The sequence below is a fragment of the Methylomonas sp. EFPC1 genome, assembly GCF_016925515.1.
GTDB lineage: Bacteria > Pseudomonadota > Gammaproteobacteria > Methylococcales > Methylomonadaceae > Methylomonas > Methylomonas defluvii.
Map to the genome: position 1 here is coordinate 800,610 of NZ_CP070494.1, position 229,688 is coordinate 1,030,297.

The window sequence follows — 229,688 nt, forward strand, 5'->3', positions numbered from 1 at the left end:
TGCTTTGCAATACGGTAAGCCTGAGCTAGGGGCCATCGTGCTTGAAGTGTCGCAGATGCAGGAGGCGCCGTGCATTAAAATTATCGATAATGGCGCCGGAATTGCCGCAGAGCACCGGCAGCATTTGTTCGAACCGTTTTTTACCACTTCCCACCAAGGTACCGGGTTAGGGTTGTATATTTCCAGGGAATTGGCCGAACTGAATCAAGCGGAGTTAAGTTACGCCGCCCATTCCGGAAAACCTTGTTTCACTTTGTTGCTGGCTAATGCCGATCACGCCGTCATTGAAATATGAATATGCCTGTCACCCTGGTTGTCGACGACGAACCCGACATCCGAGAATTACTCGAAATAACCCTGAACCGCATGCACATTCAAACCCGTTGCGCGGCCAATTTGGCCGAGGCCAAACAGCTACTGGCCGTTGAGGTGTTTGATTTGTGTCTTACCGATATGAAACTACCGGACGGCGACGGGCTAGACTTGGTCGATCATATTCAATTGGCCGGTTTGCAATTGCCGGTGGCGGTGATTACTGCGCATGGCAGCATGGATATTGCGATCAAAGCCATGAAAAAAGGCGCCTTCGATTTCCTGTCTAAGCCGGTCGATTTGGGGGTATTGCGGCAACTAGTCAGTCATGCGCTGCAAGCCTCGCTAACTAGGGTTTCCGACAAGGAGCGACGTACCCGCGACATCTTGTTGGGTGAGTCTGCATTAATGTGCGCTATTCGCTCGAAGATCGACAAGGTGGCGCGCAACCAGGCGCCGGTTTATATCAGCGGAGAGTCCGGTTCGGGCAAGGAGTTGGTGGCCAGATTGATACACCAGCAAAGCCCGCGCGGCGAGAAACCGTTTATTGCGATTAACTGCGGAGCGATTCCGCCTGAATTGATGGAAAGCGAATTCTTCGGGCATAAAAAAGGCAGTTTCACCGGCGCGGTAGCCGACAAGCAAGGCTTGTTTCAGGCGGCCGATGGCGGTACCTTGTTTTTGGATGAAGTGGCTGATTTGCCTTTGCCCTTGCAAGTTAAATTGTTGCGGGCGATTCAGGAGAAAAAAGTCCGCCCGGTCGGCGAACAGCGGGAAGTGCCTGTCGATGTGCGCTTATTGAGTGCAACCCACAAGGATTTGACCAAGATGGTCCAAGAAGGCAGTTTTAGGCAGGATTTGTACTACCGGATCAATGTCATCGAGCTGAGTTTGCCACCCCTGCGCGCCCGGTCCGCCGATATTCCTCAGCTTACCCAGCACTTATTGGCGGGCTTGGCTAATGCCAACGGCATGGATTTGCCCAAACTCAGCGACTCTGCGCTAAATGCGTTAAAGCACTACTATTTTCCCGGCAATGTTCGGGAGCTGGAAAATATATTGGAGCGGGCGCTGGCCTTGCACGATGGCGGCGTGATTGAAGCCGACGATCTGAACTTGCCGTTGGGGATGGAATTGGCCGCGGTCGAAGATTTTGACGCCGAGAAAATGTCGTTGGAAGCCTATCTCGAGGACATAGAGAAAAAAGCCTTGAGTGCGGCGCTGGAAGAAAATCGTTGGAACAAAACCGCTACCGCTAAATACTTGGGCCTAAGCTTCCGTTCGCTGCGGTATCGCTTGAAAAAGTTGGGTCTTGAATAACAGAAAATAAACTGAAGCGAGTAGGGGCGTGCTACTCGCCTAAATATCCACAGGCATGCTTATTGATACTTGCTCATGCCTTTCAATTGTTGCAGCGCGGCTTGAATTTTGGCGTTTGCGGCATCGTCTAGTTCGTTGTTTTTATACACTTTGTCCAACAGGCCTTCTTCTACCAACGCATCTTTGATCCAGCGTTTGGCAAAGGCATAACTCGCTGGGATTTTGGCGACTTCACCTGTTTTTGGATTTTTCAGAATATCGACTGGCGCTGCTGGCGCAGGGGCGGCGGCTTTTTTGGCCGGGGCGGATTTACTGGCTTTGGGGGCGGCGGGTTTGGGTGTGGCGGCTTTGGCTGGAGCGGATTTTTCGGCGGTTTTTACAGCTGCGGGAGGAGGCGGTGTCAGTTCGGTTTGGATGGCCGGTTTACTCGCTTCCGGCTTGGCGGGCTCGGGTTTACTAGTTTCCGGTTTTTCCTTTTTGCCACCCATGACTACAAATACTACATAAGCTACAAAAATAGTTGTCGCTATAAAAAGCAATTCAGCCATAACCCTTCCCCTTTTGTTTGTTTTATTTATTAAGATTCAGAACAATGTGATGACACGTTTTAAACACCGCGAGCGAATATACCAGAGCTAATCAAGTCGGTAAACTAATACCCCAATTGCTAAAAAGTTCGCGAATTACGTTTAATCCGTTTCAAGTGATTAGACTGGCCACCTGATTGCTGCCCAGCAAAAGGTTAAGCGAAACCTTCTGACCATCCAGTAGATTCTGCTCGGGTTTGCCGAATGCGTAGCCCTGGCCGAAGTTTACGCCGATTTCCTTCAGCTTTACCGCCGTACCTGCCGATTCGACGAATTCGGCGATGGTTTTTTTGCCGAGTTTTGAGGCAATTTCCACCATGGATTTGACAAGTATTTGATCGGTTTCGTTGTCGAGCAGGTTTCTGATGAATTGACCGTCGATTTTCACGTAATCGACCGGAAAGGTTTTGAGATAGTTGAACGAACAAAAGCCGGCGCCGAAATCGTCTAGCGCGAATTTGCAGCCTAAGGCTCTGATTTTGTTAATCATGTGCCGGGTTTTTTCAAAATTGTCCACGGCGGCTGTTTCGGTGATTTCGAAGGTCAAACGGTTGGCGTCTATCCAGGTCATTTCCAGTTTATCCTTAATAGTGGATAGTAAATCCGGATACTGAAACGCGGTACTTGAAAGGTTCACGGCCAGGGAAATATAAGACATGTAAGTGGGCAGTGCCGCCAGAAAGTCGATGGCATTCTCCACGACCCATAGGTCTATCGCGTGAATCAAGCCGGTTCTTTCAGCTACCGGAATAAACTGATCCGGCGTGATGACTTCATTGCCTTCGCCGCGCATACGCAATAACACTTCATAGTGCGAAACATTGCCATCAGACAGCTGTACCACCGGCTGGAACACCAGAAATAGCTGGTTATCCCGCAAGGCCTTGCGAATCAGCGGCACCCAGTAAATGTCGCGGCGTCTTTCCTTGACGATGAGATCATCGCTGTTGTAAACGCAGATTTTGTCTCTGCCGGTGCTTTTTGCAAAGTTGCAGGCTTGGCGGGCATGTAAAATCATTTCGCCCGGATGAAACGCGGAAACGGTATTGTCCAGCGCGGCAATGCCGATGGAAACCGAGGCGCTGTAAGACACTTCGCCGGTGAAGAACCGGAAATTATCCACGGTGGTTTTGATGGTTTCCGCGAGAATCTGTGCTTGCTTTTTGGTTTTGTTTTCCAGGAATAAACAAAACTCGTCGGCGCCGATACGGGCGAATAAACTGCCGGCTGGTAATAGCTTTCGGACCAGAATGGCCATTTCGACCAGTAAACGATCACCCACTTCAAAGCCTTCCAGTTCGTTAATCAGGCTGAAGCGGTCCACATCAATGAACAATAACGACCCGTCTTTTTGCGCTTTATTGCTATGATTTAGCACCAATCTCAGTTGGCGCTCGAAACTACTGCGATTAAATAAACCGGTTAATTCGTCGTGCGCGACCAGAAACTTCAGTTTCGCATCGATAACGTTTTTGGCGGCTAATTCATTGATCAATTGTTCTTCCTGACGGTGACGCAATTGGCGTTCCTGTTTCAGGCTCAGCAAAAACTTTACTGCAAGTATCAATTCCTGGGTGTTAACCGGCGTATTGATTTTATAAGTTAAGCAATTGTCTTGTTGCGGCTGACAACGATCAAGTTCGCAGTCAAAGCAGTCGTCGTTCAGAATCACCACCGGGATGACTGATACCGAGTTGGCGCTGGATAAGCTTTGACACATCTCCCGAGGATGGCAAAGCGGCAACATTGCGTTCAGCACGATCAGACCGATTCTGTCGGGTTGATCGGCGTAAGGCTTCAATATTTCGTATATTTGTTCGCCATTTTCAGCAATACGAATATCGGTAAAGCCTTTGGCTTTCAATGTGGAAGCGATTTTTTGAGCAGAGACTTCATTATGCTCCGCAACGACAATCAGTTTTTCTTTGAGCGCGTCATTGGCAATCATCTAATACCATCCAGGTATTGGCATAAAATCGGGAGCTGTCAGCATGGTCAGGAGGAGGCCGGCATTTAATAAGCTTGTATTTTCATATAATTGGTCTAGGTTTAAGCGCAGCCTTTAATGCTATTTCTATGCTATTGGTTTTCAGTATAGGTGTAAATTTAATTTTTTAGAATTATTGATGATAGCTTACTCACCGTCCACATTGACTGTTGCCGATTTGCTTAGAGGTGATTTACAACTCGCCTCGCCGCCGAATGCCTATTTTTTGTTAAAAAAAATAGTCGAAGATCCGAATAAGACCGCGAAAGACGCGGCTGTGGTGATCGAAGCCGATGCGGCATTGGCGGTAAAGCTACTGAAGATTGTGAATAGTGCTTTTTATGGTTTTCCATCCCAAATCAGTTCGATTGCCAAAGCCATTACCATGATTGGAACCCGTGAGTTGCAGAATCTGGTGCTGGGTACCTTGATTGTCGAACGCTTTTCCGATTTACCGGGACAACATTTCTCTATACACGATTTTTGGGCCAGAAATTTGCGCTGCGCGTTGATTGCACGCGAGTTGGATATTCATTTCGGCAAGCACTATGCCGACACCTCGTTTCTGTGCGGCTTGGTCCACAACATCGGGCAATTGGTGTTTTATCGGCGGATTCCGGTATTGGCCCGGGAAGTCGACTTATTACTGCAATCGCAAACCCCGCTCGCGGTGGACGAAGAGGTCACGGTGGAGCAGAACGTGATCGGCTTTGACCACTTTCAGGCCGGTGCCGAGTTGTGCAAACAATGGATGTTACCGGACGTTATTGTGGAAAGTATTCGCTTGCATTGCTTTCCTGATCTGATCGGGCCTTACGCCGATCTGGCTGCCATGGTCAGGCTGGCCAACTGCTTAAGTCGAATCGAAAATCCCTACGATGCCCACGCTGTCAATGCTTTGAATCTGACGCCCGAACAAATCAGTTTCATCCTCGATAAAATCAGCGACGAATTCGAAGTCATTTTTAAATTGTTCTATCCCACCGCCTAAGTGCGCTTAGGCAATTGCAGCTGCTTCCTACAATTCCTTGAATATCTGTTGCTGAAAGGTGACAGCAGCCAATCGAAAAGATCTCAATAATTAGCTAGAGATAGGCTATCGACTTTTCTCGAATGCGGTTTTTGTCGCAAAAAAACAACGGATAGGCCAATTAAATTCGTTTTGTCATAAAGTTGTCATATTGCCTCCATACAATGCGCTCAAGCTTTTTGGTCATCATGATCATTAAGTTAACGCATTGATTTATATAATTATTGGAGAAATTTGATGAGACTTTCTAAGCTGAGCCTGGCAGTGGTCGCCATTATTGGCTCGGGTATCTGCGCCGAGGCGATGGCGCTGGATTTGTATGTTGATTCCAAAACCAAGCAGATTTTTGCCGAGCCGGGTCCGGGGCGTGTCAAGTTGGGTTCTTTTGAAAAAGTCGAAGATACGGTTGCTAAAAAAGTTGAAGTCGACAATCAAACACAAAAAGCTGAGATCGACAAAATCAAGCAGGATCTCGAGCTGAAAACCAACGAATTGAAAGCGCTCGACGAGCATATCGTTGCGCAACGCGAAGACAAAGCTAAGAACGACGAAAAATGGTTTAACAAAATCAATGTTCGCGGCTATACCCAGTTGCGGTATAACCAAGCACTATCCGGCGATAGAACAGCGGGCGAGCCGGAGTTGAAATCGGTGGGTGATGGCTCGATAGGTAACAATCAAGGTTTTTCTTTGCGTCGAGTGCGTTTGGTATTTTCCGGCGACATCAATGAGTATATCTCCTTGTATCTGCAACCGGATTTCGCAACCACCAACGGTGATTTGAACTTTGCGCAGTTGCGGGATGCCTATGCCGACTTGGCGTTCGATAAGGCTCACGAATATCGAATCCGTGCCGGTCAATCCAAAGTCCCGTTCGGTTGGGAAAACTTGCAATCTTCGCAAAACCGCCTGACGCTAGACCGTGACGACGCATTGAACAGCGCGGTGCCTAGTGAGCGTGACCTGGGTTTGTTTGCTTATTGGTCGCCTAGCGATGTACAAAAACTTTGGAAAGACCTAGCCAAGAAAAATCTGAAAACCTCCGGTGATTACGGCGTCTTGGGCTTGGGTGTTTATAACGGTCAGGGTATTAACAAAGCGGAAGCTAACGACAACTTATATTTGGTCGCTCATTCGACTTATCCGTTTGATTTAGGTTTCATGGGCTTGCGTGGGCAAGTCATCGAAGTGGGGGCGGATGCAATGTCGGGAAGATTCAACCGGTCCACCAGTGCCTATACCAGCAGATTTGGGTCAGGCACGCCGACCGCAAGAGATAATAGCGAAGATAGAGTTGGCGTTCACGCCGTGTTGTTCCCGCAACCGTTTGGTTTGCAGGCGGAATGGAATTGGGGTGCAGGCCCTACGCTTAATCCATCTGCCAACCGTATTGAAAGACAAAATCTGGAAGGTGGGTACGTACAAGCGATGTATAAAATCGATAACGTATTCGGTACTAAAGGTAGCATGATGCCTTATGTCAAATGGCAAACCTATGATGGTGCCTGGAAGGGTGTCGCCAACGCTCCAAGAGTCAATGTGGACGAGGTCGAAGCCGGTGTCGAGTATCAAATCAACAAGGCGTTGGAGTTAACCGTGGCTTATGCGACGATGAATCGTACTCAAATTCAGGCGCAAACAACGGCAGCTGGATTCTTGCAGCAAGCCAGCGGCGATTTGATCCGTACCCAGTTGCAGTTCAACTATTAATTGATGGCGGAGCGCTGATTCTCGGCGCTCCAAAAGAATTTCTGGTTTAAAAATAAAAGCCCCGTTTCTTGCGAATCGGGGCTTTTTTGTTATCACTATATTTTCGAGTTCTCACGTTGACCCTGATTATCGCGGAGCGACGTGAATATATCCGCACAAGGTGAGTGCTGAGTCAGACAGTCTGCTAGACTGATCAGCCTATCAAAAAACTCCGAAAGTTATGAGTGAACACTCTCTAGCCCGTTACGGGTGGCTCTCTATTGCTGCCGCAATCAGTACTATCGCATTAAAAAGCTATGCCTATTGGTTGACCGGCTCCGTGGGCTTGCTGTCCGATGCGTTGGAGTCGCTGATTAATTTGGTGGCGGCGATCATCATGTTGGTGGTACTGACTATCTCGGCGCGGCCGCCGGACGATACCCATGCCTACGGTCACGAAAAAGTTGAATATTTTTCCAGCGGTGCGGAAGGCATCATGATTCTGTTGGCGGCTTTCAGTATCGGCTATGCGGCCTGGGAGCGATTATGGAACCCGCTAGCGCTGCAGCAACTTGATCTGGGTATTGCGGTTTCGGTATTTGCCTCTCTGATCAATTTAGCGGTTGCCCGAATTTTGATTGGTGTCGGCCGCCGTCGGCAGTCGATTACCCTGGAAGCCGACGGTAAGCATCTGATGACCGATGTCTGGACGACAGTCGGGATTTTGGTCGGCATCGCCATTATCTCGGTGGCAAACCGTTTTGAGCCGAGTTTGGCGTTTGCTAGGCAATTGGGGTTGAATGGCTGGGAAATACTCGACCCGATTATTGCCATAGGAGTGGCGTTAAATATCGTCTGGGCCGGCTTGCAATTGATTCGCCGGACAGTGTCGGGCTTGTTGGATGCGGCGTTATCTCCGGCGGAAATCGCTGAAATTGTCGCTGTGCTGGATGAGTATGTGGTCGGCGATGGCATTGCTTATCATGCGTTACGGACGCGTTACGCCGGCGCCAGGCGTTTCATGTCGGTGCATGTGTTGGTGCCGGGCGGTTGGACCGTGCAGCAGGGCCATGATTTGCTGGAAGCCATTGAGCAGCAGATCAAGGGCAAGTTCGACAATATAGATATCGATACCCATCTTGAACCTATCGAAGATGCTGCGTCTTGGGAGCATTGAACACGCGGTTTGGGCTGCAACGGCTTGGATTAAGCTTCAATCAGATTTAATTCCACTTCTTCCGCGCTGTCTCCGGCAATTTTAAAGCCGCGCATTTCCAATACGCCCTTGGTATTTAAGGAAATGATCAAATGCAGTGCATCCGGATAGCTGGCTTCCTGGATGTCGGTCGCTGACGGTTGGGCCGGCGTGTGCGGGTGCGAGTGGTAGATAGCAAATAGCGTTTCGCCTTTTTCGCGGATTTGGCGCATGGCCTCGATTTGCTGGCTGGCGTCCAATAGGAACCGGTTCTCTGGTGTGGCCGCGCTATTTGCCACCGGATAACAACTCACCGGCAGGCCGGTGCTGTCCGCGCCGATTAGGCCGCAAACCTCCGCATCCGGGGATAACTGTGCCAAGTGCAGTAACTGATTGGTGAGCTTGCGCGGCAGAGAAATTTCGCTGTTGTTCATAATGTGTTCCAAATTCCTGAAGTCACCCGAGGATTGCCGGATAAATCGGCATGTGTCTTGACCTGCCGGTAACCCAATTCGTTAAAAATGGCCTGTACCTCGGTTTGTTGATTGTAGCCGTGTTCGACCAATAATTGCCCATAGTCTTTCAAATGCGCACGGGCTTGTTCGGCAAGTTGCCGAATGTCTTGCAGGCCGTTTTTGGCGCTAATCAAGGCACTGTAAGGTTCGAAGCGCACGTCTCCGATTTTTAAGTGCGGATCATTATCTGCGATGTAGGGTGGATTGCTAATTACCAAATCAAAGCCTGTTTCCTCGATGTTGTCGAACCAACTTGACTGCACAAAACGCACATTGCCGGTGTTGAGTTGCTGCGCGTTATATCGGGCGACTTCTAAAGCTGCCGAGCTTAGATCGCAGGCAAAGACTTGGGTCAGTGGTCGTTCGGCGGCCAGCGTGATGGCGATAATCCCGGAACCGGTGCCGAGATCGATGATTTTACAGGGCAGGTCTGTCGGTAATAGCGACAGGCTGAGCTCCACCAGCAATTCGGTGTCGGGGCGGGGAATCAACACATCCGGGCTGACTTTAAAATTGCGCGACCAGAATTCGCGTTGGCCGGTTAAGTAGGCAACCGGGGTGCCTTGCGAGCGCTGTTTTACCAGTGCTTGAAACTGAGCGACTTGTTCAGCGCTGGGCTGATGTTCCGGCCAGGCTCGGAGAAATGAGCGGTTTTTGTTCAGGCAGTGGCAAAGCAATACTTCGGCGTCAAGCATTGCGGTTTCGGACGTTGTGCTTAGCTGTTCGTTTGCCGCGATTAACAGGCTCAGGAGCGAATGGTCATTGCTTTTAGACATTGCCCAACTGCGTCAATAATTCCGCCTGATGTTCGTGTATCAGCGGTTGAATCACATGCTCCAGTCCGCCTTCCATAATCTCTTCCAGTTTGTAGAGTGTCAGATTGATGCGGTGATCGGTGAGCCGGCCTTGCGGGTAGTTATAGGTGCGGATACGCTCGGAACGGTCGCCGCTACCCACTTGCAACTTGCGGCTTTCCGATTGTTCGGCGTGCTGTTTTTCCTGGGCAGCGGACATCAAACGCGCTTGCAAAACCGACATCGCGCGGGCGCGGTTTTTGTGCTGCGAACGTTCGTCCTGGCATTCGACGACCACGCCGGACGGAATATGGGTAATGCGGATCGCCGATTCGGTACGGTTGACGTGCTGGCCGCCGGCGCCGGAGGCGCGGAAGGTGTCGACGCGCAAATCCGCCGGGTTGATGTCGATTTCGTCAACCGCATCGACTTCCGGCATGATCGCGACGGTGCAGGCTGAGGTATGCACGCGGCCTTGCGATTCGGTTTCCGGTACGCGTTGCACGCGGTGAGTGCCCGACTCGAATTTTAATTGCGAGTAAACATTCTGGCCGCTGATGCGCATGATGACTTCTTTAAAGCCGCCGTGTTCGCCGCGATTTTCGTTGATGATCTCGGTGCTCCAGCCTTGCCGTTCCGCATAGCGTTGATACATACGCGCCAGGTCGCCAGAGAAAATTGCCGCTTCGTCGCCACCGGTACCGGCTCGGACTTCCAGAAACACGTTGCGGTTGTCGTTGGGGTCTTTCGGCAACAGCAGGATTTGCAGTTGCTGTTCCAGCTCGTCGCGTTGTGCCTCCGCGGCCTGGATTTCCTCTTTGGCCATTTCCCGTAACTCCGGGTCGCTGTCTTTAGCCATTTCCTGGGCCGATTCCAGATTGGCTTCGTTTTCCTGATAGATTTTGTAACAGGCGACCAGCGGCTCGATTTGCGCGTATTCCTGGCTCAGGCTACGGAATTGGTTTTGATTGCTTTGTACTTCCGGTTGCGACAATAAGGCGGTGATTTCTTCGAAGCGTTCGCCGAGGTTTTCCAGTTTGGTTTGTATCGAGGGTTTCATTCAGTGGTTTATCGTAATTTGAAAATTTCGCGGGAAGCGGCGATCAGGTCGTGGCGTTCATTGGCGCCAGCCTCGCGCAATTGCGCGCAGGGGGTGTGGATCAATTTATTGGTCAAGGTGTGGGCGAGGCGCTGCAACACTTCGTCGGCAGCTGCGCCGCTGTTGAGTTGGGCTAAAGCCTTTTGTAAGGCTTCGTCGCGAGTCTGCTCGGCCTGCGTGCGGAAATCGCGGATGGTTTCCTGCGCGCCTTGGGAGCGTAGCCAGGCCATAAAATGTTCGACTTGGGTGTCGATGATTTCCTCAGCCTGCTCGGCGGCGCGGCGGCGCGAGTCCATATTTTGATTGACGGTGTTTTGCAGGTCGTCGACGGTATACAAATACACGTCACGCAGTTGTGCAACCTCTGCCTCAATGTCACGCGGCACGGCTAGATCAACCATGAACATCGGTTTGTGTTTGCGGATCTTGATCGCGCTTTCCACGCGGCCTTTGCCAAGTATCGGCAATTGGCTGGCGGTGGACGACACCACAATATCGGCTTCCGCCAAATGATTCGGCAACTCGGCTAGGTTTATAGCGTAGCCGTTGAATTGCATGGCTAAAGCGTGGGCTTTGTCGTAAGTGCGATTGGCAATAATGATGCGGCCGATACCGTGCTGGTATAGATGGCGGGCGGTAAGTTCTATGGTTTCGCCTGCACCTATCAGTAACGCGGTTTGTTCGCTGAGCTTGTCGAAAATCTGTTGCGCCAGTTGCACGGCGGCAAATGCGACCGAGACCGGGCTGGAGCCGATAGCGGTGTCGGTGCGGACTTTTTTGGCGGCGGAAAAGGTGTGTTGAAATAATTTACTAAGATTTCTGCCCAGCGTGCCGGCTTGTGAAGCGGCATGGTAGGCGGTTTTCATTTGGCCGAGAATTTGCGGCTCGCCCAGGATCATCGAATCCAGGCCGCAAGCCACTCGGAACATATGTCTTATCGACTGGCTATCTTTATAGCTGTAAAGATAGGGAGTGAAGTCGGCTGGTTTGATCTGTTTGGTGTCGGCTATCCAGTTTACCAACGAGGATTGGTTGTCGCTGTCGGCCTGATAGTAAAACTCGGTGCGATTACAAGTCGATAGAATGGCCGCTTCGCTGATTTCGCGAAGATTCCACAAGTTTTTCAGGGTGTTATCGAGCATGTCCGTCGGGAACGCCAAGCGTTCGCGGATCGCGACCGGGGCGGTATTGTAATTTATCCCTACGGCAAGAAGAGTCATCGGTTGCGAACAATAGCACAAGAAAAGTCCGCTATTTTAAGGAATGCGCTGTTTTTGTCCAAATACAATGAAACGACAGTCCGATTCAGGGGCTTTTTCTGGTAATCTATCGTCAATAGTTTTTCAAAAGTGGGTCAATTGATTGCATGAAAAAATGGATAGCCATAGCAATGTTTTTATCGATGTCAGGATGTGCGGTTTCTCCTGAGAAAGAGCCTGACGCAGAAGGTGTGCCAGCCAAGCCGGAGGGTTTGGAAAGCAGAGTTAACCGCAATACGGTGATCGACGAAGAGGTGCTGTATTTGCTGATGGCCGCCGAATTGGCAGGGCAGCGCAATCAGTATCATTTGGCCATGGATGCTTATTTGCAAGCCGCTAAGCGAGTTGATGATCCGCGGATTGCGGAGCGGGCCGTGAAAATCGGTTTGTTTTTGAAAGATGAGCAGCGTACCCGCGAGGCCTTGACGGTTTGGTTGTCCAAAGACGGTAAAAATTTGGCGGCGAGAAAGTTTGCCGTGTTATTGGCGATCAAAAATTCAGATCAAAAGGCGGCTTTAGAAAATCTCAATGCCATGCTGGCAGATGATCCGGCCGGTTTTGAGGCTGGTGTGCTGGAAATGACCAAGTTGATGGAAAAAGAAGGTCGCACACAATTTACCTACGACGTGTTGGAAGAGTTGGCTGTTGAGCATCCTAATCAAGCCAGTGTGTTTTTCTTGCAGGCAGTTTTGGCGTCGGTTCTGCAAAATAACGAGTTGGCCCAGCAGAAAGTTAATCAAGCATTGTTAATCCAGCCTGATTGGAATAAGGCTGTGATCTTGCAGGCACAGCTGGCCGGACGCTCCGGCGACTTGACCAAGGCGCGCGCCTCTTTGGAAAAAGCGCTTAAGGCTGCTCCAGAAGATAAAATGCTGAGAAAGATGTTGTTAGAGGTGTTGGTTAACGGTCACGACTATGACGATGCGATAAAGCTTTGCCAGAATGTGTTGGAAGACAAGCCGGATGATGCTGAAACGCTGTTTACCATGGCTTTGGTGTATATGCAGCAAGGTCAGATCGATAAGGCTGAAAACGTACTTGAGAAGTTGCTGAATAATCCCGAGTGGGAAGGGCAAGCTAGTTTTTATTTGGGTAAGATTGAAGTTGATCAACAGCATCCGGATAAGGCGTTAAATTGGTTTGATCGGGTGAGCGACGGCAATTACGCATTCGACGCGGATATGGCGGCGGTGTCTTTGTTGATGAATCAAAAACGCTTCGACGAGATTGAGGCGCGCATCAAACGCATGGATAACAAATATCCTGAGCAGCATTTGCGGGTCTTGATGGTTAAGGCAGAGCTTTACAATCAATTGGGTAAATACCAGGAAGCTTTTGATGTTCTGACACTGGCTTTAAAAGACATGCCCGATAATCGCGAAGTGCTATATGCCCGGGCATTGGTTGCCGAGCGTTTGGATAAGCTGGATGTACTTGAATCCGACCTGCAAAAAATTTTAGAGAAAAAGCCGGACGATGTAGGGGCGCTTAATGCGTTGGGTTATACGTTGACCGATAGAACGCAACGCTATGAGGAGGCGGCCAAATATTTGGAGCGCGCTCTCAGTTTGCAGCCCGATGAGGCAGTGGTAATAGACAGCTACGGATGGTTGCAGTTTAAGCTTGGAAAGCCTGAGCGGGCGCTGGAATTTTTGCGTAGAGCCTACGAGAAGCAGCCGGAAAATGAAATTGCCGCGCATATTGCAGAAGTGCTTTGGTCCTTAGGTGAGAAAAAGGAAGCAAAAGAGCTTTTCGACAGTGTTTATAAAAAATCTCCTGATGACGAATATTTGTTGGAGTTTAAAAAACGCTTTTTGCAAAACGGGCAATGATTTTTAAAGGCAGTGTATTTTTGTTGGCTGTGGCGTTCTTGTCTGGCTGTTCTTTATTGTCTGAGAAGCCTGAAGGTACTTATCGTTTGCAAGATATGAGGGTGTTGCAACAGCAACAGCAATGGTATTTTGAGGGGCGATTGGCTCTGGCTGATGAGAAGGATTCGTTTTCTGCGTCGGTGAGTTGGCGGCATCGCTCAGGGAGAGATGATATTGAGCTTTCGGGGCCATTGGCTCAGGGTAAGCTGATGATAACTGTCGAAGCTGATTTCGTAGCGGTGGATGACGGCGACAATCACAAAGAATTTCGCGGGCCTGCAGAAGAGGTGCTGGCGGAGCAGTTAGGTGTCGCGATTCCAGTGAGCGCTTTGAGGTATTGGGTGCTTGGCTTGCCTGATCCGGAGCAGTCGTTTGTCGAGCAGGTTGATGGATTTTTTCAGTCTGGGTGGCGGGTTGGTTTCAGAGAAATCCAGCATGTTAACGCCTTAGTACTGCCGAGAAAAATCAATGCGGAAAAAGATAAGACAAGAATCAAATTAATAGTGGATCAATGGGATTTGTCGTGACGGGAATGCAAGAACAGGTGGTGGGTTGGGGTGAGAAATGGCCTGCGCCGGCTAAGTTGAATCTAATGCTGAGAATCACCGGGCGTCGCCCAGATGGCTATCATTTGCTGCAAACAGTATTTCAGATTATTGATTTGTGTGACTGGATAACATTTTATCCAGCGGAAAATGGCCGGGTTTATTTGCGTCATCCGATTCCTGGTGTCCCGGAACACGAAGACTTAACCGTTCGTGCCGCCAACTTATTGAGACAATATACTGGGTGTGCGTCCGGGGTGTGTATCGATGTCGAAAAGAATCTGCCTATGGGTGGTGGCTTGGGTGGTGGTAGTTCCGATGCTGCTACTACGCTGGTGGTGCTGAATAGGTTGTGGAATCTGCATTTACCATTAGAAAAATTGATGGAGTTGGGCTTGCAGCTTGGCGCCGATGTGCCTGTTTTTGTCTATGGATACACCGCTTGGGGTGAGGGTGTTGGTGAGGAATTAAAGTCCATAACGATTCCGGAACAATGGGTCGTGGTAATCAAGCCGGATTGTCATGTGAACACGAAACAGATTTTTTTGACGGAAGAGTTGACAAGAGATAGCAAACCCATCACAATGCGCGACTTCATTGCAGGCGATTGGCGGAATGATTGCCTTCCGGTCGTTAGCAAGTTATATAAGCCGGTGAGTAATGCATTGGATGCATTATCTCAATATGCAGAAGCAAGATTGACGGGGACTGGGGCTTGTGTGTTTGCCCAGTTCGATTCGGAAGAGTCGGCGCGTGAGGCATTTTCTGTGTTGAGTCAGAGTTGGTTAGTTTATTTGGCTCGAGGACTTAATGTTTCGCCTCTGCATGAAAAATTAAGACAAGGATCTGTTTAATCAATTTAATGGGCTGTCGCCAAGCGGTAAGGCACGAGGTTTTGATCCTCGCATACCAAGGTTCGAATCCTTGCAGCCCAGCCATAATCTCCACACAATAGTTCCTTAGGAGTGCTTGAATGCGTGAGGCCTCGGTAATGGTATTTTCCGGGAATGCCAATAAGGCGTTGTCTGAAGGTATTGTGAAGAAGCTCAATATGCGCCTCGGCATGGCCACGGTTGGTCGTTTCAGTGATGGCGAGATTTTTGTTGAGATAGAAGAAAATGTTAGGGGTAGGGATGTATTTGTCATACAGCCTACCTGCGCGCCTACCAATGAAAATCTAATGGAATTGTTGGTAATGATCGATGCTATGAGGCGAGCGTCTGCGGCGAGAATAACAGCCGTTATGCCGTATTATGGTTACGCGCGGCAAGATAGGCGCTCGAGGTCGGCTAGGGTGCCCATTACTGCAAGATTGGTTGCGGATATGATAGGTAATGCTGGGGCTGACAGGGCGTTGACTGTTGACTTGCATGCAGATCAAATCATGGGATTCTTTGGGATTCCGGTTGATAATGTGTATGCTTCGCCAATTTTGCTAGGTGATATTTGGCGGCAAGAATACGAAGATTTGATTGTGGTTTCGCCGGATGTTGGTGGTGTTGTGAGGGCTAGAGCCATTGCAAAGCGTCTGGGTGATGCTGATTTGGCGATAATCGACAAGCGAAGGCCGCGTCCGAATGTGTCGGAGATAATGCATATCATCGGCGATGTAGAGGGGCGTACCTGTGTCATGGTGGATGACTTGGTTGATACGGCGGGTACTTTGTGTCATGCGGCAGGCGCGCTCAAGAAAAATGGTGCCAAAAAGGTTGTTGCATACTGTACTCATCCGGTGTTGTCTGGTGCGGCCGCGGAAAATGTTAAAAATTCCGTTCTTGATGAATTGGTAGTTACAGATACGATACCGTTAACTACAGAATTGTCCGGGATTGATAAGATTAGGCAGCTAAGCGTTGCGGAAATGTTGGCAGAAACAATACGTCGAATAGCGGTGGGCGAGTCTGTAAGCTCGCTTTATGTTGACTGATAAGAATTAAAGTAGTGCTTGTGGAACAAGCTTTTGGAGAAAAAAATGGCTAACGTGTTTGAATTTGTTGCAGAAGCTCGCAGTGCCTCGGGTAGTAGCGCGGCCAAAGTTGTTCGTCGTCAGGGTAAGGTCCCGGCAGTAGTATATGGTGGTAGTGGTGCTCCTGAGATGTTGTTGCTGGATCATAATGAAGTGGTTAAGCATTTGGTGCATGAGGCCGTTTATTCCCATGTGCTTGATCTTAAAATCGACGGAAAAACAGAAAAAGCTGTTCTTAAACATATACAAAGGCACCCTGCAAAGCCGATAGTGTTGCATATGGACTTTATGCGGGTTGATGAAACGCATAAATTGAAGGTTCATGTTCCTTTGCATTTTATCAATGAGGCTATTTCGGTAGGCGTTAAAAAAGGTGGTTTGGTCAATCATGCAATGGTTGATGTGGAGGTGTTGTGTATGCCTTCTGCTTTGCCGGAATTCATTGAAGTAGATTTGGCTAGTGTGGATATTGGTTCGACAATACATTTGTCTGATTTGATTTTGCCGACTGGTGTTGAGATTGCAGCGTTGCAGCATGGTGCTGAGCATGATCATCCGGTTGCTCAAATAGTCAAGCCAAGATCTGTGGAATCTGCTGACTAATAGTGTTTGAAGTCTTGTTTGAATGATTAAGCTGATTGTTGGTCTGGGTAATCCTGGGCGGCAGTACGAAAAAACCCGGCACAATGCCGGGTTTTTGTTTGTGGAGTATCTGGCGGGGCTTGCTAGTGCTGGTTGGTCGAGCAGTAGTCAGTTTTCCGGTGAGGTGGCTGAATGCAATATTGGCGGATACGGGCTTGTATTGCTAAAGCCGATGACTTTTATGAATAAAAGTGGCCTGTCTGTCGGTAAGTTTTTGCGGTATTACAAGTTTAAGTCCGAAGAAATGCTTGTGGTTCATGATGAGCTTGAGCTTCCCGAGGGAGTCGTCAAGATAAAAAAAGACGGGGGGCACGGTGGGCATAACGGGTTGCGTGACATTATTGCTCATATCGACACCCGTGATTTCTACAGGTTGAGAATTGGTATAGGTCGTCCTGTCGCGGGGGTGGGTGTGGCGGACTATGTGTTGTCCAGTTTGTCTTGTGATGGTCAGGCTCGAATGCTGGGTTTGTTTGGCGAGTTAGCGAAAAGCATGGATGCGTTGGTTTTGGGTGATTTGAATTCAATTGGAGCTTGATTGTTACTTCAGCTGAATTAAAAAAAACACTTGACTGGGGTTTTTGAAATAAGGATAATTGATCGAATAAGTAACGGAGGGGTTCCCGAGCGGCCAAAGGGATCAGACTGTAAATCTGCCGGTTCTACCTTCGGAGGTTCGAATCCTCCCCCCTCCACCACCAAATTTATGGGATCTGCGGGTGTAGTTCAATGGTAGAACTCCAGCCTTCCAAGCTGATTGCGTGGGTTCGATTCCCATCACCCGCTCCATTTCGGGGTAAATTACTCGCTCATATAGCTCAGTAGGTAGAGCACTTCCTTGGTAAGGAAGAGGTCACCGGTTCAAATCCGGTTATGAGCTCCAGATTTAGGTTTGTTTTTGTCGTAGTTAGGGTGTTTCAAAATGGCTAAAGAAAAATTTGAAAGAAAGAAACCGCACGTAAACGTAGGCACCATTGGTCACGTTGACCACGGTAAAACGACATTGACAGCGGCATTAACAAAAGTCATGGCGGAGCTGCAAGGCGGCGAAGTTAAGGCTTTTGATCAAATCGACAACGCCCCGGAAGAACGTGCGCGCGGTATAACCATTTCTACGTCACACGTAGAGTACGAATCAGCCAACCGCCACTATGCCCACGTTGACTGCCCTGGTCACGCTGACTACGTTAAAAACATGATTACCGGTGCTGCCCAAATGGATGGCGCGATTTTGGTTTGCTCTGCTGCGGACGGTCCTATGCCACAAACGCGCGAGCACATTCTGTTGTCACGTCAAGTCGGTGTGCCTTACATTGTTGTGTTCTTGAACAAGGCCGATATGGTAGATGACGCTGAGTTGATTGAGCTGGTTGAAATGGAAATTCGCGAGCTGTTGAATCAATACGAATTCCCAGGAGACGACACGCCCATTATCGTTGGTTCCGCATTGAAAGCTTTAGAAGGCGAGCAAAGTGAAATTGGTGTACAATCCGTAGTTCGCTTGGTTGAAGCGTTGGACAGTTACATTCCTGAGCCAGAGCGTGCGATCGACGGCAAATTCTTGATGCCTATCGAAGACGTGTTCTCAATTTCAGGTCGCGGTACCGTAGTAACCGGACGTGTTGAGCGGGGCATCATCAAAGTAGGCGAAGCCGTCGAGATCGTCGGCATCAAAGATACCGTTCAAACAACCTGCACAGGTGTAGAAATGTTCCGCAAATTGCTTGATCAAGGTCAAGCGGGCGATAACGTCGGTGTACTGTTGCGTGGTACTAAAAGAGAAGACGTGGAACGTGGTCAAGTATTGGCGCATGTGAATACCATCAAGCCACATGCTCACTTTAAAGCAGAAATATATGTGCTGTCTAAAGAAGAGGGTGGTCGTCATACCCCGTTCTTCAACGGCTACCGTCCGCAGTTCTACTTCAGAACCACAGACGTGACCGGTGCAGTCGATCTGCCCGAAGGCGTGGAAATGGTAATGCCTGGCGATAACATCGCCGTTACCGTAAAACTTATCTCACCGATTGCGATGGAAGACGGCTTGCGTTTTGCGATTCGCGAAGGTGGTCGCACCGTGGGTGCGGGTGTTGTTGCTTCTATTATCGAGTAATAGCCGTTTTTGATTCAAAAAATATTTTCTGAATAGGTCAGTAGTTCAATTGGTAGAGCAGCGGTCTCCAAAACCGCAAGTTGGGGGTTCGAGTCCCTCCTGGCCTGCCATTCAGAAAATCTTCATAATTTAATTCAAGTTGACTAAATGAACGCACAGGCAGAAGAAGTCTCCTCAGTGGTGGACATCGTAAAGTTAGCTTTATCTTTGGTTTTTGTTGTTGTCGGCATATCAGCGTTCTATTATTTTTCTGATTTGCAGCTTCTTTACCGCGTTTTAGTTTTGGTGGCTGTTTTAGCGGCTGCTATAGCTGTTGCTTTTACTACTGCTAAGGGTCGCGGTCTATGGGGCTTTATGCTGGAGTCCAAGCAGGAATTCAAAAGGATAGTGTGGCCCACTAAAGACGAGGCGGTTCGTACTACGCTGATGGTGTTTTTGATGGTATTCATAGTCGGCTTAATACTGTGGTTGCTAGATATGTTTTTGTTTTGGGGTGTTCAGCTTTTGATGAGCCAGGGGATTAAATAATGTCGCTTCGCTGGTATGTCGTTCATGCGTATTCCAATTTTGAAAATAAAGTCAAGCAGGCTCTTGAAGAGCGTATAAAACGCGAAGGGCTGGAAGAGTTTTTTGGAAAAATTCTGGTCCCTACTGAAGAAGTTGTTGAAATGCGCATGGGTCAGCAGCGTAAAAGTGAAAGGAAATTCTTTCCCGGATACGTGCTTGTGCAAATGGAATTGAATGACGAAACATGGCATTTAGTAAGAAATGTTCCTAGGGTATTGGGCTTTATAGGCGGGGCATCAGATAGGCCGTCACCAATCTCAGAAAAGGAAGCAATGGCAATATTAAATCGTGTCGAAGAGGGTGTGAATAAGCCACGGCCCAAAGTACTGTTCGAAGTTGGGGAAGTTGTTCGGATTGCCGATGGTCCATTTAAAGACTTTAACGGCAATATAGAAGAAGTCAATTACGAGAAAAGCCGGTTGCGCGTATCGGTTCTTATTTTTGGTCGATCTACACCGGTTGAATTAGAATTTGGACAGGTTGAAAAAGTCTAGCCTACAATTTGAGATTTTTATGAATCCCTGTCATTTGCATGGCCGGGATTTTTGTTTGTTGGGGAGCTGAAAAGCGTTTGCACCCATTAGGAGTATAAAATGGCAAAAAAAATTGATTCGTACATCAAGCTGCAAGTTAAAGCAGGTGAGGCTAACCCTAGTCCACCAATTGGTCCTGCATTGGGTCAGCGTGGTGTCAATATTATGGAGTTCTGCAAGGCATTTAATGCAAGAACTCAGGAAGTCGAAAAAGGTCTGCCTTTGCCGGTTGTTATCACGGTTTATAGCGATAAAAGCTTCACTTTCATTACCAAGACTCCGCCAGCGTCAGTATTGTTGAAAAAAGCAGTGGGTATTAAAAGCGGAAGCAGCAAGCCCAATTCTAATAAAGTTGGCACAGTTTCACGTGCGCAGTTGGAAGAAATCGCTAAAACCAAAATGGAAGATTTGAACGCAGCTAATTTGGAAGCGGCCATAAGAATTATTGCGGGAAGTGCTCGCAGCATGGGCTTGAACGTGGAGGGCGTGTAATGGCAAAAGTAACTAAAAAAGCAAAGGCTATCAAAGAAAAGGTAGTTAGAAGCAAACAATATTCGGTTGCCGAAGCTGTAGCACTATTAAAAGAGTTTGCCAATAGCAAGTTTGATGAGTCTGTGGATGTGAGTGTTAACTTGGGTGTTGATCCTCGTAAATCTGATCAGAACGTTCGTGGCGCTTCCGTGTTACCGAACGGTACCGGTAAAACAGTAAGAGTTGCTGTATTTACGCAAGGCCCAAATGCGGATGCGGCTCGCGAAGCGGGCGCGGACATCGTTGGTATGGACGATTTAGCTGAGCAAGTAAAACGCGGCGAAATGAACTTTGATGTGGTAATTGCCTCACCTGATGCAATGCGTGTAGTGGGTCAATTAGGTCAAATCTTAGGCCCAAGAGGCCTGATGCCAAACCCGAAAGTAGGTACCGTAACGCCTGACGTTGTAACAGCAGTTAAAAATGCCAAATCAGGGCAGGTCAGATACCGCACAGATAAATCAGGCATTATTCATTGCTCTATCGGTAAAGTATCTTTCGATGAAACTGCGCTCAAACAAAATTTGGAGTTTTTGATTTCAGATCTTAAAAAAGCTAAACCGACGGCTGCCAAAGGCGTCTATTTGAAAAAGATTGCATTGTCCTCGACCATGGGTCCTGGCTTGTGGATCGATCAAGGCAGTATCGACATTTAAGAATTTAACAAGTTGTAAGGCTTTGGGTTGCCGAGTTATCGGCAACCGTCAAAGACCGTAGGTGCGAAAGCTTAATTTTCCTACGCAGACGGGAGCTGGAGCCGCAAAGTTGGTGAAAGGGACCGTGAAAGGGGCATCGAAAGATGCGTTTCATAGATCCGATGGATAATCGGAAAGTACCGGAGGTAGATGTGGCACTCAATTTAGATAGCAAAAAAGTTGTCGTAGAGGAAGTTGCTGAATTCGCCGCTAAAGCCCATTCCGCGATCGCTGCGGAATATCGGGGTCTGACAGTTACCGAATTGACGGAACTGCGTAAAACCGCGAGAGAAACGGGCGTTTATTTGCGCGTAGTCAAAAATACACTGGCTAAACGTGCTGTCGCTGGGACTGAGTTTGAATGTATGCAGGAAGGGCTGGTCGGTCCTTTAATACTGGCATTTTCCATGGAAGATCCAGGCTGCGCTGCACGGCTCATCAGCGAATTCTCCAAAGGCCATAACAAACTGATCGCGAAAGTAGTGGCAATCGGTGGTCAGGCTTTTGATGGATCGGAGCTAGATAGATTGGCAAGATTGCCAACCCGTGATCAAGGTATCAGTATGCTGATGTCGGTCATGAAAGCACCGGTTGAGAAACTCGCACGTACTCTGGCTGCAATCAGAGACGAGAAAGAAGCGGCATAATCTCGCGTTAACCAGTTAAAACTCATTAATTTTAGAGGAATATACAATGGCAATTTCACAACAAGACATCTTGGAAGCAGTCTCTAACATGACTGTGATGGAAATCGTTGATCTGATTTCAGCGATGGAAGAAAAGTTTGGCGTTTCTGCTGCTGCGGCAGTAGCGGTTGCAGCTCCTGTAGCGGCGGCTGTTGTTGAAGAGCAAACCGAGTTCGATGTTATCTTGACCGGCTTCGGCGAAAACAAAGTAGCGGTTATTAAAGCGGTTCGCGGTTTGACAGGCTTGGGCTTGAAAGAAGCGAAAGACGCTGTTGAAGGCGCACCTACTACTGTTAAAGAAGGTGTCAACAAAGCCGAAGCCGAAGCGGCGAAAAAAGAGCTTGAAGAAGCTGGCGCAACTGCCGAAATCAAATAAGCATCTTGACTGCATACCAGGCATAAGCCTATCAAACCGGGCTGACGGCATTTTGCCGTCGGCCTTTTACTGTTTCTAAAACAGTAGTAAATAATCTCTGACGACGAAGGTATAGAAGCAATATGGCCTATTCTTTTACCGAAAAAAAGCGTATCCGTAATAATTTTGGGAAGGGTTCCGAAGTATTGGAAGTTCCCTATCTTTTGGCAACACAAATTGATTCGTATGCAAATTTTTTGCAGTCCGGCATAGATCCGGATAAACGGCGCAATCAAGGGCTGCATGCCGCATTCTCCAGTGTTTTTCCGGTAGTAAGTCATTCAGGCTATGCCGTATTGGAGTATGTTAAATATCGCTTGGGGGAACCCGCATTCGATGTAAGAGAGTGTCAACAGCGTGGCGCTACATTTTCAGCGCCGTTGCGTGTTTTAGTGCGTCTAGTTATTTATGATAAAGACGCGCCTGCTAATACCAAAGTCGTTAAGGATATTAGAGAGCAGGAAGTTTACATGGGTGAACTGCCTCTGATGACCGACAACGGTACGTTCGTGATTAACGGCACTGAACGGGTCATTGTGTCGCAGTTGCACAGATCGCCCGGTGTATTTTACGACCATGACAAAGGTAAAACCCATTCGTCCGGTAAGTTGCTGTTCAACGCACGGGTAATTCCTTATCGTGGTTCATGGTTGGATTTCGAATTTGATCATAAAGACGCCGTTTACGTGCGTATAGACAGACGGAGAAAAATTCCGGCGACTATTTTGTTACGGGCTTTGGGATATGAAAACGAAGAAATGATCAAAATTTTCTTCGAAACCAACAAGTTCTCATTGAGCGCCGAAAAATTAATGTTTCACGTGATCCCGGATAGGTTGCGTGGTGAAATGGCTGTTTTCGATATTAAGCACGACGGTAACGTCGTTATCGAAGAGGGGCGCAGAATTACTGCCAAACATGTTCGCCAGCTGGAAAAATCCGGTGTCACTGAAATCGAAGTGCCTAGGGACTATTTGTACGGAAAAATTCTAGGCCACAATGTTGTCGATACATCTACCGGCGAGCTGTTGGCTAGTGTTAATGACGAAATCACCGACAATTTATTGCAGAAGTTGATCGATGCGGGTGTTCGCGAGATCGATACACTGTATGTTAACGATTTGGATAGAGGTCCTTACATCTCCAATTCGATGCGCCTGGACACCACCACAAATCGCTTGGAAGCCTTGGTGGAAATCTACAGAATGATGCGTCCTGGTGAGCCGCCTACCGTAGAGTCTGCGGAAAACCTATTCGAAAACCTGTTCTTTACTGACGAACGTTACGACTTATCCGCCGTTGGTCGGATGAAATTCAATCGTCGATTGGGGCGTGAAGAAACCGAAGGCCCGGGCACGCTAAGCAAAGAAGACATCATCGATGTTCTGAAAGAACTGATCAAAATCAGAAATGGTAACGGTACCGTGGACGATATCGACCATTTGGGTAACAGGCGTGTACGATCTGTTGGCGAAATGATCGAAAACCAGTTCCGCATCGGTTTGGTTAGAGTCGAGCGGGCTGTCAGAGAGCGATTGACCTTGGCGGATTCTGAGGGCTATATGCCGCAGGAAATCATCAACGCTAAACCTGTTTCTGCGGCAGTCAAGGAATTCTTTGGTTCCAGCCAGTTGTCGCAATTTATGGACCAAAACAATCCGTTATCGCAAGTCACCCACAAGCGTCGGGTTTCGGCACTGGGTCCTGGCGGTTTAGCCAGAGAGCGCGCTGGATTCGAGGTTCGTGACGTTCACACCACTCACTATGGTCGAGTTTGCCCTATCGAAACACCGGAGGGTCCGAACATTGGTTTGATTAACTCATTGTCGGTCTATGCCAGGACCAATGAATACGGCTTCCTGGAGACGCCTTACCGGAAAGTAGTCGACGGTAAAGTAACCGATCAGGTCGACTATATTTCCGCAATTGAAGAAGGCGAATACGTTATCGCGCAGTCCAGCGTGGCGGTGGACGAAAGCGGCAAATTGGTTGAAGGCTTGGTGTCTTGCCGTTACAAAGACGAATTCACCTTGGCTTCGTCCGAAACCGTGCAATATATGGACGTATCGTCCAAGCAGATCGTATCCGTGGCGGCATCCATCATTCCGTTCTTGGAGCATGACGACGCGAACCGGGCGTTGATGGGTTCGAACATGCAACGTCAAGCGGTTCCCACTTTGCGTGCAGAGAAGCCTTTGGTCGGTACAGGTATGGAGCGTGTCGTCGCGAAAGACTCGGGTGTAACCGTGGTAGCAACTCGTGGCGGTCGTATCGAAGCGGTTGATGCGGGGCGTATCGTAGTACGTGCGAATGACGAAGAGACCGTTGCGGGTGTGCCAGGCGTGGATATCTACAACTTGATTAAATATACCCGTTCTAACCAAAACACCTGTATCAACCAAAAACCACTGGTTAAACTCGGCGACATAGTCAGAGCCGGCGATATTTTGGCGGACGGCCCTTCGACCGACATCGGCGAATTGGCCCTGGGTCAAAACATGTTGATAGCCTTCATGCCCTGGAATGGCTATAACTTCGAAGACTCCATTTTGGTGTCTGAGCGAGTAGTAAAGGAAGATCGTTTTACGACTATTCATATCGAAGAAAAAACCTGCGTAGCTCGCGAAACCAAGCACAGTCCGGAAGAAATTACTGCGGATATTCCAAACGTTAGTGAAGAAGCCTTATCCAAATTGGATGAATCCGGGATTGTATACGTCGGTGCGGAAGTGAAGGGCGGTGACATTCTAGTGGGTAAAGTGACGCCGAAAGGTGAAACGCAATTAACGCCAGAAGAGAAATTGCTGAGAGCCATCTTCGGCGAAAAAGCAGCCGATGTGAAAGACACGTCGCTACGTGTGCCGGGCAATGTTCGCGGTACTGTAATCGATGTTCAGGTTTTCACTCGTGATGGTGTGAAAAAAGACAAGCGAGCTCTGGAAATCGAAGACGCGGAAATTAAGCGTTACCGGAAGGACTTGGATGACCAGCTGAAAATCGTCGAGCACGATATTTTCGCTCGGGTAAAAACCTTGTTAGCGGGTAAAAAAGCCGAAAAGGGTCCGAATGGTTTGAAAAAAGGCGAAGAAATTACCGCTGATTATCTGGATGGCTTGGTGCCTTCCGAGTTGTTGAAAATCCGCACACAAGACGAAGATGTCAACGTGCAATTGGAGACCGTTGCCGAGCATGTCGAGCAGCAACGTAAAGAATTCGACGAGCGTTTCGAGCAGAAAAAGAAAAAAATCACCATGGGCGACGATTTGGCGCCGGGCGTGTTGAAAATGGTCAAAGTTTATTTGGCTGTTAAAAAACGTATTCAGCCGGGCGACAAGATGGCCGGCCGTCACGGTAACAAGGGGGTTATCTCCCAAATCGTGCCGATTGAAGACATGCCGTATACCGCTGACGGTAACCCCGTCGACATTTTGTTAAATCCTCTTGGCGTACCATCGCGGATGAACGTTGGTCAGGTGTTGGAAACGCATTTGGGTTGGGCATCTAAAGGCTTGGGTATCAAGATCGGTAAGATGCTGGAAGCTCAAGCAAAAGTCGCGGAAATACGTGGTTTCATGGAGAAAATTTACAATTGCAGCGGCCGAAAGGAAGATCTGAATTCGTTTACCGATAAAGAAATTCTAGAGATGGCGGTCAACTTGGTTGCCGGTGTACCGATGGCGACGCCGGTCTTCGACGGGGCTTCGGAAGAAGATATTCGTACCATGTTGCGTTTGGCCGATTTACCGGAGCACGGGCAAACCGTACTGTACGATGGCCTAACAGGCGAGCCGTTTGAGCGTGAAGTTACTGTGGGTTACATGTATATGCTGAAACTGAATCACTTGGTGGACGACAAAATGCATGCGCGTTCGACCGGCCCTTACAGTTTGGTAACGCAGCAACCGTTGGGCGGTAAAGCGCAATTCGGTGGTCAGCGTTTTGGTGAGATGGAGGTCTGGGCCCTGGAAGCTTATGGCGCCGCGTACACATTGCAAGAAATGTTGACGGTCAAATCCGATGACGTGACAGGCAGAACCAGAATGTATAAAAACATTGTCGATGGCAACCATTCAATGGAAGCCGGCATGCCGGAATCATTCAATGTCTTAGTGAAAGAGATTCGTTCGCTGGCAGTGAATATCGAAATGGAACAAGACTAATTCTGTTCTTTGTGAGATAGATTCTGGACAATATCGGATAACATTTAAAGGGGATAAGCTCTTGAAAGATTTAATGAATTTCTTAAAACGTCAAGGTCGCACAGATGATTTTGACAATATCCGGATTGGATTGGCTTCGCCGGACATGATTCGTTCATGGTCTTATGGTGAAGTGAAAAAGCCTGAGACAATCAATTACCGCACCTTTAAACCGGAACGTGACGGCTTGTTTTGCGCCAAGATTTTTGGACCCATCAGCGACTATGAGTGCTTGTGCGGTAAATACAAGCGCCTAAAGCATCGCGGCGTCATCTGCGAAAAATGCGGCGTCGAAGTTACCTTGTCTAAAGTTCGCCGCGAACGAATGGGCCATATCGATTTGGCCAGCCCGGTGGCGCATATTTGGTTTCTGAAATCACTGCCTTCCCGGATTGCTTTGCTATTGGATATGACATTGCGTTCGATCGAACGGGTATTGTATTTTGAAACATTCGTCGTGATCGATCCGGGCATGTCTCCGTTGGAGAAAGGCCAGCTTCTGACCGACGAAGAATATTTGAACGCTGTTGAAGAACACGGCGACGATTTCGTTGCAAAAATGGGTGCCGAGGCGATCTATGATTTGCTCAAATCGATTGATTTAAAAGAAGAAATCAACACGCTACGTGAAGAAATCAACGCGACGAATTCCGATACAAAAATCAAAAAATATTCGAAACGTCTGAAAGTTATCGATTCTTTGCTGGCTTCTAATAATCGTCCGGAATGGATGATTATGACGGTGTTGCCAGTATTGCCACCCGAGTTGCGCCCATTGGTGCCGCTGGACGGCGGCCGTTTTGCAACGTCCGATTTGAATGATTTATATCGTCGGGTAATCAACAGAAATAATCGCTTAACACGCTTGCTGGATTTGAACGCGCCTGACATCATCGTTCGCAACGAAAAACGCATGCTGCAAGAGGCGGTCGATGCCTTGTTGGATAACGGTCGCCGCGGTCGTGCTATCACCGGTAGCAACAGACGTCCTTTGAAATCTTTGGCCGATATGATCAAAGGTAAGCAAGGTCGTTTCCGGCAGAACTTGTTGGGCAAGCGCGTCGATTATTCCGGACGGTCGGTTATCGTGGTGGGGCCGACATTAAGGCTCCATCAGTGCGGTTTGCCGAAAAAAATGGCTTTGGAGTTGTTTAAACCTTTCATATTCAGCAAATTGCAGTTGCGTGGCTTAGCGACGACGATCAAAGCAGCCAAGAAAATGGTGGAACGTGAAGGTGCGGAAGTATGGGATATTCTTGAAGAAGTAATTCGTGAGCATCCGGTATTACTAAACCGTGCTCCGACGTTGCATAGATTAGGTATCCAAGCATTTGAGCCGATTTTGATCGAAGGTAAAGCCATTCAGTTGCATCCCTTGGTCTGTAGTGCGTTCAACGCCGACTTCGACGGCGACCAAATGGCCGTGCATATTCCGTTGTCTATTGAGGCGCAGTTGGAAGCGCGTACCTTGATGATGGCAACTAACAATATTTTATCGCCCGCCAACGGTGAGCCAGTAATCAATCCTTCCCAGGACGTGGTTTTGGGCTTGTATTACATTACACGTGAGAAAATTAATGCGGTAGGCGAGGGTAGTGTATTTGGCGATTTGTCAGAGGTAATGTTAGCGCTTGACGCTAAAGCTGTTGAATTGCAAAGTAAAATTGAAGTGCGCGTCACCGAGAAATTGAAAACCCCTGAAGGCGAGTTTGAAACCATAGTTAGCAGAAAGAAAACTACGGTAGGGCGCGCAATCGTTTGGGGTATTGTGCCAGACGGTATGCCTTACGAATTGGTCAACGTCGACATGACCAAGAAGAATATTTCCCGGCTGATCAACTATAGCTACCGCTATCTCGGTATCAAAGAAACCGTGATGTTGGCAGACAAGATCATGTACCTGGGATTTAAATATGCCACGCGCTCCGGGGTGTCTTTCGGTATCGAAGACATGGAAATTCCCGTCAAGAAAGCTGACATCATTCGTTCCGCCGACGCCGAGGTTAATGAAATTCAAAATCAGTACGCCTCCGGTTTGGTTACGGACGGAGAGCGTTACAATAAGGTCGTTGATATTTGGTCTCGCGCCAATGATCAGGTCGCGAAAGTAATGATGGAAGGTTTGGGTGAAGACGAAGTTGTCAACTCAAAAGGCGAGAATGTAAAGCAAAAATCGTTCAACTCCATCTTTATGATGGCCGAGTCCGGCGCGCGGGGTTCCGCCGCACAGATTCGCCAGTTGGCGGGTATGCGGGGTTTGATGGCTAAACCGGATGGCTCCATTATTGAGACGCCGATTACTGCGAACTTTCGTGAAGGCTTGGACGTATTACAGTACTTTATTTCAACCCACGGTGCTCGCAAAGGCTTGGCGGATACCGCACTTAAAACCGCCAACTCGGGTTATTTGACTCGACGTTTGGTCGACGTCGCACAGGATTTGGTGATTGCTGAATCTGATTGTGGTACACAAAACGGTCTGACCATGATGCCGATTATTGAAGGCGGGGACGTGGTTGAGCCTTTGGCTGATCGCGTGTTGGGAAGAGTCGCGGCGATAGACGTAACCGATCCCGCCGGCAATAATATTCTGATTCCTGCCGGCACCATGATTGACGAAAATTTGGTCACGGTTCTGGAAGATAACGGCGTTGACAAGATGTTGGTGCGCTCTGTGATTACTTGCGAATCGCGGCAAGGTGTTTGTGCCAAATGTTACGGGCGAGATTTAGGGCGCGGTCATTTAGTTAACATCGGTGAAGCCGTGGGCGTCGTAGCGGCGCAGTCGATTGGTGAGCCCGGTACTCAGCTGACGATGCGGACCTTCCACATTGGTGGTGCCGCCTCACGGTCTGCTGCGGTTAGCAACGTGCAAGTTAAATCCAGCGGTACCGCAAAGCTCAATAACCTGAAAACCGTCAAGAACAGAGAGAGCAATCTTGTTGCGGTATCTCGGTCTGGCGAGGTTGGGGTTATGGATGATTACGGTCGTGAGCGTGAGCGTTACAAAATTCCTTACGGTGCCGTATTGTCGGTGGGTGATGGTAGCCCGGTCAGTGCTGGCGATATTATCGTGAACTGGGATCCGCATACTCACCCGGTTATCACCGAAGTAGACGGTTTTATTCAGCTGATTGATTTTATGGACGGGATCACCGTTCAAGAGCAGTCAGATGATGTCACTGGTTTAACCTCGCGAGTGGTTACGGATCCTAAGCAAAGAAGCTCAGCCGGTAAAGAGTTACGGCCTATGGTTCGTCTTCTTGATGAGCAAGGTGGGCAAATCAATTTGCCGGGCACTGATATTCCAGCTCAATACTTTTTACCTGCAGGCGCTATCGTTGGGGTTAAGGACGGTGGGGAAGTAAAGGTTGGTGACGTTTTAGCGAGAATTCCGCAAGAATCCAGTAAAACGAGGGATATTACCGGTGGTTTGCCACGGGTAGCTGATCTGTTTGAAGCGCGAAAAACCAAAGACCCTGCTATTTTGGCGGAGGCAACCGGTATGGTCTCCTTTGGTAAAGAAACTAAGGGTAAGCAGCGCGTCATCATCACGGATTCGGAAGGCGAGCAATACGAAACCCTAATTCCAAAGTGGCGGCATATCACCGTATTCGAGGGTGAGTTTGTTGATAAAGGCGAAACCATCGCTGAAGGTGAGCTGACCCCGCATGATATTTTAAGACTGCGCGGTATCGAAGAATTGGCCGACTACCTGGTAAAAGAAATTCAAGATGTATATCGTCTGCAAGGTGTAAAAATCAACGACAAGCATATTGAGGCAATCATCCGCCAAATGCTCCGAAAAGTCGAGATTACCGCCTCTGGAGACACGGATTTCGTCAAAGGAGAACAGGTCGAACGTACCGTGATTAACTTAGTGAACGACCAAGTTGAACGTGAAGGTAAGATTCCGGCTAGTTACGATTCTTTGTTGCTGGGTATCACGAAAGCATCGTTGGCCACCGAGTCATTTATTTCGGCGGCGTCGTTCCAAGAGACGACTCGGGTGTTGACAGATGCGGCGGTAAGAGGTATCAGCGATAGCTTGAATGGCTTAAAAGAGAACGTCATTGTTGGTCGTCTCATACCCGCGGGTACTGGTTTGGCTTACCATGAACAACGACGTAAGAGAAGAGCGGCGGACTCTGGTTCCGGTTCAGAAGCTTCTAGCCAGGCCATTGAAGCGGTCGATGTGGAGGAAGCGTTGAAACAAGCTTTGAATGTAGAGTAGAGAATCTTAAAAACGCTTGACCTAGGTCTATTGTAAAGGTATCATGTTCTGCTCACATCAGCCAATAGGTTTGGGCGGAGCTGTATTGATCTGTGATCGCGCAGAGTCCTTTATTGCTTATTAAACATTGCATATTTGGAGTAGTTAAGAATGGCCACGATCAATCAATTGGTCCGTAAGCCTCGTGCTAAAAAAATAGAAAAGACTAACGTTCCGGCGTTGGAGGCTTGTCCGCAAAGGCGCGGGGTTTGTACCAGGGTTTACACCACAACCCCGAAAAAGCCGAACTCGGCGTTGCGTAAGGTTGCTAGGGTGCGGCTGACCAATGGAGCGGAAGTAAGTAGCTATATCGGTGGTGAAGGGCACAATCTTCAGGAGCACTCTGTGGTGCTGATTCGGGGGGGTCGTGTGAAAGATTTGCCTGGTGTGCGTTATCACGTGGTTCGGGGGAGTCTCGATACTTCTGGTGTTAAGGATAGAAAATGTGGTCGCTCCAAATATGGCGCGAAAAGACCTAAGAAATAAAGGTTGATAACAGATGTCAAGAAGAAGAGTTGCTGCAAAAAGAGTCATTAATCCAGATCCGCGTTTTGGTAGTGATATGCTGTCAAAATTCATGAATATGATTATGGAGGATGGTAAGAAGTCTGTCGCTGAGAAAATTGTTTACGGTGCATTGGATGTTATTGAAGGTAAGGGCCATAAAGAATCTCTAGATTTGGTTGCAAAAGCACTGGAAAACGTTCAGCCGCGCGTTGAGGTTAAGTCTCGCCGGGTTGGTGGTGCTACTTATCAAGTGCCTGTTGAAGTGCGTCCTGCCAGAAGGTTGGCGCTGTCGATGCGCTGGTTGATTGATGCGGCGCGTAAGCGTAACGAAAGGACCATGGCGGCTAAGTTGGCGGGTGAGTTGTTGGATGCCTCTGAGGGTCGAGGAGCGGCTGCAAAGAAACGCGAAGACACGCATAGAATGGCTGAAGCTAATAAAGCGTTTGCTCATTATCGCTGGTAAGAAAAGTTAAGCAGGGTAGTTGTTGTGGCTCGTAAGACGCCTATAGAGCGTTATCGTAATATAGGCATTATGGCGCATATAGATGCCGGAAAAACAACCACGACCGAGCGGATACTGTTTTACACCGGGGTTTCGCACAAGATGGGCGAGGTCCATGATGGTGCTGCGACAATGGATTGGATGGAGCAAGAGCAGGAGAGGGGTATAACAATCACTTCTGCTGCGACTACGTGCTTCTGGTTGGGAATGGAAAAGCAATACCCGGAGCATCGAATTAATATTATAGATACGCCTGGGCATGTCGATTTCACTATAGAAGTGGAGCGGTCTTTGCGTGTTTTGGATGGTGCGTGCGCTGTTTTTTGTGCGGTGGGTGGGGTGGAGCCTCAGTCGGAAACGGTCTGGCGCCAGGCAAACAAATACCATGTGCCAAGGCTAGCATTTGTAAACAAGATGGATCGTTCCGGCGCAAATTTTTTGCGCGTCGTCGAGCAAATTAAATCTAGGCTTGGTAGCAATGTAATTCCAATGCAATTGCCGATCGGGGCGGAAGAGAACTTTAAAGGCATTGTGGATTTGCTGAAAATGAAGGCAATCTATTGGGAAGATGCCAACATGGGTGTGAGTTTTACGGAAACGGAAATTCCAGCAGAAATGGAAGAATCTGCTGTAAATTGGCGCGAGCGAATAATTGAAGCTGCTGCAGATGCGTCCGAAGAATTAATGGATAAATATCTTGAAAAAGGTGTTTTGACAAACGAAGAAATAAAACTGGGTATAAGGGCGCAGGTTCTGCGGAATAAGTTGGTTCCGGCTTATTGTGGGTCGGCCTTTAAGAACAAAGGTGTGCAGTGTGTTCTTGATGGTGTGATTGATTTTTTGCCATCCCCTCTCGATATAAAGCCCGTAGAAGGCCTGTCAGATGCTGGCATTAGTTCGACTCGTGGTGCTTCTGATGATGAGTCCTTCTCAGCGTTAGCATTTAAAATAGCCACTGACCCATTTGTTGGGACCTTGACATTTTTTAGGGTTTACTCCGGTTTGGTAAAGTCTGGAGATGCGGTTTTAAATGTCGGTAAAGGTAAAAAAGAAAGAATTGGACGCATTGTTCAGATGCACGCCAATAGTCGCGTCGAAATCAATGAGGTGAGAGCTGGCGAGATCGCTGCGCTGATCGGGCTGAAAGACGTCACCACTGGTGATACTCTTTGTGATATTGAAAAGCCAATTCTGCTTGAGAAAATGGAGTTTCCTGAGCCTGTAATTGCTGTGGCTGTTGAGCCTAGGACAAAAGCTGATCAAGATAAAATGGGCGCTGCGCTAGCTAAGCTTGCGCAAGAAGATCCGTCCTTTAGAGTGGCTAGCGACCCTGAGTCGGGTCAGACAATAATTTCAGGAATGGGCGAATTGCATCTTGAAATTATCGTTGACCGGATGAGAAGAGAGTTTAATGTTGCCGCAAATGTTGGGGCTCCCCAAGTTGCTTATAGGGAAACTATAAAGCGTGCTGTGGAATGCGAAGGAAAATTTATCAGGCAATCTGGAGGCAAGGGTCAATACGGGCATGTATGGCTCCGGTTGGAGCCAAAAGAGCCGGGCACTGGTTATGAATTTGTGAGTGAGTTGGTTGGCGGTGCTATTCCCAAGGAGTATATCCCGGCCATAGACAAGGGTGTGCAAGAGCAAATGGAAAATGGCGTTTTGGCAGGTTTTCCGGTTGTTGATGTAAAGGTTAGTTTATTCGATGGTTCATATCATGATGTCGATTCGAATGAAATGGCTTTCAAGATAGCAGGATCTATGTGTTTCAGGGATGGGGCTAAGACTGCAAATCCTGCGTTGCTTGAACCTATTATGAAAGTCGAGGTGGTAACGCCCGAGGATTATATGGGTGAGGTAGTGGGTGACATTAATCGACGGAGAGGTGTCATTCACGGAATGGAAGATGTTCCGGCCGGAAAGGTAATAGAGTGCGAAGTCCCTCTTGCCGAAATGTTCGGTTATGCCACGGATCTTAGGTCGGCGACTCAGGGCAGAGCAACGTACAGTATGCAGTTTGAAAGATATAACGAAGCACCTGCAAGCATTGCGGAAGCGATTATTAGAAAAGTATCTTAAATTTTTTACATATCAGGTATTGAATCATGGCTAAAGAAAAATTTGAAAGAAAGAAACCGCACGTAAACGTAGGCACCATTGGTCACGTTGACCACGGTAAAACCACATTGACAGCGGCATTAACAAAAGTTATGGCGGAGCTGCAAGGCGGCGAAGTTAAGGCTTTTGATCAAATCGACAACGCCCCGGAAGAACGTGCGCGCGGTATTACCATTTCTACGTCACACGTAGAGTACGAATCAGCCAACCGTCACTACGCTCACGTTGACTGCCCTGGTCACGCTGACTACGTTAAAAACATGATTACCGGTGCTGCCCAAATGGATGGCGCGATTTTGGTTTGCTCTGCTGCGGACGGTCCTATGCCACAAACGCGCGAGCACATTCTGTTGTCACGTCAAGTCGGTGTGCCTTACATTGTTGTGTTCTTGAACAAGGCCGATATGGTAGATGACGCTGAGTTGATTGAGCTGGTTGAAATGGAAATTCGCGAGCTGTTGAATCAATACGAATTCCCAGGAGACGACACGCCCATTATCGTTGGTTCCGCATTGAAAGCTTTAGAAGGCGAGCAAAGTGAAATTGGTGTACAATCCGTAGTTCGCTTGGTTGAAGCGTTGGACAGTTACATTCCTGAGCCAGAGCGTGCGATCGACGGCAAATTCTTGATGCCTATCGAAGACGTGTTCTCAATTTCAGGTCGCGGTACCGTAGTAACCGGACGTGTTGAGCGGGGCATCATCAAAGTAGGCGAAGCCGTCGAGATCGTCGGCATCAAAGATACCGTTCAAACAACCTGCACAGGTGTAGAAATGTTCCGCAAATTGCTTGATCAAGGTCAAGCGGGCGATAACGTCGGTGTACTGTTGCGTGGTACTAAAAGAGAAGACGTGGAACGTGGTCAAGTATTGGCGCATGTGAATACCATCAAGCCACATGCTCACTTTAAAGCAGAAATATATGTGCTGTCTAAAGAAGAGGGTGGTCGTCATACCCCGTTCTTCAACGGCTACCGTCCGCAGTTCTACTTCAGAACCACAGACGTGACCGGTGCAGTCGATCTGCCCGAAGGCGTGGAAATGGTAATGCCTGGCGATAACATCGCCGTTACCGTAAAACTAATCTCGCCGATTGCGATGGAGGACGGATTACGTTTTGCGATTCGTGAAGGTGGTCGTACCGTCGGTGCGGGTGTTGTTGCTTCTATTATCGAGTAATCAAGATGGCTAATCAAACTATCAGAATCCAATTAAAAGCCTTTGATCATAAATTGATTGATCAGTCGGCGGGTGAGATAGTAGAAACAGCGAAGAGAACAGGTGCCCAAGTAAAGGGCCCTATTCCTTTGCCTACTAGAAAAGAACGTTTTACTGTATTGATTTCACCGCATGTTAACAAAGATGCGCGTGATCAATATGAACTGAGAACTTACAAAAGGTTGCTTGATATCGTTGAGCCAACCGATAAGACTGTTGACGCCTTGATGAAATTGGATCTGGCGGCTGGGGTCGATGTTCAAATTAAGCTTAAATAGCAGCAAGTTATAATTTAGAGGGATTGGCAGATGTCAATAGGTCTTATTGGTCGTAAATGTGGTATGACCAGAATATTTTGCGAAGATGGCTCTTCGGTACCAGTTACCGTACTTCATGTAGACTCCAATAGAGTCATACAGGTGAAGAGCGTTGAAACTGATGGTTATCGCGCTATTCAGGTAGCGGCGGGTGATGTGAAGTCTTCAAAAGTCAACAAAGCAATGGCTGGGCATTACGCATCTGCCAATGTGACCGCTGGACGTGGTTTGTGGGAATTTAGACTGAGCGAGAGCGAAGCCGCCGAGTTTTCGGCAGGTGCGGAGTTAAAAGTTAACGTGTTTGAGGCTGGGCAGGTAGTAGATGTGTCCGGTACAAGTATCGGTAAAGGCTTTGCAGGTACTGTTAAGCGCCATAACTTCAGAACGCAAGACGCGACGCACGGTAATTCACGCTCCCATCGGGTGCCTGGATCTAGTGGTATGAACCAAACTCCGGGCCGCGTGTTTAAGGGTAAAAAAATGTGCGGGCATATGGGAGCGGTTAAAACTACGATACAGAATTTGACTATCCATGCTGTAGATGCTGAGCGGAACCTGATTTTAGTCAGAGGCGCTGTGCCTGGTGCCAAGGGTGGTGATGTAGTTATCACGCCTGCAGTAAAAATGTTAAATAAAGGTTAATTTATGACTTTGCAAATACCTGCAATCAATAATCAAGAGTCTGTACAGGCGCTAGATGTCTCCGAATTAGTGTTCGGACAGGATTTTAACGAAACCCTGGTGCATCAACTGGTAACCAAATATCTTTCAGCAGCAAGAGCGGGTACTAAAGGCCAGAAGAATCGTGCTGCTGTGAGTGGCGGCGGCGCTAAGCCATTCCGCCAAAAAGGTACAGGTCGTGCGCGAGCTGGAACAACCAGAAGCCCGGTGTGGCGGACAGGTGGTGTTGCATTTGCTGCTCAACCAAGATCTTTTGATCAAAAATTGAACAAAAAAATGTACAAGGTTGGTATTAGATCTATTTTTTCTGAGTTGTTGAGGCAGGGTAGATTGGCTGTGTGCAACGACATAACGCCGGCAACACCAAAAACAAAAGACTTTTTAAGCAAGATAAAGGGTATCGATGCAAAAAGACTGCTGGTGGTTGCGGACGACCTAAATGAAAATTTAATTTTGGCAGCTAGAAATATTCCTTATATAGCGGTAGTCACTCCAAGTAGTGTGGATCCGGTGTCTTTGGTTTCAGCGGATAAGGTGATTGCTACGGCAACAGCGCTGAAACAGATTGAGGAGCGTTTGGCATGAGTATTGAGCAGATCAAATTAGCAAGTGTTTTGCATGCGCCAATTGTGTCGGAGAAAAGTTCCAACGCTGCGGACCAAAGTAATCAGTTTGTATTCAAAGTTAAAAAATCTGCAACAAAATTGCAGATTAAAAATGCTGTTGAACTGATGTTTGGTGTTGAAGTAGCTGCCGTTCGTGTTCTGAATGTTAAAGGAAAAGTAAAACGATTCGGACGAACATTGGGTAAGCGATCCGACTGGAAAAAAGCATATGTTAAGCTTCAGCCCGGTCATAACATTGAATTAGCGACAGCATAATACTTTAAAGCAAATAAGGAGCGGTAGAAGAGCATGGCTATTCTAAAATCAAAACCGACATCTCCGGGTTCTCGGTTTGTAGTGCGTGTACAAAATAATGATTTGCATAAGGGTAAGCCATTTGCGCAACTACTTGACAAAAAAAGCAACACTGGCGGTCGTAATAATCTCGGCAGGATAACCACTCGACATATTGGCGGTGGACACAAAAAATTCTACCGGATAGTAGACTTTAAGCGCGACAAAACTGATATCCCCGCATTGGTAGAGCGCATTGAGTACGATCCTAACCGAACTGCGAATATAGCGCTGATTCTTTTTAAAGATGGTGAGCGCAAATACATAATCGCCCCAAAAGGGATAGAGGTTGGTCAAGAGATATTGAGTGGAGAAACAACGCCGGTTAAACCTGGCAACTGTATGCCTCTGCGAAATATGCCTTTGGGTACCACAATTCATTGTATCGAGCTAAAGCCAGGAAAAGGCGCACAAATAGCTAGAAGCGCAGGAACCTCTGTTCAATTGGTTGCTAAAGACGGCGCATACGTCACTATCCGGCTACGCTCTGGAGAGATGAGAAAAGTTCCGTCAGATTGTAAAGGCGTAGTTGGTGAGGTCTCAAACTCTGAGCACAATCTTATTTCGTTAGGAAAAGCAGGTGCGAAAAGATGGCGCGGTGTTAGACCTACTGTTAGAGGTGTGGCGATGAACCCCGTAGATCACCCTCATGGTGGTGGTGAAGGCAGAACCTCGGGTGGAAGGCACCCTGTTTCTCCTTGGGGAACACCAACAAAAGGCTATAAAACTCGAAAAAACAAACGTACTGATAATATGATTGTCAGACGCCGTAAGCAAAAATAAGAGGTATTTGACGTGCCACGTTCAATTAAAAAAGGTCCATTTATAGATCATCACTTGCTTAAAAAAGTCGAAGAAGCGGTGAGAGCGAATAATAGGAAACCGATTAAAACCTGGTCTAGAAGGTCAATGATCAGCCCTGATATGCTGGGATTGACTATTGCGGTACATAATGGGAAGCAGCATGTGCCGGTATTGATTTCAGAAAATATGGTCGGGCATAAGCTGGGTGAGTTTTCACCTACAAGGACTTATAAAGGCCATATAGCAGACAAGAAATCAAGATAAGGAGTGAATGTGGAAGTTTCGGCTAAATTAAGTAATGCTCCTCTTTCTGCGCAAAAAGCACGGCTTGTGGGGGATCAAATACGCGGGTTACCTGTTGAAAAAGCATTGAATTTGCTTAGTTTCAGCTCTAAGAAAGCTGCTGCGATAATCAAAAAAGTTCTAGAGTCGGCAATAGCTAACGCGGAACATAACGAAAGTGCGGACGTTGACGAATTAAAGGTTTCGACTGTATTCGTTAATGAAGGCAGAACGTTAAAGAGAGTTAGCGCAAGGGCGAAAGGACGTGCAAATCACATCCTAAAAAGAACTTGTCATATAACAATTAAAGTAGCAGAGAAATAGAGGTAGCAAATGGGACAAAAGGTACATCCCACTGGGATTCGTCTCGGGATAGTAAAAGATTGGACTTCGAGATGGTATGCAAATAGCCAGAATTACCCTGTATTTCTATTGCAGGATTTGAAGGTTAGAGAATATATCAAACAAAAGTTAGCTCACGCATCTGTTAGCAGGGTGCAAATAAATCGCCCTGCGAATAACGCCAATATTACTGTGCACACCGCTCGTCCTGGGATTGTGATAGGGAAAAAAGGCGAAGATATCGATGTGTTAAGGCAGAGCATATCCGCGATGATGGGTGTTCCTGTCCAATTAAACGTCGAAGAGATTCGTAAGCCAGAGCTTGATGCGTATTTAGTCGCTGAAAGCATAGCGCAGCAGCTAGAAAAGCGGATCATGTACCGCCGAGCCATGAAGCGAGCTGTGACGAACACCATGCGTTTAGGCGCTGAGGGTATAAAGATCACTGTTGCTGGCAGGCTAAATGGAGCTGAAATTGCCAGAACGGAATGGTATCGCGAAGGTCGTGTGCCGCTTCATACATTGCGTGCTGATATTGATTACGGAACCGCTGAAGCGAAAACCACTTACGGAATTATCGGTATAAAGGTTTGGATATTTAAGGGTGAGGTATTTGATATGGATGCTCATGCAGCATCATTAAACACCGACTCAAAAAAATAGTTGAAGGGGTATATAAGAGATGCTTCAGCCAAAAAGAACAAAATTTCGCAAACAACATACCGGTAGAAATAACGGTACGGCATTGCGTGGTTCGTCAGTGAGCTTCGGGGAGTATGGTTTGAAGTCAGTTAGCCGTGGTAGAATGACCGCCCGGCAAATTGAGGCCGCGAGGAGAGCCATTAGTCGTCACGTGAAACGTGGTGGGAAAATTTGGATCAGAATTTTTCCAGATAAACCTATTACGAAAAAACCATTAGAAGTTCGTATGGGTAAAGGTAAAGGTAGTGTAGAATACTGGGTTGCTCAGATCAAACCCGGCACGATGCTGTTTGAAATTGAGGGTGTTTCCGAGGAATTAGCGCGAGAGGCCTTTGAACTGGCCGCTGCTAAGCTGCCGGTGAAAACTACGTTCTCTACACGGACAATAATGTAATGAAAGCGAAAGATTTAAGAAGCAAAACAAAAGAAGAGTTGAATTCCAATCTTTTGGAGTTGTCTCGCGAACAGTTCAATTTGAGAATGCAAAAGGGAACTGGGCAGCTTAGCAAGTCGAGTCAAATTAAGCAGGTGAGGCGAGACATTGCCCGCATTAGTACTATTCTAAGTGAAATGGCAAGAGTATAGATATGAGCGAAAATCTAGATACTGTACGTAAGGTAACTGGTCGTGTTGTTAGCAATAAAATGGATAAGACTGCTTCGGTTTTGGTTGAGCGTCTGGTTAAGCACCCTGTGTACGGAAAGTATATAAAGCGATCCACTAAGCTTCTCGTTCACGACGAAAACAATATATGCCAAGAAGGCGATGTGGTTTCTATTACCTCGTGTCGTCCTATTTCTAAGAATAAGGCATTCAAGCTGTTGGAAGTCTTAGAAGCTGCCAATAGATAATCAATAATTTTAGTTGGGATTTTAAAAATGATTCAGATGCAAACTAGCCTTGACGTCGCCGATAACAGTGGCGCAAAAAAGGTCATGTGTATCAAGGTCCTTGGAGGTTCGCACCGCCGCTACGCTGGCATTGGCGACATCATCAAGGTGAGCGTCAAAGACGCAATGCCGCGTACTAGGGTTAAAAAAGGCGATGTATATAATGCCTTGGTTGTAAGAACTCGTAAAGGTGTTCGTAGGGCCGATGGTTCGGTTATACGCTTTGACGGTAATGCCGCCGTAATTTTAAATAACCAACTACAACCAATTGGTACTCGTATCTTTGGGCCGGTTACTCGTGAATTAAGAGGCGATAAATTCATGAAGATTATCTCTCTAGCGCCAGAAGTATTGTAGAGGTCCAAAGATGCAAAAGATTAAGCAAGGCGATGAGGTCATCGTAATAGTTGGAAAAGATAAAGGCAAGCTAGGGAAAGTTAGTAAGGTGCTTGAAGATCACAAGATATTAGTCGAAGGTATTAACTTAGTTAAGAAGCATCAGCGAGGTAACCCAAATCTCGGTGTTTCTGGTGGTATTGTTGATAAAAACATGCCAATTGACATTTCAAATGTTGCGTTATTTAATCCAAAAACAAAAAAAGGCGACAGAGTGGGTTTTAGAATTCTTGATGATGGAAAAAAAGTCAGATTTTTTAAATCTACGAACGAAAACGTTGGTCTCTAAGGTAATAAGGCTATGGCTAGACTACAAAGTAAATATAAAACCGAAATTGTTCCTGCTCTGCAGGAGCAATTTGGCTACAAAACAATAATGCAAGTTCCTAAGCTTACCAAAATAACGCTTAATATGGGCGTTGGCGGGGCTATTGCTGACAAAAAAGTTCTGCAGTCGGCTGTTTCTGATATGGAAAAAATATCAGGACAAAAGGCAGTGATTACATTGGCTAGAAAATCAATTGCTGGGTTTAAGATTCGCGACGACATGCCAATCGGTTGTAAGGTTACTTTACGTGCCGATAAAATGTATGAATTTCTGGATAGGTTAATTACGATCTCAATACCTAGAATACGTGATTTTAGAGGCATGAGTTCTAAGAGCTTCGACGGTCGTGGTAACTATTCTATGGGGATAAAAGAACAAATTATTTTCCCGGAAATAGATTATGACAAGATTGATGCGCTTCGTGGTATGGATATTTGTATCACAACAACGGCTAAAACAGATGAAGAAGGTTTAGCGCTGTTGAAATTATTCAATTTTCCATTTAAAAACTAAGGCGTATCGGCATGGCTAAAAAATCAATGATTGCGCGCGAAGTAAAGCGTGAAGGCTTGATAAAAAAATATCAGGCAAAAAGAAGCGAATTAAAAGAAATAATTAGGTCTCCAAATAGCTCCTTTGAAGAGAAAGAGAGCGCTCAAGTTCAACTTCAAAAACTACCTAGAGACTCCAGTCAGTCCAGATTGCGTAATAGATGCAATCTGACAGGGCGTCCTCATGGATACTACAGAAAATTTGGTCTTAGTAGAAATAAATTGAGGGAGGCCACAATGCGTGGCGACGTGCCCGGTTTATCAAAGGCTAGCTGGTAGTTCTGTTTAAGTTTTGGAGAATTGAAAAATGAGTATGACAGATCCAATAGCAGATATGCTAACCAGAATTAGAAATGGTCAATCTGCTGGCAAAAAGAGTGTAAAAATCCCTTCATCGAAGTTAAAGCTGGCTATCGCTAAAGTATTGAAAGAAGAGGGATATATTACTGACTTTAAAACCGAAATTACCGGGTGCCATACAGAAATGACCGTTGAGCTAAAGTATTACAACGGGGTTCCTGTTATAGAGAGCGTTAAGCGAGTTAGCCGTCCAGGGCTTAGAATATACAAGTCTAAAGATGAGTTGCCGAAAGTGCTAGGTGGTCTAGGCATAGCCATAGTTTCAACCTCTAATGGTGTGATGACTGATCGCGCTGCGCGTGCTATAGGGCACGGCGGCGAAGTCATTTGCACTGTCTGTTAATTAAAGAGGTATATCATGTCTAGAGTAGCTAATGCGCCTATAACTTTGCCGTCAGGCGTTGATGTAAGAGTCGACGGCAAGCAAATGATAGTTAACGGTAAACTTGGTCGGCTTTCGTTTGATCTGTGTGACGCAGTTGATCTTGAAATCGAATCTAACGTAATCAGAATCAAATGGGACGATAGTGTAAAAGGAGCTAAGGCCCACGCAGGTACAGCTAGGGCGTCAATTAACAATATGGTAAAAGGCGTCTCCGAGGGATTCGTCAAAAAGATGTTGTTGGTTGGGGTCGGCTATAGGGCGCAAGTTAAAGACAATCTTTTAACTCTATCCTTGGGTTATTCAAACCCTGTCGAATATTTAATTCCCGAAGGCGTTACCGTTGAAGCACCGACGCAAACTGAGTTGCATGTGAAGAGCAGTGATAAGCAGAAAGTCGGCCAAGTCGCATCTGAAATCAGAGCTTTTCGCCCGCCCGAGCCTTACAAAGGGAAGGGTGTGAGGATAGCTGACGAATACGTGGCTAGAAAAGAAGCCAAAAAGAAATAGGTGAAGTGATGGATAAGAAGTCATCGAGATTAAAAAGAGCGTTGAGATTACGCTGCAAAATCAAAAAGTTAAATGTAAATAGACTTACCATACATAGAACTTCCCAGCATATTTACGCGCAGGTTCTCAGTGTTGATGGTACAGCTACGCTCGCGGCAGCGTCTACATTACAACTTGATGTAAAGGCGGGTTTGAATAACACGAGTAATATTAAAGCCGCTACTGAGGTAGGGCGTATCGTTGCTGAAAGAGCGATTGCGGCTGGTGTAACTGAGGTCGCATTTGACCGCTCTGGTTTTAAATATCATGGCCGCGTAAAGGCGTTAGCCGACGCTGCGCGTGAAGCTGGCTTGAAGTTTTAGGGGAATAGCATGGCAACAGCACCATCTCAAGGTAGTACAGACGGATTACAGGAAAAATTGGTTTCGGTAAGACGTGTTGCAAAAGTAGTTAAAGGCGGTCGAGTTTTTGGTTTTGCTGCGCTTACGGTCGTCGGTGACGGCGACGGGCGTGTTGGTTATGGCGTTTCAAAAGCAAGAGAAGTGCCTGTAGCGATTCAAAAGTCGCTTGAGCAGGCAAGGAAGAACATGCGCAAAGTAGCGTTGAAAGAAGGTACGTTACAATATTCAATTATGTCTAACACTGGTGCGGCTAAGGTTTACATGCAACCGGCTTCAGAAGGTACCGGAATCATTGCCGGCGGTGCTATGCGCGCCGTATTCGAGGTCGTCGGTGTGCATAATGTACTGGCTAAATGTATCGGTACGAGTAACCCGATCAATGTTGTGCGCGCGACAATTAATGGTTTGACCGCAATGCATGACGCTAAGAAAATCGCAGCAAAGCGCGGTTTATCTGTTGATCAAATAACAGGGTAAAACGATATGAGTGGCAAAAAATTAAGCGTAATGATGACAAAAAGTAAAAATGGTCGCTTAAAGAGTCATCAGCAGTGTTTAAAAGGATTGGGTTTGAGCAGAATCCGGCAGGTCGTTGAGGTTATCGACACGCCTGAGAATCGCGGGATGATCAATAAAATCGCATATATGCTAAAGGTTGAGGAAGTTTAATGTATCTGAACACAATACAATCTGCATGCGGCGCCAGAAAAAAGGCAAAGCGCGTCGGGCGTGGTATAGGATCTACTGATGGTAAAACCTGCGGTAGAGGTCATAAAGGTCAAAAGGCCCGTTCCGGGGGGTTTCATAAAGTGGGCTTTGAGGGCGGTCAGATGCCTTTGCAGCGTAGACTTCCAAAGGTTGGCTTTACCTCCAGAACAAAGAAATTTACTGCCGAGGTTCGTTTGGCTGAAATTGATGCTCTTCAGGCTGATGTTGTAGATATTCAATTACTGATCAGTGAGAACATTATCCCGGTATTTTCAAAACAAGTTAAAGTAGTGAATACTGGAACAGTTACTCGGTCTTTGGTTTTAAAAGGACTTGGCGTTACGGCTGGTGCAAAGTTAACTATTGAAGCTGCTGGTGGCAAAGTCGAGGCTTAAGTGAGTGCTAAAGGAGTTGATGTTGCTGCAGGCACATTTCGGTTTGGTGAGCTCAAGTCAAGATTGTTGTTTGTTTTAGGCGCATTTGTCGTATACAGAATTGGCGCTCATATCCCCGTTCCGGGTATAGATCCAAAAGCGTTATCAATAATGTTTGAGCAGCAGTCGGGTTCTATCTTAAACATGTTTAACATGTTTTCGGGTGGTGCGTTGATGCGTTTGAGCCTGTTTGCGCTGGGTATAATGCCATACATCTCAGCGTCTATTATTATGCAGCTTATGACTATTGTCATACCTGCTATGGAGCAGCTAAAAAAAGAAGGTGAGTCCGGGCGTAGAAAAATTTCTCAGTACACTCGCTATGGCACCGTCGTTTTGGCGATGTTTCAATCGATAGGCATCTCGGTAGCCTTGCAAAACCAAACTGCGGGTGGTCTAGCTGTTGTTATCCAGCCTGGTATCAGTTTCGTTCTTATAACAACTATTACTTTAGTCACCGGTACGATATTCTTAATGTGGCTTGGGGAGCAGGTTACGGAAAGGGGGATAGGCAATGGTATATCGCTAATTATATTTGCCGGTATCGTATCTGGATTGCCTTCCGCAATTGGCGGAACCCTAGAGCTCGCGCGTACTGGTGAAATGAATGGGGCGTTTATTGTTGTGTTGTTCGCTTTGTCGATAGTTGTAACGGGTGTTGTTGTTTTTGTTGAAAGAGGGCAAAGACGGATAACCATTAATTATCCAAAAAGGCAGCAAGGCAACAAGGTCTATTCAGGGCAAAGTTCCTTTTTGCCGCTTAAGTTGAATATGGCAGGCGTTATACCGCCCATTTTTGCATCAAGCATTATTTTATTTCCCGCGACAATAGCAGGATGGTTCGGGAATGTTGATGGCTTTTCTTGGCTTCAGGATATTTCGTCGGTGCTTTCTCCCGGTCAGCCTGTGTACGTTCTATGCTATGCGTTGGCTATTGTGTTCTTTTGTTTCTTTTATACCGCTCTGGTTTTCAATTCAAAGGAAACCGCGGAAAACCTTAAGAAATCAGGTGCTTATTTGCCTGGAATTAGGCCGGGGGCTCACACTACCAGTTATATCGATAAGGTAATGACGCGGCTCACTTTGATAGGTGCTGTTTACATCACATTGATATGTTTGTTGCCTGAGTTTCTGATCGTCTATTGGAATGTGCCCTTTTCTTTTGGTGGCACCTCTTTGCTTATCATTGTGGTTGTTGTGATGGACTTTATTTCGCAAATGCAGACGCATTTAATGTCGCAGCAATACGAAGGCTTGATGAAAAAAGCCAATTTGAAAAAATCTTAAAATTTCCAGGAGTTTGCCGTGAAAGTACGAGCTTCAATAAAAGCCATATGCAAAAGTTGTAAAGTAATTAAAAGAAACGGCGTTGTGCGAGTTATCTGTAAAGATGGCAGACACAAACAGCGTCAAGGCTAACTTGTTTTTGTGATTTATTTTGCAGGGTGATATAATCCCCTGTTTAACCTTATAGTACTGTTTTTGGAGTATCTGAATGGCTCGTATTGCCGGTATAAACGTGGCTGACCATAAGCATGCGGAGATAGCGTTGACTGCTATCTATGGAATTGGCAGACAAACTGCTAGAAATATCTGCGATGAAGTTGGGGTTCAGCCAACCGTCAAGATTCGAGACCTTTCTGAGGATCAAGTTGAATCTATACGTAAGGTTATTTCTGCGATGACTGTAGAAGGTGATCTTCGCAGAGAAGTCTCAATGAATATTAAAAGATTAATGGATCTGGGTTGTTATCGTGGTATCAGGCATCGCCGTGGTTTGCCATTGAGAGGACAAAGAACCAGAACAAATGCTCGGACTCGTAAAGGTCCGCGCAAGTCAGTTACTAAATAAATACATCTAGATAGGCATTTTTGATGGCAACCCAGAATCGAGTTAAAAAGCGTATTAAGAAAGAAGTAGCGGACGGTATCGTTCATGTCCACGCTTCCTTTAACAATACAATCGTTACTATTACAGACAGAAAAGGTAACGCGTTATCTTGGGCTACATCTGGTGGATCCGGTTTCCGTGGCTCACGCAAAAGCACACCTTTCGCAGCGCAGGTGGCTGCTGAGAAAGCAGGAGCGGTAGCTCAGGAATACGGTATGAAAAATCTGGATGTTATGATTAAGGGCCCCGGCCCTGGTAGGGAATCTGCTGTTCGCTCTTTGAACAGTATGGGGTTCAAAATTTCAAATATCGTGGACGTTACTCCCATACCTCATAATGGTTGCCGTCCACCCAAAAAACGTCGTGTTTAGGATAGTGGAGTAAATTTAATGGCAAGATATCTTGGTCCTGCTTGCAAGCTGAGTCGTAGGGAAGGTACTGATTTATTTTTGAAAAGCAGAGGTAAATCTCTGGAAAGCAAATGTAAATTAGAACAAAGACCTGGTCAACATGGCGCTAAGCGTACAAGGAATTCTGATTATGCTATGCAGCTCCGCGCCAAACAGCGCTTGCGCCGCATATACGGGGTTTTGGAAAAGCAATTCCGGAACTATTACAAAGCTGCTGACCTACAAAAAGGCGCTACTGGTCAAAATTTGCTTGATTTTTTAGAGTCTCGATTGGACAACGTCGTTTACCGTATGGGGTACGCTGCTACCCGAGCGGAAGCAAGGCAGTTGGTATCTCACAAAGCGATTTTGGTAAACGATAGGTTAATTAATATACCTTCATACCAAGTCGCTGCCGGCGATGTAATTAAGGTTAGAGAAAAAGCTAAGAGCCAACAACGTATTAAAGACTCGCTGGTTGTTGCCGAGCAGTATGGCTTTCCAGTTTGGGTAGAAGTTAATTCCAAAGAGATGAGTGGAACATTCAAGTCTGTGCCTGATCGCGTGGATTTAGGCTCTGACATCAACGAGCAGCTGGTTGTTGAGCTTTATTCTAAGTAATAAATAAGTCCAGGATTTAAATTATGCAGAGTTCTATTGTTGGCCTACTTAAGCCTAGACTTGTCGAGGTGATTAACGAATCGGCCAACCACTCGAGAATCGTTATCGAGCCTCTGGAGCGCGGCTTCGGGCATTCTTTAGGCAATGCTTTGAGGCGGGTCATGCTGTCTTCAATTCCAGGTTGCGCGGTTACAGAAATTTCTATCGAAGGTGTGTTGCATGAATTCACCACGATAGAAGGTGTTCAAGAAGATGTCATAGACATAATACTGAACCTTAAGAAACTTGCTGTCGTCGTTCATTCTAAGGATGAAGTGACTCTCACGCTGGCTAAATCGGGTGTTGGTGTCGTAACTGCTCGGGATATTGAACTACCCCATAATGTGGAGTTAGTAAACCCGGATCTGATAATCGCAAACATCAACAATCAAGACTGCTCACTCAACATCAAGATTAAGGTCGAGAGAGGTCGGGGTTATGTTCCTGCCAGTCTGAGGAAAGAGATGAATGACGACGCCCCGGTCGGTGTGTTAATGGTTGATGCGGCGTTTAGTCCTATAGTAAAGGTCGCTTATCATGTAGAAAGCACTCGTGTCGAACAACGCACTAATCTGGATAGGCTCGTTATAGAATTGGAGACAAATGGTACGGTTGATCCTGAGCAGGCGATCAAATTAGCCGCTTCTATTCTTCATGACCAGTTATCTGTGTTCGTAGATTTTGAAAAAGTTAACGAACAGATACATGAGGAGGTAGCAATTGAGGAAGAGTCGTTCGATCCAGTCCTGCTACGTCCTGTAGATGATTTGGAGTTGACGGTTCGTTCTGCCAACTGCCTAAAGGCGGAAAACATTTTCTATATCGGCGATCTGATTCAGCGGACCGAAGTGGAGTTGTTGAGGACACCTAATCTGGGTAAGAAGTCGTTAACGGAAATTAAAGATATTCTTGCAATTAAAGGTCTGTCATTGGGTATGCGCTTGGAAAACTGGCCACCTGAAAATCTGGCTGATCAATCGCAAGCTGGAATTTGAATATAAGGCATTTGAAAAATGAGACACCGTAAATCTGGAAGACAGTTAAATAAAAATAGTAGCCACAGAAAAGCGCTATTTAGCAACATGGCTTGCTCTTTGTTTAGACACGAGTTAATCAAGACTACGTTACCAAAAGCAAAAGAGTTGCGCGTGATCGCCGAGCCTTTGATTACATTATCTAAAAACGACTCAGTCGCGAAACGTCGTCAGGCGTTCTCTAAGTTGCGTGATAGAGATGTTGTGACGAAATTATTTAACGAGCTTGGTCCAAGGTATCAATCCAGAAACGGTGGGTATTTGAGGATTATAAAGTGCGGATTTCGGCCTGGTGATGACGCACCTATGGCTTACGTCGAGTTGGTAGATAGGCCAGAGCCTGTACAAACTGAAGAATAAATGCCTTAATATTGGGCGTGTAGCGGCAGATTAGCTAGACGGCTTCTCTGCCGTTTTTGTTTGTGTAATGTTCAGCGTTAATTTATATTCCTAGAATATATTTCTTGGTCTGCTTGTTTGGTTTGTTTTTGAAGTCTCTATTGTTTTGCTGTAAGTGGCTTCTGCTATTGCTGTTGTTAATATGCGCCAACTGTCCAGCTTTTGTTGAAAAGCCATCGCTGCATGCGCCGGGCTTGTAGAGGGTAATCGGTGGTACGTAAACCGATCTGTGCATATATAAGGTTGAACATGCTTTTGAAAGGTTTTTTCTGCAGTTAAGCCATTAAAGAATATATGCGTAATATAGGGGTGGTTTAGGAAAAATCCTGGAAAATCATTCGTAACAATACTGTTTTTGTCTATTTTTGAATCGAGACTGCTGTTGTGCCGATGGCATGACTTAACTACATCCCATAGTGCAATGCCGGCTAATTTTATTGATTCTATTCTCGCTAAGTATGAGCTACTAGGATTGAGTTCCAGAAGTTCGGTTATGATAGGCCAAAATTGATTCTGTGGATGCGCGTAATATCGATTAGCCTCCAGTGATGCTTTTCCAGGGATGCTGCCCAGAATCAAAACTGTTGCATCCGGTGAAGAGGCCGCTGAGAAGCTTGTTATTCGGTTCATTCTGCCAGAATGTGATCGGGTTTCATTGAGTGTTCGGTAAGCTTGCTGGCACTAGTTTTATAAAATGCCCAATACGTCTAATACTCGGCAGCAGTATGCGTGCTCATTGTCGTGCATTAAAGATAGGCCGAGATGGTGGCCTTGGCTGACAGTCAGATGATGCATCAACAATATTGCGGAATATTGGGTTTCCATATAGTCGATGCTAGCCTTTTGATGGCCCCATGCGCCATAGTCACAATGAATAATTCCTGCTAATTGTTTGTTGGCGTAGTCTTCAAACAGTTCTACACATTCTTCTAGTGACGTTTTCCTAGAAAGAGTGGCTGTTAAATCAATAACTGAGACAATTGCAGTTGGCACTCTGTAGGACATAGCGTCCAATTTGCCTTCCAGTCTTGGTAATACCAATGTCGTGGATTTACCTACGTTCGTGCTGGTTGGGATAATGGAAGACGCGCACCCGCGGCCAAGTTGGGATGATGCGTGATAACCATCCAATACACGTTGATCTGAAAGTTGCGGATGGATAGTGATGGCTCGGGCGAAATTGATGCCAATGTGCTTATCAAGTACATGACAGATAGGAACCAGAGCGTTACCCGTGCAGGTACTGGCCGAGATGACGTCATGGTGTAATGGATCGTACGCCGAATGATTTACTCCGAATACCACACTGATATCGCAACCGCTGACATTCCAAGTGCAAAGGATTTTTTTAGCGACTTCCTGCGTTATCAATGAGCGGAAATCATGGATTGTGGCGGTGCCCGTGGCGTCAAATAATACATCGAGATCAAATTGGCGCAATACTTCCCAGCTGCCGTCCTCGGGCGAACTACGGCGCCGGTCTACCTTCTGATAGCGAACTCTTTTGCCGTCTATGATTAAATCGTCGCCATCGCAATCTACATTAAATGGGGGGCGGCCATAGGTGCTATCGTTTGCTAACAGGTAAGCAACGTGATCGATAGCCATTACGTCACAGACTACACGTATATCGAATCTGCCGCCTTTTTCTTGTGCGAAATTTCCTCTTAATACCCCGCGACCAATTCTGCCTAAACCCACGATCCCAATGTTAAGGCTCATTGTTGAAAATCCCCGCTTCGATAGTGCTTTGCGTAGAAACGCCAATTTCTCCTGTGGTTTGGAGAGGTCGCTGGTGTTGATTTGTGGTCATGGCGTTGGTTTCGTTATTATTTTCATGATAAGGAGCAGCAATGCTGAAAAACTAGAGCAACAAGCCGGACAAGTCAAGGCAAAGCAAAATATAGCGAACGGAGTTGCGTTTGTTTGGGTAGAGGCGGGAGATTTTGGAGTAGCCTAAACGGGCGTTATTGAGGCTCGTCTTCGGATGTCACAAATTTTTCTGATAAGCGTAACAGTACGAACAATGCACCTGTACCGCCAGCCTTGGGGGGAGCGGAGCAAAACGCCAGGACATCTTTATGTTGGCGTAGCCAGAGATTAATATCATTTTTTAAGACTGGCTGATTGTCCGTAGAGTTGTACCCCTTGCCGTGTATGATGTGTACGCAGCGATAACCGTCTTCAACGCAATAGTGTAAAAAGCGCAATAATTGCTGTTGTGCATCGCGGCTGCTTAAGCCATGTAGATCGATGTCGGCATCCAGACCGTAATACCCCTTACGAAGCTTTTTGATGACGCTTTTTTGCATGCCTGGCACCAGGAAGGCGATCTTGTCTTCTTGGAACAGGGTCTCCAAGCTACCCTCAACATCTTTTTGTAACGGATCAACCTGCTCGAGCGGCTTAAATGAAGGCATTGGCCGCGGTTTCTTATCAGGCTTAAGAATAACGGTATTGGTGTCTATGGTTTGGACTTTGCCGATCGAGTTTCGAAACAAGAGGACATCGTCTGCGGAAGTGGTTTTTTTTGTCACGTAAGCTGCTGGTTTTGCGCTTTTTTTGCTACTATGCGGGAATTTTAAAGCGTTTTACGGCAGTATGCACATACTAATCAGCAACGACGACGGTTATTTAGCGCAAGGCATCAACACATTGGCCGAAGCTCTGCGTCAACACGCCAACGTATCAGTAGTGGCGCCAGATAAAAACCGGAGTGCCGCAAGCAATTCTTTAACCCTGGATATGCCTTTGCGCGCCACTCAATGTGAAAACGGTTTTGTCAGGGTGGATGGTACGCCGACGGATTGCGTTCATCTGGCGATTACAGGACTATTAGCGAACGAACCGGATATGGTATTCGCCGGTATCAATCATGGCGCCAATCTTGGCGACGATGTGCTTTATTCGGGCACCGTGGCTGCGGCTACCGAAGGGCGTTTTCTTGGGCTGCCTGCGGTGGCTATCTCTTTAGCATCCAGCGACCCTAAACATTTCGATACGGCGGCACATGTGGCTGTGACAATAATGCAAAAAATCCTCGCTCATCCCTTGCCGGAAGACACTTTGTTAAACGTCAACGTGCCTGATTTACCGATTGCTGAATTAAAAGGTTATCAATCTACCCGACTCGGGCAGCGGCACAAAGCGGAACCAGTAATACGTTCCCATGATCCGCGGGGGCAGGTTATTTACTGGGTGGGACCGCCCGGCAGCGAACAAGACGCGGGGCCAGGTACTGATTTTGATGCGATAAGAAACGGATACGTGTCCGTAACGCCGTTACAGTTGGATTTAACGCGATATGAACGATTGGAGGGATTGAGCGAATGGCTGGCAATGGAGGCGCTCGTATGAGTAGACGCATCCAGGGTATAGGCATGACTTCTCGGCGGACCAGGGAACGGATGATTTCTAGGCTGCGCGAGCAAGGCATCTATAACAGTAAAGTCCTGGCGGTAATGTCTGACACACCTAGGCATATTTTTGTCGACGAAGCTTTGGAGAGTCGCGCTTATGAGGATACTGCCTTACCTATCGGCCACAATCAAACTATATCGCAGCCGTATATCGTTGCCAAAATGACGGAATTGCTATTGGAGAAAGGTCCGCTGCTCAAAGTACTGGAAATTGGTACGGGTTGCGGCTACCAAACCGCAATATTGTCGAAGCTGGTAGCGCAAGTTTATTCGGTGGAACGGATTGCGCCGTTGATGAAAAAAGCCCGGGATACCCTATGGGAGTTGGGTATCAAGACTGTGGGTTTTAAGCATAGCGATGGTGGCTGGGGCTGGCCGGAGCACGCGCCATATGATGGGATATTAGCTGCCGCCGCACCGGCGGAAATTCCGGAAGCCTTACTTGAGCAAATGGCTGTGGGCGGTGTAATGGTGATTCCGGTCGGGCTGGAAGGGATGCAGGAATTACATCGGGTAACCCGCACCGAGCAGGGCTTTGAGGATGAAGTAATAGAGCGGGTAAGTTTTGTGCCGTTTTTATCAGGTGTCAGTCAATAAGTTTTAATCGCTTTATCGCGCCGGTTTTATTAGCCAATTGGCGTGTCCGGCGCGACAGTGATGAATTGGCTAGAAATTCAAATGCTGCTTACGTTTGCTGGCAATAAAACCCAATAAAGCAGAGCCAAATAGCCAAACGGCGGAAGGAACCGGCACAGCGGTTACCGAAACTTGCCAGCCCACATCTTTCAGCGCGGCGAGGTCGAGTTGCGTAAATACTTTGCGCGTGCCGACGCGCAAAGTAGGGTCCATGGCGGCTTCTTGCTCAATCCCGTTTACCGTGCTTTTGGTGCCCTCTAACCAATGAACCTTATCGCCCTCCAGTGGTACATTGCCGCCATAAGCCGCTACCGCATTAGCACCGGTAAAGCCGGAGCCTGAGGCTTGATTATCCCACGAGTCCGAACTGCCTAGGCCCAATAAGTGGCCCAACTCATGCAGTGCCACCGAATAAAAATCATTACCGCTAAATGTCTCGGAGGTAGAAAGATCCGGGTCGAAATACCAGTTTGCCGAACTGCTGAAGGTCAATTGACCACCCCATGGCGCAAAATCAGTTGCTGACGGGCCGGTCGTATTTGACTGTCCACGTTGTGCTGCATTGGTCAAAAAATCTTGGGTGCCGCTGACGCTGTAACCGCCATAGCCGCCATAGCCCAGGTTGCCGGCGCCCATGGTCTGTCCACCCACAAACACCGTGAGTGTGTCGGCTGCCACGCTGAAATTGCTAAGGGTGGTGCTGGCGCCGGTATCAGGACGTTGAAATACCGCGCTGAAATTATTGATGCCGCCGGATGTAATCGCAGTCAAGCTGTCGGTTAAGATACCTCCCAAAAACCCGCCTGCGGCATCCAGGATGTCTCGTCTACTTGCGTTGCTGCCGGAGAAAAATCCGCCATCGTAGGTGTAGTCGAAATTGATGACGACTGCCTCTGTTGATTGGCTGGCGGCCAGCAACACGACGCCGGCTAATGCGGAAGGTTTAATAAGCATGAATTTAACTCGTTCAAGTTGGTTAATAATTGCTGCGGTGCCTAGTCTTGATTCAGACTCGACTACTTTACAGCGCTAGATCTTGTTCTCGGTGGGCGCATTCAGTAATGCAATGCACTGATGGTCGCCGTAGGCGGAAAGTAACATCGCAAACATTAGGCGCGCAAGCATTTTATTCGAAACACATCGAAAGATTGTTCTTTGTGGAAATCTATTTCACCTGGCAACCACGGTTTGGATAGTGCTATCTAGAAAAACGAGAGTGTTCGATCAGAAAGCCGACTAAAATAGGCGCTCGCGCGCGTCTGCTTGAATACTTGTCAGGCAGCCCTAAATAATTAGAATAAACATACTAAGTCCTTTTGAAAAACTACACTGCTACTTATTCGGTCGGAATCGATCTAGGTACTACCCATACCGTGGTCGCGTACTCCGATATAGGCGACCCTGCTAAAGCTATTCACTTGTTCGAAATTCCTCAGTTGATCGCGCCAGGCGAAGTGAGCGCCAAGCCACTATTGCCGTCGGTGCGATACCATCCCGCGCCAGGCGAAATAACGGAAGAAGCCGGATTTTTGACTCAGGAAAAAGGCGCTGTGCTTGGTGAAGCGGCGCGCTCGCTGGGTGCAAAGTCGCAAGGTCGATTGGTTACCAGCGCTAAAAGCTGGTTGTCGCACACCTCGGTCGATCACAGTGCGGCCATTTTGCCCTGGGGCAGTGACGAATCGGTATTTAAAGTCTCGCCGCTGGAAGCCAGTGCTAGTTATTTGCGACATGTCTGCGCCGTTTGGGAGCACCGTTTTCCCAAAGCACCACTTGCGCTTCAGGAAGTGGTGATTACGGTGCCAGCGTCCTTTGACGAGTCCGCGCGCTCCTTAACATTGGAGGCGGCCAAAATGGCTGGCTTGAGTGCTGTCAGGTTGTTGGAGGAGCCGCAAGCGGTTTGTTACGACTGGCTGCGCCGGCATGCCGGTACCATCAAATCCAGTCTGGCCGATAGCCGGTTATTGCTGGTTTGCGATGTCGGTGGTGGTACTACCGATTTGACCTTGATCAAGATTGAGCAGGGGGCTGACGAGCCTAAGCTGACGCGCATAGGTGTCGGCGACCACCTGATGTTGGGGGGCGACAATATTGACCTGGCTCTGGCGCATCTAGCGGAAAGCCGCTTGCGAACCGGCGATAAAAAACTCTCGACAGCCGATTTATCGCAATTGCTGGAGCAATGTCGGGTCGCCAAGGAACAGCTATTAGCCGACGACGCGCCCGAGCAGGTTGCCATAACCTTGTTGGGTGGCGGCTCCAGGTTGATTGGCGGCACAAAAAGTACGTCGCTGAGCAAAGAAGAGGTTAAGCAAATTGCATTGGATGGCTTTTTACCTATGTCCGGCTTGCAAGACCTGCCGGATAGGAAGCGTAGCGGCGTAGTGGAGTTTGGCTTGCCCTATGCGGCGGAGCCGGCTATCAGTAAGCATATTGCCGCCTTTTTGCAAATGCATGCCCAGGCTGCGCAAATGGCGTTGAGTGGAACGGGCACAGAGCATCAAATAGTCCCCGACGCCTTATTACTGAACGGCGGCGTGTTTCGCAGTTCGGCCATGGTGCAACGCTTAATCAATTTATTAGCCAGTTGGCGCGGCGGGCAGCCGCCGTTATTGCTGGACAATAGCCATCCGGAATTGGCGGTGGCTTACGGCGCGGTCAGTTATGCGGTTGCCCGCCGAGACAAGAAGTTGAAAATCGGCGGTGGCGCCGCCCGTAGTTATTTTCTGCTGGTTGATGCCGTGGTCAAAAGTGGTGATGGGAAGCTTGGCGGGCATGGCGTTTGTATCCTGCCGAAAGGAAGCGAGGAAGGTCATGAGATTCTGTTGAACGATCGGCAATTCGCTCTTAGGGTTGGGCAACCGGTACGTTTTCATTTGTTGTCCAGTAGCGGAGACAGTACTTATCAGCCAGGCGACATTGTCGAACTCGATGACGAACGTTTTCATAGCTTGCCTCCCCTAGCGGTGGCATTCGAAGGCCAACAAAAAACCGAAGTGGCGGTGCAATTACTGGCAACTTATACGGAAGTCGGTACCTTGCAAATACAGTGCGTGGCGGTGGACGATTCCAGCCAGCGATGGGACGTAGAGTTTCAGATTCGTAAAAAGGCCCAAATTATCGCCAACGCCGAACTGCCTGGTCAATTACCGCAAGCGCTGGAAAAAATTCAGGCCGTATTCGGCGCCAAATCCAAACAAGTCGATCCGCAGGCGGTCAAAACCCTGCGTGCTGAGTTGGAAAAAATTCTCGCTGCACCGCGCGGCGACTGGCAAACCCCGTTGCTGCGCGAGTTGTTTACGGCCTTATTGGGAGGCAGTAAATATCGGCGGCGGAGCGAACAGCACGAACGCCTCTGGTTAAGTCTGGCCGGCTTTTGCCTGCGGCCAGGTTTTGGCTACCCGCTTGACGATTGGCGGGTAGAGCAGCTTTGGAAGCTATATGCGGAAGGCTTGCAATTCGTCAACGAAAAGCAAAACTGGGCCGAATGGTGGACCTTATGGCGGCGCGTTGCCGGCGGCTTGAGTGCGGATGCCCAGCAACGCATCTTTAACGACATCGCTAAATACATCAACCCGGCTGCCGCGCGCCAGCCCGGCGTCTCTAAGCAACTGGCGACACGCGGTTACGAAGATATGGTGCGTTTGGCGGCGGCGCTGGAAAGACTGACAATTACCGATAAAATTCAACTGGGCGAATGGCTGCTAAAGCGTCTGGAAAAAGCCGGGGAACCCGAGCAAAGTTGGTGGGCGGTCGGCCGTATCGGCGGACGGATTTTATTTCACGGCAGCAATCATCAGGTTATTCCAGCCGCCACGGTAGAGAGTTGGCTGCAACAGCTACTGAAAGCTGACTGGAAAAAGCTAACCCAGGCCGGCTTTGCCGCCACCTTGCTGGCCAGGCGCTGCGACGATCGGGCCAGGGACATCGACGATCAGCTGCGCACGAAGGTGATCGACAAGCTCAAACAAACTAAATCCCCATCTTCCTGGATAGACATGGTTACCGAATTCAGACAACTTGATGAGCAGCAGGAAAAGCAAGTCTTCGGCGAAGCGCTGCCGCCGGGCTTGAAACTAATCGTTTAATGCTAAGCTTTGTGAAACCGTTATAACAATTCCAAGCGGTACGTTATCTCGGACAGATAATGGCATAAAAATCGCTGAGTCTTGGTTAAAGGCGGTTTTTCACTCATAAAGCGGATTAAGCGACAAAAAAATGGCAGACAAATACGGTATAGACAGCCATAAACTGGTGTATCACCCACAGCGGGTGGCGCAGTGGTTGGACGGCAAGCATGATTGGCAGCTCGCGAAAGCCGTATATCCCATCTACATGGAAGTCTCCCCGGTAGGGGCCTGCAACCATCGTTGCACCTTCTGTGCTGTCGATTACATCGGATATAAAGCCCAGCGTCTGGATGTCAAAATTCTGGCGGAGCGTTTGGCGGAGATGGGCAGACTCGGGGTAAAAAGCATCATGTACGCCGGCGAAGGTGAGCCGATGTTGCACAAGGAAATTAACGAAATCGTTAAATGGACTTTTGACGCCGGTATCGACGTATCTTTTACCACCAACGGCACGTTGATGAATCAGCGTTTTATCGAGCAATCCCTGCCGCTGGTGTCCTGGATCAAAGTATCGCTGAATGCCGGCAGCGCCGAAAGTTATGCGGCTATCCATCAAACCAAGGCGTCCGATTTTGATCTGGTGTTGAACAATCTGCGTCGAGCAGTCGAACATAAAAAAGCCCTGCAATTGTCCTGCACGCTGGGTGCGCAAATTCTATTGTTGCCGGAAAATCAGCACGAAGTAACCACGCTGGCAAAAATCTGCCGAGAAATCGGTTTGGATTATCTGGTCGTCAAACCTTACTCCCAACATCTATTCAGCGAAACCCGCCGCTACGAAAGCCTGCGTTATGACAATCTGCTGGGGATGGCCGAGGAACTGGCCCAATTCAATGGCGATGGTTTTAACGTGGTGTTCCGCGAACAGACCATGAAAAACTACAGCCAATCGGAAACCCAACGCTATAAAACCTGCCACGCCACCCCGTATTTTTGGGGCTACATCATGGCTGACGGCGAAGTCTACGGGTGCAGCGCGTATTTGACCGATCAACGCTTTGCTTACGGCAATATCCATCAGCAGTCTTTCCAATCCATCTGGGAAGGCGAGAAACGCCGGCAGAACTGGCAGTACATCACCCAGGACTTGGATATTAGCCAATGCCGCAAAAATTGCCGGATGGAATCGGTTAATCAATATTTGGACAAACTCACGGCCAACCAGCCGGCCCATATCAACTTTATCTAGGACGAACGCATGAAAGTATTGGTTACCGGCGGTGCGGGATTCATCGGCAGTCATTTGAGCCGGGAGTTATGGCAACAAGGCCATCAGGTCAGCGTGATCGATAGTCTGGTTGGCGGCCGTAAAGAAACGATTGCCGATTTGCTCGGCCAGGAGCGTTTTGAGTTTCATCAGGCCGATATTCGCGACGCCGAAACCATCGCACCTTTGTTCGCAGGTATTGACTGGGTTTTTCACTTGGCCGGTCTAGCCGACATCGTACCGTCCATCGAGCAGCCGCGCGCGTATTACGAGACCAATGTCAGCGGTACATTCAATGTATTGGAAGCGGCCCGTGCTGCGGGTATCAAGCGATTTGTCTACGCGGCGTCGTCATCCTGCTACGGCATCCCAGATCAGTTTCCCACGCCGGAATCCGCACCCGTTCAGCCACAGTATCCTTACGCGTTGACCAAATATCTGGGTGAAGAACTAGTGATGCACTGGGCACAACTCTACGACTTGCCTGCTGTGTCGCTGCGCTTATTCAACGTCTACGGCCCGCATGCCCGCACCACTGGCGCTTATGGCGCGGTGTTCGGGGTGTTTCTGGCGCAAAAGATTAACGGTAAACCCTTTACCGTGGTTGGCGACGGCACCCAGACCCGCGACTTTACCTATGTCACCGATGTGGCCAAAGCCTTTATCGCCGCAGCGGAATCGGCGCTTTGCGGCGAGATCATGAATGTCGGTAGCGGCGGCACCTACAGTGTCAATCAACTGGTGGGACTATTGGGCGGTGCGATCGAATACATTCCCAAGCGGCCCGGCGAGCCCGATTGCACCTTTGCCGATACCCGTAAGATCAAGACAAAACTTGGCTGGCAACCCCAAGTTAGATTCGAGCAGGGTGTGGCCAATATGCTGGCGCACATTGATTACTGGCAAAACGCCCCGCTGTGGACTTCGGCTTCTATCGCTGACGCTACTGCGGGCTGGTTTAAGTACCTGGACAAATAGGGAGAAGCCCATGGCTATCGGACAAGCGGCAGCGGATTTTGCGACTTTGCTGAACAGCAGCGTATTTACCGACGCGCAGGGCCAAACCCTGGACGGCGAATCGGTGATTCAGCAATTGCTTGCCGAATTTGCCAGAGTGCGCGAGCAGCAGGCCAAGATCATGGTGTTGGGCAACGGCGGCAGCGCCGCGATTGCCAGTCATGTGATTACCGACTTACGGAATGTCGGCGGCTTGTGCGCCCTGACCTTGCACGAAGCGGCACCCTTGACTTGCTTTACCAACGACTTCGGTTACGAGCAGGCCTTCGCCAAACAAATTACCGCGTTTGCCAATCCAGACGATTTATTGATCGCGATTAGCAGTTCCGGGCAATCCTTGAATATCGTCAACGCGGTACAAGCTGCCAACGCCAAAGGCTTGCCGGTCATGACGCTAAGTGGCTTTAAGTCCGACAATCCGCTCCGTAAACTGGGGCGCTGGAATTGCTGGCTGGACAGCAGTCATTACGGCATGGTCGAGTTGGGGCATCTCTTCGTGTTGCACCATATTACCGATCATCTGCTCAGGAAATAAGCTCATGTCCACGGAAAAAATTGTCTCCATCGAACAACTGGCAAAACGTGCCGCCGAGTTGAAAGGCCAAGGCAAAACGGTGGCTTTATGTCACGGCACCTTCGATTTATTGCATATCGGCCATATTCGCCACCTGCAAAGTGGCGCGCGGCAGGCTGATGCCTTGCTGGTTAGTGTTACTGCCGACGAATACGTCAATAAAGGCCCTGGGCGGCCGGTGTTCAACCAATATTTGCGTGCTGAAAACATAGCGGCACTGGCTTGCGTCGATAGTGTGGCGATCAACCATGCGATTACCGCCGTGGAAGTATTGGATCAGGTGAAGCCTGATTTATATGTGAAGGGTAGCGATTACAAAAGTACCAGCGACGATCTGACCGGCAATATCCAGCACGAAAAAGACGCCGTGGAACGGCACGGCGGCAAGATTTACTTTACCGACGAACTCACGTCCAGTTCTACGCGGTTGCTTAACGAATACTTCGAAGTGTTTTCGCCGGAAATTTCCGCGTACCTGGATCAATTCAAGGAAACGGTCGGCGCCAACGAGATTATCGATAAACTCAAGGCATTGAGCGGATTGAACGTATTGGTGGTGGGCGAAGCGATAGTCGACGAATACCATTACACCTCGCCCCTGGGGCAGACTGGCAAGGGCAATGTGTTTTCGGTGAAATACAACGACTACGAACGCTTTGCCGGCGGTGCTATCGCGGTCGCCAATCATGTTGCCGAATTTGCCCACAACGTCACTTTGCTGTCGGGTTTGGGCGCCACCAAAAGTCACGAAGACTTCATTCGTACCAATCTCAACCCAGCGATTGATCCGGTGTTCTTCTTCAGTCAGGATCGGCCGACGATCGTGAAGCGACGTTATGTCGATGCCGACATCGCTAAGTTATTTGAAGTGTATTTTTATAACGATGCGCCCTTGCCGGAGGAAACCAATCGCAAGATCGTGGCTTGGCTGGAAAAGCATTTGCGCGATTACGATGTGGTGATCGTGCCGGATTTTGGTAATGGCTTCATCTCCAATCAAATGGTCGCGGCCTTGTCCAAAGGCGCTAAATATTTGGCGGTGAACGCGCAGGTCAATAGTGGCAATCGGGGTTATCACTTAATCACGCGTTATCCGAACGCGGATTTCTTGTCGTTAAACGAACCGGAATTACGACTGGCAAGCCACGATAGAGTTGGTGCCATCGAGGAATTGGCCGGCCAGTTGGCCGACAAATTAAGCGCCAACCATATCGCCATTACCCGTGGTACTAAAGGTGCGTTAATGCTCGATCACGCTAAAACGGCATACAAGATTCCCGCTTTGTCGTCCAAAGTGGTGGATCGGATCGGTGCCGGCGATGCGTTCCTGTCCGTGGCAGGTTTATGCTTGGGCGGTGGACTGTCGCCGGAGCAAGCCTTGTTTGCCGGTAGCGCCGCCGCCGCGTTGGATGTGCAAATTGTCTGTAACCGCGAACCGGTGCGGGCAGTGGCTTTATTCAAATACATTACCACCTTGTTGAAATGACAGTTATGAGTCCCGCATTGGCCGATTTGAAGCACCTGTATTATCAAATGCTGCGTATCCGCCGCGCCGAGGAAGCGATTGCCCGGCGTTATGCCGAGCAGCAAATGCGTTGCCCCACGCACCTGTGCATCGGCGAGGAAGCTATCGCAGTGGGGGTTTGCGCGCATTTGACAGTTCAAGACAAAGTGTTCAGCAATCATCGCGGCCATGGTCACTATTTGGCCAAAGGCGGGGATTTGCCGCGTTTGTTGGCGGAGTTGTATGGTTTTGCCGAAGGCTGCTGCGGTGGCCGGGGCGGCTCCATGCATCTGACTGACCTGGACGCCGGCTTTGTCGCCTCCACGCCCATCGTTGGTGGTACCGTACCATTAGCCGCTGGATACGCTTGGGCCGAGCAGATCAAAAAATCCGGCGCCGCACAGGGATGTTCCAGTGTCGCGGGAGGCAGGATGCCGGAAGCGACCAACGTGGTGGTGATTTTCTTCGGCGACGGCTGTTTTGAAGAAGGCGTAATGCACGAAACGATGAATTTTGCGGTATTAAAAAAGCTACCGTTGCTGTTTATCTGCGAGAACAACCAATATTCGGTAATGACTGGGCTAGCAGAGCGCCAGCCTAAACGTGATATTTACCCGATTGCTGCTGCCCATGGATTACACGCAGTCAGTGGCGACGGTAATCGGGTTGATGAGGTCTATGAACTGGCGCGTGCGGCTGTTGCTAACGCCCGAAATGGCTTAGGTCCGCAGTTTTTGGAATTGCATACCCATCGCTGGCCGGAACACTGCGGACCTAACGAAGATGACGACTTAGGCTATCGCCGCCCCGGTGAATTGGCCGAGTGGAAATTGCGCTGCCCGCTACTGCAAACCCGGCAGAGCTTACTTGAAACTCAATTGAGCGACGATGCCGAGCTAGCGCGAATGGAAAACCGGTTGGCCGAAGAAATCGAGCAAGCGTTCCAGTGGGCTTTGCTAGGCACGCGGCCCACCGTCGAAAGTATGAGGCAGCATTTGTATGCGTGATGTGAGGATGATGACCTACGGTGAGGCGATCCGCGCAGCCTTGGACGATGCGTTAGCCAAATATCCAGAAATGCTACTGATAGGTGAGGGCGTGCCTGACCCGAAAACCATTTTTGGCACCACCCAGGGCTTACGGGAAAAATATGGCGCCGAGCGGGTGTTGGACATGCCTTTGGCGGAAAACGGCATGACCGGTATTTGTATCGGCGCGGCCTTGGCCGGCATGCGGCCGGTGCTGGTACATCAGCGTATCGATTTTGCCTTGCTGTCGGTCGATCAGTTGATCAATAACGCCGCCAAGTGGCATTACATGTTTGACGGCCAACAAAAAGTACCCTTGGTAATTCGCGTGATCATCGGCCGCGGCTGGGGGCAGGGGCCGCAACATTCGCAAAGTCTGCAAGCCATGTTTGCGCAAGTGCCGGGTTTGAAAGTGGTGATGCCGACCACGGCTGGCGATGCCTACCATTTTATGCTGGAGGCGATTGCCGATAACAATCCGGTGCTGTTTATCGAACACCGCTGGTTACACCATGTCCAAGGTGAGGTCGACAAACATCGTCCGGCGGCCGAGTTGTCCGGCGCGGCTTTACTGCGGCAAGGCACCGATATTACCTTGGCAGCATTCTCGCACATGAGCATAGAAGCCTTGAAAGCCGCCACGGTATTGGCAAGGTATGGTGTCGACGCCGAAGTCTTGGATATGCGTTGCGTCAGCAGCTTGGATGTGGATAGCGTTGTCGGATCGCTGGCAAAAACCGGTGGCAGATTGCTAGTAGCGGATTGTGCGCCGGAAATGGCGTCAATCGGTCATCAGTTGTTATCTAAACTGGTGTTGGCCCATGGGCACGGTTTGCAACAAGCGCCGCGCTTGATTGCTTATCCCAACCACCCGGTGCCGACCTCGCATTTTGTAGCCAACCACTATTATCCGGGCGCCGAGCAGATCGCCAGTGCCGTGTTGGACATGGTAGGTCGATCAGAATTAACAGCCTCGGTAATCGGCGCTTTACAGTCCGATTTGCCCAAAGATCAACCCGACCGCAGCTTCGTCGGCCCGTTTTAACGAAAAAGAGCATCAAACCATGGCAAAAATTGAACAAACCAATCGTTTCGGCAACAGCGCCGTGACCGATATACCCGACAATGTGCCTATGTTCAGCCAGCCCGGGCATAAACTGCGCACCTCCAATAATATTGTGGATCGCAGCGCTTTGTCGAACGAATACCAGGTGATCGACACCAGCCAGCTGGCGAAATTGCCCGGACAAAAATTGCAGAGTATTTCGCACGACGACCAGGAGGGTATCATTCGCCTGGAAGCGGGCAATGAACATGAACAGCATGTCCCCAACCAATTTACCGGCCCCAGTTTTCGCACTCAGCGAGAACGCTTCCGTTTCGACGGCCACAAAATGATCCACCATTTGGACAGAGTGCAGGCTTGGCAAAATGGCCAGCGCTTTGCGCCGGTGCATATCGATATGGGGCTGACCAAGTTTTGCAATACCGCCTGTCTGTATTGCTATGCTGTGGTACAGAACATGACCAAGGGCACCATGATAGGCCGGGATGCGTTGCTGAACTTTGTGCGCGACTGCGGCAAATTGGGCGTCCGTTCCTTGGGGTTCATCGGCGACGGCGAACCGACACTGAACCCAACACTGTACGACGCCACCGTGCTGGCTGGTGAGTTAGGCATCGATACCGCAATGGCCACCAACGGTTTACTGCTGGATATGGATCGCGCCCACGACTTACTGAAAAACATGAGTTACATCCGCTTTAATCTATCCGCCGGTACCCCGGAAGGCTTCAGGCGAGTGCATCAATCCAAGGAAGTCAATTTTCACTTGTTGATCGACAAGATTCGCGAACTGGTGAAGATCAAAAAAGCCAACAACTATAAATGTACACTGGGCTTGCAGATGGTGTTAATCCCGGAATGCTTCGACGAAGTGCTGGCGGAAGCCAAACTGGGCGCCGAATTGGGTGTGGATTATTTCGTGATCAAGCATTGTTCGGATTCCGAATACAAGGAAATCGGCATCGATTACGACGCCTACTTAAAAATCGGCGATGTCCTGAAACAAGCTGAAGCTCTGAGTACGGACAGCTATGTGGTCCAGGCCAAATGGAACAAAATCAACGCCGCCGGCGAAACCAATCTTTATAAGGACGGCTACCGCAAATACGACCAATGTTTCGGCACACCGTTTTTATTGCAGATTTCCGGCAACGGCAAAATCTATCCTTGCGGACCGTTCTTTAACAAAGAGCGTTTTTACATAGGCGATTTGCACACCGATTCCTTTTACGACTTGGTTGCCACCAGCGAACGCTACTGGCAGGTACATAGAGACGTGGCAGAGTCGGTGGATGTGCATAAAGACTGCGCCATCGGCTGCCGGCAGGATTATGTGAACAAGTTTTTGTGGGATTTGAAGAATCCGCCGGAACACATCAACTTCATTTGATTGCGCTGGAATGCACGATGAATTCGGCGGTTAAGGACATATTTTTTCTAAATATAGAAGACGCCTACGCGGAGGCGTCCAAGCAACAGAGCATCGTCGATGAATCCGGCAGTGTGCGCCGGCAATATTGCTATTACGACGGGCTGTTGACCGATATTGTATTGCCGAATTTTATTCAGGTTCCCGCCGACAAGTTTGTCGAGTTTTTTTCGCACAACTCATTACCGATACCGCAACTGATCGCCATTTCTCAAGACGGCGCCGTACATTTCAACGACATGCCTCGCGATGTCATTGACGAAGTGATGCAGTACCGCAATCAATATCGCGTGCCGGACTATGTGCATTTCGATACCTATTTTATCGATCCGCTCCAGGCGTTAAACGTGGCAAAGCAGGCCAATCGAGTGTCTTGCGGCCATCCCACCATAGACGGTTTGCAGATTTGCTATTACCGGGGCGAGTTGCCCGAATCGGACTTACCGAACTTGATACATCTGGAATTGCCGGATTACGAGGAATTTTTCATCCGCTCCCGTTTGCGTATTCCGGAAAATATTGATATTCCCGACGGCTTGGAAGAGGTGGTTAAGGCCGCCATCCGGCAGGATATTGCCGCAGCCGGTGAATCGATCAAGCGCAGGCGCCTGTGGTTGATCCAACAATTGCTGAACAAATCCAAGGCCTTGCCGCCGCGTTGGGTCGGCAATCGGCCGCCGCGGATATTTATCCCGACGAGTCGTTTGACCACCGTTATGCAATATAGCTCGCAAGGCTTGGCCAAGGCCTTTGCCGCTCTGGGTTGGGAGGTGCTGTTTTACATTCAGGATAACGACATGGAAGGCAGCAATATGGTCGATATGCTGGAAAAATATATCGATTTCGACCCGCATGCCTGCTTGTACGTCAATAGCTTGAACAACAGTTTCATGCACGACGATATTGTCAATATCGTCTGGTGGCAGGATTTGATGCCGCAATTAAAAGATTCCCAGCCGCTGAAATGGCGAGCCCGGGATTTCAATTTCTCGATTTCGCCGTTGTTTGATCGTTATCTGGAGCAACGCCAGGCCGCCTTGGTGCAACGCTTACATTTTGTGATAGACGATGTGGTGTTTCATGCCGGTAACAATCAGGCGCGAGCCGACAAGATTGTGTTCGTCGGCAGTTCCTATCTGCCGGTGATCAATATCGACAATAGCCAACATCGGCAGGCTCTGGATAGCTTGATTGCAGCGATGGAATCCGGCGCTTGCTTTGACGAAGCGAGCGTGCGGCAAATTGCCGAGGCCAGCGGGCTAAGTTATGAATTTGTGTTCTGGAAATTACTGCATTATGTAATTCGCGATTATTCGGTGAAGTGGCTGTGTGCCGATCCTGGTCTGCCGGTGGATGTTTACGGACGCTACTGGGATCAGGATGCCGAGGTGGCACCGTTTTATCGAGGCGAATTGCCGCACGGCGAAGCAGTAGCGGAAGTTTACCGTTCCGTTCGCTATGCCTTGGTTTGCCATCCATTCGAAATCAATTCGCAGAGGTTGGCTGAAGCGGCCGCCTGCGGCTGCATCCCTGTGGTTTACGATTGCCGGGATGTAGCCGAACCGCCGTATTGGGACGACTATTGCTTGTTCTTCAAGACGGCCGATCAGTTGCGCAACATTCTGCATAACCGCTTGCAACCGGCCAAGGCGCCGGAGGGTTTGGCCGCGCAATTTACCTATCGGGCTGCTGCCGAACGCTTGATCGAGCTGAGCGACTTGCGTTTGTTGGCTAAAGTGGCTGCCCCTCCTGCACCGGAGTCTGTCGCCCTGTTGCCGGAACTGTTCGGCGATAAGTTGCATTTGCTTGCCGGCGCGGAATTGGGTTCACAAACTTTTTCGGCACAGTTGCAAACCAATCTGGCTTGCCTGGCCAAGCATCGCCCGGCTTTGCACGAAGCCCTGTTGGCAGCTTGGTCGCAACAGCCTATTACGATCTTCGTTGATCAGGCTATACGCGGTGAGTACTGGCGGGTATCGGTAGCGCAGGCTGGCGAACAAGTTTATCGCCTGGATAACATCGCCTTGTTCGAACACAGACGCCTGATTGCCGAAAATGCGCAAACGATGGCCCGGGAAAATACCTGCTGTTATGCGCTGGTCGGTTTGGGTGCCGGTTACGAATTGTTGGCGGCGTTCCGCGCCACCGAGTCGCCGATTCCGGAAATGGCGGAATTTGAGGTGCCGGTGTATTTGATCGAAACCAAGCCGGCCGTATGGTTGTTAAATTTGCTGTTGCATGACCTTCAGCCGTTGCTGGCGGCCGGGCGTCTGCGGATTTTTTCCGACCTCGCAGCGGAGGCTGATTTAACCGCCGAGTTTTCGAAGTTCGAAGCAGCCCTGCCGGATATGTTGTTCAATCCGGACCCCGACGCCGCTATCAGCTCAGTGCGCGTTTATCAGCTGTCGGTCGAGGCAAAGCAGGCCCGCGCCGAACGGCATGCCGCTAATTTGCGCCAAGTCACTGACTACTACCAGAGTATCAGCGTTGAAGAGTGGCGGCAAAAATTCAGCGCGGAAAAAGTTGGCGAATTGCGGGTAATGGGCTTTGTCTCGCGCTTTTCCAGCTTTTTGAAATACTGCATGCGCGACTGGCTGGACGGTTTTCAAAGATTGGGGGCGACGAAGCTACTGTGTAGCGAAACAGAAAATTATTATCTAACCAACATCGAGCATCTGATTGACGAGATTAACCGCTTCAAACCGGACTTGATTTTAACCATAGACCATTTTCGGCATGAATTTGAAGGTATCCCAGCAACTGTTCCTTTTGTAAACTGGATACAGGATATGTTGCCGAATATTCGCTTCAATGAAATGGCGCCCGGACCGTTCGATTTGAATTTTGTGTTTGCTCGGCGCTGGCTGAGTTTCAACACGCTGCCCTTGTACCGTGATTACCCGCTACAGTTTTTACCTTTGGGATTCAATGACAGCCAATATTACCCGCTGGAGGAAGAAACCATTGATTGCGACGTGTTGCTGGTCAGTCATTTGGAGGCGCCAGGCAAAACTTTACAACCCCTGCGCGACCCTACTTTGGATATGAGCTTGCTTGAGCAAGAAGACGCTATGCTTCGAAGCGGTGCACTGAATTTGGCACGGTTGCGCGAGTTGTACGCCGTGCTCGAACGCCACTGTGCATCAATGACGATGGCTGAATTCGAGGAGTTTTGCACAGTGCATCCCGGCAAAACCATTGCTGATTTTCGCGCATTGTTTGCCGGCAACGGCTATTCACTGAGCGACGAGGTAGTCGAGTTGTTGCTATGCATAAAAGGCAACCGTCTGCATTGCGAGTATTTGAATCGCATGAAATATTGGCCCATCCAGCTATTGATGGATGCTTTTCCGAACTTGAAAATTCAACTTTACGGTAAGCATTGGGAGACATATCCGGCGTTTGCCGACTTGGCCCGTGGCGTCGCTGAAAACGGTACGGCGCTAAACCGCATCATGCAACGGGCTAAAATTTGTTTGAACGCCAATCCCGGTGTCACGCTGCACATGCGGGCCTTGGAAATCATCTCCGCCGGCCGATTTATGTTGTCTAGGCAGATGCTTTACGACGGCTCGCCGTTGCGCGAGTTCTTCGATGCTGACGCCGTCGTGCTGTATGACGACGAAGCCGATTTGCTAGCCAAAGCCGCGTATTACTTGAATAACTCGGAGGCCCGCAAGCAGGTTGCCGCCAATGCGTTGCGCGGACTGGACGCCAAATTGTCTTATCGTGCTGTGGCTAAGCGTGTCTTGACGGCAGCGGGTCAACGGTTTTCTAAGTTGGCGGTGGCATGAGGCTGCAACATTTAGCACTGTTCATGCCGCGTAATACGCCGTTTTATCGGCGGGTTTACGGTTTTTTGCGCGACGCATTCGCCAGCCTGGACGTTCGGGTCAGCGGCGGTTGTGGTTTGCTGAACGAGGCGCAAATGCACACTTGGTTGGCCCAGCATAAACCGGACGCGGTGTTTGAAATGAATCGGGTCAAGAACGAAATGCCGGCTTTACACCGGTATAAAATCCCGCATATCGCTTGGATCGTGGATTTTCAGGGGCGGACTGAGGCGCAAATCGCCGGCAGCGAAATCACTTATTTTTTTGATCCCGGCTGGGATGCCAACTACTGTACCGGGGGGCTGCAAGATTGGTTGCCGCCCGGCACGTGCGTGGAAACCTTTCAGCCGTTGCCCGGGGCTCTGCCGCTGGATGTGGAATTCAATTTTATTGGCCATATCCCGTTGCCGTGGAGTGCTGCCGAATTGGCGCGACCGGTCGCCGCTGACTCGACGTTGACCTTTGCCGAGTTGTTGCAGCGTTACGACAGGCATTTACAAACCACACGCGAGCAGATCAAAACTCACGGCGATTTAAAACGTATCATCGACGATTTGTTGGACGTAGCCGGTGCGACCCCCGAACCCGAATTTTTAAACGCTTGCTATTACAATTTGATGGAGCGGACCAAGCGTGTGCAAAACCGCACGGAGCTATTGAATTTCGCGCTGGGTAAGTCGAAATCGATTGCGATTTACGGTAGCGACAATTGGGCGCAATGGCGCGAATACCGGCCGTTTTATCGGCATTTTTTAGACTGTCCGGCCGAGTTGAACCGAGTACATCAATATTCGCGCATCAATTTGCACGACGGGGTCAGTTTTCACTTTCGCGCGATCGATTGCCTGGCTTCCGGCGGCTTATTGTTTTGGTACGATAACGACGAGGTCGATTCAGAAGTTCTACTTGGCCGCGGTTTGCACGACCACTTTGACGCCAGTCGGCACTACTTTGCGTTTAAAAGCGAAAATTTCGAATATGTTTACCAGCAGGCCATAGAGGGCCGAGCGATGGGGCAGGCTATTGTCGCCGAGGTGCGGGCGTTGATAGCAGCCAAACATACCTGGCGCGCCCGTGCCGAAAAAATCATTCACGACTTAGCCTATGTCTAAAAGGTAATTGCGATGAAAACCCTTTTGATTTCCCCCAGTTATTATCCTCAGGCCAACGCTTCGTACTTTCCTCTGGGCTTGGCTTATATTTCGGCCTATATCCAAAGCCAAGGGCATCAGGTAATAGGTTTGAACTTCAATCACATGCCTATGGAAAAGCGCAATCCGGCCTTGTGCGATACCTTGTTGCACGAAGAGGTCGATATTATCGGCATCAGCGGATTGACCGTGGCGTATAACGAGATCGACCGTTTGATTAAAGCCATCCGGGCGATTCGCGCCGATGTGCCCATCGTATTGGGCGGCGGCATTACCTCGGTGGAAGGCGAGTTGATGATGAACACACTGCAGCCGAATTATGCGGTGGTCGGCGAGGGCGAGCTGATCTTCACCCGTTTGTTGAAAGCCTTGGAAGAAGGTGACGACGTTCGTAAAATCGCCGGGATATGGTGCTGGGACGCGGATAAGCCCAAATTCACCGGCGAGGGTGAGTCGCCTAAATACCTGGACGAATTGCCGTTGCCTGATTTGGATTCGTTTGGAATACGCGAGCATATCGGCTTGCAGGGTGAACACGGCCAGTTTTCCTATCATTTGACCCGGCTTGACGCCGGTCGCTCGTTTCCGATTGCCGCCAGTCGGTCCTGCCCGTTTAAATGCACTTTTTGCCATCACGCCGGCATGGGCACGTATAAAAAACATGACATTGGCAGGGTGGTCGACCAAATCGAAGGGTATATTCAAACTTACGGCATCAATAACTTTTCGATTTACGACGAATTATTCTCGGCCAATAAGGCTAGGGTGGTCGAGTTTTGCGATTTACTGAAACAGCGCAATCTGAATATTCAATGGTTTTGCCAATTGCGTATGGATCAGCTGGATTTGCCGATGCTGAAAATGATGAAGGAAACCGGTTGTAATTATATTTCGTTCGGTATAGAGAGCGGCAGCGACGCGATATTGGGCAGCATGAAGAAAAAGATTACCAAGCAAACAATTACCGATGCGGTAAAAATTGTGCGCGAGGCGAAAATCGGCATTCAAGGTAATTTTTTATTCGGCGATCCGGCCGAAACGCAGGAAACCATCCGCGAGAGTTTGCAATTTCAACAAGACAATCAATTATATTTTTGCGATTGGTCCGCGGTAATTCCCTATGCCGGTACCCCAATTTACCATTATGCGCTGGAAAAAGGTTTAATTGCCGACCGTGAAACCTTTATGCGCAGTTTGTGCAATATATCCGGCTATTTATATAACAGCCAGGTCAATATGACGCAGATGAGCGACGAGGAGTACAAGGATTGGTATATCTCGCTGCGCGAGCTGAACGATGAAAATCACCGCAAGCGCTGCACCAAAGTGGTAGCCGGGGAGATATTGGAACGCTGGAAATCGAGAATCACTATTGAATGTCCTTGCTGCAGTCATCAACAAACCTTGGATTTGCCGTTCCCGTTCGAACAGGACGAAAACGGCCCGATTTTGACCGGACCAGTCGGGGTGCAGGGCATGAACGTATTATGCCCGGATTGCGGGCGGAAAATGCATTTGAAGGCTAGGGATATTCCTCACATGAAATTGGTTTATGACCGATTTCAGGCAGAAATGGATGCTTTAGCGGAAAATCAGCAGCAGGCAATTTTTATTCCCGCACTTGACCGGTTTGCTACAGTCTTTTTAGAGGATATTAAGATTGATCAAACCTGTGTCGCAGCGGTTTACGATACACGGCTATTTCGAGAGGACAAGCTATTTTTGGATAGGCGGACCCAATTGCTTGATATTGACCGAGTTAAGGAACTCGACGGGCAGAACGTGGTGATTTTACCTTGGATCGAATATCAAAAAGTTTTGGACTGGCTGAAACACCAGAACGTGACACCTAAAAAAGTGATTTGTTGGAATCAGTTTTTCCGCAACGCCATTTCCGAGGCATGAAAATTCGCCGGGTTTCGTTATTTTTACCCCGTGATACCCGTTGGTATCGGATGTTGTCGAGACAGATGGCGCAAGGGTTTAGCCAAGCCGGTTTGGAGGTAAGTTACTGCTGCGGCTTGCTCGATCAGGCCGGTTTATCCGATTGGATAAACCAGTATCGTCCGGATGTGATTTTTGAAATGAATCGAGCTCGCAACGATGTGCCGTTTTTACCGAAGCATATTATCCATATTTGTTGGCTTGTCGATTTTAATGGTCGTGTCATTAGCGATTTTTATGGTAGCGAGATAACGTACTTGTTCAGCGCCAATTGGCTGGATAAGTTTTGCTACGATGGCTTTTATCGCTGGCTGGCGCCGGGGGCGTGCTTGAACGATTATTACCCCGTTACTCCCGATGTGCGGTATCCGGCTAGTTTTGTTGGGCATATCCCCAAGCCCTGGTCTAGGGACGAATTGGATGCCGATATTTCAGCAGATTCTATGCCGTTGCGGTTTGGCGAGGTGTTGCCGATTTTAGAGAGTCGTATCACTAGCCAGCGTACTTATTTGAACGTGCATGACGATTATTTGGCGTTGCTGCAAACTGTTGCCAAAGAGCATTTCAATCGAACGGTAAAGCTGACTAATAAACTCGAATATGACGTCAGCGGGCGATTAATTCGCATGCTGAATCGGCGCGAGTTAATTGACAATATCCTGACAGTAACTGATTTGGCGCTGTTTGGTCCGCAAAACTGGAATGATTGGGACGTTTATCGGCCTTATTATCATTGCCAGCTGGATAGTGTTATGCAGATGCGCCAAGTATATGCCGGTTCGCAAATCAACTTGCACGAAGGCGAGTCTGCGCACTTTCGGGTGATGGATTGTATGGCTACCGGTGGTTTGATTTTAATTAAAAAAAATCACTGGGACGAATTAGTAGGCGGCGGAATCAGGAATTTCTTTGTTCCTGGGTTGCATTACCTGGAATTCGATGTCGATCAGGTCGGTGATATATGCCGATATTACCTAAATCAGCCACTGGCTGCGCAAAAGATTCGTTCCGCTGCAGTAAAGGCGGTGCGTCAGGCCCATACCTGGCGGCATCGGGCCGAAGCCATTTTGGCTGATTTGGCCGGTTTGGGTTATAAAGTCGCCTGCTAATCTAATTTGTCTGATTCGAAGTAAGCCCGTTACACCAACATGGAGACTGGCATCCAGTGATTTGGGCGGCAGCTTTGATTCTCACTGGGACTTAGTTCCGGCAATCTTTATTTGGGGGTCATCTGCGGTAAGGCCGGATGAAATCTGACAAAATAGAGTTGGATGTCGGTATTTTAGGTTTCTGCTACCGCTGCCGATAACTAAATTGTTCGGGCATGGCGTCGTTTTGAGGTCGCCACATGTTGCTTGGAAAGCGTTTGAATTCATTGCGTCCATCGGGGTGGCCCGATGGGTAGGTCAAGTGTTAATCAATTGGGTACACATACAACATATGTCAAATCACTATTCTCGAGGTCGTTCTAACCTACCGGAACCCCTGTCGGTATTAAATGCCGAACGGTTCTGCGAACAGGGCTTTATTGCCGTTAACGACTATTTTGATACTAATTTGTTGCTGCGTGTTTCAGAGGAATGGCAAGCGTTCTGCGCCAGCGCGACGCCGAGCGAGCTACCGGTCGACCGCCCGGCGGCGGTGTTTTGGCGTCACGTTCAGGGTGACGTAAAGCGCATAAGGCCGCTGGCTGAGTTCCCCGCGTTGTCCGAGATAGCGCTTGGGCACGCGGCTACTCAAATTGCCCGGCAGTTGGCGCAAGTCAGTCAAGGTGAAATGGAACTGCGTCTGTTTGAGACTATCGTGTTTTCCAAGCCTCCTTTGGAGGGCGGTATGCTTAGCTGGCACCAGGACAATCCGTTTTTTCCTTTTGATCCGCAAAATCAGATTGCGTTATGGATTCCTCTGGATGATGTCGATCCCGAAAATGGTGGATTGGAATATGCAATAGGCAGCCATAAAGCCGGTGTCAGTGCGCCGTTTGATTTGCATTCCGGTGCGAACCTGGGCGATGGGCAAATTTGCTTGACCCCGGCCGATTTCGCCGACGATAAATTCGACACGTTTGCAGTTAGCTTAAGGGTGGGTGGCGTTGCAGTGCACGACGGTCGAACTTGGCATCGTTCGTTTCCAAATACTTCCACTACCCGACAACGACGAGCGATTTCGTTGCGTTATTTAGTTGGTCCGACCCGCTATTCGCCGCGCCAAGGTACTGCAGCCAGCATGAATGCCCAAATCAATTTGGCTGCTGGCGCGTTGATCGATTGCTCGGCTTTTCCTTTGGTCTGAGCATTGTCCGGGCAATCTAATTCAACAATGCCGGATGTGTCGGCAGTGCCTGTCTGCCACGCTTGCAGCGCCGATTCGTTAAGCGTATTTAACGAGTCGGCTGACTTAGCAGCAGTCTCTTCTGATTGCCGAGCTTGGCCGGCAGCGTTTGCTGTGGCGATTTGTTTGGACTGCGGTTTGGTGCAAAAAGTGGTCGATGCCTTATGGCGACAGTCCGCCGCACAAATTTATGCTAGTTACGACCTTTACCATCAAACGCCCAATCGTACCGAGCAAGTGATTTTTGATCAGCTTAGCGGAACGGCCCTGCCGCGCTCGGAATTGATGTTTGGGCATTATTTTCAACGGCGGCCATTGACGTCAGGCGGTACGTTTCTTGACCTGGGCTGCGGCACAGGCCCAACCTTGACAGCGTTTTCCAAGCTTGCAAACGGCTGGCGATTATTTGGCTACGATCCCAATTTGCCGGATCGGCAGCGGGTGCTTGCCGTCCCCGGCGTGCAGGAAGTGTTTGCCGGCGATTTGTGCGAAATTGTCGGTACATTCGATCTCATAACCGCTGTGCATGTACTTGAGCATGTCACCGAGCCTCTCTGCTTTCTGCAGGGTATGCGGGCATTGATGCACACCGATAGCCGGGCTTTGATCCAGATTCCGCATTTTCCCAGCTCCCCCTTTGACTTAGCGATTTTTGATCATTGCTCACACTTCACGTGCTCGAGTATTTCAAGCCTGCTGGCGAGGGCAGGATTGGTGATCGAGACTATCGATATTGATTTGATCCCCAAGGAAATCAGCATTGTCGTAAAGCCTGGCGAACCTTCAGTAGTTCATTCGGCTAATGAGTTGGCCAAGTCGCGAGATGAAGTAGAGGCCAGCATTGCTTGGCTGCGCGACCTGCAAGATCAAGCGCTGAGTGTCGAAAGCGGGCGCTTAGGGATTTTCGGTACTTCGATTGGAGCGAACTGGTTACATGGTTTACTGGCGGAGCGGGTAGGGTTCTTCGTGGATGAGGATCGGACTCGTCAGGGGCAACTTTATCGAGGATGCGCGGTATTTGCGCCGAGTGAGGTACCGGAATTAGGCAATATCTTGATGCCACTGCCCCGCAGCACGGCTGAAAAAATTTGCCGCCGAATCGGTGCGGGTAGCAATTATCTGCTGCCGCCGGCCTAGGTCAAGCAGCTTCTTTAAACGTTCAGGAGACGTATGAGTACATTCGACGGTTTTCGCAAAACGGGTACCGATCAATCCACCGAAGACAGACTGCAACAACATTGTGCCAACTTTGCTATCGATCCGCTGACTGCTGTCAAGCTGTTTCCAGTGCTAGCGCGTCGGCAGTGGTTAAAACGGTTTTTGGCGCATGCCGAGCTGTTCAAACACACGTTGAACGTACCGGGCGATATTGCTGAGTTTGGCGTGTTTCGGGGGCTAAGTTTAATGACTTGGGCTAATTTACTGGAAACTTATGCGATTGGTGATCGAACCAAAGTTGTTTATGGCTTTGACAATTGGCGGGGATTTACCGAATTCGCTGCGCAGGACGGTAAGCCCACTGCTGAAGTCGATAAAGTCCTGGGTGGTTACGATTCATCGGGCTTTAAATCCGAGCTAGAAGCGGCATTGGCTATTTTCGATGCTGACCGGTTTGTGCCTTGGAAGCCCCGGGTGAAACTCATCGAAGGGGATATTGGTGACACTGTGCCGCGATTTGTGGCTGAAAATCCTGGCGTCCGGTTTTCATTAGTACATTTTGATTGCGATTTGTATACGCCGACCAAAGCCGCCTTAGAGGCAATTTGGCCGAAAGTCAGCAGGGGGGGAGTGGTGCTGTTCGATGAATATGCCTTGAAGGAATGGGAAGGCGAAAGCCAAGCGGTGGACGAGTTTTTTGCGAATCAGCCGAATTTAAGGCTGCTCACATTGGAGTGGACTAACTCGCCGGCAGCCTATCTGATCAAGCCTTAATCCAAATGCTGAAGGATGTACTGCCATGAATCTTAGCGATGCACTTACCGATACCGCTGTCCTAAGAACAGCGGCGCTGGCTGCATTGGGCGATGGTTGGCGTGAAATGCTGAATGGCGAGTCGTTTAATCATGCGGTTTACGCGCAAGCCTTGATCACTGTGTTGCGACAGTATTTACCTAGCGGCACGGTGGCGATTCGTGGGATTTCGCCAGTGACCGGCTTGTTATGCGAACAACTGGCCGACCTGCCGTATCGAGTAGCGATTGATCCGCTCGATAATTCAACGAATCGGCGTCAATATTGTGGTGTGCCGCTGCAGCGTGGTCGAACTGCAGATGCCGTACTTAACGCGCTTGTCGCTAATAAGGCCAACGCGACGGAAGCCGGTGTGCTGGGTATTGACAATCCCGATGTGGAACTTGCTTATGCCTTGTTATTGAATCAGCATCGACGGGACTTGGCAGAGCGATTGAATCAACGATTAGCAGCTACTGCGCCAGTGGTTTTGTTTGTCGCCAAAAATGCGTATTACAACCAGCTAAGAATGAGTGTTAGTTTGCGTAGACAGGGCTTCTACACGTTAGCGGTTACCTTTAATCCCGATTTGCGAGACCACAAGGCCGGATATTTCGATGAGATTCTGTCGACCGATCTGCTTAGTTTTTTGTTGTGGTTGAAAGGCGCAAGTGGGGCGGTAATTCATACTCAAGGTTGGCTGTTTCGCTACCATATTCCCGTGTTAATCGATGCGTTTTTACCGAGTAGCTGCCGGCAGTTCGTTGAGTTGATGGATTTAAACTCATTTTTTTTTGCACCGGATGACCTACCGCAGTTACTGCCTTATATGAGGCAAACTTGGGGCGATGGTGTGGATGCGATGCAAAAAGTACAACTGGCGTGTGAGACATACTTGGTAAACCATGTCGATGGCGTTGTCTATCAGGGCAGTAGCCGCATTGTCGATTTGTTTGATGGAGCCAGGCGGAGGATGCGCTGGTTACAGTTCTTGTGTTACCCGCTGCCGGAGTTTTGCGTCACTGCCAATGCTGAAAGGCCAATACCCGAACAACCTAGGCTGGTGTTTGCCGGTGGCGTTCCTCCCATCAATTCCAAGCATCCTGCCGAACTGTTCGGTGATGCGCAGTTGGTCGATACCGTCGAAACGATCATCAGTCAGGGTTTGGTTCTGGACGTATACAACAATCCGCTCAAGATTGCCGAAGAAGACTATGCAAATGTGTATACAGCCCATTTGACGCTGGCAGAACAATACCCGAATTACCGTTTCCTAAAGGGTGAGTTGCCGGAGCGTATTGCCCAAATCATTAGCACTTACGATCTGGGTTTGATCGTTTACGATTATTCTGATGAGCTTTTAGTGGGGCCGGAACATTTTAAAACCTTGATTCCTGCTAAATTGTTCATGTATCTGGAAGCGGGCTTACCCGTCTTAGTGAGTCGTCGCGCTGAGGCAACTGCCGAATTTGTTGAGCAACATCGCTGCGGAGTGGCTATCTCCAGTGCCCAACTTCACGACTTGCCCAATTTCTTGCAAGGTTTGGATTGGCGGGAGCTACGTGAAGGTGTGTTGGCCGCTCGAGAGTATTTGTGTATGGATAAACAAATTCAGCGTTTGATTGCGTTTTATCAGCTTTGCGGGCAGCAGCGGAACGCATTGTTGGCCGATTCAGTCTGCTAACTATCTACCTAGACCGATAGATGAAAATACGGGTTTTGATCGTGGTGCCGGCCCGCTCGGGTTCCAAAGGACTGATGGATAAAAACGTGAAATTGCTGGACGGGCGGCCCTTACTTGCCTGGACTGCCGAAAGCGTTGTCCGAGCGGCTGTTCCGGATAGCTTGGCGATTTTATCGACTGACTCTGAGCATTATGCGGTATTGGGGCGTAAAGAAGGGCTCTGCGTTCCGTTTCTTCGTCCTTCTGTTTATTCGGGAGATAGTGTCGCGGCTTTCTCGGTGGTTGAGCATGCTGCAGATTGGTTTATCGCTGCATATGGTTACCGGCCGGAATTAATGATGTGGTTGCAACCAACCTCGCCGTTTCGTTCTACGGCTATAATTCGGGAGGCTGTTGCCATGGTCAGCGATAGGCAAGTTGATGCGGTAGTCGGCTGCAAGGAAATCCACCGCGATCTGACTACGCTGTTTCGCCTTGAGAGCGGCTTTATGCAACCCTTGGACAATCAAAAACCCACCCAGACGTCGCGTCAGCAGAGCCAGCCATTGCTGACACCGAATGGCGCGATGTACTTATGCAAGACCGATTATTTGCTGGAGCACAAATCGTTTTACCCGCCGAAGACGGTGCCGCTGATCATGAATGCCATTCAAAGTCTGGACATAGATACCGAAGAAGATTGGGCCATCGCTGAGGCGTACATTAAACAAGGATTGGTATGAACAAGGTTTTAGTCACCGGCGCCGACGGTTTTATCGGTTCGCATCTGGTGGAAATGCTTGCGGCGCGCGGCTTTCAGGTACGTGCACTCACCCAATACAACTCTTTTAATAGTTGGGGTTGGCTGGAGGAGGCGGCCTGTAAAAATGAGATAGAGGTGATCTGCGGCGATGTCCGTGATCCGCAGTTTTGCCGGATTGCTTGTCGGGATATTGATGTTGTGTTTCATTTGGCGGCATTAATTGCCATCCCGTATTCTTACCAGGCGCCGGACAGCTATGTCGATACCAACATTCGCGGCACGCTGAATATTTGCCAGGCCGCACGCGACAATAGCGTTAAACGCCTGGTTCATACCTCCACCAGCGAGGTTTACGGCACCGCGCAATATGTGCCGATCGACGAGAAACATCCGTTGCAACCGCAATCGCCCTACAGCGCTTCCAAAATTGCCGCCGATGCGATGGCGATGAGTTTTTTCAATGCCTTCAATTTGCCTGTCACCATTGCGCGGCCGTTTAATACTTACGGCCCCAGGCAATCGGCGCGGGCGGTGATTCCGACCATCATTACCCAGATTGCCGCCGGTAAAAAACAGATTCAACTGGGTGATGTCTCGCCGACCCGTGATTTCAATTATGTGGAAGATACTTGCCGGGGCTTTATCGCTTTGGCCGAGTCGGCGCAAACCATCGGCGAGACGGTGAATATTGGTTCCAACTTTGAAATTTCTGTCGGCGACACGTTAAACCTGATTAAAAACATCATGGCTAGCGACGTGGAGTTTTTGGTCGATGAACAAAGGTTGCGGCCGGAGAAATCCGAAGTGAACCGCTTGTGGTGCGATAACAGCAAGATCAAGGCTTTGACTGGCTTTGCGCCGCAAGTGACGTTAGAGGAAGGTCTGCGCCGTACCGTAGCCTGGTTTACCAAGCCGGACAATCTGAAACGATACAAAGCGGATATTTACAATGTTTGACAGCTTTATTCGCTTGGTCCGGGAGATTTATCAAACCGAACAATTCATCCCATTGCATGAGCCGCGCTTCGCCGGTAACGAAAAACAGTATCTGCTGGATGTGATCGACAGTACCTTCGTGTCCAGCGTCGGGCCCTATGTCACCGAATTCGAAAGCAAAATTGCCGAATACACCGGTGCCAAGCATGCGATAGCCACCGTCAACGGCACCGCCGCGCTGCACGTTGCCCTGTTGCTGGCCGGCGTTCAGCCCGGCGAAGAAGTGATTACTCAAGCGGTGACTTTTGTTGCCACCTGCAATGCGATTCATTACTGCGGTGCCGAGCCGGTGTTTGTGGACGTTGATGCGGCGACGCTGGGTTTATCGCCGCCTGCCTTGGCGGAGTTTTTGGATCGATTCTGCGAACGCCGCGATGACGGGATTTATAACAAGACCAGCGGCAAGCGCATCGCCGCCTGTTTGCCGATGCATACCTTCGGCCATCCTTGCGATCTGGCTGGGTTATTGCGAGTATGCGGCGAATACGGCATACCGATGGTAGAAGATGCCGCGGAAGCGTTGGGCAGTCGACTCGACGGCCGGCATTGCGGCACTTTCGGCAAACTTGGGGTGCTTAGCTTCAACGGTAACAAGATCATCACCACCGGTGGCGGCGGCATGATTTTGACCGACAACGAGGATCTGGCGCGCCGGGCCAAGCACCTGACAACCACGGCTAAATTACCGCATGCCTGGAAATTCGAACATGACCAAATCGGTTACAACTACCGCATGCCGAATTTGAATGCCGCCTTGGGCTTGGCGCAGCTCGAACAATTGTCGAGTTTTGTCGAACGCAAACGTGCCGTAGCACAGCGCTATTTGGATTGGGCGCAAACCAACGGCGCGCAAATCGTCGAAGAACCAGCCGGAACTCATGCCAATTACTGGCTCAACGCCTTGTTGCTCGACGACATTACCCAGCGCGACGCCTTTCTGGAATTTAGCAATACGCGCGGCGTGATGACTCGGCCGCTGTGGGAGCTGATGTCTGATTTGCCGATGTACCAACATTGCCAGCGCGATAATCTGCTGCAATCGCGCCGGCTGGCCGAGCGGCTGGTCAATGTGCCCAGCAGTGTGGTTTCGTGATGGCTGGCGCGCCGCGCAAAATCTGTGTTGTCACCGGCTCACGCGCTGAGTACGGTTTGCTGTATTGGTTACTGAAGGAAATTCAAGCGGACCCGGACCTAGAATTACAGTTAGTCGTGACCGGCATGCATTTGTCGCCGGAGTTCGGTTTGACTTGGCAGCAAATTGCCGCCGACGGCTTCACGATCAACCGCAAGGTGGAGATGTTGTTGTCGTCGGATACGCCGGTGGGCATCAGCAAGGCCATGGGTTTGGGCTTGATCGGTTTCGCCGATGCCTTAGACGATTTACAACCGGATATCGTTGTGGTGCTCGGCGATCGATTCGAGATATTCGCGGCGGCGCAAGCGGCGATGAATTTACGCATCCCAATTGCCCATATTCATGGCGGCGAACTCACCGAAGGCGTGGTCGACGACGCGATTCGCCATGCTATCAGCAAGATGGCTCATCTGCATTTCACGTCAACCGAAATTTATCGGCAGCGGGTGATTCAACTCGGCGAACAACCGGACCGGGTGTTCAACGTTGGCGCACCGGGGTTGGATAGCGTTTATAAGTTGCCATTGCTGGACAAAGCTGAGCTGGAACAAGCGCTGGATTTCAAGTTTGGGACACGCAACCTGTTGGTCACCTTTCACCCGGTGACTTTGGAAGCGGCGACGGCGGCCGAGCAGTTTGCCCAGCTGCTGCAGGCTTTGGATGAGTTTGACGATGTGCATATCATATTTACTCATGCCAATGCCGATGCCGATGGCCGGGTTATCGCCAGCATGATAGAGGAGTATCGACGACGCCATTCCCGCCGAGTAAGTAGCTATGTTTCCCTGGGTTCTCTGCGTTATTTGTCGACCCTGAAGTTGGTCGATGCGGTAGTCGGCAATTCGTCCAGCGGTATCATAGAAGCGCCGGCTTTTCGTATCGCTACTGTCAATATCGGTGATCGCCAGCGGGGACGGATCTGTGCCGGTAGCGTAATCCACTGCGCGCCGCAAACCGATGCGATCCGCGCCGCCCTGCTAAAAATATTTTCCGGCGAATTTGCGAATACCTTGGCGCGTGTCGAAAATCCCTACGGTCAGGGCGGGGCTTCGGCGAAGATTAAAGAGCTTCTGAAACACGCGCCTGTGGATGGGCTGCTGAAGAAGCGTTTTTTCGATTTAGAGGTGCTTGAATGAGTGTGTTCATCATTGCCGAGGCGGGGGTTAACCATAACGGCAGCTTGCAAACCGCGATGCAACTGGTCGATGCCGCTGTGGCGGCGGGTGCCGATGCCTTGAAGTTCCAGACCTTCAAAGCCGAAAAACTGGTCACCCAGTCTGCCAGTAAGGCCGACTATCAAAAACACACGACAGGCGCGGCCGAGAGCCAGTTGGATATGCTGCGCAAGCTGGAGTTGAAATATGAATTTCATTTTCAGTTGCGTGATTATTGCCAAAGCCAAGGTATCGAGTTTCTTTCGACCGCATTTGATTTCGATAGTTTGGCGTTTTTGGTGGACGAGCTTGGTCTATGCAAACTGAAAATTCCGTCGGGTGAGATTACCAACGGGCCGTTTTTGCTGGCCCACGCCCAAACCGGCAAGGACATCATCGTCTCCACCGGCATGGCTACGCTAGGTGAGGTGGAAACCGCGCTGGGGGTTTTGGCGTTTGGCTTGTTGGGTGGGAAGCAACCGTCTCTGGCGGCATTTCAACAAGCCTACAGTTCGGAAGCGGGGCAAGCGGTTTTACATGAAAAAATCACCTTGCTGCATTGCACCAGCGAATATCCGACACCGATGAAGGATGTAAATTTGCGGGCGATGGAGGTGTTGCAGCAGGCTTTTCGCCTGCCGGTCGGTTATTCGGATCACACTGAAGGGCTGGTCGTGCCGATTGCCGCCGTGGCGCGGGGCGCGGTATTGATAGAAAAACATTTCACCTTGGACCGAAGTCAAAAAGGTCCGGATCACCAAGTGTCACTGGAACCGGCTGAATTAAAGCAAATGGTGCGGGATATTCGCGCGGTCGAACTAGCGCTCGGCCGCCCAAACAAAATGCCGCAAGTCGTGGAGCTACAAAATCGCGCGGTCGCCCGCAAAAGTTTGGTGGCGAATAGTTTGATAGCAGTGGGTGAAACATTTAGCGCCGAAAATTTGACGACCAAGCGGCCTGGAACCGGTTTGAGTCCGATGGAATATTGGCGATTGCTTGGTCAAACCAGTCATCGTTGTTATGACGTGGATGACTTGATCGAATGAGTAAGCCGGTCATTTTGCTGGGAAGCGGCGGACATGCGCGGGTGCTGCTCGACATGTTACGGCGGTTGGAGATTGAGATATTGGGCATCACCGATCCTCACCGGCTGCCGGGAAGCGAGTATTTCGGCGTTAGGATATTGGGCGCTGACGCGGCAATTCTGGCTTACGCAGCGGATGATATTGCGTTAGTCAACGGCATAGGCTCTTTGCCGCGCGATGCCGGTTTGCGCGCGAACTTGTACCAGTACTTTCTGGCGCAAGGCTACAGGTTTAAAACCGTGGTCGACCCTCGCGGGTTTATAGCAAGCGATGCACGACTGGCCGACGGGGTGCAGGTCATGGCGGGTGCCATTATTCAGGCAGGCACACAAATTGCTGAAAACTGCATAGTTAATAGCGGGGCGATTGTCGAGCACGATTGTCGGATTGGCCGCGATGCGCATATTGCACCCGGTGCGGTGCTGAGTGGCGGAGTGGAATTGGGCGATAAGGTGCACATCGGCACCGGCGCCACCATCATACAAGGCCTACGTATCGGTGCCGGCAGTGTGGTGGGCGCGGGCAGCGTGGTGACGCGCGATGTCGGTTGCAAGCAGATTGTCTATCCGCCGCGTTCGCACATACAGGATTTGCAACAGGATTGATAAATGAAACAGCATTGGCAGCAGGTATTGATTCGTCCGGAAGCGGCGTTGCGAGCGACCATCGAGGTGATTGATCGCGCCGCATTGCAGATTGCTTTGGTCGTGGACGACCAAGAAAAACTGCTGGGTGTGGTGACGGATGGCGATATTCGTCGCGCCTTGATTCGCGGCTTATCCCTGGAACATCCGGTTTTCGAGGTGATGAATAAGCGGCCGAAAGTTGCCGCTTTAAATGACAGTAAGACCCAGTTGATTGCCATGATGGAGGGTCATCATCTCTACCAATTGCCGGTTGTCGATGAACAAGGCAGGGTGGTGCGGCTGGAGTCGTTGCAGGCGCTGTATAAGCAGCCGGCATTCCCCAATCCGGTGTTTTTGATGGCGGGTGGATTCGGTACCCGTTTGCGGCCCTATACGGACGAATGCCCCAAGCCGCTGTTAGAAATCGGCGGCAAGCCCATTTTGGAAACCATCATCGAGAATTTCGTTAAGTCAGGGTTTCGACAGTTTTATATAGCCGTGCATTACCGAGCGCAGCAAATCAAAGACTACTTTGGAGATGGCGGACGTTGGGGAATTAAGATCGACTATATTGATGAGACCGAACCGATGGGGACTGCCGGCGCAATCGGTTTAATGCCGGACAATTTGCCGGATGTGCCGTTGATTGTGATGAATGGCGATATTCTGACCCAGATCGACTTTTCCAGATTGTTGGCCTATCACAACGAACAGCAAGCGATTGCTACCTTGTGTGTGCGCCAATACGAGTACCAAATTCCTTACGGTGTCGTGAGATTGGAGCAGCAAAGAGTGGTGGGGATTGAAGAAAAACCCTTGCAAAGCTGCTTGGCCAACGCGGGAATTTATGTGCTGGATCACAGTTTGATTAATAGCATCTCAGCCCAGAAAAAGCTGGATATGCCGACCTTATTAAACCAGCAAGTGGCTGCAGGCGAGATAGTCTCTATGTTTCCGGTCAATGACTATTGGTTGGACATAGGACGCGAAGCCGATTTTCTAAGGGCACAGGGCGAATTCGCCAAGTATTTCTGAATGAGAGGGTTAAAGTTCTCCAAATTCGGGCCGATACATCATTCGAGTTTGAAACAAATCTTTTTAATTCAACACAACACAAAATCTTCGAAGCGCTGAACGTTCTCGAAATTTGGAGGGTAACATCATGGCAATGGTAATCAACACAAACGTCAATTCGTTGAACAGTCAACGTTTTTTAAATAAAACCAACGATTCACTGGCGACATCAATGGAGCGTTTGTCTTCGGGTTTGCGGATTAACTCTGCAAAAGACGACGCGGCAGGTTTAGCCATCAGCGATAAAATGACATCGCAAATTCGCGGTATGACCGTAGCAGTGAGAAACGCCAACGACGGCATTTCGATGGCGCAAACAGCTGAATCCGGGATGGGAGCTATTACCGATACATTGCAACGTATGCGTGACCTTGCGGTTCAAGCGGCCAACAGGGCTGCGGTGAGTGGTTCCGACCGGGACAAACTTCAAACCGAATTTAAACAACTGGGCCTTGAGATTAAAAGGATTATTCAGAATACCGAATTTAACGGTAAAAAAATCTTGAATGGCTCATTGGCGGGTGCTAACTTCCAAGTGGGTGCCAATACCACGACAGACAACCAAGTCTCTGTTACTGTTTCTAACTTGGAAAAAGTTAACAGTCTTAGTGCCTTGTTTGGCGCTGCGGGATATTCGATCGGCTCGGGTGCGGCTTCCGCCAAAGTGAGATCGGCAATTTCAGCTATTGATAGTGCGATCAAAAAGATCGATACTTTCAGGTCAACTTTGGGTGCTATTCAAAACAGGTTCACTACTACTGTAGCCAATCTGCAGTCTTCGATAGAAAACCAAAGCGCCGCCAGATCCCGTATCTTGGATGCCGATTTTGCCACAGAGACATCCAATTTGAGCAAAACGCAAATATTGCAACAAGCCGGTACAGCGATGCTGGCTCAGGCTAATCAGTCCGGTCAATCCGTGTTGAGTTTGCTAAGGTAGTTTTGATTGGGGGGTTGCGGACCGTAACCTCCCGTTTAATACGAAAAGCATAAGGTGAATGTCATGAACAGTGAGATTTCAAATGTGTTAAAGCTATCTCCCGTGACTGTTGCTAAAGCTGATAAGCAAACGGATGAAAAATCATTTGCGGGAGCCAGGGTCGAGGCTGACAAGCGTAACCCTGGTATTTCCGCGTTGCAAAATGACTCGACTGTGTCCTCTTCAGTTTCTAATCAAGATCAGGACAAACAGAATGAGGCCAAACCTTCTTTCGATTCGGTAAAAAAAGCGGCGGATAAAGGGAATTCGTTGCTCCAATCGGTTAACCGTAATCTCCAATTCAAAGTAGATGATTCAACCAAGGAATTAGTGGTGAAAGTCGTTGATAGTGAAACGGGTGATGTCGTGCGGCAAATTCCGTCCGAAGAAATGCTGGCGTTTATCAGAAGAATGCAGGAGTTAGATGGCCAACAAGGCTCTATGATTCAGGATCGTGCTTAGTAAGTTAGTCGGATGAGGAGAGTGTCATGAGCATAGTTTCGTCGACGGGTATTGGTAGCGGTATCGATATTGGCACCCTCGTGTCGCAATTGGTGACAGCTGAAGGTCAGCCGGCACTGAATGCGATACAGCGGCAACAAGACACAACGAATACGCGCTTGAGTGGGTTGGGGACCTTGAAAAGCGCGTTGTCCGATTTCCAGACGGTCGTAAGCAAACTTAAAGATGGGAATCTGTTTAAAACGCATAAAGCCGCGTCTGCCGACGAATCTATCCTAAAAGTCGCGGCGGGTGCAGGATCCGTGGCCGGGTCTTATGCCGTCGAAGTTACTCAGTTGGCGAAGGCGCAAAAATCTATTTCGGGGGAGTTTGCCAACTCGGCTGCCACCGTTGGGACTGGATCTTTGACTATCGCAACCACCGCCGGAGCTTCGTTCAATGTGACGGTTGCTTCGGGCAATAACACGTTGCTGGGAATCAGGGACGCTATCAACAACGCTTCCGGCAATACCTCCGTTACCGCAAGTATCGTTAACGTCGACAACTCGACCGGCACCGGCACGATTTCCAAGTTAGTCCTCACAGCCAAAAATTCAGGACTCGCCAACGCATTTACTGTGACGGGTACCGATGACGATGGTAACAACGCCGATACGTCAGGATTGTCACAAATTTTTTCTTCTAATTTGAGCGCTCAGACAACGGCTACCGACGCTATTATCAAAGTCGATGGTCAAACCGCGACACGAAGCACCAATTCCATAACCGATGTCATCCAAGGTCTGACCTTAGATTTGAAATCTGCTCAAGTGGGTACCAAAGTAAACGTCGATGTTAGTTTGGACAATGAGGCTGTCAATAAAACGCTGACAAGTTTCGTCACTGCGTACAACAAGTTACATACCACTTCCAAAGATTTGGGCAAATATGGTGGAGGTACTGGCGGTAGTAGTTCCGGAAATGGTGCGTTAATCGGCGATGCTACCCTGCGTTACGTGACTTCTCAAGTCAGGCAGGATTCGGCAAATCCGGTTTCTTCAGCAACGGGCAACTATAACTCGCTAGCCATGATCGGCATAAAAATAGATAAAGATGGCGTGATGTCATTGGATAGCACGCAGCTTAACACCGCATTGAGTGCCAGTTTACAATCTGTAAGTGACGTGTTTTCGTCGTCTGATGGCGTAGCGACCCGGCTTTATTCAAAATTGGATAACGTATTGCAATCGGGTGGGCCGTTGGATAGTCAGCAAACATCGCTGAAAAAACAATTGTCAGCATTGGATAGCCGTAAAGCCGACGTGCAGGTTAGGCTGGATAATTTGCAAAAGACTTTGCAAAAACAATTCACAGCCATGGACGTCAATGTAGGTAAATTTAAATCAACCGGTTCTTTTCTAAGTAACTGGATCAGCAAATTGTAATGAAGAGGTTTTCCCATGTACGTTGATGCTCATAGAAAAGGCGCTAGACAATACGCAGAGGTCCATACCTCCAGCAATTTTGGCGAGGAATCTCCCCATCGGCTGATTCAAATGTTGATGGAAGGGTTCTTGGCTCGAATCAATTCTGCTAAAGGTGCAATTACTCACGGGGATATGGAAGCGAAAAGTATCTATATATCCAAGGCAATTGGCATAGTTGGTGGTCTGAACGAGGTGCTTGACCTAGAGCAGGGTGGCGAAATTGCCGTCAATCTTCGCCAATTGTACGATTACATCAACTTTCGGCTGTTACAGGCAAGCAGTGAAAACAGCGAGGACATATTAAACGAGGTAACTGTATTGATGAAAGACGTCAAAGAAGCCTGGGATGCGATTGCCTGATGTCTCTTGATTTCCCGGATCCTAATTTCTTGGAGTGGCAGCAACAATTACAAGGTTTTGCCGACAATATCCAAGAGTGCATACTAAAGGCGGAATGGGCGGGTCTGGCTGATATTTTGGATAAAAGGCAAGTTTGTTTAGAACAGTTTTTTGCGGGCGTGGCGTGCTTGCCCGAGCATAAAAAACTACTTGTCAAGCAAGTAGCTCAGTCGATGCTTGAGCAGGATGCGGTTTTTATTTCTTATATCGAAGAGCAAAAGTCGCTCTCGGCTGCTCAGCAAGCGGTCTTGGATCGCGGCCGCAAGGCAATGCAGGCTTATAACAGTTACTAAGTCATCTGATTCAGACTTATCCCCGTTTTTCCCCGGGTTCATCCCGTTCCAACACGCTGTTCAGTGTATCGATATACCCCTTAATTTCTTGATTGTTGTTCTGGCGGCAATGAAATGCCGCTCCTCTGTGTGTTCTTCTAAGGTTCTCAATTGTTTGCCTGATTTCAGCTTGCAGCGCTCTTCGACGTTTTTGTAATCCTTTCGTATATTGAAATAGCGATCCTCAAGTTATGTGATTCTTGTGTATATTGTTGATTTAATTCAATTTTTTTGTTTTTATTGGGGGTATTTGGTATGTGGTTCTTCTAGGTAAGGTATTTCGGAGGGGCGAGTCAAAAAAATGTCGTTCTAATTGGCTTAAGGCTGTTTAATTGGCGAAACGGCCTTTGATCGGGTGTGTTTTAGCCGTTCTTGATGATGCTAATAGCGTATTATTTTTTTAATTATTGAATTTAAAAGGGATTTTTATACATTGGCATGAAAAGTGATTGATGTTTAGTGGCGGCAATAATGCCTATTCCATTTAGTATCAACCGGGAGAACGATCATGCCATCATCAATGGTCATCAATACAAACATCGCGTCATTGAATAGTCAGAAGTTTCTGACGCGGACTAACGATAGCCTGCAAATGTCTATGGAGCGCTTATCATCAGGTCTCAGAGTCAACAGTGCTAAAGACGATGCCGCCGGTTTGGCGATTGCCGACCGGATGACATCGCAAATTCGCGGTATGACTGTTGCTATGCGCAATGCCAACGACGGTATCTCCATGGCGCAAACTGCGGAAGCTGGGATGGGTACAATCACTGAAACGTTGCAAAGGATGAGGGATTTAGCAATTCAGGCGGCCAACAGAGCGGCTGTTAGCGGTGAAGATAGGCAAAAGCTTCATACCGAATTTAAGCAATTGGGTGCAGAGGTTAAAAGGATTATTCAAAATACCGAATTCAACGGCAAAAAAATTCTAAACGGTTCTTTAAAGAATGCGAACTTTCAAATTGGCGCTAACACGGCGGCAGACAATCAAATATCGGTTACCGTATCCGATTTGCTGGCTGTGACAAGTTTAAGCGCGCTTTTTGGAAACAAGCATTCAATTGGATCAGCGGCTACCTCGGGAAATGTGCGCTCAGCAATCAACGCTATTGACACGGCAATCAGAAGAATCGATACATTTCGTTCGAATTTAGGTGCAATTCAAAATCGGTTTTCCACCACTATATCGAATCTGCAATCTTCTATTGAAAATCAAAGCTCTGCACGTTCGCGGATCATGGACGCCGATTTCGCTGCCGAAACTGCGAATTTAAGCCGCAGTCAGATTCTGCAGCAGGCCGGTACGGCAATGTTGGCTCAGGCTAATCAGGTAACCCAAGGTGTATTGCAGCTATTGAAATAAAAGTAGCCGCAGTATTTAGTCTGAATTCACGGTGTATTTGAATAAAGGAATGCTAAGCTGATACATCGCTAGTGAGATTCCGTAAACTTTAATCAAGAAGTAGCAAATGGATGATGAACTTGATCAGGTGAGACAATATGACTTAGGGCCAATAAGCGTAAATAATTTTGGTGAAAAATATTTTTTCAACCTGAATAGAAACAGCTTCGATAGAGTGAGTGCTGGAGTATTGTTTGACGCGAAGTTTGGTAAGGATCTGTTTGCCGAAGATACGCTTAATGTGGTTATCGGCACGGATTCAGGGTTATTGCCAAAATACTTGCAAAGCAAGTTTTTACCAAAGGGTACGCGCTACCTCTTCATTGAGCCGGAAGGCGTTTTACAGGCTTTAAAGCAAAACCAATTGCTTGATGGCTTGGATGAGAAGATTCTGTGTGTTGGTTTGGAGCAATGGCCGGAGGCTATTAAAAATTTCAAAATAAACGACTATTTGTATATCAACGCAGTACGCTCCTACAATGCAATTTGTGCGCAAGACGATTATATAGAGGAGTATGCAGAGCTAAGTTGGCATATCACGGAAGTTCTATCGCAACTGCATTGGCAAATTAGTGTCGAGCTGGGTAGTGAGGCGTTTATTGCCAGACAGATTATTAACCTAGCCGATAACCAACGGCCGGCAAAAGTGCTGGAAAAGGCCTTTGTCGATAAGACAGTATTAATTTTGGCGGGTGGTCCCTCGCTTGATGAGGTTTTACCATGGCTCAGATCGCATCGGAACGACGTTGTGGTTTTTGCGGTTTCCAGAATTTCTCGCCAGTTATTACAAGCCAATATCGAGCCGGATTTTGTGTTTTCGGTGGATCCGACTGATCTGAGCTTTGATATCAGCAAGGAAATGCTCGAGTTCAGCAGCAAACCGATTTTTGTCTATTCCTACCACACTGTCCCAACTTTAGTTAACCAATGGCATGGTCTTGGGTTCTATCTTGGTCCGCGACTGCCTTGGCCGTCGCCACTGAATGTAGCGAATATTGGCAGTGCGGGTCCGACCGTGACCAATACTGCGCTGAGTGTGGCGTATCATTTTGGCTTCAAAAGAATGGTGCTCGCCGGCGTAGACTTATGCTTCACCAGGGAAGGCTTCACTCACGCCACCGGTAGCGACGAGCAACTGGCCGGGCCACGCTTTAATTTGACATCGTTGCAAGTAGAGACAAATGCCGGATTTATGGCGCCTACTAGTTGCGACTTTTCACAGGCTATTCTCTCGCTGGGTTTTCAGGCGAAACAGTTGTCTGGCATGGGATGTCGGATTTTCAATATTTCCGGTGGTTCTGCCAAAGTCGAAAATATCGAGTATTTACCCATATCCGAAATTGAATTTGGGGGTGGCTCCATTAATGTGGCTGAAATCGTAGCCGAGCGCGTTAGCGAATCTGCTGAACATAGTAAATATCACAAACAAATTCTTGATGAGTTGGGGCGCGCCCAATTTCAGATCAAAGGAATTGCCCGTCTGGCGGAGAATGCGCGCCGTATCAACGACGAGATGTATAGTGCCGATGGGGTCATTGGAAACTATAAGGATAAAAAAAGACTGGATCAGATCGAGAAGAAGTTTAAGCGAGAACATAGACATTACAGCAAGTTGGTAAAAAGCTTTGGTATCAGAAGTTTTATAAAGTTGACGAAGGCATTTAACGATGAGGCGTGGAGTGCTGAAGAAGCCAAGCAACTTGGCAATGTTTTCTACGATGCTTACCGGGAAGGTGCGGCGAAATTGATGTGTTTGTTGGATGATGCTCTTGAAAGAGTTCAAGCCAGGCAGCAGGAATATGCGGATATACCTAATTTTGGTTTAGTAATCGAGCAATATCGAAAAGACAGAAGTTTTGGGCGCGTAAGATTATGGAAGGCTGCTGCTGAGGTGCCGGTAGATGTTCGGGCTCAATTTGCCGATTTTGAAAAACGCTTCTTAGATATTGTTCATGATAAACATACTCGGCATTTTGCGAAGGCCAAAAGCCAGGGAAATCTTTCAAGTCTAAAGCAAAGGGCGGGCTTGTTATTCAAGCATAAAAAAATCGAAGAATTGAGTGATTTGCTGATTAGTCTGAGTAAGCATCAGGATCAGCAGGCGGTTGAGCCGTATCGCCATTTGATTACTGGTTACTTGGCCGAATTGCAACACGCATCGGCCCAGGCGCTGGATGCATATCGACAAATTGTTGACGGTGGTGGTGTGTTGGTAGAGCAGGCTCTGATAAGAATTGCGGATATCGGTATCGACAGCGATGACGCTCATACCGCCAATTTAGCGTTACAGTGTTTGTCGCAATTGAATCCCGTCTACTTACCCTTATATGCGGAAATGCAAAGGCTGCATGGCGATGTGATGGTCGCTATAGACGCCTACAATAATTACATCGGCCAATTCCCCAGCGATACGTTGGCGCAAATAAAATTGGCTAACTTGTATACGGAGCAAGGAATCTATGATGCGGCTATCATGATGCTGGATTATATTTTGGCTCAAAAACCTGATCTGGAAGTTGCTCTCACCATGAAGGCTGCGTTGGTTTCCGCTGGATTTTAACTGCGAATGTGGTGCTGCGTGGTCTCGGGCTATTTTTAAAGGGTCAAACTTTTTTCAATATCAATTCCAAAACCAATTTACTGCCGAAATAGGCTAATAGTAATGAAGTAAAGCCTATGAGGGTCCACTGAATTGCGCTTTGCCCACGCCAGCCATAGCGAATCCTGCCGAACAGTAGTGCGGAAAAAATTATCCAGGCCAGTATCGATAGTACGGTTTTATGAACCAAATGCTGCGCAAATAAATCCTCTACGAAAAAGAAGCCGGTGACTAAGGATGCGGTCAAAAACAGTAATCCCGTTGCAATCATTTGAAACAACAGTGATTCCATGGCTTGCAAGGGTGGTAAAGCCAACATAAAGCGTTTGGGGTGGCGATGGCGCAATTGTTGATCCTGAACGGCCAATAAAATGGCTTGTAAGGCGGCGATATTTAATAGGCTGAATGCCAATATCGATGTCAGTATGTGAGTGCTCATCTGCCAATTGTGGTTCACAATTAGGCGTGGCGTAGCTGGGTAATGAATATCTAAAGCCAGCATGGCTGCAGCGACTGGAAAAATCAACACGCCCAGTTTTGCCACAGGTTTGTCCAGCGAGGCAATTAACAGCAGAAGGCAAATAACCAAGCCTGCCAGCGATGCGGTACTGAAAAAACTGAAGTTGAATCCGTCATGGTTTTGTACGTTTAAGATGGTGTAGGCGCAATGCAAGCCTGCGCCAAGCCAAGCCAGTTGCATGGATAGCCGGTGCTGTTTGGCGCCAAAAATTTCTTTAACGATCAATGTTGCGGCAATCGCATAGCTTAATATCGAAAATAGGCCGGCGGGTGTGGTGTACATGGCGATGGCAGGGGAATAATCAAAAGGTGTTGCGATACGGTTATGTTAAACTAAGCAGACCAATTGTTGTAATCCGTTTGTGTTGGCAGACATCCGCCGGAACCCTAGAAAAATAAAGACGCAGCTATGTTTGATAATTTATCTGATCGCCTCAGTGGCACACTAAAAAAAATTAAAGGCCAAGGTCGTCTGACCGAGAGCAATATCCAGGACACCATGCGCGAAGTAAGAATGGCTTTGCTGGAAGCCGATGTTGCTTTGACGGTGGTGACCGATTTTATCGATCAAGTTACTCAGCGCGCGTTGGGTCAGGAAGTGCAAACCAGTTTGACGCCTGGGCAGGCAATGATCAAAGTGGTGCAGTCCGAGCTGGTCAAGGTGATGGGTTCTGCGAACGAAGAGCTGAATCTGCGTACCAATCCGCCGGCAATCGTATTGATGGCAGGTCTTCAGGGCGCGGGTAAAACGACTACGGTGGCAAAATTAGGTCGCCATCTAAAAGAAAAGAAAAAGAAAAAAGTCGGGGTGGTTAGTGTTGACGTTTATCGTCCTGCCGCGATTAAGCAATTGGAGACGTTGGCCGCCGATGTTGGATTAAAGTTTTTCGAAAGCGATGTCAGCGAAAATCCTGTCGATATTGTCAACAGGGCTATAGATGCAGCAAAGCGCCAATTTTTAGATGTGGTAATTGTCGACACCGCCGGACGTTTGCATGTCGATGACGAGATGATGGCAGAGATCAAAGCTTTGCACGCCGCAATCAAGCCGATTGAGACCTTATTTGTGGTTGATAGCATGACCGGTCAAGATGCTGCAAACACTGCCAAGGCTTTTCATGATGCCTTGCCATTGACCGGTGTCATTCTGACCAAGGCCGACGGCGACGCGCGTGGCGGAGCGGCGCTTTCCATTCGGCATATAACCGGCAAGCCGATTAAGTTTATCGGTGTCGGCGAAAAAACCGATGCCTTAGAGCCTTTCTATCCTGATCGGTTGGCTTCGCGTATTCTCGGTATGGGCGATATGTTGTCGCTGATTGAGAATATCGAGCAAAATGTCGACAAAAAAAAGGCCGAGCAATTAGCCAAAAAGCTGCAAAAAGGCAAAAGCTTCGATTTGAACGACCTCAAAGAGCAGCTTGAACAAATGCAGAATATGGGCGGGCTTGGCGCTATGATGGATAAGCTGCCGGGTATGAGTGGCGTGCCTAAAGACATTAAGGATAAAGTCAATGACAAGGATCTGGCGCATCAGATTGCCGTAATCAACTCAATGACTAAGCAAGAACGGCGTTTTCCTGATCTAATTAAAGGCGGTCGGAAGCAGCGTATCGCCGATGGTTGCGGCTTGGACTTGCAGGCTGTAAATCGTGTGTTGAAGCAGCATCAAATGATGGAAAAGATGATGAAAAAATTCAGCAAGGGTAATATTGCCAACATGATGCGCGGCTTGAAGAGCAATATGCGCGGCATGAGAATGTGATTGTCGTAATTTGTCCTTCACTTATTGTAAAAATCGCGTAGAATAGTTTGATTAAGTTTTTTGATTCAATGTTATTTAAGGTATCCAAATGGTAAGCATTCGTTTGTCCAGAGGCGGCGCTAAGAATCGTCCTTTCTATCATGTTGTTGTTACCGACAGCAGAAGCAGTCGTGATGGTCGTTATATCGAGCGCGTAGGTTTCTTTAATCCGTTGGCTCGCGGTGGTGAGCAAAGATTGGTTTTGGATAGCGAACGCGTCCAATATTGGAAAGCCAATGGCGCCCAACCAACTGACCGCGTCGCTAGATTGATTAAAGACGCCGATAAAGCAGCTGCTTAATTTTAGCTTTGTCAGAAGGGGATTTTTTGAACGTCGGCCAAGTGTCCGGCGTTTTTGGTGTAAAAGGATGGGTAAAAGTCTATTCCTTCACCGATCCCCGTGAAAACATATTGCAGTATTCCCCATGGATTCTGCGAAAAAATAGCCACTTCCACGAAGTTAAATTGCTTGGAGGTCGGCGGCAAGGCAGTTTGGTCGTCGCAGAGTTGCAAGATATTACTGACAGAGATGTCGCAGCAGGGTTGATTGGCGCGGATATTTTGATTCGCAAGCAACAATTACCCAAAGCGAGCGATGGCGAATATTATTGGGCGGATCTGATTGGGCTGGAAGTACGCAATCTAGAGGGTTGCCAATTAGGTAAAGTTGATCATTTGTTGGAAACCGGTGCTAACGATGTTTTGGTCGTAGTTGACGGGGAGTTAGAACGTCTGATTCCGTTTTTGCAGCACAGTACTGTTTTAAAAATTGATCTTGACGAAGGCTTGATTCTCGTCGATTGGGATCCGGACTTTTAACTAAAGGCATGCGTTTTGATGTTATCAGTCTCTTCCCTGAGATGATATCCGATGCCGCTAGTTACGGAGTAACCGGCAGGGCGATTGAACGAGGCTTGGTCGGTTTGTCGGTTTGGAATCCCCGCGATTACACGCTCGATAAACACCGGACCGTCGATGATAGACCTTATGGTGGCGGGCCGGGCATGGTGATGAAATGCCAACCTTTGCTCGACGCAGTGGATGCAGCCAAACAGCATAATGTCTTGGTTAACCGCAAAGTAATTTGCTTGAGTCCGCAGGGGCGTTTGCTTAGTCAAGAGTTGTTGCTGGATGCGAGTCGCTACGATCAATTGATCCTCGTATCCGGTCGTTATGAAGGTATAGACGAGCGTTTTATCCAGCATGCTTGCGACGAAGAGTGGTCGCTGGGCGATTATGTCATCAGCGGTGGCGAGCTGGCAGCCTTGATAGTAATCGACGCGGTTACCAGGTTAATTCCTGGCGTACTTGGTGACGATGAATCTGCTAAACAAGATTCGCATTTTGATGGACTGTTGGATTGCCCGCATTATACGCGACCCGAGCATAGCGATATTGGTGACGTCCCTGATGTGTTGCTCGGCGGGAATCACGCCGACATCAAGCGGTGGAGGATGAAACAAGCTTTGGGACGGACTTGGTCGAGGCGGCCGGATATGCTTGAAAAAGTAACATTAAGCGCAGAGCAGGATGCTTTGTTGAAAGAATTTAGAACTGAAGTTGTTTAATAGGGTGTGGTTATGAGTAAAATTATTGAAGAATTGGAAGCTGAACAGCTGAAAAAAGATGTACCGGAATTCGGACCTGGCGACACTGTCGTGGTGCAAGTTAGAGTAACTGAAGGCACGCGGGAAAGGTTACAGGCTTTTGAAGGCATTGTGATTGCAAAACGTAATCGCGGTTTGAATTCAGCATTTACTGTCAGAAAAATTTCGCATGGCGTGGGTGTTGAGCGTGTTTTCCAAACTCACAGTCCATCAGTTGGCAGTATCGAAGTAAAACGTCGCGGTGACGTTCGTCGCGCTAAACTTTATTATCTGCGCGATTTGGCTGGTAAAGCCGCACGTATCAAAGAGAAACTTTCTTAATACGCTGCAATCTGGTTCGTTTATAGCGAATCAGGTAATGAGAAAAGGCGGCCTGCTCAGCTGCCTTTTTTTTTGCCGATAGCAAAAGAGAGATGTGATGCCTTTACATATCGTTTGGCAAAATGTTGCGGATGGTGAAGAGTCCCTGCTCGCCGTGCCACTACTCAATGCGGAATTGATATTAACCATGGCCGGTGAAATCATTACGGATGCATCTTGGCACGTTGGCGGAGAGTTAACTAAGACTTTGTCACCACAGGCTGTTAGTGTGCAAAGTTATCTGTTAAACCCGATGCAAACCGAACTGCATGTTACCTTGCTAAGCCAGGGTAGCGTGTACGCTAATACGGTTTGGAGTGCGTTATTGGCTATTCCTGTCGGGCAAGTGGAAACATACTCGGGGTTGGCGGAAACGCTGGGTTCAGGACCTAGAGCAATAGCGGGGGCTTGCCGAAATAACCCTTATGCCGGGATTATCCCGTGTCATCGGGTGGTGGCAAAGCGTGGCATCGGCGGTTTTATGGGGCAGGGCGACGGCGAGTTTGTGGCGCTTAAACACCGTTTACTCGAGTACGAGCGTGGTTTGGGATTGGACAGGGAATGAATTCGGCGCAGACCATAGAGGCATTCTTAAACGCATTGTGGTTGGAATTTGGATTAAGCGACAATACGCTATCGGCTTACGGCAGCGATCTTAAATTGTTTGCGAAGTGGCTGAAGGATAAGGATATAACCGCTGTTGACGACACGACGATCAAAAGTTTTTTGGCTAACAGACAGCAACAAGGTATAACCAGCCGTTCGTCGGCCAGAATTGTCTCTTGTTTGCGGCGCTTTTACGGTTATTTGCTGCGCGAAGGTAAGATTAATATCGATCCTACCCAATTAATAGACTCGCCACAGCTTGGCCGCACGTTGCCGGATTCATTGTCAGAAACCGACGTCGAATTGTTGTTAAATGCTCCGGAAGTTACCGACAAGTTGGGTTTTAGAGATAGAACGATGCTTGAAATGCTTTACGCCACAGGGCTGAGGGTGTCCGAGTTAGTCGAACTCAAGTTTAGCCAAATTAATTTTCGGCAAGGTTGTGTGCGCATCGTCGGCAAAGGCGACAAGGAACGCCTGGTGCCGGTTGGTGAAGAAGCCATGGATTGGGCCGAACGTTATCTGAATACTGCCAGACAAGCAATCCTGGGGAATAGGCAAAGCGACTATTTGTTTGTTACCACCCGGGGCACTTCTATGACCAGACAGGCTTTTTGGCACATTATCAAACGCTATGCTGTGCGGGCAGGTATCGATAAACATTTGTCGCCGCATACGCTACGTCATGCGTTTGCCACGCATTTATTGAATCATGGCGCTGACCTTAGAGTGGTTCAGCTACTGCTCGGCCACTCGGATTTATCCACTACCCAAATTTATACGCATATTGCCCAACAGCGTTTGAAAGTATTACATACCCAACATCATCCAAGAGGCTAACCATGACTGCATCGATTCATCCCACCGCTTTTATCGAAACCGGCGCCATGCTTGGAGAAAACGTCAGCGTTGGCCCGTTTGCGGTGATAGAGGCGGGTGCGGTAATTGGCGCGAATAGTCGAATAGGTGCGCATGCCGTAGTGCATGCGCATGTCAAAATGGGCGACGGTAATGTGTTACACCCGCACGCTGTGCTAGGCGGCTTACCTCAAGATTTGGGGTTTGATGCGCAAACCGAGTCGTGGTTAGAGATTGGGGACAATAACGTGTTTCGAGAAGGATTTACCGCCCATAGGGCTACAGTAGCTGGCAGCGCTACCAGGATCGGTTCAGGTTGCTATTTCATGAACAACAGCCACGTTGCCCATGATTGCGCGGTTGGTGACAAAACGATTTTTGCCAATAATGTGGCGATTGGCGGTCATGTAGAGGTGGGGCATAACGTGTTTATGGGCGGGGCGGTAGTTGTGCATCAATTTTGCCGGATCGGCGCTTACGCCATCGTGCAAGGCACAACGGGGATTAACATGGATGTGATTCCGTTTATGCTGATAGGCGGCCGGCCCGCGAAACATTATCGGCTCAACATAGTGGGCTTACGGCGAGCCGGTATAGTAGGTGAGAATTACAAAGTGCTTTCCGCCGCGTTCAGATTGTTGAAAAATAAAAAAAGCCTCGAAGAATTGCAATCTACCGAAGAGCTGCAATACTTAAGGCGTTGGCTGGCGGTCGATTCCAAGCGTGGATTACACGGATTTATCGATGTTACCAACTGAATTCAATAGTCAGGGGCAATGCCGTAGGAATTTAACAAATTAGTTCCGGAGGTCAAAGTGGCAAGCCAGTCAGCTAACAGACAGCAAGATTTATCATGAAAATACAAGTAATCGATAACATCGACCAAATCCAGCCACTGATGTTGATGGCGGAAGCGGATGTTGCGTTTTATTCGGATGAGATCCAAGCTCTTAATGCTGCCGAACAGCTCCAACCCAACATCATTTTGCTGAATTTTGCGTTGCGCGGTAGCCAAACGCCCGACTATACCAACTTGTTATTGGCGGCCAGTCCGACCAGTAATATCGTGATCATCGGCGATGACTTGCATGAAGAGCAAATTCTGCACTGCGTGTTGGCCGGCGCCAAGGGCTATCAGAATAGTCAGTCGCTGGCGGCCTATATCAACAGAATGATCCACGCAGTCGCTACCGGCGAGGCTTGGTTGAGCCGTAAGATCGTTGCTTATCTTCTGGATGCCATCCACCGGAATTATTCGCTGCAAGCGAGCAGCTAAAAGTGTAAACCAGCCTCGAAATAAAAAGTTTGTCCGGCGATGGGCTGATTATAAGGGTAACTGGACGTAGCCGGTTCCTTGCCATGGCTATCGAACAGGTTCCGAGCGGATGCAGTCAGATCCAGATATCCCATCAGTTTTTTAGCATTTAAAGTTAGGTCGACCGTTTCATAATCTTTTAAAACTCGCGTATCTTCCGGGCTGCTAAGGCGGTGACCTATCCAGTTAATTTGGGTTTGAATCTGCCATTTCGGCATAAAATTCCAGGCGAGTGCGGTGTAAACATGATGCTCGGGGACATTGCTAACCCGGGTGTGCGTCGCTTCGCTGCGGGCAAATTGCCAAGCGTAGTTACCGCGTAGATTCCAATCTGCGTGAAATTTCCAATCCCATTCAAACTCGCTGCCATAGCCGTCTTGACCTGACGTGTTACGCTCGGTTAGCGTGCCGGCGCCGGAAATCGGGCCGCTAATCAAATCGCGGATCTCATAATGGTACAAATTCAACGCGGTTCTCAGATTCTTCGTTGGACGATAATCGAATGCCAGTTCGGTAGTTGAGATGGTTTCCGGGCTCAAAGCCGGGTTACCAAGGAAAAGCGGACTGTTTTGCTGATATTGTTCTACGAAGCTTGGCGCTCTGTAAGCTTGTCCATAGAGCAATTTAGCAGTCAACTCAGAATTGATGTTCCAGACCAACGCAGCGCGGGGGTTCAATGTGCCGCCAAAGTCGGAATAGTGGTCAAATCGCAAACCGGTGGTCAGGTGCCAGTCCTTGGCAAATTGCCATTCGTCTTGTATCGCCGCGGACCAGATGTCGCGATGATGGTCGTCAATGAATGTGAGAGGGGTTCCAGTTAAGTCTTGTAAACCGCCAGCAACATTGATGGCGGGAAATGCCGATAGCCCGGACCCGTTGATAACACCTACGCCGTAATTGCGCGCTTCCTGGGTGTTCATCTCCTCATAGCGGAAGCCGGCGATCATGCGGATTAAATGATCGGAAAAGCCTTTGTAAATACTGGTTAACTCAAAACTGGGTACAGTATTTTTAAAACCGGCGACAAAGCGCAGCCCCTCCGGAAATAGCACCAAGCCTCGGGTCGCCGCCAGTTGATCGGTGACGTTGCTGTCCGCGCCAATCGGTAAAATTGAGCCGGCCGGAAACCCGTAAATATTGGCGGATACATCGCTATGTAAAAAGCTGGCGTGTGCTTGTAGTTCCCAGTTCTCCAAATCATCCTCAGTGGAATAACGCACATCCGCCAAGTAATTGCTGCCATCGCCCTTGCCCTTGTTATCCAGCGCGCCATAAGCGCCGGAACGAAACCCGTAATCGCTTTCGTTAAAAGCCCAAAATCCCAAATCCCAATGTTTGCGCTGTAAGCTGAGATGACCGTTCCAGCGTTCGTTTTGGGTTTGCATGGGGCCGGGAGCGAGCGATATATTCGTTCCCAACGCTTGGTCGACTTGGGTTTGCGCGTCGGCAGCGATGATTCGCTCGGGATCGACCCCGTTATGACTATATTGCAGGCTACCTGCCACATCCCAGCCTTGCCATTTACCGCCGTATTGACCCCAAGCGCTTTTCGTATCGGCATTGCCGCCGCGTGCGCCGACCGTGACGCCATCAATATCCGCGGCCTTTTTGGTGACAATATTAATCACCCCCGCGAAGGCGTCCGCCCCGTATAGCGCTGAGCCCGGCCCGCGAATCACCTCGACACGTTGAATATTTTCGACGGGAATAATCATTCCCGCCATATGCGTACCCTGATAGGGCACGGAGAAACGTGTGCCGTTGAGCATGAGCAAGACTTCGGCATTGGTTTCATTGCGCATGCCGCGCATCGTGTAACTATAGTCGTTAGTCACCGGTTGGATCGTAACATGCATGCCAGGTACGGTTTCCAGCACCTCGTGCAGATCGGTAGCGCCCATCGTGGCAATTTGCTCGGCGGTGATAACGGTGGTCACTGCTGCCGATTGCGATACCGATTTGGCGGTACCCGAGGCAATACTCACTGAAATATTGGCTAATTCCGCTGGCGATAAATCCAGAAAATCGTTGACGGTTTGGTCGGCATAGGCCTGCTGACCGATGAGACTAAGGACTAGAGAGTGTTTGAAAAGCCGTTTCTTCACTGTTTTCAGCATAGGATTTCTCATAATTCCCGCAGAGGTGCCGGTTTGGCAATGCCGTAGCCTTGTGCGTAATTCACTCCCAAGGTTTGTAGTAGATCGAAAATACTCTGGTTTTCCACAAATTCGGCGATGGTTTTTTTGCCCATTACATGGGCGACCTCATTGATCGCTTTAACCATAGTCAAATCCACCCGATCATCCAGTATGTCTTTTACAAACAGCCCGTCTATCTTTAAATAATCGACCGGTAGGTTCTTTAGGTAAGCGAAAGACGATAGGCCACTGCCAAAATCATCCAGGGAGAACGAGCAGCCTTTTTGGCGCAGCGAATCGATAAATTGCCGGGCATAGGAAAGATTGCTGATAGCCGCTGTTTCGGTGATTTCGAAACAAATCTTGTGGGTGGGTATCTGCCATTTGCGGAATTGCTCGTCGATAAAGCCCAGCATGGCTTGGTCCGACAGCGACAAACCGGACAGATTGACCGAGCACATTTCCAGACGGTCCAGAAAGCCTGGTGTCGTTGCCAAGTGCTCGAACAAACGGGAGATCACCCAACGATCTAAAGGCGAAGCCATATTGTAGCGTTCCGCAGCAGGTAAAAAGGCGCCGGGCGGAATCACCTTGTCTTGATCGTCTCGGTAGCGGATTAAGGTCTCGAAATGCAGGCCACCACGATTAGCGGCTATGGGTACGATCAGTTGGCCGAACAGCTGGAAGCGGTCTCGCTCGATTCCCAGGCGGATTTTTTCCACCCATTGCATTTCGCCTTGGCGCAGCGTGAGTTCTTCGTCGTCCGGACTGAATATATGTACTCGGTTGCGGCCTTTTTCCTTGGCAGCGTAACAGGCGGCATCGGCTTCTTTCAATACATCAACAGCATTGCCGCAAGCGCGATTGATGGGGGCGATACCAATGCTTACGCCGATATTGAAACTGCGATTTTCCCAGGCAAATTGGAAGTCGCATACCGCATTACGTAATTTTTCGCCGGTGATGATGGCTTGTTCCAGAGAACAATACGACATCAGGATGCCAAACTCGTCGCCGCCCAGTCTAGCCAATATGTCCATTCTGCGCACTTGTTGGCGCAGTACTTCGCCGAGCTGCCGTAGTAGCTCGTCGCCGGCCAGATGGCCGCAGGTATCGTTGACGATTTTGAATTGATCCAGATCCAAATAACACAGAACGTGATGGCTGTCGTTGGCTTGCGCTTCCAACACCAAGTTTTGAATATGGATGTCGAATTGGCGGCGGTTGACTAGGCCGGTCAATTCGTCGTGGCTGGCCTGATAAGCGATTTTTTCCGAGAGGCGTCGGGTTTCGGTAATGTCTTCGCAAACCAGCAACAGGTGAGAACGATTGTTTTCGTCCTTCACCAGTCGCGCCGTTTCCCTGGCCCAGATGATGTTGCCGTTGCGGCAGATGATGCGGCTTTCCAGCTTATGTACTTGTTCGGGATGATTACGGCAGATTTGGAAGAACTGGTTGCAGTTGCCTATATCTTCGGGATGGGCGAAGTTGAAAATAGAGCAGCCTTGCAGTTCCTCAACGCTCAAACCCAGCTGGCGGGCGCCGAAGCGGTTTACCGAGATGATTTGCCCCTGCATATCCAGGTTAAACACCATGGTCGGGTTGTTGTCGTACAAGGCCTGGAAGTTATTTTTGACACTAATCAAGGCTTTGTTTTGAATCTCCACGGTATCCAGCATACCGTTGAACGCATCGACCAAAATGCCCATTTCATCATTGCTGTGCTTGGCTGCGCGCAAGGAATAGTCGTGTTCCTGGCTGACTTTCTGCGCGGTTTTAGCCAGTTGCGCGATGGGTTTCGCCACCCGGTTTAATAAGGGGGCAGTCAGCAAAAAGGTAATCGATAACGCCACAAACAATACAATCAGCACCACACCTATAAATTGCAGTTCTCGCCAGAATGCTGCACTGAGGTCGGAGGATAGAAAAATTCCGCCGACAATTTCGTCATCCAGGCGCATGGGCTGATAAACATAAAGGTTGAGTTTATCGAAATAATTACGCAAGCCATGCGATACGATCGGGCAGGTGGCGGATTGCTTGTCCAGCGAGGTGAACAGCTGACCTCTTTTGGTGTAAACGCACGCGCTGCGCAAATCAGGGAGATTATTCAAGGACACCAAGTTTTCCTTGGCCAAATTGGCGTCGTCGAACATCACTGCGGCCACACTTCGGTTGGCGATCAGGCTGGCTACGGCGATTAAGTCGCTTTGGGCCTTGCGCTTTACTTCGGTGACGTTCACCGTTACCAAAATCACCAAGGCCAACAGCATGGAAAATAGGCTGGAGGTGATGGCGATGCTGAACAATTTGCCTTTGATGGATAGCCGCGAGAAGAATCTACTCATGCTCGCCCCCCTCCACCAGCGTGGCAACTTCGATGAGTTTGGCGCTGACGTTAAAACCGCTTTGCTTCAATGCTTTGAGGTTAAGGTGCAGTTTGACTTTGCCGTCGTCGAGTGCAAAGCCGATCATGCCGCCGGATTCGGCAAAAAACGGCTCACTACTGACCGTCAGTGATTTTTTCAGCGATCCGACCAGTAATACACCGGGTAAAGCAAGGTCCGCCCGCTGTTCGGGATTGTCGAAATAGACGATGTCGCAATCTTTCGCCTGTTTGGGCGCATCGAATTTGAACAAGCGAATGGGTTTTTCCTGAACGGTCTTGCTCTCCAGCGGGCTCAGCAGACTCCCGAAAGGGTCGTGGCCGATGATACAGATATTAAAGGTGGGGCTGGCTTTTTCCGGCCAAGTGATGAATTTGGTGAAGTTATAGAGATAGGCAGCCTTGACCTTATATTCCAGGTTCAGTTCGTCTGCCGACGATGACTGACTGACAACGCAACATAGGATTACCCACTTTACGAGCTCAAAAGCGCGCCGCAACGACAATGCGTCATCAGTGGAAAAGACGGAAACCAAGGTTATTCCCTACCGGATAAAATCATCAGGCAAGGATAGTTGAAAAATTATCGGTTGCTGAAAAATCCCCGCAAGGCCCGAATCATATAGGCATGGTCGAGTACGCCGGCACTCTCGCGAATGCTGTGCATGGCCCACATAGGGGAGCCGACATCGACACTGCGGATGCCTAATTTCGCCGATGCTATCGGGCCTATCGTACTGCCGCAAGGTAGGTCGCCGTGATGCGCGTATTTTTGATAAGGCACGCCGGCTTGCTGGCAAATGCGGATGAAAGTAGCCTCTGAAATGCATTCGGAGGCATAACGATGGTTAACATTTACCTTGATGACCGGCCCATGGTTGACGATAACTTTGTGGCCGGGTTCGTAGGCGCCGGGAAAGTTGGGTTGATAGGCATGCGCCATATCCGCGCTAACCATAAAACTATTAGCTAGCGAACGCCGGTAGTCGTCCGGGTTACTGCCTACCGCATTGGCGATACGCTCAAGCACATCCGGCAGGAAACTGCCGGCCGCGCCTTTGCAGCTTTCGCTGCCTATTTCCTCGTGATCGAAAAACGCACAGACCAACGTGCTGTCGGTATCCAGTGTCGGTACATCCAGCAAAGCCGTCAGTCCGGCATGGCAAGACGCCAAATTATCCAATTGGCTATCGGCATAAAACAGCTGCCCGTCACCCCACAGAGTGCCTTTTTGGGTGTCGTAGGCATTGAGCTCCCAACTTAAAATTCGCTCGGCGGCAATGTTGCCGGCTTGTTCCAGCAATTGCCGAAACCGGTCGGCCGGTAATTGTTGCTCGACACTGGCCGAGAAAATGAGTGGCAACTCACTTTGTTTTTTTAGCTTCAGGCCGTCTTCGTTGACGCCGCGGTTCATATGAATCGCCAGATTCGGCAGACGCAGTAACGGTTCTTCGAAGCACAGCAGCCGGCTGGCAATGTTGCCGTTTTTATCCAGGTAGGCAATACGGCCGGCCAGACTCAGATCACGATCAGTAAACGTAGCGAGAATCGGGCCACCGTATACTTCCACGGCCAGCCGCAGCAATTTGTCCGAGTCGATCAGCGGCTGCGGTTTGACGCGCAGCCCCGGCGAATCGGTATGGGCGCCGAGTATTTTGAAGCCGGTTTCCGCCAAAGCTTGTTTGCCGATGACAAATGCGGCGATCGAAGAATCGTCTCTGATCACATAATAACGCCCGCCGCTAACCAATGACCATGTGTTGCTTTCTTGGATGCGTTGGAACTGATGCGCCTGCAAGCGTTCTTCTATGCTGGCAACCGCATGCCAAGGGCTGGGGCTGGCGTCGATGAAGTCCAGCAAATCTTGCACTTGTTGCTGAGCGGAGATCATGATTTTTCCAGTGTCAGCGCCACGGAATTAATGCAATAGCGCAGGCCTGTTGGTTGCGGTCCGTCTTCGAATACATGGCCAAGGTGAGCGCCACAGGATTGGCAGGTCACTTCAATTCGCCGCATGCCGTGGCTGTTATCGGGGTGCTGATCCAGGCTTTCCGAGCTCAGCGGGTTCCAAAAGCTGGGCCAGCCGCAGCCGGAATGGAATTTATGTTCAGAAGTAAACAGGGCGTGACCGCAGCAGACACAGCGGTACACGCCGGCTTCGTCGCAATCGGTATATTTGCCGGTAAAGGGCGGCTCGGTACCTTTTTCCCGGCAGACATGATATTGCTCGGGAGTTAGCTTCTCGCGCCAGGCTTGTTCAGTATCGTGTTTCTCGGTCATGGTAGTGTTCCGCATGCTGTGATTAATGGGCATTGTACCCAGTCTACCTCGGCATCAAAAGCAATCAAAAGCCGGGAATATTTCAGTTCATTGCATCAGGGGGGCCTAATGTTCTTGAGCCGTAAGGTTTTGAAGCATATAACACCACTATAAAAATAATAAATACGCAGAGTGTGTTCATCTAAACAGCAGCGAGGAGAAGGTCATGGCAAGAATTGTAGTGTTGGGTGCGGGGATCGGCGGTGTGCCGATGGCTTACGAAATGAAGGAAACAGTGGGGAATGCGCATGAAGTCGTGGTGATTTCCGATTCGCCGACTTTCCACTTTGTGCCGTCCAACCCCTGGGTGCCGCCGAAATGGCGCAAACCGGAGGATTTGAAAATCGAGCTGGCGCCGGTGATGGCGAAAAAAGGCATCAATTTCATTCAAAAGGCCGCGACCAAAGTCGATCCGGCCAACAACAAAATTGATCTGGCGGATGGCACTTCGGTTGAATACGACTATCTGATTATCGCCACCGGTCCACGCCTAGCCTTCGATGAAGTACCGGGCCTGGGGCCGCACGGTGGGCATACCTCGTCGGTCTGCCATGTCGATCATGCTGCATTGGCTGCCGAGGATTGGGACAAGTTTATGGCCGATCCCGGTCCAATTGTGGTTGGCGCGGTGCAAGGAGCGTCCTGTTTCGGCCCGGCTTACGAATATCTGATGATTCTGGAAACCGAACTGCGTAAACGCAAAATCCGCGACAAAGTGCCGATGACTTTTGTCACCTCCGAGCCATATATCGGCCACCTGGGCCTCGGTGGGGTCGGCGACACCAAAGGCTTGCTGGAAAGCGCGCTGCGCGACAAGACCATCAAATGGATCACCAACGCCAAAGTGGATCGCATCGAAGCCGGCATGATGTTTGTTACCGAAGTGGATGAAGACGGTAACGACAAGAAAAAACATGAAGTGCCGTTCAAGCATTCCATGATGCTGCCGGCTTTTACCGGCGTAGATGCGTTGCGCCATTGCGGCGCGGAAGGTTTGACCAATCCCCGCGGTTTCGTGATCGTCGATCAACATCAACGTAATCCCACCTACAAAAACATTTACTCGGTCGGGGTCTGCATCGCCTTGCCGCCGGTGGAGAAAACCCCGGTGCCGACCGGTACCCCGAAAACCGGTTACATGATCGAATCCATGGTGACGGCTACCGCCCACAACATCCGCGACGAACTGGCCGGCAAACAGCCGTCGGACATGCCGAGTTTAAGCGCTTTGTGCCTGGCGGACTTGGGCGACACCGGCGTGGCGTTCTTGGCCGTGCCGCAAATTCCGCCGCGTAACACAACCTGGTCAAACCACGGCAAATGGGTGCATCTGGCCAAAATCGGTTTTGAGAAATACTTCATGCGCAAGATTAAAAACGGCATCAGCGAACCATTTTATGAACGCATGATCTTGAAATTCCTCGGCGTGGTGCGTTTGAAATAGCAGGCTATATCTCTATTGATCGTCTGGTAATGGCGTTTGCCGGCTCGTTTATTCTGATTAGTCTGGCGCTGGCCCACTGGCATTCGCCGAATGGGCTGTGGTTTACCGCGTTTGTGGGGGCTAATTTAGTGCAAGCGTCGTTCGGCGGTTTTCTGTTCGGCCTAATCAAACTTAGTTCTCGCACAGGGCATAGCGGTCTACTTTAAATAGGCCGCCACTGTTCGCGACTCCCAACCCCCTTCCGGCAATTCACCCGGTGGGTTGACCAGCCAATCCCAGCTGGCCAGCTGATTGGCATTTTGAAGATAGGCACTCAAAACGGGCCGGTAATCGGTTCGATCAAGGAAGCCGGCGCGGCTATGGCGTTGATCCGCAATTTCCGTGATCAGACAAACCGGCGTTTGCCAGCTATCCAGCCAATATAGGTGGGCAAGCATCAAGGCCTGGCCGAAAGCTTCCAATTGTCGTGGCTCGGCGGAGGTATTTGCCAACCAGTCCAGCGGAAGCAAAGGCAATTGTGTCAGGCAATTGACCGACGCGACCCAACGCGGTTTGACCGCTAACTTGGGCGCTATCGGATTCTGCACCAACGCTGCTGGCGGGATTTGCCAACCAGTCCAGCGGAAGCAGAGGCAATTGTGTCAGGCAATTGACCGACGCGACCCAACGCGGTTTGACCGCTAACTCGGGCGCTATAGGATTCCGCACCAACGCTGCTGGCGGGATTTGCCGATGCTGAGCCAGCCAGTCCACGATGCCGGTGGCGTCATGCGGATGACAAAACACCCGGTTTGACCAATATTTGGCAAGGCGTCGGCTTGGGTAAGTAAAGGCGATGTCCAACAACACTAACTGATCGAAATGCTGCAATAACTCGGCGATGGGTAGATCGTGTGCGCTGCCACCGCCGATAATCAGGGCGGCGCCACCCGTATCGCCTAGCAATTGTGCGGCACTCAGCAAAGCCTGCTGAGTGGCTTGGATATGCGGTCGCCAAGCTTGGCGACAGCGGCGGTGCCGGACTTGCAAAGCGGCCATTTCCCGAGCGTAACCCAATAAGCGCGCTTCGCGGCTGGCGGTGCGCACGCCCAAATAATGCCAAAACTCTTCCAGCATTAGCTGTGTTGCGTTACAGGTAGTTTAAGGGATAGCGCAGCCACTATTCGTCCAAGCGATGCCCGCAATACTTGCAATGCGCTGCGTCGAAATCGTGGCTGGCGGCGCCGCAATTTCGGCAAGCGCGGTTATCCAGATTTTGGTTTTTGCGGGTGTTGAGCAATTCGGCGCTATAGATGCCGGTCGGCACGGCGATAATGCCGTAGCCCATGATCATAATGGTAGAAGCGATCATCTGCCCGAACGGTGTTTTCGGCGCGATGTCACCATACCCGACCGTGGTGATGGTGACAATGGCCCAGTACACGGCTTTGGGAATACTGGTAAAGCCAGCGGTCGGACCTTCGACGACATACATCAAGGTGCCGAACACCACGACCAGGGTCAGCACCGCGTATAAGAACACGGTGATTTTTCGTACGCTATTAACCAAAGCCACCACCAGAATGTCGGCTTCTTCCAGATATTCGGAAAGTTTTAGCACCCGGAAAATCCGTAATAGCCGCAAAATCCGCAAAGTCAGCATGTATTCCGCGCCGGGTAGCAGCAAACCCAGATAAGCCGGCAGTATCGACAACAAATCAACAATCCCGAAAAAGCTGCGGGCATACAGCCAAGGGCGACGTACGCATATCAAACGCAGCGCGTATTCCAACGTAAACAAACCGGTAAACAGCCATTCCGCCCAGAACAGCGCCGTCGCGTAACGTTGTTGAAAATCGGCCACGCTGTCCAGCATCACTACCACGATGCTCAGCAAAATCGCCACGATCAAGGCGATATCGAAGCGCCGCCCGGCGGCGGTTTCCGAACCAAACACAATTTGGTTCAGCGCCTCGCGCCACGCGGAAAGTGTCGTGCCTTGATTGTAGCGGTGCTGGCGTTTGGGCTTAGCGGTCATGGTTCTCGATGGTGAACGGTAGGGGAGTGCTGCTTGGCGGGCAAAGTATAAATCCGGTCCCGGCGGTCGGGCTAACTCAGACAATATTTTGTTTGGCGCCAGCGGTCGATTGTCGGGTTTGCTACAAATGAGCTTGGCTCAAAGCATAGAAAATTCAAGCGTTTATAAGTTGGCACAACCGTTGCAAAAGCATTATTAAAAACGTGAGGTTGTGTTATGAAATCGACCAAAGATATTGCGGAACTGCTGGACGAACCGGCTTGCGAGCATAACAAGAAGGAAAAGTCCGGCTGCGCCAAACCCAAACCCGGTTCGGCGGCGGGCGGTTGTGCCTTCGATGGTGCACAGATTGCACTATTACCGATCGCCGACGTCGCCCATATTGTTCACGGTCCTATCGCCTGTGCCGGCAGCTCCTGGGACAACCGCGGTACCCGTTCTTCCGGTTCGGAACTCTACCGAATCGGTATGACTACCGATCTGACCGAGCAAGACGTGGTGATGGGGCGTAGCGAAAAACGCCTGTTTCATGCGATTAAACAAGCCATCGAAACCTACAATCCGCCGGCGGTGTTTATCTACAACACTTGCGTACCGGCTCTGGTGGGCGACGATATCAATGCCACCTGCAAATCCGCCGCCGAACGCTGGGGCGTGCCGGTCGTACCTATTGATTGCGCCGGCTTCTACGGCACCAAAAACCTGGGTAACCGCATCGCCGGCGACGCAATGGTCAATCACGTGATCGGCACCCGCGATCCTGATCCGTTGCCGCCCGGCACCGAGCGCCCCGGTATCAAGGTACATGACGTGAATCTGGTGGGCGAATACAACATCGCCGGCGAGTTTTGGCACGTGCTACCGCTGCTGGACGAAATGGGCTTGCGGGTATTGTGTACCTTGTCCGGCGACGCGCGTTTCCGGGAAGTGCAAACCATGCATAAAGCCGAAGTCAACATGATGGTGTGCTCTAAGGCCATGGTCAACGTCGCTCGCAAGTTGCAACAAAGCTACGGCACGCCCTGGTTCGAAGGCAGCTTTTACGGCATCACCGATACCAGCCAAGCCTTGCGCGATTTCGCCCGAGTCATCAACGATCCTGATTTAATTGAACGTACCGAAGCCATCATTGCCCGCGAGGAAAACCGTATCCGCGAAGCGCTAGCGCCCTGGCGAGAACGGCTAAAAGGCAAACGGGTATTGTTGTTTACCGGCGGCGTGAAAAGCTGGTCGGTGATCTCGGCACTGCAGGATTTGGGTATGGTGGTGGTGGCCACCGGTACCAAGAAATCTACCGAAGAAGACAAAGCGCGGATTCGCGAACTGATGGGCGAAGACACGCTGATGATCGAAGACGGCAGCCCGAAAGCCTTGTTAAAAGTCGTTGCCGACTACAAAGCCGACATTCTGATCGCCGGCGGCCGGAACATGTACACCGCTTTGAAAGCGCGCATTCCATTCTTGGACATCAATCAAGAGCGCGAGTTCGGTTACGAAGGTTATCAAGGCATGCTGGAACTGGTCCGGCAATTGGCTTTGACTTTGGAAAGCCCGGTTTGGGAAGCTGTGCGGGCGACACCGCCCTGGCGCACCGGAGGCCTGAAAAAATCGGCCACTATCGAGGCGCCAGCAGAGCCTTTAGCGGCTCAGGCGGCATAGCATGGCCGACATCGTCAAACGCAATAAAGCCCTGTCGGTCAATCCGCTAAAGGCCAGTCAACCTACCGGCGGTTCCTTGGCCTGCCTGGGTTTTGACCGGGCGATTCCGATGCTGCACGGCTCGCAAGGTTGCACGGCGTTTGCCAAGGTGTTTTTCGTGCGGCATTTCCGAGAGCCGATTCCGCTGCAAACCACTGCCATGGATCAAGCCAGCTCCGTGTTGGGTGCCGACGAAAATGTCATCGAAGGCATCAAAGCGATTGCCGAAAAATCCAACCCGGCTCTGATTGCGGTACTGACCACCGGTTTGGCGGAAACTCAAGGCTGTGACGTGCACCGTAATGTCCGCGAGTTTCGCGACCGTTATCCGGAATATGCCCACGTGGCGGTGGTCGCGGTGAACACGCCCGATTTCACCGGTTGTGTGGAAACCGGCTATGCGGCGACGATTTACGAAATTATCAAAGCTCTGGTGCCGGACGCGGAAACCGCAGGGACCAAGCCGGGCAATCGTCAGCGCCAGGTCAATTGTCTGGTCAGCCCCATGTTGACGCCCGGCGATCTGGAAGCTTTGCGCGATTTGATCGAACAATTCAATTTACGCCCGGTGCTGGTGCCGGACTTGTCCGATTCGCTGGACGGCAGCTTGACAGACGACGATTTTTCGCCAGTCACCATCGGCGGTACGCCAGTTTCGGAGTTGGCGACTTTGGGTGAAGCTAAAGCAAGCTTAATTATCGGCGCCTCTCTGCGTAAATCCGGCGAACTGTTGCAGGAAAAAACCGGTGTCCCCAGTTTCTATTTTGACCATCTTTATGGCTTGCAGGCTAACGACGCTTTGATCACGACGCTGGCCGACATCAGCGAAATGCCGGTGCCGCAAAAGATCGAACGGCAGCGCGCGCAATTGCAAGACGCCATGCTCGATACTCACTTCATGCTCGGCCAACTGCGGGTGGCTATCGCTGCTGATCCAGATCAACTCAACGCCTTGATTCATCTGGTACAAGGCATGGGTGCGGAAGTGGTGACCGCGATTTGTGCCGGAAATACACCAGTGCTGGCGACGGCACCGGTGGACAGCATCAAGATCGGCGACCTGGAAGATTTGGAAGTTATGGCTAAAGAACGCAAGGCGCAATTGCTGATCGGTAACTCGCACGCTGTGGCTAGTGCCGAACGGCTGGGCATACCGATTCTGCGTATCGGTTTTCCGTTGTACGACATCATCGGCGGTTATCAGAAAACCTGGATAGGCTATCGCGGCACTCGGCAAACCTTGTTTGATTTAGCCAATTTGGTGATCAACTTTGCCCACGAGGAGATCGAGCCTTACTACTCGCCGTATGCGCAAAAACCCGAATCCGAACGTCAAGCGTGCTCGCCGTCATGTCATTAGCCCGCCGCATGCACGTTTTGCATACCCACGAACAGAGGATGCCTATGGAAACCGCTATTAAAGTCGCATTTGCCACTACCGACATGGTGCATGTGGATCAGCATTTTGGCTCAGCCAAATCGTTTGCTGTCTACGCAGTGGATCCGGAGCAGTCCGAATTCATGGAAGCCGCGCAATTTGGTGAACTCGCACAGGATGGTAACGAAGACAAGTTGTCGGTGAAGATTCAGTTGCTGGAAGGCTGCGCGGCCGTGTATTGCCTGGCCATTGGTGCCTCGGCAGTGAAACAAATCGTCGCGCAAGGCATTCAGCCGGTCAAAGTCCACGAAGGCAGCACCGTCAAGGATCTGATCGCGGATTTGCAAGCCGAAATGAAAGCTGGGCCATCCAGTTGGCTGGCCAAAGCAATCAACCAACACAAAGGCCCCAATCCGGAGCGGTTTAACGCGATGGAAGAGGAGGGGTGGGATGAATGATTTTGTCGCGGCTACTTAACGGCCGGATTTTTGTGTCGCTGACGCAACGACTGATTTTAATGTCGGTTCGCGGACCGACAACCGCGATACTTTTCTTTGCTTGTCCAAAGAAAAGTATCCAAAAGAAACGACACCCGAAATGCCGCTTTGGCCCTGCGCGCCGAAGCGTTTATCGAGGGTCGGCAGAAGGGGCTTCCCAGCCCCTCCGCCGACGTGCGGCATCCTTGCCGCACCCCTTCGGGCAATTCTCGATAAACGCTTCGGTGCTCGGCGCGGCATACGGGGTTTAGCGCCTAGCGCGATTAAAAGTATTCAAATTGATTAAACACTAAATTAGGAGAACCACCATGGCCCAACCCGCATTAGTCGTCGAAGCTGGCGACCCCTATATGACCTCGGAAATCGTCGTCGAAATGGTCAAACAACTGCGCGCTCTCGATACCTACGATACCTATGAGGGCTGGTCGGAGGAAAAGATTATTGATCCCTTGGTAATGACCAAAGAACGCAAGCGCGAGATACCGATTATCGGCGACCCGGATGAAATTACCTTGGCGCGCGTCAAAGCCTATTACAACTCCATTGCGTCGTTGATCGAAAAGAAAGGCGGCTTGATGGCCGTGCCGGTGATCAACATCACCCACGAAGGTTTCGGCCGGGCTTTGGTATTGGTCGGTAAATTGATCGTGGTGGATAAAGTCTTGCGCGATGTGCACCGTTTCGGTTTCCCCAGCCTGGAAGATTTGGCGGCCAAAACCGATGCAACCATTGAGAAAGCGCTGGGTTTGATCACAACCTATAGAGAAGTAGCCGAAGCTTGAGGTGTGCGATGAGCGACGAAGAACTGAAAGTATTGGAAAAAGACGTGAAGAAAGCCAAGCGTATTGCTAGCGAGGCGGCCTCGGTATTGCACGATTTGATCGAAGACAGATTGCCGGATGCCTATGGTGAGCTGATGGGTATTGCGCAAGCCACTTACGACGCCTGCAAAGCCTGGGATGATGCCAACAAGAAGTTCTTGGCTGCCAGCAAAGAAACGGCCTAGGAGACGATCATGAGCGAATTTGTAACCGGCGTGACCTTTGGCGGCACCGTCTGGACACCGTCCTATGTTACCGACATTAATCAGCGTACTTGTATCGGGTGCGGCCGTTGTTTCAAGGTTTGTCCGCGCGACGTATTTGATTTGGTCGAAAAAGACGAAGCCTTATCAGCCGAAGATTTTGGCGACGATTACGGCGACTTTGAGGACGATGACGATAACAGCATGGTGATGAGCCTGAAAAATGCTGCCGACTGCATTGGTTGCGAGGCGTGCTCCAAGGTTTGTCCTAAGGATTGTTTTACGCATCAGCATAAGGCGGCGGCTTAGTTTGTGTCGCTGGCGCGACGGCCTTTTTAATGTCGGTTCTCGGACCGACAACCGAGTGACTTTTCTTTGCTTGGCCAAAGAAAAGTCACCAAAAGAAAGGCCACCCCGATGCCGCTTTGATCCTGCGCGCCGCAGCGTTTATCGAGGGTCGGCAGAAGGGGCTTCCCAGCCCCTCCGCCGACGCACCGCATCCCTGCGGTGCCCCTTCGGGCAATTCTCGATAAACGCTCCGGTGCTCGGCGCGGCATAGGGGGGGGAACACCGTCTCTGTGTAGCTGGATTGGATTGCTGTTCTCGAATTGAAAGATTGTTTTCCAGGGGAAGGGTGTGGTCCCGTATTTCGACCCCGAGCATCGCAGTTTTTTGCGGGATTAGCCCGGAGGGGAGCGGCAGGGATGCCGCTCGTTGGCGAAGGGGCAGGAAGCCCCTTTCGCCAACCCCCGTAAAAAAACGAGAAGCACAGGATCAGGGCGAAATCCGGGTGTCTTTTCTTTTGGATACTTTTCTTTGGACAAGCAAAGAAAAGTATCCCGCTTGTCGGTGCGGGAACCGACATTAAATACTTCGTCGCGATAGCGACACCTCTAAAGCGAACTAAATAAGGATACTCATTATGCCTCGTCCCGATAAACACGTATTCGTCTGCACTCAAGCCCGTCCGCAAGGCCATCCGCGCGGCTCCTGTACCGCCAGTGGTTGTGCCGAGGTGATGAACGAGTTCATGAATCAAATTCAGGCTCGCAACCTGTTCGAGAAAATCGGCCTGACCAACACCGGTTGCATGGGCCCTTGCATGCTGGGACCCAGCGTGTTGGTCTATCCGGAAGGTGTGATGTACGGCAAAGTTACCAAAGATGATGTCAAAACCATCATCGATCAGCATCTGTTGGGTGGCGAGCCGGTCGCCGCGTTGGTTGCGCCCGCCGAGGTCTGGTAATCCATGAGTCAGCTCGGCTTTTTTGAAGAACGGGTGTTATTCAGTCCGGATGTGCCGGAAGAGGTGAATAAACTGTTGCAGATGGCGGTAGCGGCCAGTCATGCGGACAAGCCCTTGGCGGAAAAGTATTTCAGACAGGCGCAAGCCTTGGATGCTACTTGTCTGCAAACTTATTTTGCTTTGTATAAATTCTATTTTTATCAAGGCCGTCTGCTGGAAGCCGAGCTTGAAGTGATGGCGGCACTAAACGAAGCGGCTCGGCAGGGCGGTTTTCCAGCCGACTATCGGCAACTGGGCCGGGAATTGGCGCAGTGGGATATGTACGCCAGCGAAGTCGCGCTGTTTTATCTCTACAGTTTAAAAGCGCTAGCCTTTATCAAACTGCGGCGGCAATTGGATGCGGAAGCCCAGTCCATACTGGTGTTGATGCGCGCGCTTGATCCGGAAGACCGTTCCGGCGCCTCGGTGATTATGGATTTGGCCGACGCCGTGCTGGAGGATGCCGCATGACCAGCGAACGGGTTGCCGAGCAGGTCTCGGCGCGGCGGGCTTTCGGCGAGACAGTCTGTCAACGCATTATAGAAAATATCGTCAAGTTGGGCTTTCCGTTACAAACCGAACTCAGTTTGCCGAAATTCGATAGTGCCGAGTTCAGTTTAGTCACCGACCCGTTTACCCAAACCCAGGATCTGGTGGGTTATTGGTACAATGCCGGTAAGCAGCGCATCGGTCAGATTAAATTTCATGGCGACGGCAGTTTTTATGCCGAATACGATGTTGTGCAGCCGCACCCGACCAAAAAACAATGGTTCGTCGAGGCCATTAATGCTTGGGGCCAGCAAGACAACATCAAAACCGAAGCAAAATTGCTAGACATCCCGCAATAAGGGGGGGCAATGGCTAACCCAAAACGTTTGTACGAACTGCTGCTGGACTATTGCAGTAGCGATGCCGTGGTGGACAATCTGATGATCGGTTTGGTCTGGACTGTGTGCCAAAGTCAGGGCCGGGCGACCGCCGGCTTGGCGATGAGTCCGGGGCAGAACACGCGCACCTTGCCGTGGTCGGGCACCTTGGTGGGCAAACCGGTGACGGATTTAGCCGCCTGGATTACCGAATGGGAACCGTATAAAGCCACGGTTGCCATGGCAGCCATCAACAGTTGCATCAATGCTCGGCCTTTACCGGATTCGCTGGTGTTGGACAGTCACGACGAACACGCCAATCTGGCGGTGTTCGAACATTTCTTGCCGCAGCTGAATGGCAAAAACGTGGTGGTGATCGGCCGTTATCCGGGCATCGAACGCTATCAAGACAAAATGCATTTAACCATTTTGGAGCGACAACCGTCTGCCGCCGATCTGCCGGATTCCGCGTGCGAGTTTTTATTGCCGCAAGCCGACTGGGTGTTTTTGACCGCCAGCAGTATTCCGAATAAAACTTTTCCGCGCTTGGTGGAGCTATCCTGTCACGCCAAAACCGTGTTGATGGGCCCCACCGTACCGTGGCTGCCGCAGTTGCATGAGTTTGGCATCGATTATCTGGCCGGGGTGGAAGTTGTTGATCAAGCAGCCTTGTATCACACCGCCGCGCAGGGCGGTGGCGTGCGGATCTTTAATAACGGCTTACGCTACCGCGTGGCGGAACTGGCCCCGCAAAGCAGTATTAGCTGGTTGAAGCAGCAAATCGCCGATTGTTTTAACGAAAGAACCCAGCTTACCGAAGCGATGGAGCAATGGTATCGCGACGGCAATAAGGCGCGCTTCCCGCATTACTCATTGTTGGACCAAATCAACAGCCGGCTGTCGCGCTTGGATAGCAGCTTTAAATCGCTGTGGGACAATTGTGCGCCTGGCTAAGCAATGAACAACGCAGTGCCGGAGGCGTTCGATAGCCACCGATTGTTATTGATGTACAAAGGCGATATTAGCGCCTTGACCTTGTTTGCCCAGCAGGCCGGCGGCAGCGTGTGCTTTCCGCAGTCCTTGCCGCCGCTGTCGGTTGCCTTCGATGAGGACGCGACGGTAAACGACGGAAAAATCACCGTGCATCCGGCAACGCTGGTTAACGCCATCAATCGTCTGCTGGGGTTTGATAACGACTTACTCTATGCCGAAGCGGGTTTTAAGGAATACGTCGATACCCCAAAAGGCACCGTCACGGTGTATATGGCGCGTTTCAAGCTGCTCGATCCGCCGCACCGCTTGATGCAGTCCTTGGGTTGCCACATGCGCACTTTGCCGGAGTTACGTGGTCGCCCACCTGCCGAGATGGAATTGCTACGCCGGGCTTACACCAAAATGATGGAGGGCTAACATGTTCGATATGATGGATTTTGGCATGGGCGAATTTACGGGCGATAACGGCTCACAGTCACCTGCGCCCAACGGTCCGTATATCCCGGAAGCCAGCGAATGCATGCGCTGCGGCATGTGTGTCAGCAGCTGCCCGACTTTTCGCTTGTTCGAAATCGACGCCGAAACGCCCCGGCAACGCATCCGCACCATCAGCAAAATCTTGGTGGAGGATGTACCCATCAGCGCTGAAGAGCGCGCCCATTTGGATAGTTGTCTGCAATGCCGCGCTTGCGAAACCGCCTGTCCCAGCCGGATGCGTTACGGCGCCTTGTTCGATCAAGCCCGAGCGAAATTGCAGAAAGCGGCGGTCCGCCCTTGGTTAGCCAAGTTGGCGATGTACTTTATCGAACATAAACGCCGGCGGCGGATGTTGTTGCCCATGCTGTCGTTATATTTACGTTCCGGTTTACGAAAACCGCTGCGAGCCAGCGGCTTGCTGCGCAAATTAAAATTAGATACCGCCGAAAGTTTGCTGAACGAGCCGGCCCTAGGCAGTTTGGCCGGGATTTATCCGGTCGGCAGGCGGCAGCGGCAGCGCGGACGAGTAGCCTTATTTACCGGTTGCCTGGCCGAACATTTTGACCGCGCCACGCAACGGGCTGCAATCAAGCTACTCAATACCATAGGCTATGAAGTGGTGGTGCCGGAAGGCCAAGGCTGCTGCGGCGCCATTCATCAGCACAACGGCTGTTCCGCGCAAGCCTTGAAAGAGAAAAATATCGAAGCGTTTTACCAATTGGAAGTGGACGCGGTGATCTACGTGGCCAGTGGCTGCGGCGCGATGTTGAGCGAGTACGAAGGCGATAATAGCGAAACCGCCGGTTGGTTTGCCAAGCGCCTGCAGGACATCAACGAATTTTTATTGGAACATTGGCCGAAGAACTTGGAGCCTGCTGCGTCCAATATGAATGTGGCGGTGCACGAGCCGTGCAGCCAGCGCAATGTGTTGAAAAACGGTCGTGCCGTTCACGATCTGCTGCGGAAAATCCCCGGTTTAAATATCGAAGCCCTGCCGGATAATCAACTCTGCTGCGGTGCCGGCGGCAGTTACATGCTCAGCCACCCGGACAACGCCCAGCAACTGCGCAATGCCAAACGCCAGGCCATCGAAGGTTCCGGCGCCGATGTCGTGGTTAGTAGCAATTTCAGCTGCGCGTTTTACCTCAATGCTGATCGCGCCGAAACCGCGCGCAAGCTAGTGCATCCGATACGCTTGTTGGCGGACAGGGTGTAGGTTTACCACTTCATACCTTGGCTTCATAGCCAATCTTGGCACTGAAGAGTAGCCAACCGCCTAGCGGATACTGCTCAGGTTGCAGTTTGCTAGGCGGGCTGGATCACTGGTAAAGTGGCTGCGCAACCTCTTCAGCGCTCCCTATGACCTGTTTCGATGACCCAAGATGACCGGTAACTATCGATTCCACTTGTACGCGGTGGTTTTGGTCGGTCTTTTTCAGACGTTAGAGGCCTCGGCCGATGTCCTGATTCAGGGCATAGACGGTGAGTTATTAAGGAATGTTGAAATCAGCTTGTCTTTGCGTGAACAGGACTGCAAGGCGCCTGATTGGAAAATCAATAGTCTGTTCCTCAAGGCCGATCAGGAGATCGACGATGCGTTACGCGCGTTAGGTTACTACCACGTCAGCCTAGAAAAAAATCTGGATATTAAGGCCGACTGTTGGCAAGCGCGCTTTGTCATTAAACCTGGCGAGCCGATGCGCGTGACTGCGATTGACGTGCAATTTCTCGGTGAAGCGGTTGACGATCCGGCATTCGCGAGCTTACGGGAAAAGTTATCCTCCAAAGTAGGCAGCCCGTTGCATCACGGGCATTATGAAGCCTTGAAAAAACAAATCGAGGCATTGGCCTTAGAACGTGGTTACTTGCAGGGGCGCTTTACCTCGAGTCAATTGCGCGTCGATCCTTCTCAAGATCGGGCCGATATTGTGCTGCATTACGATGCGGGACCGCGTCTTTATTTTGGCGAAGTCAAGATTGACCAGGCTGTTCTTGATCCCGCGTTTGTTGCCAAGTTGGTCAAGGTCAAAACCGGCGAGCATTACGATAGTCATAAGCTAGCCGATACGCACAATGCGCTGTCCAACAGCGGCTATTTCAAATCGGTGGATATTCATCCGGATTTAGCCGGCATAGCCGATAGGCAGGTGCCCGTCATGCTGAGTCTGTATCCGAACAAGCGTCATCATTACGGGATGGGTTTGGGATACGACACCGATAAGGGTCCTTTGGTCAGTGGGACCTATCTCAATCGTCTAATCAATCCGCAGGGCCATTATTTCAACGCCGAACTCGATCTATCGCCGGTCTTGGCTACAGCCGGTGCTGAATACACCGTGCCGCTGGATGATCCGCTCAACGACTCCTTGAGCTTTGGTGCGGGTGTGAAACGCGAAGACACGACCAGTTATACCTCGTGGGCAGGGAAATTATCGGCGCGCTTGAAGCACGCATTCACCAGTGGCTGGAAGCAGACATTGTTCATCGACTACAGTTACGAGAAGTATACGGCGGCGAATACGACCGACACGACGCTATTGCTGTTACCCGGCGGCAGTTGGTTGCGTTCGGTATCGGACAATCCGCTTCGACCGACACGCGGTTATCGGTTGGAGTTTTCAGTGGATGGCAGCTACAAAAGCCCTCTGTCCAATATCAGTATGCTGCAAGGGGCTGTGGCGGGCGTGTGGATGCACCCCGTTGGCGACGTGGGACGCATTTTGCTGCGTGGCGAGCAAGGCGCCACGCTGGTGGATAATTTCGACAAGCTACCCACTACTTATCGTTATTTTGCCGGCGGTATGAACAGTATACGTGGTTACAGTTACAAAGAACTGGGCCCCAAGGATGCTACGGGCGCGGTAGTGGGCGGGCGCTTTTTGAGTGTGGTCAGCGTTGAATATGAACATTCGGTACTCGACAATTGGGGGGCGGCCGCCTTTATCGATGCCGGCAATGCCTATAATTTGGACGGCATTCAAATTAAGACAGGCGTGGGATTAGGGGTGCGTTGGTACTCGCCGATTGGTTTGGTCCGCCTGGATTTTGCGGTACCCCTGCAACCCGCCGACTCCTCGTTTCAAATCCATTTTGCCGCAGGGACACGTTTGTGAGCCTGTGGCGCTGGTCGATGAGGTGTCTGCGGGGGCTAGTCCTGGTAATGCCGTTGCTGTTGGCGGTCGTGCTGGCTATGGCCAACAGCCAGTCGGGAAGTCGCTGGCTGATTCAGCAAGTATTGCCGACCGAGGCCAGCATTATCGACATCGACGGCACCCTGTTGCACCGTTTGCAGTTGGCAGGGGTGCAGTATCATGCCGATGGCACCCAGCTCAAACTCCGCCACCTCTCGCTGGCTTGGTCTCCGCTCGATTTGCTGAAGGGCACGCTGCAGATCGACGAGATCGCCACCCAGGGCCTGGAATTGACCCTGGAGCCGGGCACTCAGCAGGCGGATAGCAGCAGTCATTTTGACCCGGAAGCCTCGTTACCCGTGCCGCTGGCGCTGCGCTTGGATCGTTTGACGGTTGACGATGCTACATTCATCCAGTCCGGGCAACGTCACGATCTCCCAAATCTCACTTTGTCGGCCAACACCGAAGGCGGACGATTGCATTTGACCCGAATGATGGCTGAGGCGGTGGATTATCAGCTTGATCTAAATGGTTGGCTGGGCTTGGGAGACGGCTATCCAGTCGCGCTGAACGCGAAGTGTCAGTTGCGTTCGGTCGAATATGGCAACTGGCAGGCAGCCAGCAAATTCAGCGGCGATCTGAAACGCTTGATACTGGACATCAGTGCCTCAGGCCCGTTCGCTGCAACCTTGCACGGCCAGATTGATGAGCTGTTACACAGTCCGGGCTTTGCATTCCAAGGCGATTGGGTTGATGCGCGCTGGCCCTTGGTCGGCAATCTTCCGCAATTGACAAGTCCGCAGGGTTCGCTGACGGTGCAGGGTAATCTCTCAGCTTATCAGGCCAAGCTGACCGCCGACGTGCGGCGAGCCGAGTTACCGGATGCACACGTGGAGCTGGCGATGGACGGTACGCCGACGTCTGCCAAACTCCAACGATTCCTGGTGGCGTCCAAGGCAGGCAGCTTGGCTGTCGACGGCGCGATTGCCTGGCAGGACGCCGTCGAATTTGCTTTGCACGCGCACGCCAGAGATTTTAACCCGGCGGTATTGGTGCCGGATTTGCCGGGGCGCTTATCGCTTGATGGGGATGTCGAGGGAAATTTGAACACGGGCGCGCCGCAGTTTAAGGCGCAACTGCATAGGCTGGATGGTCAATTGCTCGGCAAGCCGTTGAGCGGTGGGGGAAAATTTGCGCTGGACGGGCAGGTTGTGGCGGTCGATCAGTTACAACTGTCATCAGGTGCCAATCGGTTACACGCTGATGGCCGTTTGGGTCCGGCTGAATCCGCGCTTCGCTTTGATTTGCATACGCCGGCTTTAGCCGGTTTGTGGCCCGGTCTGCGCGGCAAAGCGCATGTTAACGGTCTTCTGCGCGGCGATTGGCATTTGCCGGATATTGAGTTGACGGCGCAGGCTGCGGGGCTTGGCTATGCGCAACAGCAAGTCGGCGCATTTGATCTGACCTTGGATTTTCAGCCAAACGCCCAAATCCGGCTACAAATGCATGCCCAACATGTACTTAGCGGTCACGACACAATCGACAGCGTGGCGATAGCCGCCAGCGGCAGTTCAGCAAAACACAGCGTTAGCCTGGATGTCCGTGCGCCGCAGGGGCAATTGGCGCTGGCGCTGGCCGGCGGCTGGCAAGCACCGCGCTGGCAAGGGGCGTTGCAGGCTTTATCCTTGCAAGTCCCTCGACTCGGTGCCTGGGAATTGCGCCAAGCCGCTGCCCTGACGATAGAGCAGCGGCCTGCCGGTGCCGATGTGCGCTTGGCCGATACCTGTCTGACGCAAGCGAGTGCGTTAATCTGTTTGCAGGGCGATTATCTGGCAAATGGCGATCTGAGCGGTCAGGGGCGGGTCAGCGACTATCCGTTGGATTTGCTAAGCGCTTATCTGCCGGCGCATTGGCAACTTTTTGGCAGCTTAGCCGCGACTGCGGAGGTTCGCAAACGCGGGAGCGGTTTGCAGGGGGATTATCGATTGGCGCTGGCAGACGCCGGCGTGTCGCTGCCGGTTGGCCGGAATGGGTTGGTGGTGCCGTTTCGCAAGGCCGTTCTGTTCGGCAATCTCGCTGGCGAGCGTCTGACTGCCGATCTTGATTTGGCGACTGACGGTAGCGACTTTATCCGCGCTCAGTTGCAACTGGATCAAGGTCCCGGACAGAGCTTGGCCGGAAATCTGGCGGCAAAAATCAACGATCTTGGTTTGTTTCAGGATCTGGTGCCCAATATGTCCGGGCTTAAGGGGCGATTCGGTGCCGATCTGAAATTGGGGGGCACGCTGCCTCAGCCAGTTGCTCAGGGGCGTCTGAGTTTGGAGGATGGCCGCTTACAAATTGATGAACTGGGTATTGTTTTGTCCGATATTCAGTTGCATGCCGATGCCGTGAATGATGATCAGCAACTTCAAGTACACGGCAGCCTTCGTTCTGGCGGCGGTCGGCTTGCCATCGATGGTTTGTTGGGTCTGGATGGCACTGCCGATCTTGATGTGCTTGGCAATGACTTTGATGTGGCTAAGTTGCCAGAAGCCGAAGTGACCATCGCGCCGCATCTTAAGCTGGGCCGCTCGGCCCGTGGTGATGCCAAAGTGACCGGGGCGTTGGGAATTGACAAAGCCATAGTTAAAATCAAAGAACTGCCGGCCAGCGCGGTGGCGGTCAGTCGCGATGAGGTGATCGTCGGCAAAACGGACTCGGAGCAGGCTATCGAAGCGCTACCGGGTATCGACGCTGACGTGGCGATTCAATTGGGGCAGCAAGCCAGTTTTTCCGGGCTTGGCTTGGATACAACACTGACCGGGCAACTGCAATTTCTGAAAGTTGATAGACGTCTTGCCTTGCATGGCGCCATCGATATGGCTGACGGCCGTTACCGAAGTTATGGACAAGACTTGAAGTTGCGTAAGGGCCGGTTTTTATTCAACGGCCCGATTGATCGCCCGTGGCTGGACGTCGAAGCCTATCGGGTTTCCAAGGATCAGAAGGTGACGGCCGTGTTGCAGGTCAGCGGATCGGCCACTGCGCCGCAGACCAAGATTTATACCGAGCCCAGCCTGCCGGAGTCCGATGCGCTGGCGTATTTGATTACCGGGGCTTCGCTGAACCAAGCCGGTAAGGATGAAGGGAATATGATCGCGAGCGCTTCTTTATCCTATGGCGCAGGGCGGCTGTCGTGGCTGACCGAGAAACTGGGTATAGACGAATTTGAAGTGCAGCAAGGCAAGTCGTTTGCCGATACGCTGGTCACGGCAGGGCAGTATCTGACGGCTAATACCTATGTGGGCACCAAACTGGGCCTGTTCAGTAAGCAGGCGTTGCTGGTTTTGAAATACAAACTCACCGATAGCATCAATCTGGAAACCCAAACCGGCACATCGCAGCGGGTCAAAGTCAATTATGAGTTTGACACTGACTAAAGCTCGCTGCGTCATTGGCCATAATTCATTCGCTTAAAATCCCTTTCATCCAAAGTTAAGCCGTTTCTAATACATTCTTAATTAAACCCTCAGGCTTTCTCTCATCTTGTCTCGGTAATCTACTAACCAAGCGAATAGTGATTAACAACCCGTTCGCATCAGGTTGGGTTTCCAGGGACGGTGACCCTTAGTCATTGGATCAAGACGATTTAGGGGTTAAGCCATCATGCCACTCGGTTTGGGAAATATTTTCAACGGGCTTTTTAAACAGTACGGTCACACGGTCATTCTGTTGCTGCGCGTCATCGACGTCGCCATGTTGTTTGCTGCCGCTTGGGTGACTCACTATTTTTGGTTGCGCGAGTACGTTGTCGATCAGGATTACCGGATCGTCATCGCGCTGGGCATACTTGGTGCCATCATCTTCTTCGAAATAGGCCAGGTCTATCGGCCTTGGCGTAACGATGCGATGCGCGGCGAAATTGCCCGTATCGTCAGAGCCTGGATTTCGGCGTTAGTGGCGGTGGTGTCTATCGTCGCCTTAATCAGATTGCATTTTTGGTTCGGTTCCAGTTATCGCTGGATTGCCTCCTGGGGCGTGCTGGGTTTGACTTTTGTGTTGGTGGCGCGCGGGGTGTTGTCGCAAGTGCTGGGTTTCTTGCGGGCCCGAGGTTGGTCGCAGGGTCGTATCGTCATGGTCGGTTTGAATCAAATGGCGGTCGCGGTGGCGCGGCAGTTGAATCATTCATCTTGGGCCGGCCTACAAGTGGTCGGTTATGTAGACGACAGGGGCGATGATAGAAACTCGATTAACGATTTCGCACTGCCGCGCCTCGGTAAGTTGGAAGACCTGCCTGGCATCATCTCAGCTCAAGCTATCGACGAAGTATGGGTGGCTTATCAGGGTGAATCCTTGACCGAACGCGCCCAATATCAACTGCGTCATCTGCCGGTCAGTATTCGTCTGGTGATTGACTGCTTTGCCTTCAAACAAAGCAAATTCCTGAGCTTGAACACCGTGGCCGGTATTCCGACCCTGGATTTCTCAGTATCGCCGTTGCATGGCATCAATCGTTACATCAAAGAAATAGAAGATCGACTTTTGGCTTTGATTTTGTTGCTGCTGATTAGCCCGCTGATGTTGGTTTTAGCCGTGGGTGTGAAGCTGAGTTCGCGTGGCCCGGTGTTTTATCGTCAGGAGCGCGTGGGTTGGAATAATCGTTCGTTCACGATGTTGAAATTCCGTTCAATGCCGGTGGACGCCGAAGCCAAAACCGGCGCGGTGTGGGCCAAGCCCGGTGAAAATCGCGCCACCCCGTTCGGCGCTTTCCTGCGCAAAACCAGCCTGGACGAACTGCCGCAATTGATCAATGTGTTACGCGGCGATATGTCGCTGGTCGGTCCACGCCCCGAGCGTCCGGATTTCGTCGAAGTGTTCAAGGACCAAGTCCCCAACTACATGAAAAAACACATGGTCAAAGCCGGCATCACCGGTTGGGCGCAAGTCAACGGCTGGCGCGGCGACACCGACCTCAACCGCCGCATCGAACACGATTTGTATTACATCCAGCATTGGTCGCTGTGGTTTGATCTGGAGATCGCCTTCCGCACCGTGCTGACCGGTTTTATCAATAAAAACGCCTATTAAGGACACGCTTACATGTTTAGATTGATTCCCATCATGCTGATCTTAACCTTGCCCGGTTGTTTCCTGGCGCCAGGCATGGATATGAATACCGATAATGGTTTGACCGAAATCGAGATGCCGATGAAAAAAGACGGGCAATTGGTCAAGGAGAAAGTCCGCATCGTGCCGATTACCGCCGATTTGATTATCGAACGCGAGGCTAACCGTCGCCAGGCCATTAACAATTTGCCGCCGGTGGACCCCAACAAAACCAGCTACCTCATTGGCCCGCAAGATAGATTGCAAATCACCGTCTGGGAACATCCGGAACTGAACGATCCCGGTGGCGAGAAAATCATGCCGGAGCTAGCCGGTAAAGTGGTGGATGAGAACGGCGACTTGTATTACCCCTACGTCGGCAGTATTCACGTGGCCGGCAAGACCGTCAGCGAAGCGCGCGCCGATTTGACGCGCGAGCTGTCCAAATATTTCAAAAAGGTCAAACTCGACATCCGCGTGCTGTCCTTCCAGGCGCATCGAGTAGCGGTGGTGGGTGAAGTGGTGCGTCCCGGTGTGCAAACCATGAACGAAACGCCTTTAACCGTGGCGGAGGCGATCACCCGCGCCGGCGGCTCGACCAAGGATTCCGATTTTGCCAATGTGGCGCTAGCCCGCGACGGCAAACTCTACAAACTGGACGTGCAATCGATGTACGAAAAAGGCCTGACCACTCAAAACTTGCTATTGAAGGATGGCGACGTGCTGAATGTCGGCGATCAAAAAGACAGCAAGGTATTTGTGATGGGCGAGGCCAATCGCCAGCAAGCCATCCAGATCAACAAAGGCCGGATGAGTTTGTCGCAAGCCTTGGCCGAAGCGTCCGGGGTTGATTTCAATACTTCCAGGCCCGGCGACATCTACGTGATTCGCGCCGGCGATATGCAGCCGGAAATATTCCAACTCGATGCCGAATCGCCCGACGCGATGATTCTGGCCGACCAGTTTCCGCTGCAAGCCCACGATACGCTGTTCATCGGTACCGCCGGTGTTACGCAATGGTCTAGGGTCCTGAACCAAATTTTACCCGGCTCGTTTACCGCAATCATGTCGCAAGCCGCGATGATGGGGATGTAACAATGATTTACTCACAAAACGAAGCCACGCCGGTATTGCCGCCACTCAGTCAGTCGCGGATGGAAGAGCATAGCGTCAGTATTCGCGACTACGTCGATCTACTGATCGAAGGCCGTAAAACTATTTTCATCGCGCTATGTTCGGTGTTGCTGGTCACCACTGTTTATCTGGTGTTGGCGCCACGCACCTACAAGGCCGATGCCTTGTTGCGGATCGATAAAAACAAGGCGCTGCTGTCCGCGACGCTGCGTAGCGAAAACAATCAAGCGCCTGCGGAAGCGGAAAGCCCGCGCGCGCAGCGGGAAGTGGAGATTTTACGATCGCGTTCGGTGTTGGGCAAAGTCGTGGATAACTTGAATTTAACCATAGAAACCGAGCCTTACTTTTTTCCGTTGATCGGGGAAACGCTGGCTCGCAAGCATGATGCGCATGACGGCGTAGCCGATGCCTGGTGGGGTTTCAGCCGTTGGGCCTGGGGTGGCGAAAAGCTGAAAATTGCCGCGTTCAGCGTGCCGGATCGCTATCTTGAAAAGGAATTTACCTTGATCGCGTTGGAAGCCGGTCGTTTTCAGTTAGTCGATCCGCGCGGCGACGAATTGTTAGCCGGTCAGGTTGGCGAAGTGTTGACTGCCGAGATTGGCGAGAAAACCCCGGTGACCATTAAAGTCGAAGCCCTGGAAGCGCATCCGGGTACGCATTTCGAATTGACCCGCCGCACCGCGTTGTCGGCTATCGAGACATTGCAAAAAGCCTTTGCGGTCAAAGAAGTGTCCAAGGATACCGATATTCTGAGCGTGGAATTGAAAGGCCGCGACCCGGAGCAACTGGCCAAATCGGTGAACGACATTGCGGCAATTTACGTGAATGCCACGGTGAATTGGGAGTCGGCGGAAGCCTCGCAAAAACTGGGCTTTCTGGAAAGCCAGTTGCCCATCGTCAAGGAACGTCTGGAAAAAGCCGAGCAAGGTTTGAGCGCGTATCGTCAGCAGCACGGTGCGGTGGACATTTCCGCGGAAGCCGAGATCTTGTTGAAACAGGCTTCGGATATGGAAACCCTGGGCATTCAACTCAAACAAAAATACGACGAACAAAGCCAACGTTTGGAATCCGAGCATCCGGACATGATCTCCACCAACGCGCAGATCAAACGCGTGAATAACAAATTAGCGGCATTGGAAAAACGCATCAAGGATTTGCCGAAAACCCAGCAAAACATGGTGAGTTTGTCGCGCGACGTGCAGGTCAACACCGAGCTGTATACCTCCTTGTTGAATAGCGCCCAGGAACAACGCATCGCTGCCGCTGGCTCGTTGGGTAATTCGCGCATCGTCGATTTTGCGGTCACGCCGGAAAAACCTTATTGGCCCAAACCGGGCTTGTTGTTGGCGATTGCCGGTCTGTTGGGCTTGAGCCTGGGCTCGGCTTTGATTTTCCTCAGACATTCCTTGCAACGCCACGACAACTATCCGGCCTTGCTGGAATATCAAGTCGGTTTGCCGCTGTTTGCCGCGATTCCGCACAGCAAAAAGCAGCATAAACTGGGACGCTTGCTGGGTAAGGATAAAGACAACGGCATTTTAGTCAGCCAGGATCCGTTGGATATTTCCGTCGAGTCGCTACGCGGTCTGCGCACCACGCTGGAAGCCACTTTGGCGCAGCATGAAAGCAAGGTGATTATGGTCAGCAGTCCGGCGCCGGGCATGGGTAAATCCTTTGTCAGCGCCAATTTGGCCGCCTTGTTGGCCAGCATCAAAAAACGGGTGTTGGTGATCGACGCCGATATGCGCAACGGCCGTTTGCACGATACCTTTTCGATTGGAAAACAGCCCGGATTGTCCGATTTATTGGCCGGACGGGCCACGTTAGGCGAAGTGATCGTCAGTCTGCCGGAAGTCGGCATCGATTTGATCCCGCGCGGCAATATGGTGCTGAATCCAGCCGAATTACTGGTGCTGGGCGAGTTGTCCGAAACCCTGGAGCAGCTGAAAAGCTTTTACAACCATATCGTCATCGATTCCCCGCCGATTCTGGGTGCGACTGACGCGGCGATTTTGGGCAAACATGCCGACGCTACTTTCCTGGTAGTTAAAGAGGGTCGTTATACCGCGCAGGAACTGGAAGTCAGTGCCCGCCGTTTTCAACAGGTTGGTATTAAGCCCAATGGCTTCATCATCAACGATATGAAGGAAGGCTCCTCTTACTATCCGTATTACGGTTACGCCTATCAACGCGCCGACCAGGAACCGAAGGACGAATCCACCTGGAGCGATAAATATCATGCGGTGGGCGATTGGTTGGGCAAGCAGTTGGATAGAGAATTGTTGCCGGTTCCTGCCGAAAGCGACGAGCGGGTTTAATAATAACGATGAGAATCCGCCTGGAAAAAGACCTGCCGGTGCTGTTGATTGCGCTGGTTGGTGCATCAACGGTGGCCTCGCTGCCGCAGGTCGAATCGGCTTGGGCCGGTATCAAGGAAGTGTACGGCGAGCAGGAAATGGGTTTGCGGATTCTGCGTGAGGCTTTGTTGGGGGTGCTGATCGTTTACGCCTGGCTGGAACCGCGTTTGCGTAACGGGATTTTCACCAGCTCGGTGCTGGCGTTTCTGGGCGTGATTTGCAGCTATGTGTTGTTTGAAGTGGGCTACGCCCTTTATCTGGATTTGCCGCTGGTCGTGCCGCTGACCGGCCTGCGGGTGTTTGAATATTTGCCGGTAGCCTTGATCGGTTTTGTCACCAGTCGTCTGGGCGCCGGCGATTACGTGTTGTACAAGTTCGCCAGCTATCTGCGCTATTACCTGGTGTTGCAAACCGGTTTGGCCCTAGCCCAAGCGCTGTGGGCGCCACCGCTGTTCGGAGTGTCGATGTTGGGCGGCGGCCGGCCGTTCGGCACCTTCGTCAGTCCTAATTTATTCGGGGCGACGATGGCGACTTGCGCGCTGGTGTTTGCCTTGGTGCCGGGCATGCGCCGTTGGTTAGCGCTGAGCGTATTTTTAGCGTTGTTGAGCGGCTCCCGTACCGCGTTTATCAGTTCATTGCTGGTGGTGTTTTTTCAAGTTTATGCCGCACTGCGACCACGTGATCGCTGGGCTTTAGTGATGCCCGCGCCGATTTTGGCGGTGGGGGCGTTGATTTTGGCTTCCAGCCCCTTATTGAGCGGCCGCGACGATGCCGATCCCACGCAAGACGGCCGGATCGATTTGTGGCAGCGGGTGTTTACCAATCATGTGCACGATCCGATGGATGTGCTGTTTGGTTGGGGCTTGGGTTTGAGTTCCAATACCGTCAATCTGCTGTTCGGTGCCGAGTATTTTCCCGGCCAGTTCGATTCCGACAGCCTGTATTTATTCTTGTTGAACGGCTACGGTGTGATTGGCTTGCTGGCGTATCTGACGTTTTTATGGATCACGACACGGATGTCTATCCACCCAAACAAAGGCTTGGTGGCGATGTTTATCTTCGCCGCCGGCCTAACTTTTAACATGTGGGAGTATTTTCCGCAGAACGCCTTGTTAATGATGCTGTGGGGCATGGTACTGGGCTGCACGGCTAAAGCCGGGGCAATGGTTCAACCCATGCCGGCCAGAACCGATTACTCCCCGCGTTTACCTTAGGAAATCGGCGATGTTCGCTGCATTGAAACAGAGCAAATTATTTGGCGATGCCTTTTGGGCCTTGTTCGGCCAGGCGGCCTCGGCCTTAGCCTTACTAGTGGGTACGCGCTTATTAACCGAACTGGTCAGCCCTGCGGTATACGGCCAAGTGGCCTTGTTGAACGGTTTTGTCGCGCTGGGTGTGGCGGTGTTTTCCTATCCGTTTATCTGCGCCGGCATGCGGATGGTCACGGAATGCGAAACCGCCGGCCAGCGCAGCGGCTTGCATGCCGCCGTCGCCGGTTTGACGCTGCAAGCCACCCTGTTGGCGATTGGTTTATTGGTGCTGGGTGGCTTTGCCTACGGTTATTTTGTCGAGGTCAGCCGCGTGTTGTTTTTGCTGACCGGCGTGTTGTTGGCGATGACGGTACAGCGGGAATTGGGCATTCAACTGGCGATAGGCGAGCGCAAGCAGCGTCTGGCTAGTCTATGGCAAACCAGCGACAGCGTGCTCAGGCCCGCTTTGGCGATAGCGCTGGTCTGGTGGCTGGGCGGCAATCCGCAATGGGTGTTGCTGGGTTACATCCTGGCCAGCTTGCTATCCAATCTGGTTTGGAGCGTGGTGCAGCGCCGCAACACGGTGCGGACGCCAGCGACCACCAGTCGGGCGTTCCGCCGCGAAGTCTGGGTCTACGCCTTACCCTTGATTCCGATGGAATTGATTTTCTGGATCAATGGTCTGGGTGATCGCTATGTGATCGGTTATTTGCTGACTGCTGCGGACGTAGGTTTGTATGCCGCAACGTACATGATCGTCAACGAAGCCTTTAACCGCAGCGCGATGGTGCTGCTGCGCACCTTTCAGCCCGCCTATTTTCAAGCTTTCTCCGCACAGCGCTTGCAAAAGGCCTTTTCGATTTTATGGGTCTGGATAACCAGTGTCGCGGCATTGGGCGCGCTCGGTTTGTTGCTGTTACTGCTGACTAAGGATTGGGTGGCTTCGCTGGTGCTGGCAAAATCCTATCACGCCGCGGTGGATTTAATGCCGGCCATGGCGCTGGGCTGCGCCTTGCATGCCCTGGGCACGGCGCTGGCGCAACCGCTGCTGGCGCATAAACGCACTACAACCTTGTTGAAAGGGCGATTATGCGGTGCGGTGACGGCGGCGATGACGATTCCCTTGCTGGTTAGCCAATACGGCTTGCTTGGCGCGGCCTGGGCCAATCCGGTTTATTTTGGTATCGAAGCCTTGGTGTTGGCGATATTGGCAAAACCCTGGCAAGCGAACCAAAGCCCCATGCCTGAGACTATTCAAACATTGAGACAAGAGCCGCTCGTGGCGGATGCTTAAAAGTGACAACGGTGAACACGATGACCTACGCAACAATGACAACAGAGATTTACGGCGAAGTGCTGCGAGCATGCGTGGCTTGCGGCGGGGAAAAAATCAGTTTTTGGCGGCAAAAAGACTATCTATACACCGATAGCGCCAGCAGCAAAGCATTTCAGATTTACCGCTGCGCGTGCTGCGGCACCGGATTTTTGAATCAACCGCCGCATCGGCAGTGGTTGCAAGCCATCTATCAATACTCGGGGCAGGCGCTGACGCAACCGATTACGCTGGACGAAGTATTGGCAAGGGAATCGGCATTTCCAAACTGCATCGTGGATGCCAAGCGCATGGCGCTGCACGCCGATCAGTTGAACAAGTCCGGCAATCACCGGGCTCTGGATATTGGTTCCGGCTTTGGCTTTTATACCAGAGCCTTGCGTTTGCTGGGTTATCGCACCGTCAGCATCAATCCCGGCCAGTATGAAAATCGGGTATTTCAGGATTTAAACGGCGACGAGCCTTTGCCGATCATGTTCGAGCAGTATCAAGCGGAGCAAGCCTTTGGCGTCGTAGTGATGTCGCAAGTGTTGGAGCATCTTTTGGAACCGGATCAGGCGATAGCCAAGGTGGCCGGTTTGCTGGAAAGCGGTGGCGTGCTGGCGTGCGCGGTGCCTAACTATGCGTCATTCTTGGTCAAATTACTGGGCACCAAGGAAAACGCCTGCCTGTGGGTGCCGGAGCACGTCAATTATTTTACCGAACAAGGCCTGAAAAGCTTGCTGGAACGCAACGGTTTACAGGTGGTTAAATCCGAGCAAGTCACCCGGATTCAGTATAACGCGCTATCCAGGCGCTTGGGTCTGACAGGCGGCTTGGCAAAGCTGGCCGACACATTGGTGAAGTATGCGCAGATACCGTTCGCTGCATTAATGGATGGCTTGGGTTTGGGTATTTATGTGAATGTCTATGCGGTGAAGAAATAAGTCATGTTGACCGTCGTTATTCTGACCCAAAACGAGGCAGCCAATCTGCCGCGCTGTTTGGCGGGCATACCGCAGCGCTACCCCACAGTGATTGTCGATTCCGGCAGTACCGATAACACCCTGGCAATTGCCGAAGAACGAGGCTGTGCGATTCACCGCAATCCCTGGCCCGGTTTTGCCGAACAACGCAATTTCGCCATCCGGCAGTGCGGCATAGATACACCCTGGATTTTATTCGTCGATGCCGATGAAATCTATCCGCAACGCTTTTACGACTGGTTTGAGGCCAAACTGTCCGAGACAACCGCCATAGATGTATTGATGGTGCCGTCGGTGTTGTATCTGCGTGGTAAGCGATTGAATCATGCGCCCGGCTATCCGATCTATCATCCCAGACTGGTGCGCCGCGAGAACACCCGTTTTGTGCGCAATCACACCGGTCATGGCGAAGCGGTGCTGGATACTTGTCGGATCGGCTATTCCGATATTCCTTACGAGCATTATTTTTATCACGGCGAAATTATCGAATGGATGCACAAACACGTCGGTAAGGCCGCACAGGAAGTGCAGTTACAACCAACCGCCGGCGCGGTGATGACCACGCGCGGTCGCTTGAGCGTATTGCTGGGGCGCTCCTGGCTCCGGGTGCTGGCGCGGTTTTGTTACCACTATTTATTGCGCGGCGGATTTTTGGACGGCGCGGCCGGTTTGGAGTTTGCGCTGATGTTTACTTGGTACGAAGCCACAATCTATCTGCAAGCAAAAGCTCGTAACTGGGCGGGGAGTGCGATATGAAAATTTCGTTGGTGTTGGCAACGCTGGGTAGGGACTGCGAAGTCTTGGATTTTATTAAGTCCCTGCTGTTTCAAACCTATAAAAACTTCGAGCTGATCGTTATCGATCAAAATCGCGACGGCAAGATCGATGCCATTTTGGAATCTTACCGAGCGTTGATGGACATCAAGCACATAAAAGTGCAATTCACCGGCAACGCCCGGGCCAGGGATTACGGTATCGGTTTGGCGCAAGGCCGCATCGTCGCTTTTCCGGACGACGATTGTGCCTATGACCAGGATGTGTTGGAAAAAGTGGTGGCGGAATTTAAGCGGCGCGCAGATATGGCCATTCTGGTGGCCGGTTCCTACGATTTTTCCGCTACCCGGTTCAGCATTGGCGTAAATAGCCACAAAGCCGGCTATTTCAACCGCTTCCGGATGATGGGCGTGGAGTTTACTCAGTTTTTTGATCTGCAACGGGTCGATAGGCAGCAGTTTCATTTGGATCACGATTTTGGCATCGGTTCCAAATATTCCGGTGCCGAAGGATTTGAGCTGCTGTACCGCTTGCTGCGCGCCGGCGGCAATGCGTTTTACACGCCGGAGATCAAGATTTTTCACGCCAACAAGGATCATTACACACTTGGCACGGCCAGGATGTTGATGTATTCCACCGGCATCGGCGCTTATATCCGCAAGTTTACCAATCAGCATGATGCGTTCATTTGGTATTACATCGTCCGCAAGATGATGGTCGCGCCGGTGTTGAAAATGGCTTTGGCCCTGCTCACCTTCAATCCGCAAAAACTGGCGTATTCGTTTTACAACTTGGTCGGGATCTGGCGTGGGTTTTTGACCTACGGCAAATCGGAAAAATGTATTTAAAGACTGTTTCGGGAGAAATGAAATGGATGTAGGTATTGTCACGACGCATGTGCCGCCGGCCAAAGGCTATGGTGGGGTATCGGTGACCTGTGGCGTGTTGACCAAGGCCTGGGCGGAGCGCGGCCACGGCATGGCGCTGGTCGCCGCCGACGAGTCGATAGACGGTCGCTTGCGCGCCGAGGATGTCAAGCTGGGCAAGCAAGTCGATGTCAGGCTGTACCGCTGTTACGGCTTTCGACGCTGGGGCTTTGGTTTGGGCGCCATGCCAAAGATTTTCAAGCTCTGTTGGCAGGCACCCCGGATCTATATCCACGGCATTGCTACGTGGCCTTCCACGCTGGCGGCACTGTTTTGCGTATTACTGCGCCGGCCGTTTATGGTAGCTGTGCACGGCGGCTTGATGCCGGAACATGTGGCGCTGATTCGTCGGCAAAAGCCGCATAAATGGTTGTTTTACAAGTGGTTGACGTTTCCGACTTTGCGCCGGGCCATTGCGGTGCATTGCACCAGCGATACCGAAGCGGCGGGCGTCACCGACGTGTTGGGGCCGGACGCCAAGGTTTTATTGGTACCCAACGGCATCGACAGTCGCGAGTTTCAAGTCGCCGGCTATCCGGGAGGCGAGGGCACTCAATTGTGTTTTCTGGGCCATGTGCAGCAAGAAAAAGGCATCAATGCGTTTATCCGGGCCTGGTTAAAAACGCGCCGGCCAAATGACCGTTTGGTGGTCGCCGGCCGCAGTGTCGATGGGGCTTATTTTGAAGAATTTCAGGCTTTGCTGGCGCAGGCTGGCGGTGCTATCAGTTATAAAGGCTATTTGCCGGTTGCCGAAGTGAAGCAGTTGTTGGCCGACAGTCATTTCCTGGTGTTGCCGTCCGGTCTGGAGGAAACCGGCGGCATGCGCGAGAACTTTGGCAATGTGGTGGCGGAGGCCATGGCAGCAGGTCGACCGGTGTTGGTCGCGAAAGGTTTGGCTTGGGATCACTTGGCAATGTATGGAGCAGGTTTGGTGTTCGAGCGCAATGAGGCTTCGGTTTGTGCGGTGCTACGGCAAACGCAAGTGGTGACTCAAGCGACTTGGCAAGACATGGCGCTGCGTAGCCGTGAATATGTCGAACAGCAGCTGGACCCGGTTAAATTAGGCGATAAAGTCTGGAAAGTGATGACAAAAGCCGATCAAGTTAAATTGCCGCAGTCCTTAATAGAAGGTTCGTCTTATGAATAAAAAAGTGGGTCTGATCGTGCCGACTCTGAATGCCGGCGAGCTTTGGGAATCGTGGTTACAAGCCTTTGCCGCACAAACCGTGAAGCCGGATTATCGGCTGCTGATAGATTCCTCATCCGCCGACAATACGGTGGTTTTGGCCCGCGACGCAGGTTTTGACGTGCAAGTGATAGCCAAGTCCGAGTTTAATCATGGTGGCACCCGACAATTTGGCGTGAATCGGCTGGCGGATGCCGATATTCTGGTGTTTTTGACTCAGGATGCCTTGCTGGCCGAGCCAGAAGCCATCGAAAACTTACTGGCGGCATTTACAGACGACAGCGTCGGCGCTGCTTATGGCAGGCAACTGCCGCACCGCAACGCCGGGCCAATTGGCGCACACGCTCGTTTATTCAATTATCCGCCGCAAAGTCAATTGCGCAGCCTGCACGATAAGGCGCAATTCGGCATCAAGACGGTGTTTATATCCAATTCTTTTGCAGCTTATCGGCGTAGTGCATTAATGGGCGTTGGCGGGTTTCCGCTGAACACCATCATGAACGAAGATACTTTTGTGGTGGGCAAGATGTTGCTAAACGGTTGGAAAGTGGCATATTGCGGGGATGCCGCCGTGTTTCATTCGCACGATTACGGGTTTTCAGACGAATTTAAGCGCTATTTCGACATCGGTGTTTTTCATGCGAATACTGCTTGGTTGCAGAAAACCTTTGGCGGTGCTGCGGGTGAAGGTAGGCGGTTTGTTGTGTCGGAGCTGAAGTATCTGCTGAAAAATGCGCCTTGGCTGCTACCGTCGGCAGGTTTGCGCACCGCTCTGAAATGGCTGGGCTATAAAATGGGCGGGGTAATGCACGCTAGAATGCCGCAGAGTGTGAACAGATGCTTTAGTTTGCATAAAGCGTATTGGGTAGGCGCTATTTCTGAAAGTAGCGGTAACGGCAGATCGTAACGCGATAATTTCCGGACATCAATTAAGCCAGTATTTCCGCGGAATAACGGCAAAACTGGTTCTAAAATTAATCCAATCCTCATCTAATCCTAATCTAAATTACAGTTTTTCTTCATCTTGACTCTGTAGATTCCTAACCAACATTGTGTTTTTCCGGTCCGAACCGGTTTTTTCTGTTAATTGTAGCTAGGCGTCTCGCCAGTATGGTTCAGCGAAAATTAGTAAAAACACACCGTTGGAAGTGCTTGCAGGACGATAGCGTCTTGTACCGATAGAGCGGGGATAACAGATACATATTTGTTGTCAATTCTTTGAGTTTGAAGAGTAGTGCCCGGATGTTTAGGGAATTTGATTAATTACGTTATGGAGTTTCATCTTGATTTCTGAAAAGCATTCATTTGATAGTTGTTTTGAGGTTTTTTTAGCTGACACGCCTGAAAGCAAACGCATTCATTACAACCTCAGATACCAAGTCTATTGCGACGAAATGGGTTATGAGGATAAAGAAAACTTTCCGGAACAAATGGAATTCGACGAATGGGATCGCCATTCCGTGCATTTCATGGTCCGACACAGATACACCGGGCAATGGCTGGGTGCACTACGTTTGGTTTATCAGAATCAAGCCGTTTTCCCTTTCGAAGCCAAATGCGTTCCCGACCAGCCGATCAGTGCTGAGCAATACCAACAATCAATAGAAATATCCCGCCTCTGCGTATTGAGAGAAGCCCGACGCTTCGCACCAAGAGCTTTCCCGCAACAGGATACTGATGCGGAACAAGTTGCGAAGGACAGCGGTAACATCAGATACCTGCATACCATCAAAAATCAGACTCGCAGCATTATGTGGGGCCTGTACCGGGCGGCGGTTGTCTATTCGGCGCAGAACGATATTAAACAGTGGTACATATTGGTAACGCCGTCTTTGGCTTACGCGGTTAAGAAAGAGGGGTTTGAAATGCAACAGGTAGGCGGCGCCTGCGACCATCGCGGTCAGCGTATTCCTTATGCACTGGATGTTGAGCATATTCTTGCCAATCCTTTGTGGCAAAAAGACTATCAGTTGGATTACCGCAAATATTCAGAACTGCTTGAACAATCGGTGGCTAAGCGGCAAAGAGCTTAAAGTATCGGCGCGCGATCATGCCCAGTTTCAGATACTAAGCGGTTTGCAGGGCAACTTTATCGCATCCAAAAAAAGCTCTGCTTGCGCTGGCGATCTATTAAATCTGGGCGGTGCGGCTGCCGGATTGGAGTAAACCGCTAGTGTCGTTACCGATGCCAGACCACAGCGTGAAAACAGCCCTAAGTCATGCTGCAGTTGCCGTGCGGGCGTGTCGGCGGTGTTTAAACCCTGCTAGGTTATTCCCGGAAACTTCCCTCTTCTGAAAGTCATTACGTCGCGGCTCGTCGTTAAGCCTTTACTTTCCCCGTTCCTCTAAAGCCAGACCGAGCAGGCTTGAGCTGTTGAATTAGCGCCAGTCGAAAAGAACCACACACGTCAAACAGAAAACTTGATGCCTCAGGGCAAGCCGAACCGGGAATCTATATAAGATACAGCCCGCACGTAAACAATCCATTTTGAATTTGCCGAGGCTGCCGGCCACCGTTGCAGACGCTGTGCAGCCGTTTTTGGGTGGGCGTTTTTCTGTCCTATTCCAGCAGCTTACGGTAAAGTTGCGGAGTCAAACTGATATACTGGCTTTCGTCTGTCTCAGCTTAGCTATCTGCTGTTCCGGGTCGGAAGCCTACGTCATTATTATAAAAACTATATTAGCCAGGATTATTTATGGAAGCTTATTTGCCCATGATTCAAAGCATACTGTCGGATTGGTATCGGATTACGCTGGAAAACCAGGAATATGCCGGTGCGTTAGCGCTTGCCGTGTGGTTGCTGACAGCAATGTTTTATAGCATCAGGATTTATTTTTTAAAGAAAACCAATGCCATTAATTTAAAAGCGCGTCTTGCCTTGCAAGCCGATTTCGAGGCGGCGCAACAGCAGCAGCAAGCCTTGCAAGAGCAATTGACTGCCAATACCGAGCAGTTGGAGGCCGCCAAAACCGTTGCCGAAAACGAAGCGCAACGGGCAGCCGGTCTGGAAGAAAAACTGGTACAGGCAAATCGGCAGGTGATCGACAGCGTCAAAACCTTGGCTAGCGGTTTTGAATTGACCGAGCCGGCGTTACCGGCCGCTAACGATCTGCAATCGACCGACCTGTGGCCCCGTTATTTCGCGCTTACCGCGCAAATTACCGAACGCTTTAAAGCCGAACAACAAGGCAAAACCGAGCTGCAACTGGCTCTGTGGGCGGAAACCTCCAAACTGGCCGAAAAAGATGCACTATTGGGGCCGTTGCAGTTGCGCTTGGAGTCGCAAACCGAACAGCTGAATAAACTGGAATTGGCGGTGGAAGAACAAAAAATTCTGCGCGAGCGCGAGCAAGCTGGCGCCGAAAAATTGCTGGCGGATACCATAGCAAAACATCAAGCCGAACTGGCGCGCTACGCTGACTCCCCCAAATCGCCCGTAGCGCCTGCTGTGACTGTATCTCAACCGGAGCCAAAAGCTGTTATCAACGAAGCCCCCGCCGTTATCCAGCCCTCGCCGGCTGTTGTTGCTGAACCCGTTGTGATTCAGGCGCCTGTAGAGCCGCCAAAGCCAGTGGAGCGTGAAATTGCGCAGGTTGTAGATAAGCCGAAACCTGTAGTTGCCGAGCCGGCACCGGCAAAACAATCATCCGTCGACAAATTGGCCGAGAAAAGCGGCGGTTTCGGCAAGTTCAAGCAAATGTTGAATAACACCATGCAGCAGATGGCGAAGTTGGATCAAAAGCTGGGTACACAGACCGAAGTCGCTGCCGAGGCCATCCAGGAAGAGTTGGAAGAAATCGCCGCGCCTATAATGGAAGCGGCTGTTGAGCTTAAGGAAAATGTGTTGGAAATCGCGGAAACTGCCTCGGAAGCGGTTAAAGAGCCGGCTGCCGGCGTTAGCAGTAAGCTGAAAGGTTTGTTCGGTAAAAAATCGGCAGAGCCTGTCGTTGCGCCTGAACCGGTAGTAGCGGAACCCGAGCCGATTGTCGATACAGTCGCCGCAGCAGCCGAACCCGCCAAACCTGCCGGGCTAAAAGGGCTGCTTAATAAGTGGAAATGATAGTTTCCGCTGTTTAAACATCAGCCGGGCGGGCTTAGTTTGTCCGGCTGTTCAATCTGTCTGGGTATTTCAATTAAATCCGCCACCGATTCCTGTTTCTAAACAGCAGTTACTCCAATCGAAACCGGCCGTGGGCGGCGACCAGCTAAAACAGGCGTAGGGTGTGGAGAGTTACGAACCGCACCAATCGCGAACGATGCGCTTCACGCTGTTCAGCACATCCTATGATCCTGGTCTTGCGTAGCCTCGATGCAGCGTTAGCGGAATCGAGGGTGTCGACCATCCGCCATCAGACTAACCTCGCCAAATTTTAAGGGTGTTGGCCTTCGATTCCTCGATTCCATCGAGGCTACTTGCTTTTGAACGGAACAGCCCGCAGGGGTGCGGCATGTGCCGCACGTTACCGAAGGGGGCAGGAAGCCCCTTTCGGCAACCCCGTTCAAAAGCGAGGAGCGCAGGGAATAAGCGGCATTCGGGTGGCTTTTCTTTTGGTGACTTTTCTTTGGCCAAACAAAGAAAAGTTACTCGGCTGTCGGGCCGACAAATCGGCAGGATAGCCGATTTGCATGCGTTCGCACCTGAAGGGCGAAAAACAAGGAGGTTTTTCGTGAAACCGACATTGAAATCAGTCGTCGCGTTAGCGACACAAACACAAAAGTTCCTTCACCGCGTGGGCACAAAAACCGTGCCCACCCTACTAAGCTGGAGCGTTGGGTTAGGCATTTTCATGTTTACTATGCTGGGATGGACACACGCCAGGTTTGCCATCCAAAATTGAGTATCCACATTCAAATGCTATATATTCGTGGTCAATGCTGAACTCGTATCCGTTGTGTTCGACAAATTCTTCTTGATAAGCTTTCTCTGCTAACGGTGCGCCGCAGTATGGGCAAAGAAAATCACTTAGCAATTCTTTGGCATGAAGAATTTTCCTTGTCAGTTCTTCCGCCTCTTCACGCACTTGTTTTAGTTCAGTCTCCTTTGCTTGAACCTGCTCTTGCGTAGAGGTTTTATCTTGCTTAAGCCTAAGTAATTCTTCCTCATAAAGCTTGATTCTGCTTGATAAGCTTTGGGCAAGTGAGTCTGGAGACTGCGATTTTGCATCTGTGAGTTGATCTTTAAGATATGCAATGTTTTCCTTCTGCAATTGAATTGTTGCATCTTTTTGTTCTACCAAAAGTCGATAAAGGGTAAACAGAGCGACTATAAAAGCAATGAAAGAGGCAACTTGCGTCCAAAAGACAGTTTCCGTGTTGATAATCATGTGCTTCCTATTGAAAAGCCTAACGTAAAGGTAAGGGGCGCGCCGCTGAAGGAAGCCCAGCGAAGCCAGTGAACCCGATAAAAAAGCCGACCTTCAAAACCGCCAACGGGCGGCGCGTCCCTTTGACCGTTTTGTTAGAGCTAACGCGCAACATAGTTTCTTCCATACATCATCAGGAAGCGATCGAGTTCACTAAAGGTTTGTGTGGGCAAAGCGGAATGAATAGATGTCATGAAATGCTTTAACGCAATAATGTCGTTCCAATTTGAAGGTTTCTTTTTAGAGCGCGCAGGCGGTCGTACACAGCTCAAAAAAGAGTTCATCGCCCGAAAGTTGTGTTGGTCAATTATTGGAAGTGGCTCTTGGTGATGAACCAAATGAGTGATGTATGCAACAGTGATGTAGGTGGTTTGTCTATTGAGGTGTTCACTCCACCACTGGAACGTCTGCTTAGAAGTATTGTTATTAAAGGAGGCAACGTATTGCGGCCAAAGCCCCTGTATTTCGGTAATTAAATCTTGGTGGCGTTGCGGATAGTTGGGTTTTCCCCAGTGACCCCATTTCCAAATCATTGCGTCAGCAATGTCGTTGTTCTGGTTGGCAAGAGCGGTGAACGAATTCTTGAACCGTGCATAGTCAGCCGCTGGATATTTTCTGAAGTCATACTCATTGAGTACTTGCTGAAAGATCGGGACAATCCGAGCAACAATTTGGTTTATTTCCTTCTGTGTAATTGGCATCACAGTACCTTTAGCTCTAACAATGAATTAGATAGTTTCCATATAGCTACCGAAAAACGCTCTTCGGCACGACAATTTATTGATCTGCATATGATCTCCCTTTCTATATATCATTCGACGGAGAATATATTTCCGCTAACGGCCAGATTGCTGCCATTGAGTCAGATCGAACGATAGCCCGCAACGGGTCGGCTGAGAGAGTTCGTGACGTCCAAAAACCTAAACCATAACCGGCACGATCATATCGAGTTTAGTGGCCGACCATTCATCGGAATAGATGGTGGTTTCCAGTCTGAATAGCCAATCCGCCTAAACTTCCGGCACAAAAAAGAACGGGCTGCCTTCGTGGCCGGCGTGCTGCAAAGGGGCGTATTGCGGCATTTGCTCGAAACCACCTTTTGCCGCCGAGGCCCGCACTTGATTGGCGACATCCCGGAAGATGTCGTAATCCTCGATGATGCGTTTATTGCCGCGCAATACTTTCAAAAAGGCGTTGGCGAACACCGAATGGTCGCCGCCGCCTTGATCCATAACCGGTTTAACGCCGCCGGAAGTCAACACTGTGCGGGCTTTGCGGCTATTCATGGCTTTTAACCAGCGTTCGCGCTTGGCGTCGTCCATGCCCTCCGGCAATTTGGCCACTGCCGAACCGGTCAACGCGCCGGAATAGCAGGAATCGGCTACCACCATAATGTGTTTGGCCGGCATGATGCTTAAAAATTCCGTGATGCTTTGGCTGGAAATCCAGTTGGCGCTATTGCCGGTTTCCGAATCGACCGGCAGCCAATAGGCGGTCTGACTTTTCTTGTCGATCTCGCCGTGGCCGGCGTAGTAAACCAGCAAATTATCCTGTTCGGTGAGTTTTTGATTCAGTTCGTTGAACGCCGACATAATCGTGTGGCGATTGGCGTTGATCAGCAATTTGGTTTTGAAGCCGTAGCGTTCGCGTAATAGCAGTTCCAGGCTTTTGGCGTCGGCGATGGGGGTTTTCAAAGACGGATAAGCGCCGTACTCGTTATTGCCGATAATGATTGCGTAGAATTTGCCGAATTGAATATCGCCGGAGCGTTTCAATTCACTGCCGTTGCTGCTCGGAAACACTGCCTCGGCCGCGTTACCGGAAGCCAGCAGGCGCAGGCTCAAGTCACTGCTTTGATTGCGTTTGTCTGTAGCGACGATGCGCACCAAGGTTTCGTCGCCTTTCAAGCTAACGTCGGTTTCAAAACGGCCGTTGGCATCGACTTTTATCGCTTTGTCGTTTAACAGCAAGCGGCTCAGGCCGGTCGCCGCGTCGATTTTGCCGACGATGCGTTTGCTGCTCTCGCCCAAGCCAAATTGAATGCTGGGAATACCCCGGGTGACGGTAACGGCGGGTTCGAGTAGTTCGATATTGGGGCCGTTGCCACTAGCTACTAGGTTTGAGCTTTGTTGTTGCAGTTTTTCTTTCAGCGCGGCAATTTCTTTGGCTTGCTGTTGCAAGGCTTGCTTGCGCAAATCTATTTGGTTTCTGTCCAGTTTGTCCGATGAGGTCAGCCAGCCGGTCAGCTCCGCCGATTGTTTTTGATAGGTTTCGATTTTTTCGTTGAGTTTGTTTTCGATGTCGTTGGTTTTGCTTTCAACGGCTTTAGCACTTGGGCTTTGCTGGCGTGCCGCTTCCAGTTCGCGTTTCATGCGCTGCCTTTCCTGGCTGAGAGATTGTGTCAAACTGCCCAGTTTGGCTTGTTGGTCTTTTAATTGGCTTTCCTTTTCGCGCAACTGTTTTTCCAGCGATTCGATGTCGCTGGAGCCGCCGGGCGTGGTGGATTTTTGTTGTTGCAGTTTGTTACGCAAGGCTTCCAACTCGTCTTGAGCCTTACGCAAACTCTCTTGTTGATCCAGGGTTTGCTGGCGGGTGCTTTGCAGTTGCTCGCGCAGTTGCTCCGCTTCACGGCGGGACTCGGCTACTTCGCTGCGCAAGGTGGCCAATTCTTCGCTGTTGGCGATGGCTTGAGCATTGACGGCGGGCGCGAACTGGATACCGGCGTCTTCCAGGCCGGCCGATTTGCGATACCAGCGCAGCGCGGTTTCCTTGTCTTCTGTAACGCCCAGACCTTTTTCGTAAAGATGTCCCAAGTTCAATTGTGCTTGCGAGTTACCTTGATTGGCGGCTTTTTCGTACCACTGCGCGGCGGCTTTGTAGTCGGCTGGCGTACCCAGGCCTTTTTCGAAAATTTCGCCGACGTACAACTGGGCAGCGGCATCGCCTTCCTGGGCTTTGGGTAGCCAGATATTTAAGGCGCTGGCGTAGTTGGCGCGGTCGTAAGCGACATATTCGCCGCCGCGGACTTCACAATCGGCGGCGGTGGTGCGGATGGGGCGGCGGGCGCTGAGATAAGTCATCTGCGAGCCTAGCTTGCGTACCTGTCCGGGCAGCAGGCAATCGACGACAAACAGTTTGCTGGTGTCGGCCACGATATAGCCTTCGGTGGCTTTGGCCATTTCTTCCTGGCTGACGTCGCGGGCGCAGGCGGACATTAAAATGCCGCCAATTGCCAATGCCAGCGTACGGTTCAATACTCTTTGTGTCGCCATGGTGTGCCGCCTCGAATGATTGATTTTATCTGGCAACCATAGCAGAAATCCGCTACCCCGCAAATGGCTAGGGCTGGTGGCGAATTGCCTCAAATTAAAAGTAACCCAAGGGGTCATTAAAAACGGGTCGTTGCTTCACATTGTGTGTAACCGAAATCAAGCGGGTTACCACCATGGGAAAACACGAACGACGAGCCTATTTACAGGCTATCCAAAAACGTTATCGACAAAGTGATAGGGCCACGAAACAAACGATCCTGAACGAGTTTTGCGAAGTCTGCGGCTACGCCCGTAAGTACGCGATTCGTTTGCTGAATCGAAAAGCCAAGCCAACCGCTTCGCCTAGCAAACGGCCCGGCCCCAAGCGGAAATATCAAGCCGAGGTGTTGCTGGAGCCATTGAAGCGCATCTGGTTTGCTAGCGATCAACTGTGCGGCAAGCGCCTGAAAGCCGCGATACCGATCTGGCTGCCTCATTACGAAGATCAATACGGCCCCTTGGCGGATGGCGTGCGCGCCGACTTGCTCAAGGTGTCGGCGGCGACCTTGGATCGCTTGCTCAAACCCTTGCGCGTCCAGCACCCCAAAGGCTTGTCCGGCACCAAACCCGGGTCTCTGTTGAAAACCCAGATTCCCATCCGCACTCATCACTGGGACGAGACCCAGCCCGGTTTTGTCGAAGCCGATACTGTCGCTCACTGTGGCAATTCGCTGGCCGGCGATTTCGTCTGGAGCCTGACGATGACGGACATTGTCACCGGCTGGACCGAATGCCGGGCCACCTGGAATAAAGGCTCGCAAGGTATCCTGGAACAGATTCAGGCCATCGAGAACCTGTTGCCATTCCCTTTGAAAGGCTTCGATTGCGACAATGGTTCTGAATTTCTCAATCATCACCTGGTTCGCTATTTCACCGACCACCCGCAAAAGCCGGCGTTTACCCGCTCCAGGCCTTACAAGAAAAACGACAATGCCCACGTCGAGCAGAAAAACTGGACTCACGCCAGGCAATTATTCGGCTACGACCGGCTGGATAATGCCGCGCTGGTGCCGTTGATGAACGCGGTCTACAGCACGCTTTGGTGCCCTTTGCAGAATCATTTCTGTCCCAGTCTGAAACTGCGGAAAAAACACCGAGACGGCGCCAAAGTCGTGAAAAAATACCATGCCCCGCAAACCCCTTACCAACGGGTGATCAATCATCCTGACATTCCGGAAACCACCAAACAGACTCTCCAGGAACATCATGCCAAACTCAATCCATTTGCTCTTAAGGCCGCCATTGAGCAACAATTGAAACTCATTTTTTCACAAGTCCAGGTTACCTCTAATGTGAGGCAACGACTCTGATACTTCGGTTACCTTTTTCTATGAGGCAATACGGGTGGTCCAGGCGTTTTAGCATCTGCGGCCAAATGGCTTGCCAGCCATGGCCGTGATCGGCATCGACGATTTGTACGTGGCTGTTGGGGCGTTGCTCCAGGGCTTGTTGGAATAATGCCGGCGGAATGTTGTTATCGCGCTGGCCCAGCAGGTGCCATTCCGCAATGCCGGGTTTGCCGGCGCGCTTAGCGGGGTTTAGTGAGTCATGCAAACGCTGGTAGCCGTGATGATCGGCCCAGATATCGATGTCGTAATTCCCCGCCAGCGTCACCACCGCGACGGATTGCGGCAAGCGCTCGGCTATCAATAGTGCCAACGTGCCGCCGCCGCTGTGGCCGATCAACACCACTTCGCTGTAACCGTTTAGCGTGCAGAATTCTGCTAATGCTTGGGTCATAGCCGCTACCACGCTTTCGCTATAGCGAGCACCGGTCCACAAGCTTTGCGAGCAGCCGGGGTCGCCGGCGTGGCCGTTGTAGCATGGCCGTCCCAGGTACAAAGCCGGCTTCGGGTCGGAAGACATTAATGACAGGACGGTAGCTGTGCGGGTGGTGGGGTCAGAGGCTGGAAACAGTCCACGTTCCCAAGGGCGGCCGTCACCTTCAAGATAAACATGCAGGCGTTTACCGGCGGATGGTGGTAAGTGGGTAAACGATGTCAGTTTGAATCCTGCGGCTTCAGACTCCAAGGCCTGAAAGCCGAATGCCGTGGCTTGCTCATGTAGGCGCATCGCCGGGGTACTGCAAGCTGCCAGGAAAAGCAGCAGACTCAGTTTAATCAGCAAATGTAGCCGCTTGACAGGCATGAGGTACAGGCGATTTTGAATAGACCACGCTGCTTGCGGGGCTTGCAGCGTGGTCAGGAGGCTTGGTCGTCCGGCAATCGACCGTTTGCCAGGTTGTTTAAAACGACAGCCGCAAGCCGCTGGAGAAAGCGTGGTTTGAAACGTTTGCCCGGTCGATGATGGTGTTGTAGGCTACGAAAGCGGACATGCCGTCGGCAAATTGGCCGGCCACGTTAAATCCCAGTTGCATGAAATCGCGGTCCGGATTGTCGGAGCGGATGTTAAAGCCGGCATTGTTTTGCACGAAGCGCACGACGCTGACTTGGGCGTTATAGCTGGATTCATGTACCCATTCGGCATTGACTTGCGGCACGATCACGCCCCAAGGCAGGCTCCACGCATACGAAGCCCTGGCGCCGGCTTTGGTCAGCATGGATTCTATGTTTTGTTTGCCGTAGCTGGTGCCGAAGCTGGAGCCACCTGTTTCGCGGTAGCCGTCCACTTCGGTTTTGGCGTAGTCGAAACCGATATAAGGTCCGACCACTACTTTGTCGATATGGTAGTTATAACCCGCGCCCAAGCTGGAAGCATACTGCATGCCCGAGGTGCTGCCTTTTGCCGAGGTGTTGAAAAAGCTCATTGCCCGCTCGGATTCGTAATCGATGCCGCCGACACTGGCCAGCGCGTCGATATAGAAATCCTGAATATTCAAAGTGCTGTATAGCGAGCCGGTATAGGCTGCGGTATAAAGTTGGCCGGCGCGGTTGTTGAAATCGGCTTTGTTGTGAGCGTTATTAAAGGCCACCCCCACAAAAAAATTATCGGTGAAAGCATAATCCGCACCGACTGTGACACCTTGATTGTCGAAGCTGTAACCCTGTTCGTTGGCAGTGCGGTTCCGGCTACCAAAACTGCCGTCGATATTGCCGTATAGGCCCAGGCGTTGAAATATTTCCGGTAGTTCGTCGCCGCTGCCGCCGCCGATCTTGGTACCGCCCAGGTTGATGCCGCCCGCGTTGCCGGCGCGCAAGGTGGCGATGCGGTCCATTACGCTGCTGAAATTCGCTCGCGAAGTGGCAACCGTGGTGGCTGCAATCGTATTGATCTCTTCAGGGGTGATTTGATCGATAACATCGGCTTTGGCAGCCGCGCCCAGGCCGGCGATTCTGGCGCAGTCGCTGATAACAGCGCTGCTGGTGGGCGATGCGCACAAGCTGTTGATTGCCAGAGAGGTCGCGCTGGCGTTGGAGGTTGATTCGATAATTTGCGATTGGGAAATGACCGCGCCGCCGCTACCGGCATAGCTAATCAATCTCGCACTGCCCGAGCCGGTGCCGGTGCCGGGAATGATCAGTCCCGAGTCGCCGACTATCAGTAACACGTTGCCCGTGTCGCTGTTTATATTGGAACCCGCGATAGCGTCGGTTGATGCAAACGGGTAGTTTGCCAACGCGACAGTATAGCTGCCGGGGCTCAAGGGGTAGTCGTTAATCAGCGAGTTAAAATTCGGAGAAACGCCCGCCGCGCCGCAGTCTATTTGGTTACAACCGTCGTCGTTCTGAGTGAGTACGGAGAGGCTGGTAAAATTGCCGGTGCCGCTCAGCAGGAAAATATAGGGGTCCGTTGTGGGGCCGCTGGTGGCAATATCGACCAGCGTGGTTTGTGACAGCGAGAAGGGCAGGTAGCCCACCGATCCGGCCCCGGAGCCGGTTAGATTGAATGTGCCGCTCGCGAATTCCACGCCTGCCGCGAGTGGCGACGCCAGCAGCAACGTCACTAACGAGCCTGCGGTTAGGGATTGCCGTTTGCTTAATCGCGCAACAGCGGTTTTAGAGCAGAATAGTTCAAAAAAAAACAGTGATTTCATGAGCATTTATTCCAAATAATTTTTGCAACTTATTATAGATGCATGTTGATGTTTTCAATAGTAATTAAATTTTTCTGGAGATTGGGTGCCGGCCAATCGCGCTTTTTCTTATTGAAGCGTGGTCAGTAAATTTCTGATGACCGTCGGGTTTGGGAGAGCTCAAATGCAGCGGTGGCGAGAATTTGCCGGACCTGGACGGGATTTATCCCGGTCGATTTTGGGGCTTGGCGGTTTTTAGACCATCAAGGGCAATTGCAGCGACACGAACAAGCTCTTCGGCTAAAATCCTTACACTTTCCCTGACTGTCGTTTGCCATGTCCAGATTTGAGCTCGCATTGAAAGCCTTTCAGCAGGCTCAACTAGCCTATGAAGATTTATTGGCCGTAGCGGCCGCGTTAAGCGCGGAACCCGAACCAGTTTTAGATGCGGCTCGGCAATTTTTGGAAAACGAATATCGGAGCGGAAACATTGGCGCGGATGTTTATCGCGGTTTGCAATCGGTCATGCAAGACGAAACCCGGTTTATCGGTGACCAAACCCAAATGGCGCCTTCACAGGTCTCCGCTCCAGACGATGCAACCAGCATAGTTTCGGCGCCGGCTACGGCGACGACGATACTGCCGGTTTCACCCGCTACGCAAACACCTACCCTGACGACCGAATCCTTGCTGCAAGGCTTGGATCCCTCGCAGCCGCGCGCCGAGCTGACAGTCGGGAGTACCTTGAAAGGTCGTTTTGTGCTCGAAGAGTTGCTCGGGGTGGGCGGCATGGGTATGGTGTTTAAAGCCACCGACTTGCGCAAAGTAGAGGCCTCGGATAAAGAGCCTTTCGTCGCTTTAAAGGTGTTAAACCAGGATTTTCAATTCAATCCGATGGCGCTGGTGGCTTTGCAGCGGGAGACCAAGCGCGCGCAAACCCTGTCTCACCCCAATATTATTAAAGTCTACGATTTTGATCGGGACGGCACGCACGTGTTTATGTCGATGGAATACCTGCAGGGTAGGCCGCTCAGTCATCTGATACGCGAGCATGTCGACAGCGGATTACCCTTCAAAAAAGCCTGGCCTATCATCAGTGCGATGGCTGAAGCCTTGGCACATGCGCATAAGAAAAATATCGTGCATTCCGACTTTAAACCGGGGAATGTGTTTGTCGGCGACGACGGCGAAATCAGAGTGCTGGATTTCGGGATTGCTTGCGCCATTGGCCGCAGCGAAACAGATGGCCACGACGCGACGATTTTTAATGCGCGGTCGCTGGGCGCTATGACTCCAGCCTATGCCAGTTTGGAGCAACTGCAAAATAGCGATCCCGATCCGCGCGACGATATTTATGCCTTGGCTTGCATCACTTACGAACTGTTGAGCGGCAAGCATCCGTTTGGCCGGTTATCGGCGGAAAAGGCCACGGAAGTCAATCTACAGCCCAAACCCATTGCGCAGCTTAAACGTCGGCAATGGAAAGGATTGCAAAAGGCTCTGGCTTTTAGACAGGAGGATCGCTGTGCCACTATCGACGAATTTTTAGCGGCTATCGGACCGCATACGTCTGTCTATTACGGACTGTGGTCAACGGGTGTGTTGCTGGCTTGTTTGATCGGGTTGAACGTCTATTGGACTCTCAATGAAAAGCAAACCGCTACCGAAGTGGTAAAGGTCGCTGTTGAGCTCAATCCGGAGCAAAACCAAAAAATTAAGGATTTGCTGGAATTGGCGGATATTCATTTTGATGTCGGTTACCTCACCGCGCCGACCGGCAGCAATGCGTTCTGGGCTTATCAGGAAGTTTTGAAAATTGATCCATACAACAAAGCGGCCATGGATGGCATCAATAAAATTGCCGATACGCTGGAACAGCAGGCGTGGGAGTTTTACGAAAAGAACGACCGCTCGGAGGCTTTGAAAAAAGTACAGGAAGGTTTGGAAGTCAACCCTGTGCACAAGGGCTTACAGAGTTTGCGAGATAAGCTCAGGTTTAATTGATTTAGTTTTCCGATCTTTGCGGAGGGATTTTCAAAGAGCGGTGAACCTGGCGGATGAGGCGTGTTTGCGTAGATTATCAGCAGATAATTCTGCAAGTAATTCTGATTGGGCTATTTGTCGCGGCTAAGCCTGCTAAAGCCGGTCTGTGACCGAGTTTAGCAGGATGAAAGCGCAGTTTAGTGTTGATTATGCAGCTTTACGGCGGCGAGACATGGCGATGCCGAACAAGCCCAGCCCGGTCAAGGCCAAGCTTGCTGGTTCGGGTACAGTATTATTTGGTTGGGTCACAACGCGAATTTTGTTTTCAATCGCGGCTGCGTAAGCAGTCGCGTTAGCAACGCCAATGTAAAAGCCTTGAGTTGGGAAATTGTAAGGTGAGGTTGTGTCGCAAGGACCCGGGTAGCAAATGCTGTTTTGCAGATAGGCAGTATCCACCCCGCTACCAATGCCTTCGATACTGATGTTATCCACGCCGGCAGCAATCAAATTATTGCGCGCGGTAATTGCGGTTGCTTCGTTGCTTGTGACTCCGTCTGTTGCAAAATTTACGTAAGAAAAATCGATATTCAAAGTAGACGCCGCCAGAGTGGTTCGCATGGTGTCGAATGCCGCTGTAAAGTTTGTGCCGCCACCACTATAACCTAGGTTGGCGATACTCGTGGCCAGTGATGTGCGGCTGGCCGCGTCTGTGACGAGGAAGTTTTGAATGTCCGCGGTCGCAGAGCTGCTAAATGTCACGACAGAGATTTCATAGTTGCTGTTCAGCGGAATCAAATTATTAACAGCGTTGGATAATCCAGCTTTGATGATATTCCAGTTAGATGAGCCAATGCTGCCTGATTCGTCGAGAATAAAGCCAAGTTGGATGGTGCCGGCATTGGCTGCGCTGGACGCAAATGCGCTTAGTGCGAAGGTAGCCGCCATTGACGCAGCCAAGGTGAGTTTGCGGATTTTTCTCATGTGATCTCCAAAAAGTGTTCCATTCAAGTTAACTCCCCAGCAGTTCGGAGCGTTTTTACCTGGCAAAGCGTTTTCGTTGGACGAGTCCCGATTGCTAGGTAGTGTCTCTTAGTTGGGGGAAAGCAATTCATAAAAAGCAAGTATTGGGCCACCTTATTATTTTCAATAATTTGCACTTGAACGGATTGTTCGACGTATTTTTTTTGTAAAAAAAATCGACACTATTTTAGGCGGCGGACTATCGATTGGTTTTAGATTTCAAGACCGGAAGTTCGATGGTTTTCAATTTGTTGTTTTGAAATAAATAAAAGACTTGCCGTGCCGGTTGCAAGGCAAATTAGTAAATTGGCAAACAGGTGGTTTTTTGATGATCGGTGGCCTCCTGGTGCAGGTGGATATTTAAGGGGTTGGCGGCGCGGATGACATGCTAAAATTCGGCGCATTATGACTTCCTATGCGCCGATTGCCAGTGGCTTCTCAATTATTCCCAGTATCCGATGATGCAACGCCCGCGCGACTGCGGGAAATTCCTTATAACTACACCTCGTTTTCTGATCGTGAAATCGTCATACGGCTGCTCGGCGAAGACATGTGGTGGGTGCTTGAGTCGTTACGCGGTGAGAGAATTACCGGGCGCTCCGCGCGGATGTTGTATGAAGTATTGGGCGACATTTGGGCGGTACAGCGTAACCCTTATCTCGAAGACGATTTGCTCGATAACGCCAAGCGGCGGCGCGCCTTGCTGCAAGCCTTGCGGCATCGTTTGGGGCAAATGGAGGGCCGGCAAGCCGAACTGGAGAATCAGCACACCGGGCGGGCCGAGCGGGTGGGGCAATTGATTGCTGCTGCCCATCAGGCTGTAAATGAATTCGAAGCCCATTTCGAACGTACCGCGCAACTGCGCCGTAGCGTGTTGACACTGTTGTCGCAATACACCCGCAAAGACAATATCAGCTTCGATGGTTTCGCGCGGGTTAGCCACGTGACCGATGCCACCGACTGGCGGGTGGAATATCCGTTCGTGGTGCTGTATCCCACATCGGAAGATGAAGTCGGGCATTTGGTGCGCGGCTGTATCGAACTGGGCTTGACCATCATCCCACGCGGCGGTGGTACCGGTTACACGGGTGGTGCGGTGCCGCTCAATGCTTATTCTGCGGTGATCAACACCGAAAAGCTGTTGGTGATGGGGGCGGTCGAGCGACATACGTTATTGCCTGGCGTGGATGGTTCGTATGCGACGATTCACACCGGCGCCGGCGTAGTGACCCGACGGGTGATGGAAACCGCCGAACAGGCCGGTTTGGTGTTCGCCTGCGATCCAACGTCTGCGGATGCGTCCTGCATCGGCGGCAATATCGCGATGAACGCCGGCGGTAAGAAAGCCGTGCTATGGGGAACCGCGTTGGACAATCTGGTCTCCTGGCGGATGGTGACGCCGGACGGCAATTGGTTGGAAGTCGAGCGGCTGAATCACAATCTAGGCAAGATCCACGAACAAGACAAAGCCGGGTTTTTGCTGAAACGTTTCGATGCCAGCGGTAAGCAATTGCTGGGTGAGGAAACGCTGGAAATTTCCGGCAGCTTTTTCCGCAAGACGGGGCTGGGCAAGGATGTCACCGACAAGTTTCTCGGCGGTCTGCCGGGGATTCAAAAAGAAGGTTGCGACGGCATTATCACCTCCGCACGCTGGATTCTGCACGAAATGCCGCCTGTCAGCCGAACGTTTTGCCTGGAGTTTTTCGGGCAGGTACGCGAGGCGGTGCCTTCTATCGTCGAAATACGCGATTATCTGGCGGATTTGCCGAAAGAGGGCGCTAGCCGGGTGATGCTGGCCGGTCTGGAACATCTGGACGAACGCTACGTGAAAGCAGTCGGTTATGCCACTAAAGCCAAGCGCCATGGCCGGCCGAAAATGGTTTTAATCGGTGACATCGTCGGCGACGATGAAAACCAAGTCGCGATGGCGGCGTCCGAAGTGGTGCGCATATGTAATGCGCGCGGTGCCGAGGGCTTTATCGCCGTGAACCCGGAAACCCGCAAGAAATTCTGGCTGGATCGCGGCCGCACCGCAGCGATTGCACGGCATACCAATGCCTTCAAAATCAACGAAGACGTGGTGATTCCGCTGCCGCGCATGGGCGATTATTGCGACGGCATCGAGCGCATCAACATCGAATTGTCACTGAATAATAAATTGCGCTTATGCAGTGCCTTAATTGAACTGCTGGGCGGCGACTTGCCGCTTAGAGCCTACGAAGAAGGCGTGAATAAAGCCGAATTGTTGGACGAGCGTCGGGCCTTGGCGTTGGATGCGGTAGACACGGTAAAGCAGCGCTGGCAATGGATTTACGATAATTTGGATTTGCCGTTGGCCGAAGCCGAAAAAGCCTTCGCGTCACAAGGTATCCAGGCCGGCGAACTGAGCAATCGTGCCGTCGAGCCGATTTTGTTTCATCGCTTGCAGGATTATTCGTTACGGGTGTCGTGGAAGCTGGAATTGCTGCCACGCTTGCGGGAAATTTTCGAAGGCGATAATTTCCGGCCCATCGTCGAGCGCATCGAGGCTTTGCATAAAGAGGTGCTGCGCGGTCGCGTATTCGTGGCTCTGCACATGCACGCCGGTGACGGCAACGTGCATACCAATCTGCCGGTCAACTCCGATCATTACGAAATGCTGCAAGAAGCCAATGCCGCCGTGGCGCGGATCATGGCCCTGGCGCGTTCATTGGGCGGGGCGATTTCCGGCGAACATGGTATCGGCATCACCAAATACGAATTCTTGACCGAGGACGAGTTGGCGGATTTTCATGCCTATAAAAACCGCATCGATCCGGAAGGGCGTTTTAATCGCGGCAAGTTGATGCCGGGTGCCGATTTGCGTTCGGCTTATACCACGTCGTTTAGTTTGATGGGTTTTGAGTCCTTGATCATGCAGCAAAGCGATATTGGCGCGATTTCCGATTCGGTGAAAGACTGTTTACGCTGCGGCAAATGCAAACCGGTCTGCGCCACGCATGTGCCGCCGGCCAATTTGTTGTATTCGCCGCGCAATAAGATTTTGGCGACTTCATTATTGATCGAAGCGTTTTTGTACGAAGAACAAACCCGGCGCGGGATTTCGATTACCCATTGGAAGGAGTTCGAAGACGTCGCCGACCATTGTACGGTCTGCCACAAATGCTTCAATCCTTGTCCGGTGGACATCGATTTTGGCGATGTATCGATGAATATGCGCAATCTGTTGCGCAAGATGGGCAAGCAAAGTTTCAACCCGGCCAAGACCATGGCGATTGCTTTCTTGACTGCGTCCAGTCCGAATACGGTTAAGGCGATGCGCACGGCGATGATTGATTGGACCTACAAGGCGCAACGCATCGGCAATACGCTGTTAAAACCGTGGAGCAAAGCGCAGATCGCGCAGCCGCCTGCCACGGTCGGCAAGCCGCCGGTGCGCGAGCAGGTGATTCATTTCATGAATCGGAAAATGCCTGGCGATTTACCGACCAAAACCGCGCGGGCGTTACTGGACATCGAAGACGGGCAAATCGTGCCCATTATTCGCGATCATGCCAAAACCCGCACCGATTCCGAAGCCGTCTTTTATTTTCCGGGTTGCGGTTCCGAACGCTTGTTTTCGCAGGTTGGATTGGCGACCCAGGCGATGTTGTACGAGATTGGTGTGCAAACTGTGCTGCCCCCTGGCTATTTGTGTTGCGGCTATCCGCAACGCGCCGGCGGGCAGTTTGATAAGGCGCAGAAAATTACCACTGACAACCGGGTGTTGTTCCACCGGGTAGCCAATACCTTGAATTATCTGGATATTAAGACCGTGGTGGTCAGCTGCGGTACTTGCCAGGACCAGTTGCAGGATTATGAATTCGAGAAAATATTTCCCGGTTGCCGCCTGATCGATATTCACGAATATCTGCTGGAAAAAGGCGTGCGGTTGGAAGGCGTGAATGGCGCGCGTTATCTCTATCACGACCCGTGTCATAGTCCGTTCAAGCAGCAAGATCCGATCAAAGTGGTCAATCAGTTGATCGGTGCGCCGGTTGCGAAATCAGAGCGCTGTTGCGGCGAGTCGGGCACTTTGGCGGTGGCGCGGCCGGATATTTCCACGCAGATTCGTTTTCGCAAGGCGGAAGAATTGCAGAAGGACACGGCTAAATTACGGTCAGACGGCTACGACGGCGCGGTGAAGATGTTGACCTCTTGTCCCTCGTGCATGCAAGGTTTACAGCGGTTCGAAGACGAAGTCGAGCAAATGGAAGTCGATTACATCGTCGTGGAAATCGCCAAGCATGTGCTGGGTGAAAACTGGATGACCGGTTATTTGGATCGGGTGAGCAAGGGCGGTGTTGAGCGGGTTTTAGTGTAGGGGAATATTGTTGAGGGCGGCCGACTGATATTTCAGTCGGCTTTGCTATAAAGACGAAAGCCCTCTTTGCCGCAAAGGCTGTGCTTGCCCAATCTTCGATGATGAGGGATGTACTTATCTTCGGACAACAAAAAGCCGCGATAAATCGCGGCTTTTTAAATTTGGAGCGGGAAACGAGACTCGAACTCGCGACCCCGACCTTGGCAAGGTCGTGCTCTACCAACTGAGCTATTCCCGCAAAATATAGTAATGGAGGCTGCGACCGGAATCGAACCGGTATATACGGCTTTGCAGGCCGCTGCATAACCATTTTGCTACGCAGCCTTTATAAGGACAATAAAAAAGCCGCGATTTGCCGCGGCTTTTCAAATTTGGAGCGGGAAACGAGACTCGAACTCGCGACCCCGACCTTGGCAAGGTCGTGCTCTACCAACTGAGCTATTCCCGCTTGGCTTACTATCCTGCGTATTATAAAAAGATATTTTTTTGTGTCAACAGTTATTGCAGGTTTATTGCCGAAGTCCAGGCTTTTCGGCCTTGGCATTCGCCGGATTCAGTGATCTCAACTTCCGCCCACAGAACATTTTTGTCGGTGGTGTCAGCTTGAGATTGAATCAGTTTTACAGGAGTGTTAAGCGGCATGTGTTTGCAAGCGCCGTCGCGGTCATTTTCTTCGGTATCATCGTAAGCGGCCATGGAGCCGGGAACGGAGACCAATCTTACGGTTGCATTTGGGTCATAAGTGTTGGGGCTTTTCAACACGTAGTTCTGACCGGGAACCATGGCTTTGGCTTGGTGAACAGGCAATTTGGCATCGGAGCCACCACCAAAAATCAAGGCGACCAAGACCAGCGCCGCAGCGCCCACGCCGCCAAAAAATACTTTAGGATTGGATTCTTTCAGTGCCAACAGATTGGCGACGATATTGCCGGCCGCATCTTTTGCCGCTACGGCGGAATCAGCGGCTGAATTTGTTTCCGGTTGCTTAGGCTCTTCAGCTTGATTTTGGGCTTCAGTCTCGTTGTTGTTTTCGTCAAGGCTCATGCGATGTTTCCTCTTAAGCTAGTTATTATTATGGTTAAGTGGTTAAAGTTACCACGCCGTTCGAACATTTCAAGCATTCATTTTTTTAGTTATTTAGTCGTATCTTAAGGGGAACTGTAGCAAAAATGAACAAGCTGGGATAAAAAAGCTGATAGGGCTGCTGGTTTGCTGTCTTTGGATAGTGTTTGGCTATGCGATTATCGAAGTCGGCGTTACCGGTTTAAATCCAAATTTTTTTGATTGCGGTTGTTGTGGTGCTCGGATCTATCTTAGCTTTGTTGGGTGTAGATGATGATTCGCTGTCGCGAAGCTTGATTTTGTATGTCGGTTCTCGGACCGACAACCGAGTAACTTTTCTTTGTTTGGCCAAAGAAAAGTCACCAAAAGAAAAGCTACCCGGATGCCGCTTTTCCCCTGCGTTCCTCGCTTTTGATAGGGGTTGCCGAAAGGGGCTTCCTGCCCCTTCGGCAACGTGCGGCATCCTTGCCGCACCCCTAACGGGCCATTCCTATCAAAATCTCCGGTACTCGGCGCGGCATACGGGACAAAACCAACGCAAGAAATTACAGTCTGTAAGCAGTGTTCATGAGCCCTGCTTATACCTTCGCCCCATTAGTTCATAATGTCTCGTTAACAGGCTGGTGAAAAACCCGCCGATATTTCCCCTTACCCACGATGTAAGTGATTTTTTCGAGTTGAAATCGGTCATGACATCGAGTTTCAAGCGTTTTGCCCCGGTTTCAAGGGCTTTTTATTCGCCTGAAGCCGTCTGTGGACGGTTTTCAGGCGAACTTCACCCTAGGCGGGTGCACTCCACGCCGGTTTCGGCGTGAACACCAATAGGTTGAGCATGCGCGTCAGGTTGTAGGCGGCAAAGCAAAACAAGGCCTGACCCGCGACTTTGGCTAAGCCGATGTGACGGGTTTTGCGCAGGCCGCCGACCGTTTTGACCCAGCCAAAGGCTTCTTCGACGATTTTGCGGCGCTTGAGACTTTGGGCGTAACCTTTGCCGCGAGCGGTCCGGCCATCGACGACACTGCCGGTCTTTTTGCGGGCCACATGGGCTTTGATGTCACGGGACTCGAGTCCGTTGACGAACGCCGCTTGGTCGTAGCCTTTGTCGGCACCGACGCTGCCGCCTTGGGGCACGCGGCGTTTGATCATGTTTTGCGCGGCTTCGATTTCGGCGGTGCCGGTGGCTTGAGTGGTTTCGACATCGACAATCAGGCCGTTGCGATTCTCGGACAAGGCATGGGTGATGTAACGCAGTTTGGCCTCGGTGTATTCGCCTTTCTTGTAAAGCCGGGCTTCGGGATCGGTCGTACTGTGGTGGGTGGCGTTGCTGCGCTTTTCGCCGCTGAAGTCGACCTCGGGATTGCGGCCGGCGGGTTTGTCCGGGCCGCTGCCGTCTTTTTTAACGAAGCTTTTATGCGAGGCCCAGGCTTCAATGAGGCTACCGTCGACGCTGAAGTGTTCGTCGGACACCAGATTTTGCCATTCGGCTATGGCCAGTACCCGCTCAAAAAATTCGCGACTCAGGGCTTCGGACAGCAGGCGTTCGCGGTTGGCGCTGAACACGCTGCGCTCCCAGACAGCATCGTCGATACCCAAACCAACAAACCAGCGAAACAACAGGTTGTAGTCCAGTTGTTCCATCAACTGACGCTCGCTACGGACCGTATACAGGACTTGTAACAGCAAGGCGCGCAGCAGTTTTTCGGGGGCAATCGAGGGACGGCCAGTGTGCGAGTAACGCGCGGCAAAGACGGCATCCATCGAGGCCAGTACGCCATCGACCAACAGCCGTAAACGGCGCAACGGATGCTGCTTGGGAATGCGGTCTTCCAGGTTGATGTAGCTGAACCAGTTGTTTTGGATGGCATCGTGTCCGCGCATTGAAAGGCTCCAAATTTAGGTAGCCTATTTTAACAGTTGGCGGCTCATCTATGCCTTAGCTTACTTGGCTTTTCGAGTTTTTCACCAGCCTGTTAAGCTTTGCGAGTTCCGTTTTAAAGATGCTCATTTTGATTTTTGAGTTTTTAGGGAGGATAGTAGAAGCGGCCTCAAAAACTAATAGTAGCGATTCGCAAGCTGAAATTACAATAAGGCCAAGATTTGTGGTGTCGGCGTCTATTTTCATAGCGACAATTCTCCTATCCTTGTCTAGAACGAGGTGTGATTCCAGTTCACGCGAACCTACATGTACTGCGAGACTAAAGATCGGGTACGCGGAATTGTATAAGTCACTCAGACCGGCTTCTTGCGCCCACCATTGGGTCGACTTTTCGGCTATATTTCGCTCTTCAATGTCAGATTTGATTTCTCTTGCGAGGTGTTCAGTTTGCTCGGTTTCAAAAGGCTGGCGTAAACAGGGGCTAAGCAATTTTGACTTATTGATTAATTTCCTTCGGAACGGCTGATCCTCAAGTACATAAATTTCGGCATTTTCTCGGTTTTTTGCAATTGCCGTAATACGAAAAAGAATTTCGAGTAGGCTTCGAGCCAATATCTTCGCTTCTGCCGACAATCCGCGTTCTACTAACAATATACAGCCTTGAAAGGTTGTTAGACCTCGAAGCATTAATGGCGCAAGTAACAATTGTTGCAAGTCACCATCTGGAATTGAGGCGTTCGACGAAAGTTCGTTGGCGTAACGATTAAGTCCATATGCAAAGCTAAAGTAGGATGCAAACTTAGAGTGCAACTCCTGTTTTACCGTCTGTCCTTCTGGATCGAGAAACATGGTGGAGGCCCAACAGTTAATTAAAGGATTAATTCTATCCTAACTGAGTTCTATAACGGGGTTATCCAAAAATACATTTCGCGCCGTATACTGTCGCTATAACCATGGGTTTTTCATTGCTAGTCATACGAATGACAAGCCAATTTTCTTACAGCTCCACCGAAACGCACTGAAATCCTTTCTGCTCCCCGTCATCACTAAGCAATTCAACACGATCATTCTGCCCTGGAAAAAAGAACGCCGCCTCGATATTCAAGTCTCCCAGATCGATATGATCCAGTCGCTCAAGTTTTCCGGAATCGCTGTCCCATAAATACAGCCGATGTTGTTCCAGGCGATCTTTGTTGGCATGGTAAGGTCCGGCGACGATTAGGTATTGATGGTCTTGGCGCCAGGCGATGTCGCGGATGCCTAGGCCGTCTAAATCCAACTCAATAGGCTCGGCGAATTGCGCGGCTTGGTCATGCAGCAGTGCCAATGGGTTAAGCAGGTGTACCAGGATAGCTTTGCCGTTTTTTAGGACGCCGTTTTCGGTGTCGCCGCCGGCTAGCGGGTTTCTAAAGCCGATTAATAAGCCGTGCTCAGGGGTGGCTGCCAAGCCTTCTATGCTTAAGCCGCCTTTGCCTTTGGGTGGTATGCGTTCGGCTTGTTCCCAGTCATAGCGGGCAAAGCGTCGGTCTTGTTTCAGGTCGTTAATCAATTGTGTGTAAATCGAGCCATAACGCTGGGCGCTGAATTTACCCGGTTCGTCTTCGGTTAGATGGATGCCGAATAAGCGCCGCCTAGCCGGCCGTTCGTCGCCTTCGCTGTTGGTGCTGTGCGAGCCTATCCAGAAATAGACATCTTCGATGCGGGCGCCGCCTTCCAGATCGATTTCCTGATGCTTGCCGTCTTTGATTTCGCCATCGAAAACTTCTGACAGGGCAATTGCCGGCTTTAGGGCTTTTTCTGCGTGTTTGTCGAATACGCTGAGTTCGTTGTCTTCGCCGTCCGCAGCGATGAAGTAATGGTCATTTAGGGCTATTGCGCCGGATACATTTGATCGGCCTTTGTAGATTTTTGTATCCATATCAGAATCGCTGGCGAAATGTGGATTTCAAGATAGCTGGCCGGCTGGCGATGCCTGATTAATCCGGCCCTAATATTGTCACTGACGCGCAGCAGGTAGCCCTGTTGCCAAAATGGATTCCCGCTTTCGCGGGAATGACGAAGGGTTGCTGAACTGCGCTGAAGTAAGCTCGGGGGTTACTCGTCCGGGCTGCCGATAAAGCGATAAATCAATGCGCCCAAAACCGCGCCAATAATCGGCGCCAGCCAAAACAGCCAGAGTTGCGCCAAGGCCCAATCGCCGACATAAACCGCCACACCTAGGCTGCGAGCCGGATTGACCGAGGTGTTGGTGACCGGAATGCTGATCAAGTGAATCAAGGTTAATCCTAAGCCAATCGCGATAGGCGCCAGGCCGGCAGGGGCGCGGGCGTCAGTGGCGCCGAGGATGATCAGTAAAAACATCATCGTCATGACCACTTCGGTAATCAACGCGGAGAGTAGGGAGTAGCCGCCCGGCGAATGTTCTCCGTATCCGTTGGAGGCGAAGCCGGCGGCTACGTCGAATCCGGCTTTGCCGCTGGCGATCAGATACAACACGCCGCCAGCCGCAATCGCGCCGACCACTTGAGAGACGATGTAAGGCAACAATTGGTTGGCCGGAAAGCGGCCGCCCATCCACAAGCCAACCGATACCGCCGGATTGAGGTGGCAGCCGGAAATATGGCCGATGGCATAGGCCATGGTCAGTACTGTCAAACCGAACGCCAGCGAAACGCCGAGCAAGCCGATGCCCACATTCGGAAATGCGGCGGCTAATACCGCACTGCCGCAGCCACCAAGAACCAACCAAAATGTCCCGAAGGACTCGGCTACATACTTTTTCATATGACTCTCCTGTGTGTTGTTATTGTTTCGCCTGTTATTGATCGCTTGTTTTTTGTTTAATAATCAATTGGCTAGCGCACTGTATTCTCTGTCTTTGTGTGATGTCAATCACAAAAAACGGCTAGGTTCTTGCTTGGTGCTTGCTATTTCCAGCTAGCTAGCCGGTTGCGCGGAATCGAGAGTGTTTCGTGGCAGCGGGAATTCCGGAAGAATAGTTCGGGAAAGTTTATTTCGTATGGCTAATTTCCCTATTCGATGTGAGAATTAGGGCTTATCAGTGTCCGACATTCTTTTCAGTTAGCCCCCATGCCCGATATTTCCCAGCACGGCCACAGTACCAATTTGATCGGCATGGCGACGGCGTGTTTGGCCAGTCACCTATTTAACGAATACCCCAAGCCCTTGCATATCGCCGGCACCCGGGAGTCCGCGCCCGGACTGTTTGAGCAGTTGGCCGGACAAGCCACGTTGGTGGATTGCGGGCGGATATTTCAAGACTACATGTGTGTGGTATTCGGCTTCGAAACCGAGCAGCGTTTACGCGACGATGCCGAGGGTCGGCGGCGTTACCGCAACAGCTATCTGCGCCTGATTCAAGATTGGGGTCTGGATTCCAATAACGCTCAAGGTGCGGTACTGAAGGGGTGGGTGGAAAGCCGCTTTGGCCTGTTCCCCAATTACCATAAACAACAAATCAGCAGTTTCATGAGTAAGGACTGGGTAACTTACATCGAAGAAAAGATGAACAGCCGCTACCACAATAATTGCATCTACATGCAGTTGGATTTGTTATATGAGTTTTGCCAGTGGGTGATCGAGCGCTTTCAGGTGCCGGCTGCAACCCACAAAACCCTTTATCGAGGGGTCAATGCCTTGGGCGATTGGAGCCGCGAGCACAAGATTGTGCATTTCAACAGCATTGTGTCGTTTACCGACCGCTACAGTATCGCCAGCGAATTTGGCAGCTATGTTTTGGAGGTTGAGGTGCCGATGGTGAAGCTGGTGTTTTTTAACGATTTGTTGCCGCACCACGCCTTGCGCGGCGAGGCCGAATATTTGGTGATTGGCGGCGATTATCGAGTGAAGGTGTTGCGATGAATGAGCAATTAATGGATCGGGCCCTGGGTGCTTACCTGGGTTTTGCTTGTGGTGACGCGCTGGGTGCGACGGTGGAATTCATGTCGCCGAAGCAAATTCAGAGTCGTTACGGCGTGCATACCGAAATGATAGGCGGCGGCTGGCTGGGTTTGGAGCCGGGGCAGGTGACAGACGATACGCAAATGTCGCTGGCCTTGGGGCGGGCTATCATTGAGCATCAAGGTTGGAATTTGAAGTCTGTGGCCGACAATTTTCTCGCCTGGTTGGAAAGCGATCCGCCGGATGTGGGCAATACGTGCCGACGCGGCATCGTGCGGTATCGTGATGAAGGTGTATTGATGGGATTGCCGCGTGAAGATGACGCCGGTAACGGCGCCTGTATGCGTAATTTGCCGGTGGTGTTGGCGACGCTAAATCGGCCGGATGATTTCGAATTATGGAGTCTGGAGCAGAGCCGCATCACCCATAACAATCCATTGTCCGACGCTGCTACGCTGGCATTGGGTCGAATGACTAACCGGTTGATTCATGGACAACCTGTTGAAGTCTGTTTGCTGGAGGCCAAACGCTTGATCAACCAATACAGCGAATTTGCCTACCACCCTTATCCGAGTAAAGCCTCGGCCTACATCGTCGATACCGTGCAGACGGTGCTGCATTATTTCTTCAATACCGATAATTTCGAATCCTGCCTAATAGCTACCGTGAATCAGGGCGGTGATGCGGATACGACGGGGGCCTTGGCCGGGATGTTGGCAGGGGCCAAGTATGGATTGGCGCAGATTCCGGGACGGTGGTTGGGCCAATTGGATAGTCGGGTCGGTGCAGAAATACGCGGGCAGGTAGCGACACTTATCAAGATGAATAACTGATAAGCACGCCGGCGGTTTTTTGTGTCATTCGATATGCAGATGGCTTGTCGTTAACCAAGTTAGTATGGTTATGTGGATAGTAAGCTGATTTCCGGTCCAGGCCGAGGATTGTTGTCGACTCAGAACAAGCTGGTTGGGTGCGTTATTTCCTGATTCGCGGCAATCGGCCTAGAATAGCCGGTTCATATCTACTGTCATTGGTCATCGATGAAAGATAAATCGTTTACTTTCGAACAAATTCATATCGAAGTCGCCCGCAATGCATCTGACGATTTCAACTTGTTTCACGACAAGCATAAATGGCTGCAGGTCACGCACAACCCGTTTAAAGGCCCGATCGTGCTGGGCTTTCAGTTAAATACTTTGATCGAATATCAGATGCGCTTATACCGGGAGGCGCATCACGAAGACCAGATTATCGCCGACAATCAGCTGCGTTTTAGTAATTATCAGATCATCTTTGTTAATGCCTTGCGGCCGCGGCAAGAGATGACGCTGGATATTAAAAAGACCTTGATTGCGACAATACCCGAGCTGACTTTGACCAATCGCATCGCGATCAAGTCGCAAGGCAAAACCATTTTGCTGGGGTATAAAAAAGAAACCAAACAGCCTTTGTTTTTAGCGGATACTGATTTAAGCGGTCTGCCGGATTTGAATGCCCTATGCGATAAAACCGTGGTGCCCGGCACCGAGTTTTTTTTAAAGCGCAAGTGGATGAATAACGGCAACGTGAAAAACTTTCTATCCGGCTCGTTTGCGGAACAGTCGGATTATTTCGACGAGTTGTTGCAGGTGGCGCAGTATCCGGAAGTGTTTCCCTGCAGTTTGACGTCCGGCGCGTTGCTGGAGAAGGCGCAGTTGGAAAACCACGACTTCAAACGCAATCCGATGGTATACACCTCTCACGACATTTCAGTGGATCGCGTGCATCTGGCGACGTTGAAAAACAACGACAAGCTGCATATTCTGGTCAAGCAACTGCCGGAGTCGCCGGATAAAACCCTGAATCACACCAGTATCATGCTGCGTACCTACGAATGTTTTGGCGTGTTGGAGAACCAGGCGGTTTTGTTCCGGATCAAACTGAATTTGGTGCCTTTGGAAGAAATTATTAAAAATTTGAGCGGGAAAACATAGCCTCAGGCCGCGAATCGCCTAGTCGCGGGCGAATGTTGTGAATTTTTTGGAACATAAAGTATAATCCGCGCTGTCGTTAGGCAAGGCCAGTGACGAGATTGCAAATTCAATTAATACAACACTAAAGATAAGGTAAGTGCTCGCAGTCAGGCATTTGCATTGTTCGAGGAAAAAAATATGAGTAATATCGAAGAACGAGTAAAAAAGATTGTCGCAGAACAATTAGGCGTAAAAGAAGAAATCGCGAACGATGCGTCTTTTGTTGACGATCTTGGTGCTGATTCTTTAGACACAGTTGAACTCGTCATGGCTCTGGAAGAAGAATTCGAATGCGAAATTCCAGACGAAGAAGCTGAAAAAATCACCACAGTCCAATTGGCTATCGATTACATCAACGCCAATCTGCAGTAAGTTGTTTCCAAAAGTTAGTGGGTGCTTGCCATCCACTAGCCGGTTTATCTCCCTTCTCTGGTTGTCTTCTTTTTTTACCGGTAGTTTACTGTGAGCACACGTCGAGTTGTTATAACGGGCTTAGGCGCCATTACGCCGTTAGCCAATAATGTTGCCGATACCTGGGATGGCATTGTCAACGGGAAGAGCGGCATTAGTCCGATCGATTCATTTGACATATCCCCTTTTGCAACGACGTTCGGCGGTGTCATCAGAAATTTCAATATCGGCGACTATATAGCCGAGAAAGATGCCAAACGCATGGACGGTTTCGTGCATTACGGCATTGCAGCGGGTTGCCAGGCGATTGAGGATTCCGGTTTTGAAGTCACCGAAGAAAATGCCGAGCGGATCGGTGTGGCTATCGGCGCCGGCATCGGCGGCATTACCGGTATTGAAGAATGCTATGCCACCTACGTGGCCGGCGGACCAAGACGGATTTCGCCTTTCTTTGTGCCGGGCAACATCATTAATATGATTTCCGGTAATCTGTCGATCAAATATGGTTTGAAAGGCCCCAACTTTGCCATCGTCACCGCCTGTTCGACGGGTACGCATAATATTGGCGACGCTGCGCGCCTGATCAAATACGGCGATGCCGATGTGATGGTGGCCGGTGGTGCAGAGCGCTGCACGACCTCGCCGACCGCGATGGGTGGATTCGCTTCGGCAAAAGCCTTGTCGCGCCGTAATGACAGCCCTACCACTGCTAGCCGCCCCTGGGACCGCGACCGTGACGGTTTCGTCCTCAGTGACGGCGCCGGCGTAGTGGTCCTGGAAGAACTGGAGCATGCCAAGGCGCGTGGGGCGAAAATTTATGCGGAGCTGGTTGGCTACGGCATGAGTGGCGACGCATACCATATTACTTCGCCGTCTGAAGGTGGCGAAGGCGCTGCGCGTTGTATGCGCAACGCGATGCGTGATGCTAAAGTTAATCCTGAAGACGTGCACTACATTAATGCCCACGGCACCTCGACGCCGGCTGGGGATATTGGCGAAACGCATGCCATGAAGTTGGCGCTAGGCGATCACGCTTATAAATTGGCCGTTAGTTCCACCAAGTCGATGATCGGTCATTTGTTGGGTGCTGCCGGGGGTATCGAAGCAGTATTGACGGCCCTGGCTATTCAGCATCAAATCGCGCCACCCACCATCAATTTGGAAAATCCGGATCCCGAGTGCGATCTGGATTACGTTCCGAATATCGCCAGAAACATGCACATCGACGTCGCTATTTCCAACTCGTTTGGCTTTGGCGGTACCAATGGCTCTCTGGTTTTCAAACGTTACCAATAAGCGCTTCCGCTTCCGCAGTGTCTGGCTATGTTTTTATTAAACGGCGAGCACAGACACTGTGTCGATGTTTCTGATCGAGGTTTTCAATACGGCGACGGTCTGTTTGAAACCATCGAAGTCTTGCAGGGCAAGCCGCTGTTTTTTGACCGGCACCTAAAACGCTTGGCCGAAGGCTGTCGGCGATTGCTGATCCCGATGCCGGATAGCGCCTTGCTCGATGCTGAAGCCCGGCAATTGAGCAAATCCAGCGAGCGGGCCGTGTTGAAGTTGATCGTGACGCGAGGCAGCGGTGGTCGCGGTTACCGGCAGCCAGAGCAAGTTATCCCTAGCAGGCTGTTCAGCCTGCATCCTTACCCCGATTATCCCCTGCAATTTCAAACAGACGGCATCGCCGCGCGTTTTTGCGAACAGCGTTTGTCTTTGAATTCTAGCTTGGCCGGTATCAAACACATGAATCGACTCGAGCAGATTTTAGCCAGAGCGGAATGGCAGGATGATTCAATTCAAGAGGGTTTGATGTTGGATACTCAAGACCGGGTCGTGGAAGGCACGATGAGTAATCTATTCATCGTCAAGTCAGGCAGTTTATACACGCCGCCGTTAGGGCAATGCGGCGTTGCGGGTATTGTGCGGCAGCTGATCATGGCATTCGCGCAGCGCATCAAGCTACCGTTGTTTGAGCAAGCAATCGATCAAACTGCCGTTTTGCACGCTGACGAGCTATTTGTCAGCAACTCGGTAATCGGTATCTGGCCGATTAAACGGCTGGAAGCGCAAGTTTTTAGTGTCGGCGCCATCACCCGGCGCTTGCAAGACTTGCTCAACGCAGCCCGCATGGCAGAGGTATAGCAGTGTTTAGAAGCATTATCGCATTTACATTATTGATGGTATTGGGTTTGGTGTCGATTTGGGCCGGCATGCACTATCAACTGATTCTCAAGAAGCCGGTCGTCATGACCGAAACCGTGATTGAAATTAAAAAAGGCGATACGCTGGAATCGGTGGTGAAAAATCTGCGTGCCCAGCAGGTGACGGTGAATCGCTTATGGTTTCGGTTGTTTGCCTATCGGAAAAATCTCGACCATTTGTTGAAGGTGGGTGAGTATGTGTTAGCGAAAGGTTCTACCGCCGCCGACATTCTGCAACAATTGACCGATGGTAAAACCCGCAAGTATTCGATTACGTTTCCCGAGGGTTGGTCCTTCAAGCAAATGTTCAATACCATCAAAAACAACCCCAACCTGCAACACACGCTGACCGATAACCAATTGGAAGACCTGATGGCGCAAATCGGCTCGGATAAGAATCATCCGGAGGGTTTGTTTTTTCCCGACACCTATTTCTTTGAAAAAAACACCTCGGATGTCGATTTGCTGAAACGCGCGCATGATCGCATGCAAGCGGTGTTGAACGAAGAATGGCAAAAACGCGACGACGGCGTGCCCTTGGAAAACCCTTATGAGGCGTTGATTTTGGCGTCTATCGTCGAAAAAGAGACCGGCGCCGGCGAAGAGCGCAGAAAGATCGCCGGGGTATTTGCTAGGCGTTTAAAGAAAGGCATGTTGCTGCAAACCGATCCGACCGTAATTTATGGCATGGGCGATGATTACCACGGCGATATCCGGCACAAGGATTTGCGCGAACCCACGCCCTACAACACCTATATCATCGAAGGCCTGCCGCCTACACCGATTGCGATGCCGGGCAAGCAGGCGATAGTAGCCGCCTTGCATCCAGATAATAGTGATGCTTTGTTCTTTGTCGCCCGCGGCAATGGCCGCCATGCGTTTTCTTCGACCTTGGCGGAACACGAAAAATACGTCGATCAATATCAACGATGACTTACGGTCGATTTATTACGCTGGAAGGTGGTGAAGGCGTTGGCAAGTCCACCAATTTGCAATTTATCAAACAGCTGCTGGAAGAACGAGGCATCCGGTTCGTGCTGACCCGCGAGCCGGGTGGTACAGGCATTGCCGAAAAGATTCGCGGGATTTTGTTGGAGCGGCAAGCGGAAAGTTTGACCGAGCAAGCCGAGTTGTTGTTGGTGTTTGCCGCTCGTGCTCAACATATTCAACAAGTGATCTTACCGGCGTTGCAGCAAGGGCAGTGGGTGGTGTGCGACCGTTTCACTGACGCTACTTATGCGTACCAGGGCGGTGGCCGCCATATGGATCTACAGACCATAGCTTGGCTGGAAAATACCGTGCAGGGTACGCTTAGACCGGATTTGACCTTAGTCTTCGATGCGCCGATAGAAATCGGCATGCAGCGCGCCAAGCATCGAGGCGAGCTGGACCGCTTTGAAACCGAACAGTTGGCGTTTTTCGACCGGGTCCGGCAAGCGTATTTACAACGCGCCGCGACGGATTTGCGTCGTTACAAAATTATCGATGCCAGTTTGCCGCTCAGCGAGGTGCAACAGCAGTTGCGCCTTGAGTTGGCAGGCTTGTGGGCCGATTGATGTCTACCCAACTGCAGGTTTACCCCTGGCAACAGGATAATTGGCGGCAGTTGCACGGTTATATCGAGCAACAACGCCTCCCGCAAGCCTTGCTGTTTTCCGGCGCGGCAGGGCAAGGCAAACGGCATTTGGCCGGATATTACGCTCGAACCCTGTTGTGTCAGGCGCCGCTGGCCGATGCGAGTGCCTGCGGTCATTGCATTGCGTGTAAATTGTTCGATGCGCAAACCCATCCCGATTTTCTAGTGATAGAGCCCGATGAGCCTGGCAAGGCCATCGGTATCGACAAAATCAGGCAGTTGATTGTGAAGCTGGCGTTGAAGCCGCAATATGACGATGCCTACCGCGTGGTGATTATTCAGCCGGCCGACGCCTTGAATACGGCTTCGGCGAATGCGTTTTTGAAGTGTCTGGAAGAGCCGACCGAACGCACTTGTTTATTGTTGATCAGCGAGCAACCGAGCCGTTTGCCGGCGACGATTCGCAGCCGTTGCCAGAAAATCGATTGCGTAACCCCTGCTCACGAACTGGCAATCACTTGGTTGCGGCAGCAGCGTGTCGGAGAGCAGGCCGATCTGCTATTAACATTAGCCCAAGGCTCGCCTCTATTGGCCAAACAATACGCCGAACTCAATATGATTCAGCTCCGGCAGCAGTATTTCGACGCTTGGTGGCAAGTGGCACAAGGCAAAGAGAATCTGTTAACCGTCGCCGAACTCTGGCAAAAGCAGGAAAAGATTGATTTGGCCGTGGTGTTGCGCTGGATGGCAAGCTGGGTTGCTGACATTGTTAAATGTGCTTACCGGGCGGAATCGCCGGCGCTTAGCAATCCGGATCTGAAAAATGCCTTGCAAGCCCTTGCCGAGCGGCTAGAATTGAAGCGCCTCTATCGGTTTTACGATAATGTGCTTACCACCAAATCGCAATTGAACACGCAACTTAATAAACAATTGATGGTCGAGCAGCTATTGATTAGCTGGTCGCAACTGAACAGACACTGAGCGTATGGCAGAATCAGCAGCACCCAGACAAGGTATCCTGTCCTTATCGATCAAGGATAAAAACGCGCTGTATGCGGCGTACATGCCCTTCGTGAAAAATGGCGGCTTGTTCATCCCGACCAAACGCGAATACGAGATGGGTGAGGAAGTGTTCATGTTGCTGAATTTAATGGACGAAACTGAACGCTTGCCGATTGCTGGTAAAATTATCTGGAAAACGCCGTCCGGCGCGGAAGGCTATCGTGCCGCCGGTATTGGCGTGCAATTCAGTGATCAGGACGGTGGTGCGGCGCGCAATAAAATCGAAACCTATCTGGCCGGTGCATTAGAATCCGACCGCTCCACCCACACCATGTAAACGCTTTTGTGGGCGGACTTTGCCGCTTGTCTTTACTTTTCTAAACTCATGTTCATCGACTCCCACTGCCATCTTGATCGTATCGACTTGGCGCCCTACGCTAATGATTTCAATACCTTTATGCAAGCGGCACGCGCGGCCCAGATCAGGCATATGCTGTGTATTGCTATCGATATGGAAGCCTATCCGGCTATGCTGGAGCAAGTCATGCCGTATTCGGACATCTCCTTGTCGGTGGGCGTGCATCCAAATGTTCATGATGGGCGTGAGCCCACGCTGGATGACTTGCTGCAGTTGGCCGATAACGAAAAAGTGATCGCCATTGGTGAGACGGGGCTGGACTATTTTCGTAGCGAGGGCGATTTGGAATGGCAGTTTCAACGGTTTCGCACCCATATCGCCGCCGCCAAGACACTCAACAAGCCTTTAATTATCCATACTCGCGAGGCTGGGCAGGATTCCTTGGATGTTTTGCGACAAGAAGGCGCGGACCAAGTGGGCGGGATTATCCATTGCTTTACCGAGGATTGGGCTTATGCTGAAAAAGCATTGGATTTGAATTTTTATATCTCTTTTTCCGGTATCGTGACCTTCAAGAACGCAGAAGCCATCAAGGATGTGGCGCGTAAAATACCCGCTGACCGTTTTCTGATTGAAACCGACTCGCCGTATCTGGCACCGGTCCCGTATCGCGGTAAACCGAATTATCCGACCTATGTCCGCTATGTGGCGGAACATATTGCGGATTTGCGCGGAACCTCTGTCGAAGCCATTGCCGAGCAATCGACCGAAAACTTTTATCGCCTGTTTGCCGGTTCTTCGGCCGATAAGCTACGCCGGGCCAGCTAAAAAAAACGACCGGGTCCATGTAGCGATGGACCGGTCGTTCGGAGAGGTGGGGTATAACTCTCATTCCCCATAGGGGCGCATACAAGAGTTGCTTGCAGTTTACTGAAGCGGCACCGTCCTGAAAATGTGGCATTTTGCCGCGTGGCAAATTGTCGCTGCCCTGGCGGTTAACCTAATTCCTTGAAGTGCCGTCATGACATCAATCTACCTTTTATGCCCTGGGTTATAGCTACGTTATTTTTCTCGCAATATGTGTATAGAATCAGTTAGTCCGCTAGGGGTTTTTCAACTCCAGCGCTTACCTTTTCGCCGAAATGAACTGCTGCGGGCTTGGGACGCTGCAGACGAATATCTATTAAATCACCTAGCTGCCGCAGGCATTGCCGAACTTGCCAATATGGTCATCCTCAACGATAGCTTCGGTGCGTTGGCGGTTTCGCTCAGCGCTTACCGGCCAACCGCTATGTCCGATTCCTGGCTTTCGCAGCAGGCGACACGTATTAATCTGGCATTGAATCGCATAGACCACGAGCAAGTGCGCTTACTGGATAGCTTGTCGCTACCGGAAGCCGGCATTGATTATCTACTGATTAAAATTCCCAAAACGCTGGCGCTGCTGGAATATCAACTGCATGCACTAAAGCCTTTGTTAAAAGCCGATTGCCAAGTGATAGCCGCCGGCATGGTGAAGAGCTTGCCGCCCACTGCCTGGAAATTGTTGGACCGGTTGGTCGGTCCGACGCAACCTGCTTTGGCGGTAAAAAAAGCCCGGCTGATTTTTGCCCGGGTGGAGCCAAATCTGCAATTGCCTGTCAACCCTTATCCGACGCGGTATCCATTGGAAAACAGCGATCTTACGGTTTGTAATCATGCCAATGTGTTTTCCCGCGATAGCCTGGACATAGGCACTCGTTTTTTATTGGAGCATCTGCCGCAAAATCCCGAATATTGCGATTTTATCGATTTGGGTTGCGGCAATGGGATTGTCGGCGTGATGCTGGCAAAGCAAAACCCGAATGCACGAATAAGGTTTATCGACGAATCGTTTATGGCTATCGCCTCGGCCAAAGAAAATTTTGCGGCGGCTTTTGCCGATAGTCGGCAGGCCAATTTTTTAGTTGCCGACTGTTTGAGCGATTACCCGGAGAACAGTGCAGACTGCATAGTCTGTAACCCGCCGTTCCATCAACAGCACACCATAGGTGATCATATCGCTTGGCAGATGTTCCGGCAGGCGCATAAGGTGTTGCGTAAGGGCGGTGAGTTACGGGTAATCGGTAATCGCCATTTGAACTATCATCTGGCGCTGAAGAAATTATTCGGCAATTGCCGGCAGGTGGCGGCTAATGCCAAGTTTGTGATTTTCAGCAGCGTGAAGGTTTGAGCTATTCGATATTTTTATAATGTAAGGATGAAATCTGTTCGGAAACGATGCCGATTAGAAAGATAAACAAGGACGACAAAAACAGTACCGCGCTCATATTGGTAAATCGGTTTTCCGTGAAGTAGGTGTAGCCGTAATAGCCGGCTCCCAAGCTAAATACTATGCTGCTGATGGGTAAAAATAGCCGCATGGGCGAGAACAGCACCCCAATCCGTAAGATAATAATAAAAAATCGAAAACCGTCATGCATCAGCCGGATATGGCTTTTGCCGCTGCGTTTGCCGGCGTGGATAGGAATGTAGGCTACCGGGAAGCCGGAACGAAAAAACGCCATTGTGCTGGTGGTCGGATAAGAAAAACCGTTGGGTAACAAGTAAAGAAATTTGCGGAATTTGTTGGCTCGGGCCGCACGAAATCCGGAGGTAAGATCTTCTATTTTGTGCCCGGTCATCATTGATGCCAGCTTATTGTAGAACTTATTCGCCAGACGTCGGAATAATGAGGCATGGCTACCGGCGTTTCGGGCACCGACCACCATATCGTAGCCGTCGTTCAGTTTGTTAAGCAACGCCGGAATGTCGCCGGGGTCGTGTTGTCCATCGGCATCCATAAACACCAAAATATCGTTTTTTGCATGTCTGGCTCCGGTTTTAATCGCCGCACCGTTGCCCATGCTGTAAGGGTGATCAATCACTGTGACACCGGCCGCGCGAGCGATGGCGGCAGTATCGTCCGTCGAGCCATCGTTTATCAGCAGAATTTCCGCATCCGGGTACAGCAGATGTAACAGCGGTAAAAAGGACGGCAGATTTTTAGATTCGTTTTTCGCGGGGATGACGATGCTGATCGACGGGATGTTATTCATGAAAATCCAAAGGTTGGCAAGGAAACATGCCGAAATGTGGACAACAGTCTAGCAGAATTAAAGGGTATCGACAGCTGGGGTCGATTTATCGAAACTGGTCTTTCAATAGGCGTAATTGCCTGAAAACCGCCAAGTCGGATTGGTCTGTCATGCCGATATTGCTGCGAATGCCGAGGTCGTGCGCCCTAAAAAAAGGGTTGGTCGCCAATTCCAGGCCGATAGTCGAGGGAAGGGTGGGGCGGTTTTGTTGGCGAAGTTCGGCGACTTGATCAATTCGCTGTCGCAATTGCGGATTGTCCGGATCAACCGACAACGCAAAAAGGCCATTTGCGGCGGTATATTCGTGGGCGCAGTAGATGCGGGTTTCGGCCGGCAAGGCTTTCAGTTTTTCCAACGAATGCCACATCTGTTCGGCGCTGCCTTCGAACAACCGACCGCAGCCTAGCGAAAACAAAGTGTCGCCGCAAAACAAAGCCTGGCTATCGGCGCTGTAATAAACGATATGACCTACGGTATGGCCGGGTGTGTCGATGACCTGAAAGCACTGATTGCCGAGTTTAACTAGATCCCCGTCGCCGAGCAGGATGTCAATGCCGGGGATACGCGCCTGGTCGGCTGCCGAGCCAACGATCTTGCAGCCGGTTTGCTGCTTGAGTTGTAAATTGGCGCCTATATGGTCGCTGTGATGATGGGTATTAAAAATGTAATCAAGTTGCCAGGATTTTTCGACTAAAACATCGATAACCGGATCGGCAACGGCGGGGTCAATCACGGCGGTCAATCCGGAATACGTGTCTTGTAATAGATAAATGTAATTGTCTTGTAGAACCGGTATTTGCAGGATTTCTAACATTTATCTATGTGCAATAGTTAATCAATACTTATTTTCTGGCAATGAAGACCATTTGGTGACAATGGTAAGGATCGATTTTTTCAAAAACAGGCTGAATGAAGTTTGGCAGCGGATATAAGCCAAAGCCATACCCCGTGACTTGTGAGAAACCAATAGTGTTTAGATATTTTTTCAGCGTCAAGTAACTGAATACCACTAAATGGCGGTGAACAGGTGTATCGGACTCGGTATCCCAGTGAAGTTCATCTGCGCTGACCTTAAAAACTTCCTCCGATTTCAGCAAAATATCCGAGTCGGGGTGTGGGCCGCTAGAGGGCATTTTTCCGGCAAGAATCAGGGCGGCGGTGAAATAAGTGCTAATGTTTGGGGTTAAAAGCACCAGTTTGCCCCCTGGCTTTAATGTTCTATGCGTCTCTTTGAGAAAATGACAGCCATTTAGTAAATGTTCCAAAACAGAAAGCGCGAATACACAGCTGAATTTGTCGTTTTCGAAAGGCAGCTTTTTATTCAGATCGCCCTGCTGAACATTAAGCTGCTTTAACCGGGCCGCATTGACGCTGTCACTATCCCACTCGATGCCGTGATATTGAGCGTGGGTTAAACCTATTTCGGTAGCAAGGCGATCAAACCAGTAGCCGCTGTTGGCACCACAATCAAGACATGCTCCGCCATTCTCTTTTAGTGCCGATACTATCTCCCTGGCCGCCAACGCATACGCTTCCGACATCGTGCGTTGGTACAAGGATTTGAAATAGCTTTGTAACATCTGGCTGTTTACGCACAAACCGCCTGAATCTTAGCCAAGATACCCTTCGTATCCAGGCCGCATAATGCCAGCAACTCCTCGCGGCTGCCTTGCTCGACGAAGCAATCCGGCAGGCCGATGTTCAACACCGGCATCAGAATGTTCTGTGCCTGCAGGAACTCGTTCACCGCACTACCGGCACCGCCGGCAATCACGTTCTCTTCGACCGTGACGATCACATCATGGCTTTTCGCCATCTCTAAAATCAAGGCTTCATCCAGCGGTTTCACAAAGCGCATATTCACCACCGTCGCGCCCAGCTGTTTGCCAGCTTCCACTGACGGTGTCACCATGCTGCCCCAGGCCAGAATCGCAATGCGGCTGCCTTGATGGCGGATTTCGCCCTTGCCGATGGGAAGTTCGGTCAAGGCCTTGTCAACCGTGGCCCCCGGCCCCTTGCCGCGCGGATAGCGCACCGAGGCCGGGCCATGGTGTTTGAAACCGGTAGTCAGCATCTGCCGACACTCGTTCTCGTCGGCCGGCGCCATCACCAGCATATTCGGGATACAACGCATATAACTGTAATCAAACGCCCCGGCATGGGTCGGGCCGTCCGGTCCCACCAAGCCCGCTCTATCTAAAGCGAACAACACATCCAGATTCTGCAAGGCCACATCGTGGATTAACTGATCGTAAGCGCGTTGTAAAAAAGTCGAATAAATCGCCACCACCGGCTTCGCGCCCTGACAGGCTTGACCGGCGGCCAAGGTCACCGCATGTTGCTCGGCAATCGCCACATCGAAATAGCGTTTCGGAAACTGCTGGGAAAACGCCACCAAGCCCGAACCCTCGCGCATCGCCGGGGTAATCCCCAACAGCCGCTCATCCTGTTTGGCCATATCGCACAGCCAAGTCCCGAATACTTCTGTATAGGTCGGATGCGGCGACGGTGCGGCTTTGGGTAAATAATCCTTGGTAGGATCGAAAGCCGGCACCCCGTGATAGGCCAAGGGATCCTTCTCGGCCGGGGCATAGCCTTTGCCTTTCTTGGTGACTACATGCAAAAACACCGGCCCGGACAAATCCTTCAACTTCTCTAAAGTCGAAACCAACATCTCTACATCGTGACCGTCAATCGGCCCGAAATAATTAAAGCCCAACTCCTCGAACAGCGTGCCCGGCACAATCATGCCCTTCACATGCTCTTCTGTCTTACGGGCCAGTTCCCACACCGACGGCATACTGGCTAAAGCCTTCTTGCTTTCTTCCCGTACCGACGAATAAAACTTGCTCGACAACACCTTGGTCAGATAATTATTCATCGCGCCTACCGGCGGCGAAATCGACATATCGTTATCGTTCAAAATCACCAACAGATTGGCATTGACATCGCCGGCATGATTCATCGCCTCATAAGCCATGCCGCCGGTGATCGAACCGTCGCCGATAATGGCGACCATCTTCTTGTCCTCGCCGCGCAACTGCGAGGCAATCGCCATCCCCAGCGCCGCACTGATCGACGTTGACGAATGGCCGACGCCAAAGGCATCGTACTCACTCTCTGCGCGGCAGGGAAAGGCCGAGACGCCGCCCAAGGTGCGAATCGTCGGCATCCGCTCTTTCCGCCCCGTCAAAATCTTATGCGGATAAGCCTGATGGCCCACATCCCACACCAACTGATCAGACGGCGTATCGAACACATAATGCAAGGCCACCGTCAGTTCCACCGTGCCCAGGCCAGCCGAGAAATGGCCGCCGGAGATGCTGACGGTATGGGTCAGATAGCGACGCAACTCATCGGCCAGCGGCTCCAGTTGTTCAGGCTTCAGGGCCCGAACGTCGGCGGGGGTCTGGATGGTGTCTAGTAACGGAAATTCGTTAGTCTGTTTCATGATCAGTACAGGGGTTCACGATAGAACATCAGGATGACGCCTATCTGGAATAAAGCGAACACTGAAATAAATCCGGCTACGTTTTTACCGGGCGAATCTAATTTGAGTTCCAGCCAGCGGCCGCAAGCCAGGATCAGCGAGAATACGCCCATCATGGTATGGCCGACCTGAATCAGGAAGGCGGTTTTTGCCTCGAAACCGACATGCGAATGCGCCAACAGCATCATGCCGCCAAATGCCGCCAGCAAAGGAAACATGTAAGGCATGAAGCCGCTGTTATTGTTGAGGCGGGCGCGCACTTCGATCAAACCCAGTACAAATACCAATAGCGTGGCGATCCGATGTTGCAGAATTTCGCCATTGTTAAAGGTACTTTCCCAGAAACCGATAGGACCGAGCGGCCAGCTTTCGGCGTCGCTACGGAAAAACAGGAACACGCCCAATGCCATGAAACCCACCGGCCAGAAGCGCGCCCAACGATGGAAGCGGTCGGAAAACGACAGCATCGCGAAGAAGCTCATGGTCGCCAGGAAGATGCCGGAAATGTTGTGGTTGTAATCGGACCAGGCAGTAGCAGCTTCCGACGGGATCTGACCGACGATGGCCACCCGTCCGGCTTCGCCGGCAATCAAGGCTTCGTGAGTCGGTGATTCCCAACGCGGTACGCGCGGATGGAACATGTTCAAGACTTCTTCGAAACTGGCCGTCAAATGCGGAATGTCGACAGCTGGCGGTTGCGAGGCTAAACTGGCGGCAGTGAACAGGATAGTCAGCAGTATCAGGGTTTCCGCTTCGATATAGTAGGGTACGCGCGCGGTCAGGGCATACAGGCTGCGGCTGGTGAAATAGGCATTTACGGCTTGCCGATTCAACCAGGCAAAGCCCAATGCCAGGCCCAGCATGATGATTTTTACCAATAACAGATTGCCGTAGCCTGCGCCGATGAAGCCTTGGAAAGTGCGGATGTAATACCAGGCCAGCGGCGTGCCGGTAACCAGCAATACAACAACCGCGCCAATGCCCACTGCCGAGAAGCGTTTCAGCAATAAAGGCCAAACTTCAACGGCTATGGCATTACGTTTTTTCAAGCCCCATAACGTCAGAATTTGAAATATGCCGCCCACCCAAGTGGCCGCAGCGATCTGATGCGTGACAGTTAACGTCATTAACAGGCCGCGATCCTCCAAACGACTCGCGCCGTGTACCAGCCAAGCTGCGGAAATGACCAGCGGCACAATAATCGCCGTGGACAGCACCCAGAATTGTTTGGAGCGTGGATTGCTTTTTAACGCTTGCCGGATGAACACCGCCAAAATAAAAGCGCAGGTAGCGCGCGCTAAACCGGCCTGGAATTGCACGGTTTGGAAAAACGCCGGGAACGGCGATTTGCCCAAGGTCACGGCCATCAGCCATATTTTCAGGCCGATTTTCGACAATTGGGTGATGACCAGGGCTTTGCTGCCGAAATGAATCAGGTTGACGGTTTTGCTCAGCAAGGCCGAGTTATACAGCGCCTCTTCATGCCAGGGACGCAGGACTAACAGTCCCCATAGCAATCCACCGATGGTGATGGAATAAAACGTGAGATCGACGCCGCCTATCAGTGAGTCTAAATAATTTGCAATGCCTTCCATGCGGATCACTTAGCCTGTTTGACAAAAAAACGCAGCAGGTCTTCGCTGAGATGACCGTCGGCGGCGAATATTTTTAATTTGATGGCATATTCGCCGGGTTCCAAGGCTGGCAGATGCAACAAGACTTGGCCGGGTTTTTCACCCGGCGTAGCCGTAATGGATTGCATTTTGTCGCCGGCGCTGACTAGGAAGACTTCCGATAAATCCAATTCCACTTTGGAATTGAACGATAGCTCCACTTGGCTGGCCAAGTTGACCGGCACCGGGTTGAGTTTTAAAGAATTATGCGTGACGACTGCGTGGCCGAAAGCGCTGTTACTGGCGACCAGTGCCAATGCGAACAAAGCAGGTTTGAAAAAATTCATATATGGCACCTTATTTTTTGTTTTTCAGAGCGTGGCCGGCCAGGTTTTTACCCAGCGTCCAGATCGAACCGGTGACGTTGTGCGTATCGGCGATGGTTTTCTCCACAGAATTGACAATCCAATCGCGGTCTTTTTGAGTCAGCGTCAGCGGCGGTAAAAACTTGACCACGTTCATACCGTGACCGGCCACTTGCGCCAGTACCCGGTGTTCCTTGAACAACGGGATCAGGATCATCTGGCAGAACAGGCCTTTATTGGCTGCTTCCAGCATGGCCCAGGCGGCCTTTAATCCCAAACTTTTCGGGGCATGGAATTCGATGGCGATCATTGAGCCTTTGCCGCGCGCTTCCTTCAGGAATTCGTATTTGGGCGCCATGGCGTTGATGGTAGCGATGATGTCTTCGCCGACCTTGGCACTGTTTTCGACCAGTTTTTCTTCGTGAACCACATGCAATGCGGACAGACCGGCGGCCATCGCCATATTGTTTTTCGAGAAGGTCGAGCCATGCACGACGGCTCTATCCATGCGGTTGAACACGGTGTCCATGATGTGGGTGGTCATGGCGACACCGCCGACCGGGATGAAGCCGCCGGACAAGGCTTTCGCCATCAGAATCATGTCGGGTTTAACCCCCCAGTGCTCGATAGCCCAAAACTTGCCGGTGCGGCCTATGCCGGTCTGGATTTCGTCGGCCACGAATAAAGTGCCGTATTTTTTGCACAAGCGCTCCACTTCCGGCAGGTAGTTATCGTCCGGGATGTTGACGCCTTTGCCTTGGATGGGCTCGACAATGAAAGCCGCCACGTCTTTGCTGCTCAAGGCTTGTTCCAGCGCCGCCAAATCGTTGAACGGCACTGAGGTGCATTCCGGCAGCAGCGGGCCGAAGCCTTCGCGGAAGATGTGCTCTCCGGTCAGTGATAGCGAGCCCATGGTCAAACCGTGATAGCCGTGGTCGCAATGGACGATGCGCGAACGTTTGGTTGTGTAGCGGGCGAATTTGATGGCCGCTTCTACTGCTTCGGTGCCGGAATTGCAGAAAAACATTTTTTCCAGATTATCCGGGCAGGTAGCTAGAATTTCCTTGGCCAGCAGACCGCTAAGCAAGGACACATCCATCTGTACCAGGCTGGGTAATTCCAAGGTCAGGGTTTCTTGCAGCGCTTTGATAATGGTTGGGTGGTTGCGGCCCATCGCAAACACGCCGAAGCCGCTCAGCAAGTCCAAGTATTCGTTACCGTCTTCGTCATAAAGATATTGGCCGATTGCTTTTTTATAGTTTCTGTCGTAACCGATAGTCCGTAAAACGCGCACCATCTGGTTGTTCAGGTGACGCTCATGCAAGTCGAATTTCTCGTCGAAGTGCTGAGTAAAAAGATCGGCAATGCTAAAAGACATGTAATACCTCGTAAGTGCTTGGTTTATTTCCGGATTACGCTATGTTCCCGCTGCTTAACCCTTCAATAATTCACGGTTTTCTGCTAAAAAACGATGATTTCGTTTAGTTGTTTGGCAATGATTTTCAAGGTTTTTTGCGCGGCATGAAAATGTAAGCCCAGCTTGATCAGGCTGGGTGCTTCCCATGGGTGGGTTGCCAAAAAACGCAAGAGTTTGCTGGTTTCTACCTGCCCCTGACCATTCAAGGCCTGAGTAACTGCTTGGGGTAGGCTCATGCTTACAGGATCGGCAATCGTGCGAATTGCCAGACAAGGTAAGTTTGATTGCTCGGCAATTTTGGCCATGGCGCAGCTTTCCATGTCCAAGGCAATCGCACCGGTTTGCCGGTATATATTGTGCTTATCGCTACTGTTGCTGACGATATGACTGCTTTCAGCCAACTTGCCATTGGAAATCGGAAACTGCTTATCCAGCAACTCATGCAGACGCTTACGCCAGCGGGGGTCGGTATCGAACACCTGTTGTTGCTCCGATAATAGCTGCTCGGCCAACATCAGATCGCCCGGTTTCAATTGCGGCGACAATGCGGCCGCGCAGCCCCAACTGATCAGTTTTTTGGCGCCTTTGGCGATTAACAGATGCGTGGCTCGTTCCGCGTTGACCGGTCCGGCACCGGCAAATGCCAGGAGAATGTTGTCGGCGATTCTGACGCAATCACCCTGGACCAACTTTAGGCGGGTCAGGGTGGAGAGCTCTTCCGGTAAGGCAACAAGAATTCCTATGGTCACTGTTTGGCTAATTCGTTACGGTATCTAGCCAACGCCCATAATGGGAAGAATTTGTCATAGCCGTGATACTTCAAATAAAACACCTTTGGAAAGCCCGGTGCGGTAAAGCAGGGGTCATTCCAAACCCCGTCAGCTTGCTGGCTACGCAGCAGGAAGTCGATGCCGGCTTTGACTTCCTGGCTGTGAACTTCGCCGGCGGCGATCAAACCCAGCACGGCCCAGGCAGTTTGGAAGGCGGTGCTGAAATGGTTGCGGCCGCGAAATTTTTTATCGTCGTGATAACTCAAGTTGTCTTCGCCCCAACCGCCGTCTTCGCGTTGGACGCTTTTCAACCATGCCGCCGCTTTGGTGTACATCGGGTCGGTTTTCGGCACATTGGTTTGCTCCAGGCCCAGCAAGGCAGACCAGGTGCCGTAAATGTAATTGGTACCCCAGCGGCCGAACCACGAACCGTCGGCTTCTTGATCGCCACGGATGTATTCGATGGTGCGCTCCAAGGCAGGTAAATATTCGTCGTGATCTTTCGCAACTCGGGCCATCAACATCGCACAGCGGGCGCTGACGTCGACAGTGGGAGGGTCGAGCAGGGCACCGTGGTCGGCGAACGGAATTTCGTTCAAATAGTAATAAGTGTTATCGACATCAAAGGCACCGTAGCCGCCATTTTGCGATTGCATACCGACGATCCAGCGCGTCGCTCTGTGAATAGACTCATCTAGTTCAGGCAGATTGGAATCGGCCATGGCAAAGCCCACCACTGCAGTGTCGTCAACATCGGGGTAATGCGGATTGGCGAATTGAAACGCCCAGCCGCCGCCAGCCAGATTGGGGCGGCGCACGCGCCAGTCGCCCGGCTCGTCGGACAATTGCACGCTTTTTAGCCAATCGTAAGCTTTAGTAAGGCTGGGTATATTTGCTGCCTTATCGGATTCTTGCAATGCCAGAGCCGCAAGCGCGGTATCCCAAACCGGCGACAGGCAAGGTTGGCAATAGGCATAATCGTCTTTGACCACCAGAAGTTTGTCGATGGACTGGCGGGCGATCACCACGTTGGGGTGATCGGCTGGGAAGCCCAGTAACAACATGGCTTGGTAGGCGTTAACCATGGCGGGGAATATGCCGCCCAAACCATCCTCGCCATTCAGGCGTTCGGTAAACCAATCAACGGCTTTTTGAATGGCGTGTTCGCGCATGCGTTGTGGAATCAACGGCTCGGTAACGCGGCCCAGTTTATCCAGGCCCAGGAAGAATTTATTCAGCAGAGTCCGCTCCGGAAAGTAATGTTTTTCCTCGTCCGGATGAACGACAAACAATTCCAAGAGGTTGACCTTGTGCGGATTTTTGGCTTTAGCCTTTAGGGTGCACATGATGAACAGCGGTACCATCACGGTGCGCGACCAATAGGATACTTTGTCCAGATGAAACGGAAACCAGCTGGGCAGCAGCATAATTTCCACAGGAATATACGGCACCCCGCGCCAGGGCAATTGTTCGAATATCGCCAGTGCGATTCGGGTGAAGACGTTGGCGCGCGCTGCACCGCCTTGGCTGAGTATCCAGTCGCGTAATTTGACCATATGCGGCGCATCGATGGCGTCGCCGGCCATTTTTAAGGCGTAATAAGCTTTGACGCTACCGCTGATGTCGCCGGGGCCGCCGGTAAATAGTGGATAGCTGCCGTCTTCGGCCTGGCGGCTGCGCAGGTAAACGGCCATTTTGCGCTGCAATTCTTCGTCGATGTCGTCCAGATAGTGCATCATCATGATGTATTCGGACGGGATAGTGCAGTCGGCTTCCAGCTCAAATACCCAATAACCTTCCGGGCTTTGCAAGCTGAGTAGTTTGGCTTGGGCGCGTTCGATGGCGGCATGCAATAAGCCAAGGCCGGCCGTTTTGCCGGTATTGGCATTGCTGATGTCTTGGCTGCTGGTATCTATATGGGCTTCAGTAAACATAGTGATTCCTTATTGTCCAGTGTGCGATATAGGTGAATAGTGCCAATCCGGCGATTTCAAATTACGGCTGGTCAGGTTAAACAGTAGGGATAGCAGCAGATTGCTGCGCACGGTCAATTTGGTCGCGACAATAGTGGCTTTCACACTATTACGGCTGATTTTGACCTGATTCGATTCGTTGAAATTAAGGTTTGCCTTGATTTTCTTCAAGGTCAGTACGGCCATGCCCAGCGCCCAAAGGCAAAAGTTGCGGATGCCGGTTTCGTGGCTGGGCAGGAGTTGGGTGTAAGTTAATGCATTTTGCAAGTGCCCGTGAGCGATAGCCACCAGATGGCTCAGGCCGAGGCGGAAACGCTCGTCGTCGGTTTCCGGCGTCAGCTCGGCCAGATTGAAACCGGTTTCGGTGAAAATGTCTTGCGGTAACCAGCATACGCCGCGTTTGGCGTCGTCCCAAATATCTTTCAGGATATTGGTCATTTGCAGACCTTGACCAAAGGAGACTGAGAGCCTCAATAGTTCTTCGCGATGCGCGGCTATTTCCGGGGAATAATGGCAGAACAACTTTGCCAACATCTCACCGACGCAGCCGGCTACGTAGTAGCAGTAGTCGTCCATGTCTTTCAGGGTTTTCAAACCGGCATGTAAATCCAACGCCTGATAGACCGGCATGCCGTTCGCCATCGTTTCCACGCAACATGCCAGGGCTTCGATTTGCGGAGCGTCCAGTGAGCGGGTTATGGCAATCACGCGAGGCACCAGCTGGATCAGGCTATGTTCGGCCGGAATGGTTTGCTCAGAGAGCAGTGGAGCCAGCTCGGCGCTGAATACATCTGCGTTATTGCCGGTCTTGACTATGTCTATAAAAGCGCTGCAAAAGTATTTCTTTTGTTCGGCACTAAGGGATATTTCGTCTTCTATGGTGTCGACAATCCGGCATAGCAAATAAGCATTCGCCACAGCCGGATACAGTTCATCCGGGAGTTGCGGGATAGTTAGCGCAAACGTGCGCGACACGCCTTCAAGCAAGGTGGCTTGCAGTTCGGCGTCGGCTAGTTGTCTGAGCAACTCCGGATTATTGATTAGTGTTTGAGATCCGTTCATCTGTATCAAGGCTAACTATTAGTTGCCTAAATGATAGACTGTTTGTTGGTGTTTTGCAAAGTGATGTTGCTTTATGGCAAATTTGTCGAAATGGTGCTGGAAAAAGCAATATATGAGTTGGTGTTTCTGATCTTTGTTGTTGTTTTAGAAAAATAATTATGGTTTTTTAGGGGTTAGGCTTTTTTGTGGTTGCTAAGCGGCTTTGTGTGGCTTTCAGGAAATGTGCGCATGTTCTTGTTGTTTTTTACGTATTTTATCTGGAGTATGTTGTTGGAAAGTGGTATTCTGACCACATCTAATTGTGCGCCTCGAGCCTAATTGACGGTCTAAATTGGCCGCAGCAGGTGTCACTTCTAGGATGGTTATCGGTTTGCGGCTGTTGTTTTTTTGTAACAGCTGTGGTCGCTGGATGTCGTGATAGTTTTTGGAGAATAATGCTGTGAGTGTTCCTTTACGTCAGCAATTGGCTGTAGGTAGTTATCTGATCAAGCAAAAGATCAAAGGTGTAAAAAAGTATCCTTTGGTTTTGATGCTGGAGCCCCTGTTCAGATGCAATTTAGCATGCGCGGGCTGCGGTAAAATAGATTATCCCGATGATATTCTCGACAAGCGGCTTTCTGTTGAGGAGTGTTTGGCTGCGGTTGATGAGTGCGGCGCGCCGATGGTGTCCATTCCCGGCGGCGAACCCTTGATTCATAAAGAAATGCCGCAGATCGTGGCCGGTATCGTTGCTAGAAAGAAGTTTGTTTATCTATGCACCAACGCTTTGCTGTTAAGAAAACGGATTAACGATTACACCCCCTCGCCTTATTTAACCTTTTCCGTGCATCTGGATGGTTTAAAAGAGCGGCATGATACTTCCGTTTGCCAGGAAGGGGTTTTCGATATTGCTGTCGAAGCGATCAAATTGGCCTTGGGTAAAGGCTTTAGGGTCACCGTTAACTGCACCCTGTTCCAGGGCGAAACCCCGCAAGAAGTGGCGGAGTTTTTGGATTACGCGATGGAGTTGGGTGTAGAAGGCGTCACTATTGCGCCTGGATTCAGCTACGAGCGCGCGCCTAAGCAGGACGTGTTCATTAAAGGCCTTGACGTTAAAAACCTGTTTCGCGGTATTTTCAAAATCGGCAAGAACCGTAAGTGGAAATTGAACCATTCGTCGCTGTATTTGGATTATCTGGCCGGCAATCAGAATTACGACTGTACGCCATGGGGTAATCCAACGCGCAACGTATTCGGCTGGCAAAAACCTTGCTATTTGTTGGCTGACGAAGGTAATGCTAATTCCTTTCAAGAGTTGCTGGATGACACGCCTTGGGACAAATACGGTACGGTGAAAAATCCTAAATGCGCTAATTGCATGGCGCATTGCGGCTACGAAGCAACAGCGGTTGAGGATACCTTGGCGCATCCATTGAAAGCTTTGTGGGCAGCGGTGCGTGGTCCCAAAACCTCCGGCGAAATGGTTGCTGAAAAGCAGCCTGAGTTTGTTGCTTCTTTCAAAAAGTCGGCAATTTCCGAGATTCCGGTAAAAGTAGAGTCTTAAGACTAACCCTGGAAGTCATCCTCATTAACAGGTTTTTATAACGATTATGTTTAAAAAATTGTATTTCAGTCTTAGTTTGCTAATGCTTGTCTGCCTGTCGTCCTTGGCTAATGCTGAAGAGATTTCTGCTCGTCAGGTTGTCGAAGAGTTTCAAAATCAGCTGCTGAGCGTAATGAAAGCCGGCAAAGAGCTTGGCTTTCAAGGGCGCTACGACAAACTGGATGTGGCGGTAAAAAAGAGTCATGATTTGCCTAAAATCGCCAGAATCGTGGTGGGCAAGCAATGGGAAGAGTTGACAACGGAGCAGCAGAATAAACTGGAAAGCGTATTTAGCAAGCTTAGTGTGTCGGCATATGCTCATAACTTTAAAGACTATTCGGGCGAATCGTTTACCTTTGCTTCTGAAGAGGAAACCGGTAGGGGAGGTGTGGTGATTCATACCAACTTGCATATTCCCGGCGAAAAGGATGTCAAGTTCGATTATATGATGAAGAAAAAAGACGATGGCTGGCAAATTATCAATATAATAGCCGATGGCGTCAGTGATTTGGCATTGAAAAGATCGGATTACACTAGTGTATTAAGCCGTGATGGCTTTGATGCCTTGATCGTTAAAATCACTGAGAAAATTGAAAGTTACGCAAAGCAATAAGTTTGTTAGGAATCGTCAGTAATGTATAGCCCTCGTTATCAAGGCAGCAGCCAGGCATCCCTGTTTTGGGTGGTGTTATTTTCAAGCGCATTATCGGTAACCGGGTGTGCTACCACGGATAAGCATCCGGTCGATGCTAACAGAGCGTCTAAAGCTAAGTCAGACGCAGCGGATCCTTACGAGGGTTTCAATCGCTCCATGTACGGTTTTAACATGGGCTTGGATAAGCATTTGCTGAAGCCCATCGCTAATGGGTATAAGACTGTAACGCCCAATTTCATGCAAACTGGAGTCAGCAATTTTTTTACCAATCTTAAAGGTATCAATGTTGTTTTGAACGATGTTCTGCAAGGTAAGTTTGAACAAGGGGCTTCCGATACTGGGCGGTTCCTGACCAATTCCACGGTGGGTCTGCTCGGCTTGTTTGATGTGGCCAGCGATCTAGGCTTGCAAAATAATGTTGAGGATTTTGGGCAAACGCTCGCGGTCTGGGGGGTCGATCAGGGCCCTTATTTGGTGCTGCCGGTTTTGGGGCCGACTACTGTGCGTGACGGCGCGGCAATTGTGGTGGATAAAGCCGCCAATCCAGGAACTTACGTGCCGGGTACCGGCATTGTAGAAGGGATTAACGATAGGGCGAATGCCGAAGGCGCGTTGAATTTTATCGACGAAGCAGCCTTGGATCCTTATGTGTTTACCCGTGAGTCATTTTTGCAATATCGCAAGAACTTGATTAATGACGGCAAGAGTAATTCGACTGACTATGATCTCGATATAGATGCGGATGTTGATGTTGGCGAAATTTCTTCAGCAAAGCCTAAAGAAACTAGTGCGACGCAAAAGCCAAAAGCCGATACGGCCAAAAAACTACCCGGTCACGTGCAAAATGGCATTGAGGTAGTTCCTGGCAACGTAAAGCCCAGTGGTGCGGCGTTCGATAGCATGTCCAAATCGTTCGATAATGCTGCTTTGGAATTTGAAAAAGCCTCGGACAAAATGGACCAAATGAGTAAAAAAAAAAGACCGCTTAATCGCCGTTAAATTTGTTTGAAGAGACGCAGGGAGGCGTCTCTGTAGTATTTCTCAGTAATGTAGCAAGGCATGCACTTCGTAGTTACCCAGTTTTTCCCGCCCTTGTAAGAAGTCCAGTTCCACCACAAAAGCACAGGCTACCACGGTAGCGCCCAGCTTTTCGATCAGTTCGCAACTAGCCTTGGCGGTGCCGCCAGTGGCCAATAGATCGTCGATCAACAACACCTTGTCGTTATTGTCCACTGCATCGATATGCACTTCCAGTTCAGCCGAGCCGTATTCCAGGTCGTAAGAAACGCTTTGTACATCATAAGGTAGTTTGCCGGGTTTGCGGAGTGGGATAAACGGAATACCCAGTTCCCAGGCCACCAGCGAACCGAAAATAAAGCCACGTGCTTCCATGCCGGCCACTGCGGTGATGTCGCGGCCTAAGAAAGGATGTAGCAGTTGATGGACCGCTAGACGTAATGTGGCTGGGTCTTTGACCAGTGGTGTTATATCTTTGAAGATAATGCCGGGTTTTGGAAAATCCGGAATATCCCGAATCTTGTTTCTCAATCTCTCCATTTCTAACCTCCAGATTTACGCACAAACCGCCTGAATCTTAGCCAAGATACCCTTAGTATCCAGGCCGCATAATGCCAGCAACTCCTCGCGGCTGCCTTGCTCGACGAAGCGATCCGGCAGGCCGATGTTCAACACCGGCATCAGAATGTTTTGGGCGTGCAAGAACTCGTTCACCGCACTGCCGGCACCGCCGGCAATCACGTTCTCTTCGACCGTGACGATCACATCATGACTTTTCGCCAGCTCTAGAATCAAGGCTTCATCCAACGGTTTCACAAAGCGCATATTCACCACCGTCGCGCTCAGTTGTTTGCCGGCTTCCACTGACGGTGTCACCATGCTGCCCCAGGCCAGAATTGCAATGCGGCTGCCTTGATGGCGGATTTCGCCCTTGCCGATAGCCAGTTCGGTCAAGGCCTTGTCAACCGTGGCCCCCGGACCCTTGCCGCGCGGATAGCGCACTGAGGCCGGACCATGGTGTTTGAAACCGGTGGTCAGCATCTGCCGGCACTCGTTCTCATCGGCCGGCGCCATCACCAGCATATTCGGAATACAGCGCATATAACTATAATCAAACGCACCCGCGTGGGTTGGACCGTCCGGCCCCACCAAACCCGCTCTATCTAGGGCAAACAACACATCCAGATTCTGCAAGGCCACATCGTGGATTAACTGATCGTAAGCCCGTTGCAAAAAGGTCGAATAAATCGCCACCACCGGCTTTGCCCCCTGACAGGCTTGTCCGGCCGCCAACGTGACGGCATGCTGTTCGGCAATCGCCACATCGAAATAACGCTTGGGAAACTGCTGGGAAAACGCCACCAAGCCCGAGCCTTCGCGCATCGCCGGGGTAATCCCCAGCAGCCGCTCATCCTGTTTGGCCATATCGCACAGCCAAGTCCCGAATACTTCTGTATAGGTCGGATGCGGCGACGGTGCGGCTTTGGGTAAATAATCCTTGCTCGGATCGAAAGCCGGTACCCCGTGATAGGCCAAGGGATCCTTCTCGGCCGGGGCATAGCCTTTGCCTTTTTTCGTGACCACATGCAAAAACACCGGCCCGGACAAATCCTTCAACTTCTCTAAAGTCGAAACCAGCATCTCCACATCGTGGCCGTCGATCGGCCCGAAATAATTAAAGCCCAACTCCTCGAACAGCGTGCCCGGCACAATCATGCCCTTCACATGCTCTTCTGTCTTACGGGCCAGTTCCCACACCGACGGCATACTGGCTAAAGCCTTCTTGCTTTCTTCCCGTACCGACGAATAAAACTTGCTCGACAACACCTTGGTCAGATAATTATTCATCGCGCCTACCGGCGGCGAAATCGACATATCGTTATCGTTCAAAATCACCAACAGATTGGCATTGACATCGCCGGCATGATTCATCGCCTCATAGGCCATGCCGCCGGTGATCGAACCGTCGCCGATAATGGCGACCATCTTCTTGTCCTCGCCGCGCAACTGCGAGGCAATCGCCATGCCCAGCGCCGCGCTGATCGACGTTGACGAATGACCGACCCCAAACGCATCGTACTCGCTCTCCGTCCGGCACGGAAACGCCGACACCCCGCCCAAGGTGCGAATCGTCGGCATCCGCTCTTTCCGCCCCGTCAAAATCTTATGCGGATAAGCCTGATGGCCCACATCCCACACCAACTGATCAGACGGCGTATCGAACACATAATGCAAGGCCACCGTCAGTTCCACCGTGCCCAGGCCAGCCGAGAAATGGCCGCCGGAGATACTGACGGTATGGGTCAGATAGCGACGCAACTCATCGGCCAGGGGTTCGAGTTGTTCAGGCTTCAGGGCCCGAACGTCGGCGGGGGTCTGGATGGTATTGAGGAGCGGGAAATCAGAGGCTGTCATGGGTTAAAAAATTCCTTTATATGTTTGCGCCACAATATTCCGCGCCAGCCCAGTAGACGCAAGCTGAAAACCGGAAGGATTGTGGCGCAAGAAGTATAAATCGTGCAGTTCGCTACGCTTAGTGCGTACGTTCGATGATATACAGCGACAAATCGCGTAACAAATCCGCTTCGCTGCCAAAGCCGGCTAGGCTGGCGACGGCTTGTTCATGCAGCTCCTGAGCTTTTTCCTTGGCGCCGGCCATTCCCAGTAGTGCCGGGTAAGTTGGTTTGTCGTTATCGACATCTTTCCCCTGAGTTTTACCCAGTGTAGCGGTATCGCTTTCTACATCCAGAATGTCGTCTTTGACTTGGAAGGACAGGCCTATGCATTTGGCGTAGTGATCCAGCTTTTTAGCTACATCCACATCCAGGTCTGGTTTGGATAAAGCCGCCAGATTGACGCTGGCGCGAATCAACGCGCCGGTTTTGTGGATGTGCATGTTTTCCAGTTCCGGCAGAGTCAGCTTGCGGCCGACAGAACCCAAGTCGATGGCTTGGCCGCCAACCATGCCTTGCGAGCCGCTGGCGCGGGTCAATGCCGCGATCATTTTGACTCGGGCTTCCGCGCCGGCCTGAATGGCTGAGTCGTTGGCTAATATGTCAAAAGCCAATGCTTGCAGCGCATCGCCCGCCAGAATGGCGGTAGCCTCGTCGTATGCCTTGTGACAAGTCGGTTTGCCGCGACGCAAATCGTCATTGTCCATCGCCGGCAAATCGTCATGAATTAAGGAGTAAACATGGATAAATTCCACCGCGCAAGCCTGAGCGTCCAACAGGTCTTCACTCAAGCCCAAGGCTTGGCCGGTGGCATAAGTCAGTAACGGGCGAGTGCGTTTGCCGCCGTCCAGTACGCTGTAACGCATGGCTTGATGCAAGGTTTGCGGCAGAATGTTCTCGCCGGGCAGCCGGGCGTCCAACGCCCGTTCGACGCGGTTCTGGCAGGCGGTAAGGTAGGCTTTTAAGTTACTCATCGGTGAATGGCTCCAAAGTTTGCTGGCCGTTTTTTTCTAATAAAATTTGGACTTTCTGCTCGGCGTCTTGCAGCGCTTGCTGGCAGGTGCGGGTTAATCTGATGCCGCGTTCGAAGGATTTTAAGGACTCTTCCAGAGAAATATCGCCGCGTTCCATTTGCTCGACCAATTTCTCCAGTTCTTCCATCGCTTCCTCAAATTGGGATGCGCTTTTACGTCTCGACATATTATAAATGTGGCTCGCGGTGCTCAAAAAATGACCAAGCATTATAGTATGAATTGCTCTGCCATTGAGTTTGGATTGCATCTGTTGTTTTCGATTTAGTGGCAGCAATTCGGTTCGCTCAGTTGTTCGCTAACACTGAGGCGTCAGCGGCTGCAGTTACGGTGACATTTTTGAGGTTGCCCAGGTTTGCCTGGATTCCAAGGCTCCAGCTTCCCGAGCCATTCACGTGCTCCGAACCTAAACACTCAGCGGGGGGGCATCCGAAATGTCACGTTGCAATTATCCCTATCCCGTTTCCGCCGGAACCGCTCTCCGCTCAAGCCATTATGCGATAGCTATTACGCCGCTCGGTACGAACCGTTCGCAAGCCAGACCAATTAACCTTTCGAAGTTTTACGATATTTCGTGCAAAAAACGATATGCCGTGGGCGATAGGTTGTATCGGCGGTCCTGTTTATCGATGGCGGTTTAAAAATAATTGTTTTTATTCAATGATTTATTTTGTTGTTACTTGGGTTTTTGGAAAGTGGCATTCCATTTGCCATTACAAGTCGAAGTTCATCGATTTTTACGACAGATTGTTTAAACATCGGATCGGTGGCTTTCTTCTAAACCAAATTATCGAACCGTTCGGCCGCCGTTTAGGCGCACCGAATCAAACTTTTTGAGGATATATCATGAAAACAACCAGCCGTTTTATCAGCGTTTTATTCGGTGCAGTCGTGGTCTCGTCAGCCAGCGGCGGCGCCGTTGAGAATGTCATAGACAATTCCGCCCCGTTGGTCTATTACGAATTCAGCGCCGGAGGAGTCACCACTTATTTCACCGATTGCAAAGGCATGGGTTCGCAGAACGAAGTGGAGCAAACCAGGGTTAGTGCGCGGGGAGAGAACCTTACAGTTAAGATACCCGGACGCTTATCGGCTAAAAATATTACCTGCAGCAAAGGTTTGACCAAGTCGATGGATCTCTGGACTTGGCGACAACAGTTTGTCAGCGGTAGGTCGGGCAGGTCGCGGGTCGATGCGACGCTGATTGCCTATGACCAGACGATGACGCCCATCGCGGAGTGGAGCTTCAATGGCTTGTGGCCTGCTGCTATCGATTTCAACGAAACAACGCCCGGCAAAGAAACCATTGTGTTCGCCGTCGACCAAGTTCTACGTATGCGCTGATCGAAACCGGGGCTGGCGCCAAACAGTTGGTTTGTCGTCAAAAATCGGTGGCGGCGCCCTGGAAAACGCCATGGGTCCGGCTTTTCCAGCGCTTAGGTAATTTCAGATAGTGCTTGCGGAAGTTGGGGCATGGGGAGTCGGGTGATGATGGCCGGCTTTCCGGAGCCGCCCTGGCGCACGTTGCTGACATATAATGGTCAGCCGACACTCTGTTATTACCTATTACGAGACATCATGACCCAAGAATATAACGCGGCCGCCATAGAAGTACTGAGCGGCCTGGACCCGGTGCGCAAGCGCCCCGGTATGTATACCGATACCACCCGCCCCAACCATTTGGTGCAGGAAGTGGTGGACAACAGCGTGGACGAAGCCTTGGCCGGCCACGCCGATACCATCAATGTTGTACTTTATAAAGACGGCTCGGTGCGGGTGGATGATAACGGCCGGGGCATGCCGGTGGACATACATCCCGAGCAGGGCATTCCCGGCGTGGAAGTGATCCTGACCCAACTGCATGCCGGCGGTAAATTCTCCAACAAAAACTATCAATTTTCCGGTGGTCTGCACGGTGTCGGTGTGTCGGTAGTGAATGCCCTGTCGGAAAAACTGCTGGTTGAAATCAAGCGTGGCGGTGGTGTGTATCAAATGGCATTTGCCGGCGGCGACAAGGTTGGCGAATTACAGCAAAGCGGTACGGTTGGGAAAAACAACACCGGTACTAGCGTGCATTTTTGGCCGGACGGTAAATATTTCGACTCCAATCGGGTATCGGTCAGCAAACTCAAACATGTGTTGCGTGCCAAAGCGGTATTGTGTCCGGGCTTGAAAATTACTTTAAATTCCGAACTCAGCGACGAGCAATTCGAATGGTGTTATCAAAACGGCTTGCAGGAATATCTGCTGGATAGGGTGGGCGATGCCGAAATTTTTCCGCAACCGCCGTTCATGGCCAACATGGCGGCCAGCAACGAAGCGGTGGAGTGGGGCATCGTCTGGACGCCGGACAGTTTGCCGGAAACCATCGCCGAGAGTTATGTGAATCTGGTGCCGACTGCCCAAGGCGGTACTCATGTCAACGGCTTACGCGCCGGCTTGACCGAAGCGATGCGCGAGTTTCTGGATTTTCGTAACCTCTTGCCGCGCGGCGTGAAAATTGCCCCGGAAGACGTTTGGGAAAGCTGCCATTTTGTATTGTCGGTAAAACTGGAAGACCCGCAGTTTTCCGGGCAAACCAAGGAAAGGCTGAGTTCGCGCGAATGCGTGACCTTTGTATCCGGCGTCGCCAAGGATACGTTCAGCCTGTGGCTGAATCAGCATCCGCAGGAAGGCGAAAAGATCGCCGAAATCATCCTGGCTAGCGCCCAGAAACGCCTTAGAGCAGGCAAAAAAATCGTCCGCAAGAAAATCACCAGCGGCCCGGCTTTGCCTGGCAAACTGGCGGATTGTTCCGGACAGGACTTGAGTCGCACCGAACTGTTTTTGGTCGAGGGCGACTCGGCCGGCGGCTCGGCCAAACAGGCGCGGGATCGCGAATTTCAGGCCATCATGCCGTTGCGCGGTAAAATTCTGAACACCTGGGAAGTCGATTCCGGCGAGGTGATGGCCTCTCAGGAGGTACACGACATCGCGGTGGCGCTGGGCATCGAACCCGACAGCAACGACCTGCAAAATTTGCGCTACGGCAAGATCTGCATCCTGGCCGACGCCGACTCCGATGGCAATCATATTGCCACCTTGATTTGCGCGTTGTTTTACCAGCATTTCAATGCCTTGGTCAGGGCCGGGCATGTGTTCGTGGCGATGCCGCCGTTGTATCGTATCGATGTCGGCAAGAAGGTATTTTACGCGCTGGACGAATCGGAACGACTGGGCGTATTGGCGCGCATCGAAGCCGAAAAGCTCACCGGCAAGATCAACATCCAGCGCTTTAAAGGTTTGGGCGAGATGAATCCCTCGCAATTGCGGGAAACCACGATGAATCCCGACACCCGCCGCCTGGTGCAGTTAACGGTAGCCGAAAACGACGATACCCGCGAACAGATGGATCTGTTATTGGCGAAGAAGCGTGCCGGCGATAGGAAAAGTTGGCTGGAAGATCGGGGCAACTTAGCGCAAATATAAGCGACACTCTGGCCGGAGTTAGAGGGCTCCGGCTGGCTTGACCGTCAAATATCCATCAACAGCATTGGAATGCCGTAGGTCAGTATGAAGTAACTAAATGCGTAAACTACGCTGACGCTGGTTGGGTAACTGAAGAAAGCGCGAAAGATATAGCTGACGATGGAGATATACCATACAACCAAAAACACCGCGATGCCTATGCCGATTTCTTCGCGGTAGATATGGTGTTGCAATACCAGCCAATAGTCGAGCGCTTCGGCAGCGACAGCCAAGGTCATGATGAAATTCTCGCAGACGAAAATCGAGGTATACAATTGGTTGAAGCAGCCCCATTTTTTTTCCATCAGCAATAAGATCGCCACCGAGCCGAAGGCCATGGTGGTGCGACCTAAAACTTCCAAGGTGCCGTCCGCCGGATCGGAGATTAAGCCTTCAACGATCATCCCGGAAATCAGATAGAACGCCACGTTTTTCCACATAAACGAGTTAGGCGGGACTAACTCGGACGGGTTGTTCAGAAACCAGCAAGAGGATAGATACTTCAGGAGTAAATTCATAATCGACACTTATATTCGATAAAAGCAGGTTTTATCGAATTGAAAAAACCGTCCATTATAGACGGGCGGCAGCATAACGGGGTTTTGACTTCGTTTTAGGTGCGTATTTGGAGTATATGGTGCCGCCGTTTAAGGCGATGCAGCCTGCGGTTTTACCGATTCGTTTGTATAATAGCCCTTCATTTCTCCGCGTGTGGCCAGCAAGTGCCAACGCTCATGCCCAATCAAACTCCGGAACCTTCATGATCGAACTAGGCAAATTCAACACTTTAACCGTCGTTAGCCAGCGCGATAATCAGTATGGTCTGGATGGTGGGGAGCTTGGCGAGATCGCGCTGGCGGATAAAGATGCACCGGACAATCTAAAGGTCGGCGATACCGTAAACGCCTTTGTCTTCATTGACGGTAAGAATCAAACTATCGCTACCCTGCAAACGCCGCTTGCGCAAGTCGATCAGGTGGCCTGGTTAAAATGTATATCACTCAGCCATGCCGGTGCGTTTTTGGGATGGGGCTTGCCCAAGGATTTGTTGCTGCCGTTCAGCGAGCAAAAGGGGAAAGTCGTCGAAGGCCGATCATATCTGGTGCGCCTGTTTTTAGACGAAAACAACCGCATCGCCGCCACAATGATGCTGGACGATTTTATTCAGGATCAGGCGTTTTATTACAAAGACGGCCAGGCGGTGCAACTCATTATCGCCGACGAAACCGACTTGGGCTTTAAAGCGGTGGTGGATAATCAATATTGGGGCGTGTTGTATAAAAGCGAAACTTTTCAGCCCTTGCAAAAAGGCCAGTCATTGACTGGCTATATTAAAAAAGTCCGCCCCGACAATAAGCTGGATTTGGTCCTGAGCCAGGAAAAATACGGTCAGAAAGTCGATGCCACGTCCGAAAAGATTCTGGCGATACTCACAAAGCGCGGCGGCTATGTGGCGCTAACCGACAAAAGTGCGCCGGAAATTATTTACTATACCTTTGGCGTCAGCAAAAAAGTCTTTAAGCAAGCGATAGGTGGCTTGTATAAACAACGACGGATAGTGATCGAAGAATCTGGCATCCGCCTGGTCGATCAGGCTTAAATTATCTTTGGCTAAGGTAGAGACGCAATATTGTGCGTCTCTATCGAGTCAGCCTAGAGCGCCTAAGGCCGATATTGCGAGAACACATAATCGGTTTTTTGCTCGGAGGCATGACAGGCAAAGCACGATGTGCCGCCGTCTTTCACCAGCCGTTCGGTTTTGCTGTTGCCGGCAAAACCTTCAAAGCCCCAGCCGCCGGTCGCGGCAAATTTTTTCGCGTCTTTCAGCATCACGCCCACCAGCTTGCGTTCGCCTTCCTGGATGGTTTTATCCTTTTCCTGATATTGCAACAAGTCGAACACCAACACCGAGCCGTCTGCGTACTTACCGGTTTTCAAACCCGCTTCCGCTTGTTTATTGGCGTAGACATGGTGCAAGCCTTGAAACGGATTCTCCAGGGCGTGGCCGGGTTGAATCAGCATGCTTTTAGCGTGCAGCCAGTTGCGATAGCCCTCCGGAAACGGTACGGCCTGATCGGCCGCAAACGCGGTAAAGGCAACTGTGCCTAGCAGGCCCGCCATCAACAACGAAATGCTTTTTTTCATGATCGTATCCCCCATAAAAAGTAAAGACCCTATAATTTCGAATCGAAACTATAGGGTCTTTTTAAGCGGGTTTGCGGATTTTGTCAAACAAATAGTGATGCGCTATTAGTTTGCTTGGCGAAGCGCGGCTGAATAGTAGGTGCGGTGTTAAGCGGGAATGGCGGTTAAGACGAAAGCAGGGGAGGGAAAGATGGCGTGGCGTTGGGCTGCAAAGGCTTGCAACCCAAGTGACCAGCTAATTAAATCTTACCGTCCAACCCCATCTGAAAATATTTATGGGTGATTTTTTCTTGGTTTTCCAGCAGCCAATCAATATCCGGCGTGTTGGTCATGGCTTTATGAATGGCTTTGGCCATGGCCTCGCGGTGGATGTTGAACAAAATTTGATGATCCAGCTTGTCATCTTTGATCACGCTGGGATTCAACCATACCGAGCAAATAATCCCCAAGTCGTTGGCTTTTTCTTTGGGAATATCACCCGCGCGCACGGCATCCAATACGCCGTTAGCAATCGCTGCCTGCACGGTGCCCATTAAAATATTGGTATAACGGCTGTTCTTGACAGTGACCTTGCTGACCATCAGCGTGACCGGGCGCACCTGAATATCGGTATTTAAAATCGCGAATACCCGGGTGTGGCCCTGAACTTGATCGCCGGTTAAAGTGGCAATCGCGGTGCCGACCGGTCCGTCCAGTTCGCCGATGATGATTTCCGGTTCTGCCGCCGTACCGGCTGGGCCGCCCGCTACCAAGGCTTCGCCGGTGCGCATAATGATTCTTTTGCTCATGTGGGTCTCCAAATGTATGTTGAGGTTAGTAATTTTCCGGAGGGAGGGGGAGCTAGGCGTCACGGCTCAACACCATCGCCCCGTATTCTTCCGGTGTGATTATGCCGCCCAGACTTTCTGCAGCGTGACTATCGCAAGCCGGCAACACATCCTGCACCGCATCAATACGCTTCCATTGCGGCAACGGCGTGTCTTGATGGGCTTGCGGCACGTATTTCGAGCTGGCAAGCCGGCTCATGCGGTGGATATAACGCGGACAGTTGATGAATATCTCGCTAATCGCCACCCGCACCATCAGCTCGGCGCCAGGGTATTCGGCCAGCAGCGGATCGTTGGCTTCAATGCGGGCGTCGCCATGCACCCGAATCCGGTGCGGGGTTTCGAAGTCGATGAACAGCATGCCGATTTTCGAGTTGCCGTTGATATTGCCCATCGACAAAAACATGCCATTGCCGTCGTAACTGGGGAACGCCAGTTCCTGGGGATTAACCACCTTCACCAAGCCGGGATTGCCGCCCTTGTAAGAGCAAGTCGGGTAACCGCGCTGGTCTATCGTAGTCAGAAAGAAAAAATCCCGGCTCTCAATAAACGGCTGATGCTGCTCGCTGACTTGCTGTTCAACGATCATTTGTTCCAAACGATCCGCGAGCTTGACGGTGTCGTGTTGAGATTGCAATTGGCGGTGCTGCGGGCTGTAAAAGTCGCTCATGGGCGATGCTCCTTGATGGGATGGTGCGGCGATTCTAACAGGAATGCTGGTTAGTCAGGTTTTGCGGTTGCAAGAAACGGAACGCCTGGTCGGATTGCTACGAGGAGCGTGGGAACAATAAAAAACGCCTTATTTTCTCAGCCAATTGAACGCCGCGCTTAATTTGCGTTTGGCGTCGTTTTCGATGATTCGGTCATGAGCCAGCACAATCCGCTCAACATCCAACGCCAGCAGCGCATCGACCGAGCGCGCCAATGCGGTTTTATCTTTAACCAACAGTTTCATGGTTCGCGACATTGCCAGTTGATCGTAGACGCCGAGCAGTCTCGCTACAACGCGCGCTAATCCGATGTGTTCAGCGCCGAAGCAAAATAGCAGGTCGGTAAGAATCAAAGTACCCGTTGTGCTGTGAAACCAAGCCGTCTCGTTAATGATGGGTAGGCCTTCCACAAATACGGGGATTAATTCGGTCGTCCAGGCCGGCTTTTCCAATGGTGACAGCACCGGGTAAGCGCTAAGGTCCGGCCGCTTTTCCGCTAACCCTGGCGCGATATAGCCTTCGGCATTCGGGAACGCCTTCATGAATGGCGTAAAAAACAGGTGGTGGCTCTTGTTCGGTGCCAGCACATAACGCACTGGGCCGATTTCGGCAATTTCAGTCACCAGTTGGGCTGACGGCTCGATCGGCGAATGCACCCAAATCGATCCGTCCCGCAGTTTGACGAAAGTGGCTCTGGTGCTTAGATTTAACGGACCGAATTTAATAGCTTGCTGTGCATACCAGATTTGGCCGGGAACGAGAGTTTTTAGGAGCACTTGGTCTTGGGGCTAAGTAAAACTGGATATGCTAAAAGACGAAAAGTACGGTGTCAAAGCCTTGAATGGACAAGAAGAGTTAGTCCGCGTGGGCACAAAAGCCGTGCCCACCCTACGCAAATGCGGTCGTTTTTCTCCCGTATGCCGCGCCGAGTACCGGAGCTTTCGCCGGGACCAGCCCGAAGGGGCGATGCAGGGATGCATCGCGTTGACGAAGGGGCAGGAAGCCCCTTTCGGCAACCCCCGGCGAAAGCGACAAATTTGCCAGGAGCAAATTTGAACAGCCAACGGCTGGCCCGAAGGGCGAAAACCATGGATGGTTTTCGTAGCAACGCAGGAGATAAGCGGCATCCGGGTGTCTTTTCTTTTGGATACTTTTCTTTGGACAAGCAAAGAAAAGTATCTCGGCTGTCGGTCCGAGAACCGACATTTAAAACTCGTCGCGATAGCGACACAAAACCTAAATCCCGCGTGGGCACAAAAAACCGTGCCCACCCTACGAAATTTTTTCTAGATTTGACAAGTCATTGGGCTTCAGTCTTTCGAGAATCGATCCAAAAGCCATTCTTAAAAATGACTTGGGCTTCGACTGGTATTGAAGGGCAGCAAAGAGAGTCATGTTTAAAATCAAATTCCTTAGCGGAGTACCAAAGCTGATTGTCCTTAACATAAAGTTTATTGATAAACCGTGGAAAGTTTTCCGAGGTTGTAGAAGGCATCGAGTATTCTGGGACTATATGAAAGTTTTGACTGTAGTCCCGTCTGAGAGCAGCAAATGCAGGCCTACTCATCGCTGTGCCTCCACTACATTCTCTGTCAATATCGTATAGCGCTACGACATATTCCGTATCGGGTTTGTCGTCAATTTGAAATCGAATGATATTTTGCTCATCCATATGAATCAAGCATCCAACAGAGTTTGCGTATGCCGATATTGTTGCTGCAATTTGTTTGGAGGGGAGCACCGTTTCGTCTGCGGAAGTCCCAATAGAGACACACATAAGTAAAGCCAATAGAATACGTTTCAGCATCGGAAAACAGGTAGAGATAGGAATCTCGATCAAATTCTTCTGGCTATTTGTGGACAAATAAAACTTTGGCGGGAAAAATAGTTCGAGTTAAATCAATTCTAATCTATTCAAGCAAACACCTTCCAAAGCATCGCCATCGTAAACGCCAAATTAAACCCAATCATCCATTTCAACAGCTTAAACTCACCCTCGGCATACATCTGATACTTCAGCATTTGCTCTTGGACAAAATGCAGATGATCTTCTTTACTGAGTTGCTGGATGGCTTCCGCTGCCTTGATTGCCTTGGGCTCGCTGACGCCGGCTTCTTTCAGTGCTTGGTAAACTTCTGCGATCTTTGAGGTCATGTTGTTCCTCCACTAACGGGCTACCAAAGTATACCAAGTTTCATCAGCTCGATATTTCAAGCCGATTTAACATTCCCCCCATGCAACCCACATTCCTTCTTAGCCGCATCTTCCCACCACCAACGTCCCGCGCGTTCGTGTTGATTTGGTAACACCGGCCGGGTGCAAGGCTCGCAGCCGATGCTGATATAGCCGTGTTGGTGGAGTTCGTTGAACGGTACCTGATAGGCTTCGATGTAATCCCACACCTGCGCGGATGACCAGTTCAGCAGCGGGTTGAATTTGATCAGCTGTTTGCCGGGGGCCGAGAAGCCGGCGTCCAGTTGTACTTCCGGGATGTCGCCGCGGGTGTCCAGGCTTTGGTCTTTGCGTTGGCCGGTGATCCAGGCGTCCAAGGTTGCCAGTTTGCGCTTCAACGGCTCTACCTTGCGGATGCCGCAGCATTGTTGGTGGCCGTCTTCGTAAAAGCTGAACAGGCCTTTTTCTTTGACAAAGGCATCCAAATGCTCGCGATCCGGGTTCAAGATGTCGATGGCGATTCCGTAATGCTTACGCACTTGTTCCATGAAACGGTAAGTCTCCGGATGCAGGCGGCCGGTGTCCAGAGAGAACACTTGAATATCCTTGCGGATTTGCAAAGCCATGTCGATCAGCACCACGTCTTCCGCACCACTGAAGGAGATGGCGATGTTATCGAAATGGGCTAGCGCGGCTTTTAAGATGGTGCGCGGATTTTTGCCTTGCAACTCGGTTTGGGCGGTGCTTAAGTCGAATTCAGTCATGGATTTAGCTCTGGGCAAAGTAACGGGATAAATACTCATCAAAGTCCAACTTGTCGTTAGCTTCGATGTCGGCTTGTTTTTGCAGGGACGCGGCAGCCATGTCTTCGAATTGGCGTTGCGTGTCCTCGTCCAAGGGTTCGGCATTGAAATAATGCTTATGCAAGGCCGAGGTGTTGCTGGCAAAACAGCCAAACTCTTGGCCGTTTTCGCGCATGCAAGCCAGAATGCGGGCAGACGGCGTCAAGGCCGGGTTGTCTACGACCGCCAACTGGTGTTGCAAGGCCAATTGATACGGGCGGTCCAGGCTGCCTCTATCCAGCACCGCGCAGATGGGTTGCATGGCATACAGGATGCTGTGCGCCCACTGCTGTAAGGTGACGGTGTCGCCGCCCCGGTTTAATTGCAAACCGGGGCGGCGGCCTTGATTGGCGACCAGCAATTGGTTGCTGTTGTTAACCTGGAATTCGTCCGGGCCTTGCGGGGGGCTGTCCTGCAATAGGCAGTACAACAAAAACGCTTCGACAAAGCGGGCGGTGCTTTCGTCTATGCCGATCGGATTCAGCAGATTCAAGTCCAGCGAGCGCATTTCCACATACAGCACGCCGCGGCGTTTGAGGGCTAGCGTCGGCTTTTCGCCGGATTTGGCGATCTGCTTGGGGCGCATGGTGCTGTAAAACTCGTTTTCGATTTGCAGGATGTTGGCGTTCAGCTGCTGATACTCACCATCCACTTTCACGCCGATGGCTTCGTAGTCCGGATACGGGGTGTTGATGGCTGCGCTCAGACTGTCCACGTAGCCGTCCAGCGAGTTGTAATCGATCTTCAAGCCCGCCTGGTTCTTGCTCTTGTAACCGATGTCGCTCATGCGCAGCGAGGTCGCATAGGGGTGGAACACGGTGTGCTCGTCAAACTCCTTGAATTGCTCCATCAATTGCGGGCGGCTTTTGAAAAAGGTTTTGCAAATGGCCGGCGAGGCGCCGAACAAATACAGAATCAGCCAGCCTTGGCGGTGGAAGTTACGGATCAAACCGAAATAAGCGTTGGAGATAAAGTCTTCCAGGCCGGTCGTGCAGCCGCTTTGCTGGTACAGCGCCGGCCACAGCGCCTCCGGCACCGAATAATTAAAATGGATGCCGGCAATGGCTTGCATGGTGCGACCGTAACGGTGCCACAAACCTTTACGGTAAACGTGCTTCATCTTGCCGATATTGGATTTGCCGTACTCGGCGATGGGGATGCTCAAGTCGCCGTCGATACCGCAGGGCATGCTGGTGGCCAGCAGCATTTCCTCGCCTAGATGCGGGTAGACAAACTGGTGGAGTTGATGCATGTAGTCCAGGGTTTGGCGGATGTCGGCGAACGGCGGGGTGATAAATTCCAGCAGCGCTTCCGAGTAATCGGTGGTGATGTAAGGGTGGGTCAATGCCGAACCGAGCGCCGTGGGGTGAGGCGTTTGCGCTATCTCGCCATGCTCGGTGATGCGCAGGCTTTCTTTCTCGATGCCTTTCAGGCCTTGTTTTAACAGGTATTGTTGATCGTTATCGATCAGATATTTAAGACGGTCGGGTAAACGGCAGTAAGTAATGAGCATAGAAAATTAGGCGCCTTCCGCGGCTGGGGTAAGCGCGGCATTATATAGGGTGGATTTTAATTTATTGAAATCGGCGTGCTGTAAAGTGAATCAAGGAGATTGGGGATGTGCGTGACTATTTCAAGGCGTATAAGGCCGTAGCGGATTTCGCATGGATCGGGCGGTTGCGGATGATGGCCTGATCTATGGTCTAATACCGCGACAACTTTTTTGCCGGTTTAGATTTAGCAAGTAATGATTTATGAGCAATAACCCCGCCCTGCAAACCCTGCGTAGCGTGTTCGGCTACGATAGTTTTCGCGGCCAGCAGCAACACATTATCGAGCAATTGATCGGCGGCCGGGATGTGTTGGTATTGATGCCGACCGGCGGCGGCAAGTCCTTGTGCTACCAGATACCGGCCTTGGTGATGGATGGCGTCGGCATCGTAATTTCGCCGTTGATTGCGTTGATGCAGGATCAGGTCAGCGCTTTACACCAAGTGGGCGTGCGAGCGGCCTATTTAAATTCGACGCTGGCGCTGGAGCAGGTACGCGAAATCGAACAGCAATTGCAGAACGGCGAGTTGGATTTGCTCTACATCGCCCCGGAGCGCTTATCCAACGCCAGAACCCAAGCCCTGTTTGCTCGCTGCAAGATTGCGTTGTTTGCCATCGACGAGGCGCATTGTGTGTCGCAATGGGGCCACGATTTTCGTGCCGATTACTTGTTGTTGTCGGTATTGCACGAACAGTTTCCGCAAGTGCCGCGCATTGCCTTAACCGCGACCGCCGACGAGCGCACCCGCCAGGAAATTATTGCCCGCTTGGCGCTGGAACAGGCCCAAGTCTTCGTTAGTGGTTTCGACCGGCCGAACATTCGCTATCGGATCATTCAAAAAGACAATGCCCGCCAGCAATTGCTGAACTTTATCCGCACCGAACACCCCGGCGACACCGGCATCGTCTATTGCTTGTCGCGCAAAAAAGTCGAGGAAACTGCCGACTGGTTGAATCAAAAAGGCCTGAAAGCGCTGCCTTACCATGCCGGCATGGAGCATAGAGAGCGGCAGAAAAATCAGCACCAGTTTTTGATGGAAGACGGCTTGATCATCGTCGCCACGATTGCCTTTGGCATGGGCATAGACAAGCCCAACGTGCGCTTCGTGGCCCATCTGGATTTGCCGAAAAGCGTGGAAGCCTATTATCAGGAGACGGGCAGGGCGGGGCGCGACGGCCTGCCGGCCAATGCCTGGATGGCGTATGGTTTGCAGGATGTATTGACCCTGCGGCAGATGCTCAGTGCGTCTAACGCCGACGAGGCGCACAAACGCATTGAATTGCATAAACTGGATGCGATGCTGGCTTTGTGCGAAATGGTCAGTTGCCGGCGGCAGGCGCTGCTTGGCTACTTTGGTGACGTTCTGGAGCAGGGCTGCGGCAATTGCGATACCTGCCTGGAGCCGGTGGAAACCTGGGATGGCAGCGTTGCCGCGCAGCAAGCCTTGTCGTGCATCTATCGCACCGGCCAGCGCTTTGGCGTGACTTATTTGATCGACGTGTTGCTGGGCAAAGCCGATGACCGCATGCGCCAGTTCGGCCATGACAAGCAGTCCACCTTCGGGATCGGTAAAGCGCTGGACGAAAAACAATGGCGCTCGGTGTTTCGGCAATTGGTCGCCAAGTCTTTGGTGGAAATCGATTTCGAAGGTCACGGTAGTTTGAAACTGACCGATGCCTGCCGGCCGGTGTTACGCGGCGAGCAAACTTTGATGTTGCGCAAGGATGCGCAGATCGCCAAGACCCGCCGCGAAAAAGCCGAAAAACGCCAGCCGGGTGGCGCTGCGGACAGCGCCTTGTGGAATGCTTTGCGAGCCAAACGCAAGGAACTGGCCGACGAGCAGGACGTGCCGCCGTACTTCATCTTTAATGATGCGACGTTAATGATGATGGTGGATGTTCGTCCACGTAATCACCAACAAATGGCAACAATTTCCGGTGTTGGCCAGCGCAAGCTGGAGCTATACGGCGATGAGTTTTTGGCGGTGTTAGCCCAATTCGACGACGAGCCGCCGGTATCAGCCACCGACACGGTTCAGGAAAGTCTGGATTTATTTCGATTGGGTTATAGCGTCGAGCAAGTGGCGAAACAGCGCAGCCTGAGCGAGGACACGATTTATAACCACATGGCCAAAAGCCTGGAACTGGGGCTGGTGGCACTGGGCGATGTGTTGAGTTTGTCGCCGGCGGAAGTCAGTGAAATCGAGGTGGTGTTGTTAAGTTTGCCGGAAGACCAGCGCAACGCCTTGAAGCCGGTCTACGAGCAACTGGGCGGCGCTTATAGTTACGGCGTGTTGCGTTGTGTCAGAGCGGCTTTACAGCAGCAGCTTGGTTGAGTTTGTCGTGCGTGAAGCGGTAATCAGTCTTAAGGCAATGATCCAGCCACTTTTGCAGGAAATAGTTTAAGCGCCATTTGTAATTTCTGATTTCCACCAGATTGCCGGGGTCTTGGTAAACCTTATCGACTGTCGGCCGGTCGATGTCGCGCAGCACTTCCGCCAATTGCGCATCCAGATAAATCCGAATTTTCACCGCCGGCACGATGTGCTCCGACAGTTGTTGGTCGAAGCAATGGCTAAGTTCTATCGTCAAAGTGTAGGGGTTGCGCTCCAGCACTTGCAGATACAGCGCCGGTTTGTTCTGGGTCAGGCCCACGGCGGTTTTATCGAAGGAGCGCAGATTCGGAATCAGCCTGAATAGCTTTTGATAATTGGATTCGCAGATCTTTTCCAGACAGAGTGCGGTGTTGACCGGTTGCACCAAGCTCATGCTTAGTCTTCCCGATAACAAGCGTTGGCGCTGGCGGTTTCCCACAACACCACTTGATCGACATTAAAGCCTTGTTGTTTGACGTGCTGGTAAATCATCTTGCTCAACACTTCGGCGGTGGGATGTTCGTCGATAGCCAAAAACTGTTCGTTGTTGGCGACCAAAGCCGGGATGATTGGATCGTCTTTATGCAGTAAAAAATTGTGATCCAACACCTTATTGATAAAGCCGTCCACGCAGTCTTTCACGTCCGAAAAATCACAGACCATACCCTGATCGTTGAGGTTGTTTTGTTTGATGGAGATGCTGGCTTTGACGCTGTGGCCGTGCAAGTTGCGGCACTTGCCCGGATGGTTCATCAGGCGGTGGCCGTAGCAAAAATAAACTTCTTTGGTGATGATATACATAGCGTGCTACGTCCTTGTCAGGAGCGGGTGTTGTCCTTAATTGCCTTTAATGCTTTTGATTGAGGCGGCTATTTCAAAGCTGCCGTCGCCTTGCTTGACGCTGCGTACCACTTCGATAAAAGCCGTCATTGGTGGGGTGATTTGGGTTTTAGGCATGATGCTGACTTCCATGGCTAAACCGACATCGAACGGCCGGTTGGCAATAAACGATACGCCGGCGCCGCTCAGCGTTGTGCATTTGCCGGTACTGACCTCGCTGGAATCGGCCAGCTTATAGGTAATGTCACAGTCCACATCCATACGGATGTAATCGCGTTTTTCATCATGATTCAGCATTGGCTTCCCCCGATTCGGATTGGCAGTGGTTGGGTAAAAAATCAGTCGCAAGGAGTTTACTATAAAAATCCGCCGCTCTGGTTAGGAAATAGTGGCCCATATCGCCGGAATCAGCGGATTTTTTGGGCGAGCTGTGATGCAGTTGGCATCCAGGCAATTGCCAGGTTCGGCGGTTTTATTGCCTGACTATCCCTGGCTATTTGTGTAAAATTCCGCCACTTTTTCATTACAGACAGCGCAGGCAGCAGCATGAGTAAATCCATTGTCCTTACCGGTATCACCACCACCGGCACGCCGCATCTTGGCAATTACGCCGGGGCGATCCGGCCGGCGATCAATGCCAGCAAAGACGAGCAGGTCAGACCGTTTTATTTTCTGGCCGACTACCATGCCCTGATCAAATGCAACGAGCCTGCCAGGGTCAAGCAATCCAGCCTGGAAATCGCCGCGACCTGGCTGGCGCTGGGATTGGATACCTCCAACGCGGTGTTTTACCGCCAGTCCGATGTGCCGGAAATTCTGGAGCTGACCTGGATGCTGACCTGCGTGACCGCCAAGGGTTTGATGAACCGCGCGCACGCCTATAAAGCCGCTGTCGCTGAAAACGAAGAAACCGAAGGCAACGATCCGGACAAAGGCATCACGATGGGCTTGTTCAGTTACCCCATCCTGATGGCCGCCGATATTTTGATGTTCAACGCCAACAAAGTGCCGGTGGGCAAGGATCAAATCCAGCACATCGAAATGGCCCGCGACATCGCCAGCCGCTTTAACCATATTTATGGTGAACATTTCGTGTTGCCGGAAGCGGTGCTGGACGACAACGCCGCGACCTTGCTGGGCCTGGATGGCCGGAAGATGAGCAAAAGCTACAACAACACTATCCCGTTGTTCGAACCGGAAAAGAAACTGCGCAAGTTGATCAACAAGATCAAAACCAACTCGCTGGAACCCGGCGAACCCAAGGATACGGAAGGTTGCACCTTGTTTGGTATCTATCAGGCCTTTGCCAATCACCACGAAGTCGAAGCGATCCGCCAACGCTACGCCGAAGGCATAGGCTGGGGCGAGATGAAGCAGGTGTTGTTCGAGAAAATCAACGATGAAATCGCCCCGGCTCGCGAGCGTTACGAAGCCTTAATGGAAGCGCCGGAACATATCGAGCAACAATTGCAGGAAGGCGCCGAGAAAGCCCGTGCCATCACCCGGCCGTTTATCAATACCTTGCGGGAAGCGGTAGGGATTTCCAGATTGGCGATATAACCGCGCTAAGCCTGTAGAGACGCAAAAATCTTGCGTCTCTAACTCACTCCCAATGTGGTCTGTCTATAGCCATATTGACTGATACTTGCTTGCTCAAGGATGATCGTACCCCATGTCCATCATCGCTATCTACGTTATCAAGCTGCTGTTGTTGCCGCCAACCTCTTTGGCGATGCTGGCGCTGGTCGGCTTACTTTTGCGCAAGCGTAAATGGGGGAAGAACATGGCGATAGTTTGTCTGGCACTGTTGTGGTTATTGAGTTTGCCGATTGTGGTTAAGCACTGGGCCATGCTCTGGGAGCGGGTTCTGCCTCTTTCTACCGAAGCCGTGCAGCAATTTAAACCGCAGGCCTTGGTGGTGATAGGTGGCGGCATCGAAACGTCAGCGCCGGAGTATCCTGGGCAGGTCACTTTACATGTCAGAACCTTGCTGCGTGTGCGCTATGCTGCCAAGTTGGCCGGGGAGCTGGGTTTGCCGATTCTGACATCTGGGGGCGGTATGTTAGAGCCGGATGACATTCCAGAAGCGGATTTGATGGCGCAAACCTTGGATAGCGAGTTTAAAATTCCCGTGGCCTGGCGGGAGCCACGTAGCAGCAATACCGCCGAAAATGCCCGTTTCAGCCGCGAGCTGTTAAAAGAGTTTGGCATCAATAAGATTGTTCTGGTCACCCAGGCCTACCATATGCCGCGCGCTGCTTTGGAGTTTCGCAAAGCCGGTTTTGAAGTATTGCCGGCGCCAACGGCTTTTATCGGTCATGCAGGCAAATCCCGCTGGCTGGATTGGTTGCCGTCTCCAACAGCCTGGTCCAACAGCTTCCTGCTGGCCCACGAAATGGTCGGCATGTGGTGGTATCGAATGCGTTACTGATATAACGCTGCTCTACCTGGCCCGCTCATCAACGGCGCGGCTGCCGGGCAATTGGCTATAATGGCCGGCCGCTTTCTTACTTGACGCCATCATGTCCAAATCGCCCACCAAGGAAGGTCTCCGCCGCGCCGCGGACGCACCGCCATTACCCGCCAACCCCTGGTGTTTTATCCTGTTTTGCTTAAAGCCGTTCCGCTGGCTGTTGCTGTTGATGCTGATACTGGAAACCGGGCAGGCTGCAGGCAGCATCTTGGTGCCGTATGCGATTAAAGCCTTGATGGACGCGGTCGCCAATCAGCCCGTGCCAGTGGGCGATTGGCTGGAGACTTTCAAACAACCCTTGTTGTTGCTCGCCGGCCTGAATCTGGCGGAGATTATTTTCAGCCGTAGCAGCGGCGCGGTACTGATCATCATGGGTCCGCGCTTGCGGCAGGGCACCGCACGTTCTTTATTTGCCTATCTGCAAAACCACGCGCCGCGCTACTTTGGCAATCATTTCGCCGGCGCGCTGGCGCATCGCATCAGCGAAACGGCGATGAGTGTCAATCACACCACCTGGTCCATCATCTGCGATTTCTGGCCGATCGCGGTGACGTTTACGGTGTCAGTCACGCTATTGCTGGGCGTGCATCAAGGCCTGGGTTTATTCGTGGCCGCCTGGGTGCTGCTGTATGTATTGATCTCGTATTGGCTGGCGACCCGCTGCCAACCCTACGCGCAGGATTTTGCCGCCACCCGTAGCATGGTCAACGGCAAGATCGTTGATGCGGTAACGAATATTCTCAACGCCAAATTGTTCGCCCGCTTGCAGCATGAACGTGAATATCTGGACGGTTTTCTGGCGACTGAATTAAAAAGTGCTCGCCGTACCTTCTGGTACATGGAACGGGTGCGCTGGTTTCAATTTACCGCTGCCGCCATCTTAAAAATCGGCACCATCGGTTATGCCTTGCAACTGTGGCAAGCCGGCGAAATCAGCGTCGGCGCCTTTGCGATGAGTACCGGCTTGGCGATTTTGGTGATCGGCGACGCTCGCAATTTGAGTCGGCGCTTTCTGGAGTTTTTCGAATACGTCGGTAACGTTGCTAACGGCGTGGACACCATCATCCAAAGCCACGAAATCATCGACGTGCCGGACGCCAAACCCTTGCAAATCAACCAAGGCCGCATCGAATTTAAAGACGTTTGTTTTAGCTACGAACCGGGGCGACAAGTATTCGACCGTCTGAATGTGGTGATCGAGCCGGGGCAGCGGGTGGGTTTGGTCGGATTCTCCGGCTCCGGCAAATCCACGTTTGTGAATTTGATCTTGCGCAACTTCGAGCCGCAAGCCGGGCAAATCCTGGTCGATGGGCAGGATATTTTGTTGGCGACTCAGGATTCCCTGCATGCGCAAATCAGTCTGATTCCACAAGACCCCAGCCTGTTTCACCGCAGCCTGAAAGAAAACATCGGCTACGGCAAACTGGACGCCGACGACGCGCAAATCAGCTTCGCCGCCAAGCTGGCACATGCCGAAGAGTTTATCGCAGCCATGCCGGAAGGCTATGAATCCCTGGTCGGTGAACGCGGCGTGAAACTGTCCGGCGGCCAACGCCAGCGCATCGCCATCGCCCGGGTGATGCTAAAAGACGCGCCCATCCTGATCCTGGACGAAGCCACCTCCAGCCTGGATTCGGTCACCGAAAAAACCATCCAGGAAAACCTGGACCGCGTCATGGGCCGCAAAACCGTCATCGCCATCGCCCACCGCCTCTCCACCATCGCTCATCTGGACCGGGTGCTGGTGTTCGATCAAGGCCGTATAGTCGAGGACGGCAGCCATCAGGAGTTGCTGGACAAGCAGGGCTTTTATTATCGGCTGTGGACGATGCAGGCTGGTGGTTTTTTGCCGGATGAGGTGGTTTAGTTGACCTAATCCGAAATCTCTAAAGTGGGTTGGAAAATGCTATTCTGCTCACGCCAACAGACTATCTAAATGGTTATGACCAATAAGTTTACTGTAACCGAGATTATTGATCCGACTTCCGGAAATATTGAACGTGTTTATAAGTACAAAAAAAAGCCATGTCGTCGTCTTCTTCTAGACTCCAAACTTTGTAGGCAACTTGCTGGCTACACACTCATAGAAAAAGATCTACGTAACGTGCTTACGTGGCTCCATGAGATTGAGACTCGCCATGATGAGAGGCCAACTCGAAAAGATCAAAACGTTCATAAACCAACTAATCGCGAAAATTATGATTTGATCAAGGGGTTGTTCGTTGCTGCTCTTACGTTTTATGGAAAGTGCTTTTCAAAATGCGAAGGTCGACCAGTAAAGCTTGAACGTGCACAGCTTGACGTTAAATTTCATGGGCTACACGATAATTGCATCTCCTATCGCCATAATTTCGCTGCTCATAGTGGTGCGGAGCGAGTTGAGCACGTGGAAATAGCCCTTGTATTTCCAGTAAAGTTCAAGAATAACGTGCCATTTGATTTATACCGGGAACTAAATCAACCGTATTTGTTATGGCATACTTCTGATGAAATTGCGCTTGCCGATCTAGTTGAGCATGTACGATCAATCGCCGTGTCGAAAATTGATTTTTTGAGCGAAAAAATCAAGAGGGAGGAAATACTACCTAATGCTAAAAAGTACTGGGAACCAAAATGAGCCCGAGTGGGTGTGATTAGCTCGAAGCCTCGATGCAATCGAGGTTTCGAAGGCCAATATCCTTCAACTGCCGATATGGGTTTTGACTGGCTCCCAAGCTCTGGCTTGGGAGCTTTGGTCTTGGAAGCTATTGCTTCCAGTAGAGTCGGGAAGCGGAGCTTCCGAGATAGAGTTCCCAAGCCGGAGCTCGGGAACCAGGCAAAAAACCGCTACGCGGTTTTCGTCGGGTGAGCCCGGAGTTAGCAAGTAGCCTCGATGCAATCGAGGTTTCGAAGGCAAATATCCTGCAATTGTCAATATATGTTTGGTGGTCGGTAAGCCTACGCCCTCGATTCCGCTGACGCTGCATCGAGGCTACAATGTCTCATCGTTACGAAAAGCTAATCTGACAAACAACAAAAACCTTATCCGTGATTCCGCCCATGTCGATACGTCTTGCTATTCCGGCCGATGCAAAAGCCATTGGTCAAATTCGCGTGGCGGCTTGGCGCTCTGCTTACCAGCCGTTCATGCCATCGGAGTTCTTGGCGTCATTAGATCCTTCCGCAAACCTGGACGCACTAACAGAACGGTTAACTAATCCAACCAGAGAGTTCATGGTGTTTGTTGCGGAGGACGAAGGCAATACGGTTGGCTTTTCAATTATCGGCGCACCTCGTTATCCGACACAGGAACTGACTGTTGAACTTTGGGCGCTCAATGTGTCGCCTGCCCATTGGCGCCAAGGATTAGGGAGAAAACTCATTGATCGTTCAGTGGCGGAATCATTCAATTTAGGTTTTGCCGGCATCGAGCTGTGGTGCATCAAAGGCAATTCCCCAGCCGAAGCTGCGTATGCGGGTTGTGGTTTTACACTCACCGATAAAGAGCGCACCTCGTCGGCATTGACGGGACATCCATTGCACGAAGTTCTTTACTCAAAGATACTCTAAGATCACTTCGAAATGGATGTGACAGTAAAGTAACCGTCCAGGCTGCTATCTAAAACAAGTAGCCTCAATGAAATCCAGGTTTCGAAGGTTATTTCCTCCCAATTGCGAACAAGAGTTTGGCGGTCGGTAAGCCGACGCCCTCTTTCAGGGCTGTGGATGTGTTGAACAGCGTGCAGCGCATCGTTCGTGATTGCTCAGGGTTGGAAATTCGGTATGAGCTAAGCGATATTTCTGGTCGTCTTGGCTGGTAGGATTCATTCCGGTAGGTCGGGATAGGCATAAGCCGCAACCCGACCTAGTCATCTTTTATGCCTCAGCCGGCGCGTTCAGTCCTTTGATAATATCCAACACCGCCTGCGCATGTCCTTCATGGTTAACACCATACATGGCTTCGATCAGTTTGCCGTCTTTGCCGATGATGAAGGTCGAGCGGACGATTTTCCATTTTTTCACGCCGTCTTTTTCCACTTCCTGCCAAACGCCGTAAGCTTCGCAGAGGTCGCCGGAGGTGTCGGCCAGCAATTGTACGTTTAGGCCGTATTTGGCGATGAAGTCGCGGTGGCTTTGGCAATCGTCTTTGCTGACGCCGATGATCACGGTGTCCTGGGCGTCGAATTCGCTGGCCAGTGCGGTAAAGTCGTTGGCTTCAATGGTGCAACCGGGGGTGTCGTCTTTGGGATAGAAGTACAACACCACATTTTTGTCCTCTTGGTAATCGGACAGGTAAATGAGTTTGTTGTCTTGATTGGCGGATCTAAAAAAGGGCGCTTCCTGGTTTTTTTGTAATTGTGACATGCGATTCTCCTCTTGATTTCGGCCGAATAAGCTCCGGCACTTGGGCTGTCGGCGGCGTTTTGCGGCGCCAGGTTTTCACGACGCTGGGTCGTTGAAACTGAAAGGCTTTCTCAGAAAAGGCTGCTTGAACGGATTATGACCCAGGATCACGGCGGCATCTACCACAAAAGTGTTGGGATAAAGCTTAATCCTTGCAGTTAAGCCATTCGCGTTGAGCACTGCCTAACCGCGAGCTGCTTTTTCCGATATGGCGCTAAACTGCGTTGATTGTAGAATTTGATGCGAGCGCTCTGCCAATGTTCGTTAACCGATCAAGCTAGGAAAAAAACATGCGAATTTTATTAGTCGAAGATGACGCCGCATTGGGGGATGGCTTGTCGCGTACCCTGAGCGATTGGGGCTTCGACACCACCCTGGCCAAGACCGGGAGTTACGCCGGTAGCGCGCTGATGACGCAGCCTTACGATCTGGTGATTCTGGATTTGGGCCTGCCCGACATCGACGGCCGTGAGGTGTTACGGCAGTTGCGGGCTCGGAAGTCTGCCATTCCGGTGTTGATATTGACCGCCCGCGATGCGTTGAATGATAGGGTTAGCGGTCTGGAACTGGGCGCCGACGATTACATGACCAAACCCTTCGAACTGCGGGAGTTGGAAGCCAGGGTCAGGGCGTTGTTGCGCCGCAGTCACGGCGGTTTTAATCATGACATTCGTTTCGGGGCATTGACTTTGGATACCCGCAATCAGCAGATCAGCGCCAACGACATGCCGATGGCGCTGCCGCCGCGGGAATACGGCGTGTTGGAGGCCTTGATGTTGAACAGCGGCCGGGTGGTCAGCAAGGATAATATTGCGCAAAGGCTGGCGGCGCATGCCGAGGAATTGGCCGACAATGCCATCGAAGTTTATGTGCATAGGCTGCGCAAGCGTCTGGAACCCTTGGGGATCAACATTAGAACCCTGCGCGGGCTGGGTTATCTTTTGGAGAAAAGTCAGGATGAATAAACCGCAAAGTCTTAGGGCCCAGCTGCTTTCCAAGCTGACTTTGCCCCTGCTTTTCGTGGTATTGCTGGATGCCGCTGCTTCTTATTTCGTGGCAATGCACTATACCGATCTGGCGTACGACCGCTGGTTGCTGGATTCGGTGAAGTCGTTGACGCAAGAGGTGCATGCTCAACAAAACCATGTCACCTTCGACTTGCCGCCCATCGCGGTCGAAGTGTTTCGCTGGGACGACGTCGATAAAACCTTTTTTAAAGTAGAGTCGCAGGTCGAGGGCTTCATGGCCGGCGACGATGATTTGCCCAGTCCGGCGATTAACACGTTGACCAGTAACGAGCCGTTTTTTTCGAACGGCGAGATCGAAGGCCACGAGGTACGGATCGTGTCGGTGCTGACCACACCGACGCCCAGCTCCGAGCATGTACTGGTGTCCGTGGCGGAAACTCTGAACAAGCGCCGCAGCATGATGACCGAGATTTTGCTGGCCGTGATCTTGCCGCAATTTCTGTTGCTGTTCATCACCGGCTTTCATGTCTGGACCGGCGTCAACCGCGGACTCAGGCCGTTGAACGATCTGGCCGCGCACCTTGCGCAACGTTCGGCGCGAGATTTTAATCCTATCCTGGATGCCGACGTGCCCTTGGAAGTACGCTCGCTGACGCATACGATCAACGATTTGTTGCAACGGCTGGGCTCGACGTTGATCACCCAGCAGCGCTTCATCGAAAATGCCGCGCATCAACTGCGCACCCCGCTGGCCGGTCTGAAATTGCAGGCGGAACGCGCGCGGAGCGCCGACAACCCGGAAGCGATGAAAGCGGCGCTGGGACATATCAAGAATGCTGCTGATCGGGTTGCTCACCTCAGTACGCAATTGCTGGTTCTCGCCCGGTCGGAATCGGTGTCGCACAGTGCTCCGGAATTCAAACCGGTCGATCTGGTCAAGCTGGCACGGGAATCGTGCATGGATTGGGTGACCAGGGCTTTGGATCGGAATATTGAACTGGGATTCGACGCGCCGGATGTCGCCGTGATGGTCGCCGGCGACGAAGTTTTGCTGCGCGAATTGCTCAGCAATCTGTTGGACAATGCGATTTGCTACGGCAACAGCGGCGGGCATATCAATGTTGGCGTTTTGGCTTTGCCGCATGCGGCGCTGATTGTCGAGGACGACGGCCCCGGCATTTCGATTATCGAGCAGGAGAAAATTTTCGAACGCTTTTATCGAATCCAGGGCAGCCAAGGGGAGGGTTGCGGTTTGGGTCTGGCCATCGTCAAAGAAATTGCCGATTTGCATGCGGCACGGGTCACGGTAGTCAGTGGCGGCCAGGGTAGGCAGGGTACTCGCTTCGAGATTGTTTTTAATGCTGACGAAAGTGTATTCAATAGTTAGCAGATACTTTTGGGATAGCCAGCCGTTCTTTGAAAGGTTGATGAAAGGTTAAGCCTTTAATTTAGCCTCACCATCAACTCAATAAGGAATGTGCGTGCCATGCCCAACAAACTGCTTTTAGAAAACAAAGCTTGGTCTCAACAACTGGTAAACAGAAATCCGGACTATTTCCTCAATTTGGCCAAGGAGCAACGTCCCGAGTTTTTATGGATAGGTTGCGCCGACAGCCGGGTGCCGGCGGAGACCGTAGTCAACGCCCAGCCGGGAGAAATTTTTGTGCACCGCAACATCGCCAACCAAGTCGTTACCACCGACTTTAATTGTCTCAGCGTGTTGCAGTACGCGATTGAAGTGCTGAAAGTCAAACATGTGATTGTCTGCGGCCATTACGGTTGCGGCGGCGTTAAAGCGGCATTGCAAGCGCAAAATGTCGATTTGGCTATCACCAATAAATGGCTGATGCATATCAAGGATGTCTATCGTCTGCATATGGACGAGTTGGATCATATCAATCCGGAGAAGCAGCTCGACCGGATGGTCGAGTTAAACATTATCGAACAGGTGTATCGCCTGGCGCATACCTCCATCATCCAATCGGCCTGGAAACAGGGCCATAAACCAACCGTGCGCGGCTGGGTGTATGGGCTTGAGGATGGCTTGATTGAAGAGCTGATCAAGCTTGACCATAACACCCCGATCAACCCCATTTACCGTTACGCGGCTTGATTACGGCTGCTTTTTAAACAAAAAACCGGCGTTTGCAATGGCTAACCGATATTAAAAAGGTATTAGTGTTGCTATTAAGATAGCGATTCGCTATCTTAAGGACGTGTGAAGGGGCATTTTCAAAAATAAAAACTGGGTCAGGCCAGATAACAACAGGAGCCGCAATTCATGTTTATTCCATTAGCTTCGGGAAAAAGCGCTGCACGGATAAGTGCCGCGTATTTAATCAGCGTTAGTTTGCTGATGTCCGCTTGTGCAACTAGGGAAGATGCCGAGTATCCCCATGCTGTTGGTGTGAAGACTGTCTTATCCACTGTGGCGTCATCCACAACGGCCGCTGACAGCACATCTTCGACGCCGCAAGTTAACGCACTTGCCGCAACGCTTACTCCGCATTCCGACGATATGCTGCAATCCTTTGAGCAAGCGTCGATGAAGATGGATCAATTGCATCGGCAAAAGGGCGAATGGAGTTTCTAACTTTTTTACTCCCTCGTACCTTTGCCGAATCAGGGGGTTGGTGAAGAGTGATTGTAAAAACAGCACATTGCATTAGAAAACATTGTGATCACAAATAATAAGAAAGGAGACCATCAATGAAAACTAAACACTTAGCATCGCTACTGATTGCCGTTGGATTGCTGTCTGCTTGTGCGACAGAGTCTGGCCCCAAGCCGCAAAGTTGGGCAAAAGCGGTACAGACCGCTGATACCCGAGATGCACATATACGTCTTGCCGATCATTACGAAGATGTGGCTAAAACGCTGGATGCGGATGCCCAGGAAGAGCGAGAAATGCTGGATCAATATATAGCCAAACCCTGGAAGTATGGAAAACGCATTCAGGATTTGAAGGCGCGGGCTGACGCGATGGTCAGAGATTTGGAGATGGCCGCTAAAGAAAGCCGGCAAATGGCGGAATACCACAGGCAGATGGCCATGGAAGAGCGCTAACCGGCCCGGTTGCGTTTGTTATTCACAAATCCTGGAGAATTGAGATGATTAAAGAGCATCTTGACTTGGTTATCGTCGGGCTGATTGCACTATCCATCGCCATGTATGACATGGTGATTGATTTGTTTCTGAATGTGCTGCATCTGTGTTTCGAGCTACTGCATTTTCTGTACGAATGGTTCGAGCTAGGCATAGAGCACACGGTTGAACACCTATTTCATACCTCCCGGCACGGTAGCCAGATCGTCACGTTCTATATTCTGTTATTGATCGCCGGTTTGTTGTTGTACGGCTTATGGCGGCTTATGCCGCGCCTGTGCCGGAAGTGTGTCGAGTGTTTGCGGTTGACTTGGGAACGCCGAAAAACCGAATGCCATTATTACTGGCTGTCGCTGCCTTTGCTGAATAAAGTGAAGCTGATTTCCACGGCAACCGGGGTTTTTAGTTTGACGTTTTATTTTATGACGTGAACGTAAATCGCCGAATGGGTGAGAACCTGCCCATTCGGCGAGACGGATTTTGGGAGCTTGTGCTGGGATTCTTGGCGATTAAGCCCACTGCTCTTCGACTTGGCCGTCTTGACCGCAGAATACTGCTCGGGTCAGGCCGCTGAAAATGCCGTGTTCGACGATGCCCGGAATGGCATTCAGCTGCTCGTTCAGGGTTTTACCGTCCGGATTGGATGCGAAGGCTACATCCAGCACCAGACTGCCGTGCGAGGTAACCACCAATCCGTCTTGATTCGCCGTTTGTCGCAACGAACTGTGGCCGCCAATCGCTGCAACACTGCGCTGCACCAGCCGCCAGGCAAATGGGCTGACTTCTATCGGAATAGGGAATTTCTCGCCGATGCGATTGACCTTCTTGCTGGCATCAATCAACACCAGAAACTGGTCGGCAGCCTTGGCCAACAATTTTTCTCGCACCAGGTCGTAACCCCGGCCTTTCAGCAAAGTCAGGTCGGGGCTTACCTCGTCCGCGCCATCTACATATAAATCCAAGCCGTCTATGTGTTCCATGCCGAGCAAGGACAAGCCCAGTTGTTTGGCTTTGTTGGCGCTGACTACTGAACTGGAAACCACCTTGAACTGCAGGCCTTCCTCATTTTGCCGACGCGCCAGCGCTTCGATGAAAAAATTGGCGGTGGAACCGGTGCCCAGTCCCACTATCATGCCCGGTTTGACATGTTGTACCGCGTGTTCCGCGACCCGCTGTTTGTCGTTCATGATTCTGTCCTGTTGAGTGGTATAGAAATGTGCCAAGTTGTAGGGGCGAATTGATGCGCTTTGGGCGATTTAAAGCGCCCCTACAAACCTGCTTACTCTTCCAGTTTGAGCACCCGAGCTTCCAGCGCCTTAAATTTTTGCAGCATCTCCGGCAATTTGGCCAAAGCGGCCAATTCTTTCCAAGCCACTTTGCGATCCTTGGCCGGGCTGCCGAACACTTGCGCGCCGGGGTCGATGTCGCCGGAGATGCCGCTGCGGGCCATCACTACCGCCCGCGCACCGATTTTGACGTGGTCTGCTACACCGGTGCTGCCGGCTAGAATCGCGCCGTCTTCGATGGTGCAAGAGCCGGAGATGCCGGACTGGCCGCAGATAATCACATTACGGCCAACGATATTGTTGTGACCTAATTGCACCAAATTGTCGATCTTGCTACCCCAGCCGATTTTAGTGGCGCCCAGCGCGCCGCGGTCGATACAGGTATTGGCACCGATTTCGACGTTGTCGGCAATTTCCACATGACCGACATGCGGCACTTTCACATGCTGATTGTCTCGGAATTTATAGCCAAAGCCGTCGGCACCGATTACCGCGCCGGCGTGAATGATCACGTTATTGCCAATGATGCTGTGATCGTAGATCACCGCGTTGGGATGGATATGGCAGTGCTTGCCTATCATCACATGATTACCGATGCGGGCGCCGGCTTCGATAGTGCTGCTGTCGCCGATGCTGCTTTGTTGGCCCACGGTAGCGAATGGCCCGACATGTACGTCAAAACCTAGCGTGGAGGTGTCGGCCAACACCGCGTGCTCGGACACCTGGCGTTTAAAAACCGGTTCCGGATGCAGCAGTTTTACCGCATTTAAAAAGCTGATTTCCGGGTCTTTGCAGACCAACAAGGTCAGATTTTCCGGAATCTCGCCATCTAGCAATTGCTCGGCGATAAAGCAGGCCGATGCTTTGGAATCTTTTAAATATTTTTTATATTTGCCATCGCTGAGGACGGTGACTTGATGGGGGAGGGCAGACATGATGTCGGCCGCTGAATTAATGAAGGTTGTCGAGTCGCCGCCCTGGGCGGTGGCGTCGCAACGTTGGGCAAGGTCCGTAATGAGCATGTCCTATCCTATTTCCAAATGCCAATAATGTGAGTGAAGTCGTCGGTCCACGGTTGCAAACCAAACGTCAGCGGCAGTTTCTGCCAGTGCCCGAGCCGACTTTGCTGAAAGCGTTGCAGGCGTTCGGGCTGTTTTGCCATCACCACCCAGTCGGTGGCAACGACTAGAGGGACATCGGTTTCCGGTTTAAATTCCTGCAGTAAAGCCGCCAAGTGCAGTTGATTGACATGGTCGGCCAGGACTTTTTTCAAAGCCAGATGGCGATTGGTGATATGAAACGCCAGCAAGCCGGTGTCTTTAAGCTTACTAAAGTATAGCTGCAATGCCTCCCGCGTCAGCAAATGCGTGGGTACCGCGTCTGAACTGAAGGCGTCCATAATCAATAAATCGAAGCTGCCGTCCGCTTCTTTTAGCAACGATTGTCGGGCGTCGCCGACGATCATTTCCGCCTGCTTGTTACAGCGGCTGAGGTAGGTAAACCAGGCCGGGTTTTGCGCCACGTCGACTACTAACGGGTCAATTTCATAGAATTTCCACAGTTGGCCTTCCTTGGTGTAACACGCCAGCGCGCCGGCGCCTAAACCTACCGCGCCGATGTGCCAGTGTTGGTTTTCGCCGTCAAATTCCGCAAACAGCTGGCCGATGGGGCCGGGACGGCTGTAGTAGGTTAATGGCGTGGTGACGTTGGCGGCGGTCAGGCGCTGCGCGCCGTGTTTGGTGGTGCCGTGGTACAGCTCGCGGACAGTCTCCGGCCGTTGGTTTTCGTCGGGGATGACGGTATCTCGGACCGACATCACCCCGAAGAAGCTGCGTTCCTGATAAATAGTGTTAGAGGCCATGCTGTGCAAGCCCAGCGTGAACAACAAAATCACCCCGGTCAACGCGCCCAAACCGATAGGGCTATGCCGTAGCGAATAACTCAATCCGGCCAACAAAATCAGCGCGCCGCCGATCAAGTCCAGATAATCGAACAACTGTTGGGTAGTGAAATAAACCGTCAGGCCGGTGATTAAAACCAACACCGGGAAAATCGGCTGCAAAAACCAACGGCCATTGAAAAAACCGGGGCGCAACAGCAAGGCGGCGACGATCATGATCGGATATTCGTACACCGCATTAAAGATAAACGGTGCGACGAAGGTATTGAACAAACCGCCCAGCATCCCGGCAAACGACATCACCAGATAAAAGCGAGTCAGATATTGCGGATGCGGCCGGCTTTTGGCGAGTTCGCCGTGGCAAACCATCACCGCCAGGAAGAAGGCCAGCAAGTGCAGAATCAAGTCCAACCAATAGGGCAGGGTGGCGGGATTGATGAAGGAATAGGCGATAAATACCGTCAATACCGCCGGTTGTGCAGCCAGCATCCAAGGCCGGATGCGGTCGGCCCAGGTGCTGAACACCAGGATGAAGGTCAGCAAATACAAGGTCAGCGGCACTATCCACAACAACGGTACGGCGGCGATGTCGGTGCTGATGAACTGCGTCAAGCCCAGTAGCAAGCTGGAGGGTACGAAAGCCAGCGCCAGCCAGCGCAGTTGTTGCAGCGTCGACGGCGGTTCGATGCCGGCATCGCTTAATACTTCGTCGTCTTCTTTATCGGCTTGGCTGCGCCAGAAGCTGATCGCGCAGACTAAAATCAAAGCACACAAACCAATATAGCCGCCGCTCCAAATTAGTCTTTGGTTCGCCAAGCCCAGATTCGGTTCGATCAGAAAGGGATAGCTTAATAAAGCCAACAGGCTGCCGGCGTTGCTGGCCGCGTATAAATAGTAAGGATCGTCGCTGCTATGGTGGCCGCTATGTGAAAACCATTTTTGCAGCAGCGGCGCGGTGGTGGAGACCACGAAAAAGGGCAGGCCGATTGCCAGGAATAAGGTCCAGACCTGCCACAAAGTCGGGTCGCCGTTGGTGGGCGGTGCGGCATTCTCCGGCAGCGCCACCGGCAGCGCAATCGCGCTGAAAACCAGCAAAGCGGTATGAATCTGAATCTGCCTTTGACTGCCCAGCCGCGAACTCAGCCAATGCGCGTACAAATAACCCAGAAACAGCAGCGTTTGGTAAAACACCATGCAGGTATTCCACACCGCCGGCGTGCCGCCCAACAATGGTAGCAATAGCTTGCCGAACATCGGCTGCAACACAAACATCAGCGTGGCGCTGATAAACAGGGTGGCGGCGAATAAAATAACGGGAGAAATCAAAGATTTGGCGGTGGGTTGCGGAGTGTTATTCATTGTAATTATGCGAGTTCCGTACGTGTCCTGGCCCAATGATAAAGCATTTGGCTTTTAAAGTGGTTTTGGATGAGGGGGTGGGAGTGTTTGGGAGGTGAGACTGTTATCGACCTGATCCGGTCTTTTGCGACTCTTATTTGATCGACTGGTATATGCTGAAGCAGTTCGCCCTTAGGATCACACGAAACTATAAATCTATCGATTTGGGCGGATATACTAATCTCCTTCAGCCATTTGTCAGAGCAACATTCTATGAGGCAAGGATTAGACGATCACGAAGCTTGGCTTGATACTTTAGATAAAAAGCTATTTGTCTCGAACAGCGAGGTCAAAGTTGAATTTGATAACCCAATCTGTTTCCCGCTTGATGAATGTACAGACCTGAAAGACCTTAAGGGAATGGCTCGCACTCTAAGGTTTGTTCCCTCATGTAACGAAACACCTTTACCTCGCAAATATTTAATCGAACGATTTTTGAGACTCATGATCCGTGAAAATAGACTACCTACAACAGCAGAAAAGGCCATGCGAGAATTGAGAATAGATTGGAATATTTCGAATGAATATCAAGATTGGTAATTGCTGTAGTCAGTAGGATGCGGTAAACACGGTGTACCGCATCGATCGCGATTGGTGCGTTTCGTAACTCACCCTACTTACTGGGAAGCGGGCATTCAGTGCCATAGATGGTAAGCTTTTAGCTATCCATGCCATTTGGATTTCGACATTCCCCGCGTGCCCGTGGGTATGCCGAAATGATGATTTTGAGGATGAGCGACGCATTCAGCTGGAGCAGCTTGCGAATAAGGAATATCTTTAGGACAGAAATAAATGAAACCTCTTGAACCAAAAATTTATATTCTCAAAGTTTTTTTCAAGCAGTCCGATTGTCTGCAAGTTAAGCGTTTATGCAGTGATCTTGGGATTATGCCGGAGAATACAAATGAGATTGGTGAGGATGACTGGGGTCATCGTGGTTATCTTGAACTGTGGTTTCAAGAGATTACCGACAAAAACATCACTTTGCATATTCAGAAACAGCGGAATAAAACTGCAAAAAAGTATATGGAAAATCTGCAACAATTTTTTGATGACTTATATTCTCTGGAATATGTTGAAAATCTAGTTGATCTGGATTAGTTGTTAATGAATAGATGCGGTAATCAATATCCATCGCATGGTATTTAATGGCCTGGTTAATAATTCCTACGTCAGATGAAACCGGTCAATATCAGCGTTTGAAAAACAATTTTCCTGAAAAAACATGACTATCAACACCGTCCAAACCATTGCCCAACAAAGTCGCGCTGCATCTCGCCAACTAGCATCAGCCTCCGAATCGGCTCGTAATCTGGCGCTGGCGAAAATGGCCGAGGCGCTGGAGTCGGTCAGGCAGCAGGTGTTGGAGGTCAACGCCCAGGAAATCGTCAAAGCCCGCGACGAAGGGCAGTCGGACGCGATGGTGAAGCGGCTGACGATAGACGACAAAACCTTTGATTACATGTTGTCGCGCTTGAAAAAAGTGGCGCAGTTGCCGGACCCGTTAAACCGGATACTGACCGGCCATACCAATCCGGCCGGGCTGCGGGTGTACAAAAGATCAGTGCCGCTGGGTGTGATCGGCATCATTTACGAATCGCGCCCCAACGTCACCACCGATGCCGCTGGGGTGTGTATCAAAAGCGGCAATGCGGTGATTTTGCGCGGCGGTTCGGAAGCCTTGCAAACCAATACGATACTCACCGATGCGATGATTGCCGGCGCGGTCAGCGCCGGTCTGCCGGAACATGCGATACAGATCATCCGCACGCCCGGCCACGAAGCGGTGGGCGAGCTGTTGAAAATGGATGAATACATCGACGTGTTGATTCCGCGCGGCGGCAAAGGCTTGATCAAGCGCATCGCCGAAGGCACGCGGATTCCGGTTATCAAGCATTACGACGGCATTTGTCATTTGTATCTTGCTGCCGATGCCGACCCGGAACAAGCCGTTGCCTTGGCCGTGAATTCCAAATGCCAAAGCGTGCAAGTCTGTAACGCACTGGAAACCTTGCTGGTGGACAGCGCATGCGCCGCACAGTTGTTGCCGCTGCTGCATACCGCATTTGCCGAAAACCGCATTGAACTGCGCGGCTGCGAACAAACCCTAAAATTGTTACCGGGTGTAGTTCCAGCGACAGAGGAAGATTGGCATAGCGAATATCTGGCGCCCATTCTGTCGGTGAAGATCGTGGACGGCATTCAACAGGCCATAGACCATATCAACCACTACGGTTCCGGCCACACCGACGGTATCGTCACGCAAAGCCTGAGCTTGGCTCGGCAGTTTGAAGAGCAGGTGGATTCGGCGTCGGTGATGATCAACGCCTCGACCCGTTTGTCGGGCGGCGGCGATTACGGCTTGGGTTCGGTGGTGGGTATCAGCACCGATAAGCTGCACGTGCGCGGCCCGGTCGGGCCGGATGAGCTTACCACCTACAAGTGGGTGGCGTATGGGGAGGGACATTTGCGCGGCTAGGTAGCAACGCTAGAGACCTGTCCGTGATTTAACTACAGGAAATGCCGATTATTTTTCTATCCTTAAGCCAATACCCATGTGATCGGTAACAGCCGCTGTATATCTGCCGCCGCCGCTTACTGGTGTCGATTGCGAGAGGTAGACGACTTCCGCCAATTTTAGGCTAGTCGTGTTAAAAACGGCTACATCGTATTTTTTAGTGGCCGTGCTGTTAGTGCCTTCAAAACTGCGTTGATGCGAGTCGAAGGGATTTATACTGCCACCGGGGTGGGCGTCGCTAAATTTGATGCCCAACGCTCGGCTAAGCACTCTGGCGGTAAAATCGTTGGTCGGCTGATTCGTATCGCCCATTACCACGTCAACCGGCCCCAGTCCGGCTTGAATCACCACGCTGTTAATTTTTTGGTAATAGCTCATCAGGCTATTTTCATCTTTGGCGATGGAATTTGGCACGTGTACGAATACCACGATGATGTTGTAACACGCTATCGCCAGCCAACCGTCGCCTTCACCCAGAAATTTGTTGGCCGCACCGTTCGTTGAATGGACGCTAAAGCAATTACAAGCCTTGGCAGGCGAGGATGTATGAATCAATTGCCCGGCGTTGCTATGCAGGGATGTCCAGTCCGAATGGCTGCTGTCCAGTTCGCCGCACACCAGTAAATCGGCGCCGCCGAAAGCGCGTATCAGGTTTTGGTAAATTTGCCGGACCTTATTGGCAACCATACTCGAAAAACTGTCGTTGCTGTGTTGGCCTTTATCCATGTATCCGGACGACGCTGTCGAACGCAATTCGGCCGGACCTTGTACCGGAATGTCCGGCGAAATATCGGGCGCGGTCGGCAGAACCAGATTCCAGGGGGCCGAATTTTGCGCCATATGCTCATGTGTCATTCTCGTGAAGTACTGAGAATTGGAGGCGCTGATACCGTGCTCGGAACTGGAGTTAGAGTTAAGGGATTGGTACGCAATAATCGGCATGTTTAGGTCCTTAAATCCGCTGAGATTTTGTTTGGAAGCAAAGAGAATATCGCGCTGAGATAGATCAATGAGGATATTGTCCGCCGATGGTAGCAGTTTGTCAGGCGGCTCTCAACAGCCTGTTTGGCGGCTTGGATAAACGGTCTTTGCGCAAATGGATTAACAGGCTGGTGAAAAACCCGCCGATATTTCCCCTTACCCACGATGTTCGTGATTTTTTCGAGTTGAAATCGGTCATGACATCGAGTTTCAAGCGTTTTGCCCCGGTTTCAAGGGCTTTTTATTCGCCTGAAGCCGTCTGTGGACGGTTTTCAGGCGAACTTCGCCCTAGGTGGGTGCACTCCACGCCGGTTTCGGCGTGAACACCAATAGGTTGAGCATGCGCGTCAGGTTGTAGGCGGCAAAGCAAAACAAGGCCTGACCCGCGACTTTGGCTAAGCCGATGTGACGGGTTTTGCGCAGGCCGCCGACCGTTTTGACCCAGCCAAAGGCTTCTTCGACGATTTTGCGGCGCTTGAGACTTTGGGCGTAACCTTTGCCGCGAGCGGTCCGGCCATCGACGACACTGCCGGTCTTTTTGCGGGCCACATGGGCTTTGATGTCACGGGACTCGAGTCCGTTGACGAACGCCGCTTGGTCGTAGCCTTTGTCGGCACCGACGCTGCCGCCTTTGGGCACGCGGCGTTTGATCATGTTTTGCGCGGCTTCGATTTCGGCGGTGCCGGTGGCTTGAGTGGTTTCGACATCGACAATCAGGCCGTTGCGATTCTCGGACAAGGCATGGGTGATGTAACGCAGTTTGGCCTCGGTGTATTCGCCTTTCTTGTAAAGCCGGGCTTCGGGATCGGTCGTACTGTGGTGGGTGGCGTTGCTGCGCTTTTCGCCGCTGAAGTCGACCTCGGGATTGCGGCCGGCGGGTTTGTCCGGGCCGCTGCCGTCTTTTTTAACGAAGCTTTTATGCGAGGCCCAGGCTTCAATGAGGCTACCGTCGACGCTGAAGTGTTCGTCGGACACCAGATTTTGCCATTCGGCTATGGCCAGTACCCGCTCAAAAAATTCGCGACTCAGGGCTTCGGACAGCAGGCGTTCGCGGTTGGCACTGAACACTGTGCGTTCCCACACGGCGTCGTCGATGCCCAGACCGACAAACCAGCGAAACAACAGGTTGTAGTCCAGTTGTTCCATCAACTGACGCTCGCTACGGACCGTATACAGGACTTGTAACAGCAAGGCGCGCAGCAGTTTTTCAGGGGCAATCGAGGGACGGCCTGTGTGCGAGTAACGCTCGGCAAAGACGGCATCCATAGAGGCCAATACGCCATCAACCAGTAGCCGTAAACGACGCAACGGATGCTGTTTGGGAATACGGTCTTCCAGGCTAACATAGCTGAACCAGCTGTTTTGAATGGCATCGTGTCCGCGCATTGAAAGGCTCCAAATTTAGGTAGCCTATTTTAACAGTTGGCGGCTCATCTATGCCTTAGCTTACTTGGCTTCGAATTGCCTCAAATTAAAAGTAACCCAAGGGGTCATTAAAAACGGGTCGTTGCTTCACATTGTGTGTAACCGAAATCAAGCGGGTTACCACCATGGGAAAACACGAACGACGAGCCTATTTACAGGCTATCCAAAAACGTTATCGACAAAGTGATAGGGCCACGAAACAAACGATCCTGAACGAGTTTTGCGAAGTCTGCGGCTACGCCCGTAAGTACGCGATTCGTTTGCTGAATCGAAAAGCCAAGCCAACCGCTTCGCCTAGCAAACGGCCCGGCCCCAAGCGGAAATATCAAGCCGAGGTGTTGCTGGAGCCATTGAAGCGCATCTGGTTTGCTAGCGATCAACTGTGCGGCAAGCGCCTGAAAGCCGCGATACCGATCTGGCTGCCTCATTACGAAGATCAATACGGCCCCTTGGCGGATGGCGTGCGCGCCGACTTGCTCAAGGTGTCGGCGGCGACCTTGGATCGCTTGCTCAAACCCTTGCGCGTCCAGCACCCCAAAGGCTTGTCCGGCACCAAACCCGGGTCTCTGTTGAAAACCCAGATTCCCATCCGCACTCATCACTGGGACGAGACCCAGCCCGGTTTTGTCGAAGCCGATACTGTCGCTCACTGTGGCAATTCGCTGGCCGGCGATTTCGTCTGGAGCCTGACGATGACGGACATTGTCACCGGCTGGACCGAATGCCGGGCCACCTGGAATAAAGGCTCGCAAGGTATCCTGGAACAGATTCAGGCCATCGAGAACCTGTTGCCATTCCCTTTGAAAGGCTTCGATTGCGACAATGGTTCTGAATTTCTCAATCATCACCTGGTTCGCTATTTCACCGACCACCCGCAAAAGCCGGCGTTTACCCGCTCCAGGCCTTACAAGAAAAACGACAATGCCCACGTCGAGCAGAAAAACTGGACTCACGCCAGGCAATTATTCGGCTACGACCGGCTGGATAATGCCGCGCTGGTGCCGTTGATGAACGCGGTCTACAGCACGCTTTGGTGCCCTTTGCAGAATCATTTCTGTCCCAGTCTGAAACTGCGGAAAAAACACCGAGACGGCGCCAAAGTCGTGAAAAAATACCATGCCCCGCAAACCCCTTACCAACGGGTGATCAATCATCCTGACATTCCGGAAACCACCAAACAGACTCTCCAGGAACATCATGCCAAACTCAATCCATTTGCTCTTAAGGCCGCCATTGAGCAACAATTGAAACTCATTTTTTCACAAGTCCAGGTTACCTCTAATGTGAGGCAACGACTCTGATACTTCGGTTACCTTTTTCTATGAGGCAATACGGGCTTTTCGAGTTTTTCACCAGCCTGTTAACCGGGACTTTGCAGTCCGGAGCCTTTGGACCACGCCGCGATTCGGTATAGCCGCTGTGCTCCCGCCTGCGCGGGAGCGACGATATTGGCCAGGGCCGGATTAATAATCAGTTTTCGCCTCTACTGATATTATGCTGATGCTCAATAGATTCGGTTAAGTTATAGCCGTTGTCGTTAAATAAATCGCCGGTAAAAAATAAGCGCATATCAATAATCCAGCCTATTTTTCTTTGCTTATTATTTTCGACAATAATAGTCGCCAGCTTTTGGTTGTTATCAATAACCTGCGTCACAATGGTCTTTGGATAATCAGGATCTTCTTTTAAAGCGCCTGATACTATGCGCTGAGCCGATTCTATGGTTAGTATCTGGGTGATGTTAGGGGTTGCCGAGTTTTTATCGTTTATTAACGATTGCGCTTTAAAATAACCAATATCGTAAGCCAGTTTGGCAATCAGGCTAATGGCAATAGCCACGCCCCAAACGGACAGGCCGATTTTTAATCGTCTTCTAACGCGAGGATGAGATAGTCTTTGCAGAAAAACTCTAAATTTCATTTTGATGTGATTATCCGGCCTTATCGGCCACTATTGAATATTAATGGTTGCAGTTTTTGCCCAATAACGCCCGAACAACTGATATAACGCCAGTGCAAGGCGGGGTATTGGAATCTTGGTTTAGTTCGGCAGTTGCACAAAACCGTGTTGGTCGATTGGAAAAAAAGGATTGAAACAAACTTCCCAGAGAAAGCCGTCGGGGTCGGAAAAATAACCCCTGAAGCCGCCCCAAGCCGCTTTTTCGCCCGGACGAACCAGCTTACCTCCCGCCGAAACCGCTTCAAGCAAGGTCGCGTCAACTTCTTTTGCCGATGCGACGTTGTGAGCCAGCGAAAATCCGGGAAAACCTGAGCCATCGGCCGATACCATTGCGTCGTCTGCTAATGCTTCGCGGCTATACAACGCAAATGCCAGGCTCCCTACTTGGAAGAATGCCACTTCCTGCTGGCTGCCGGAGGATTCTTGCCAACCCAGCGCCTTATAAAAACGTCGGCTTCTAGCCAAATCGGCTACGCCTAGTGTGACAAAACTAATGGTCTGTTTCATGACGCTCCCTGTTACGTAAAAAGGCCGTCTAGTCGGCCAGTGCGGCGCCGACTAGCTATAACCGTCAGCGCAGACCGTAAGCTTAACCAATTGGTTCCACTCTGCCAACAACCGGACGGTCCGGTTTCAACGTAACGCTGAAGGCTTCTTTGACGGTTATGTCGGTTTCGAACGTAAATGCCTTGAAAAAACTGGCTATGACCAACAGCATTTCCAGCTCGGCAAAATGACGCCCTATGCAATTATGCAAACCGCCGCCGAACGGAAAAAAGGCGTATTTGTGTCCGCCGGGCGTCGCGGTTTCCAGAAATCTGTCGGGATTAAAAGCGTCCGGGCTGTCCCAAAGCCGGGCGCTATGGTGGGTGGTGTGCATGCTCAATAACACGATGGTGCCGGCGGGAATCGCGTAATCGCCCAGCTCTATGTCCTGAACGGTTTACGTGGACAGCGCCGATGTGGGCGGATACAGGCGCAGGGTTTCGTACAATGCAGCCTTGGTATAACTCAGCTGACCCAAGTGCGCGGAGCTTAAGGTTTCGGTCGGCAAGTCGCGGATTTCGGCGGCGATCTTGTTGCGCACCTCCGGGTGCCTGCCGGTTAAATAAAAAAACCATACCAAGGTATTGATGGTGGTTTCCTGGCCGGCGAAAAACAGATTGACGGCTTCGTCTTGCAGCAAATTGTCGGGCATCGTGTAACCGGTACTGCGGTCGCTGGCTTGCATTAACTGCGATATCAGACTTTGTCCCGGATTCGTCCGCGTCTGCGCAATTTCCGCACCGATAAAGGTTTGCAGATAGTTCACGGCGGCGAGATAACGCTTGGATTTTAGCGGGATGAAGCGTTTCAAACGGCGGCCAAGCACAATTTCGCTGCCCAACTGTACCGGCAACTCCTGACAGATGATTTCAATCACCTTGATCAGCTCCGCGCCGTTGCTCAACTGATCCACGGACTTGCCCAGCAGGATGCGGATAAAAATCCGCTGAATCAGCTGCTTTATTTCCGTGCTTAAATCAACTTGGCCGGACGCCGCCTTTTTCAACTCTTCCGCCATCGCCGCCGCTTCTTCGACCATGATCAACTCATAGTTTTTAACCGTGTCCTTGGTGAACAGCGGTTGCATCAAGCGGCGCTGTTTACTCCAAACCTGGCTTTCGCTATTGACCAAGCCGTTCCCGAAC

At 50.9% G+C, this 229,688-nt stretch carries 224 protein-coding genes, 8 tRNA genes and 1 pseudogene (2 of these 233 cut by a window edge); 165 read left to right on the forward strand and 68 right to left on the reverse strand.

Going from position 1 to position 229,688, the window contains the following annotated elements; translation table 11 throughout:
• Both JWZ98_RS03745 and JWZ98_RS03750 read left to right on the forward strand, forming a co-directional pair.
• Positions 1-295: the end of an ATP-binding protein gene (locus tag JWZ98_RS03745; protein WP_240348203.1), read on the forward strand. The gene continues 1,250 nt to the left of window position 1, outside the view; the window shows 295 of its 1,545 coding nt (coding positions 1,251-1,545); the start codon falls outside the window, past its left edge; its stop codon occupies positions 293-295.
• Positions 292-1,632 (forward strand): sigma-54 dependent transcriptional regulator, encoded by a 1,341-nt coding sequence (locus JWZ98_RS03750; RefSeq protein WP_205453340.1) that lies wholly within the window; start codon positions 292-294, stop codon positions 1,630-1,632. Before JWZ98_RS03745 ends, JWZ98_RS03750 begins: the two co-directional genes overlap by 4 nt.
• Before the next feature lie 59 nt (positions 1,633-1,691).
• Here the strand turns inward: JWZ98_RS03750 and JWZ98_RS03755 are convergent, their stop codons facing one another.
• Entirely contained in the window at positions 1,692-2,180 is a 489-nt protein-coding gene (locus tag JWZ98_RS03755; RefSeq protein ID WP_205453341.1) for a hypothetical protein, read from the reverse strand.
• Between the two features lie 151 nt (positions 2,181-2,331).
• Complete coding sequence (locus tag JWZ98_RS03760; RefSeq protein WP_205453342.1) at positions 2,332-4,167, reverse strand: GGDEF and EAL domain-containing protein; 1,836 nt, start codon at positions 4,165-4,167, stop codon at positions 2,332-2,334.
• Positions 4,168-4,345: 178 nt separating this feature from the next.
• On the opposite strand from JWZ98_RS03760, the gene JWZ98_RS03765 reads away from it, so the two are divergent.
• The 3 genes from JWZ98_RS03765 (at position 4,346) to JWZ98_RS03775 (ending at position 8,102) form a co-directional block, all read left to right on the forward strand.
• Positions 4,346-5,197 (forward strand): HDOD domain-containing protein, encoded by an 852-nt coding sequence (locus JWZ98_RS03765; protein ID WP_205453343.1) that lies wholly within the window; start codon positions 4,346-4,348, stop codon positions 5,195-5,197.
• Between the two features lie 276 nt (positions 5,198-5,473).
• Positions 5,474-6,946, forward strand: coding sequence for a porin (locus JWZ98_RS03770; protein ID WP_205453344.1), 1,473 nt, complete (start codon positions 5,474-5,476; stop codon positions 6,944-6,946).
• 220 nt (positions 6,947-7,166) lie between these two features.
• A complete protein-coding gene (locus tag JWZ98_RS03775; RefSeq protein ID WP_205453345.1) occupies positions 7,167-8,102 on the forward strand; it encodes a cation diffusion facilitator family transporter in 936 nt (311 codons plus the stop codon).
• A 29-nt stretch (positions 8,103-8,131) separates the two neighbouring features.
• On the opposite strand, the gene JWZ98_RS03780 is transcribed toward JWZ98_RS03775, so the two are convergent.
• The 4 genes from JWZ98_RS03780 to hemA are packed head-to-tail and all read right to left on the reverse strand — an operon-like array spanning position 8,132 to position 11,748.
• Positions 8,132-8,554, reverse strand: coding sequence for a M67 family metallopeptidase (locus JWZ98_RS03780; RefSeq protein ID WP_205453346.1), 423 nt, complete (start codon positions 8,552-8,554; stop codon positions 8,132-8,134).
• Positions 8,551-9,411 (reverse strand): peptide chain release factor N(5)-glutamine methyltransferase, encoded by an 861-nt coding sequence (prmC, locus tag JWZ98_RS03785; RefSeq protein WP_205453348.1) that lies wholly within the window; start codon positions 9,409-9,411, stop codon positions 8,551-8,553. The genes JWZ98_RS03780 and prmC overlap by 4 nt, the downstream gene beginning before the upstream one ends.
• Entirely contained in the window at positions 9,404-10,489 is a 1,086-nt protein-coding gene (gene prfA / locus JWZ98_RS03790; RefSeq protein WP_205453349.1) for a peptide chain release factor 1, read from the reverse strand. Before prfA ends, prmC begins: the two co-directional genes overlap by 8 nt.
• An 8-nt stretch (positions 10,490-10,497) precedes the next feature.
• Positions 10,498-11,748 (reverse strand): glutamyl-tRNA reductase, encoded by a 1,251-nt coding sequence (hemA, locus tag JWZ98_RS03795; protein WP_205453350.1) that lies wholly within the window; start codon positions 11,746-11,748, stop codon positions 10,498-10,500.
• Between the two features lie 146 nt (positions 11,749-11,894).
• Between hemA and JWZ98_RS03800 the strand changes: the two genes are divergently transcribed.
• The 52 genes from JWZ98_RS03800 to rplQ all read left to right on the forward strand — a co-directional run bounded on the left by JWZ98_RS03800 (position 11,895) and on the right by rplQ (position 48,548).
• Positions 11,895-13,619, forward strand: a complete 1,725-nt coding sequence (locus tag JWZ98_RS03800) for a tetratricopeptide repeat protein (RefSeq protein WP_240348205.1) — start codon at positions 11,895-11,897, stop codon at positions 13,617-13,619.
• Complete coding sequence (lolB, locus tag JWZ98_RS03805; protein WP_205453351.1) at positions 13,616-14,185, forward strand: lipoprotein insertase outer membrane protein LolB; 570 nt, start codon at positions 13,616-13,618, stop codon at positions 14,183-14,185. The genes JWZ98_RS03800 and lolB overlap by 4 nt, the downstream gene beginning before the upstream one ends.
• 5 nt (positions 14,186-14,190) lie before the next feature.
• The gene (ispE, locus tag JWZ98_RS03810) at positions 14,191-15,057 is read left to right on the forward strand and encodes a 4-(cytidine 5'-diphospho)-2-C-methyl-D-erythritol kinase (protein WP_205453352.1); all 867 of its coding nucleotides are present in this window, start codon (positions 14,191-14,193) and stop codon (positions 15,055-15,057) included.
• Positions 15,058-15,066: 9 nt separating this feature from the next.
• A tRNA-Gln gene (locus JWZ98_RS03815) sits at positions 15,067-15,141 on the forward strand.
• Positions 15,142-15,176: 35 nt separating this feature from the next.
• On the forward strand, positions 15,177-16,130 hold the full coding sequence (locus JWZ98_RS03820; RefSeq protein ID WP_033156109.1) for a ribose-phosphate diphosphokinase: 954 nt from the start codon (positions 15,177-15,179) through the stop codon (positions 16,128-16,130).
• Positions 16,131-16,175: 45 nt separating this feature from the next.
• Complete coding sequence (locus JWZ98_RS03825) at positions 16,176-16,772, forward strand: 50S ribosomal protein L25/general stress protein Ctc (protein ID WP_205453353.1); 597 nt, start codon at positions 16,176-16,178, stop codon at positions 16,770-16,772.
• Between the two features lie 22 nt (positions 16,773-16,794).
• Positions 16,795-17,349: an aminoacyl-tRNA hydrolase gene (gene pth, locus JWZ98_RS03830; RefSeq protein ID WP_205453354.1), complete on the forward strand. Its 555-nt coding sequence runs from the start codon at positions 16,795-16,797 to the stop codon at positions 17,347-17,349.
• Between the two features lie 75 nt (positions 17,350-17,424).
• Positions 17,425-17,509 (forward strand) — tRNA-Tyr (locus JWZ98_RS03835).
• 17 nt (positions 17,510-17,526) lie between these two features.
• Positions 17,527-17,600 (forward strand) — tRNA-Gly (locus JWZ98_RS03840).
• 18 nt (positions 17,601-17,618) lie between these two features.
• Positions 17,619-17,694 (forward strand) — tRNA-Thr (locus JWZ98_RS03845).
• Between the two features lie 39 nt (positions 17,695-17,733).
• Positions 17,734-18,924 carry an elongation factor Tu gene (tuf, locus tag JWZ98_RS03850; RefSeq protein WP_033156112.1) on the forward strand — a complete coding sequence of 397 codons (1,191 nt, stop codon included), beginning with the start codon at positions 17,734-17,736 and terminating at the stop codon, positions 18,922-18,924.
• A 34-nt stretch (positions 18,925-18,958) separates the two neighbouring features.
• Positions 18,959-19,034, forward strand: a tRNA-Trp gene (locus JWZ98_RS03855).
• A 37-nt stretch (positions 19,035-19,071) separates the two neighbouring features.
• Complete coding sequence (gene secE, locus JWZ98_RS03860; protein WP_033159600.1) at positions 19,072-19,452, forward strand: preprotein translocase subunit SecE; 381 nt, start codon at positions 19,072-19,074, stop codon at positions 19,450-19,452.
• Positions 19,452-19,985: a transcription termination/antitermination protein NusG gene (gene nusG, locus JWZ98_RS03865; RefSeq protein ID WP_205453355.1), complete on the forward strand. Its 534-nt coding sequence runs from the start codon at positions 19,452-19,454 to the stop codon at positions 19,983-19,985. Before secE ends, nusG begins: the two co-directional genes overlap by 1 nt.
• A 99-nt stretch (positions 19,986-20,084) precedes the next feature.
• Positions 20,085-20,516 carry a 50S ribosomal protein L11 gene (rplK, locus tag JWZ98_RS03870; RefSeq protein ID WP_020484793.1) on the forward strand — a complete coding sequence of 144 codons (432 nt, stop codon included), beginning with the start codon at positions 20,085-20,087 and terminating at the stop codon, positions 20,514-20,516.
• A complete protein-coding gene (rplA, locus tag JWZ98_RS03875) occupies positions 20,516-21,211 on the forward strand; it encodes a 50S ribosomal protein L1 (protein WP_033159598.1) in 696 nt (231 codons plus the stop codon). Before rplK ends, rplA begins: the two co-directional genes overlap by 1 nt.
• Positions 21,212-21,402: 191 nt before the next feature.
• Positions 21,403-21,897, forward strand: coding sequence for a 50S ribosomal protein L10 (gene rplJ, locus JWZ98_RS03880; protein WP_026147170.1), 495 nt, complete (start codon positions 21,403-21,405; stop codon positions 21,895-21,897).
• Between the two features lie 46 nt (positions 21,898-21,943).
• Positions 21,944-22,312 (forward strand): 50S ribosomal protein L7/L12, encoded by a 369-nt coding sequence (gene rplL, locus JWZ98_RS03885; protein ID WP_020484796.1) that lies wholly within the window; start codon positions 21,944-21,946, stop codon positions 22,310-22,312.
• A gap of 122 nt (positions 22,313-22,434) precedes the next feature.
• Positions 22,435-26,511, forward strand: a complete 4,077-nt coding sequence (rpoB, locus tag JWZ98_RS03890) for a DNA-directed RNA polymerase subunit beta (RefSeq protein ID WP_205453356.1) — start codon at positions 22,435-22,437, stop codon at positions 26,509-26,511.
• Between the two features lie 61 nt (positions 26,512-26,572).
• A complete protein-coding gene (gene rpoC / locus JWZ98_RS03895; protein ID WP_205453357.1) occupies positions 26,573-30,784 on the forward strand; it encodes a DNA-directed RNA polymerase subunit beta' in 4,212 nt (1,403 codons plus the stop codon).
• Between the two features lie 150 nt (positions 30,785-30,934).
• The gene (gene rpsL, locus JWZ98_RS03900) at positions 30,935-31,309 is read left to right on the forward strand and encodes a 30S ribosomal protein S12 (RefSeq protein ID WP_013820393.1); all 375 of its coding nucleotides are present in this window, start codon (positions 30,935-30,937) and stop codon (positions 31,307-31,309) included.
• Positions 31,310-31,322: 13 nt separating this feature from the next.
• Positions 31,323-31,793, forward strand: a complete 471-nt coding sequence (rpsG, locus tag JWZ98_RS03905) for a 30S ribosomal protein S7 (RefSeq protein WP_020484799.1) — start codon at positions 31,323-31,325, stop codon at positions 31,791-31,793.
• Between the two features lie 24 nt (positions 31,794-31,817).
• Positions 31,818-33,911: an elongation factor G gene (gene fusA, locus JWZ98_RS03910; protein WP_205453358.1), complete on the forward strand. Its 2,094-nt coding sequence runs from the start codon at positions 31,818-31,820 to the stop codon at positions 33,909-33,911.
• A gap of 26 nt (positions 33,912-33,937) precedes the next feature.
• Positions 33,938-35,128 (forward strand): elongation factor Tu, encoded by a 1,191-nt coding sequence (gene tuf / locus JWZ98_RS03915; RefSeq protein WP_033156112.1) that lies wholly within the window; start codon positions 33,938-33,940, stop codon positions 35,126-35,128.
• Positions 35,129-35,133: 5 nt separating this feature from the next.
• Complete coding sequence (rpsJ, locus tag JWZ98_RS03920) at positions 35,134-35,445, forward strand: 30S ribosomal protein S10 (protein ID WP_020484801.1); 312 nt, start codon at positions 35,134-35,136, stop codon at positions 35,443-35,445.
• 30 nt (positions 35,446-35,475) lie between these two features.
• Positions 35,476-36,126: a 50S ribosomal protein L3 gene (rplC, locus tag JWZ98_RS03925; protein ID WP_205453359.1), complete on the forward strand. Its 651-nt coding sequence runs from the start codon at positions 35,476-35,478 to the stop codon at positions 36,124-36,126.
• A gap of 3 nt (positions 36,127-36,129) precedes the next feature.
• The gene (gene rplD, locus JWZ98_RS03930) at positions 36,130-36,750 is read left to right on the forward strand and encodes a 50S ribosomal protein L4 (protein WP_205453360.1); all 621 of its coding nucleotides are present in this window, start codon (positions 36,130-36,132) and stop codon (positions 36,748-36,750) included.
• A gap of 2 nt (positions 36,751-36,752) precedes the next feature.
• Positions 36,753-37,046, forward strand: a complete 294-nt coding sequence (rplW, locus tag JWZ98_RS03935) for a 50S ribosomal protein L23 (protein WP_171697812.1) — start codon at positions 36,753-36,755, stop codon at positions 37,044-37,046.
• Positions 37,047-37,079: 33 nt separating this feature from the next.
• Positions 37,080-37,907, forward strand: a complete 828-nt coding sequence (rplB, locus tag JWZ98_RS03940; protein ID WP_084153317.1) for a 50S ribosomal protein L2 — start codon at positions 37,080-37,082, stop codon at positions 37,905-37,907.
• Between the two features lie 12 nt (positions 37,908-37,919).
• Positions 37,920-38,192: a 30S ribosomal protein S19 gene (gene rpsS / locus JWZ98_RS03945; protein WP_081607975.1), complete on the forward strand. Its 273-nt coding sequence runs from the start codon at positions 37,920-37,922 to the stop codon at positions 38,190-38,192.
• Positions 38,193-38,201: 9 nt separating this feature from the next.
• Positions 38,202-38,534 carry a 50S ribosomal protein L22 gene (gene rplV / locus JWZ98_RS03950; protein WP_033157220.1) on the forward strand — a complete coding sequence of 111 codons (333 nt, stop codon included), beginning with the start codon at positions 38,202-38,204 and terminating at the stop codon, positions 38,532-38,534.
• Between the two features lie 9 nt (positions 38,535-38,543).
• On the forward strand, positions 38,544-39,215 hold the full coding sequence (gene rpsC / locus JWZ98_RS03955; RefSeq protein ID WP_205453361.1) for a 30S ribosomal protein S3: 672 nt from the start codon (positions 38,544-38,546) through the stop codon (positions 39,213-39,215).
• A gap of 19 nt (positions 39,216-39,234) precedes the next feature.
• Positions 39,235-39,648, forward strand: coding sequence for a 50S ribosomal protein L16 (gene rplP / locus JWZ98_RS03960; RefSeq protein ID WP_033157218.1), 414 nt, complete (start codon positions 39,235-39,237; stop codon positions 39,646-39,648).
• Positions 39,648-39,839: a 50S ribosomal protein L29 gene (gene rpmC / locus JWZ98_RS03965; protein WP_033157217.1), complete on the forward strand. Its 192-nt coding sequence runs from the start codon at positions 39,648-39,650 to the stop codon at positions 39,837-39,839. Before rplP ends, rpmC begins: the two co-directional genes overlap by 1 nt.
• A 2-nt stretch (positions 39,840-39,841) precedes the next feature.
• On the forward strand, positions 39,842-40,105 hold the full coding sequence (rpsQ, locus tag JWZ98_RS03970; RefSeq protein ID WP_171696508.1) for a 30S ribosomal protein S17: 264 nt from the start codon (positions 39,842-39,844) through the stop codon (positions 40,103-40,105).
• Positions 40,106-40,132: 27 nt separating this feature from the next.
• A complete protein-coding gene (gene rplN / locus JWZ98_RS03975) occupies positions 40,133-40,501 on the forward strand; it encodes a 50S ribosomal protein L14 (RefSeq protein ID WP_013820378.1) in 369 nt (122 codons plus the stop codon).
• 10 nt (positions 40,502-40,511) lie between these two features.
• Entirely contained in the window at positions 40,512-40,829 is a 318-nt protein-coding gene (gene rplX / locus JWZ98_RS03980; protein ID WP_033157215.1) for a 50S ribosomal protein L24, read from the forward strand.
• A gap of 12 nt (positions 40,830-40,841) precedes the next feature.
• Positions 40,842-41,381, forward strand: coding sequence for a 50S ribosomal protein L5 (rplE, locus tag JWZ98_RS03985; protein ID WP_033157214.1), 540 nt, complete (start codon positions 40,842-40,844; stop codon positions 41,379-41,381).
• Positions 41,382-41,392: 11 nt separating this feature from the next.
• Positions 41,393-41,698 carry a 30S ribosomal protein S14 gene (rpsN, locus tag JWZ98_RS03990; RefSeq protein WP_033157213.1) on the forward strand — a complete coding sequence of 102 codons (306 nt, stop codon included), beginning with the start codon at positions 41,393-41,395 and terminating at the stop codon, positions 41,696-41,698.
• A gap of 28 nt (positions 41,699-41,726) precedes the next feature.
• Positions 41,727-42,122 (forward strand): 30S ribosomal protein S8, encoded by a 396-nt coding sequence (gene rpsH / locus JWZ98_RS03995; protein WP_033157212.1) that lies wholly within the window; start codon positions 41,727-41,729, stop codon positions 42,120-42,122.
• Positions 42,123-42,137: 15 nt separating this feature from the next.
• Complete coding sequence (rplF, locus tag JWZ98_RS04000) at positions 42,138-42,671, forward strand: 50S ribosomal protein L6 (RefSeq protein WP_171696505.1); 534 nt, start codon at positions 42,138-42,140, stop codon at positions 42,669-42,671.
• A gap of 5 nt (positions 42,672-42,676) precedes the next feature.
• Positions 42,677-43,033, forward strand: coding sequence for a 50S ribosomal protein L18 (gene rplR, locus JWZ98_RS04005; RefSeq protein WP_275899169.1), 357 nt, complete (start codon positions 42,677-42,679; stop codon positions 43,031-43,033).
• Positions 43,034-43,042: 9 nt separating this feature from the next.
• Entirely contained in the window at positions 43,043-43,549 is a 507-nt protein-coding gene (rpsE, locus tag JWZ98_RS04010; RefSeq protein ID WP_020484817.1) for a 30S ribosomal protein S5, read from the forward strand.
• A gap of 6 nt (positions 43,550-43,555) precedes the next feature.
• Positions 43,556-43,741 (forward strand): 50S ribosomal protein L30, encoded by a 186-nt coding sequence (rpmD, locus tag JWZ98_RS04015; protein WP_020484818.1) that lies wholly within the window; start codon positions 43,556-43,558, stop codon positions 43,739-43,741.
• Complete coding sequence (rplO, locus tag JWZ98_RS04020) at positions 43,741-44,175, forward strand: 50S ribosomal protein L15 (protein ID WP_033157209.1); 435 nt, start codon at positions 43,741-43,743, stop codon at positions 44,173-44,175. Before rpmD ends, rplO begins: the two co-directional genes overlap by 1 nt.
• Entirely contained in the window at positions 44,176-45,501 is a 1,326-nt protein-coding gene (gene secY, locus JWZ98_RS04025; RefSeq protein ID WP_033157208.1) for a preprotein translocase subunit SecY, read from the forward strand.
• Positions 45,502-45,519: 18 nt separating this feature from the next.
• Complete coding sequence (rpmJ, locus tag JWZ98_RS04030; RefSeq protein ID WP_081607976.1) at positions 45,520-45,633, forward strand: 50S ribosomal protein L36; 114 nt, start codon at positions 45,520-45,522, stop codon at positions 45,631-45,633.
• A gap of 76 nt (positions 45,634-45,709) precedes the next feature.
• The gene (gene rpsM, locus JWZ98_RS04035; RefSeq protein WP_020484821.1) at positions 45,710-46,066 is read left to right on the forward strand and encodes a 30S ribosomal protein S13; all 357 of its coding nucleotides are present in this window, start codon (positions 45,710-45,712) and stop codon (positions 46,064-46,066) included.
• Between the two features lie 23 nt (positions 46,067-46,089).
• Entirely contained in the window at positions 46,090-46,476 is a 387-nt protein-coding gene (gene rpsK, locus JWZ98_RS04040; protein WP_020484822.1) for a 30S ribosomal protein S11, read from the forward strand.
• An 18-nt stretch (positions 46,477-46,494) separates the two neighbouring features.
• A complete protein-coding gene (gene rpsD, locus JWZ98_RS04045) occupies positions 46,495-47,115 on the forward strand; it encodes a 30S ribosomal protein S4 (RefSeq protein ID WP_033157207.1) in 621 nt (206 codons plus the stop codon).
• 23 nt (positions 47,116-47,138) lie between these two features.
• Positions 47,139-48,149, forward strand: coding sequence for a DNA-directed RNA polymerase subunit alpha (gene rpoA, locus JWZ98_RS04050; RefSeq protein ID WP_033157206.1), 1,011 nt, complete (start codon positions 47,139-47,141; stop codon positions 48,147-48,149).
• Positions 48,150-48,167: 18 nt separating this feature from the next.
• Positions 48,168-48,548, forward strand: a complete 381-nt coding sequence (rplQ, locus tag JWZ98_RS04055) for a 50S ribosomal protein L17 (protein WP_033157205.1) — start codon at positions 48,168-48,170, stop codon at positions 48,546-48,548.
• A 90-nt stretch (positions 48,549-48,638) separates the two neighbouring features.
• On the opposite strand, the gene JWZ98_RS04060 is transcribed toward rplQ, so the two are convergent.
• Together JWZ98_RS04060 and JWZ98_RS04065 are read right to left on the reverse strand one after the other, a co-directional pair.
• Positions 48,639-49,217 carry a DNA-deoxyinosine glycosylase gene (locus tag JWZ98_RS04060; RefSeq protein ID WP_205453363.1) on the reverse strand — a complete coding sequence of 193 codons (579 nt, stop codon included), beginning with the start codon at positions 49,215-49,217 and terminating at the stop codon, positions 48,639-48,641.
• Positions 49,218-49,274: 57 nt separating this feature from the next.
• Positions 49,275-50,309 carry a glyceraldehyde 3-phosphate dehydrogenase NAD-binding domain-containing protein gene (locus tag JWZ98_RS04065; protein WP_205453364.1) on the reverse strand — a complete coding sequence of 345 codons (1,035 nt, stop codon included), beginning with the start codon at positions 50,307-50,309 and terminating at the stop codon, positions 49,275-49,277.
• Between JWZ98_RS04065 and JWZ98_RS04070 the strand changes: the two genes are divergently transcribed.
• Positions 50,296-50,547 (forward strand): hypothetical protein, encoded by a 252-nt coding sequence (locus tag JWZ98_RS04070; protein ID WP_205453365.1) that lies wholly within the window; start codon positions 50,296-50,298, stop codon positions 50,545-50,547. The two genes, JWZ98_RS04065 and JWZ98_RS04070, sit on opposite strands and share 14 nt — an antisense overlap.
• A gap of 7 nt (positions 50,548-50,554) precedes the next feature.
• Here JWZ98_RS04070 and JWZ98_RS04075 read toward each other — a convergent pair whose 3' ends face one another.
• Positions 50,555-51,124: a Smr/MutS family protein gene (locus tag JWZ98_RS04075; protein WP_205453366.1), complete on the reverse strand. Its 570-nt coding sequence runs from the start codon at positions 51,122-51,124 to the stop codon at positions 50,555-50,557.
• A gap of 64 nt (positions 51,125-51,188) precedes the next feature.
• On the opposite strand from JWZ98_RS04075, the gene surE reads away from it, so the two are divergent.
• Both surE and JWZ98_RS04085 read left to right on the forward strand, forming a co-directional pair.
• Complete coding sequence (gene surE, locus JWZ98_RS04080) at positions 51,189-51,944, forward strand: 5'/3'-nucleotidase SurE (RefSeq protein ID WP_033157202.1); 756 nt, start codon at positions 51,189-51,191, stop codon at positions 51,942-51,944.
• Positions 51,941-52,603, forward strand: coding sequence for a protein-L-isoaspartate(D-aspartate) O-methyltransferase (locus JWZ98_RS04085; protein WP_205453367.1), 663 nt, complete (start codon positions 51,941-51,943; stop codon positions 52,601-52,603). Before surE ends, JWZ98_RS04085 begins: the two co-directional genes overlap by 4 nt.
• 69 nt (positions 52,604-52,672) lie before the next feature.
• Here the strand turns inward: JWZ98_RS04085 and JWZ98_RS04090 are convergent, their stop codons facing one another.
• A complete protein-coding gene (locus tag JWZ98_RS04090) occupies positions 52,673-53,596 on the reverse strand; it encodes a matrixin family metalloprotease (protein WP_205453368.1) in 924 nt (307 codons plus the stop codon).
• A gap of 362 nt (positions 53,597-53,958) precedes the next feature.
• Here JWZ98_RS04090 and JWZ98_RS04095 point away from each other — a divergent pair, with 362 nt between their 5' ends.
• The 30 genes from JWZ98_RS04095 (at position 53,959) to JWZ98_RS04240 (ending at position 91,899) form a co-directional block, all read left to right on the forward strand.
• Positions 53,959-56,727 (forward strand): Hsp70 family protein, encoded by a 2,769-nt coding sequence (locus JWZ98_RS04095; protein ID WP_205453369.1) that lies wholly within the window; start codon positions 53,959-53,961, stop codon positions 56,725-56,727.
• Positions 56,728-56,857: 130 nt separating this feature from the next.
• A complete protein-coding gene (locus tag JWZ98_RS04100) occupies positions 56,858-57,958 on the forward strand; it encodes a radical SAM protein (protein WP_205453370.1) in 1,101 nt (366 codons plus the stop codon).
• 9 nt (positions 57,959-57,967) lie between these two features.
• Positions 57,968-58,954: an SDR family oxidoreductase gene (locus JWZ98_RS04105; RefSeq protein WP_205453371.1), complete on the forward strand. Its 987-nt coding sequence runs from the start codon at positions 57,968-57,970 to the stop codon at positions 58,952-58,954.
• A gap of 10 nt (positions 58,955-58,964) precedes the next feature.
• The gene (locus tag JWZ98_RS04110) at positions 58,965-59,528 is read left to right on the forward strand and encodes an SIS domain-containing protein (protein ID WP_205453372.1); all 564 of its coding nucleotides are present in this window, start codon (positions 58,965-58,967) and stop codon (positions 59,526-59,528) included.
• Positions 59,529-59,532: 4 nt separating this feature from the next.
• Positions 59,533-61,053, forward strand: a complete 1,521-nt coding sequence (locus tag JWZ98_RS04115) for a PfkB family carbohydrate kinase (protein WP_205453373.1) — start codon at positions 59,533-59,535, stop codon at positions 61,051-61,053.
• Positions 61,050-62,078 (forward strand): thiamine pyrophosphate-dependent dehydrogenase E1 component subunit alpha, encoded by a 1,029-nt coding sequence (locus JWZ98_RS04120; protein ID WP_205453374.1) that lies wholly within the window; start codon positions 61,050-61,052, stop codon positions 62,076-62,078. The genes JWZ98_RS04115 and JWZ98_RS04120 overlap by 4 nt, the downstream gene beginning before the upstream one ends.
• Positions 62,071-63,144, forward strand: a complete 1,074-nt coding sequence (locus tag JWZ98_RS04125; protein ID WP_205453375.1) for a transketolase C-terminal domain-containing protein — start codon at positions 62,071-62,073, stop codon at positions 63,142-63,144. The genes JWZ98_RS04120 and JWZ98_RS04125 overlap by 8 nt, the downstream gene beginning before the upstream one ends.
• A gap of 19 nt (positions 63,145-63,163) precedes the next feature.
• Positions 63,164-64,555: a radical SAM protein gene (locus JWZ98_RS04130; protein ID WP_205453376.1), complete on the forward strand. Its 1,392-nt coding sequence runs from the start codon at positions 63,164-63,166 to the stop codon at positions 64,553-64,555.
• Positions 64,556-64,572: 17 nt separating this feature from the next.
• The gene (locus JWZ98_RS04135; RefSeq protein WP_205453377.1) at positions 64,573-68,388 is read left to right on the forward strand and encodes a glycosyltransferase; all 3,816 of its coding nucleotides are present in this window, start codon (positions 64,573-64,575) and stop codon (positions 68,386-68,388) included.
• Positions 68,385-69,539, forward strand: a complete 1,155-nt coding sequence (locus JWZ98_RS04140) for a hypothetical protein (protein WP_205453378.1) — start codon at positions 68,385-68,387, stop codon at positions 69,537-69,539. The genes JWZ98_RS04135 and JWZ98_RS04140 overlap by 4 nt, the downstream gene beginning before the upstream one ends.
• A gap of 12 nt (positions 69,540-69,551) precedes the next feature.
• Positions 69,552-71,483 carry a radical SAM protein gene (locus tag JWZ98_RS04145; protein ID WP_205453379.1) on the forward strand — a complete coding sequence of 644 codons (1,932 nt, stop codon included), beginning with the start codon at positions 69,552-69,554 and terminating at the stop codon, positions 71,481-71,483.
• A gap of 50 nt (positions 71,484-71,533) precedes the next feature.
• Positions 71,534-72,631 (forward strand): glycosyltransferase, encoded by a 1,098-nt coding sequence (locus JWZ98_RS04150; RefSeq protein WP_205453380.1) that lies wholly within the window; start codon positions 71,534-71,536, stop codon positions 72,629-72,631.
• A 331-nt stretch (positions 72,632-72,962) separates the two neighbouring features.
• Complete coding sequence (locus JWZ98_RS04155) at positions 72,963-73,814, forward strand: phytanoyl-CoA dioxygenase family protein (RefSeq protein WP_084153321.1); 852 nt, start codon at positions 72,963-72,965, stop codon at positions 73,812-73,814.
• Between the two features lie 3 nt (positions 73,815-73,817).
• Positions 73,818-74,990, forward strand: coding sequence for a class I SAM-dependent methyltransferase (locus JWZ98_RS04160; RefSeq protein ID WP_240348207.1), 1,173 nt, complete (start codon positions 73,818-73,820; stop codon positions 74,988-74,990).
• A gap of 33 nt (positions 74,991-75,023) precedes the next feature.
• The gene (locus JWZ98_RS04165) at positions 75,024-75,785 is read left to right on the forward strand and encodes a TylF/MycF/NovP-related O-methyltransferase (RefSeq protein WP_033157189.1); all 762 of its coding nucleotides are present in this window, start codon (positions 75,024-75,026) and stop codon (positions 75,783-75,785) included.
• Positions 75,786-75,810: 25 nt separating this feature from the next.
• The gene (locus JWZ98_RS04170; RefSeq protein ID WP_205453381.1) at positions 75,811-77,487 is read left to right on the forward strand and encodes a hypothetical protein; all 1,677 of its coding nucleotides are present in this window, start codon (positions 75,811-75,813) and stop codon (positions 77,485-77,487) included.
• A 20-nt stretch (positions 77,488-77,507) separates the two neighbouring features.
• Complete coding sequence (locus JWZ98_RS04175; RefSeq protein WP_205453382.1) at positions 77,508-78,209, forward strand: acylneuraminate cytidylyltransferase family protein; 702 nt, start codon at positions 77,508-77,510, stop codon at positions 78,207-78,209.
• Positions 78,206-79,186, forward strand: a complete 981-nt coding sequence (locus JWZ98_RS04180) for an NAD-dependent 4,6-dehydratase LegB (RefSeq protein WP_205453383.1) — start codon at positions 78,206-78,208, stop codon at positions 79,184-79,186. The genes JWZ98_RS04175 and JWZ98_RS04180 overlap by 4 nt, the downstream gene beginning before the upstream one ends.
• Positions 79,179-80,318: a LegC family aminotransferase gene (locus JWZ98_RS04185; RefSeq protein ID WP_205453384.1), complete on the forward strand. Its 1,140-nt coding sequence runs from the start codon at positions 79,179-79,181 to the stop codon at positions 80,316-80,318. Before JWZ98_RS04180 ends, JWZ98_RS04185 begins: the two co-directional genes overlap by 8 nt.
• The gene (gene neuC / locus JWZ98_RS04190; RefSeq protein ID WP_205453385.1) at positions 80,318-81,496 is read left to right on the forward strand and encodes a UDP-N-acetylglucosamine 2-epimerase; all 1,179 of its coding nucleotides are present in this window, start codon (positions 80,318-80,320) and stop codon (positions 81,494-81,496) included. The genes JWZ98_RS04185 and neuC overlap by 1 nt, the downstream gene beginning before the upstream one ends.
• A complete protein-coding gene (gene neuB, locus JWZ98_RS04195; RefSeq protein WP_205453386.1) occupies positions 81,493-82,560 on the forward strand; it encodes an N-acetylneuraminate synthase in 1,068 nt (355 codons plus the stop codon). The genes neuC and neuB overlap by 4 nt, the downstream gene beginning before the upstream one ends.
• Positions 82,557-83,204, forward strand: a complete 648-nt coding sequence (locus JWZ98_RS04200) for an acetyltransferase (RefSeq protein ID WP_205453387.1) — start codon at positions 82,557-82,559, stop codon at positions 83,202-83,204. The genes neuB and JWZ98_RS04200 overlap by 4 nt, the downstream gene beginning before the upstream one ends.
• 3 nt (positions 83,205-83,207) lie before the next feature.
• Positions 83,208-84,260 carry a nucleotidyltransferase family protein gene (locus tag JWZ98_RS04205; RefSeq protein WP_205453388.1) on the forward strand — a complete coding sequence of 351 codons (1,053 nt, stop codon included), beginning with the start codon at positions 83,208-83,210 and terminating at the stop codon, positions 84,258-84,260.
• Between the two features lie 127 nt (positions 84,261-84,387).
• Positions 84,388-85,239 (forward strand): flagellin domain-containing protein, encoded by an 852-nt coding sequence (locus JWZ98_RS04210; protein ID WP_020484854.1) that lies wholly within the window; start codon positions 84,388-84,390, stop codon positions 85,237-85,239.
• A gap of 63 nt (positions 85,240-85,302) precedes the next feature.
• Entirely contained in the window at positions 85,303-85,740 is a 438-nt protein-coding gene (locus tag JWZ98_RS04215) for a flagellar protein FlaG (protein ID WP_033157180.1), read from the forward strand.
• A 26-nt stretch (positions 85,741-85,766) separates the two neighbouring features.
• Positions 85,767-87,164, forward strand: coding sequence for a flagellar filament capping protein FliD (fliD, locus tag JWZ98_RS04220; protein WP_033157179.1), 1,398 nt, complete (start codon positions 85,767-85,769; stop codon positions 87,162-87,164).
• A 15-nt stretch (positions 87,165-87,179) separates the two neighbouring features.
• Positions 87,180-87,566, forward strand: a complete 387-nt coding sequence (fliS, locus tag JWZ98_RS04225; RefSeq protein WP_026602079.1) for a flagellar export chaperone FliS — start codon at positions 87,180-87,182, stop codon at positions 87,564-87,566.
• Positions 87,566-87,898, forward strand: coding sequence for a hypothetical protein (locus JWZ98_RS04230; protein WP_205453389.1), 333 nt, complete (start codon positions 87,566-87,568; stop codon positions 87,896-87,898). Before fliS ends, JWZ98_RS04230 begins: the two co-directional genes overlap by 1 nt.
• Positions 87,899-88,445: 547 nt before the next feature.
• Complete coding sequence (locus tag JWZ98_RS04235; RefSeq protein ID WP_033157177.1) at positions 88,446-89,300, forward strand: flagellin; 855 nt, start codon at positions 88,446-88,448, stop codon at positions 89,298-89,300.
• A 106-nt stretch (positions 89,301-89,406) separates the two neighbouring features.
• On the forward strand, positions 89,407-91,899 hold the full coding sequence (locus tag JWZ98_RS04240; RefSeq protein WP_205453390.1) for a 6-hydroxymethylpterin diphosphokinase MptE-like protein: 2,493 nt from the start codon (positions 89,407-89,409) through the stop codon (positions 91,897-91,899).
• A 43-nt stretch (positions 91,900-91,942) separates the two neighbouring features.
• Here JWZ98_RS04240 and ccsA read toward each other — a convergent pair whose 3' ends face one another.
• Positions 91,943-92,740, reverse strand: a complete 798-nt coding sequence (gene ccsA, locus JWZ98_RS04245) for a cytochrome c biogenesis protein CcsA (protein WP_205453391.1) — start codon at positions 92,738-92,740, stop codon at positions 91,943-91,945.
• A gap of 126 nt (positions 92,741-92,866) precedes the next feature.
• On the opposite strand from ccsA, the gene ffh reads away from it, so the two are divergent.
• The 9 genes from ffh to JWZ98_RS04290 all read left to right on the forward strand — a co-directional run bounded on the left by ffh (position 92,867) and on the right by JWZ98_RS04290 (position 98,968).
• Positions 92,867-94,222, forward strand: a complete 1,356-nt coding sequence (ffh, locus tag JWZ98_RS04250; protein ID WP_205453392.1) for a signal recognition particle protein — start codon at positions 92,867-92,869, stop codon at positions 94,220-94,222.
• 88 nt (positions 94,223-94,310) lie between these two features.
• A complete protein-coding gene (gene rpsP, locus JWZ98_RS04255; protein WP_033157173.1) occupies positions 94,311-94,562 on the forward strand; it encodes a 30S ribosomal protein S16 in 252 nt (83 codons plus the stop codon).
• Between the two features lie 26 nt (positions 94,563-94,588).
• Positions 94,589-95,080: a ribosome maturation factor RimM gene (gene rimM, locus JWZ98_RS04260; RefSeq protein WP_240348208.1), complete on the forward strand. Its 492-nt coding sequence runs from the start codon at positions 94,589-94,591 to the stop codon at positions 95,078-95,080.
• Positions 95,081-95,088: 8 nt separating this feature from the next.
• A complete protein-coding gene (gene trmD, locus JWZ98_RS04265; protein ID WP_205453394.1) occupies positions 95,089-95,829 on the forward strand; it encodes a tRNA (guanosine(37)-N1)-methyltransferase TrmD in 741 nt (246 codons plus the stop codon).
• A 12-nt stretch (positions 95,830-95,841) separates the two neighbouring features.
• The gene (gene rplS, locus JWZ98_RS04270) at positions 95,842-96,189 is read left to right on the forward strand and encodes a 50S ribosomal protein L19 (RefSeq protein WP_020484866.1); all 348 of its coding nucleotides are present in this window, start codon (positions 95,842-95,844) and stop codon (positions 96,187-96,189) included.
• Between the two features lie 97 nt (positions 96,190-96,286).
• Positions 96,287-96,793, forward strand: coding sequence for an MGMT family protein (locus JWZ98_RS04275; protein ID WP_205453395.1), 507 nt, complete (start codon positions 96,287-96,289; stop codon positions 96,791-96,793).
• The gene (xerD, locus tag JWZ98_RS04280; RefSeq protein ID WP_205453396.1) at positions 96,790-97,674 is read left to right on the forward strand and encodes a site-specific tyrosine recombinase XerD; all 885 of its coding nucleotides are present in this window, start codon (positions 96,790-96,792) and stop codon (positions 97,672-97,674) included. Before JWZ98_RS04275 ends, xerD begins: the two co-directional genes overlap by 4 nt.
• 2 nt (positions 97,675-97,676) lie before the next feature.
• The gene (lpxA, locus tag JWZ98_RS04285) at positions 97,677-98,450 is read left to right on the forward strand and encodes an acyl-ACP--UDP-N-acetylglucosamine O-acyltransferase (RefSeq protein WP_205453397.1); all 774 of its coding nucleotides are present in this window, start codon (positions 97,677-97,679) and stop codon (positions 98,448-98,450) included.
• 95 nt (positions 98,451-98,545) lie between these two features.
• Positions 98,546-98,968, forward strand: a complete 423-nt coding sequence (locus JWZ98_RS04290; RefSeq protein ID WP_205453398.1) for a response regulator transcription factor — start codon at positions 98,546-98,548, stop codon at positions 98,966-98,968.
• On the opposite strand, the gene JWZ98_RS04295 is transcribed toward JWZ98_RS04290, so the two are convergent.
• Genes JWZ98_RS04295 through msrB form a run of 5 tightly spaced genes read right to left on the reverse strand, consistent with a single transcriptional unit; the run spans position 98,965 to position 105,811 of the window.
• Positions 98,965-101,124 (reverse strand): TonB-dependent receptor, encoded by a 2,160-nt coding sequence (locus JWZ98_RS04295; protein ID WP_033157166.1) that lies wholly within the window; start codon positions 101,122-101,124, stop codon positions 98,965-98,967. The two genes, JWZ98_RS04290 and JWZ98_RS04295, sit on opposite strands and share 4 nt — an antisense overlap.
• An 8-nt stretch (positions 101,125-101,132) precedes the next feature.
• Positions 101,133-103,493, reverse strand: a complete 2,361-nt coding sequence (locus JWZ98_RS04300; protein ID WP_101051785.1) for an EAL domain-containing protein — start codon at positions 103,491-103,493, stop codon at positions 101,133-101,135.
• Positions 103,486-104,067, reverse strand: a complete 582-nt coding sequence (locus tag JWZ98_RS04305; protein ID WP_205453399.1) for a YfiR family protein — start codon at positions 104,065-104,067, stop codon at positions 103,486-103,488. Before JWZ98_RS04305 ends, JWZ98_RS04300 begins: the two co-directional genes overlap by 8 nt.
• Before the next feature lie 47 nt (positions 104,068-104,114).
• A complete protein-coding gene (locus JWZ98_RS04310; RefSeq protein ID WP_205453400.1) occupies positions 104,115-105,422 on the reverse strand; it encodes a M18 family aminopeptidase in 1,308 nt (435 codons plus the stop codon).
• Entirely contained in the window at positions 105,419-105,811 is a 393-nt protein-coding gene (gene msrB / locus JWZ98_RS04315) for a peptide-methionine (R)-S-oxide reductase MsrB (RefSeq protein WP_205453401.1), read from the reverse strand. The genes JWZ98_RS04310 and msrB overlap by 4 nt, the downstream gene beginning before the upstream one ends.
• A 205-nt stretch (positions 105,812-106,016) precedes the next feature.
• Here msrB and JWZ98_RS04320 point away from each other — a divergent pair, with 205 nt between their 5' ends.
• A complete protein-coding gene (locus tag JWZ98_RS04320) occupies positions 106,017-107,294 on the forward strand; it encodes an FAD/NAD(P)-binding oxidoreductase (RefSeq protein ID WP_205453402.1) in 1,278 nt (425 codons plus the stop codon).
• Positions 107,295-107,317: 23 nt separating this feature from the next.
• On the forward strand, positions 107,318-107,500 hold the full coding sequence (locus tag JWZ98_RS04325) for a hypothetical protein (RefSeq protein ID WP_275899215.1): 183 nt from the start codon (positions 107,318-107,320) through the stop codon (positions 107,498-107,500).
• On the opposite strand, the gene JWZ98_RS04330 is transcribed toward JWZ98_RS04325, so the two are convergent.
• The 3 genes from JWZ98_RS04330 to JWZ98_RS04340 are packed head-to-tail and all read right to left on the reverse strand — an operon-like array spanning position 107,492 to position 109,311.
• On the reverse strand, positions 107,492-107,731 hold the full coding sequence (locus tag JWZ98_RS04330; protein ID WP_205453403.1) for a hypothetical protein: 240 nt from the start codon (positions 107,729-107,731) through the stop codon (positions 107,492-107,494). The genes JWZ98_RS04325 and JWZ98_RS04330 overlap by 9 nt on opposite strands.
• Positions 107,703-108,410: a hypothetical protein gene (locus JWZ98_RS04335; RefSeq protein WP_205453404.1), complete on the reverse strand. Its 708-nt coding sequence runs from the start codon at positions 108,408-108,410 to the stop codon at positions 107,703-107,705. The genes JWZ98_RS04330 and JWZ98_RS04335 overlap by 29 nt, the downstream gene beginning before the upstream one ends.
• 43 nt (positions 108,411-108,453) lie before the next feature.
• The gene (locus tag JWZ98_RS04340; protein ID WP_205453405.1) at positions 108,454-109,311 is read right to left on the reverse strand and encodes an ion transporter; all 858 of its coding nucleotides are present in this window, start codon (positions 109,309-109,311) and stop codon (positions 108,454-108,456) included.
• 216 nt (positions 109,312-109,527) lie between these two features.
• Between JWZ98_RS04340 and nifE the strand changes: the two genes are divergently transcribed.
• The 26 genes from nifE (at position 109,528) to JWZ98_RS04470 (ending at position 139,734) form a co-directional block, all read left to right on the forward strand.
• Positions 109,528-110,970: a nitrogenase iron-molybdenum cofactor biosynthesis protein NifE gene (nifE, locus tag JWZ98_RS04345; RefSeq protein ID WP_033157159.1), complete on the forward strand. Its 1,443-nt coding sequence runs from the start codon at positions 109,528-109,530 to the stop codon at positions 110,968-110,970.
• Position 110,971: 1 nt separating this feature from the next.
• The gene (nifN, locus tag JWZ98_RS04350) at positions 110,972-112,369 is read left to right on the forward strand and encodes a nitrogenase iron-molybdenum cofactor biosynthesis protein NifN (protein ID WP_033157158.1); all 1,398 of its coding nucleotides are present in this window, start codon (positions 110,972-110,974) and stop codon (positions 112,367-112,369) included.
• Positions 112,360-112,845 carry a nitrogen fixation protein NifX gene (gene nifX / locus JWZ98_RS04355; protein WP_240348210.1) on the forward strand — a complete coding sequence of 162 codons (486 nt, stop codon included), beginning with the start codon at positions 112,360-112,362 and terminating at the stop codon, positions 112,843-112,845. Before nifN ends, nifX begins: the two co-directional genes overlap by 10 nt.
• A gap of 347 nt (positions 112,846-113,192) precedes the next feature.
• Positions 113,193-113,666 carry a NifX-associated nitrogen fixation protein gene (locus tag JWZ98_RS04360; protein WP_205453406.1) on the forward strand — a complete coding sequence of 158 codons (474 nt, stop codon included), beginning with the start codon at positions 113,193-113,195 and terminating at the stop codon, positions 113,664-113,666.
• Between the two features lie 8 nt (positions 113,667-113,674).
• Positions 113,675-113,890: a CCE_0567 family metalloprotein gene (locus tag JWZ98_RS04365; RefSeq protein ID WP_020484884.1), complete on the forward strand. Its 216-nt coding sequence runs from the start codon at positions 113,675-113,677 to the stop codon at positions 113,888-113,890.
• A 9-nt stretch (positions 113,891-113,899) separates the two neighbouring features.
• Positions 113,900-114,217, forward strand: a complete 318-nt coding sequence (fdxB, locus tag JWZ98_RS04370; RefSeq protein WP_171696455.1) for a ferredoxin III, nif-specific — start codon at positions 113,900-113,902, stop codon at positions 114,215-114,217.
• 613 nt (positions 114,218-114,830) lie between these two features.
• Positions 114,831-115,154 (forward strand): (2Fe-2S) ferredoxin domain-containing protein, encoded by a 324-nt coding sequence (locus tag JWZ98_RS04375; protein ID WP_020484886.1) that lies wholly within the window; start codon positions 114,831-114,833, stop codon positions 115,152-115,154.
• 3 nt (positions 115,155-115,157) lie between these two features.
• The gene (locus JWZ98_RS04380) at positions 115,158-115,664 is read left to right on the forward strand and encodes a hypothetical protein (protein WP_205453407.1); all 507 of its coding nucleotides are present in this window, start codon (positions 115,158-115,160) and stop codon (positions 115,662-115,664) included.
• A complete protein-coding gene (locus JWZ98_RS04385) occupies positions 115,661-116,041 on the forward strand; it encodes a hypothetical protein (protein ID WP_205453408.1) in 381 nt (126 codons plus the stop codon). Before JWZ98_RS04380 ends, JWZ98_RS04385 begins: the two co-directional genes overlap by 4 nt.
• A 9-nt stretch (positions 116,042-116,050) precedes the next feature.
• The gene (locus tag JWZ98_RS04390; protein ID WP_205453409.1) at positions 116,051-117,013 is read left to right on the forward strand and encodes a DUF364 domain-containing protein; all 963 of its coding nucleotides are present in this window, start codon (positions 116,051-116,053) and stop codon (positions 117,011-117,013) included.
• A 3-nt stretch (positions 117,014-117,016) separates the two neighbouring features.
• On the forward strand, positions 117,017-117,469 hold the full coding sequence (locus JWZ98_RS04395; protein WP_205453410.1) for a hypothetical protein: 453 nt from the start codon (positions 117,017-117,019) through the stop codon (positions 117,467-117,469).
• Between the two features lies 1 nt (position 117,470).
• Entirely contained in the window at positions 117,471-118,745 is a 1,275-nt protein-coding gene (locus tag JWZ98_RS04400) for a (Fe-S)-binding protein (protein WP_205453411.1), read from the forward strand.
• A 166-nt stretch (positions 118,746-118,911) separates the two neighbouring features.
• The gene (locus tag JWZ98_RS04405) at positions 118,912-120,642 is read left to right on the forward strand and encodes an autotransporter assembly complex family protein (protein WP_205453412.1); all 1,731 of its coding nucleotides are present in this window, start codon (positions 118,912-118,914) and stop codon (positions 120,640-120,642) included.
• Between the two features lie 17 nt (positions 120,643-120,659).
• Positions 120,660-124,082: a translocation/assembly module TamB domain-containing protein gene (locus tag JWZ98_RS04410; protein WP_205453413.1), complete on the forward strand. Its 3,423-nt coding sequence runs from the start codon at positions 120,660-120,662 to the stop codon at positions 124,080-124,082.
• A gap of 226 nt (positions 124,083-124,308) precedes the next feature.
• Positions 124,309-125,730 carry an undecaprenyl-phosphate glucose phosphotransferase gene (locus JWZ98_RS04415; protein WP_205453414.1) on the forward strand — a complete coding sequence of 474 codons (1,422 nt, stop codon included), beginning with the start codon at positions 124,309-124,311 and terminating at the stop codon, positions 125,728-125,730.
• 12 nt (positions 125,731-125,742) lie between these two features.
• Positions 125,743-126,843 carry a polysaccharide biosynthesis/export family protein gene (locus JWZ98_RS04420; RefSeq protein WP_205453415.1) on the forward strand — a complete coding sequence of 367 codons (1,101 nt, stop codon included), beginning with the start codon at positions 125,743-125,745 and terminating at the stop codon, positions 126,841-126,843.
• Positions 126,844-126,845: 2 nt separating this feature from the next.
• On the forward strand, positions 126,846-129,200 hold the full coding sequence (locus tag JWZ98_RS04425) for a polysaccharide biosynthesis tyrosine autokinase (protein WP_205453416.1): 2,355 nt from the start codon (positions 126,846-126,848) through the stop codon (positions 129,198-129,200).
• Positions 129,201-129,208: 8 nt separating this feature from the next.
• Complete coding sequence (locus JWZ98_RS04430; protein ID WP_205453417.1) at positions 129,209-130,453, forward strand: O-antigen ligase family protein; 1,245 nt, start codon at positions 129,209-129,211, stop codon at positions 130,451-130,453.
• A gap of 10 nt (positions 130,454-130,463) precedes the next feature.
• Positions 130,464-131,783 (forward strand): oligosaccharide flippase family protein, encoded by a 1,320-nt coding sequence (locus tag JWZ98_RS04435; RefSeq protein WP_205453418.1) that lies wholly within the window; start codon positions 130,464-130,466, stop codon positions 131,781-131,783.
• 20 nt (positions 131,784-131,803) lie between these two features.
• Entirely contained in the window at positions 131,804-132,748 is a 945-nt protein-coding gene (locus tag JWZ98_RS04440) for a class I SAM-dependent methyltransferase (RefSeq protein ID WP_205453419.1), read from the forward strand.
• A gap of 3 nt (positions 132,749-132,751) precedes the next feature.
• Positions 132,752-133,543 (forward strand): glycosyltransferase family 2 protein, encoded by a 792-nt coding sequence (locus tag JWZ98_RS04445; protein WP_205453420.1) that lies wholly within the window; start codon positions 132,752-132,754, stop codon positions 133,541-133,543.
• Positions 133,540-134,409, forward strand: coding sequence for a glycosyltransferase family A protein (locus JWZ98_RS04450; RefSeq protein ID WP_205453421.1), 870 nt, complete (start codon positions 133,540-133,542; stop codon positions 134,407-134,409). The genes JWZ98_RS04445 and JWZ98_RS04450 overlap by 4 nt, the downstream gene beginning before the upstream one ends.
• A 22-nt stretch (positions 134,410-134,431) precedes the next feature.
• Positions 134,432-135,634, forward strand: coding sequence for a glycosyltransferase family 4 protein (locus JWZ98_RS04455; RefSeq protein ID WP_205453422.1), 1,203 nt, complete (start codon positions 134,432-134,434; stop codon positions 135,632-135,634).
• Positions 135,627-136,580 carry a glycosyltransferase gene (locus tag JWZ98_RS04460; protein ID WP_205453423.1) on the forward strand — a complete coding sequence of 318 codons (954 nt, stop codon included), beginning with the start codon at positions 135,627-135,629 and terminating at the stop codon, positions 136,578-136,580. The genes JWZ98_RS04455 and JWZ98_RS04460 overlap by 8 nt, the downstream gene beginning before the upstream one ends.
• Before the next feature lie 376 nt (positions 136,581-136,956).
• Positions 136,957-137,706 carry a PEP-CTERM/exosortase system-associated acyltransferase gene (locus JWZ98_RS04465; RefSeq protein WP_205453424.1) on the forward strand — a complete coding sequence of 250 codons (750 nt, stop codon included), beginning with the start codon at positions 136,957-136,959 and terminating at the stop codon, positions 137,704-137,706.
• Positions 137,707-138,369: 663 nt separating this feature from the next.
• Positions 138,370-139,734 (forward strand): hypothetical protein, encoded by a 1,365-nt coding sequence (locus JWZ98_RS04470; RefSeq protein ID WP_205453425.1) that lies wholly within the window; start codon positions 138,370-138,372, stop codon positions 139,732-139,734.
• Positions 139,735-140,449: 715 nt separating this feature from the next.
• Here the strand turns inward: JWZ98_RS04470 and JWZ98_RS04475 are convergent.
• The 3 genes from JWZ98_RS04475 to JWZ98_RS04485 all read right to left on the reverse strand — a co-directional run bounded on the left by JWZ98_RS04475 (position 140,450) and on the right by JWZ98_RS04485 (position 144,309).
• Positions 140,450-140,998 carry a hypothetical protein gene (locus tag JWZ98_RS04475; RefSeq protein ID WP_205453426.1) on the reverse strand — a complete coding sequence of 183 codons (549 nt, stop codon included), beginning with the start codon at positions 140,996-140,998 and terminating at the stop codon, positions 140,450-140,452.
• A 140-nt stretch (positions 140,999-141,138) separates the two neighbouring features.
• Positions 141,139-141,738, reverse strand: coding sequence for a hypothetical protein (locus JWZ98_RS04480; protein ID WP_205453427.1), 600 nt, complete (start codon positions 141,736-141,738; stop codon positions 141,139-141,141).
• 309 nt (positions 141,739-142,047) lie between these two features.
• Complete coding sequence (locus tag JWZ98_RS04485; protein WP_205453428.1) at positions 142,048-144,309, reverse strand: caspase family protein; 2,262 nt, start codon at positions 144,307-144,309, stop codon at positions 142,048-142,050.
• 173 nt (positions 144,310-144,482) lie between these two features.
• On the opposite strand from JWZ98_RS04485, the gene JWZ98_RS04490 reads away from it, so the two are divergent.
• Positions 144,483-145,658 (forward strand): integrase, encoded by a 1,176-nt coding sequence (locus tag JWZ98_RS04490; protein WP_205450356.1) that lies wholly within the window; start codon positions 144,483-144,485, stop codon positions 145,656-145,658.
• Here JWZ98_RS04490 and JWZ98_RS04495 read toward each other — a convergent pair.
• Both JWZ98_RS04495 and JWZ98_RS04500 read right to left on the reverse strand, forming a co-directional pair.
• Positions 145,636-146,496, reverse strand: coding sequence for an alpha/beta fold hydrolase (locus tag JWZ98_RS04495; protein WP_205453429.1), 861 nt, complete (start codon positions 146,494-146,496; stop codon positions 145,636-145,638). The genes JWZ98_RS04490 and JWZ98_RS04495 overlap by 23 nt on opposite strands.
• Positions 146,497-146,593: 97 nt before the next feature.
• Positions 146,594-148,342 carry a DVUA0089 family protein gene (locus JWZ98_RS04500; protein WP_205453430.1) on the reverse strand — a complete coding sequence of 583 codons (1,749 nt, stop codon included), beginning with the start codon at positions 148,340-148,342 and terminating at the stop codon, positions 146,594-146,596.
• Positions 148,343-148,657: 315 nt separating this feature from the next.
• On the opposite strand from JWZ98_RS04500, the gene JWZ98_RS04505 reads away from it, so the two are divergent.
• Positions 148,658-150,325: a serine/threonine-protein kinase gene (locus JWZ98_RS04505; RefSeq protein ID WP_205453431.1), complete on the forward strand. Its 1,668-nt coding sequence runs from the start codon at positions 148,658-148,660 to the stop codon at positions 150,323-150,325.
• Positions 150,326-150,511: 186 nt separating this feature from the next.
• Here the strand turns inward: JWZ98_RS04505 and JWZ98_RS04510 are convergent, their stop codons facing one another.
• Positions 150,512-151,312: a VWA domain-containing protein gene (locus JWZ98_RS04510; protein WP_205453432.1), complete on the reverse strand. Its 801-nt coding sequence runs from the start codon at positions 151,310-151,312 to the stop codon at positions 150,512-150,514.
• 427 nt (positions 151,313-151,739) lie between these two features.
• Between JWZ98_RS04510 and JWZ98_RS04515 the strand changes: the two genes are divergently transcribed.
• On the forward strand, positions 151,740-155,666 hold the full coding sequence (locus JWZ98_RS04515) for an FAD/FMN-binding oxidoreductase (protein WP_205453433.1): 3,927 nt from the start codon (positions 151,740-151,742) through the stop codon (positions 155,664-155,666).
• Positions 155,667-155,828: 162 nt separating this feature from the next.
• Here JWZ98_RS04515 and JWZ98_RS04520 read toward each other — a convergent pair.
• From JWZ98_RS04520 to aqpZ, 8 genes are all read right to left on the reverse strand, one after another.
• Positions 155,829-155,904, reverse strand: a tRNA-Gly gene (locus JWZ98_RS04520).
• 12 nt (positions 155,905-155,916) lie between these two features.
• Positions 155,917-155,990, reverse strand: a tRNA-Cys gene (locus tag JWZ98_RS04525).
• 48 nt (positions 155,991-156,038) lie between these two features.
• A tRNA-Gly gene (locus JWZ98_RS04530) sits at positions 156,039-156,114 on the reverse strand.
• A gap of 50 nt (positions 156,115-156,164) precedes the next feature.
• Positions 156,165-156,710 carry a hypothetical protein gene (locus tag JWZ98_RS04535; RefSeq protein ID WP_205453434.1) on the reverse strand — a complete coding sequence of 182 codons (546 nt, stop codon included), beginning with the start codon at positions 156,708-156,710 and terminating at the stop codon, positions 156,165-156,167.
• Between the two features lie 798 nt (positions 156,711-157,508).
• A complete protein-coding gene (locus tag JWZ98_RS04540; RefSeq protein ID WP_205451336.1) occupies positions 157,509-158,606 on the reverse strand; it encodes an IS5 family transposase in 1,098 nt (365 codons plus the stop codon).
• 55 nt (positions 158,607-158,661) lie between these two features.
• Positions 158,662-159,453 carry a DUF5677 domain-containing protein gene (locus JWZ98_RS04545; protein WP_205453435.1) on the reverse strand — a complete coding sequence of 264 codons (792 nt, stop codon included), beginning with the start codon at positions 159,451-159,453 and terminating at the stop codon, positions 158,662-158,664.
• A 148-nt stretch (positions 159,454-159,601) separates the two neighbouring features.
• Positions 159,602-160,522 carry a DUF3616 domain-containing protein gene (locus JWZ98_RS04550; RefSeq protein WP_205453436.1) on the reverse strand — a complete coding sequence of 307 codons (921 nt, stop codon included), beginning with the start codon at positions 160,520-160,522 and terminating at the stop codon, positions 159,602-159,604.
• Positions 160,523-160,698: 176 nt separating this feature from the next.
• Positions 160,699-161,388, reverse strand: a complete 690-nt coding sequence (gene aqpZ / locus JWZ98_RS04555; RefSeq protein WP_205453437.1) for an aquaporin Z — start codon at positions 161,386-161,388, stop codon at positions 160,699-160,701.
• A 306-nt stretch (positions 161,389-161,694) separates the two neighbouring features.
• Between aqpZ and JWZ98_RS04560 the strand changes: the two genes are divergently transcribed.
• The 12 genes from JWZ98_RS04560 (at position 161,695) to JWZ98_RS04615 (ending at position 172,300) form a co-directional block, all read left to right on the forward strand.
• Positions 161,695-162,486, forward strand: coding sequence for an NAD(+)--dinitrogen-reductase ADP-D-ribosyltransferase (locus JWZ98_RS04560; protein WP_205453438.1), 792 nt, complete (start codon positions 161,695-161,697; stop codon positions 162,484-162,486).
• The gene (draG, locus tag JWZ98_RS04565) at positions 162,483-163,358 is read left to right on the forward strand and encodes an ADP-ribosyl-[dinitrogen reductase] hydrolase (RefSeq protein ID WP_205453439.1); all 876 of its coding nucleotides are present in this window, start codon (positions 162,483-162,485) and stop codon (positions 163,356-163,358) included. The genes JWZ98_RS04560 and draG overlap by 4 nt, the downstream gene beginning before the upstream one ends.
• A 207-nt stretch (positions 163,359-163,565) precedes the next feature.
• On the forward strand, positions 163,566-164,498 hold the full coding sequence (locus JWZ98_RS04570) for a hypothetical protein (RefSeq protein ID WP_033157120.1): 933 nt from the start codon (positions 163,566-163,568) through the stop codon (positions 164,496-164,498).
• A 177-nt stretch (positions 164,499-164,675) separates the two neighbouring features.
• The gene (acpP, locus tag JWZ98_RS04575) at positions 164,676-164,909 is read left to right on the forward strand and encodes an acyl carrier protein (protein ID WP_013820083.1); all 234 of its coding nucleotides are present in this window, start codon (positions 164,676-164,678) and stop codon (positions 164,907-164,909) included.
• A gap of 90 nt (positions 164,910-164,999) precedes the next feature.
• Entirely contained in the window at positions 165,000-166,244 is a 1,245-nt protein-coding gene (fabF, locus tag JWZ98_RS04580) for a beta-ketoacyl-ACP synthase II (RefSeq protein WP_205453440.1), read from the forward strand.
• A gap of 27 nt (positions 166,245-166,271) precedes the next feature.
• Positions 166,272-167,093 (forward strand): aminodeoxychorismate lyase, encoded by an 822-nt coding sequence (gene pabC, locus JWZ98_RS04585; RefSeq protein ID WP_205453441.1) that lies wholly within the window; start codon positions 166,272-166,274, stop codon positions 167,091-167,093.
• Positions 167,094-167,095: 2 nt separating this feature from the next.
• Positions 167,096-168,085 (forward strand): endolytic transglycosylase MltG, encoded by a 990-nt coding sequence (gene mltG / locus JWZ98_RS04590; RefSeq protein WP_308441626.1) that lies wholly within the window; start codon positions 167,096-167,098, stop codon positions 168,083-168,085.
• Entirely contained in the window at positions 168,082-168,708 is a 627-nt protein-coding gene (tmk, locus tag JWZ98_RS04595; RefSeq protein WP_205453442.1) for a dTMP kinase, read from the forward strand. The genes mltG and tmk overlap by 4 nt, the downstream gene beginning before the upstream one ends.
• Positions 168,708-169,709 (forward strand): DNA polymerase III subunit delta', encoded by a 1,002-nt coding sequence (locus JWZ98_RS04600; protein ID WP_205453443.1) that lies wholly within the window; start codon positions 168,708-168,710, stop codon positions 169,707-169,709. The genes tmk and JWZ98_RS04600 overlap by 1 nt, the downstream gene beginning before the upstream one ends.
• 4 nt (positions 169,710-169,713) lie before the next feature.
• Positions 169,714-170,067, forward strand: coding sequence for a PilZ domain-containing protein (locus JWZ98_RS04605; RefSeq protein ID WP_033157114.1), 354 nt, complete (start codon positions 169,714-169,716; stop codon positions 170,065-170,067).
• Positions 170,068-170,115: 48 nt separating this feature from the next.
• Positions 170,116-170,916 (forward strand): TatD family hydrolase, encoded by an 801-nt coding sequence (locus tag JWZ98_RS04610; protein ID WP_205453444.1) that lies wholly within the window; start codon positions 170,116-170,118, stop codon positions 170,914-170,916.
• 250 nt (positions 170,917-171,166) lie between these two features.
• Positions 171,167-172,300, forward strand: a complete 1,134-nt coding sequence (locus JWZ98_RS04615) for a methyltransferase (RefSeq protein WP_205453445.1) — start codon at positions 171,167-171,169, stop codon at positions 172,298-172,300.
• Between the two features lies 1 nt (position 172,301).
• Here JWZ98_RS04615 and JWZ98_RS04620 read toward each other — a convergent pair whose 3' ends face one another.
• The 10 genes from JWZ98_RS04620 to JWZ98_RS04665 all read right to left on the reverse strand — a co-directional run bounded on the left by JWZ98_RS04620 (position 172,302) and on the right by JWZ98_RS04665 (position 183,894).
• The gene (locus JWZ98_RS04620) at positions 172,302-173,165 is read right to left on the reverse strand and encodes a glycosyltransferase family 2 protein (protein ID WP_033157111.1); all 864 of its coding nucleotides are present in this window, start codon (positions 173,163-173,165) and stop codon (positions 172,302-172,304) included.
• An 85-nt stretch (positions 173,166-173,250) separates the two neighbouring features.
• Entirely contained in the window at positions 173,251-174,018 is a 768-nt protein-coding gene (gene gloB / locus JWZ98_RS04625) for a hydroxyacylglutathione hydrolase (RefSeq protein WP_205453446.1), read from the reverse strand.
• 28 nt (positions 174,019-174,046) lie between these two features.
• Positions 174,047-174,784, reverse strand: coding sequence for a class I SAM-dependent methyltransferase (locus tag JWZ98_RS04630; RefSeq protein ID WP_205453447.1), 738 nt, complete (start codon positions 174,782-174,784; stop codon positions 174,047-174,049).
• Between the two features lie 8 nt (positions 174,785-174,792).
• The gene (gene dxs / locus JWZ98_RS04635) at positions 174,793-176,655 is read right to left on the reverse strand and encodes a 1-deoxy-D-xylulose-5-phosphate synthase (RefSeq protein ID WP_205453448.1); all 1,863 of its coding nucleotides are present in this window, start codon (positions 176,653-176,655) and stop codon (positions 174,793-174,795) included.
• 2 nt (positions 176,656-176,657) lie between these two features.
• The gene (locus tag JWZ98_RS04640) at positions 176,658-178,289 is read right to left on the reverse strand and encodes a CopD family protein (RefSeq protein WP_205453449.1); all 1,632 of its coding nucleotides are present in this window, start codon (positions 178,287-178,289) and stop codon (positions 176,658-176,660) included.
• Between the two features lie 5 nt (positions 178,290-178,294).
• Positions 178,295-178,654, reverse strand: a complete 360-nt coding sequence (locus JWZ98_RS04645; protein WP_205453450.1) for a copper resistance CopC family protein — start codon at positions 178,652-178,654, stop codon at positions 178,295-178,297.
• A 10-nt stretch (positions 178,655-178,664) separates the two neighbouring features.
• A complete protein-coding gene (locus JWZ98_RS04650; RefSeq protein WP_205453451.1) occupies positions 178,665-180,050 on the reverse strand; it encodes an aspartate aminotransferase family protein in 1,386 nt (461 codons plus the stop codon).
• A gap of 83 nt (positions 180,051-180,133) precedes the next feature.
• Positions 180,134-180,838, reverse strand: a complete 705-nt coding sequence (locus JWZ98_RS04655; protein ID WP_205453452.1) for a phosphorylase — start codon at positions 180,836-180,838, stop codon at positions 180,134-180,136.
• The gene (gene shc, locus JWZ98_RS04660) at positions 180,835-182,793 is read right to left on the reverse strand and encodes a squalene--hopene cyclase (protein WP_205453453.1); all 1,959 of its coding nucleotides are present in this window, start codon (positions 182,791-182,793) and stop codon (positions 180,835-180,837) included. The genes JWZ98_RS04655 and shc overlap by 4 nt, the downstream gene beginning before the upstream one ends.
• A gap of 9 nt (positions 182,794-182,802) precedes the next feature.
• Positions 182,803-183,894 carry a phytoene/squalene synthase family protein gene (locus tag JWZ98_RS04665; RefSeq protein WP_033159605.1) on the reverse strand — a complete coding sequence of 364 codons (1,092 nt, stop codon included), beginning with the start codon at positions 183,892-183,894 and terminating at the stop codon, positions 182,803-182,805.
• Between the two features lie 30 nt (positions 183,895-183,924).
• Here JWZ98_RS04665 and JWZ98_RS23350 point away from each other — a divergent pair, with 30 nt between their 5' ends.
• The 4 genes from JWZ98_RS23350 to JWZ98_RS04680 all read left to right on the forward strand — a co-directional run bounded on the left by JWZ98_RS23350 (position 183,925) and on the right by JWZ98_RS04680 (position 187,130).
• Entirely contained in the window at positions 183,925-184,050 is a 126-nt protein-coding gene (locus JWZ98_RS23350; protein WP_275899175.1) for a hypothetical protein, read from the forward strand.
• A 283-nt stretch (positions 184,051-184,333) separates the two neighbouring features.
• Positions 184,334-185,437: an adenosyl-hopene transferase HpnH gene (gene hpnH, locus JWZ98_RS04670; RefSeq protein ID WP_205453454.1), complete on the forward strand. Its 1,104-nt coding sequence runs from the start codon at positions 184,334-184,336 to the stop codon at positions 185,435-185,437.
• Positions 185,438-185,483: 46 nt separating this feature from the next.
• On the forward strand, positions 185,484-186,089 hold the full coding sequence (locus JWZ98_RS04675; RefSeq protein ID WP_101053361.1) for an ABC transporter substrate-binding protein: 606 nt from the start codon (positions 185,484-185,486) through the stop codon (positions 186,087-186,089).
• A 21-nt stretch (positions 186,090-186,110) separates the two neighbouring features.
• Positions 186,111-187,130 (forward strand): VacJ family lipoprotein, encoded by a 1,020-nt coding sequence (locus JWZ98_RS04680; RefSeq protein ID WP_205453455.1) that lies wholly within the window; start codon positions 186,111-186,113, stop codon positions 187,128-187,130.
• A gap of 42 nt (positions 187,131-187,172) precedes the next feature.
• Here the strand turns inward: JWZ98_RS04680 and JWZ98_RS04685 are convergent, their stop codons facing one another.
• From JWZ98_RS04685 to JWZ98_RS04700, 4 genes are all read right to left on the reverse strand, one after another.
• Positions 187,173-187,688, reverse strand: coding sequence for an adenine phosphoribosyltransferase (locus JWZ98_RS04685; RefSeq protein ID WP_205453456.1), 516 nt, complete (start codon positions 187,686-187,688; stop codon positions 187,173-187,175).
• A gap of 15 nt (positions 187,689-187,703) precedes the next feature.
• Positions 187,704-189,563 (reverse strand): 1-deoxy-D-xylulose-5-phosphate synthase, encoded by a 1,860-nt coding sequence (gene dxs / locus JWZ98_RS04690; protein ID WP_205453457.1) that lies wholly within the window; start codon positions 189,561-189,563, stop codon positions 187,704-187,706.
• Between the two features lie 118 nt (positions 189,564-189,681).
• A complete protein-coding gene (gene ispA / locus JWZ98_RS04695) occupies positions 189,682-190,575 on the reverse strand; it encodes a (2E,6E)-farnesyl diphosphate synthase (RefSeq protein ID WP_205453458.1) in 894 nt (297 codons plus the stop codon).
• On the reverse strand, positions 190,568-190,801 hold the full coding sequence (locus JWZ98_RS04700) for an exodeoxyribonuclease VII small subunit (RefSeq protein ID WP_020484945.1): 234 nt from the start codon (positions 190,799-190,801) through the stop codon (positions 190,568-190,570). Before JWZ98_RS04700 ends, ispA begins: the two co-directional genes overlap by 8 nt.
• Before the next feature lie 677 nt (positions 190,802-191,478).
• Between JWZ98_RS04700 and JWZ98_RS04705 the strand changes: the two genes are divergently transcribed.
• Positions 191,479-191,976 (forward strand): phage tail protein, encoded by a 498-nt coding sequence (locus JWZ98_RS04705; protein WP_205453459.1) that lies wholly within the window; start codon positions 191,479-191,481, stop codon positions 191,974-191,976.
• A gap of 234 nt (positions 191,977-192,210) precedes the next feature.
• Positions 192,211-194,100 carry a DNA topoisomerase IV subunit B gene (gene parE, locus JWZ98_RS04710; RefSeq protein WP_205453460.1) on the forward strand — a complete coding sequence of 630 codons (1,890 nt, stop codon included), beginning with the start codon at positions 192,211-192,213 and terminating at the stop codon, positions 194,098-194,100.
• Between the two features lie 44 nt (positions 194,101-194,144).
• Here the strand turns inward: parE and JWZ98_RS04715 are convergent, their stop codons facing one another.
• Positions 194,145-194,657, reverse strand: coding sequence for a hypothetical protein (locus JWZ98_RS04715; RefSeq protein ID WP_240348211.1), 513 nt, complete (start codon positions 194,655-194,657; stop codon positions 194,145-194,147).
• A 242-nt stretch (positions 194,658-194,899) separates the two neighbouring features.
• On the opposite strand from JWZ98_RS04715, the gene JWZ98_RS04720 reads away from it, so the two are divergent.
• A complete protein-coding gene (locus JWZ98_RS04720) occupies positions 194,900-195,739 on the forward strand; it encodes a S1-like domain-containing RNA-binding protein (protein ID WP_205453461.1) in 840 nt (279 codons plus the stop codon).
• A 62-nt stretch (positions 195,740-195,801) separates the two neighbouring features.
• Here the strand turns inward: JWZ98_RS04720 and JWZ98_RS04725 are convergent, their stop codons facing one another.
• The 8 genes from JWZ98_RS04725 to gshA all read right to left on the reverse strand — a co-directional run bounded on the left by JWZ98_RS04725 (position 195,802) and on the right by gshA (position 202,348).
• Complete coding sequence (locus JWZ98_RS04725; protein WP_174843446.1) at positions 195,802-196,284, reverse strand: cytochrome P460 family protein; 483 nt, start codon at positions 196,282-196,284, stop codon at positions 195,802-195,804.
• Between the two features lie 239 nt (positions 196,285-196,523).
• Entirely contained in the window at positions 196,524-197,072 is a 549-nt protein-coding gene (gene fae, locus JWZ98_RS04730) for a formaldehyde-activating enzyme (protein ID WP_205453462.1), read from the reverse strand.
• Between the two features lie 52 nt (positions 197,073-197,124).
• Entirely contained in the window at positions 197,125-197,781 is a 657-nt protein-coding gene (locus JWZ98_RS04735; protein WP_033157099.1) for a pyridoxamine 5'-phosphate oxidase family protein, read from the reverse strand.
• Positions 197,782-197,910: 129 nt separating this feature from the next.
• A complete protein-coding gene (locus tag JWZ98_RS04740; protein ID WP_205453463.1) occupies positions 197,911-198,597 on the reverse strand; it encodes a DUF4336 domain-containing protein in 687 nt (228 codons plus the stop codon).
• Between the two features lie 524 nt (positions 198,598-199,121).
• Positions 199,122-199,628 (reverse strand): hypothetical protein, encoded by a 507-nt coding sequence (locus tag JWZ98_RS04745; RefSeq protein WP_205453464.1) that lies wholly within the window; start codon positions 199,626-199,628, stop codon positions 199,122-199,124.
• Between the two features lie 107 nt (positions 199,629-199,735).
• A complete protein-coding gene (locus tag JWZ98_RS04750; protein ID WP_205453465.1) occupies positions 199,736-199,975 on the reverse strand; it encodes a hypothetical protein in 240 nt (79 codons plus the stop codon).
• Between the two features lie 56 nt (positions 199,976-200,031).
• Complete coding sequence (locus tag JWZ98_RS04755) at positions 200,032-200,757, reverse strand: phosphoadenylyl-sulfate reductase (RefSeq protein ID WP_205453466.1); 726 nt, start codon at positions 200,755-200,757, stop codon at positions 200,032-200,034.
• A 4-nt stretch (positions 200,758-200,761) separates the two neighbouring features.
• The gene (gshA, locus tag JWZ98_RS04760; RefSeq protein ID WP_205453467.1) at positions 200,762-202,348 is read right to left on the reverse strand and encodes a glutamate--cysteine ligase; all 1,587 of its coding nucleotides are present in this window, start codon (positions 202,346-202,348) and stop codon (positions 200,762-200,764) included.
• Between the two features lie 241 nt (positions 202,349-202,589).
• On the opposite strand from gshA, the gene recQ reads away from it, so the two are divergent.
• The gene (recQ, locus tag JWZ98_RS04765) at positions 202,590-204,722 is read left to right on the forward strand and encodes a DNA helicase RecQ (protein WP_205453468.1); all 2,133 of its coding nucleotides are present in this window, start codon (positions 202,590-202,592) and stop codon (positions 204,720-204,722) included.
• Here recQ and JWZ98_RS04770 read toward each other — a convergent pair.
• From JWZ98_RS04770 to JWZ98_RS04780, 3 genes are read right to left on the reverse strand one after another with little or no spacing between them, the layout of a single operon-like run.
• Complete coding sequence (locus JWZ98_RS04770; protein ID WP_192393243.1) at positions 204,691-205,155, reverse strand: DUF1249 domain-containing protein; 465 nt, start codon at positions 205,153-205,155, stop codon at positions 204,691-204,693. The two genes, recQ and JWZ98_RS04770, sit on opposite strands and share 32 nt — an antisense overlap.
• 2 nt (positions 205,156-205,157) lie before the next feature.
• Positions 205,158-205,562, reverse strand: a complete 405-nt coding sequence (locus JWZ98_RS04775) for a 6-carboxytetrahydropterin synthase (RefSeq protein WP_205453469.1) — start codon at positions 205,560-205,562, stop codon at positions 205,158-205,160.
• 36 nt (positions 205,563-205,598) lie between these two features.
• Complete coding sequence (locus JWZ98_RS04780; RefSeq protein ID WP_033157090.1) at positions 205,599-205,898, reverse strand: PilZ domain-containing protein; 300 nt, start codon at positions 205,896-205,898, stop codon at positions 205,599-205,601.
• A 249-nt stretch (positions 205,899-206,147) separates the two neighbouring features.
• Between JWZ98_RS04780 and JWZ98_RS04785 the strand changes: the two genes are divergently transcribed.
• The 5 genes from JWZ98_RS04785 (at position 206,148) to JWZ98_RS04805 (ending at position 211,623) form a co-directional block, all read left to right on the forward strand.
• A complete protein-coding gene (locus tag JWZ98_RS04785; RefSeq protein WP_033157089.1) occupies positions 206,148-207,161 on the forward strand; it encodes a tryptophan--tRNA ligase in 1,014 nt (337 codons plus the stop codon).
• A gap of 112 nt (positions 207,162-207,273) precedes the next feature.
• Positions 207,274-208,032 (forward strand): YdcF family protein, encoded by a 759-nt coding sequence (locus JWZ98_RS04790; RefSeq protein WP_205453470.1) that lies wholly within the window; start codon positions 207,274-207,276, stop codon positions 208,030-208,032.
• A 91-nt stretch (positions 208,033-208,123) separates the two neighbouring features.
• The gene (locus JWZ98_RS04795) at positions 208,124-209,941 is read left to right on the forward strand and encodes an ABC transporter ATP-binding protein (protein WP_205453471.1); all 1,818 of its coding nucleotides are present in this window, start codon (positions 208,124-208,126) and stop codon (positions 209,939-209,941) included.
• Between the two features lie 75 nt (positions 209,942-210,016).
• Entirely contained in the window at positions 210,017-210,691 is a 675-nt protein-coding gene (locus JWZ98_RS04800) for a hypothetical protein (RefSeq protein WP_205453472.1), read from the forward strand.
• Between the two features lie 422 nt (positions 210,692-211,113).
• Positions 211,114-211,623 carry a GNAT family N-acetyltransferase gene (locus JWZ98_RS04805; protein WP_205453473.1) on the forward strand — a complete coding sequence of 170 codons (510 nt, stop codon included), beginning with the start codon at positions 211,114-211,116 and terminating at the stop codon, positions 211,621-211,623.
• Between the two features lie 306 nt (positions 211,624-211,929).
• On the opposite strand, the gene JWZ98_RS04810 is transcribed toward JWZ98_RS04805, so the two are convergent.
• Positions 211,930-212,418 (reverse strand): peroxiredoxin, encoded by a 489-nt coding sequence (locus JWZ98_RS04810; RefSeq protein WP_205453474.1) that lies wholly within the window; start codon positions 212,416-212,418, stop codon positions 211,930-211,932.
• Positions 212,419-212,747: 329 nt separating this feature from the next.
• On the opposite strand from JWZ98_RS04810, the gene JWZ98_RS04815 reads away from it, so the two are divergent.
• The 6 genes from JWZ98_RS04815 to JWZ98_RS04840 all read left to right on the forward strand — a co-directional run bounded on the left by JWZ98_RS04815 (position 212,748) and on the right by JWZ98_RS04840 (position 216,961).
• The gene (locus JWZ98_RS04815) at positions 212,748-213,422 is read left to right on the forward strand and encodes a response regulator transcription factor (protein ID WP_205453475.1); all 675 of its coding nucleotides are present in this window, start codon (positions 212,748-212,750) and stop codon (positions 213,420-213,422) included.
• On the forward strand, positions 213,415-214,812 hold the full coding sequence (locus JWZ98_RS04820; RefSeq protein WP_205453476.1) for a sensor histidine kinase: 1,398 nt from the start codon (positions 213,415-213,417) through the stop codon (positions 214,810-214,812). Before JWZ98_RS04815 ends, JWZ98_RS04820 begins: the two co-directional genes overlap by 8 nt.
• Before the next feature lie 99 nt (positions 214,813-214,911).
• A complete protein-coding gene (gene can / locus JWZ98_RS04825; protein ID WP_205453477.1) occupies positions 214,912-215,538 on the forward strand; it encodes a carbonate dehydratase in 627 nt (208 codons plus the stop codon).
• A 168-nt stretch (positions 215,539-215,706) separates the two neighbouring features.
• Positions 215,707-216,018, forward strand: a complete 312-nt coding sequence (locus JWZ98_RS04830) for a hypothetical protein (RefSeq protein ID WP_205453478.1) — start codon at positions 215,707-215,709, stop codon at positions 216,016-216,018.
• A gap of 116 nt (positions 216,019-216,134) precedes the next feature.
• Positions 216,135-216,491: a hypothetical protein gene (locus tag JWZ98_RS04835; RefSeq protein ID WP_051670067.1), complete on the forward strand. Its 357-nt coding sequence runs from the start codon at positions 216,135-216,137 to the stop codon at positions 216,489-216,491.
• 44 nt (positions 216,492-216,535) lie between these two features.
• A complete protein-coding gene (locus JWZ98_RS04840) occupies positions 216,536-216,961 on the forward strand; it encodes a hypothetical protein (RefSeq protein ID WP_205453479.1) in 426 nt (141 codons plus the stop codon).
• A gap of 78 nt (positions 216,962-217,039) precedes the next feature.
• Here the strand turns inward: JWZ98_RS04840 and rpiA are convergent, their stop codons facing one another.
• From rpiA to JWZ98_RS04855, 3 genes are all read right to left on the reverse strand, one after another.
• Positions 217,040-217,717 (reverse strand): ribose-5-phosphate isomerase RpiA, encoded by a 678-nt coding sequence (gene rpiA / locus JWZ98_RS04845; protein ID WP_205453480.1) that lies wholly within the window; start codon positions 217,715-217,717, stop codon positions 217,040-217,042.
• A gap of 92 nt (positions 217,718-217,809) precedes the next feature.
• Positions 217,810-218,838, reverse strand: coding sequence for a UDP-3-O-(3-hydroxymyristoyl)glucosamine N-acyltransferase (gene lpxD / locus JWZ98_RS04850; RefSeq protein ID WP_205453481.1), 1,029 nt, complete (start codon positions 218,836-218,838; stop codon positions 217,810-217,812).
• An 8-nt stretch (positions 218,839-218,846) separates the two neighbouring features.
• Positions 218,847-221,075: a fused MFS/spermidine synthase gene (locus JWZ98_RS04855; RefSeq protein WP_205453482.1), complete on the reverse strand. Its 2,229-nt coding sequence runs from the start codon at positions 221,073-221,075 to the stop codon at positions 218,847-218,849.
• A 234-nt stretch (positions 221,076-221,309) separates the two neighbouring features.
• Here JWZ98_RS04855 and JWZ98_RS04860 point away from each other — a divergent pair, with 234 nt between their 5' ends.
• From JWZ98_RS04860 to JWZ98_RS04870, 3 genes are all read left to right on the forward strand, one after another.
• A complete protein-coding gene (locus JWZ98_RS04860) occupies positions 221,310-221,654 on the forward strand; it encodes a hypothetical protein (protein ID WP_205453483.1) in 345 nt (114 codons plus the stop codon).
• A gap of 252 nt (positions 221,655-221,906) precedes the next feature.
• Positions 221,907-222,215 carry a hypothetical protein gene (locus tag JWZ98_RS04865; protein ID WP_205453484.1) on the forward strand — a complete coding sequence of 103 codons (309 nt, stop codon included), beginning with the start codon at positions 221,907-221,909 and terminating at the stop codon, positions 222,213-222,215.
• A 124-nt stretch (positions 222,216-222,339) separates the two neighbouring features.
• The gene (locus JWZ98_RS04870) at positions 222,340-223,593 is read left to right on the forward strand and encodes a glutamate-5-semialdehyde dehydrogenase (RefSeq protein WP_205453485.1); all 1,254 of its coding nucleotides are present in this window, start codon (positions 222,340-222,342) and stop codon (positions 223,591-223,593) included.
• Positions 223,594-223,641: 48 nt separating this feature from the next.
• On the opposite strand, the gene JWZ98_RS04875 is transcribed toward JWZ98_RS04870, so the two are convergent.
• Positions 223,642-224,472, reverse strand: coding sequence for a hypothetical protein (locus JWZ98_RS04875; protein ID WP_240348212.1), 831 nt, complete (start codon positions 224,470-224,472; stop codon positions 223,642-223,644).
• A gap of 429 nt (positions 224,473-224,901) precedes the next feature.
• Positions 224,902-225,999: an IS5 family transposase gene (locus JWZ98_RS04880; RefSeq protein WP_205453486.1), complete on the reverse strand. Its 1,098-nt coding sequence runs from the start codon at positions 225,997-225,999 to the stop codon at positions 224,902-224,904.
• Positions 226,000-226,163: 164 nt separating this feature from the next.
• Between JWZ98_RS04880 and JWZ98_RS04885 the strand changes: the two genes are divergently transcribed.
• On the forward strand, positions 226,164-227,339 hold the full coding sequence (locus JWZ98_RS04885; RefSeq protein WP_205450356.1) for an integrase: 1,176 nt from the start codon (positions 226,164-226,166) through the stop codon (positions 227,337-227,339).
• 169 nt (positions 227,340-227,508) lie between these two features.
• On the opposite strand, the gene JWZ98_RS04890 is transcribed toward JWZ98_RS04885, so the two are convergent.
• From JWZ98_RS04890 to JWZ98_RS04905, 3 genes and pseudogenes are all read right to left on the reverse strand, one after another.
• Positions 227,509-227,958, reverse strand: a complete 450-nt coding sequence (locus JWZ98_RS04890) for a hypothetical protein (protein WP_033157071.1) — start codon at positions 227,956-227,958, stop codon at positions 227,509-227,511.
• Between the two features lie 120 nt (positions 227,959-228,078).
• Positions 228,079-228,504: a VOC family protein gene (locus JWZ98_RS04895; protein ID WP_205453487.1), complete on the reverse strand. Its 426-nt coding sequence runs from the start codon at positions 228,502-228,504 to the stop codon at positions 228,079-228,081.
• An 82-nt stretch (positions 228,505-228,586) separates the two neighbouring features.
• Positions 228,587-229,688 (reverse strand): annotated as a pseudogene (locus tag JWZ98_RS04905) (cytochrome P450); it runs 263 nt beyond the window's last position.

Excerpts from the sequence above, each read along its gene's own strand:
- JWZ98_RS03750 (WP_205453340.1), top strand. The coding sequence starts at position 292 with ATGAATATGCCTGTCACCCTGGTTGTCGACGACGAACCCGACATCCGA.
- JWZ98_RS03755 (WP_205453341.1), bottom strand. The coding sequence starts at position 2,180 with ATGGCTGAATTGCTTTTTATAGCGACAACTATTTTTGTAGCTTATGTA.
- JWZ98_RS03760 (WP_205453342.1), bottom strand. The coding sequence starts at position 4,167 with ATGATTGCCAATGACGCGCTCAAAGAAAAACTGATTGTCGTTGCGGAG.
- JWZ98_RS03765 (WP_205453343.1), top strand. The coding sequence starts at position 4,346 with ATGATAGCTTACTCACCGTCCACATTGACTGTTGCCGATTTGCTTAGA.
- JWZ98_RS03770 (WP_205453344.1), top strand. The coding sequence starts at position 5,474 with ATGAGACTTTCTAAGCTGAGCCTGGCAGTGGTCGCCATTATTGGCTCG.
- JWZ98_RS03775 (WP_205453345.1), top strand. The coding sequence starts at position 7,167 with ATGAGTGAACACTCTCTAGCCCGTTACGGGTGGCTCTCTATTGCTGCC.
- JWZ98_RS03780 (WP_205453346.1), bottom strand. The coding sequence starts at position 8,554 with ATGAACAACAGCGAAATTTCTCTGCCGCGCAAGCTCACCAATCAGTTA.
- prmC (WP_205453348.1), bottom strand. The coding sequence starts at position 9,411 with ATGTCTAAAAGCAATGACCATTCGCTCCTGAGCCTGTTAATCGCGGCA.
- prfA (WP_205453349.1), bottom strand. The coding sequence starts at position 10,489 with ATGAAACCCTCGATACAAACCAAACTGGAAAACCTCGGCGAACGCTTC.
- hemA (WP_205453350.1), bottom strand. The coding sequence starts at position 11,748 with ATGACTCTTCTTGCCGTAGGGATAAATTACAATACCGCCCCGGTCGCG.
- JWZ98_RS03800 (WP_240348205.1), top strand. The coding sequence starts at position 11,895 with ATGAAAAAATGGATAGCCATAGCAATGTTTTTATCGATGTCAGGATGT.
- lolB (WP_205453351.1), top strand. The coding sequence starts at position 13,616 with ATGATTTTTAAAGGCAGTGTATTTTTGTTGGCTGTGGCGTTCTTGTCT.
- ispE (WP_205453352.1), top strand. The coding sequence starts at position 14,191 with ATGCAAGAACAGGTGGTGGGTTGGGGTGAGAAATGGCCTGCGCCGGCT.
- JWZ98_RS03820 (WP_033156109.1), top strand. The coding sequence starts at position 15,177 with ATGCGTGAGGCCTCGGTAATGGTATTTTCCGGGAATGCCAATAAGGCG.
- JWZ98_RS03825 (WP_205453353.1), top strand. The coding sequence starts at position 16,176 with ATGGCTAACGTGTTTGAATTTGTTGCAGAAGCTCGCAGTGCCTCGGGT.
- pth (WP_205453354.1), top strand. The coding sequence starts at position 16,795 with ATGATTAAGCTGATTGTTGGTCTGGGTAATCCTGGGCGGCAGTACGAA.
- tuf (WP_033156112.1), top strand. The coding sequence starts at position 17,734 with ATGGCTAAAGAAAAATTTGAAAGAAAGAAACCGCACGTAAACGTAGGC.
- secE (WP_033159600.1), top strand. The coding sequence starts at position 19,072 with ATGAACGCACAGGCAGAAGAAGTCTCCTCAGTGGTGGACATCGTAAAG.
- nusG (WP_205453355.1), top strand. The coding sequence starts at position 19,452 with ATGTCGCTTCGCTGGTATGTCGTTCATGCGTATTCCAATTTTGAAAAT.
- rplK (WP_020484793.1), top strand. The coding sequence starts at position 20,085 with ATGGCAAAAAAAATTGATTCGTACATCAAGCTGCAAGTTAAAGCAGGT.
- rplA (WP_033159598.1), top strand. The coding sequence starts at position 20,516 with ATGGCAAAAGTAACTAAAAAAGCAAAGGCTATCAAAGAAAAGGTAGTT.
- rplL (WP_020484796.1), top strand. The coding sequence starts at position 21,944 with ATGGCAATTTCACAACAAGACATCTTGGAAGCAGTCTCTAACATGACT.
- rpoB (WP_205453356.1), top strand. The coding sequence starts at position 22,435 with ATGGCCTATTCTTTTACCGAAAAAAAGCGTATCCGTAATAATTTTGGG.
- rpsL (WP_013820393.1), top strand. The coding sequence starts at position 30,935 with ATGGCCACGATCAATCAATTGGTCCGTAAGCCTCGTGCTAAAAAAATA.
- rpsG (WP_020484799.1), top strand. The coding sequence starts at position 31,323 with ATGTCAAGAAGAAGAGTTGCTGCAAAAAGAGTCATTAATCCAGATCCG.
- tuf (WP_033156112.1), top strand. The coding sequence starts at position 33,938 with ATGGCTAAAGAAAAATTTGAAAGAAAGAAACCGCACGTAAACGTAGGC.
- rpsJ (WP_020484801.1), top strand. The coding sequence starts at position 35,134 with ATGGCTAATCAAACTATCAGAATCCAATTAAAAGCCTTTGATCATAAA.
- rplC (WP_205453359.1), top strand. The coding sequence starts at position 35,476 with ATGTCAATAGGTCTTATTGGTCGTAAATGTGGTATGACCAGAATATTT.
- rplD (WP_205453360.1), top strand. The coding sequence starts at position 36,130 with ATGACTTTGCAAATACCTGCAATCAATAATCAAGAGTCTGTACAGGCG.
- rplB (WP_084153317.1), top strand. The coding sequence starts at position 37,080 with ATGGCTATTCTAAAATCAAAACCGACATCTCCGGGTTCTCGGTTTGTA.
- rpsC (WP_205453361.1), top strand. The coding sequence starts at position 38,544 with ATGGGACAAAAGGTACATCCCACTGGGATTCGTCTCGGGATAGTAAAA.
- rplP (WP_033157218.1), top strand. The coding sequence starts at position 39,235 with ATGCTTCAGCCAAAAAGAACAAAATTTCGCAAACAACATACCGGTAGA.
- rpmC (WP_033157217.1), top strand. The coding sequence starts at position 39,648 with ATGAAAGCGAAAGATTTAAGAAGCAAAACAAAAGAAGAGTTGAATTCC.
- rpsQ (WP_171696508.1), top strand. The coding sequence starts at position 39,842 with ATGAGCGAAAATCTAGATACTGTACGTAAGGTAACTGGTCGTGTTGTT.
- rplN (WP_013820378.1), top strand. The coding sequence starts at position 40,133 with ATGATTCAGATGCAAACTAGCCTTGACGTCGCCGATAACAGTGGCGCA.
- rplX (WP_033157215.1), top strand. The coding sequence starts at position 40,512 with ATGCAAAAGATTAAGCAAGGCGATGAGGTCATCGTAATAGTTGGAAAA.
- rplE (WP_033157214.1), top strand. The coding sequence starts at position 40,842 with ATGGCTAGACTACAAAGTAAATATAAAACCGAAATTGTTCCTGCTCTG.
- rpsN (WP_033157213.1), top strand. The coding sequence starts at position 41,393 with ATGGCTAAAAAATCAATGATTGCGCGCGAAGTAAAGCGTGAAGGCTTG.
- rpsH (WP_033157212.1), top strand. The coding sequence starts at position 41,727 with ATGAGTATGACAGATCCAATAGCAGATATGCTAACCAGAATTAGAAAT.
- rplF (WP_171696505.1), top strand. The coding sequence starts at position 42,138 with ATGTCTAGAGTAGCTAATGCGCCTATAACTTTGCCGTCAGGCGTTGAT.
- rpsE (WP_020484817.1), top strand. The coding sequence starts at position 43,043 with ATGGCAACAGCACCATCTCAAGGTAGTACAGACGGATTACAGGAAAAA.
- rpmD (WP_020484818.1), top strand. The coding sequence starts at position 43,556 with ATGAGTGGCAAAAAATTAAGCGTAATGATGACAAAAAGTAAAAATGGT.
- rplO (WP_033157209.1), top strand. The coding sequence starts at position 43,741 with ATGTATCTGAACACAATACAATCTGCATGCGGCGCCAGAAAAAAGGCA.
- rpsM (WP_020484821.1), top strand. The coding sequence starts at position 45,710 with ATGGCTCGTATTGCCGGTATAAACGTGGCTGACCATAAGCATGCGGAG.
- rpsK (WP_020484822.1), top strand. The coding sequence starts at position 46,090 with ATGGCAACCCAGAATCGAGTTAAAAAGCGTATTAAGAAAGAAGTAGCG.
- rpsD (WP_033157207.1), top strand. The coding sequence starts at position 46,495 with ATGGCAAGATATCTTGGTCCTGCTTGCAAGCTGAGTCGTAGGGAAGGT.
- rpoA (WP_033157206.1), top strand. The coding sequence starts at position 47,139 with ATGCAGAGTTCTATTGTTGGCCTACTTAAGCCTAGACTTGTCGAGGTG.
- rplQ (WP_033157205.1), top strand. The coding sequence starts at position 48,168 with ATGAGACACCGTAAATCTGGAAGACAGTTAAATAAAAATAGTAGCCAC.
- JWZ98_RS04060 (WP_205453363.1), bottom strand. The coding sequence starts at position 49,217 with ATGAACCGAATAACAAGCTTCTCAGCGGCCTCTTCACCGGATGCAACA.
- JWZ98_RS04070 (WP_205453365.1), top strand. The coding sequence starts at position 50,296 with ATGTTAAGGCTCATTGTTGAAAATCCCCGCTTCGATAGTGCTTTGCGT.
- JWZ98_RS04065 (WP_205453364.1), bottom strand. The coding sequence starts at position 50,309 with ATGAGCCTTAACATTGGGATCGTGGGTTTAGGCAGAATTGGTCGCGGG.
- surE (WP_033157202.1), top strand. The coding sequence starts at position 51,189 with ATGCACATACTAATCAGCAACGACGACGGTTATTTAGCGCAAGGCATC.
- JWZ98_RS04085 (WP_205453367.1), top strand. The coding sequence starts at position 51,941 with ATGAGTAGACGCATCCAGGGTATAGGCATGACTTCTCGGCGGACCAGG.
- JWZ98_RS04090 (WP_205453368.1), bottom strand. The coding sequence starts at position 53,596 with ATGCTTATTAAACCTTCCGCATTAGCCGGCGTCGTGTTGCTGGCCGCC.
- JWZ98_RS04100 (WP_205453370.1), top strand. The coding sequence starts at position 56,858 with ATGGCAGACAAATACGGTATAGACAGCCATAAACTGGTGTATCACCCA.
- JWZ98_RS04105 (WP_205453371.1), top strand. The coding sequence starts at position 57,968 with ATGAAAGTATTGGTTACCGGCGGTGCGGGATTCATCGGCAGTCATTTG.
- JWZ98_RS04110 (WP_205453372.1), top strand. The coding sequence starts at position 58,965 with ATGGCTATCGGACAAGCGGCAGCGGATTTTGCGACTTTGCTGAACAGC.
- JWZ98_RS04115 (WP_205453373.1), top strand. The coding sequence starts at position 59,533 with ATGTCCACGGAAAAAATTGTCTCCATCGAACAACTGGCAAAACGTGCC.
- JWZ98_RS04120 (WP_205453374.1), top strand. The coding sequence starts at position 61,050 with ATGACAGTTATGAGTCCCGCATTGGCCGATTTGAAGCACCTGTATTAT.
- JWZ98_RS04125 (WP_205453375.1), top strand. The coding sequence starts at position 62,071 with ATGCGTGATGTGAGGATGATGACCTACGGTGAGGCGATCCGCGCAGCC.
- JWZ98_RS04130 (WP_205453376.1), top strand. The coding sequence starts at position 63,164 with ATGGCAAAAATTGAACAAACCAATCGTTTCGGCAACAGCGCCGTGACC.
- JWZ98_RS04135 (WP_205453377.1), top strand. The coding sequence starts at position 64,573 with ATGAATTCGGCGGTTAAGGACATATTTTTTCTAAATATAGAAGACGCC.
- JWZ98_RS04140 (WP_205453378.1), top strand. The coding sequence starts at position 68,385 with ATGAGGCTGCAACATTTAGCACTGTTCATGCCGCGTAATACGCCGTTT.
- JWZ98_RS04145 (WP_205453379.1), top strand. The coding sequence starts at position 69,552 with ATGAAAACCCTTTTGATTTCCCCCAGTTATTATCCTCAGGCCAACGCT.
- JWZ98_RS04150 (WP_205453380.1), top strand. The coding sequence starts at position 71,534 with ATGTTGTCGAGACAGATGGCGCAAGGGTTTAGCCAAGCCGGTTTGGAG.
- JWZ98_RS04155 (WP_084153321.1), top strand. The coding sequence starts at position 72,963 with ATGTCAAATCACTATTCTCGAGGTCGTTCTAACCTACCGGAACCCCTG.
- JWZ98_RS04165 (WP_033157189.1), top strand. The coding sequence starts at position 75,024 with ATGAGTACATTCGACGGTTTTCGCAAAACGGGTACCGATCAATCCACC.
- JWZ98_RS04170 (WP_205453381.1), top strand. The coding sequence starts at position 75,811 with ATGAATCTTAGCGATGCACTTACCGATACCGCTGTCCTAAGAACAGCG.
- JWZ98_RS04175 (WP_205453382.1), top strand. The coding sequence starts at position 77,508 with ATGAAAATACGGGTTTTGATCGTGGTGCCGGCCCGCTCGGGTTCCAAA.
- JWZ98_RS04180 (WP_205453383.1), top strand. The coding sequence starts at position 78,206 with ATGAACAAGGTTTTAGTCACCGGCGCCGACGGTTTTATCGGTTCGCAT.
- JWZ98_RS04185 (WP_205453384.1), top strand. The coding sequence starts at position 79,179 with ATGTTTGACAGCTTTATTCGCTTGGTCCGGGAGATTTATCAAACCGAA.
- neuC (WP_205453385.1), top strand. The coding sequence starts at position 80,318 with ATGGCTGGCGCGCCGCGCAAAATCTGTGTTGTCACCGGCTCACGCGCT.
- neuB (WP_205453386.1), top strand. The coding sequence starts at position 81,493 with ATGAGTGTGTTCATCATTGCCGAGGCGGGGGTTAACCATAACGGCAGC.
- JWZ98_RS04200 (WP_205453387.1), top strand. The coding sequence starts at position 82,557 with ATGAGTAAGCCGGTCATTTTGCTGGGAAGCGGCGGACATGCGCGGGTG.
- JWZ98_RS04205 (WP_205453388.1), top strand. The coding sequence starts at position 83,208 with ATGAAACAGCATTGGCAGCAGGTATTGATTCGTCCGGAAGCGGCGTTG.
- JWZ98_RS04210 (WP_020484854.1), top strand. The coding sequence starts at position 84,388 with ATGGCAATGGTAATCAACACAAACGTCAATTCGTTGAACAGTCAACGT.
- JWZ98_RS04215 (WP_033157180.1), top strand. The coding sequence starts at position 85,303 with ATGAACAGTGAGATTTCAAATGTGTTAAAGCTATCTCCCGTGACTGTT.
- fliD (WP_033157179.1), top strand. The coding sequence starts at position 85,767 with ATGAGCATAGTTTCGTCGACGGGTATTGGTAGCGGTATCGATATTGGC.
- fliS (WP_026602079.1), top strand. The coding sequence starts at position 87,180 with ATGTACGTTGATGCTCATAGAAAAGGCGCTAGACAATACGCAGAGGTC.
- JWZ98_RS04230 (WP_205453389.1), top strand. The coding sequence starts at position 87,566 with ATGTCTCTTGATTTCCCGGATCCTAATTTCTTGGAGTGGCAGCAACAA.
- JWZ98_RS04235 (WP_033157177.1), top strand. The coding sequence starts at position 88,446 with ATGCCATCATCAATGGTCATCAATACAAACATCGCGTCATTGAATAGT.
- JWZ98_RS04240 (WP_205453390.1), top strand. The coding sequence starts at position 89,407 with ATGGATGATGAACTTGATCAGGTGAGACAATATGACTTAGGGCCAATA.
- ccsA (WP_205453391.1), bottom strand. The coding sequence starts at position 92,740 with ATGTACACCACACCCGCCGGCCTATTTTCGATATTAAGCTATGCGATT.
- ffh (WP_205453392.1), top strand. The coding sequence starts at position 92,867 with ATGTTTGATAATTTATCTGATCGCCTCAGTGGCACACTAAAAAAAATT.
- rpsP (WP_033157173.1), top strand. The coding sequence starts at position 94,311 with ATGGTAAGCATTCGTTTGTCCAGAGGCGGCGCTAAGAATCGTCCTTTC.
- trmD (WP_205453394.1), top strand. The coding sequence starts at position 95,089 with ATGCGTTTTGATGTTATCAGTCTCTTCCCTGAGATGATATCCGATGCC.
- rplS (WP_020484866.1), top strand. The coding sequence starts at position 95,842 with ATGAGTAAAATTATTGAAGAATTGGAAGCTGAACAGCTGAAAAAAGAT.
- JWZ98_RS04275 (WP_205453395.1), top strand. The coding sequence starts at position 96,287 with ATGCCTTTACATATCGTTTGGCAAAATGTTGCGGATGGTGAAGAGTCC.
- xerD (WP_205453396.1), top strand. The coding sequence starts at position 96,790 with ATGAATTCGGCGCAGACCATAGAGGCATTCTTAAACGCATTGTGGTTG.
- lpxA (WP_205453397.1), top strand. The coding sequence starts at position 97,677 with ATGACTGCATCGATTCATCCCACCGCTTTTATCGAAACCGGCGCCATG.
- JWZ98_RS04290 (WP_205453398.1), top strand. The coding sequence starts at position 98,546 with ATGAAAATACAAGTAATCGATAACATCGACCAAATCCAGCCACTGATG.
- JWZ98_RS04295 (WP_033157166.1), bottom strand. The coding sequence starts at position 101,124 with ATGCTGAAAACAGTGAAGAAACGGCTTTTCAAACACTCTCTAGTCCTT.
- JWZ98_RS04300 (WP_101051785.1), bottom strand. The coding sequence starts at position 103,493 with ATGAGTAGATTCTTCTCGCGGCTATCCATCAAAGGCAAATTGTTCAGC.
- JWZ98_RS04310 (WP_205453400.1), bottom strand. The coding sequence starts at position 105,422 with ATGATCTCCGCTCAGCAACAAGTGCAAGATTTGCTGGACTTCATCGAC.
- msrB (WP_205453401.1), bottom strand. The coding sequence starts at position 105,811 with ATGACCGAGAAACACGATACTGAACAAGCCTGGCGCGAGAAGCTAACT.
- JWZ98_RS04320 (WP_205453402.1), top strand. The coding sequence starts at position 106,017 with ATGGCAAGAATTGTAGTGTTGGGTGCGGGGATCGGCGGTGTGCCGATG.
- JWZ98_RS04330 (WP_205453403.1), bottom strand. The coding sequence starts at position 107,731 with ATGCTTGCCCACCTATATTGGCTGGATAGCTGGCAAACGCCGGTTTGT.
- JWZ98_RS04335 (WP_205453404.1), bottom strand. The coding sequence starts at position 108,410 with ATGCTGGAAGAGTTTTGGCATTATTTGGGCGTGCGCACCGCCAGCCGC.
- JWZ98_RS04340 (WP_205453405.1), bottom strand. The coding sequence starts at position 109,311 with ATGACCGCTAAGCCCAAACGCCAGCACCGCTACAATCAAGGCACGACA.
- nifE (WP_033157159.1), top strand. The coding sequence starts at position 109,528 with ATGAAATCGACCAAAGATATTGCGGAACTGCTGGACGAACCGGCTTGC.
- nifN (WP_033157158.1), top strand. The coding sequence starts at position 110,972 with ATGGCCGACATCGTCAAACGCAATAAAGCCCTGTCGGTCAATCCGCTA.
- nifX (WP_240348210.1), top strand. The coding sequence starts at position 112,360 with ATGTCATTAGCCCGCCGCATGCACGTTTTGCATACCCACGAACAGAGG.
- JWZ98_RS04360 (WP_205453406.1), top strand. The coding sequence starts at position 113,193 with ATGGCCCAACCCGCATTAGTCGTCGAAGCTGGCGACCCCTATATGACC.
- JWZ98_RS04365 (WP_020484884.1), top strand. The coding sequence starts at position 113,675 with ATGAGCGACGAAGAACTGAAAGTATTGGAAAAAGACGTGAAGAAAGCC.
- fdxB (WP_171696455.1), top strand. The coding sequence starts at position 113,900 with ATGAGCGAATTTGTAACCGGCGTGACCTTTGGCGGCACCGTCTGGACA.
- JWZ98_RS04375 (WP_020484886.1), top strand. The coding sequence starts at position 114,831 with ATGCCTCGTCCCGATAAACACGTATTCGTCTGCACTCAAGCCCGTCCG.
- JWZ98_RS04380 (WP_205453407.1), top strand. The coding sequence starts at position 115,158 with ATGAGTCAGCTCGGCTTTTTTGAAGAACGGGTGTTATTCAGTCCGGAT.
- JWZ98_RS04385 (WP_205453408.1), top strand. The coding sequence starts at position 115,661 with ATGACCAGCGAACGGGTTGCCGAGCAGGTCTCGGCGCGGCGGGCTTTC.
- JWZ98_RS04390 (WP_205453409.1), top strand. The coding sequence starts at position 116,051 with ATGGCTAACCCAAAACGTTTGTACGAACTGCTGCTGGACTATTGCAGT.
- JWZ98_RS04395 (WP_205453410.1), top strand. The coding sequence starts at position 117,017 with ATGAACAACGCAGTGCCGGAGGCGTTCGATAGCCACCGATTGTTATTG.
- JWZ98_RS04400 (WP_205453411.1), top strand. The coding sequence starts at position 117,471 with ATGTTCGATATGATGGATTTTGGCATGGGCGAATTTACGGGCGATAAC.
- JWZ98_RS04405 (WP_205453412.1), top strand. The coding sequence starts at position 118,912 with ATGACCGGTAACTATCGATTCCACTTGTACGCGGTGGTTTTGGTCGGT.
- JWZ98_RS04410 (WP_205453413.1), top strand. The coding sequence starts at position 120,660 with ATGAGGTGTCTGCGGGGGCTAGTCCTGGTAATGCCGTTGCTGTTGGCG.
- JWZ98_RS04415 (WP_205453414.1), top strand. The coding sequence starts at position 124,309 with ATGCCACTCGGTTTGGGAAATATTTTCAACGGGCTTTTTAAACAGTAC.
- JWZ98_RS04420 (WP_205453415.1), top strand. The coding sequence starts at position 125,743 with ATGTTTAGATTGATTCCCATCATGCTGATCTTAACCTTGCCCGGTTGT.
- JWZ98_RS04425 (WP_205453416.1), top strand. The coding sequence starts at position 126,846 with ATGATTTACTCACAAAACGAAGCCACGCCGGTATTGCCGCCACTCAGT.
- JWZ98_RS04430 (WP_205453417.1), top strand. The coding sequence starts at position 129,209 with ATGAGAATCCGCCTGGAAAAAGACCTGCCGGTGCTGTTGATTGCGCTG.
- JWZ98_RS04435 (WP_205453418.1), top strand. The coding sequence starts at position 130,464 with ATGTTCGCTGCATTGAAACAGAGCAAATTATTTGGCGATGCCTTTTGG.
- JWZ98_RS04440 (WP_205453419.1), top strand. The coding sequence starts at position 131,804 with ATGACCTACGCAACAATGACAACAGAGATTTACGGCGAAGTGCTGCGA.
- JWZ98_RS04445 (WP_205453420.1), top strand. The coding sequence starts at position 132,752 with ATGTTGACCGTCGTTATTCTGACCCAAAACGAGGCAGCCAATCTGCCG.
- JWZ98_RS04450 (WP_205453421.1), top strand. The coding sequence starts at position 133,540 with ATGAAAATTTCGTTGGTGTTGGCAACGCTGGGTAGGGACTGCGAAGTC.
- JWZ98_RS04455 (WP_205453422.1), top strand. The coding sequence starts at position 134,432 with ATGGATGTAGGTATTGTCACGACGCATGTGCCGCCGGCCAAAGGCTAT.
- JWZ98_RS04460 (WP_205453423.1), top strand. The coding sequence starts at position 135,627 with ATGAATAAAAAAGTGGGTCTGATCGTGCCGACTCTGAATGCCGGCGAG.
- JWZ98_RS04470 (WP_205453425.1), top strand. The coding sequence starts at position 138,370 with ATGGAAGCTTATTTGCCCATGATTCAAAGCATACTGTCGGATTGGTAT.
- JWZ98_RS04475 (WP_205453426.1), bottom strand. The coding sequence starts at position 140,998 with ATGATTATCAACACGGAAACTGTCTTTTGGACGCAAGTTGCCTCTTTC.
- JWZ98_RS04480 (WP_205453427.1), bottom strand. The coding sequence starts at position 141,738 with ATGCCAATTACACAGAAGGAAATAAACCAAATTGTTGCTCGGATTGTC.
- JWZ98_RS04485 (WP_205453428.1), bottom strand. The coding sequence starts at position 144,309 with ATGGCGACACAAAGAGTATTGAACCGTACGCTGGCATTGGCAATTGGC.
- JWZ98_RS04490 (WP_205450356.1), top strand. The coding sequence starts at position 144,483 with ATGGGAAAACACGAACGACGAGCCTATTTACAGGCTATCCAAAAACGT.
- JWZ98_RS04495 (WP_205453429.1), bottom strand. The coding sequence starts at position 146,496 with ATGCCTGTCAAGCGGCTACATTTGCTGATTAAACTGAGTCTGCTGCTT.
- JWZ98_RS04500 (WP_205453430.1), bottom strand. The coding sequence starts at position 148,342 with ATGAAATCACTGTTTTTTTTTGAACTATTCTGCTCTAAAACCGCTGTT.
- JWZ98_RS04505 (WP_205453431.1), top strand. The coding sequence starts at position 148,658 with ATGTCCAGATTTGAGCTCGCATTGAAAGCCTTTCAGCAGGCTCAACTA.
- JWZ98_RS04515 (WP_205453433.1), top strand. The coding sequence starts at position 151,740 with ATGCGCCGATTGCCAGTGGCTTCTCAATTATTCCCAGTATCCGATGAT.
- JWZ98_RS04535 (WP_205453434.1), bottom strand. The coding sequence starts at position 156,710 with ATGAGCCTTGACGAAAACAACAACGAGACTGAAGCCCAAAATCAAGCT.
- JWZ98_RS04540 (WP_205451336.1), bottom strand. The coding sequence starts at position 158,606 with ATGCGCGGACACGATGCCATCCAAAACAACTGGTTCAGCTACATCAAC.
- JWZ98_RS04545 (WP_205453435.1), bottom strand. The coding sequence starts at position 159,453 with ATGTTTCTCGATCCAGAAGGACAGACGGTAAAACAGGAGTTGCACTCT.
- JWZ98_RS04550 (WP_205453436.1), bottom strand. The coding sequence starts at position 160,522 with ATGGATACAAAAATCTACAAAGGCCGATCAAATGTATCCGGCGCAATA.
- aqpZ (WP_205453437.1), bottom strand. The coding sequence starts at position 161,388 with ATGAAAAAGTATGTAGCCGAGTCCTTCGGGACATTTTGGTTGGTTCTT.
- JWZ98_RS04560 (WP_205453438.1), top strand. The coding sequence starts at position 161,695 with ATGCCCGATATTTCCCAGCACGGCCACAGTACCAATTTGATCGGCATG.
- draG (WP_205453439.1), top strand. The coding sequence starts at position 162,483 with ATGAATGAGCAATTAATGGATCGGGCCCTGGGTGCTTACCTGGGTTTT.
- JWZ98_RS04570 (WP_033157120.1), top strand. The coding sequence starts at position 163,566 with ATGAAAGATAAATCGTTTACTTTCGAACAAATTCATATCGAAGTCGCC.
- acpP (WP_013820083.1), top strand. The coding sequence starts at position 164,676 with ATGAGTAATATCGAAGAACGAGTAAAAAAGATTGTCGCAGAACAATTA.
- pabC (WP_205453441.1), top strand. The coding sequence starts at position 166,272 with ATGTTTTTATTAAACGGCGAGCACAGACACTGTGTCGATGTTTCTGAT.
- tmk (WP_205453442.1), top strand. The coding sequence starts at position 168,082 with ATGACTTACGGTCGATTTATTACGCTGGAAGGTGGTGAAGGCGTTGGC.
- JWZ98_RS04600 (WP_205453443.1), top strand. The coding sequence starts at position 168,708 with ATGTCTACCCAACTGCAGGTTTACCCCTGGCAACAGGATAATTGGCGG.
- JWZ98_RS04605 (WP_033157114.1), top strand. The coding sequence starts at position 169,714 with ATGGCAGAATCAGCAGCACCCAGACAAGGTATCCTGTCCTTATCGATC.
- JWZ98_RS04610 (WP_205453444.1), top strand. The coding sequence starts at position 170,116 with ATGTTCATCGACTCCCACTGCCATCTTGATCGTATCGACTTGGCGCCC.
- JWZ98_RS04615 (WP_205453445.1), top strand. The coding sequence starts at position 171,167 with ATGTGTATAGAATCAGTTAGTCCGCTAGGGGTTTTTCAACTCCAGCGC.
- JWZ98_RS04620 (WP_033157111.1), bottom strand. The coding sequence starts at position 173,165 with ATGAATAACATCCCGTCGATCAGCATCGTCATCCCCGCGAAAAACGAA.
- gloB (WP_205453446.1), bottom strand. The coding sequence starts at position 174,018 with ATGTTAGAAATCCTGCAAATACCGGTTCTACAAGACAATTACATTTAT.
- JWZ98_RS04630 (WP_205453447.1), bottom strand. The coding sequence starts at position 174,784 with ATGTTACAAAGCTATTTCAAATCCTTGTACCAACGCACGATGTCGGAA.
- dxs (WP_205453448.1), bottom strand. The coding sequence starts at position 176,655 with ATGAAACAGACTAACGAATTTCCGTTACTAGACACCATCCAGACCCCC.
- JWZ98_RS04640 (WP_205453449.1), bottom strand. The coding sequence starts at position 178,289 with ATGGAAGGCATTGCAAATTATTTAGACTCACTGATAGGCGGCGTCGAT.
- JWZ98_RS04645 (WP_205453450.1), bottom strand. The coding sequence starts at position 178,654 with ATGAATTTTTTCAAACCTGCTTTGTTCGCATTGGCACTGGTCGCCAGT.
- JWZ98_RS04650 (WP_205453451.1), bottom strand. The coding sequence starts at position 180,050 with ATGTCTTTTAGCATTGCCGATCTTTTTACTCAGCACTTCGACGAGAAA.
- shc (WP_205453453.1), bottom strand. The coding sequence starts at position 182,793 with ATGTTTACTGAAGCCCATATAGATACCAGCAGCCAAGACATCAGCAAT.
- JWZ98_RS04665 (WP_033159605.1), bottom strand. The coding sequence starts at position 183,894 with ATGAACGGATCTCAAACACTAATCAATAATCCGGAGTTGCTCAGACAA.
- JWZ98_RS23350 (WP_275899175.1), top strand. The coding sequence starts at position 183,925 with ATGATAGACTGTTTGTTGGTGTTTTGCAAAGTGATGTTGCTTTATGGC.
- JWZ98_RS04675 (WP_101053361.1), top strand. The coding sequence starts at position 185,484 with ATGTTTAAAAAATTGTATTTCAGTCTTAGTTTGCTAATGCTTGTCTGC.
- JWZ98_RS04680 (WP_205453455.1), top strand. The coding sequence starts at position 186,111 with ATGTATAGCCCTCGTTATCAAGGCAGCAGCCAGGCATCCCTGTTTTGG.
- JWZ98_RS04685 (WP_205453456.1), bottom strand. The coding sequence starts at position 187,688 with ATGGAGAGATTGAGAAACAAGATTCGGGATATTCCGGATTTTCCAAAA.
- dxs (WP_205453457.1), bottom strand. The coding sequence starts at position 189,563 with ATGACAGCCTCTGATTTCCCGCTCCTCAATACCATCCAGACCCCCGCC.
- ispA (WP_205453458.1), bottom strand. The coding sequence starts at position 190,575 with ATGAGTAACTTAAAAGCCTACCTTACCGCCTGCCAGAACCGCGTCGAA.
- JWZ98_RS04700 (WP_020484945.1), bottom strand. The coding sequence starts at position 190,801 with ATGTCGAGACGTAAAAGCGCATCCCAATTTGAGGAAGCGATGGAAGAA.
- JWZ98_RS04705 (WP_205453459.1), top strand. The coding sequence starts at position 191,479 with ATGAAAACAACCAGCCGTTTTATCAGCGTTTTATTCGGTGCAGTCGTG.
- parE (WP_205453460.1), top strand. The coding sequence starts at position 192,211 with ATGACCCAAGAATATAACGCGGCCGCCATAGAAGTACTGAGCGGCCTG.
- JWZ98_RS04715 (WP_240348211.1), bottom strand. The coding sequence starts at position 194,657 with ATGAATTTACTCCTGAAGTATCTATCCTCTTGCTGGTTTCTGAACAAC.
- JWZ98_RS04720 (WP_205453461.1), top strand. The coding sequence starts at position 194,900 with ATGATCGAACTAGGCAAATTCAACACTTTAACCGTCGTTAGCCAGCGC.
- JWZ98_RS04725 (WP_174843446.1), bottom strand. The coding sequence starts at position 196,284 with ATGAAAAAAAGCATTTCGTTGTTGATGGCGGGCCTGCTAGGCACAGTT.
- fae (WP_205453462.1), bottom strand. The coding sequence starts at position 197,072 with ATGAGCAAAAGAATCATTATGCGCACCGGCGAAGCCTTGGTAGCGGGC.
- JWZ98_RS04735 (WP_033157099.1), bottom strand. The coding sequence starts at position 197,781 with ATGAGCGACTTTTACAGCCCGCAGCACCGCCAATTGCAATCTCAACAC.
- JWZ98_RS04745 (WP_205453464.1), bottom strand. The coding sequence starts at position 199,628 with ATGCTGAAACGTATTCTATTGGCTTTACTTATGTGTGTCTCTATTGGG.
- JWZ98_RS04750 (WP_205453465.1), bottom strand. The coding sequence starts at position 199,975 with ATGACCTCAAAGATCGCAGAAGTTTACCAAGCACTGAAAGAAGCCGGC.
- JWZ98_RS04755 (WP_205453466.1), bottom strand. The coding sequence starts at position 200,757 with ATGACTGAATTCGACTTAAGCACCGCCCAAACCGAGTTGCAAGGCAAA.
- gshA (WP_205453467.1), bottom strand. The coding sequence starts at position 202,348 with ATGCTCATTACTTACTGCCGTTTACCCGACCGTCTTAAATATCTGATC.
- recQ (WP_205453468.1), top strand. The coding sequence starts at position 202,590 with ATGAGCAATAACCCCGCCCTGCAAACCCTGCGTAGCGTGTTCGGCTAC.
- JWZ98_RS04770 (WP_192393243.1), bottom strand. The coding sequence starts at position 205,155 with ATGAGCTTGGTGCAACCGGTCAACACCGCACTCTGTCTGGAAAAGATC.
- JWZ98_RS04775 (WP_205453469.1), bottom strand. The coding sequence starts at position 205,562 with ATGTATATCATCACCAAAGAAGTTTATTTTTGCTACGGCCACCGCCTG.
- JWZ98_RS04780 (WP_033157090.1), bottom strand. The coding sequence starts at position 205,898 with ATGCTGAATCATGATGAAAAACGCGATTACATCCGTATGGATGTGGAC.
- JWZ98_RS04785 (WP_033157089.1), top strand. The coding sequence starts at position 206,148 with ATGAGTAAATCCATTGTCCTTACCGGTATCACCACCACCGGCACGCCG.
- JWZ98_RS04790 (WP_205453470.1), top strand. The coding sequence starts at position 207,274 with ATGTCCATCATCGCTATCTACGTTATCAAGCTGCTGTTGTTGCCGCCA.
- JWZ98_RS04795 (WP_205453471.1), top strand. The coding sequence starts at position 208,124 with ATGTCCAAATCGCCCACCAAGGAAGGTCTCCGCCGCGCCGCGGACGCA.
- JWZ98_RS04800 (WP_205453472.1), top strand. The coding sequence starts at position 210,017 with ATGACCAATAAGTTTACTGTAACCGAGATTATTGATCCGACTTCCGGA.
- JWZ98_RS04805 (WP_205453473.1), top strand. The coding sequence starts at position 211,114 with ATGTCGATACGTCTTGCTATTCCGGCCGATGCAAAAGCCATTGGTCAA.
- JWZ98_RS04810 (WP_205453474.1), bottom strand. The coding sequence starts at position 212,418 with ATGTCACAATTACAAAAAAACCAGGAAGCGCCCTTTTTTAGATCCGCC.
- JWZ98_RS04815 (WP_205453475.1), top strand. The coding sequence starts at position 212,748 with ATGCGAATTTTATTAGTCGAAGATGACGCCGCATTGGGGGATGGCTTG.
- JWZ98_RS04820 (WP_205453476.1), top strand. The coding sequence starts at position 213,415 with ATGAATAAACCGCAAAGTCTTAGGGCCCAGCTGCTTTCCAAGCTGACT.
- can (WP_205453477.1), top strand. The coding sequence starts at position 214,912 with ATGCCCAACAAACTGCTTTTAGAAAACAAAGCTTGGTCTCAACAACTG.
- JWZ98_RS04830 (WP_205453478.1), top strand. The coding sequence starts at position 215,707 with ATGTTTATTCCATTAGCTTCGGGAAAAAGCGCTGCACGGATAAGTGCC.
- JWZ98_RS04835 (WP_051670067.1), top strand. The coding sequence starts at position 216,135 with ATGAAAACTAAACACTTAGCATCGCTACTGATTGCCGTTGGATTGCTG.
- JWZ98_RS04840 (WP_205453479.1), top strand. The coding sequence starts at position 216,536 with ATGATTAAAGAGCATCTTGACTTGGTTATCGTCGGGCTGATTGCACTA.
- rpiA (WP_205453480.1), bottom strand. The coding sequence starts at position 217,717 with ATGAACGACAAACAGCGGGTCGCGGAACACGCGGTACAACATGTCAAA.
- lpxD (WP_205453481.1), bottom strand. The coding sequence starts at position 218,838 with ATGCTCATTACGGACCTTGCCCAACGTTGCGACGCCACCGCCCAGGGC.
- JWZ98_RS04855 (WP_205453482.1), bottom strand. The coding sequence starts at position 221,075 with ATGAATAACACTCCGCAACCCACCGCCAAATCTTTGATTTCTCCCGTT.
- JWZ98_RS04865 (WP_205453484.1), top strand. The coding sequence starts at position 221,907 with ATGAAACCTCTTGAACCAAAAATTTATATTCTCAAAGTTTTTTTCAAG.
- JWZ98_RS04870 (WP_205453485.1), top strand. The coding sequence starts at position 222,340 with ATGACTATCAACACCGTCCAAACCATTGCCCAACAAAGTCGCGCTGCA.
- JWZ98_RS04875 (WP_240348212.1), bottom strand. The coding sequence starts at position 224,472 with ATGGCGCAAAATTCGGCCCCCTGGAATCTGGTTCTGCCGACCGCGCCC.
- JWZ98_RS04880 (WP_205453486.1), bottom strand. The coding sequence starts at position 225,999 with ATGCGCGGACACGATGCCATTCAAAACAGCTGGTTCAGCTATGTTAGC.
- JWZ98_RS04885 (WP_205450356.1), top strand. The coding sequence starts at position 226,164 with ATGGGAAAACACGAACGACGAGCCTATTTACAGGCTATCCAAAAACGT.
- JWZ98_RS04890 (WP_033157071.1), bottom strand. The coding sequence starts at position 227,958 with ATGAAATTTAGAGTTTTTCTGCAAAGACTATCTCATCCTCGCGTTAGA.
- JWZ98_RS04895 (WP_205453487.1), bottom strand. The coding sequence starts at position 228,504 with ATGAAACAGACCATTAGTTTTGTCACACTAGGCGTAGCCGATTTGGCT.